Below are 230,686 nucleotides of genomic sequence, written 5' to 3'. Positions count from 1 at the left end.
GAAAGACGAGCAGCTGAAAGTGTTGCGCAGCTATCAGTATTATGCGGTCAACAAAATTGCCGACACAGTGGCAAAAACAGATTGGACTTCGGGCAATCAGCGAGGCGGCTATATTTGGCATACCACAGGCTCGGGTAAAACGATGTCGAGTTTTAAGTCGGCGCAGTTAATCAGCCGCCGCAAAGATGCGGATAAGGTGATTTTCTTGCTCGACCGTATTGAGCTGGGCAAGCAATCTCTGGAGGAATATCAGAATTTTGCCGATAGTAAAGATGATGTGCAGGCAACGGAAAACACCGCTATTTTGCTCGCCAAGCTGAAAAGCAAACAAGACCGCGACCGCTTAATCGTTACGTCCATCCAGAAAATGAGCAATATCAAGGCGGAAGAAGGGGTAAATGAGGCTGACATCGAGCAAATCAGTGGTAAACGTTTGGTGTTTATCGTTGATGAAGCCCACCGCACTACTTTTGGCGATATGTTGCTCACCATTAAGCACACCTTCCCCAATGCGATTTTCTTCGGCTTTACCGGCACGCCGATTGAAGAAGAAAACGCTAAGAAAAATTCAACCACTGCCACGGTTTTCGGCAATGAATTGCACCGATATTCGATTGCAGACGGCATTCGTGATGAAAATGTGCTGGGCTTTCACCCCTTCCATATCCGCACCTTTAAAGACAGCGATTTACGCAGATCTGTCGCTTTGCAAGAAGCCAAAGCAACAGATGAAAGCGAAGTATTTGCCGATGACCAAAAGAAAAAAATCTACAATCAATTTATGAATGATGTGCCGATGGCGGGAGAATATACGTCAGACGGCAAATATCAAAAAGGCATTGAAGATTATATACCCAATGTGCAATATCAAACGCCGGAACATGTGAATGCAGTGATTGACGACATGCTGGATAATTGGCCACGCCTCAGCCAAGGCAAAAAATATCATGCCATTTTTGCCACCAGCTCTATTCCCGAAGCGGTCAATTATTACCGCCTAATTAAAGCCAGAATTGCTGAGAAAATCAGAATTGCTGAGGAAGTCGGAAATTCTGAGGAAGCTAAAAATTCCTTGCCGAAACTGACCGCCCTTTTCGATCCGAATATACTTAACGATGGGCAAGGCAACGACAAGGAAATATGGATTGCCGAAATTTTGGAAGATTACAACGCCCAGTTCGGCACAAGCTTCGGCTACGCCACTTATTCCCGATTTAAAACGGATTTGTCGGATAGGTTGTCGCATATCAATGCGTATAAGAGAATCAAGCCCGACGAGCAGCTGGATTTGTTGATTGTGGTCGATCAGATGCTGACAGGCTTTGACAGCAAATGGCTCAATACGCTCTATTTAGACAAAATTTTGGATTACGCCAACTTGATTCAGGCGTTTTCCCGTACTAACCGCATATGCGACAAAACCGATAAGCCTTTTGGTTTAATCCGCTATTACCGCAAGCCGCACACGATGCAACGCAATATTGAGCGAGCCGTAAAACTTTATTCGGGCGACCGCCCAATGGGGCTGTTTGTCGATAATTTAGATAAAGTTATCGACAAAATGAATGTCTGCTTTGCCGATATTGCCGATATTTTCAAATGGGCAGGATTAGAGGATTTTTCAAAAAACCCTGATGATACAACCTCATGCGCAAAGTTTGTCAAACTATTCAATCAGCTCAATGAGCACTTACAAGCTGCTCGGCTCTTGGGTTTTTCTTGGGAAAAATTAAGCTATGACGTGGTACAGGAAGACGACAGCGTGATCACTGCCACACTCAATTTCGATCAAGAGACTTACGATAAACTGCTGGCTCGTTATAAAGATTTGTTTAAAGAAAGTTCAGGCAATGGTGGCGGTAGCGATGATGTGCCATTTGATTTGCGTTCGCACATCAACGAAATCGAAACCGATAAAATTGATCAAAATTATATGAATGCCCGTTTTGAAAAATGGCTTAAAACCATCGGCGGTACAGAAGAAGCTGCTGCACTTGAAGAGCTACACCACTCTTTTGCTACGCTTTCTAAAGAAGATCAAAAATTTGCTGAGTTGTTTTTACACGATGTGCAATCCGGCGATATCAAGCTTGATCCAAATTTAGCATTAAGTGATTACATCACCACGTACAAACAAAAAGATGCCAATGATAAGGTACTAAAAATAATTAAAGATTTAGGGCTAGATGGAGATTTGCTACGTGCGCTGCTGGCAAGAAAATATACCAGCGAAAATTTGGACTTAGGCAGACTAAATGACCTAAAAGAAACAGTCGATAGGGAAAAAGCCAAAGTTTATTTTAACGAAGAACGTATATTTTATTTAAATATACGGATTGATGAGTTCCTAAGGGAACTAATTACAAGATAGTTATTACCTATTGAAAGATATTAAATAATCATCAAGTTAGCATATCTCTACCTGAACATTAGCCCCTCACCGACCCAACTACAAAGGTTGGGCCAAATCGTTTTCCGTGTTGTAGCTGATAAAATCCTGCTCATGAGGGAAATGGACAACCCGCGCGCGCTGTTGCTGCAGCCAGCCGCGGATGCTGCGCATTCCTGAATAAAGGTATGGCACGGTGCTTTGCAGGATTTGCGGCCGGATAAACATCACGCTGTAATGCGGTCTAGCAGGAGTCTCCACATAGAACGCATTGCACAATGGCGTACGCCGCGCGATGGTTTCAAACTGGGAAACCAAGTTTTCCGGCAAACGCGGCATATCGCAGGATACGATAAGCAACCAATCGGCAGTAGCAATTTGTAAATCGTTGGCAGCAGTACACAAAGCGGCTAGAGGACCGTAATGCTGCCATTGGCGTGCATCAGAAAAAACGTGTGCGCTGCGTTGGGCGTAAGATTCAAGGTTGCGGTTGGCACTGATGGCGATATGGCTGACTTGGGGGCGGATTTTTTCAATGACATGATCTATCAAGGCTTTGTTGTGCCATTGCACCAACCCCTTATCGACACCTCCCATCCGGCTTCCCTGCCCGCCGGCCAATATCAGTGCGAAAATTTTCATTTTGGTAGTCCTTTGCGAAGCAGAGTATGGAGTATGGTTCAAGATGTTGTGTTTATTGGATAAGTTTCAAGGTTTCAGGCCGTCTGAAACCTTATTTTTATGATTTAATTCACTTGAGATGAATTTTATCATAACATGATTTTACATTAAACCCCTGTTTTTTCTTATCATAACCATACAATTATTTTAGACAGGTTGTTTATAGACCGAAAGAATGATATTTTTATAAGATTATCGGATTAGTTCCCTGCGTGCTTTATGCGATTATTCTCCGGATCTTCAGACGGCCTGAGCCTGTCTTCGCGTTTAAAACTGCTGACTTTTTTATGGGTCAGTTCGGCGTTTTTGTCGATTGTCTTTACCCTGCTGCTTTCTTGGCGTTTGGAAAACGCGGCCAAAACGATTGAAGATGCGGGCAGTTTGAAAATGCAGGTGTACCGTTTGGCTTACATGGCAAGTGTCCGTACACCCAATGCGCAAATTGACAACCAAATCAAAGAATTTGAGCGTACGCTGGCCAATGTGACGCAAAGCGATGCCATTCATCCGCTGATTCCGTCTCAAATGCCGTTAGCTTACGACTTGATTCAATCGATGCTGTTGATTGATTGGGAATCCAACATCAAGCCGTCTTTGCAGCATTACGAGCGTCCGACCCAAATCGGCCTGTACCGTTTTGCCGGCAACATCGAGCTATTTTTACAGGCGATGGAAAATGCCAACGAGCAAAATACCTTGTGGCTGCGCCGCTTTCAAATGGCCATGATGCTGATGATTGTTGTGGCTGCAGGCTTGATGATTGTTTGGCATTATTCATGGATTATCCGACCCTTGGAAAAACTGCGTGATGGTGTAGAGACCATCAGCAAAGGGCATTTCGGCGTTCAAATCGAGACAGACCAGATCCGTGAGTTTGCCCAAGTAAGCAAGGGTTTCAACCAAATGAGCCGTCGTCTGCATACGCTTTATACAGACTTGGAAGGACAGGTTGCCAAACAAACCCAAGACTTGGCGCGACAAAACCGTGATTTGACCCTGCTCTACCAAACCACGCGTAATCTGCACCAAACCTTTACACCGCAACAGGCGGCAGAAGAATTTTTAACTCAAATTCTACCGGCGTTTTCAGCCTTAGGCGGTACGGTATATCTTTCCGATGAGGAGCGGAAACGTTCTGATTTGGCGGCAAGCGTCGGTGAAACCGAAGAAGGAAATCGTGTAGAATTTCCAATCGTTTATCAAGATGAACAGCTTGGCGTACTAACCCTATATTTTTCAGACGGCCATATGCCTGATGAGCAAGACGAAAAACTGCTGCATACTTTAAGCGGACAGCTGGGCATTTCCATCGCCAACAACCGCATGGAACAAGAGCGCCGCCTGCTTGCAGTCTTGCAGGAGCGTAACTTGATTGCACAAGGTTTGCATGACAGCATCGCGCAAGCTTTAACCTTTTTGAATTTGCAGGTACAAATGCTGGAAAGTGCGTTTGCCTCAGACCAACGTGAGCAGGCCGAAGAAAATATCGGCTTCATCAAAGACGGCGTGCAGGAATGCTACGAGGACGTACGCGAACTTTTAATGAATTTCCGCACCAAAATCAGTAATAAAGATTTTCCTGAAGCGGTAGAATCGCTGCTGGCGCGTTTTGAACGACAAACCGGTATTCCAGTTGATTTAAAATGGCAGGACGACGGGCAGGCTTTGAATTATGATGAGCATTTGCAGATCATCTTCATCTTGCAGGAAAGCCTGTCCAATATTCGGAAGCACGCGCGTGCGCAACATGTCAGCGTCGAAATTGCCAACCACGGCGATTTTGTCATGACGATTCGTGACGACGGCGCAGGCTTTAATAAAGAACACCTATCAAACCGGCCTTCAGGCGAACATGTCGGCTTGGGCATTATGCAAGAACGGGCCCAACGGATTAACGCAGAATTGGCCATTACATCACAGATTGGGCAAGGTACGGCGGTTATGCTGACTTTGCCGCAACAAATGAGAACAGCATCATGACGATTAAAATTACCCTTATTGACGACCACACCCTATTTCGCAGTGGCATCAAAGCCCTGCTCTCCCGCCAGCCTGATTTTGAAGTCATCGGCGAAGCTTCAGACGGCCTGGCCGGCGTAAAAATGGTTGAGCAGCTCAAGCCTGATGTGGTCTTGCTGGACTTGGATATGCCGGTCATGAACGGCCGCGAAGCACTGGCTCAAATTTTGAGCATCAATCCGCAACTAACCGTCATCATGCTGACTGTTTCCGAAGACAGCGATGATTTGACCGAATGTATGCGTATGGGTGCAAAAGGCTTTTTGCTGAAAAACATCAACGCCGACTTCCTGTTGGAAAGCATCCGCAAAGCTGTCGATGGCGACAATGTCTTTTCTCCGGAAATGACCAGCCGTTTGGTGCAATCGCTAATTTCTCCATCTCCTTCCCGCTCCGACCATCTGCTGGAGCAACTGACCCCGCGAGAGATGGAAATCTTGGGCTATCTTGCCGCCGGACACAGCAACAAAATCATTGCCCGCCATTTGAATCTGGCAGAGTCAACCGTCAAAGTGCATGTACAAAACCTGTTGCGCAAATTAAACCTAAGCAGCCGCGTCCAAGCTGCGGTTTATGCGGTGCAACACAAAGTACCGCAACCGGTATTGTCTTAAAAGGCCGTCTGAAACCTTCTTTTTAAAAGGTTTCAGGAAAAGCGTTTATTCGCTATAATCACGCCGATTTATATGCAGGGTTGTCTGATTCTTTCAGACGGCCTTTTTATTTGATTTCTCACTGATTTAAAAAAACATGTCCGAAAACATTCCAGAAAATACACCCGAAAATACTGTTCCTGAAGAACACAAACGCAGCATCCGCAGTTTCGTCTTGCGTCAAGGCCATATGACCGCGGCCCAACAGCGCGCCATCGATACGATGTGGCCGCAATTTGGTGTGGACTTCCAAGAAGCTCCTTTGGATTTGAACCATGCATTTGGACGGGACAATCCTAAAGTTTTGGAAATCGGTTTCGGTATGGGCGTCGCGACAGTGGAAATCGCCAAACGTCTGCCCGATACCGACTTTTTAGCGATTGATGTTCACGGCCCGGGTGTCGGCAATATCTTGAAGCTGATTGAGGAAGAACACATTTCCAATATCCGCGTGATACGTCATGATGCAGTGGAAGTAGTGGAAAAGATGCTGGAAGACGGTTCTTTAGACGGCATTCATATTTTCTTCCCCGACCCTTGGCACAAAAAACGCCACAATAAACGCCGCTTGGTACAAGTGCCTTTTGTTGAAAAGCTGCTGCCCAAACTCAAAAGCGGCGGCTATGTCCATATGGCGACCGACTGGGAAGAATACGCCGTACAAATGCTGGAAGTTTTGAGCAGTTGCGACTCTTTGCAAAACACGGCTGCCGATTACGCCCCTACGCCCGATTATCGCCCTGAAACCAAATTTGAAGCCCGAGGCAAACGATTGGGTCATGGCGTTTGGGACTTGGTGTTCCGTAAGAAATAGCCGAACATAAAACACAAGGCCGTCTGAAAAATTTCAGACGGCCTTTTATCTTACTGATTAAGCTAAGAAAAGTTTATAAGCCGGATTATCGGTTTCTTCTTTATAAACATAACCCAAGCTCTCCAAGAAGTCGGTAAAGGCTTCATTGTCGCTTTCAGGTACATCGATACCGACCAAAATACGGCCGTAGTCCGCACCATGATTGCGATAATGGAACAAAGTAATATTCCATTCAGCACGCATATGGTTCAAGAAACGGGACAATGCGCCGGGGCGCTCCGGAAATTCAAAGCTGACCAAGCGTTCGCTGGATACTTTTTCCGTACGTCCGCCGACCATGTAACGGATATGGATTTTGGCGATTTCATCATTGGTCAAATCGACATTCGGTAAGCCTGCGTCAGCCAGTTGTTTGCTGATGACGGCCAAGTCTTGCGCACCGGCAGTTTGCAAGCCGACAAAAATATGAGCATTTTTATCGCTGCCGTAGCGATAGTTGAACTCAGTAATATTCCGACTACCCAAGACGTTGATAAACTTGAGGAAGCTGCCTTTTTCTTCAGGAATGGTAACGGCAAAAATACCTTCGTTGCCCTCGCCCAGCTCACTGCGTTCAGAAACATGGCGCAGGCGGTGGAAGTTCATGTTAGCGCCACTGGTGACGGCAACCAGGTTTTGACCTTGAATATTGTTTTTCGCAACGTAAGCCTTCAGGCCGGCAAGCGCCAATGCGCCTGCAGGTTCGGTAATGCTGCGCGTATCGTCAAAAATATCTTTAATTGCGCCGCACAACATATCCGTATTGACCGTAATAATTTCGTCCAACAGTTCTTTACACAGGCGGAAGGTTTCCTCGCCCACCACTTTAACCGCCGTGCCGTCTGAAAACAGGCCGACATCTTTCAAATGTACGATTTCCCCTGCTTCGACCGATTGTTTCATACAGCAAGAATCATTGGTTTGCACGCCAATGACTTTAATTTCAGGACAAACCTGTTTGATAAACGCCGCTACGCCTGCTGCCAAACCGCCGCCGCCAATCGGCACAAAAATAGCATTGATATTGCGGTGTTGACGGAGGATTTCCATGCCGACAGTGCCCTGACCTGCAATCACATCAGGATCATCAAATGGCGCGATATAGGTCAGTTTTTCCTTTTCTGCCAACTCCATCGCATAATCATAGGCATCGTTGTAAGACACACCTTTCAATACCACTTCACCGCCACGGCTCTTTACTGCATCAATTTTGATTTTCGGCGTAGTCTCCGGCATCACGATGACGGCGCGGCAACCCAAATATTGAGCCGACAAAGCCACACCCTGTGCATGGTTGCCCGCGCTTGCTGCAATCACGCCACAATCCAAGGCTTCTTTAGGCAGCTTCGCCATTTTGTTGTACGCGCCGCGAATTTTGAACGAAAACACCGGCTGCAAATCTTCACGTTTGAGCAAAACCTGATTGTTCAGACGGCCTGACAGACTGCGCGCCAAATCCAAGGGCGTTTCTACGGCCACATCATAAACGGAAGCGGTCAAAATACGGGTTAGATAATCAGAAAGAGGAAGGGAATGGTTCATGGTATTTTAGTGTTCGGAAATAAATTGCAATTCGGTCAAATCGACCGGAGGAAAAAGTTAAAACCATACCCCTGAGGCCGTCTGAAGGCAAGAAAAATCTTAGCAAAGCCTAAATGAGACGGTATAATGTCCGCTTAATATCTATTTAATATGCCAAACTGTTTACTTTGAAAGAAACAGTGTCCACTCATATTCAAATCCATAAATAATGATGAAAAAAACGCTACTTAGCTTAATTTTTGCTGCCCTCCTGAATACTCCAGCCCTTGCGGCAGACCCGGTTGCATCCGCACCTGCCGTACAAAGCGAGGCTCAAACGCAGCCACTGCTGCACAGTATCAACAGCCCGACAACGCCGCCGGAAATTGCGGCGACTGCCTATATTGTTACCGACCTGCACAGCAAGCAAACCTTGGCATCCAACAATGCCGACACGCCTATCGAGCCTGCCGCGTTGACGCAAATGATGACCGCCTACCTTGCCTTTAAAGCACTGGAAAACGGTACGCTTCAAGCAGATCAGATGCTGACAGTTTCAAACGTCGGCTGGAAAGTCGAAGGTTCACGCATGTTCCTTGATCCGAAAGTTCCTGTCAGTGTCAGCGATTTGATTAAGGGTACAACCATCCAGTCGGCCAACGATGCCGCCATTACCCTTGCCGAAGCCATTGGCAACGACTCTATCGACGAATTTGTCAAACAAATGAACGAAGAAGCCAAACGCTTGGGCATGAAGCATACCCACTTCAACAACCCGACCGGTATTTCTTCTAACGGCCATGTTTCAACCGTTGGCGACTTGGCCATTTTGGCAGCCGCGCTGATCAATGACTATCCGAAATACTATCCTTTGTTTGCAAACAAATCTTTCAAATACAATAATATCGAACAGCCCAACCGCAACCTCCTGCTCTATCGCGACAGCAGTATCGATGGTTTGAAAACCGGCTATAGCGAAGGCGCAGGCTACCATCTCGCCGCTTCCAGCAAACGCAACAACCGCCGTATTGTTTCCATCCTTGCCGGTGCCGAATCCACCGAAGCGCGCGCCAGCGAAAGCAGCAAACTGCTCAACTGGTCATTGCAGGCATTTGATACGCCTAAACTTTACAACGGCGGAGAAGTGATTTCCCAAGTCAAAGTTTACAAAGGCAGTACCAAAGCCGTAGATATCGGTTTCTTGGACGATGTTTACATTACCATTCCCCACGATACCGGCAAAAACGTCAAACCTATTTTAGAAACGCTTCAGCCCGTCCTCGCCCCGATTGAAAAAGGCCAAGTATTGGGCAAACTGAAAGTCATGAAAGACGGCAAAATCATTGCCGAAAAAGACGTCGTTGCCCTAACCGGTGTTGAAGAAGGCAGCTGGTTGCGCCGTATGTGGGACGCGATTGTGTTGTGGTTTAAAGGTTTATTCAGTTAATCCTCTTGCTATGAAAACATACATAAAGGCCGTCTGAAATATTTCAAACGGCCTTTTGTATATCTGTTTTATGGCTTTAATAAAAATTCCTAACAAGAAATTTATTCATTTTAATCTTAGCAGTTTCAGTGATTGCCAATATGAAACGCTTCAAAAAATGCCGTCTGAAAACACAACGGTTTTCAGACGGCATTTCAATACCTTAATAGCTCATCAGTATGAGCTTAAACTAAGCCTTTTTTCTCCAGATAGCTTTCGTAATCGCCCAAGTAGTGTTCATATCCGCCTTTGCCATCCAATTCGATGATTTGGGTAGCCAATGAAGATACAAACTGACGGTCATGCGATACGAAAATCAGCGTGCCGTTGTATTTTTCCAGCGCCATGTTCAAGGATTCGATACTTTCCATGTCCATGTGGTTGGTCGGTTCGTCCATGACCAAAACATTGGGTTTCAACAGCAACAGTTTGCCGTACAGCATACGGCCTTTTTCGCCACCGGAGAGAACCTTCACTTTTTTCACGACATCGTTGCTGCCGAAGAGCAAGCGGCCCAAAGTGCCGCGGATGACTTGTTCGTCATCGCCTTCCTGACCCCATTGGCGCATCCATTCGCTCAGGTCCATATCGACGTCGAAGTCGTTTTCATGGTCTTGCGGGTAGTAGCCGACACTGGCTTTTTCCGCCCATTTGATGGTGCCTTCGTCCGGCAGCAGGCCGTCTGAATATTCGGGGTTGTACGCGCCTGCCAAGAGTTTCAGCAAGGTAGATTTACCTGCGCCGTTCGGGCCGATGATGGCGAGACGCTGACCTGCTTCAAGGATGAAGTTCAGGTTTTTAAATAACTGGGTTTCAAAACGTTTAGCCAGTTTTTCAACTTCTACAGCCTGACGGTGCAACTTGGCTTTTTCGTCGGCTTCAAAACGGATATACGGGTTTTGACGGGTAGAAGGTTTGACTTCTACCATCTCCGATTTGATTTTGTCTGCCTGCTTCAGACGACTGGTTGCCTGACGGGCTTTGGATTTGTTGGCAGAGAAGCGTGCAACGAACTCTTGCAGCTCTTGCAGTTTCTCTTTGGCTTTGGCGTTGTCTTTCAGGGCGCGCTCACGCGATTGGGCAGAAGCGAGCATGTAGTCGTCGTAGTTGCCCGGATAGATGGTGATGGTGTTGTAGTCCAAATCCGCCATGTGTGTGCAGACTTCGTTCAAAAAGTGACGGTCGTGCGAGATGATGATCATGGTGGAGTCGTATTGGTTCAACACGCCTTCCAACCAACGGATGGTATTAATGTCCAAGTTATTGGTCGGTTCGTCCAAGAGCAATACATCTGGTTTGGAGAACAGGGCTTGCGCCAGCAATACGCGCAGTTTGAAGCCTGGGGCAACTTCTGCCATGGTCGCATTGTGCAAATCTTCGGAAATGCCCACGCCGCTCAACAACTCGGCAGCACGCGCTTCGGCGGTGTAGCCGTCGTATTCGGCGAACTTGGCTTCCAGTTCGGCGGCTTTCATGTAGTCGTCTTCGGTAGCTTCGGGGTTGGCGTAAATTGCATCACGCTCGGTCATCGCCGCCCACATTTCGGTATGACCCATCATCACCACGTCCAGCACGCGCATGTCTTCGTAGGCAAACTGGTCTTGGCGCAATTTACCCAAACGCACGCCGTTTTCAATCGCGACTTCGCCGGCAGTCTGTTCCAAATCGCCGCCGAGGATTTTCATGAAGGTGGATTTGCCTGAGCCGTTGGCGCCGATCAAGCCGTAACGGTTGCCTTCGCCGAATTTGACGGATACGTTTTCAAACAGCGGCTTTGCGCCGAACTGCATGGTGATGCCGTTGGTAGAAATCATTATTCGTAAAACCTTTATAAATAGAATGTTATAATCGGACGCGATTGTAGCATATTTTTGCAAAGACCTCAGGATTGAGGCATGGCAAATATGCCCAATTTCGATGCAAGATAAAAACAGACAACGCTTCACGAGAAAATGCGTTGCAGTCAGCATTTCAGGCCGTCTGAATCGGAGAAACGATATGGAAACGCACAAAATCTATTACGCCGTGATTATTTTGGTATGTGCCGCTTCCATGCTGCTCAGCCCGTTTTTCTATATCCGCCGCACGCGCTCAGGCGCTGAATTGCGGCGCGCACCCAGGCAATGGAAACCCATCCTATTCGCCAACATCATCATGATTGCAGCTTTGTTTGTTTGGTGGAAATGGTTTTAAGGAAAAATAAAAATGAACAAACTTTGGATCTGCACATTACTGCTCGCTTTGACAACTGCGGTTTCCGCCGCGCCTATTTTTGAATGTACCGATTCTGCCGGCCGCAAAGTCTATACCCAAGCCGGCGGCAAAAACTGCAAAGCCAGCAATATCGGCAAACCGTCCGTCTATACTTCTGCGCCTGTTTCAACACCAACAACGCCGACTTCCCCAAGCAAAACCGAGCAGGCGGAAGACACTGTCGCCCCGGTCAATCCGGCTGATGTTGGCGCGGCCAAGCGTGCTTTAGATACCGCTAAGAAAAATTTGGAAGAAGGCAAAAAAGTGCGTTATGGCAATGAACGCAACTATGCCCGCTATCTCGAACGGATCAACGGTTTGGAAAAAGCCGTCCGCTCGGCTCAGGAAAACTATGATGCGGCGCAACGCCAGCCTGCATCCCAAGATCCTGTTGCCTATTGATGCTTACCACACCAGCAAGGCCGTCTGAAATTTGATGTTCAGACGGCCTTTTCAGCTTTTCAATATAACAAAATCGTCTTTATACCAAACAAAGCATTATTTCCAGTTTTCAGACGGCCTTGTTAAAGTAAGCGTGTATTAAATTCTGACGGTTGCCATTATGTTGTTACTCAAAACGCCTTCTGTATTGCCGGGTTTCAAGCTCAGCCTGGGTTTGACGGTTTTGTGCCTGTCGCTTTTGGTGGTTTTGCCGTTTGCGATGATGGCGGCCAAAGCGGCAGAAATCGGCTGGAGCGGATTTTGGAACACGATTACCGAACCCAATGTCTTGGCGGCCGTCTGGCTGAGCTTGCGGATGTCGTTTTATGCGATGTTGACCAATATCGTGTTCGGTACATTGGTTGCCTGGGTATTGGTGCGCTATGAATTTCCGGGCAAAGGATTGGTAAACGCTTTAGTCGATTTGCCGTTTGCGCTGCCGACGGCGGTAACAGGCATTGCGTTGGCAACCCTATACGCCCCAAATGGCTGGATAGGCCGTTTTTTCGAGCCTTTGGGTATCAAAATCGCCTTTACACCTACCGGCATCTGGATTGCGCTGATTGTCGTCAGCCTGCCCTTTATCGTCCGCGCCGTGCAGCCGGTATTGGAAGAATTGTCGGGCGAATATGAAGAAGCGGCGGCAACTTTGGGCGCAAGCCGTTGGACTACGTTCCGCCGCGTCCTTTTGCCTGAAATCACGCCGGCACTTCTGACCGGTGCAGGCATGATGTTTGCCCGCTCTACCGGCGAATACGGCTCGGTCATCTTTATCGCGGGCAATATTCCGATGGTGTCTGAAATCCTGCCCTTGATTATTACCGGCAAGCTGGAGCAATACGATGCTCAGGGCGCGTCTGCCGTTGCTCTGTTTATGCTGATGATTTCGTTTGTCATTCTGCTGATTTTAAACATTATGCAATGGACTTTAAGCCGCCGCGCCGGAGCGAGGGTTTAACAAACAACAGGCCGTCTGAAACATTAAGCAAACATTTTTCAGACGGCCCAAACAGATACAAGAATAAATCGAGACTACCCTACCATGAAAACCCATTCCACCAATCCAAATTTGAGCGAACCGCGTTGGCTGCGCGTATTGCTGACCGCTACTGCCTTGGGCTTTCTGCTGCTGATGCTGGTCGTGCCTTTGGTTGCCGTATTCTACGAAGCCTTAAAAGGCGGTTGGGATTTGTACCTGCAATCTCTGACCGATCCCGAGGCATGGTCTGCCATCAAATTAACGCTGATTACCGCGCTGATTGTCGTCCCCGTCAATGCCGTCTTGGGCGTGGCGATGGCGTGGCTGCTGACTCGTTTTGACTTTCGCGGCAAGCAGTTGCTGACTACCCTGCTCGATTTGCCGTTTTCCGTATCGCCTGTGGTGGCCGGTTTGATGTTCGTCTTATTGTTCGGCGCGCACACGGCGTTGGGCGGCTGGCTCGAAGCGCAAGGCATACAGATTATCTTCGCCATTCCCGGCATTATTTTGGCAACCTTGTTCGTTACCTTCCCCTTTGTTGCGCGCGAAATCATTCCGTTAATGCAGGCACAGGGCGACAGTGAAGAACAGGCAGCCCTGATACTCGGCGCAAGCGGCTGGCAGATGTTTTGGCGCGTTACCCTACCCAACATCAAATGGGCGCTGCTCTACGGCATCATTCTTACCAACGCCCGCGCGATGGGCGAGTTTGGCGCAGTCAGCGTGGTATCGGGGCACATACGCGGCGAAACCAACACCATCCCGCTTTTGGTCGAAATCTTCTACAACGAATACAACTTCACCGGCGCATTCGCCCTCTCCGGCGTATTGGCACTTTTAGCCTTGGCCACCTTGCTGGTGCAAAACATCATTACCAAATTACAAGATAAAAAACTCGCCGCCGCCGAAAGGAACGCAGCATGAGCATCACTATTCAAAACTTAAACAAACACTTCGGCAATTTCCATGCGCTGAAAAACATCAACCTCAATGTCCCCACCGGCAAACTCGTTTCCCTGCTCGGCCCATCCGGCTGCGGCAAAACCACGCTCCTGCGCATTATCGCCGGACTGGAAAACGCTGATGGCGGCCAAATTCTCTTTGACGGGCAAGACGTAACTGCCAAGCATGTGCGCGAGCGCAAAGTCGGTTTTGTATTCCAACACTACGCCCTTTTCCGCCACATGAACGTGTTTGACAACGTTGCTTTCGGTTTGACCGTATTGCCCAAGTCCGAACGGCCGTCCAAAGAACAAATCCGCGCCAAAGTCGAAGAATTGCTCAAACTCGTACAGCTCTCGCATTTGGCAAAATCCTATCCGCACCAACTCTCCGGCGGCCAACGCCAACGCATTGCCCTCGCCCGTGCACTTGCGGTCGAACCCAAACTCCTGCTTTTGGACGAACCCTTCGGTGCGCTGGATGCCAAAGTGCGCAAAGAATTACGCACCTGGCTGCGCGACATTCATCACAACTTAGGCGTAACCAGCATTCTGGTGACGCACGACCAAGAAGAAGCCCTCGAAGTTTCCGACGAAATCGTCGTCATGAACCACGGCCAAATCGAACAAACCGGCAGCGCCGAAGCCATTTACCGCAAACCCGAAAACGCCTTTGTTACCGAGTTCCTCGGCGAAACCGATGCATTTGAAGGACGCATCGAAAAAGGCATTTGGCATTACCACGGTTTCGAATGGAAATTGGACGCACAATACAAATGGCAGGAACAAACCGCCATCGGCTATATCCGCCCGCACGAATGGCAGCTTGCCGCCGAAAACGAAACGCCGATGATTCGTGCCAAAATCGAAAAAATCCACGCCGTCGGCGCATTGACGCATATTCTGGTGAAACACGACAAACAAGACGTGCATATCACGCTGGCAGGCAGCGATGCCGCGCGTTACCAAATCGCCGAAGGAAAAGAATTGAACCTGATTCCGAAACAGGTTTATGTCTTTTCTCAAAACGAGCTGATTGAATATTCGATTTGAGACCAAATCATAAGGCCGTCTGAAAATCTGCTTTCAGACGGCCTTTCAGCTTATTTAAACCTGCCAATCAATCGGCTCTAAACCATGTGCCTGCAAATAAGCGTTTGCCTGCGAAAAATGTTTGCAGCCGAAGAAGCCGCGATACGCCGATAAAGGCGAAGGATGCGGCGCGGTCAGCACCAAATGACGGTTGCGGTCGATAAACGCGCCTTTCTTCTGCGCATGGCTGCCCCACAGCATAAAGACCAAATGCTCGCGCTCCTTATCCAATTGTCGGATGACTTCATCGGTAAATGCTTCCCAACCGAAGGTCGCATGGGAATGCGCCACACCGGCGCGGACAGTCAACACCGTATTCAACAGCAACACGCCCTGTTCCGCCCAATGCTGCAAATAGCCGTGTTGCGGAATCTGAAAGCCCTCAACATCCGTCGCCAACTCTTTATAAATATTGATCAGCGACGGCGGCACCGCGATTTCAGGTTGCACGGAAAACGCCAAACCATGCGCCTGCCCCGCGCCGTGATACGGGTCTTGCCCCAAAATCACTACTTTTACATTTCCGAATTCAGTCGTCCGAAAGGCATTGAATACGTCACGTTCAGGCGGATAAACGGTTATCCCCGCCTGCCTTTCATGGCGTACCTTCTCCAAAATCATTTGAAAATACGCCTTTTCTTTTTCCGCACCAATTGCCTCGTGCCAAGTCTGCATTGTTTACCGCTCCGTATTTGAATGGACTTATTATAAAGGATATGCCGCATAACGATATGGTTTGTTGCCGCCGGACTGAATCTTATCGACAGCAACAAGCCTAAAGCGTCATAATAGCGTTCTGAATCAGGCCGTCTGAAAACCCAATACGGCTTTTCAGACGGCCTTTTTATATCGTTCGATTTTTATATGAATACACAAACCATCAAAACCTATCTTGTCGGCGGCGCTGTCCGCGACCATCTGTTAGGCCTGCCCGTCAAGGACCGCGACTGGGTAGTCGTCGGTGCAGATGCGCAAACCATGCTGGCTCAAGGCTATCAACCTGTCGGCAAGGATTTTCCCGTCTTTCTCCATCCAGACAGCCACGAAGAATACGCCCTCGCCCGTACCGAGCGCAAAACCGCCAAAGGTTATGCCGGATTCAGCTTTCATGCCGATAAAGACGTTACGCTGGAACAAGACCTGATGCGCCGCGACCTGACCATCAATGCCATGGCGCAAGATTCAGACGGCACAATCATCGATCCCTTTGGCGGACAACAAGACTTGGCGGCCGGCATCCTGCGCCACGTTTCGCCTGCCTTTGCCGAAGACCCCGTGCGGATTTTGCGTATCGCCCGTTTTGCCGCGCGTTATGGTTTTCAAATTGCCGATGAAACCATGTCGCTGATGCGGCAAATGGTAGAAAACGGCGAAGCGGATGCCTTGGTTGCCGAACGCGTCTGGCAGGAATTGGCCAAAGGCTTGATGGAAAAAAATCCGCGCCGAATGATTGAAGTTTTGCGCGAATGCGGCGCACTCAAAGTTTTACTGCCCGAAGTCGATGCCCTTTTCGGCGTACCGCAACGCGCCGACTATCATCCCGAAATCGACAGCGGTATTCATACGCTGATGGTTGTACAACGAGCCGCCGAGATGAACCTATCCCTCGCCGAACGCTATGCCGCCTTATTGCACGACTTGGGCAAGGCAAAAACACCGGCCGATATACTGCCGAAACACTACGGACACGACGTCAATGGAGTCGAACCCGTCCGCGAAGTCAATCAACGCCTGCGCGCGCCCAAACACTGTGCCGAGCTTGCCGAACTCATCTGCCGTTGGCACATCATGCTCCATCAAGTCGGGCAGTTCAAAAGCAAAACCATTTTGAAGATTTTGAAAAAAACCGACGCGTTCCGCCGCCCCGAACGTTTTCAGACGGCCTTAAACGTCTGCGTGGCTGACAAACAAGGCCGTCTGAACCTTGAAGACGCCCCCTATCCGCAACGTGAACACTGGCTGGCCTTACTTGAGGCCGCCAACCAAGTAGATGCAGGCAAAATTGCCGCCGAGTGCCGCACACAAGGAAAAGCCCATTTAATTGCCGAACAAATCGATCATGCACGCTTGGCGCAAATTAGGCCGCTGCAAAAAGCGTATCAGGCTGAAAAAATAGGAGGCTATTGATGGTATAGACAAGCTTTGAAACAGCCACCACGATATCCGCTATAATCCACACCTTGACCATCTTATTTCAACAATAAAAATCATGACTATCCAGACCGATTTACTTCACGAAAAAATCAGCAATGAAGATTATCAACGCCTCATTGTTAAACACAGCGAATCTTTCAGCGACGGCGAAATCCGCCTATTGAATGAGATTTTGGAAAAATTTGAATTTGATGTCGTACAGGAACAAGCATTGGCGCAAGCCGTGATGCAGCAGGTGCGCTTTGACCCCAATGCCTACCACATCGACAGCGACGACGAAGACACAACCGGCATCTGCCCCCACTGCATCAATCCGCCCATGCCGCCCCTGCGCGATTATTTGGTTTGGCGCGAAACACGCGGTTAGGAATTTTCCTAATCGATTTTGATAAGTTATTAACCATTCACTATCAAACAAGGCCGTCTGAACAGGTGTCATCGTTACATTTGTTCAGACGGCCTTTTGTAAATAAATGTTCATGACTAGGATAAATCAGTATAATCTGCGCCGTTTGAATTTTCTTCGGAGCTTTTATGAACCAGCTTAAAACGGCGGTAGCCGGTGCACAGATTTTGTTTGTCGCATTCGGTGCCATGGTGCTTGTGCCGCTTTTGACGGGACTGAACCCGGCTTTGGCATTATTGGGTGCAGGCTTGGGCACCTTGTTGTTCCAATTGGTTACCAAACGTAAAGTGCCGATTTTCCTCGGCTCTTCTTTTGCCTTTATTGCACCGATTATCTATTCCATCGGCGAATGGGGCCTGCCTTCTACCATGTTCGGCCTGTTTGCGGCAGGTTTCATGTACTTTGTCTTTGCCGCGCTAATTAGATGGCGTGGTCTGGATGCGGTACACAAACTGTTGCCGCCCGTGGTTATCGGTCCGGTGATTATGGTAATCGGTTTGTCCGTAGCCGCTGCAGCCAGCAGCATGGCTATGGGTCAGGCGGATGGAAAACAGGTCATCGACTATATCGACTCGCTGATTCTCTCCGGCTTTACCTTTGCGGTAACCGTCATTGTTTCTGTCTTCGGCAGCAAGATGATGAAGCTGATTCCGATTCTGATCGGCGTGGCTTCAGGCTATGTGTTGGCTTTGATCATGGGCTTGGTCGATACCAGCGCCATCATCAACGCTCCTTGGTTTGCCGTCCCTCATTTTGAAACGCCTCAAGTCAATTGGCAGGCTGCCTTGTTTATGTTGCCCGTTGCCATTGCCCCGGCTATCGAACACATCGGCGGCATTATGGCCATCGGTAATGTGACCGGCAAAAACTACACCAAAGACCCGGGCTTGGACAAAACCCTCGCCGGCGACGGCTTGGGCGTGTGCGTGGCCGGTTTGATTGGCGGCCCTCCTGTGACCACTTACGGTGAAGTAACCGGAGCGGTGATGATTACCAAAAACAGCAACCCCGTCATCATGACTTGGGCAGCAATTTTTGCGATTTTCATGGCGTTTTTCGGTAAATTCAACGCGTTTTTGGCTTCGATTCCTATGCCGGTTATGGGCGGCATTATGTTGCTGCTGTTCGGTACAATCGCCTCTTTGGGCATCAAAACATTGATTGATGCAAAAGTCGATTTGATGCAGCCGAAAAATCTGGTTATCGTCAGCTCCGTATTGACAACCGGTATCGGCGGCATGATTATCAAAGTAGGTACTTTGAGCTTCGCCGGTGTAGGTTTGTGCGCCGTATTGGCCATTATCCTGAACTGCGTTTTGCCCAATACAAAATCAGAAGAAGCATAAATAGCTGGTTCATAAACTCAAAGGCCGTCTGAAAATAAGGTTTCAGACGGCCTTTTTATTACGCTTTATACAATGAAAAATGCCAGAGACTTTATCATCTCCGGCATTTTTGAATAAGGTGGCGAGCCGAACCCCCGGCACTGGCTCATCAGAGTGGGCTGCTGGCTTCCGCCCCTGACCCGGTGTTCCGAATTACCATGCGGGGAGACCCGCCATAGAAGAAACGCATTATAGCGGTTTTACAGAAAAACTCAAGCGATAAAATCTATCAGGCCGTCTGAAAACCATTTACACGACAAGATTGTAAACAATATTACCTAGTTGCAAATCATTCCCATTGAAATGTTTATCGTCTTTTCCGTTGAAAAATATCGAAAATTACACTACATTAACACTTTACGGCATCAAGAAGAAATTGCATTTTTCAGACGGCCTTTAATATAAAAACATTACATCCATCAACGGAACACAACCATGACCACGACTACTGCCCCTCAGCGTATTCGAGAAATTCCCTATAACTATACTTCTTATACCGACCGCGAAATCGTCATCCGACTGTTGGGCGACGAAGCGTGGCAAATCCTGCAAGACCTGCGCGGTCAACGGAAAACAGGACGTTCGGCACGAATGCTGTTTGAAGTATTGGGCGATATTTGGGTGGTCGTGCGCAATCCGTATCTGGTCGATGACTTGTTGGAGCACCCGAAACGCCGCGCCGCGCTGGTGCGGGAAATGCGCCACCGTTTAAACGAAATCCGCAAGCGCCGCGACGACAATCAGCAAGTGGATGTCTTGGTTGCCGCAGCAGAAAAAGCAGTCGAACGTTTTGATAGCAGTTTTGATGAAACCATCCAAAAACGCCATCAGATTTTGGAACGTTTAAGCAAAATCACCAAGCCGCACAATATTATGTTCGACGGGCTGGCGCGGGTAACGCACGTTACTGATGCGACCGACTGGCGCGTGGAGTATCCGTTTGTCGTCGTCAATCCTGATACCGAGGCAGAGATCGCGCCTTTGGTGCGCGCCTTAATTGAGTTGGACTTGGTCATTATCCCACGCGGCGGCGGTACGGGTTATACCGGCGGCGCAGTACCTTTGGACGCAAACAGCGCAGTCATCAATACCGAAAAACTCGACAAGCATCGCGGCGTCGAATACGTTGAGCTGGCAGGCTTGGACGGCAGACATCCGATTATCCATTGCGGCGCAGGCGTGGTAACCCGACGAGTGGAAGAAACCGCGCATCAGGCAGGTTTGGTGTTCGCCGTTGATCCGACCTCCGCCGATGCGTCTTGCGTAGGCGGTAATGTGGCGATGAATGCAGGCGGTAAAAAAGCCGTGCTGTGGGGTACTGCCTTGGACAACCTCGCCTACTGGAACATGGTTAACCCTCAAGGCGAATGGTTGCGTATCGAACGCGTGCGCCACAATTTCGGCAAAATCCACGATGAAGAAACCGCCATATTTGACGTACATACGCTGGATTCAGACGGTCTCAATATCGTTAAAACCGAACGCTTGGAAATCCCTGGCCACAAATTCCGCAAAGTCGGTTTGGGCAAAGACGTTACCGACAAATTCTTAAGCGGCCTGCCCGGCGTGCAGAAAGAAGGCACAGACGGCATCATCACCAGCGTCGCCTTCGTATTGCATAAAATGCCGAAATACACGCGCACCGTGTGTATGGAGTTTTTCGGTACGGTCGCCACTGCCACGCCGTCCATCGTCGAAATCCGCGACTTCTTGCTTGCCCATGAAAGCGTACGACTGGCCGGTTTGGAACATTTAGACTGGCGTTACGTCCGTGCCGTCGGTTATGCCACCAAAGCGGCAGGCAAAGGCCGACCTAAAATGGTCTTGCTGGCAGACGTGGTTTCCGACGATGAAGCCGCCGTGCAGGCAGCCGCCGAACACATCTGCGAACTCGCCCGCGCCCGTGACGGAGAAGGCTTTATCGCCATATCTCCAGAAGCGCGCAAAACCTTCTGGCTTGACCGCAGCCGCACCGCCGCCATCGCCAAACATACCAACGCCTTTAAAATCAACGAAGACGTGGTAATCCCACTCGAAAGGCTCGGTGAGTATTCAGACGGCATCGAACGCATCAACATTGAGCTTTCCATCCAAAACAAACTCAAACTCTGTGCCGCCTTGGAGCAATATCTGTCCGGCAAACTCCCCATCGACAAAATGGGAACAGACCTGCCAACCGCCGAACTGTTAGGTGAACGCGGCAAACACGCCCTAGCCCACGTTTCCTCTGTCAAAGCGCGTTGGGAATGGTTGCTTGCTAACTTGGATGCGCCACTTGCCGACTATAAAGCTCGCTATGGCGCATCCGTCCACGCCGCGCCCGAAGCCAAAGACAATGAAAGCTGCTTTATTGCCTTCCGCGATTTCCGCCTGCGTGTGTCTGTCAAAGCGGACGTAATGAAGCCGCTTTCTGAAATCTTCAGCGGCAAAACCGATACCAAAATTATTCAAGGTTTGGGCAAAATCCACGCCAAAACCGTGCGCAGCCGCGTCTTCGTCGCCCTGCATATGCACGCCGGCGACGGTAACGTTCATACCAATATTCCGGTTAACTCAGACGATGCCGAAATGCTTCAGACGGCCTACCGTTCGGTCGAACGCATTATGAAAATCGCCCGTTCGCTCGGCGGCGTGATTTCGGGCGAACACGGCATCGGCATCACCAAGCTCGAATTTTTGACCGATGAAGATTTGCAGCCGTTTTGGGACTACAAAAACCAAGTCGATCCCAAACACACCTTCAACCGTCACAAACTGATGAAAGGCTCGGACCTGCGCAACGCCTATACGCCGTCTTTCGAGCTTTTGGGGGCGGAATCGCTGATTATGGAAAAATCAGACCTCGGCACCATCGCCGATTCCGTCAAAGACTGCCTGCGCTGCGGAAAATGCAAACCTGTTTGCTCTACTCACGTTCCGCGTGCCAACCTGCTGTACAGCCCCCGCAACAAAATCCTCGGCGTAGGCTTGCTGACCGAAGCCTTCTTATACGAAGAACAAACCCGTCGTGGCGTTTCCGTCAAACATTTTGAAGAACTGATGGACATCGGCGACCACTGTACCGTGTGCCACCGCTGCGTTAAACCTTGCCCTGTCAATATCGACTTCGGCGATGTTACCGTAGCCGTACGCAACTACCTTGCCGATTCCGGTCACAAACGCTTTGCGCCTGTGGCTTCAATGGGCATGGCATTTTTGAACGCCACAGGCCCGAAAACCATCAAAGCCCTTCGCGCCGCCATGATACAGACCGGCTTCCCTGCGCAGAACTTTGCCTACAAAATCGGCAAGCTTCTTCCGATTGGCACCAAAAAGCAAAAAGCCGAACCTAAAGCCACGGTCGGCACCGCCCCTGTCAAAGAACAAATCATCCACTTTATCAACCGTCCTTTGCCCAAAAGCGTGCCCGCCAAAACACCGCGCTCCATGCTCGGCATCGAAGACGACAAAAGCATCCCCATCATCCGCAACCCCGCCGCGCCTGAAGATGCCGAAGCCGTGTTCTACTTTCCCGGCTGCGGTTCTGAGCGTTTGTTCAGCCAAATCGGACTCGCCGTCCAAGCCATGCTTTGGCACGTCGGCGTACAAACCGTCCTGCCGCCCGGCTATATGTGTTGCGGCTATCCGCAGGACGCAGGCGGCAATAAGGCTAAAGCCGAAGAAATGAGCACCAACAACCGCGTCGCCTTCCACCGCATGGCGAACACCCTCAACTACCTCGACATCAAAACCGTCGTCGTCAGTTGCGGTACCTGCTACGACCAGCTCGAAAAATACCGCTTTGAAGAAATCTTCCCCGGCTGCCGCATCATCGACATCCACGAATACCTGCTCGAAAAAGGCGTGAAACTGAACGGCGTGAAAGGTCAGCAATACCTCTACCACGACCCCTGCCACACGCCCATCAAAACCATGAACGCCACCCAAATGGCAAGCAGCCTCATGGGGCAGAAAGTCGTTTTAAGCGACCGCTGCTGCGGCGAATCCGGCATGTTCGCCGTCAAACGCCCCGACATTGCTACTCAGGTCAAGTTCCGCAAACAAGAGGAAATTGAGAAAAACCTCAAAGAGCTGCCGCAAGGCGAACCCATCAAAATGCTCACCACCTGCCCCGCCTGCCTGCAAGGACTGAGCCGATACGCCGACGACAACGACATGCCCGCCGACTATATCGTCATCGAAATGGCGAAACACATCCTCGGCGGAAACTGGCTGGACGAGTTTGTGAAAAAAGCCAACAACGGCGGCGTGGAGAAAGTGTTGCTCTAAGGACTTAGACAAAAACTTTGGGCTATAATAAAGGCCGTCTGAAAATCATTTTCAGACGGCCTCTTATTTAATAGAAATAAAAATAAGCTAATGAAATCAATTACTATCAGTCATTCAACACCAGTAATATTCAATAAAAAATAAAACCTGAGGCTTTTATCCCCCAGGTTTTATTTTCAAGCCTTATGCTTTTTCTTGCTGACGTTTTCTTTCTGCCATCATCTCATGCAATGTTTGTTTGGCAGGTTTCATCGGAACATGGTTATTGGTCCAGCTTAACTGCTTGCTCGGTGTCAATGCACGGAATTTGGTAGCCGCCCAACCGAATGCTCGATAAGCCTTACTGCCGCTGAAAATACCGTTAAACGTACGCCACGCCATTTGCTCACCGAAGGTATGCGATGCACCTTGACCACGGATAGGATGAGGAACGGCTTCTGTTGGCGAACGTTGTGCTTCAACGCGCAGACGTTGCATTTGTTCGGTAATCGGAATACGTACCGGGCAAACTTCGACACAGGCGCCGCACATGGTACACGCAGTCGGCAGATCGCGTGTCGCATCCAAGCCCAACAAATGCGGAGAGATAATCTCGCCAATCGGACCGGGATAAGTCGTGCCGTAAGCCGCGCCACCGATACGGGTATAAACCGGACAGTGGTTCATACACGCACCGCAACGGATACATTGCAAGGTACGGCGCATTTGATCTTCTGCATACGCTTGGCTACGGCCGTTATCAAGCAGAACCAAGTGCATTTCCTGCGGACCGTCCAGTTCTTCGCTGCGGCGTGGGCCGGTAATCATATTGAAATAAGTGGTAATGTTCTGACCGATAGCTGAACGTGGCAACAGGCTGTACAAAGGCGGCACATCCGACAGTTTCGCAACCACTTTCTCAATACCGGTAATGGCGATGTGCACAGGCGGCACAGTGGTGCTCAAGCGGCCGTTACCTTCGTTTTCGACCAGACACAAAGTACCTGTTTCCGCGACGGCAAAGTTCACACCGCTCAAACCGACATCGGCAGTGCTGTAAATATCGCGCAAAGCTTTACGCGCAAATCCGGTCAGCTGGTCTACATCGTCTGTTAATGGAGTGCCAAGGTTTTGATGGAAAAGCTCGCTAACCTGCTCTTTGGTCTTGTGAATGGCAGGCATCACGATATGAGTTGGTTTCTCGCCGGCCATTTGAACGATAAACTCGCCCAAGTCGCTCTCAACCGCTTTAATGCCTTGATCTTGCAGATAATGGTTCAGCTCAATCTCTTCGCTGACCATAGATTTGCCTTTCACCATCAGCTTGCCGTTTTTATCGGTAATGATGTTGTGAATGATTTGGCAGGCTTCGGCAGGGGTTTCCGCCCAGTGGACTTTAACGCCCAACTTGGTCAGGTTTTCTTCCAGCTGTTCCAATAATGCAGGTAATTTGGACAACGAACGTTGACGGACATGTTCACATAAGTCACGCAGGCTTTGCAGCTCTTCTTCATCTGTCAAAACGGCTTTGCGCTTGGTCATCAGCATATCCATCGCCGTGCGCAAGCTTTTACGCAGAGGCTTGTCTTGCAAAGAAATCGCAGCGTTTTGCTTGAACGTTTCCGGCTTCATATGGAATTTAATGGTTTGGGAACTCATGCTTTTTCCTCCAAATCGGCAGGGGAAATGTGATCAGGCAGAACGGCCAAAACCACTAAATCGCGCGGGCCGTGTGCACCATAGGCCAAAGTCAATTGAATATCGGCAGTCTTAGACGGGCCGGAAATCAAAATAACGTTGGTAGGCATGCCTTTTTCTACCAGTTTTTCGCCTTCAACAGCATTATGGAATTCGTTGTACATTTTGCTGGTGTCAAACAGGCAAAAATGCACAGGCGGCACCAAACTCAGGCTGCGCGGCTCGACAGGGCTGGACTCCAGCATAATCGTACCGGTACGGGCAATACCGCATTTAGAGCCGCTAAAACCAGCCTCAATATCGGTAAAGAATTCGTTTTTCCAGTCGTCGATTTTTCGCTCAAAACCACGCACTTCAATATTGGTATCGGCCAAAGCTGCACGAGCCAGCTGACCATGTTCTGTTTCCAAGGGAAGCAGAATGTTTTTCAAGCCTTTGCCTTCGGCTGCTTGGCGGAATACTTGCGGCCAGTTAGATTTAGTAACCCAATAGATTTCCGTTTTGACGGCACGCATGGCAGCCGCCCAATGTTTCAAACGCTCGACATCGTTTGCCCAAGAAACACCCATTTCACGGTAATAATCGAAAACCGGCGGCTCTTCCATCGGTAAGGCATCGGCTTTTTTCAATTTCGCCAAAATATTTTCGCGCGCGCTCATGCTTTACCTCCGGTGCGTTCCAACAGGAAAGATGCAATATGTTTCGGCCGTGGCATATTCGGTTCGTCTTTAGCGATTTTGCCGCCGATATTCATCATGCAGCCGCAGTCCGCGCTGATGATTTCAGTTGCGCCTGTTTCTTTTAAGGCTGCGACTTTGTCGGTTACCATCGCGCCGGAAATATCGGCTTGTTTCACAGAGAATGTACCGCCAAAACCGCAGCATTCGCTTTCATGGTCGTGGACGATACGTTCAACATTTTCCATGCCGTCAATCAGCTGCCAGCCTGACAAATGGACATTCATCTCGCGACGTGCCGCGCAGGAAGTATGGACAGCCACTTTAACCGGCTCGCCTTTATCTTCAGGTTTGTAACCAATCGCCAGCAGGAAGTGGGTAAATTCAATGATACGGTTGGCGCAATCAATGGCTTTTTGCTCGTACTCGGTGCCTTTGAAAAGAGTCGGCCAGTGGTGTTTCATCATGCCGCCGCAAGAACCGGAAGGCACGACAATCGGCCAATTTTCAGGGAATAAATCCAGTTGCGCTTTGGCAACATCAAAGGCTTCTTTAGGATGGCCTGACGAATAGGCCGGTTGACCGCAGCAGCTTTGCTCCATTGGATAATGGACACGGATACCCTGTTGTTCGATTAAAGTGATGGCATCCATACCGGCTTCAGGCATGAAAAGGTCAAGAACGCAAGTACCGAAGAAATAAGCATCGGTTGGCTTGCTGTCGAATACGGTGATTTGTGGTGGTTTGATTGCGCTCATTTTTTTGGAACGGGACAACCCGTTTTCTTGTGTAAAAATAAGATGGGTACTTTAAGTAATTGCTTGTAATGGGTCAAGTCTAATTTTAAAAAATAATATTAAAAAAGCATGACAAACCAGACAGACACCTTTCCCTTATTAACTTGATAATCTACATAATAACCACTATCAATAAAGAAATTGATGGATTCATTTTTTAATAAATGAAACTCGTACATTCCCTCCCTCTTCAAAACACAATCACTGCCTCTTTATAGAATCTTGATTTACATCAGAAATCATGAGCTTAATCTCTGTGACACGTTTTTAGACGAAACAAGCAATCCGCTATGCTGTACATATGTTTCAGACGGCCATATTGGAATAAAAAGATATCTAAGATGATAAAAATAAAAGTTTTTCTCATAAACTCAGGCCGTCTGAAAGATAAGTTCGTCAAAAGGCTACTTTCCGTATACTCAACCCTACTTTTAATCAAAATCAAACACTTGAAAAATCATCGTTCCTAACCTTGAAAACCCTTTGCACACTCAAGCACTTCCAGTATCATTGAGACAGTTTCTTGACGCAAAATTACAGTCTTAGCCGCCCACGATCGGCATGGATTTGCAAAAGAAGTGAAACCAAGCTTCAAAACAATTTCACCTTAATTTCGGAGTAGGCATTATGTTGACCCAGACTCAACAGGTTGATTTGACCTTGCATCACCTTAAAGAACGCACCTTATCGATTTATACCACCGAACAGCGTGCAAGCATCGAGACATCTGAAGACTGGAAACAGTTTGACAGACGACTTGAGGAACACTTCCCAAAACTGATGCACGAGCTGGACAACGTTTACAACAACAACGAAGCCGTCCTCCCCATGTTGGAGCAACTGATTGCCCAAGCATGGCAAAGCTATTCCCAACGCAACTCATCCTTAAAAGATATCGATATCGCGCGCGAAAATGATCCTGACTGGATTTTGTCCAACAAACAGGTTGGCGGCGTGTGCTACGTCGATTTGTTCGCAGGTGATCTGCAAGGCTTGAAAGCCAAAATCCCTTATTTCCAAGAATTGGGCCTGACCTATCTGCACCTGATGCCCCTGTTTAAATGTCCCGAAGGCAAAAGCGACGGCGGATATGCGGTCAGCAGCTACCGCGATGTCAATCCGGCACTGGGTACGATAGACGACTTGCGTGATGTCATTGCTGCCTTGCATGAAGCAGGTATTTCCGCCGTTGTCGATTTCATCTTCAACCACACATCCAACGAACACAAATGGGCAAAAGGCTGCGCCGCCGGTGATCCGCTCTACGACAACTTCTATTACATCTTCCCCGACCGCTGGATGCCCGATCAATACGACCGCACCCTGCGTGAAATCTTCCCTGATCAACATCCTGGTGGTTTCTCGCAATTGGAAGACGGCCGCTGGGTATGGACAACGTTCAATTCCTTCCAATGGGACTTGAATTACAGTAATCCTTGGGTATTCCGCGCTATGGCAGGCGAAATGATGTTCCTTGCCAACCTGGGTGTTGATATTCTGCGCATGGATGCCGTTGCCTTTATTTGGAAGCAAATGGGCACAAGTTGCGAAAACCTGCCTCAGGCACACGCCCTGATTCGCGCGTTTAACTCCGTAATGCGTATCGCAGCGCCAGCCGTATTCTTCAAATCCGAAGCCATCGTCCATCCTGACCAAGTTGTCCAATACATCAGCCAAGACGAATGCCAAATCGGCTACAACCCTCTGCAAATGGCATTGTTGTGGAACACCCTCGCCACGCGCGAAGTCAACCTGCTCCATCAAGCACTGACCTACCGCCACAACCTGCCCGACCACACAGCATGGGTCAACTACGTCCGCAGCCATGACGACATCGGCTGGACATTTGCCGATGAGGATGCATGGCAGTTCGGTATTCACGGCTATGACCACCGACAATTCCTCAACCGCTTCTTCGTCAACCATTTCGACGGCAGCTTCGCACGCGGCGTACCGTTCCAATACAACCCAAGCACAGGCGACTGCCGTGTCAGCGGTACAGCCGCAGCATTGGTCGGCTTGGCTCAAAATGATCCGCATGCCGTTGACCGCATCAAACTCTTGTACAGCATTGCTTTGAGTACTGGCGGCCTACCGCTGATTTACCTAGGCGACGAAGTCGGTACGCTCAATGACGATGACTGGTCGCAAGACAGCAACAAGAGCGATGACAGCCGCTGGGCACACCGTCCTCGTTACAATGAGGAGTTGTACAACCAACGCCATGACAGCTCGACCACTGCCGGTCAAATCTTCCAAGGTTTGCGCCATATGATTTCCATCCGCCAAAGCAATCCGCGCTTTAATGGCGGCAGGCTGGTCACCTTCAACACCAACAACAAACACATCATCGGCTATATGCGCAACAACGCGCTTTTGGCATTCGGCAACTTCAGCGAACATGCGCAAACCATCAGTGCGCACACCCTGCAGGCCATGCCGTTTAAAGCGCACGATTTGATCAGCGGTCAAACCGTTTCTCTGAATCAGGATTTGGTCCTGCAACCCTATCAAGTCATGTGGCTTGAAATTGCATAAGCTGAATTTTTTATACATCATTCAAGGCCGTCTGAACAAATCAGCATTCAGACGGCCTTTTAAGGCATAAGATGTATTTTGTATTTTGGGCAGTTTCGCTTAGAATGCACGCTTTAATACCAAATGACACACTTAAAGTCAGGAGTAAAAATCCATGTTGAAAAAATTCGTACTCGGTACCATCGCTGCAGTAGTTTTGGCTGCTTGCGGCGGAGAAGGCAGCAACTCAGCTTCTTCTGCTCCGGCCCAATCCGGCGCGGCCTCCGGCTCACTGATTGAGCGCATCAACAACAAAGGTACCATCACTGTCGGTACGGAAGGTACTTACGCACCATTTACCTACCACGATAAAGACGGCAAATTGACCGGCTACGATGTCGAAGTAACCCGCGCAGTCGCCGACAAACTGGGCATCAAAGTTGAATTTAAAGAAACACAATGGGACTCCATGATGGCAGGTTTGAAAGCCGGCCGTTTTGACGTGGTTGCCAACCAAGTCGGCCTGACCAGCCCTGAGCGTCAAGCGACTTTTGACAAATCCGAGCCTTATAGCTGGAGCGGTGCCGTATTGGTTGCCCGTAAAGACAGCAACATCAAATCCATCGACGACATCAAAGGCGTGAAAACTGCACAATCCCTGACCAGTAACTATGGCGAAAAAGCCAAAGCTGCAGGCGCAGATTTGGTGGCTGTTGATGGTTTGGCGCAATCGTTGACCCTGATTGAACAAAAACGTGCCGACGCAACCCTGAACGACGAATTGGCGGTATTGGATTACCTGAAGAAAAACCCAAATGCCGGTGTAAAAATCGTTTGGTCTGCCCCGGCTGACGAAAAAGTCGGCTCCGGCTTGATTGTCAATAAAGGCAATGATGAAGCATTGGCTAAATTCAGCACAGCCATGACTGAGCTGAAAGCCGACGGCACGCTGAAAAAACTGGGTGAACAATTCTTCGGAAAAGACATCAGTGTTAAATAATTTCCTTGCCTCTCTGCCGTTTATGACGGAAACACGCGCTGATATGCTCATCAGCGCGTTTGGGCCCATGGTTAAAGCCGGCTTCGCAGTGTCTTTGCCTTTGGCGATCGCTTCTTTCGTTATCGGCATGATTATTGCCGTAGCCGTTGCTTTGGTAAGAATCATGCCCTCCGGCGGTATTTTCCAAAAATGCTTGCTGAAGCTGGTGGAATTTTATATTTCCGTCATTCGCGGTACGCCGCTTTTGGTGCAGTTGGTCATCGTATTCTACGGTTTACCTTCCGTCGGCATCTATATCGACCCGATTCCTGCCGCCATCATCGGCTTCTCGCTCAATGTCGGCGCATACGCTTCCGAAACCATACGCGCGGCAATCTTGTCCGTACCTAAAGGCCAATGGGAAGCCGGCTTCTCTATCGGTATGACCTATATGCAGACGTTCCGCCGCATTATTGCGCCACAGGCATTCCGCGTTGCCGTACCTCCTCTGAGCAACGAGTTTATCGGCTTGTTCAAAAATACCTCGCTTGCCGCAGTGGTAACGGTAACAGAGCTTTTCCGTGTTGCCCAAGAGACAGCAAACCGTACTTATGACTTTTTACCCGTTTATATCGAAGCCGCATTGGTTTATTGGTGTTTCTGCAAAGTGCTGTTTTTGATTCAGGCGCGTTTGGAAAAACGTTTTGACCGTTATGTCGCCAAATAAGGAGTTGTCATGATTAAAATCCGCAATATCCATAAGACCTTTGGCGAAAATACCATTTTGCGCGGCATCGATTTGGATGTTGGCAAAGGACAAGTGGTCGTTATCCTAGGCCCTTCCGGCTCAGGCAAAACCACGTTTTTACGTTGTTTAAACGCTTTGGAAATGCCTGAACAAGGTCAGATCGAGTTTGACAATGCACAGCCGTTAAGCATCGATTTTTCCAAAAAACCAAGCAAACACGATATTTTGGCACTGCGCCGCAAATCCGGCATGGTGTTCCAACAATACAACCTCTTTCCGCACAAAACTGCGTTGGAAAACGTCATGGAAGGGCCGGTTGCCGTACAAGGCAAGCCTGTCGCGAAAGCGCGTGAAGAGGCTGTCAAATTGCTTGAAAAAGTCGGTTTGAGCGATAAGATTGACCTCTACCCCTACCAGCTTTCCGGCGGTCAACAGCAACGCGTCGGCATTGCCCGAGCATTGGCGATTCAGCCTGAACTGATGCTGTTTGACGAACCAACTTCCGCGCTTGACCCTGAATTGGTGCAAGATGTTTTGGATACCATGAAGGAATTGGCACAAGAAGGCTGGACCATGGTTGTCGTTACGCATGAAATCAAATTCGCCTTAGAAGTGGCAACCACCGTCGTCGTGATGGACGGCGGCGTTATTGTCGAACAAGGCAGCCCGCAAGATTTGTTCAATCATCCCAAACATGAGCGGACACAAAAATTCCTGCGCCAAATCCGTGCGGACAATGCCGATCTTCAAATTTAATTGAAACAACAGACAATTTGAAAGCATTTCCAACCGTCATTTCATAAAGGCCGTCTGAATAAGTGAAATAGAAATCGTTGATTTCGTTTTCATACTTGTTCAGACGGCCTTTTATATGTCTTTTCAGGTAAAATAACGCCTTTCGTTTTACTCATCCCCTTGCCTGCCATCATGATAGAAATTAAAAAACTCACCTTACAACGCGGTTTGAAAGTCCTGCTCGATAAAGCCGATGCCGTAATCAACCCTGGCCAACGCGTTGGTTTAATCGGTAAAAACGGTACGGGCAAATCCAGCCTGTTTGCGCTAATAAAAGGTGAAATCACTCAAGATGGCGGCGAAATCCTTATTCCCAAAACATGGCGCCTTGCTTCCGTCTCTCAAGAAACGCCTGATTTAGATATTTCCGCTTTAGACTACGTTTTACAAGGCGATGCCGAATTGCAGGCTTTTCAGACGGCCTTGGCTCAAGCAGAAGCGCAAAACGACGGCATGAAGCAAGCCGAATATCACGCCAAACTTGAAGAAATCGATGCCTACACTGCTCCGGCACGTGCCGCCAAACTGCTTAACGGCTTAGGTTTTGCACAAGAAGAACATACGCGCCCCGTCAAATCCTTCTCCGGCGGCTGGCGTATGCGCCTCAACCTTGCCCAAGCGCTGATTTGTCGTGCCGATTTGTTGCTTTTGGACGAACCGACCAACCACTTGGATTTAGAAACCGTGTTATGGCTGGAAAACCATCTCGCTTCCCTGCCCTGTACGCAAATCATCATCTCCCATGACCGTGACTTCTTGAATGCCACCACAACGCACACCATCGAGCTGTCGCAACAAAAACTGACCCAATACGGCGGCAATTACGATTTCTATCAAGCCGAACGCGCCCAACGTCTGGCGCAACAACAAGCCGCCTACGTCAAACAGCAGGCGCAAATCAAACATCTGCAATCCTTTATCGACCGTTTCAAAGCCAAAGCCACAAAGGCCGTACAAGCCCAAAGCCGCATGAAGGCATTAGCCAAACTTGAGCGCATCGCTCCTGCGCATTTGGATAGCGAGTTTTCCTTTGAGTTTGCCAATCCGACCCATCTGCCTAATCCATTATTGAAACTCGACCATGCCGACTTAGGTTATGGCGACAATACCGTTTTACACGATATCACCTTGTCTTTGGAAAGCGGCGCACGTTACGGCCTGTTAGGTGTTAACGGCAGCGGTAAATCCACATTTATCAAAGCATTGGCAGGAAAAATCGATTTACTTTCCGGCAATATCGTCCGCTCCGAAAAGCTCAATATCGGCTATTTTGCCCAACATCAACTGGATACTTTACGCGCTGACCAAAGTCCGGTTTGGCATATCCAGCAGCTTTCGCCCGAAGTCCGTGAACAGGAAATCCGCAACTTTTTAGGCGGTTTCAACTTTGTCGGCGATATGGCGGTTCAAAAGACCGAGCCGTTCTCCGGCGGCGAAAAAGCGCGGCTCGCCCTTGCCATGATTATCTGGCAAAAACCTAATCTGCTGCTGCTTGACGAACCGACCAACCACCTAGACTTGGATATGCGCCACGCCCTGACACTTGCCCTGCAAAGTTTCCAAGGCGCATTGATTGTCGTTTCGCACGACCGCAGCCTGCTTGAAGCGACTACCGACAGCTTCCTATTGATTGACAAAGGCCGTCTGAACAACTTCGACGGTGATTTGAACGACTACCGTCAATGGCGGTTGGCACAAGAAAACGCAGCTGCTGCCCCCGCCGCTTCTGCACAAAGCCAAAGCCGCAAAGACACCAAGCGCATAGAAGCACAAATCCGTCAGGAAAAAGCCAAACGCAGCAAACCGATTCAGCAGAAAATCGACAAAGCTGAAAAAGAAATCGCACGATTGACTGATATTCAGACGGCCTGTGAAGCATTTTTGGCACAAGAATCTGCTTATTCAGAAGAAAATAAACCCAAATTGCAAGAGACACTCGCACAATTAACAGAAACTAAAGTAAAATTAACGCAACTGGAAGAAAACTGGCTGCAATGGCAGGAAGAGCTTGAGCAAATCCAAGTTGATGTCGAAGCCGAGTTTTCCCAATAAAAATAGAGCCATCAGGCCGTCTGAAATAAAACACAATACGGAAAAACATGACTTCAACCATCAAACAAGCCGGATACTTCCTCGTATCCTCTTTCGTCTTGGGCATTTCTCTTCACGCAGCCGCCGCAGTTTATTCCTGCGGCAACGGCAGCTATACTTCCGAACCCAACTCCTCCTGCGCACAGGCACAATTGCCTAAAATCAGCGGCCATCAAGGCAGCGGTTACCACCTCAACATCCGCAGCCTCAATGCCTCTGATGAACGCGCAAATGCAAAGCCTAAGAAAAAGGCACGCGCGGAAAAATCCGATAAACAAGAGAAAAAAGCCGACAAACCGAGCAAAAACAAAAACGGTACAAAAGCTAAAAAACAGCAGCCCATGCCGTCTGAACAAGAATAAAATGCTCAACTGCAACGAATCGGCCCTACCTGAATCATGAAAAAATATCTGCTTACCCTATCCCTGCTGCTTGCCGTTTTCAACAGCCAAGCCCACGCCGCAAAAATCTACACCTGTGAAGTCAACGGCTCGATTGTCTATACCTCGCGCCCAAGCGGCAACTGCCAGGCCGTCAACGATTTGCCGATTGTCGGCAAATACAGCAGCAGCGGATACGACGCCCCGGTTAACGATGCGCCCACACTCAACGCACCGACATCACAAACGGCTCCGGCAAAAAGCAAAAACACAGCGGCAAAATCCAACCATAAGGCAATACCCAAACCTGCCCCTATCCGCACTGCTTCTGAAACGGCTCCTCCTCCGGTTCCAAAATCCTCCGGTGTCAACAGTCGCCGCTCTATTCTGGAAACCGAGTTATCCAATGAACGCGCGGCTTTGGCCGATGCCAAAAAGCAACTGAGCCAAGCGCGGACAGCCAAAGGTGGCAGCGTCAATCAACAGGCCATCAGTACGCTGCAAGGTGCGGTTTTGGATAGAGAGAAAAACATTCAAGCCCTCCAGCGCGAACTGGGCAGAATGTAAGTCCAAATCAATCAAAACATCAGGCCTTCTGAATAGGTGGAAACGAAATCCAAAATTTTCGTCATGCCAAACAGACGGCCTGAATCCTATAATGATTACGCCCGTTTCAATTTCTTGTGCCTAGTAAATACGGTATAATTTGCCCTTTACGCACATTACCTCCGGTCTTTTCAGACGGCCTTTATCTCATGACTGCAAAATCTTCTAAAACCCAAACAAAAAAACGCGTCTCTACCAAACCGGCAGCCAAACCGACCACACGCAAATCCACCAAAGCACAAACTCAAGCCGACAATAAAGTCTCCCAACGCCTCAAGGCCGCCAAAGAGCTGCAAAAAAACGAAGAAAAAAAAGCGCGTCCCGAGCATGTCGTTAACTTGATTAATGATGCTTTATGGCTGTTTGGCTTGGTTATCACCATTTATTTGGCTATTTCCCTGGCCAGCTTCAGCATGGACGACCCTGCATGGTCGCGCAGCGTTCCCAAAAGCAACGATGTCGCCAACCTTGGCGGCCTCTTTGGCTCCTATCTTTCCGATGTCGGATATTATCTGTTCGGCTTATCATTTTGGTGGTGGATAGCCGCCTCTTGCGTTTTCCTCTACAAAAACTTCCGCCCCATGAAAAAGCAGGAAAACCATAAGCCCTACAATCACGGCGTAGCCGCTTTGGCATTATTCCTCCTGCTGGTGTGCAGCCCGATTATCGAACATTTCCTGTTTGACAACGCATTGAGCGAATCCCTTCCCGTTGGAGCCGGTGGATTGGTCGGCCTGTTGGCCGGTTCAGGCTTGGCTTGGCTGTTAGGCAAGTCGGGCAGCCTGTTGATTATGCTGGTGATGTTGCTTTTATCCATTTCCCTGCTGGCTCAGGTGTCATGGTTGGAAGTCATGGCCAAATCCGGCAGCCATATGGGCGGCCTGTTTGGCAGCCTGATGAAAAAACTGTCTCAATTCCAAAATAAAAAAGAAGATGTCCACTCCGAAGCTTTGGAAACCCAAAATACGCGCCGCATGGTTAAAGAGGCCAAAACCATTACCGCCACTCCGGTTGCTCCGTTGGCAGGCAGCAGCAGCAACCGTAAAACCGTCGCCGTATCCGTTGCGCCGCCCCCTAAAATCCAAACTTCCCTGTTTGACGATACTGAACCTAAAAACAACGGCGAATACCACAAACCCAACATGAATCTGTTGCGTATGCCGTCTGAAGAACCGGTTGCCGTCAATCCGGATGAATTGCAACAAACCGCAGAATTAATCGAAGCCAAGCTGGCTGAATTCGGCATCGGCGTACAGGTTGTTTCCGCTACTTCCGGCCCTGTGATTACCCGCTACGAAATCGAACCGGCACAAGGTGTCAAAGGCAGTCAAATTGTCGCCCTGTCCAAAGATTTGGCGCGCTCGATGTCTCTGCAAGCGGTACGCATCGTAGAAACCATTGCCGGTAAAAACACCATGGGCATTGAATTGCCCAACGAGAAACGCCAAGATGTCATGTTGAGCGAAATCCTCTCTTCATCCGTGTTTACCGACGCCAAGTCCAAACTGACCGTTGCCTTGGGTAAAGATATTGCAGGTACCCCCGTTGTCGGCGACTTGGCAAAAATGCCGCATCTTTTAGTCGCAGGTATGACCGGATCGGGTAAATCTGTCGGCGTGAACGGCATGATTATGTCCATGCTCTTCAAAGCCACGCCCGACGAAGTCCGCTTCATTATGATTGACCCGAAAATGCTGGAATTAAGCATTTACGACGGCATTCCGCATCTGCTCTGCCCGGTTGTGACCGATATGCGTGAGGCAGGCCAAGCATTGAACTGGTGTGTTGCCGAAATGGAAAAACGCTATCGCCTGCTTTCCCATGCCGGCGTGCGTAATTTGGACGGTTTCAACCAAAAAGTCGAACAAGCCAAAGCAGCAGGCAAACCATTGCTCAACCCGTTCAGCTTAAATCCTGACGATCCTGAGCCTCTGGAAAAACTGCCGTTGATTGTGGTCGTTATCGACGAGTTGGCTGACTTAATGATGACCGAACGCAAATCCGTTGAGCAGCAAATCGCACGTCTTGCCCAAAAAGCGCGTGCGGCAGGTATTCACATGATTGTCGCCACTCAACGCCCAAGCGTTGATGTGGTTACCGGCCTGATTAAAGCCAACATTCCGACACGTATGGCCTTTACCGTACAAAGCAAAATCGACAGCCGCACTATTCTTGACCAAATGGGTGCAGACGAATTGCTCAAATACGGCGACTCGTTATTCCTGCAACCGGGCAGCGCAGAACCGACACGCCTGCAAGGTGCATTTGTTTCCGATGATGAAGTACATCAAGTTGTCAATTTCGTCAAAGAACAGGCTCCAACCAATTATGTGGAAGGTCTGCTCAGTGGCGAAGCGGCCATCGAGACCACCAATATTGTCAATCCGAACGCAAACAGCGATGAGTTATTTGATCAAGCCGTTGCCTTCGTATTGGAGAGCCGCAAGACTTCCATTTCCGCCCTGCAACGCCAATTGCGCATCGGCTACAACCGTGCCGCCAATTTGATAGATGCGCTTGAAAATGCCGGTGTTCTTTCTCCGGCAGACATCAACGGCAGCCGACGGATTCTGGCACAAAAAGACCAGCTGTAAAAAACAACAATATCAAAACACAAAGGCCGTCTGAAAAGAATTTCCCACTTTTCAGACGGCCTTTTTATGTTATTCGTGAAACATTGTGTTATACTAAGCAGCTAAATTTTGACCTTATGCACGCTTCCGAAATTCTTCGGAATACTGAGCAGAAGGATAACCGTTTAAACACAACGAATTTAAGGGCTTACGATGAGCGTAACTGTTGAAACTTTAGAAAATCTGGAACGCAAAGTAGTATTGTCTCTGCCTTGGTCCAAAATCAACGCAGAAACTGAGAAAAAACTGAAACAAACCCAACGCCGTGCAAAAGTTGACGGCTTCCGTCCGGGTAAAGCACCGTTCAAAATGATTGCCCAAATGTACGGCGCAAGCGCACAAAACGACGTTATCAACGAATTGGTACAACGCGAATTCTACGAAGTTGCCGTTGCTCAAGAATTGAAAGTTGCCGGTTACCCACGCTTTGAAGGCGTTGAAGAACAAGACGATCAAGAGTCTTTCAAAGTTGCCGCTATTTTTGAAGTTTTCCCTGAAGTAACTATTGGCGACCTGTCTGCCCAAGAAGTAGAAAAAGTTACTGCGACTGTTGGCGATGCCGAAATTGACCAAACTGTAGAAATCCTGCGTAAACAACGCACCCGCTTCAACCATGTTGACCGCGAAGCCCAAAACGGCGACCGCGTCATCATCGACTTTGAAGGCAAAATCGACGGCGAACCTTTCGCTGGCGGCGCGTCTAAAAACTACGCTTTCGTATTGGGCGCAGGCCAAATGCTGCCTGAATTCGAGGCCGGTGTTGTCGGCATGAAAGCCGGTGAAAGCAAAGATGTTACCGTAAACTTCCCTGAAGACTACCACGGTAAAGATGTTGCCGGTAAATCTGCCGTATTCACCATCACTCTGAACAACGTTTCTGAAGCCACTTTGCCTGAAGTTGATGCTGACTTTGCTAAAGCTTTGGGTATTGAAGACGGCGACGTTGCCAAAATGCGCGAAGAAGTGAAGAAAAACGTTGGCCGCGAAGTTGAGCGCCGCATCGGTGAACAAACCAAAGAATCTGTAATGAATGCCCTGCTCAAAGCAGCCGATTTGCAAGTTCCTGTTGCTTTGGTCAACGAAGAAGCCGCCCGCTTGGCAAACGAAATGAAACAAAACTTCGTTAACCAAGGTATGGCTGACGCTGCAAACTTGGATCTGCCTTTGGATATGTTCAAAGAACAAGCAGAACGCCGCGTTTCTTTGGGTCTGATTTTGGCTAAATTGGTTGAAGAAAACAAACTTGAGCCAACTGAAGACCAAATCAAAGCCGTTGTTGCCAACTTCGCAGAAAGCTACGAAGATCCTCAAGAAGTTATCGACTGGTACTACGCAGAGCCTTCCCGCCTGCAAGGCCCGACTTCTTTGGCAGTAGAAAGCAACGTTGTTGATTTCGTTCTGAGCAAAGCTAAAGTAACCGAAAAAGCGCTGTCTTTTGACGAAGTAATGGGCGCACAAGCTTAATTGCTCCAAGGCCGTCTGAAATAGACAATCAAAAGCACCGAAGCGCTTTAAATGGCTTTGGTGCTTTTCCATCATTAACAGGAGACAAAAATGTCCTTCGATTTCAATAACTACCTTGTCCCTACCGTTATCGAACAAAGCGGTCGCGGCGAGCGCGCATTCGACATCTACTCACGCCTTTTGAAAGAGCGCATCGTTTTCTTGGTCGGCCCGGTGACAGATGAATCTGCCAATCTGGTTGTTGCGCAATTGCTGTTCTTGGAAAGCGAAAACCCAGATAAAGATATCTTCTTCTATATCAACTCTCCGGGCGGTTCAGTTACTGCCGGTATGTCGATTTACGACACCATGAACTTCATCAAGCCTCATGTTTCTACCTTATGCTTGGGCCAAGCGGCAAGCATGGGCGCATTCCTGTTGTCCGCAGGCGAAAAAGGCAAACGCTTTGCCCTGCCAAACAGCCGCATCATGATTCACCAACCGCTCATCAACGGCGGCTTGGCCGGTCAGGCTTCCGATATTGAAATTCATGCTAAAGAGCTGCTGAAAATCAAAGAGAAACTGAACCGCTTACTCGCCAAACATTGTGATCGCGATTTAGCCGACTTGGAACGCGATACCGACCGCGACAATTATATGTCTGCCGATGAAGCTAAAGAATATGGTTTGATTGACCAAGTTTTGGAAAACCGCTCCTCTCTGCAAGCCTAATCTTTATCGGTTTAAATCAAAGGCCGTCTGAAAAGTATATATTCAGACGGCCTTTCTTCAATCTTACTTCGTGTTGTCTTTGTTATTCACTTGAACCGGATACAGTAAAATCAAAGGATTGGCTTTAACTTGACTCCAGAAGCTTTTCAGCAGATTACGCATACTGCCCAAACGCGTGCCGCGAGAACGGAGTGCAACGGCCAAAGCTAAAGAAAAGCTGACCACCAGATTCACCATGCCGATTGCCAATACACTTGCCAAGCCAAGCATAAAAGTGAATATATCTGCATGACCGCTAATCGCGGCATAACCCAAATTTGCCGAAGAGAACGCCACATGGCGAATATCCAGCGGCAAGCCGAAAAGATGGCCGAAATAGCCGGTCATCCCCAAAAGCATACCAAAAATAAAATTGCCCATAAGCGAGCCGTAATGCTTATGAATATAAGCGGCCAGACGGCGGCGTGGCTGCGGACGCATGATTTTTCGTAAAAACGGATTAAACGGCAGGCGCTGACGCAGGTTCAGATAATCGGAACGGTTGTCAAAGAAGCCGGCAATAATCCCCGAGCAAAACAGCCATACACCGGCAATAGCGGCATACCATAAAGTCGGCTGAGTAAAAATCTCAATAGATTTAAACTGGTAGGCTGTAACTGCCTCATTCAATAAAGGCTGGCCATGCGTGTAGGCATAACCCCAAGCGATCCCCGCCGCCAACAATACGGCAATCGATACATTACCAAATACGGCAACACTTTGCGAACGACACACGTCAATCAGCAGTTTTGCCAATTTGTTGTCCACCGCCTTGCTGCCTTCATTTGAGTCCACCTGCTCGGCAAAGCTCGCCGCCGTCATGGCAGGCTGCTTGGTCGCAACGGTGCAGTGCAGCATATGAGTCAACATAAAGCCTAAGCCGTAGTTAAGTCCGGCAAGGAATGACGTCGTAAACTCGCCGAATCCCAAAGACGCAATATGGATTTTATTCAATGCCATCAGAGCAATAATTACGCCGCCGCCTGCTGCGGAATAAAACATTTTGAAATATTCGCTACGGTTGCGCGTAATGTAATGCTCACCATGATGGCTTTTGTTTTCCGTAATACTGCGTGCCAGCATTCGGATACTGCTTTTACGCAAGTGGCTGGTGCTGTATTGCTCTACCGCCGCGTAAATCATCGCATTCATCAGATTGATGGTTAAGCGGGTACGGCTGCCGGTTTCGATTTGAATATTGGTCAACAGTTTCAGACGGCCTATGGTTTGTTGCAGGCGCTCCAGCAAGTGTGCCACTTTCACTGACGAACCAGACCCTGCTCCTGTACCACGACGACGCAGATACTCAATTTGCTTGTCGCACTGGTCAAACATGACCTCCAAGTGCGCCGTATCATAAGTTTCTTCGCTGTGGCGATAGTGTTCTACCAATTTTGCAATTTCACGTTGTAAGGCGACAAATGCCGAATCCGCCTCCAACAAACGGGGGGCAATCCGTATTAAATCCGGCTCAATCGCTTCGGAAGCAATCCAAATCGACAGCATTTCCACCGCTCGCAAACGGGCATCTGCCAACTGTCGGCTGGCCGTCTGAAGCAAAGCAGGATCCGCTTTGCCCTGCAACAATTCATACATGCTCAACCATTGGCGCAAACTCAGGGTTTGCAACCATTTATCATCGTTTTTCGAATGGAAAAGATACAAAAACACTTCGCGCAGATTGGAAAAATCTTTATAAGACGGGCTGAAACGTTCGTAAATCCGTATGCCCATCTCCCGAGTAAAACTATGGCGCGAGAAAATACCCAGCTTAATCAGCGCAGGATAGATGTGAACTTTGGACAGCCAGGCATAGAAGCGCAGGCTGAATTGACGGCATAAAGCATCGTCTTGTTTTAAAGTAGATAAAATCAAATCGAAACGTTCGGAAGCCTGTTTTTTGCCTCCTCGGCGCAAAAATTTGATTAATGCATTGAGAATAAGAACAAAGTCGGTATCATTTAAGCGTTCCGACAAAATAATGTGAAGATTTTGATTAGTCAGTTTTTGCATTGTAGTATTATTACATAAAATGAGATATTTAGCAAGAACCTTGGCAAACAGGTCGGATTATATCGCATTCTTTGTCAACCTATGGAACAAGATTTTCAATTAATATTCTCTAAAATTCAATGAATAATCAAATTACATAACAAATATATGATGTGAATCAATAACTAAGAAAGGCCGTCTGGATTCTTTCAGACGGCCTTTTACAACAACATACTACATTGTTTTAACCTTATGCAAACAAGAGCTTACCACCCTCTTCTTTAACATGGATTGTGCTATCAGGTGCATATTTACCTTCAAGTAATGCTTTTGCCAGCGTATTTTCGATTTCTGACTGAATGGCGCGTTTGAGCGGACGGGCACCATACACAGGATCAAAACCGGCTTTGGCAATCAGATCCAAGGCAGCATCATCGACTTTCAGATGCAGATGTTGCGCTTCCAAACGTTTTTCCAAACCTTTAAGCTGGATTTTCGCAATGCTGCGGATATTGGCCTGATCCAAACCATGGAACACGACTACTTCGTCAATACGGTTGATCATTTCAGGACGGAAATGTTCTTTCACATCCTCCATCACCACTTCTTTTACCGCTTCGTAGTCCTGAGTACCCATTTGTTGGATATGTTGGCTACCAATATTGGAAGTCATCACGATAACGGTATTTTTGAAGTCCACAGTTCGACCTTGTCCATCGGTCAAGCGGCCGTCATCCAATACTTGCAGCAAGATATTGAACACGTCCGGATGGGCTTTTTCCACTTCATCCAAAAGAATCACGCTGTATGGTTTGCGGCGGACTTGCTCAGTCAGGTAGCCGCCTTCTTCGTAGCCGACGTAGCCGGGAGGCGCACCGATTAAGCGGGCAACAGCATGTTTTTCCATGTATTCGGACATATCGATACGAATCAGATGATCTTCGCTGTCAAACAGGAAGCCTGCCAAAGCTTTGCACAACTCGGTTTTACCCACACCGGTCGGGCCTAGGAACAGGAAGCTGCCGTAAGGTTTGTTTGGATCGGCAAGGCCGGAACGGCTGCGGCGGATGGCGTCGGATACAGCACGCACGGCTTCATCTTGGCCGACCACACGGCGGTGCAATACTTCTTCCATTTTCAACAGCTTGTCGCGTTCGCCTTCCATCATTTTGGACACAGGGATGCCGGTCATGCGCGATACGATTTCGGCCACTTCGTCCGCACCAACTTCGGTACGGAAGAGTTTGTTTTGTTTTTTGCCGTCAGGATTGCTTTCTGCTGCTTGCAACTGCGCGCTCAATTTAGGCAGCTCACCGTATTCCAGCTCGGATGCGCGGGCAAAATCTCCTTGGCGTTTGGCCTGTTCGATTTTGACTTTGATGTCGTCCATCTGTTTCTTGATGTCGGCAGTGCTGGATGACGCAGCTTTTTCGGCTTTCCAAATTTCGTCCAAATCGGCGTATTCTTTTTGCAGGCCGTCGATTTCTTCGTCTATCAATTCCAGACGTTTTTTGCTGGCATCATCGGTTTCTTTGGCAACGTGCATTTTTTCCATTTTGAGCTGGATAATGCGACGGTCAAGTTTATCCATTTGCTCAGGTTTGCTGTCCAGCTCCATTTTGATACGGCTGGCTGCTTCGTCAATCAAATCAATCGCTTTATCAGGCAGGAAGCGGTCGGTAATATAACGGTCGCTCAACTCCGCTGCGGCAACGATAGCAGGGTCGGTAATATCGATACCGTGGTGGATTTCATAACGCTCTTGCAAACCGCGCAGGATAGCGATGGTGTCTTCCACGCTGGGTTCACCAACCAATACTTTTTGGAAGCGGCGTTCGAGTGCCGCATCTTTCTCGATGTACTGACGGTATTCATCCAAAGTAGTCGCACCGATACAGTGCAATTCGCCGCGCGCCAAAGCCGGTTTCAACATATTGCCCGCATCCATTGCGCCGTCGGTTTTGCCTGCACCAACCAAAGTATGGATTTCATCGATGAAAATCAAAGTGTTACCATCGTCTTTAGCTAAGTCGTTCAAAACGCCTTTCAAGCGTTCTTCAAATTCACCACGGTATTTCGCGCCAGCAATCAAAGCCGCCAAGTCCAAAACCAAAAGGCGTTTGTTACGCAGGGATTCAGGCACTTCGCCGTTAACAATACGTTGCGCCAAACCTTCGACGATGGCGGTTTTACCCACACCCGGCTCACCAATCAGCACAGGGTTGTTTTTGGTACGGCGTTGCAATACCTGAATTGCACGGCGGATTTCATCATCACGACCGATAACAGGGTCGAGTTTGCCGTCTCGGGCGCGTTGAGTCAGGTCGAGTGTGTATTTTTTCAAAGCATCGCGTTGGTCTTCGGCATTCGCATCGTTCACGTTTTGTCCTCCTCGTACCGCATCGATCGCGGCATTGATATTTTGTTCGGTTGCACCGGCTTCTTTCAAAATTTTGCCGGTCGCATCATTCTGCTGAACCAAAGCCAGCAGGAAAAGTTCGCTGGCGATATAGGCATCGCCACGTTTGGTCGCAGCCTTGTCCATCAAGTTCAATACAGCTTGCAGTTCACGGCTAGGCATAATATCGCCACCTTGACCGGATACTTTTGGCAAGCTGCTCAAATGTTGCTGCAAAAGTTGTTTTACTTGAGGCACATTCACACCTGCATGAGCCAATAACGCAGCAGCACCACTGTTTTGATCGTCAAACAACGCTTTTAAGATAAAGCCGGCCTCAAGATAGCTGCTGTCCGCAGCCAAAGCCAGACTTTGACCTTCTTGCAGAGCTTGCTGAAATTTGGCAGTCAATTTATCAAATCTCATTTTAAGTTCCTCTTCAAATATATTCTGTTAGAGCCTATATAAGCGCAAATGTGGATAACTCAAGAGCCATTTACCCCATTAATCAACAGTTTTTACTATATTATTGTTTTATAAAGTTTTATTTTTATGATTTTATGTGCATAACTTTTTATTATCCATCTACTCTTTACTCAAAAGGCCGTCTGAAAAATCAAGAATAATCAGGTATAATCGGCACCATATTTATTTTCAGACGGCCTTTGTGCCGAAGGATACTTTCATGAGCAAAAAACGAGTTTTAACAGGCGTTACCACAACAGGTATTCCACACTTAGGCAACTATGTCGGCGCCATCCGCCCGGCCATCCGCGCGGCGCAAGATTCCAATACCGAATCATTCCTCTTTTTGGCCGACTATCACGGCATCATCAAATGTCATGAGCCGGAAATGATTCATCAATCTACTCAAGCTGTTGCCGCCACATGGCTCGCCTGCGGACTCAACCCTGAACAGACCACTTTCTATCGTCAAAGCGATATTCCCGAAGTGATGGAATTGAACTGGATTCTGACCTGTATCACTGCAAAAGGCCTAATGAACCGCGCCCACGCTTATAAAGCCGCAGTACAGGCAAATACCGAAAACGGTCAGGAAGATCCGGATCACGGCGTGGAAATGGGCCTGTACAGCTACCCTATCCTCATGACCGCTGACATCCTTATGTTCAATGCCCATGAAGTACCAGTCGGTCGCGACCAAATCCAACACGTTGAAATGGCACGCGATATTGCCGGTCGCTTTAACCACCGCTTCCAAGAACTCTTCACCCTGCCAGAAGTGAAGATTGATGAAAACGTCGAACTCTTGGTCGGCTTGGACGGACGCAAAATGTCCAAGTCTTACGGCAATACCATTCCGCTTTGGGAAAACGATAAAAAAACCCAAAAATCGGTCAACAAAATCATCACCAATATGAAAGAACCCGGCGAGCCGAAACAGCCTGATGAAAGTCCTCTGTTTGAAATCTACAAAGCCTTCTCCACGCTGTCTGAAACTGCTGAGTTCACGCAAATGCTGGCCGAAGGCCTTGCTTGGGGTGAGGCCAAGAAACTCTTGGGTGCAAAAATCAATGCCGAGCTCGCAGAACCGCACGAGCGTTACAATGAGTTGACAGCCAAACCATCTCAAATTGAAGACATTTTGCAGGCCGGCGCACAAAAAGCGCGTAAAGAAGCACGTGAATTGTTGGATAAAGTACGCGATGCAGTAGGTATTCGTTCGTTGAAATAATAGCAAGGCCGCCTGAAAATTTCAGACGGTCATAATATCATTTATTATTTGAAATATAATCGTTTTCTAGGGTTTCTCATATGAAAAAAACCTTCCCCCTTATCTTACTCAGCCTTTCATTGGCTGCTTGCGGCGGTAAATCTGAAGATACTGCCGCCAATGATGCTGCTTCAGGCAAAGCGCCTAAACCTACCTTCAAAGTTAAATATATTGATGAACAAGCCATAACCGGTTTGGATTTAGGTACAGCTCAAGACGGCGAAACGAAAGAAGGTAAAAAACAACGTACCTATCCGATTAACGGCATAGAAGGTGGCGTCATCAATCTGATTGGTAAGCACCCTACCGACTTAGAAGTCATCAGCGGCCAATGCATGGAAAAAAATGAAAAAGGCGTTTCAGCCGGCTGGTCAGCCAACGGAGTCTGCCACACAGCCTTTGCAAAAATGGTGGACAATATTGCCCAAGACGGCGGCAAACTGACCGACTATCTGATTTCACACGCTGCTTTGCAGCCTTATACCGAAGGCAAAAGCGGTTATGCCGCCGTACAAAACGGCCGCTATATTTTAGAAATTGACAGCGAAGGCATGTTCTATTTCCGTCGCCGTCATTACTAAACTTCTAACCATCCTATTTTCCCCTGACACGAGGACTGAATCATGGCTCAAGTTACTTTCCAAGGCTCACCTATTTCTACAAACGGCAATTTGCCTGCCATCGGCCAAGTTGCACCTGATTTCACATTGGTAGCAGCAGACCTATCTGAGAAATCATTGGCTGACTATGCAGGCAAACGCAAAGTGCTGAATATTTTCCCTAGCATTGACACAGGTGTATGCGCCCAGTCCGTCCGCACTTTCAACAAACGTGCCTCTTCGTTAGAAAATACCGTCGTCTTGTGCATTTCTGCCGATTTACCGTTTGCACAAGCCCGTTTCTGCGGTGCAGAAGGTTTAGAAAATGTAGTGACACTTTCCACATTCCGCAGCAGCTTTTCTAACGATTACGGAGTAACACTGACAGAAAGCCCATTACGCGGCCTGACTGCCCGCGCAGTGGTGGTTTTAAATGATCAAAACCAAGTTCTCCACGCTGAGTTGGTTTCTGAAATTGCGAACGAGCCTGACTACGAAGCAGCTTTAGCTGTTTTGTAATTGACTCAATAAAATCAGGTCGTCTGAAAATTTTCAGACGGCCTTTAGCTTATCTTCAAAATAAAAACGGTAGCTTAAAAGCTACCGTTTTCTGTTTCAAACCTTATACAGATTTATCTGTTTTGTCTGTTTCTACTGACTCAGTATTCTGAACCTCATTTTGCTCAACAGCTTCAGCAGCTTCAGCAATAGGCGCTTCATACTCTTCCACTTTGTCATCGCGGACATTGTGGCTATAATCTTTAGGCGGACTAGGCTGTTTACCGGCCATAATTTCCAAAACTTGGTCTCGATCGATGGTTTCCCAATCCATAAGTGCTTTGCACATGGTTTCCATCTTATCACGATTTTCATCCAAGATTTTGTAAGCCACTTGGTATTGCTCATCCAAAATACGGCGGATTTCCGCATCGATATCTTGTTGGGTTTTCTCGGAAATATTTTGAGAACGGGTTACGCTGCGACCCAAGAATACCTCACCTTCGTTCTCAGCATAAACCATCACACCCATTTTGTCGCTCATACCATAACGCGTTACCATCTCGCGTGCCATTTGAGTTGCACGCTCAAAGTCGTTAGATGCACCGGTAGAAATACGGCCGACAAAAATATCTTCAGCAATACGGCCACCAAACAAGATTGAGAGCTGGCTCAGCATTTGGTCTTTGTACATACTGATGCGGTCACGCTCAGGCAGCTGCCAAGTCAAACCCAATGCACGGCCACGAGGCATAATCGTTACTTTGTGAACCGGATCGGTAAACGGCAGGCTTTCCGCTACGATTGCATGACCGGCCTCATGATAGGCTGTCGCACGTTTTTCATCTTCGTGCATTACCATACTGCGACGCTCCGGACCCATGTAGATTTTGTCTTTAGCATCTTCAAAGTCGCTTTGATCGACTTTAACTTTATTACGACGACCGGCAAACAAAGCTGCTTCATTGACCAAGTTTGCCAAATCCGCACCTGAAAAACCAGGTGTACCGCGTGCTAAAGAAGTCAAATCTACGGATGCATCCAAAGGTACTTTTTTAGCGTGTACTTTCAAGATTTGCTCACGGCCACGGATATCAGGCAATGGAACAACGACTTGACGGTCAAAACGGCCCGGACGCTGCAACGCTGGGTCAAGTACATCAGGACGGTTGGTTGCTGCGATCACAATAACGGTTTGATTGCTTTCAAAACCATCCATTTCAACCAACAATTGGTTTAATGTTTGCTCACGCTCATCATTACCACCGCCCAAACCAGCACCACGCTGACGGCCAACCGCATCAATTTCATCAATAAAGATGATACATGGCGCGTTTTTCTTGGCCTGCTCGAACATATCGCGGACACGGCTCGCACCGACACCGACAAACATTTCTACGAAGTCAGAACCTGAAATGCTGAAGAATGGCACACCGGCCTCACCGGCAATCGCTTTAGCCAGCAATGTTTTACCCGTACCAGGGCTACCGGCCAACAAAATACCGCGAGGTACACGACCACCCAGGCTTTGATAGCGGTTAGGCGATTTCAGGTAATCCACAATTTCTTGTACTTCTTCTTTTGCCTCATCACAACCGGCAACATCGGCAAAAGTAACTTTATTGGAATCTTTGTCCAACAAACGTGCACGGCTCTTACCAAAAGAGAATGCTCCGCCTTTACCGCCACCGCCGCTTTGCATACGCATGAAGTAGAACCATGCACCGATCAACAACAAAACAGGCAGCAGGCTGTAAAACAGACTGGCCAGCATGCTTGGTTTTTCTTCCGGAGTCACTTTGACGCGTACTTTGTTGTCCAACAGTGTTTTAACCAAGTTGTCATCCAAAGGCGCATTGGTATAGAAGGCAGTTTTATCGGTGCGCTCACCTTTAATCAGATAGCCGCTGACAACAGATCCTTCAATATTGACATTGGATACTTCGCCACTATTAACTTGCTGAATAAATTGAGAATATTCGATTTGCTGTTTATCTTCCTGCTTATCGCTGAGTGCATTGAATGCTGCTAAAAGCATAGCACCACCCACTACCCAGACTAATATGTTTTTAATGGTATTCCCCACTGAACAGGCTCCATGGTTACAAAATAAATAAAATCAAGGGAAAGAATTTTAAAGCACCCACCCTACATTGTCAGCGTTTATTTTTACCTAATAGGTAAATCTCACTGGAACGATTGCGGGAAGCATCCGGCTTTCGAGTTTGTACACTGGCAAAAATTTCACGCATAGCCGCCGTATACTCTTGATAACCCGCGCCTTGAAACACCTTCACTAAAAAACTGCCTCCGGTTTTCAAATGTTGGGAGGCAAAATCCAAAGCCAGTTCACACAAATAAAAACTGCGTGCCTGGTCGGTTACGGCATTGCCTGACATATTGGGTGCCATATCACAGATTACAAGGTCTAACGGACGATTATCCAATAAGGCTTCAAACTGCTCCAAAACAGCATCTTCCCTAAAGTCGCCCTGAATAAACGACACACCTTCAATAGCTTCCATCGGCAAAATATCCAAAGCAAACACTGCTCCTGTTTTACCGACCAGCTTGGCCGCCACCTGTGACCAACTTCCCGGCGCACTGCCCAAATCTGCCAAAACCGTACCTGGTTTGATTAATTTATCTTTTTGATTAATTTCCAATAATTTATAAGCTGCTCTGGCACGATATCCGTCCTTTTGTGCCATATGGACATAATGATCGTTGACGTGCTCATGCAGCCATGCTTTTGAAGATTTTGAGCGTACAGCCATCTTGATTTGAAATGCTTAAGTTAAAATCAGCATTGTACGTTATTTCCCCCGTAAATGTTCTAAATCGCGTACAATATAGCCATTATTCTTTTGAATTGGATACTTATTAATATGAGCGACAACAAATTAAGCACCAAAGAAATTTTGGCCTTGAAAGCCCAAGCACATCACCTCCATCCTGTCGTTATGATTGGCCAACAAGGCTTGACCGACTCAGTCATCAAAGAAGCCGATGCCGCATTGACAGCGCACGAATTGATTAAAGTCCGTGTTTTTGGCGATGATCGTGCTGAACGTATTGAAATTTGCAATGCCCTGTGTGAAACACTGGGTGCTCAACTGGTGCAACATATTGGCAAATTACTTGTTTTGTGGCGTAAGAAACCGGACGACGAATAATTTAAACTGAATAAACAGCAGAAGTATTTTCTCAATCCACTTTAATCATATCCTTCTGTTGTATTTATGCAGTACGAAATGATTTATTCCATTATTCTAAGTATAAAAATACAAATACGGTTGTCTGTTTTTGTAAATAACCTCAAAATTACAAAATCATAACGGCCGCACTCTGTCGGCCGATTATTTTATTCTTAATCCTTCGCAAAATATAAAAGCAAACCGATGAATGCTCAACAATATGAAGAATCTTTTCTTCTAGCAGAAAAATTAATCACTCAAGACCCTCCTGACTTTGCACGAGCCATCCCATTGCTCTGCGAGGCAGCAGAAGCCGGGCATATTGAGGCCGCATTTCAGCTAGCAGGATGCCTGATCGAACACCACGAAAATGCGCAAGATTTAGCAATTGCAGTTGAATATTTAAAGCAAGCTGCAAGAGCTGGTCATCCATATGCCCGCTATAATCTTCTCCAGTTACAAGAAAATAATGGAATAGAAATAGAAAAGCTCATTGCAGCCTATCAAGAGCTTGCTGAAGAAGGATTAGCCCCAGCACAACTACGCCTCATGCGTTTATATGCAGACAATGGCAATGACCAAGAAGCAGTCAAATGGGCATTGAAAGCTGCCGAACAGCAAAATCCTCAGGCGCAATACTTCTTAGCCCAACATTACCAATATTCCAGCTCTTCTGATTTGGAATATTCCCATAAACTTTATCAGCAATCCGCTGCACAGGGATTTATTGCAGCACACTGGCAACTCGGTCTCCAATACAAATTGGGGCAAGGTGTCGCACAAAATCCTGAAAAAGCAATCGAACATTTACGTATTGCCGCCGATTACGACATTGTTCCAGCTCAAACTTCTCTTGCAGAACTCTTAGCCGCATCAAATCCTGCTGAAGCATTGGAATGGTTTGAAAAATCTGCCGCACAAGGTGACAGCAATGCGAATGTAGCACTTGCCGAAATCTATCTGCTAGGCAAAAACACCGAACGAGACCCTCAGAAGGCCTATCAGCACGCTAAATTTGCTGCGGATCAAAATGATCCGGAAGGTTTGCGCCTTTTAGGTGATATCCATCGCTACGGATTGGGACGATCAGTTGATGCAGACACCGCCCGTCAATATTATCAACGCTCGGCCGATTTAGGTAATCTTGTCGCTTACCAAAAACTTCTGTCTGACAGCGCGTTGAATAACCAGCAAAACTATGAACTGACGAAAGAAATTGCCCTCCAACGTCAGGAAGCCGAGCGTCTGTACAAGCTGGCATTTGCAGCACACTATGGCTTAAAACGCAAACAGAATTACACTGAAGCACTGGAGTTATACCATCAGTCCGCAGAACGTGGACACAGTAAATCCCAAACCAATCTTGGCATGATGTATTACTGCGGACAAGGCGTACCTGTCGACTACGCCCAAGCTGCAAAATGGTTTGAAGCAGCGGCCAAACAAAGAGACACGATGGCTCAATATAATCTTGCCTGCCTGTATTATCACGGCATGGGTGTAAAAAAAGACATCAACAATGCTTGCTTCTGGTTGCAAGAAGCCATCCAACATGGACATGAACAGCAAGACGTTCTCAAAGAGCTTCTGACTCAATGGAAGCAATTCTCTCAAAAAGGCTCTACTGATAATTAGAGGCCGTCTGAAATTCTAACTTCCTACATAAATGACATGTCAGCGCTAAAGTAGCCTGTACATGTCATTTTTTTCATTTACCCTTCCTCAACAATCGCCATCTTCAAATCCCATTTCTCCTTAATCTCTTTAGAGTCTTCAGACGGCCTATTCTCTTTGTAAAAAACCAGATAATCTTAAATTTAATTTTCTATTTACAACAAAATTTGAAAAATATTTTTCGTATTCGAATAAACTTTCTCAAATATCTGATGCTTTTTTACTGTATCCACTCAATATCTCGATTTAAAAACAAGCTACATAACTCTTTTAAAAAATCTTAATTTCAACCTCTAAATCCTATCAATATCTACAGCACAATTTGCCAGTTTGCCCAATTACTGATAGCATTTGCAGGTTAGCTGGTTTGTAAAAAGTTCAATTCTTTCTGATTTTTTATCAACGGTTATAACGTATTGATAATATTTCAGTAATTAAAACTTTTTTCGAATTTAACTCTAGGAATTTTCGTTTTAAACTCACATCTGTTCGCAAACGAAAATATCGGAGTAATACTCCGTCATTGAAAAACACTCAACACAAGGATAGATATTATGTCCACCCAATTACACGATGTTGACCCAATTGAAACCAAAGAATGGTTAGACGCGTTAAGCTCTGTTTTAGAATATGAAGGTAGCGAACGCGCCCAATACCTGCTGGAAAGTTTGGTCAAATACAGCCGTGACAAAGGCATCCGTATGCCTCACGGCACCACTACTCCATATTTGAACACCGTTTCCGTAGAAGACGAAAAAGGCATCCCCGGCGACCAAAACATCGAACACCGCATCCGTGCATTCGTTCGTTGGAACGCTGCCGCTATCGTTTTGCGCGCGGGTAAAAAAGATTTGGAATTGGGTGGACACATTGCATCTTTCCAATCAGCCGCCACTATGTACGAAGTCGGCTTCAACCACTTCTGGAAAGCTAAAGGCGAAGGTGAAGAAGGCGATTTGGTATTCTTCCAAGGCCACGTAGCCCCTGGTATCTACGCACGTGCGTTCGTTGAAGGCCGTCTGACTGAAGACCAGCTGAACAACTTCCGTCAAGAAGTTGACGGTAAAGGCCTGCCTTCTTACCCTCACCCTCACCTGTTGCCTGACTTCTGGCAATTCCCAACCGTATCTATGGGTCTGGGCCCATTGATGGCGATTTACCAAGCACGCTTCCTGAAATACTTGGAATCTCGCGGCCTGGCTAAAACCAAAGGCCGTAAAGTATGGGTATTCTGTGGCGACGGCGAAATGGATGAACCTGAAAGCCAAGGTGCTATTGCTCTGGCTTCACGCGAAGGCTTGGATAACTTGGTATTCGTCATCAACTGTAACCTGCAACGTTTGGACGGCCCAGTACGCGGTAACGGCAAAATCATTCAAGAGCTGGAAGGCAACTTTGCCGGTGCCGGCTGGAATGTTGTGAAAGTCATCTGGGGTCGTCGTTGGGACCGCCTCTTGGCAAAAGACAAAGATGGCATCCTGCGTAAACGTATGGAAGAGTGCTTGGACGGTGACTACCAAACTTACAAATCCAAAGACGGCGCATACGTCCGTGAACACTTCTTCAATACGCCTGAACTGAAAGCATTGGTCGCCGATATGACTGATGACGAAATTTGGGCATTGAACCGCGGTGGTCATGACCCTCAAAAAGTCTACAACGCTTACGACCGCGCTGCGAACCACGCCAACGGCAAACCTACTGTAATCTTGGCAAAAACCATTAAAGGTTACGGTATGGGTGCATCCGGCGAAGGTCAAAACGTTGCCCACCAAGCCAAAAAAATGGACAAAGCGTCTCTGAAACAATTCCGTGACCGCTTTGACATTCCTGTAACTGACGAGCAAATCGACAGTGGCGACCTGCCTTACCTGACTTTTGCTCCTGACAGCGAAGAATACAAATACCTGCACGCACGCCGTGAATCTTTGGGTGGCTACCTGCCTCAACGCAACCCAACCCAAGATGTTCTGGAAGTGCCTGAACTGTCAGCATTTGATGCCCAACTGAAATCCAGCGGTGACCGTGAATTCTCCACCACCATGGCTTTCGTACGCATCCTGTCTACCCTGTTGAAAGACAAAAAAATCGGCAAACGCGTTGTACCTATCGTTCCTGACGAAAGCCGTACTTTCGGTATGGAAGGTATGTTCCGCCAATACGGTATTTGGAACCCTAAAGGCCAACAATATACCCCTCAAGATAAAGACCAACTGATGTTCTACAAAGAATCTGTTGACGGTCAAATCTTGCAAGAAGGTATTAATGAGCCAGGCGCAATGGCTGACTGGATCGCGGCTGCAACCAGCTACGCCAACAGCAACTTTGCGATGATTCCTTTCTATATCTACTACTCTATGTTCGGTTTCCAACGCATCGGCGACTTGGCATGGGCTGCCGGCGATATGCATGCACGCGGCTTCCTGTTGGGTGGTACTGCCGGCCGTACAACGCTGAACGGTGAAGGTCTGCAACACGAAGACGGCCACAGCCATATTCAAGCAGATTTGATTCCAAACTGCGTTTCTTACGACCCGACATTCCAATACGAAGTAGCCGTTATCGTTCAAGACGGTCTGCGCCGTATGTATGCCAACAATGAGGATGTGTTCTACTACATCACCCTGATGAACGAGAACTACGCTCACCCGGATATGCCTGAAGGCGCAGAAGAAAACATCCTGAAAGGTATGTATCTGCTGAAAGCCGGCGGCAAAGGCGACAAGAAAGTTCAATTGATGGGTTCCGGTACCATCCTGCAAGAAGTCATTGCCGGTGCTGAATTGTTGAAAGCCGACTTCGGCGTAGAAGCAGACATCTGGTCTTGCCCATCTTTCAACCTGTTGCATCGCGACGCTATCGAAGCAGAACGTTTCAACCGCCTGAATCCTTTGGAAACTGCAAAAGTACCGTTTGTTACTTCTCAACTGCAAGGTCATGACGGCCCAGTGATTGCCGCTACCGACTATATCCGCAGCTATGCTGACCGCATCCGCGCCTACATCCCTAACGACTACCACGTCTTGGGTACTGACGGCTTCGGTCGTTCCGACAGCCGTGCCAACCTGCGCAGCTTCTTCGAAGTTGACCGCTACAACGTTGCCGTTGCTGCATTGAGCGCATTGGCCGAACAAGGCAAAGTCAGCAAAGAAACCGTTCAACAAGCTATTGAAAAATATGGTATCAAAGCCGATTCAGCTCCTAGCTGGAAACGCTAATTGATGTTTCAGACGGCCTGTTTGCTTCATTCATACATCAGGCCGTCTGAAAACCAAATGCTTGAATGGTTTGAACAAACTGTACCGATGCCGTGTGAAACAGTTTTTCAGACGGCATCAAACTGAAAATATTAAAGGAACTCAAATGAGTATCGTAGAAATCAAAGTCCCTGATATCGGCGGTCATGAAAACGTCGACATCATCGCCGTAGAAGTTAAAGTAGGCGACACTATTGCCGTTGACGACACCCTGATTACATTGGAAACCGACAAAGCCACTATGGACGTACCTGCTGATGCAGCCGGTGTCGTGAAAGAAGTTAAAGTTAAAGTTGGCGATAAAATCTCTGAAGGCGGCGTTATTCTGACCGTTGAAACCGGTGCTGCCGCTGCTGATGCCGCTCCTGCTCCTGCAGCAGAAGCTCCTGCTACTCCTGCTACTCCAGCTGCTGCGCCCGCAGCTGCTCCTGCCGGAGGCGCTACCGTACAAGTTGTTGTACCTGATATCGGCGGCCACTCTGACGTAGACGTTATTGCCGTTGAAATTAAAGTTGGCGATACTGTTGCCGTTGACGACACCCTGATTACTTTGGAAACCGACAAAGCTACTATGGACGTACCATGTACTGAAGCCGGTGTGGTTAAAGCCGTATTTGTAAAAGTTGGCGACAAAGTATCTGAAGGTTCTGCCATTATCGAAGTAGAAACCGCCGGTTCAGCCGCAGCTGCTCCTGCTCCTGCCGCTCAAGCTGCCGCACCTGCACCAGCCGCTGCTTCAGCCCCTGCTGCCGCTCCAGCACCAGCCGCTGCGCCTGCTCCGGCTGCACCTGCAGCTGCCAAAATCGACGAAGCTGCATTTGCCAAAGCCCATGCAGGTCCTTCTGCACGTAAACTGGCGCGCGAATTGGGCGTAGATTTGGGCCAAGTAAAAGGTACCGGTCTGAAAGGCCGTATCATGGGCGAAGACGTTAAAGCCTTCGTTAAATCCGTTATGCAAAGCGGTGCAGGCAAACCTGCTGCTGCCTCTTTGGGCGGTGGTCTGGACTTGTTGCCATGGCCTAAAGTTGACTTCTCAAAATTCGGCAGCGTCGAAGTTAAAGAACTGTCTCGCATTAAGAAAATCTCCGGTCAAAACCTGTCTCGCAACTGGGTTGTGATTCCTCACGTTACCGTACACGAAGAAGCGGACATGACCGAATTGGAAGAATTCCGCAAACAACTGAACAAAGAATGGGAACGCGAAGGCGTGAAACTGTCTCCATTGGCCTTCATCATTAAAGCCTCTGTTGCTGCGCTGAAAGCCTTCCCTGAATTCAACGCCTCTCTGGATGGCGACAACCTGGTGCTGAAAAACTACTTCAACATCGGTTTTGCAGCCGACACGCCAAACGGCTTGGTTGTTCCAGTCATCAAAGATGTGGATCAAAAAGGCTTGAAACAAATCAGCCAAGAGCTGACTGAATTGTCTAAAAAAGCCCGCGAAGGCAAGCTCAAACCACAAGAAATGCAAGGCGCATGCTTTACTATTTCCAGCTTGGGCGGTATCGGCGGCACAGGCTTCACACCGATCGTGAATGCTCCTGAAGTTGCTATCTTGGGCGTGTGCAAATCCCAAATCAAACCGGTTTGGAACGGCAAAGAATTCGCTCCTCGCCTGATGTGCCCATTGAGCCTGTCCTTCGACCACCGCGTCATCGACGGTGCCGCCGGTATGCGCTTTACCGTATTCCTGGCTAACCTGTTGAAAGACTTCCGCCGCATTACCCTGTAATCCGAGCATTTTCAGACGGCCTGTATAGAAAGGCCGTCTGAAAAAAGAAGTCCGAACATCATTCAGAAAGATTAGACATGAGCTTAGTTGAATTGAAAGTGCCCGACATTGGCGGTCACGAAAATGTAGATATTATTGCGGTTGAAGTAAATGTGGGCGATACCATTGCTGTGGACGATACCCTGATTACTTTGGAAACCGATAAAGCGACTATGGACGTACCTGCCGAAGTTGCAGGCGTAGTCAAAGAAGTTAAAGTTAAAGTGGGCGACAAAATCTCTGAAGGCGGTTTGATTGTTGTCGTTGAGGCCGAAGGTGCAGCTGCTGCTCCTAAAGCCGAAGCACCAGCTGCTCCTGCACAAGAAGCCCCTAAAGCAGCCGCTCCTGCTCCTCAAGCTGCTCAATTCGGCGGTTCTGCCGATGCCGAATACGACGTAGTCGTATTGGGTGGCGGCCCTGGCGGTTATTCTGCTGCATTTGCTGCTGCTGACGAAGGCTTGAAAGTTGCCATCGTTGAACGTTACAAAACTTTGGGCGGCGTTTGCTTGAACGTCGGCTGTATCCCTTCCAAAGCCCTGTTGCACAACGCTGCAGTTATCGATGAAGTACGTCACTTGGCTGCCAACGGTATCAAATACCCTGAGCCTGAACTCGATATCGACATGCTGCGCGGCTACAAAGACGGCGTTGTTTCCCGCCTGACTACCGGTTTGGCAGGCATGGCTAAAGGCCGTAAAGTAGACATTATCCAAGGTGATGGCCAATTCTTGGACCCACACCACTTGGAAGTTTCTCTGACGACCAGCGAAGTGTACGAACAAGCTACGCCTACCGGTGAGAAAAAAATCGTTGCCTTCAAAAACTGTATCATCGCAGCAGGCAGCCGCGTAACCAAACTGCCTTTCATCCCTGAAGATCCGCGCATCATCGACTCCAGCGGTGCTTTGGCTCTGAAAGAAGTGCCGGGCAAACTACTGATTATCGGCGGTGGCATCATCGGTCTCGAAATGGGTACGGTTTACAGCACTCTGGGTTCTCGCCTGGATGTTGTTGAAATGATGGACGGCCTGATGCAAGGCGCAGACCGCGACTTGGTTAAAGTATGGCAAAAACAAAACGAATACCGTTTTGACAACATCATGATTAACACCAAAACTGTTGCTGTCGAGCCTAAAGAAGACGGCGTTTACGTTACCTTCGAAGGTGCAAATGCGCCTAAAGAGCCACAACGTTACGATGCCGTACTCGTAGCTGCCGGTCGTGCGCCTAACGGCAAACTGATCAGCGCTGAGAAAGCCGGTGTTGCTGTGACTGACCGCGGCTTCATCGAAGTTGACAAACAAATGCGTACAAACGTGCCGCACATCTACGCCATCGGCGATATCGTCGGTCAACCGATGTTGGCACACAAAGCCGTTCACGAAGGCCACGTTGCCGCTGAAAACTGCGCCGGCCACAAAGCCTACTTCGACGCACGCGTTATTCCGGGCGTTGCCTACACTTCTCCTGAGGTGGCATGGGTTGGCGAAACCGAGTTGTCTGCCAAAACCTCCGGCCGCAAAATCACCAAAGCCAACTTCCCATGGGCTGCTTCCGGCCGTGCGATTGCCAACGGTTGCGACAATGGTTTCACTAAGCTGATTTTTGATGCTGAAACCGGCCGCATCATCGGTGGCGGTATCGTTGGCCCTAACGGCGGCGATATGATCGGCGAAGTCTGCTTGGCCATCGAAATGGGCTGTGATGCAGCCGATATCGGTAAAACCATCCACCCACACCCAACCCTGGGCGAATCCATCGGTATGGCTGCGGAAGTGGCATTGGGCGTATGTACCGACCTGCCTGCTCAGAAAAAGAAATAAGTTCACTCAAATAAAATTTGAACGAACTTGATGGAACAAAGGCCGTCTGAATGTTTCAGACGGCCTTTTCGCAAATAAGGAGACTCAATATGAAAAAAATCGAAGCTATTATCAAACCTTTCAAACTTGACGATGTACGCGAAACCCTGACTGAAATCGGCATTACCGGCATGACTGTCAGCGAAGTCAAAGGTTTCGGCCGCCAAAAAGGCCACACAGAAATTTATCGTGGCGCGGAATACGCAGTCGATTTTCTGCCTAAAGTAAAAATCGAATTGGTATTGGCTGACGATAAAGTCGATCAGGCTGTGGATGCCATTTTAGAAACCGCGCATTCCGGCAAAATTGGTGACGGTAAAATCTTCATTTATCCGGTTGAAGAAGCTATCCGTATCCGTACCGGTGAACGCTCGGAAGCAGCGCTTTAATAGAAATCGCAAAATACAGAATACAAATGCCGTCTGAAAATAAGTCGTAGCGTGGTTTGCTCAGGACTTATTTTTCAGACGGCATTAATTGAATACGCCCCCATTTTCTAAAGTCTATCCAAGTAAACCTATTATCGAAAACCTCACGCTATCAAGCATGGAGGAGTTCGAGGCAATGCTTCACCTGACCTTCGTAAACGACTTTACCGTATCAAATAACTCTTTCCAAAGTAGTGCTTACCCAATCCCATACTTGCAAAACCTCAATGCCCTCCTTTTAAAATCAAATTCCTCGTGTTTTTTTCCTATTCTTATTGTTGCCTAACTTTTCAGACGACCCCTTTCTTTATCCAAACTCCGTTATAATGACGGCTTTAAAATTAATTCATTCCCAAAACGGTCTTATCATGAAACACATCCACATTATCGGTATCGGCGGTACATTTATGGGCGGCGTAGCGGCTATTGCCAAAGAAGCAGGTTTTAAAGTCAGCGGTTGCGACGCCAAGATGTATCCGCCGATGAGTACCCAGCTCGAAGCCTTGGGCATTGACGTACACGAAGGCTTTGATGCCGCTCAATTGGACGAATTTAAAGCCGATATTTACGTTATCGGTAATGTTGCCAAACGCGGCATGGATGTGATTGAAGCCATTTTGAACAAAGGTCTGCCTTATACTTCCGGCCCACAATGGCTGGCTGAAAACGTATTGCACCGGCACTGGGTACTCGGCGTGGCAGGAACACACGGCAAAACGACCACAGCCTCCATGCTGGCATGGGTCTTAGAATATGCCGGCCTTGCACCGGGCTTCCTCATCGGCGGCGTACCGGAAAACTTCAGCGTTTCCGCCCGCCTGCCGCAAACGCCGCGCCAAGACCCGAACAGCAAATCGCCGTTTTTCGTTATCGAAGCCGACGAATACGATACCGCCTTTTTTGACAAACGCTCCAAATTCGTACATTACCGTCCGCGTACCGCCATTTTGAACAATCTGGAATTTGATCACGCCGATATTTTTGCCGATTTGGGCGCCATTCAAACCCAATTCCATCATTTGGTACGCACCGTGCCGTCTGAAGGCCTCATCGTCTGCAACGGCCAGCAGCAAAGCCTGCAAGATACTCTAGACAAAGGCTGCTGGACGCCCGTAGAGAAATTCGGTACCGAACAAGGCTGGCAGGTTGGTACCGTCCATGCCGACGGCTCGTTTGATGTACGCCATCACGGCGAAACGGTCGGACACGTCGCTTGGGAACTGATGGGCGAACACAACCGCATGAACGCCCTCGCCGTTATCTCTGCCGCGCGTCATGCCGGAGTCGATATTCAGACGGCCTGCGAAGCTTTGAGTGCATTTAAAAACGTCAAACGCCGTATGGAAATCAAAGGTACAGTAAACGGCATCACTGTTTACGACGACTTTGCCCACCATCCGACCGCCATCGAAACCACCATCGAAGGCTTACGTCAGCGCGTCGGTAACGCACGCATCCTCGCCGTCCTCGAGCCACGTTCCAACACCATGAAGCTCGGCACCATGAAAGCCGCCCTGCCCGCAAGCTTAAACGATGCAGACCAAGTATTCTGCTACGCCGGCGGCGTGGACTGGGACGTCGCCGAAGCCCTCGCACCTTTAGGCGGCAAGCTGCATGTGGGCAAAGACTTCGATGCCTTTGTTGCCGAAATCGTGAAAAATGCCGAAGCAGGCGACCATATTTTGGTCATGAGCAATGGCGGTTTCGGCGGAATACACGGAAAGCTGCTGGAAGCGTTGAAATAAAGGTTTGTTGAAAATTTTGAATGATTGAGGCCGTCTGAAAACCGGAATTTGGTTTTCAGACGGCCTTTTGGTTGTGAAGTAATGAGATGGGGAAAAACCGATATTTCCGGCGAATCAGGTTTGGTTATAAACCAAGCCGGATTTGCCGTTTGCCTTTATTTGGATTTTTTGGGCGGCTTGGTATTTTGGCTTTCTATTGCCTTTCGGTATAGGTCAAACAGAAAGGTGACGCGTTCTGCCTCATCGTCAGTGTTTTTGCCTTTTTTGTAGCCGTAGGCTTTATCTACTGCTTTGTCGAGGGTGGCGTGTGCTTTGACGAGGTCGGGATAGCCTGCGTCGGACGCATAAAGTTCGGCGAGCGTAGGGGGAGGCAGATCGTTAGCAAGCGCATCGGCACGGTATTTCTCGCGAGTGTCAAGGATGGCTTGGGCGGCAGCTTCGATGGCGGAACGGAGGGGATTGTTTTCAGACGGCCTTGGCGTTTCGCCTTTTTTGCCCGAAGCTTCCTGACAGGCAGTTTCGTCATCGTTGGGTTTACGGCAGCTTTCTGGGAAGGGAAAGTTGTTGTACACAATTAAACTGGAATAGCTGTAATCGCTTTTCAGACGGCCTGAAACAGTACGCATAAAGGCATTATGCATGGTGGAGCAGAGAATGCCAAAGTGGTAAAGAGTGGCATTAGGTAACATGAATAGCTTATCTCCGGCAATAGTTTGGGAATCCAAATAGCCGATGGGAATGAAACGGCGATTTTCAGAAGATACTTTAGGGATGGCAAGATAATTGCCGTCTGAAATATTGCGTAATTGCTGGAAAAGCCAAGGAGTCATAGCATCTTTTTGAGTTTGCTTATCTTTACTAGCCTCACGCATGGCTTTGACTGCCTGAATACGGGCTTGGACTTGAGGCATCTGTTTCAGGTCGTGGTTGCGTTTGACATCAGGTACGCCGTTAAACCAAATGCACCAACGTTCGATACCATTAAGGAATTCGTTACCCATCGAGAAGGCACGGATGTAGTTTGCCGCCAATGGTTCGGTAGCAATCAAGGCTTCTTTTTCATCGGTGGAAAGGATAAGGTTGCCGCCTTCGGTAGGCTTGCCTCCACTAACCATTTCAATTTCTCCGCTGATTTGGGTTTTGCGCTTGGCAATAATCAAATCGGGCGCATCAATCAGATAAGGATTGATGTTGGCTACGGCGTGTTTTTGGGGTTCACCTTTGATGTCGGGATAGTCGTAGAGGTATTTGGGCAGAGCGGGATTTGCCGAAGCGTTTGCGCCGCCGTTTTCAGACGACGTTTGCGGTTTGCGGCTAAAGCCGACGATGATGCAATGGACGGCGGCTTTGCCTGCGGCTTGGCTCGTCCATTGGAAGGTACGGTGGGCAAAGTTGATTTCGATGCCTTGGTTCAAAAGGCTGCCCCAGAGGATTTCGACCTGCTGGCCTTGGCAGATGGAATTGGTGGAGACAAATGCCGTCTGAACTTGGGAATTCTGCGCCATGATGCCGGCGGCTTTGACATACCAGTTGCAGACGTAATCCAACAGGCCGTAGCCTTTGATATGGCCGCAAATGCTTTCGAGGTCGTTTTTCTGCTCTTTAGTTTGGTAGGTCGAGCCGATAAAGGGCGGATTGCCGAAGATGTAGTCTGCCGCCTGCCAAGGTGTGCGGAGGCTGTTGGCGTGGATGATTTCGGCGGCGTCTTCGAGCGGCAGCGTATGGCAGGCGACTTCGCCGTCGAAGCGGATTTGCGTGCGGATGTTGCATTGGTGGTTTTTGAGCCACATGGCGGTACGGGCGATAAGGACGGCAAATTCGTCTATTTCGATGCCGTGGAATTGTTTCAGACGGCATTGGACGGACGGGCTGTCGAATAAGCCGCCTGCTTTGTCTTTGAGCGCTTCGGCGATGATGTCGTCTTCAAGGGCGCGGATGCGGTCGTAGGCAACGATAAGGAAATTGCCACAGCCGCAGGCCGGGTCTAGGAACTGCAGGTTTTGGATTTTTTGGTAGAAGGCGGCGAGTTTTTTGGCTTTGTCGCGTTTGAGGGCTTTGACGGCTTCAAATTCGGCGCGCAGGTTTTCTAAAAAAAGGCCGTTGATGACTTTGTCGATGTTGGCGGCTTCGGTGTAGTGTGCGCCTGCTTCGCGCCGCTCTTGTGCGTCCATGACGGATTGGAAGAGCGTGCCGAAGATTTCTGGACTGATGTTGCGCCAGTCGAAATTACCGCAGTCGATTAAGGCGTGGTGCTGCTTGTCGGTGAAGTCGAAAGTGCGCAGGCGTTCTTTGAAAAGGCCGCCGTTGACGTATTCGAAACCTTTAAATTTTTCGCTTTGGGTCTTGCTGCGCTTTTGGTCGGGTGTGTTGAGGAATTCAAAGAGTTGATTGAGCTTGTCGCCAAGCATATCGGCCTCTTTGCAGCTTTCTAAAAAGTCTTGAAAGAGGTAGTTGCGCTGGAAAACGGCGCTGTCGTCGGCAAAAAAGAGGAAAAGCAGGCGCGTGATGAAGAGCCTGAGTTCGTGTTCTTCGTAAATGCCCTCTTCCTGCAAGGCATCGTGCAGTCTGCCAATGGCCGTCGCCGCTTGAATATTGGCTTCTTCTTGAATTTGGCGGACTTTGGCTTCGATGCCGAACATAAAGTCGAAAACGCCGCGCGTAATGTATTCGGGCAATTCTTCCAACGGGAATTGCCATTGGTTTTCTACGCCTTCTTTAGGATCGCGACGATAAAGGTGGAAATGGGCAAAATCGCTGACGGCGTAATATTCAGGTAAGGCAGACGGCTTGGTGCGCTCGATTTCCTGCAAATAACGCTCCGCCTGTTCTTTGGCTTTGGCTAGGTTTTTGTTGGCGGATTTGTGTTCTGCCAGGAAGATGCCTTCCCAAAAGACATCGACAAATTGGGTGTTGTTGCTCGGGTCTTTAACGGCATATTCGAAGTGGACGACGTTTTTGCGATCAATGCCGAAAATCGCAAAAAATTCATTCCAAAAAGTGTCTTTTTCACGGCGTTCGTCGGTTTGGTTTTTATAGTGGTCGGCGAAATTTTGTGCAGCGCTTTGGAGTTGGAGCAGGGTTTTCATGACTTTATGGAATGAATGTATTGTATAAATGGATGGGGCGTTATTATAACGGTTTGCGTTAAAAAGGTCGTCTGAAACCTCTTTTCAGACGACCTTTCTTCTTTCTGGTTATCAATATTTAACCGCAACCACCGCATTTGCCGCAGCCACTGCTGCAGTCGCGTTTTTTCGGTTTGAACACGAATTTTCGCAAGAGGAAGAATACGCAGGCGAGCATAATCAAGCCGACGATAATATATTGAGTCATGACGATAGTATCCTTGAAGAAAGTTGGTAAACCACAAATGCGGCAAAATAAGCCATCAGGAACAAATAGCCTGTAATCATAAGCATATTTTTCGTGGATTTGGTTTCGCGTCTAATCACGGTCAAAGTCGCGGCACACATCGGAGCATACACATACCAAGCCAAGAAGGCAAAGGCGGTCGGCAAGCCCCAGTTGTTGTGTATGATGGGAATTAATGCGTTTTGTACGGCATCTTCAGACGACGCGCTGACGGCATAAACGGTACCCAATGCGGCAACGACCACTTCGCGCGCGGCAATACCCGGAATCATGGCGATACACATTTCCCAAGTAAAACCCAAAGGTGCAAAAAACGGCTGAATAGCATGACCAAGCGTACCTGCCAAGCTGTAATCGATGGCGGCACCGGTTGCGCCTTCAGGCGGTTGCGGCCAGCTTACCAAGCCCCACAGAACCACGGCCAACGCAAAAATGATGGTACCCGCGCGTTTCAGGAAGGCTTTTACCCTATCCCACAAGCTGGTCATGATGTGTTTGAAGTTAGGCGTACGGAAAGTCGGCAATTCCATCAAAAGTGGGAATTGTTGCACATTGCCTTTCATCCGCGCCAAGCGTTTCATGATATACGCTGCCAATGCGGCCGACAGAATGCCTACGATATAAAGAATAAACAATGTCAGGCCTTGCAGGTTGAAAATCCCACCCACTGTACGGTCAGGAATAACAGCGGCGATAATCAGCGCATACACCGGCAAACGTGCGGAACAAGTCAGCAACGGCGCAACCGCGATGGTAACAAGGCGTTCGCGCGGGTCGTTAATGGTACGCGCCGACATCACGGCAGGAACGGCACAGGCAAAGCTGGACAAAAGGGGAATAAACGAACGGCCGGACAAACCGCTTTTTGCCATGATGTTATCCAGCAGGAAGGCTGCACGCGGCAGATAGCCTGAGTCTTCCAATAGCAGGATAAAGGCAAACAAAATCGTAATCTGAGGCAGGAACACCAACACGCTGCCCAAACCGGCAATGACGCCGTTGACCAGCAAATCGTTGAGGATGCCCGGCTCCATGTTGGCGCCTATCCATTCGCCCAGCGCGGTAAAGCCACCTTCGATGGCGTCCATAATCGGCGCCGCCCATGTGTAAACCGCTTGGAACACCATAAACAGGATGACCAGCAGCATAATCATGCCCCAGACGGGGTGCAGCACGATGTCGTCGAGTTTTTTGTGCCATGCGGGCAGCGTCATCTGGGTGCGTACCACTTGTGCCAAAATCGATTCGACTTCTTGATAAAGTTTGTCGCTATCCAGCGCATCGAGCGTGCGTTCGGCAGAGGCGGGGTTTGCGGGGAAAGAGCGTTTGCGCGGCAGCTTCGCCACGGCTTCGCGTACAGCCTGTACACCCGACGCGCTCACTGCAACTGTTTCCAAAACAGGTGCATCCAACAACTCGCTCAGTTTGGCCGCGTCGATATTCAAGCCCCTTTTGCGGGCCACGTCGCTCAAATTCAGCGACACCACCATAGGCAGTCCCAGCGTTTTCAGTTCCAAAATCATGCGCAGGGTCATACGCAGGTTGGTCGCGTCGGCAACGGCAATAATGGCATCGGGCGGAATGCCCATCTTGCCTACCATTACATCTTTCGCCACCGCTTCGTCGGGGCTGGTCGTGCGTAGGCTGTATGTGCCCGGCAGGTCGATAATGCGGACGGCCTCGTCGTCGAGGAAGGCGCCCTCGCGCTTATCGACAGTTACGCCCGGATAATTGGCAACCTTGGCATGTGAGCCGGTCAAACCGTTGAACAAAACGGTTTTGCCGCAGTTTGGCGCGCCAATCAAGGCAAAATAGCTTAGTTCCATCATTTTTCCTTATTCTTTCAGACGGCCTTAAACGGCCTCAACGATACGACACATAATCTTCCCGGCCTCTTCCGAACGCAGGGAAAATTGAGATTGGTTACCCAAACGTACCGCAAACGGGCCTCTCCCAAAACCACCCACTGCAATCACTTGCAACGGCATTCCGCTGGAAAAACCCAAATCTGCAAGACGACGGGTTACCAAGGTATCCAAATCACCAAAAACAGGATTGGGAGCAATGGAATCAATATGTACGACTGCGCCTTTTTTCAGGCGCGACAAAGGAACAGCAGACATAAGTCTCTCTTTTCTTTTTGTTTTAAAAATAGATTATTGAAAAAACGTGAGAAGTATGATGAATGTGTAGCACATTTGAAAGATTGTTTACGAATGGCTATTTGCCCCTTCTTTCGATAAGTGCGGTTTGTTTTGAATACTGTTATTGTTTCCCTTAATGATAAGGTATATCAATATAAAAATCAAATGTAACAAGATAAACTAAAAAGGCTAAAATCCTTTTATCATTAGGATTTCAGCCTTTTTATGCACTCAACAAACTAAAGGCCATCTGAAAGGTTTCAGACGGCCTTCAAAATAAAAAACCGAATCAAATCGGTTTTTTATTCCCATTCAGGGAAAGACTCTAAATTACAGAGCGTCTTTCAATGCTTTACCGGCACGGAATTTAGGAGTTTTAGCAGCAGCAATAGTCAAAGGCTCGCCAGTTTTTGGGTTGCGGCCTTGACGTTCGGCGCGTTCGCCGACGTAGAAAGTACCGAAACCGACCAGAGTAACAGTGTCGCCGCTTTTCAATGCGTTGGTTACGGCATTAGTAGTAGCATCCAAAGCTTTTTGCGCAGCAGATTTGGAAATGCCGGCTTCTTGAGCAATTGCTTCGATCAATTCAGACTTGTTCACAATTAGTCCCTTCCTATCGTATAAAGATGATGAAATGCCCGAATACTCGGGGCTTGAGCGCTTTCAAAGCACATACGCACTTTATAGCAATTCTGAAATTATCATGTCAAGTAAAAAATGTGGAATTGCCCTATTTTTGGGGCATTCAGGGCAAAACCACATTTTTTGCAACATCAGACGGCCAACTTAATGCTTGGTTGCTTTTGTTCTTGACTTTGTCTTAGGAGTTTGCACGGTCTCGGCAACTGCCAATTCGGCAACCCATTGCTCAGGCTGAGTTTCCAGACTCAAAGCCAACACTTCATCAATCCATTTGACCGGATGGATGGTCAGACCGGTTTTGACATTTTCAGGGATTTCTTCCAAATCTTTGACGTTGTCTTTCGGAATCAATACATGCTTGATGCCGCCGCGCAAAGCAGCCAGCAGTTTTTCTTTCAAACCGCCGATCGGCAACACTTCGCCACGCAAAGTGATTTCACCGGTCATCGCCACATCCGCACGCACCGGAATTTTGGTAAAGGCAGAAACCATCGCCAAAGTCATGGCAATACCTGCGCTTGGACCGTCTTTCGGCGTCGCACCTTCCGGCACATGGACGTGAATGTCTTTCTTCTCGTAAAAATCAGGAGCCAGACCCACTGATTCGGCACGGGAACGGACAACCGACCATGCGGCCGATACTGATTCTTTCATCACATCGCCCAGTTGGCCGGTACATTGAATCGTACCCTTGCCCGGCAAGGCAACCGCCTCAACAGTCAACAACTCGCCACCGACTTCAGTCCAAGCCAGACCGGTTACCTGGCCGATGCGGTTTTCGCTTTCGGCCACGCCATAGTCGAAACGGCGCACGCCTAGATAGTCATGCAGATTTTTCTCAGTAACTTTAATTGCTTTAGGCTTGGCCTTGCTTGCTGTTTTGGATTTGGACGCTTTTTTCTTATCCTCATTCAAGGTAACCTGCATTACTACTTTGCGGCAGATTTTGGCAATTTCGCGATCCAACGAGCGGACGCCGGCCTCGCGAGTGTAGTAACGGATAATATCGCGCACCGCACTTTCATCAACCACCAACTCACCCTCTTTCACACCATTGCGCTTCATTTGTTTCGGCACAAGGTATTGCATGGCGATATTGATTTTTTCATCTTCCGTGTAACCGGACAGACGGATGATTTCCATACGGTCAAGCAGCGGAGTCGGGATATTCAAGCTGTTTGAAGTGGCAATAAACATCACATCGCTCAAATCGTAATCGACTTCGGCATAATGGTCGGCAAACTTGTTATTTTGCTCAGGATCAAGCACCTCAAGCAATGCACTGGCTGGATCGCCACGGAAATCACTGCCCATTTTGTCGATTTCATCAAGCAGGAACAATGGGTTTTTTACACCCGCTTTTGCCATGTTTTGCAGGATTTTGCCCGGCATAGAGCCGATATAGGTACGGCGGTGGCCGCGGATTTCGCTTTCATCACGCACGCCGCCTAATGCCATACGCACATATTGACGGCCTGTAGCTTTGGCAATCGATTCGCCCAAGGAAGTTTTACCCACTCCCGGAGGACCGACCAAACACAAAATCGGGCCTTTGAGCTTGTCCATACGTTTTTGAACAGCCAAATATTCCAAAATACGTTCTTTGACTTTTTCCAAACCATAGTGGTCGGCATTCAAAATCAAATCAGCCTTGGCAATATCTTTGCTGACACGGGATTTTTTCTTCCATGGCAACTCAAGCAAAGTATCGATGTAGTTGCGCACGACGGTAGATTCCGCAGACATCGGCGGCATCATTTTCAGTTTTTTCAATTCAGACAGACATTTTTCTTCAGCCTCTTTGCTCATGCCTGCTTCTTTGATTTTTGCTTCCAACGCGTCCAGCTCGCCGCGCTCGTCTTCTTCGCCCAATTCTTTCTGAATCGCTTTCACTTGCTCATTCAAGTAATACTCGCGTTGGGATTTTTCCATTTGACGTTTTACACGGCCACGGATGCGTTTCTCAACCTGCATGATGTCGAGTTCGGCTTCCAACTGAGCCAGCAGAAATTCCAAACGTTCGACAATGCCGGCGGTCTCCAGCACATATTGACGCTGCTCCAACTTCAGCTGTAAATGCGCGGCAATCGTATCGGCAAGACGGCTGTTGTCATCGATACTGCTGATGGTACTGATGACTTCGGCAGGAATTTTTTTGTTCAATTTCGCATATTGCTCAAATTGAGTCAGCAAGGTACGGCGCAAGGCTTCAATTTCGGGATTGTCCTTGTCGCTATTTTCATCAATCACCTCAACATGGGACAAAAACAATCCGCCTGTTTCGTCAACCGTCAACGCGCGCGCACGACGGATACCTTCCACCAACACTTTAACAGTACCGTCAGGCAGCTTCAAAACCTGCAAAACTTGGGCAACCGTACCGGTCTGGTGCAAGTCTTCAGCTTTAGGGTCTTCTGTATTAGGGTCAAGCTGGGCCAACAGGAAAACCGGATCATCATTGGCCATTGCCGCCTCAAGGGCCGCAATCGATTTAGGACGACCGACGAACAGCGGCAATACCATATGCGGATACACCACGACATCGCGTAAAGGCAAGGTAGCCAGCGCACTGTATTCCTCGAAATATTTGTCTTTTGTCGGCATAGTTAGAAATCTCAATCATTGTTAAATCAGAATGTAGCTCAAAATTGGGTTGAAGCGCTCCATTTCAAGACTTGAAAACAGCTTATCCGCACCTATTTTCGAAAACATCATTTTTAATAGCCCGATATGGACGTTTACGATAAAATATATCGGATTTTGGGCCGTCTGAAAACTTTTCAGACGGCCCTGGCTAACCAAACAAGGTAGTAAACCATGACAGACTCAACCGAAAAAAAATCATTAATTGAATTCCCTTGCACCTTCCCTGTAAAAGTCATGGGCGCGGTTCATCCGGAATTTGAATCCGCCATCTTGGAAACTGTGCGCAAACATGCTCCCGATACCGAGCCGCACCACATTACTACGCGCCCAAGCAGCAAAGGCAACTACACCAGCGCAACCGTCAAAGTAAATGTTGATAACCAAGAGCAGCTCGACAATATTTACCGCGACCTGACTTCACACGAATTGGTAAAAGTGGTGCTGTAATGAAAATCGTGCACAAAGGCTTGGTCGATTACCTGCCGACTTTCGAAGCCATGAAGGCATTTAATGCCTCGCGTGACGAAAACACCGAAGACGAATTATGGGTGGTCGAACATCCGCCCGTATTCACCCAGGGCTTGGCCGGAAAACCTGAACACCTCCTCATTCGCGACGATATACCCGTTGTCCAAATTGACAGAGGCGGTCAAATTACCTACCACGGTCCCGGCCAATTGGTCGTTTATACGATGATCAATTTCAAACGCCGTAAGACCAGTGTGCGCCATATCGTTTCCGCACTTGAAAACAGCATCATCGCTACCTTGGCAGAATACGGCATCGAAGCAGCCGCCGATCCCAAACGTCCAGGCGTTTATGTCGGCGAGCGTAAAATCGCTTCCCTGGGCCTGCGTATCAAAGACGGCTCCGTTTACCACGGCTTGGCGCTTAACGTGAACATGGATTTAAGTCCGTTTACCCATATCAACCCCTGCGGTTATGCCGGTATGGAAATGACCCAAATTGCTGACTACGTCTCTCCGGCACCCAGCTTGGCAGAAGTTTCGGACAAACTGACCAAGCATTTACAAAAAGAGCTGGCATAAGGCCGTCTGAAAATATTCAACCCCAACGCCATCTTTTAACTGCCCCTCTGAACCCACAAGCCCCTAGGTCATAAAGACTACAATAAGCTTTTCAGACGGCCTTTATAACGACAGAAAGAACACATCACCATGAGTGAAGAAGTAAAACACGACCCTAAACGCGGCATCAAACTGAAAGGCGCAGACAAAACTGCACGCATTCCGATTAAAGTTGTTCCATTGGAACAAAAATTGAAAAAGCCCGAATGGATCCGCGCCAAATTACCGGGTAAGAAATTCTTTGAAATCAAAAACATTCTTCGCGAACAAAAAATGCATACCGTGTGCGAAGAAGCATCTTGTCCAAATATCAGCGAATGCTTTACCAAAGGTACGGCCACATTCATGATCATGGGCGATATTTGTACACGCCGCTGCCCGTTCTGCGACGTTGGTCATGGCCGCCCCAATATGTTGGATCCTGACGAGCCTAAACACTTGGCAGAATCCGTCAAATCCATGAACCTGCGCTATGTCGTGATTACTTCCGTCGACCGTGACGACCTGCGTGATGGCGGTGCCCAACATTTCGCCGACTGCATCAAAGCCATCCGCGAAACCAGCCCGAATACCAAAATCGAAATCCTTGTTCCCGATTTCCGCGGCCGTCTGGACATCGCACTGGAAATCTTGGCAGAAACCCCGCCCGACGTGATGAACCACAACTTGGAAACCCATCCAAGCCTGTATAAAAAAGCCCGTCCGGGTGCCAACTACCAACACTCCCTCGAGCTTCTGCGCCGCTACAAAGAAATGATGCCCCATATTCCGACCAAATCCGGCATCATGGTCGGCTTGGGCGAAACAGACGAGGACGTGCGCGAAATCATGCGCGATATGCGTGCCAACAATATCGAGATGATTACCATCGGCCAATATCTGCAACCTTCAGACGGCCACCTGCCCGTCTTACGCTATGTAACGCCCGATCAATTCAAAGTTTTTGAAAAAGAAGCATACGAATTAGGCTTTACCAATGCCGCCATCGGCGCAATGGTTCGCTCCAGCTACCACGCAGACGAACAAGCAGCCGAAGCTTTGCGTGAAACCCACGGCGGTTGCAGCCACCACTAAGGTTTAAATCATATAAGGCCGCCTGAAAAATCAGGTAACTGTTTTTCAGACGGCCTTTATTTATGCAAAACTCTTTAGATTTTCAAAAAATAAACCTTAGTCAGGCCCTATTGAGCCAATCTTAAGTAATATAAAAAAGCGGCTAAACAGGATAAACACTGTTTGCCGCTTTTTGATTTATTTCTTTATTTTACTTCTTCAACAATTTTGCCGCTTCAATCGCATAGTAAGTCAAAATACCATCAGCGCCGGCGCGTTTGAATGACAACAGGCTCTCCAAAATGGTTTTTTCACCATCCAACCAGCCGTTTTGAATGGCAGCCTGAAGCATGGCATATTCGCCGGAAACTTGGTAAGCATAAGTCGGTACGCCGAACTCGTCTTTGACTCGACAGACGACATCCAAATATGGCAGACCCGGTTTTACCATGACCATGTCTGCGCCCTCTTGAATATCCAATGCTACTTCGTGCAAGGCTTCATTAGTGTTTGCAGGGTCCATTTGGTAGGTTTTCTTGTCTGCCTTACCCAAATTGCCGGAGCTGCCGACGGCATCGCGGAACGGGCCATAGAACGCTGAAGCATATTTTGCCGAATACGCCATAATGCGCGTATGGATATGTCCAGCATCTTCTAAGGCTTCACGGATGGCAAGAATACGTCCGTCCATCATGTCTGACGGGGCAATGACTTGTGCGCCCGCATCAGCATGACACAAAGCCTGTTTTACCAAAACTTCAATGGTTTCATCGTTGAGGACATAGCCATTTTCATCGGTTAAACCGTCTTGGCCGTGAATGGTATAGGGGTCCAAGGCAACGTCGGTCATGATACCCAACTCTGGGAATTTCTCGCGCAGGGTTCGTACCACTGTCGGCACCAAGCCTTCAGGGTTATAAGCCTCCTCCGCAAACTCGGTTTTATTTTGCGTTACCACAGGAAACAAAGCCAGCATAGGAATACCGAGCTTCAGTGCTTCTTCAGCGGTAAACAATAATTTGTCCAAACTTTGGCGTTTGACACCCGGCATGGATGGGACCGCCTCTTCCTGATTTTGGCCTTCCAATACAAAAACCGGATAGATCAAATCATCTGCTGTCAAAGTATGCTCGCGCATCAGGCGACGTGAAAAATCGTCTTTACGCATACGGCGCATACGGGTGTTTGAGACATAACGCGGAGGGAAATTCATAATAATTGCCTTTAAATGATGAAGTCTTAAAATCAGTCTTCGACTTGACGCATGGCCTTAACCGAACGCTTGATTTCGCTGAGCGTATCGGTTTTATAACCGCTACGTTCCTGTTCGGTCATGCCGTTTTGATCCAATTGGGCGATATTTTTCAATGCCTCGGCATACTGGCCGTCTGAAAGTTTTTCCTGTTTGATGTGCCAACGGTTTTTCACTTCGGAAGCCGTCCATAAGCCTACTTTGTTGTAGTAGAACAAAATGCTTGCCGCTAGCGTTTTCATATCGCTGTCAGGCTTGGCACTGCCGATACTGCGGCCGATACGGTTGTTGCGCTGATCAACCGCTTGGTCGGCAAGGTAGCGGCTGAAGTAGTCATCTTTACCTTCACGCAATTCCATATCCGTCAGACGCGCATTACCTGCTTTTTCTGCAATAATGCTGTCGAATTTGGAAGCAATCGCCGCCTGCCATAATGCTTGGCGTACGGCATTGACCTGTGTTCCCCTACTGTCGCCGTTTGCTTTGTCGTCCAAACCTGTACGCTCGGCAAAGCGTGTGGCATTACTGGTCATATTGATTAAGCCTTCGTCTTCCATGCCGATAACTTGAGCAGCTACGGGATGGTTAAGCGCGAATTGAGCCATTTTGCTGCGGCGGCTTTGATCTTCCTGATACGATTGACAGCCGGACAATACCAGCATGCCGAGAACGGCGCATTGAATGTGTTTTTTAATATGTTTCATGATGTAACTATCGATATTATTGTGTGAGTTCAACTTCTTTGTTTAACATAGAAACGCCCGTAAGCGCAAATTAATTTCCATACGGACAAATCGGCGCATAAATGGCTATTTTATAATAAAAATAAGGCCGTCTGAAAACTTTCAGACGGCCTGAGTATTTTTAACCCAGTAAGCTGCGAATCTGCGGCCAGTAAAACAGGCAGGCTATCGAGCAAATAGCAATGCTAATACCGGCTGCATTAATGCTGCTGATTTTTTCCTTAAATATTGCCGCACCAATCAGCGTACCCAAAACAATCACACCAATATTCATACCCGCAAACACCAAAGTCGGATTATCCTTCATGATTTGGTGTGCAGAAATGTAGGTAACAATATTCAAAAAGTTCAGACAGCCCAAAATCATACCGCCTACTATGCCCTCTTTGGTCCATTTGCTTCCTTTGGCAAACAGGTAGCCAAACATCAAGATGCCGGCCAAACAAAACGCCACCAGCAAATTGCCGGCAAACGCGGTACCGCTTTTTGCCACTTGTTTGAATAAAATATCGATGACGCCGTAGCCGCACCAAACGCCCAAAAGCAGCATTACTTGCGTGCTGAAGCCACCGGATTTCTTGCCGCCATCGCTTTTCCAAAGCAAGAAAAACAGTGCCGTAAATGCCAATACCAAACCGATCAGACGGCCTTCGGTCAACTGCTCATGGAAAAGCGTGAATGAAGCGACAATCGGCAGAAACAGCGATAAGCGTTGCGCCGCATCCGATTTGACGATACCTGCCGCATCTACCGATTTGCCCATAATGACAAACACGCTTGGCAGCAAAATGCCCAATGCCGCAAAAAGCCACCAAGTCGGTAAAAATACCTGCGGATTACTCAAATCAGGCTTTAACACCAGCATGGTCAAAGTGATGGCAACGATGTAGTTCACCGCCACCGCTTGCTCGATATTGATTTTTTGCTTGCGCGCCACTTTCAGCAGTACTGAAACCAACACGCTGCAAACGATACTTGCCAATAAATATGTCATGCTTTAGAACCATCCTTGATTAGAAACAGGCTTATCTTCATTCAGTTTAATCAATCCGACGACTACACGATAAATGAGCCAAACACCGGTTGCCGCCAAAATCAGCCAACCGATTAAGATAAGTATGGTCAGCATCCCTAAAACCATACCAATCAAAGACACCCAAAATGTCTTAATCAGATAATCAATATGGCTGGCGTAAATGCTGCCTTGCGCTTCATCGCGTTTGATAAACGCCAAAATCACACCGACGACGGGTGTAAACCAAATAAACAAGCCCAAGGCATATGTCACATAGGCAATAAAAACATAGTTTTTCACTTCGGATTTGGACGTATTGACCATATTGCCCCCCGTATTATTGTTCCCTGTATTATAGTTTGCCGTATGATTGGCCGCCGTATCATTGAAGCTGTTTTCTTTGACTTCCTGACGCTCGTACTGCATCGCCGCATCATAAGCCAGACGTTTTTCCGGATGAGACAATACTTCAAACGCCTGTCCGATGGCTTTGAAACGCTCCGCATCTTTCTGAATATCCGGATTGGCAACCAATTTACCGTAAGCCTCGCGGATAACGCTGATATCAGCATCCTGAGATACACCCAAGATTTCGTATAAATTTAATTGTTCCATCTGTATTCCTATCCTTTATGAATCGACTGCAACATGAACATCTTTCGGATTGAGCGTCCGCAGGTTTTCAGGCTTCATGCCTACGATAAACCCACGTTTGCCGCCATTGATAAAAATCTCGTCCAAAGCCCAAATGCTTTCTTCCACATAAACCGGCAATGCGGTTTTCATACCGAACGGCGACGTACCGCCAACCAAATATCCTGTCCATTTCGCCGCCTGATCTGCCGTTGCCGGCACGATGTGTTTCAAGCCCAGTTCGCACGCCAGATTGCGGGTAGAAATATGTTTGTCGCCGTGCATTAACACAACCAAGCCTTTTTTATGCTCATCCTGCAAAACGATCGTTTTGATGACCTGATGCTCGGGCTTGCCCGTACATTCGGCAAAACGCGCCGTACCGCCATGTTCTTCATACGCATAAACATAAGGGACAAAATCAATTTTCTTACTGCGTAAAAAGCGCACTGCCTGCGTAACCGGATATTCTGCTTTACTCATGGTTGTTTTCCGCCACCCTTTTCAGACGGCCCCTCTTAAATGTGGAACGTAAACAACTGCAATGTTACCATACCTTCTTTTTGAAATCAGGAGACAACATGGACATCCGCTATCTTGGCACAAGCAAACGCTATTCGGAAGCCGTCGTAGCCAACGGCTTGGTTTTCCTCTCTGGCATGGTTCCCGAAAATCCTGAAGCCGACGCCAAAGCACAAACTGAAAACGTTTTGGCGCAAATCGATTCATGGCTCGCACAATGCCAATCCGACAAAGCCCACATTTTAGAAGCTACCATCTATCTGCCCGATATGAACGACTACGCCGCTATGAATGAAGCCTGGGACGCATGGACAGCCCCTGAGCGCGCTCCGGCCCGCGCCTGCGTGGAAGCGAAACTGGCTTCACCAGACTGGAAGGTTGAAATCAAAATTACCGCCCTTCAAATCAAATAAAGCACAAATATCAGGCCGTCTGAAAACGCCGCTTCAACCAAGCAAGCGCAGTTTTTCAGACGGCCTTTATTCTTTTGAGGTACAATACCGCCCTTAAATTTTTCTATTATTTCAAAGCACAAACAGCCATGTCCAAAAAAACCAAGCAAGAATTAGAAAACAACAAACTCAGCAAACGCCTGCGCCACGCCGTCGGCGATGCCATTAACGATTTCAATATGATCGAACCGGGCGACAAAATCATGGTCTGCCTCTCCGGCGGCAAAGACAGCTACGCCCTTTTAGATATTCTGCGCCAGCTTCAAGCCAGTGCGCCGATTGATTTCGAACTGGTCGCCGTCAATCTCGACCAAAAACAGCCGGGCTTCCCTGAAGAAGTATTGCCGACCTATCTCGAAAGTATCGGCGTTCCCTACAAAATCGTTGAAGAAGACACCTACTCCACCGTTAAACGCGTGTTGGACGAAGGCAAAACGACTTGTTCGCTGTGCAGCCGTTTGCGCCGCGGTATTCTCTATCGCACTGCAAAAGAATTGGGCTGCACCAAAATCGCCTTGGGACACCACCGCGACGACATCCTCGCCACCATGTTCCTGAATATGTTTTACGGCGGCAAACTCAAAGCCATGCCGCCCAAACTGGTGAGCGACAACGGCGAACATATCGTCATCCGTCCTCTGGCGTATGTCAAAGAGAAGGACTTGATCAAATACGCCGAGCTGAAGCAATTCCCAATTATCCCATGCAACCTCTGCGGCTCCCAGCCCAACCTGCAACGCCAAGTTATCGGCGACATGCTGCGCGATTGGGACAAACGCTTCCCCGGCCGTATCGAGTCCATGTTCTCCGCCCTGCAAAACGTCGTTCCATCACATTTAGTCGATACCGAACTCTTCGACTTTGTCGGCTTGGAACGCGGTCAAAACCTGAAACACGGCGGCGACTTGGCGTTTGACAGCGAAAAAATGCCGGAACGTTTCTCCGACGGCAGCGAAGAAGACGAAAGCGAAATCAAAATCGAACCGCAAAAAGCCGAACGCAAAGTCATCAATATTTTGGCAAATAAACCCAAAACCTGCGGTATGTAAACGCGTTTAGACATTCAGACGGCCTTTCGGTAGCTATTTACCGAAAGGCCGTCCGAATATTCATATTTAAAATTTTTCTATTCTTTTTTATCTATTCTTTCCCTGACAAACCGTGCAGCAGCAATCCCAATACGTCTTGCGGCAGCTTTTGCGGCGCGGCGGCATAAAGCGCGGTCAGTTGAGGATGGCGCATCAATATATCCGCCTGACGAATGAACAGGTCGATGAGTTCCACCGGCAAATCGGGCTGAATCAGGCGGCGTTGTTGCAGAGCATGGAAGAATCCGCGCATAAAGGCGTATTTTTCTTCGTTCAATTCGCGGAAAAAGCGCTCCAGCTCCAAATCGATGTTCTCTTCAATGTCGCGCAGGAAAGCGGCGGAATAAAGTTCTTCAAACGATTGTTTTTGCAGGGCAAACACAGCCTCAGCGGCTTCGCGCAGGCTGCATTGCCGTTCAAGCAGATTTTCAAATTCGGCACGGACGCGGTTTTTCTGCTCGGTAACTATTGCCTGCAAGAGTGCGTTTTTACCGCTGTAATATTTGTAAAAAGTGACGCGGCTGACGTCGGCCTCAGCGCAGATGCTGCCTACGGATACGGCGGAAAAGCCATGTTCGCGGAACAGGCGGCGGGCGGTGTCGGCGATGGTTTGTTGTTTGCTGGCAGTCATGACGGTAAGAAGATTTTGATTTTGTTCATAAAGGGTTTTCATTAAAGTTATCCGCAAGTCGGATACTCATCATATTTCCCCACGGCGGCAATGGCAATACGGCGGCGTTTCAGACGGCCTCTTTCCTTATTCCTTCACTGCCCTACTGATAGAGGCTGTCGAATGCTTAGCAGGCTAAATTCATGAAGATTACATAATTTTCCTCCTCCAACCTTCTTCCCCAAATAGGAGAGGGATTTTTTTGGACAATTCACGATAAGAGGGGAAACAAAGTGAATGATAAACACTTGCATTCCTGTTTCTTATTTCTTATACTTTACATTAATAGTTTGTTTTATGTAAATGTGTAAACACAAATATTTGCATACTGACGGAGCAATTGGATTACCTGATGTTCAATCCACCCCGACGTATGCCGTCTGAAAGGATAAGGAAATGCAGAAACACACCCTCCGCCGCCTCCCCCTATTGATTGCTGCCGCTTTCGCCTCCGAATGGATTTATGCCGCCGATGCGGCGCAAGATGCGGAACAGGTGCAGTTGGAAGAAGTCGTCGTAACCGGCGAACGCACCAACCGCAGCGGCTTTGAAACCGCCACGTCCAACCGCGTCTTCACCACGCCGAACATCGACCGCAGCGGCCACAACCTTTCCGCGACCGACCTGCTGAAACAGACCGTAAACACGGTGGACTTGGGCAGCGGCAACGATTTGCCGACCGTGCGCGGTGTGGACGGCTCCGGTCCCGCCGTCGGCGCGGTGGCGTTTTTCGCGGGCACGCGGCCGCGCCTGAACCTCTCCATAGACGGCCGCTCCGCCACTTACAATGAATTCGCCTTCGGCACGCAGTCGCTGTGGGACATGCAGCAGGTGGAAGTCTTGCGCGGGCCGCAAAGCCATGTGCGCGGGCAGAACGCGGTGGCGGGCGCGGTGGTGATGCGTTCCAAAGACCCGACCGACGAATGGGAAGGCGCGCTGCGCTTGGGTTTGGGCAACCAAAAAACGCGTAATGTTGCCGGCGTAGTGTCCGGCCCGATTGTGAAAAACAACCTTGCCTTCCGCTTGAGCGCGGAGCGGCAGCAACGCGAAAGCTACGAACCGTTCGTGTCCTATGAGCCGACCGGCAACCCGCGCCGCGTGGAAAACACCAACGTGCGCTTCAAACTCCTGCTCACGCCCGAAAACCATCCCGATTTTTACAGCCGCCTGACGCTGAACCACATCCGTTCGCGCGCGCCGCAAAACGAAATCATGGGCAACACCGCCAGCCGCCGCTTTTTAAAAGAAAAGCCCGTGTTCGTAACCGGCTCGACATCGGGCATCTGGGACGTATCGTGGCAGCTTAACGACTATCTGAAACTGGAAAACAAACTGATTTACGGCCGCTACCACAACGAGCGGCTGCACCTGCCGATGACCGTCAGCCCGCAAGGCGTGCCCGCCGAACTCAAAGGCCGCGAACTGCAATGGGAGCCGGTATTGCATTTTTCCAACAAAGGTCGTCTGAAAGGCCTTGCCGGACTGCACTACTTCCGCAGCAAACAAGACGAATGGGTAGATATCCGCAGCGTCGGCGGCCGCAACACCTTTGACGACCGCAACAGCGTGCGCGCCCTGTTTGCCGAAACCACATACAGCCCCAGCGAAAAATGGGACATCACGGCCGCCGCCCGCCTTGAAAAAGAAACGCACAAACGAAGCGGCGGCAGCGGCGCGCTGCACCTTGATTTAGACAAAGGCCAGACCGTGTTCCTGCCCAAAATCGACATCGCTTTCAAACCCACCGACCAATGGGTCAGCGGCATCAAAGCCGCGCGCGGCTACAATCCGGGCGGCGCGGGCATCACCTTCGGCCGCCCTGTCGTAACCTACACTTATGAACCCGAATATGTGAACAACTACGAGTGGTACACCCGCTGGCGCAGCGCAGACCACCGCCTGCAACTCACCGGCAACCTGTTCCTGAACCACTACCGCGACATGCAGCTCCCCTTCTATCTCGGCACCAACTCCGTCGTCATCCGCAACGCCAAAAAAGTCCATACCTACGGCGCGGAACTTGCCGCCGACTGGCAGGCGACCGACAGCCTGAAACTCACCACCGGACTGGGGCTGCTCAACACCAAAATCAAAAGCTATCCCGACAGTGGCATCGAAGGCAACAAACTCGGCCGTGCGCCCAAATACACCGCCAACATCGGCGTGAAATACCTGAACGACAAAGGCTGGGAAGCCGGCGGCGACGTGCGCTTCTACGGCGGCTACTACTCCGCCGCCGACAATGCCGAATCAGGCAAAATCGGCGCATACAACCAAGTCAACCTCTACACCGCCTACAACTTCAAACAAGGCCGCATCTCGCTCTACGCCGACAACGTGTTCAACCGCCGCCGACCCATATTCATTTCTAGCGCCGACCGCCAAGACGCACTCTACCAACGCCCCAGAAGCGTGGGCGTGAGCGCGGAATGGAAGTTTTAGGCGGGGCTGAAATGATGGAGGCCGTCTGAAACAATCGTAGGTCGGGCATCAATGCTCTACCTACGGTGACTGGAATAACGAAGGTCGTCTGAAACAGCCGTAACAACCGATTATCGTCATTAGCTTACGCAAGTCTGCTTCGCTACCCCCGCGCAGGCGGGAATCCAGACCTATCCGCACAGAAACTTATCGGATAAAGAAGTGCCTTCGAGTCTCCATTCTGGATTCCCGCCTGCGCGGGAATGACGGCACAAGAAGTCTAAATAAAAAGCCAAGCATAAATGCCCAACTATTAACCTACCCTGCTTCCCAACACCCAAAGGAATCCGATGCACTACTTCACCCCCGCCAAAACCCTGCCCGAAGGCACCATCTACCTGACCGACCTGACCCACGTCGCCGACTTTTCCGACTGGCTGGCCGAATTCGAAACCCTGTTAAACCAAAACCGCCGCTTCGCCACCGTCTGCACCCCCATGCGACGGCAGGTAAGCGACGAACAGCGCATTGCCGACCGCAAAACCTACATCGAATGGATAAAGGCACACCGGCCGCAACTCGCCGAACGCTGCGCCGCCATGCTCCTCATCGAACCCGACGCGGCGCAACTGGCGTTCTTCCGCGAACAATCGTCCAAACTCGGCCCCGCGCTGGGCGTGAACTACATCGTCGAAGCAGATGAAACAACCGCCCTGCTTCGCGCAGAAGAAGCGTTGAAGGCCGTCTGAAAAGATACTAAACCTATTTAAATACAAATCAAGTATTGCCACCCAATATGTTCAGACGGCCTTGTCCCTTTATTTGCCTTATCTTCAAAAGAATCATGTGATGTCCGACAATCAGACTTCCCCAAACTCACGCGACTGGCTGCTGCTTATCGGCGGCAGCACTTACAAATTCACGCTAACCGGTTTTTATCTGGTCGCGCTGATCGCTATTTTGAAAAATCACGGTTACAGCCTGAACCAACTGAGCTGGATTCATTTAATCGGCAGTATCGAAGCAGCGAAAGTATTGTTTGCCGCACTGATGGAGCAGCGGCCGGCGGGGCGGTTCGGGCGGTTTCGCGGCTGGCTGCTGACGGCGACACTGGGGCTTTCGGCAGTATTCGGGCTGATGGCCTGCACCGACATCACGCAGAATTTCCCGCTACTTCTGGCCTGCTGCGTTTTGCTCTCGGCCATGTCGGCGGTGTACGGCTGCGCGATGCTGGGTTTGTCGTGCATCGTCCTGCCGCACCGCGAACGCGGTTTCGGCGGCGTGATTCAAACGATGGCGGCACGCGGCGGCAAGATAATCGGCGGCGCGCTGGTGTTGTGGCTGTATCAGGAATACGGACAGACGGCGGCGGCCGGCTTTATGCTGGCGTTCAGCCTGCTGATGTTGCTGCAACTCTTGTACTACCGCGAGCCGGGAAGTCCGACGGCGCAAGGCAGTTGGACGGCGTTGGCAACGCGGCTGGTTTCTTTTTGGCAGCAACCTGAAACGGGCTGGCGGTGGCTGGTTTTGCTGTTTGCCGTTGCCGTACCGTATGCGTTTATGGCGGCAACCTTTGTGCCCAAGCTGGCGGATTTGGGCTTCAACCCGAAGCAGACGGGCGGGATTCTGGCGGTGGGCATTCCTGTTGCCTGCCTGATCGTTACGCCGCTGTCGGGCTGGTTTTCGCGCAATTATTCACGCCGCAAACTCGTGTTCCTACTCTACGTGCTGCAACTGCCGCTTTTGGCATCCATGACCGCCATCGATACGCTCGCACGCGTCCACCCTTGGCTGCCCCCCGCGCAAATCATCGCCCTGAGCCTGAGCTACACGCTACTGCTGCCGGTGATACTAGCGTTGGTGATGGACAAATCCGACCGCGCCACCGCTGCACTCGACAGCAGCCTGCAATTTTCTGTCGTCCTGCTCGGCAGTTACGCGGCCGGTTTCTCCGCCCTACGTCTGGCAAAGGCTATTGGTTATACAGATGCGTATTGGGTTGCAGTGTACTTGGCCGTATTGGTAGGCCTGCTTTTATATTTGAATAGAAATTTATTCAATCATTCGGATCGTGATTCACAATAATTCGCTTAGGTATTTATTCATCGATTTTAATTGAGCGCTCCTCTGGATAATTTTTCATTTTATTGCACAATCTCTCATGAAAATATAACAAAATGTGCCCATAATACTGCCGTTATTACACTCTTAAATTCAAAAGGAACCTCATGACTGCTGTTCTCATCGTTCTCGGCTTGATCGCCATTGTTGTCGGCATTTTAGGCACGATTTACCCTGCCTTGCCCGGATTAGGTTTGATGTTTGGTGGTGCATGGCTGTTGGGTTATGCCGGCGATTATCAAGTGTTTGGCTCGGGTACGCTGACATTTTTGGCCATCGTTGCCGTATTCGGCACTGCGATGGACTATGTGGCAGGGGCATTGGGGGCAAAATATACCGGAGCAAGTAAAACCGCGGTTTGGGGCGCGTTTATCGGCGGCATCGTCGGCGCATTCTTCTCCATTCCCGGCTTGTTGCTCGGCCCTTTGACCGGTGCGGCCATCGGCGAATTTATCGCACGCAAAGACACTTGGCAGGCAGGCAAAGTCGGTATCGGTACGTTTATCGGCTTCATCATCGGTACTGTGGCCAAAATCGGCTGCGCATTGACCATTGCGCTGACCATTCTGTTTGTTTGGTTGGCCTCATTGTTCTAAGACAAAACATTAAAGGCCGTCTGAATTTCAAGTATTCAGACGGCCTTTTCATTTCACTATTTATTTTTCTTATTTGCCGCAGCAGGCTTTGTATTTTTTACCGCTGCCACATGGGCAAGGATCGTTGCGACCCACTTTTTCGCCTTCGCGGCGGACGGTTTGCGGTTTATTGATGATGGCCTGCCAATACCAGTAAATATCCAGCAGGACGTGCGGCAAATCAGATTCCAACTGGGTCAGCTCTTTTTCATTCAGATGCAAGATGACTTCGCCGTTTTCCTCATCGTCATAGATGCCGCCCAAAGCCATAATCGGATAGAACAAATCTTCAAACTCTTCCTGATCGACTGCCTCAAACCAATCGGTAGGCACAATATCCAGTGCGTAAAGGTAGGCGTTACACCATGTGTAGAAATCCGGATTGCCGGCTTCGTCTTCATAAAACCACAAATCAGGCAGGATTTTCTCATTAAGCTTCATGCGCATATCGGCGGCCATTGCCATGACCAAACGCTCGATTTCGGTACGCTCTTTGGCATCAAACAAGGATTCTTCACCCAAAATTTCAGGCAGCCAGTTGGTCGGATTCAAAGCATCCGGACCGCTCAACAAAGCCATCATAAAACCCTGCACTTCATCACAACGCATGGTGTTGTGGGCTTCGGATTTGGCATCCAGCAATTCCATCAATCGGCTGCGTGCCGCTTCATCAAAAGTCAGTATTTGCATTTTCGTTCCTTAAAATAAAATCGTATTATGGTTTTCAGACGGCCTGGGCATGGATACGTTGCCGCATTTGTTCAAACAGACAAACCGTTGCCGCCATCGCGACATTCAAGGATTCGGTTTGCCCCAACATGGGGATTTTGACACAGGCTTCAGCCTTCTCTTTCGTCGTTTCACTCACGCCGCTGCCTTCGTTGCCAAACACCCAAGCGCAAGGTTGGTTGAGGTTCATTTCATACAAACCGATATTGCGGCCACCCAAAGCTGTTGCCCAAATTGGATGCTGATACGTTTCCATCCAAGCGGATAATTCCACCCGACTGAAAATAGACAGCAGAAAATGCGCGCCCATTCCCGCCCGCAACACTTTGGGCGACCAGATATCCACGGAATCATTGCTGCACACGATTTGCTTGACTCCGGCCGCCGCCGCGCTGCGCAAAATCGTCCCTGCATTACCGGGGTCTTGTACCCGCTCTAATACCACGCAATCGCCGTCTGAAGGCAAGCCTGCCTGTTTCGGAATATCAATCCAAGTCATCACATCATCGGCATCGGTCAGACTGGTGATTTTAGACAGCGCTTCGTTACCGACCCAAGTAATCAATCCCTCGTCCAACTGCGCCGTAATTTCTTGAATTTCAGGATGTTGCTGTTTCTTTTCAGGCAGGTAAACCTGTTTGGGCGTACCGCCGCTTTGCAAATAAGTTTGCAGCAGATGTACGCCTTCCAATACGGTTTCACCGCTTTCGCGCCTTGCTTTGGCCTGCGTCAAAAGACGGAATAAATGTTTGAGCTGTTCGTTTTGAGCAGAGGTAATCAGTTTCATGGAGCGCATTATAACTGTTTTTGACTTCTTTGAAGCTATGCTTTCAGACGGCCTGACGGTTTTACTGCAAAAATAAAAACCCTTGCCATAAAGCAAGGGTTTTGCATGATTTCATTTTTTACTGCACAACAGTCTGCTGCTCATTTTTCTGCTCGGTACGGACAGTCGGACGGTTTTCAATCTTGCCATCTTTCGCCGCATTCGGCACAACGGTTTCACCAGGCTCAGAAGCCACTTTATCGTCAGGCGTACCGCTTACCGGAATGATATCTTGTGCAGGCTGAACATTAGACTTCTCAACAACCGGCATAGCGTCACGAGAAGTTTGCGGCGTAAACTGCCATGCCGTCACAGCAATGGCACACACGCTGGCAGCGGCTGCAAAGAATTTAAAGAAGCCGTTATTGGCCGCTTCGCGGTGAGTATATTTTTTCTGCTTGCCGGCAATCTCAGCTTGAGGCACTGTAAATGCTTTGCTTTGCATGGTTTCATCAGCCACCTTCGCCGCCGCACCCTGACGGATACAGTCGCCGATAATGTGGTACTCATGCCAAGCGCGCAATGCTTCCTCGTCTGCCAATACGGCATCCAGCATCTCATCAGTCAATGCTTCACCGTCCATCAATGCGGACACATACTCCAATGCTTTATTTGTTTTGTCGTTCATTTTTATTACCACCTTTGATCTTCAGAAGTATCCAACAGCGGCCGCAAATCTTTTGCAATCAGTTCACGCGCTCTGAAAATACGCGAACGTACTGTACCTATCGGACAATCCACTACCCGAGCTATTTCTTCGTAAGACAAGCCATCCATTTCCCTAAGCGTAATGGCTTGACGCATATCGTCTGGCAGTTGCGCGATGCTTGCTTCGACGGTCTGCAAGATTTCCCGATTCATCATTTCAGCTTCCGGCGTATGGTAATCCGCAATCTGATCGGTTAAATCAAGAACATCTCCCTCCTCATTGGCCGCTTCCGAGCTGACAAAAAACTGACGACCCGAAGTGGTCAGGAAATTCTTTGCCGTATTGATACCGATACGGTACAGCCATGTATAAAATGCACTTTCTCCACGAAAATTTGCCAATGCACGATAAGCCCTAATCATTGCCTCTTGGGTTACATCGTGCACTTCATGCTCATCCTGAATAAAACGGGAAATCAGTCTGTTTAGCCGACGCTGATACTTGGACATCAGCATCTCGAATGCCTTATGGTCACCTTTCTGTGCGCGCTCCACCAAAACTTGATCTATTTGGCGATCGTTCATATTCAACCTTTAATCGTTTTACTGCTTTAAACCAAAAATAGTAAAGCGTGCTGTGCACAGTAAAGACAGCAACGCTTTGAAATAGTTCCACGAGATTACATTTAATCGCAAAAGTTTATTCGTGCAGATGCTCTAACATAAGCTGTATTGCTTATTATATATACACTTAGCACAAGTAGTTAAATTACTAATACTTACTAAATTTAAAGTTATTCTCTTTGCTTTTCTGCTATATATTTGACCAACTTTTCATGAACAGGCAGATAGCCTTCCCCTATTTGAACATCGCTTCCCACCCGAAGATTAACAACAGCAAGGCACTTGTTGCCCATACTTAGGATAATCGGCCAATATTTACGGACGAGTGGCACAATATGACACTCTTGCAATAGTTTTTCGACTGATTTTTCCCTCTGTCCCGACTGAATCACATCACTTTTGGCCACACTTCTAAGTACCGCCGGCTTCTCCAACTCCTCTGCCGACAAACCTCCCTTAAACGGTAATAAAACAAAACCATTTTCGAGCAAAATATCTTTCAGACGGCCTTGAACTTCCCTGCCATTACACCAAGGCAGTTTTTGAAACTCACTTTCCTGATAAACAAACAGCTTGTCTCGATATGCGACCAGTTCCCCATCTGACAAATTCAACTGCGCCTGATCTACGGTTTCTAACACTCGGGCAAAATCGGCAATACTGTGATAAGAAGGCAATGATTCCGTTTGCTTTCGTAAAAAATACCAAAGCAACCGACGACGCAAAAGCGGCGTACATTTCCGCCACAGACTGATGTTGAATATTCCGTTTGGACTGATGCGCTGATATTCAGACTCAATCAATTCATCTAAAAGCTGCAAATCTTCCTGCAATAATCGAACATTGGCACAAATTTGCCGCTCAAAATTCGGAATACGCTGCTGCCATTGCGGTAAAGCCTGATTTCTCATCCAATTGCGTAAATAGCCGGAGTCTTCATTACTTTCGTCTTCAACAAAAGATAATCCCCATTGTTGCGCATACTCAGCCAGTTCCTGACGGGAAAATGCCAAAAGCGGTCGCCAAATTTGAATCTCTTCATTTAAATCACGCCATACCGGCATGGCCGCCATACCGCGCAATCCGCCCCCGCGCACGGCTGACAGCATAAATGTTTCGATTTGATCATTGCGATGGTGTGCCAAAACAATAATTTTCTTCAGGCCGTCTGAAAATGCCTGATATCGTGCAGCCCTAGCCGCCGCTTCCAAACCTTTTCCTTGTTTTTCCACATTGACACGACACACTCGCAAGACAACATTCAGACGCTGACAATAATCCTGACAAAATTTAGCCCAACTGTCGGCATTAGTGCTTAAACCATGATGAACATGAACGGCGCGCAAATCAAAATGGCTAAATTCGCGCATCCGATGCAAAAGATGCAGCAGGACGACAGAATCCAATCCGCCACTCAAGCCAACTTCAACAACAGTATGGCTCGGCAAATCAGGAACAGCTGCTTGAAAACTTTTAAATAGGGAATCAGGGGATACTTGCGACATTTCAGATGGCCTGAAATTGTGAATAACTCAAAAATAGAACACAAAAAAAGCAAGCAGCGGTATCTGCTTGCTTTTTCAGCAGTAAAACTTATTTATCGGTAAATTTACCGTAAGCCATGATGCGGTCGAAACGGCGAGCAAGCAAGTCAGGCATGGTCATGCTTTGCGCTTCGCTTAATTGCTGTTCCAAAACGGTTTTAACGTTTTTCATCGTGGTTTCAAAATCACGGTGTGCGCCGCCCAAAGGCTCATCAATCACTTTATCGATGACGTCCAATTCTTGCAGGCGTTTGGCGGTAATACCCAATGCTTGCGCGGCATCTGCTGCTTTTTCAGCAGTTTTCCAAAGAATAGAGGCGCAACCTTCGGGAGAAATCACCGAATAAGTCGAGTATTGCAGCATATTGACGTAGTCGCCGACAGCCACTGCCAATGCACCACCCGAACCGCCTTCGCCAATAATGGTGCACAATACCGGCACATGCAGGCGGGTCAGTTCGTATAAATTACGGCCGATGGCTTCAGACTGGCCGCGTTCTTCCGCGCCAATGCCAGGATACGCACCCGGGGTATCGACAAAGGTCATGACCGGAATATTGAATTTTTCGGCAGTCTGCATCAAACGCAGTGCTTTACGGTAACCCTCAGGACGCGGCATACCGAAATTACGGCGGATTTTTTCTTTGGTATCGCGGCCTTTTTGATGACCGATAACCATCACGCTTTGGCCGTTGAAACGCGCCAAACCGCCGACAATGGCATGATCGTCAGAATAATGGCGGTCGCCGTGCAACTCTTCAAAATCGGTAAAAATACCGTTGATGTAGTCCAAAGTATAAGGTCGTTGCGGATGGCGGGACACTTGTGAAATTTGAGCCGGAGTCAGCTTGCTGAAAATCGACTTGGTCAACTCACTGCTTTTCTTTTGCAGTCTGGCAATCTCGTCGGAAATATCAACGGCAGATTCATCTTGTACGAATCGCAACTCGTCGATTTTATTGGTTAATTCGGCGATGGGTTGTTCGAAGTCCAAAAAAACGGGTTTCATAAAACAAAGCTCTCGGTAACGGTTGCTGACATGATACGCTAATCAGACGTATTTGACAGCATTTCTCAAAGGGAAACTGCCATCTTTTGCAATAAAAAATCTTTCAGACGGCCTTTAACAAAGAAATAGTATATCTGCACTAAATGAATGAAGTGCCGTATCTTATGATAAACTTCAATTCAGTTCAATCATTTCAAACAGGCTATGAAAAACGATCATGACAATTCGTCCATGCGCTTGGACAAATGGCTGTGGGCCGCACGCTTTTTCAAGACCCGCGCGCTGGCACAAAAACATATTGAGCTGGGCAGGGTTTTGGTAAACGGCTCGAAGGTGAAAAACAGCAAAAATATTTCTGCCGGCGACACCATCGACATGACTTTGAACTCCCTACCCTACAAATTCAAAGTTGCCGCGCTCAATCATCAACGCCGCCCGGCACCGGAAGCGCGTTTACTCTACGAAGAAGACATGAAAACGGCTGCCGAACGCGAAGCTCAAAAACAACTCGACCAAGCCAGTCGCATCAGTGCCGCTTATCCGGACGGACGCCCAACCAAACGCGACCGCCGCCAGCTCGACCGTATGAAGCGCGATAGCTGGTAAAGCGTTTCATCCATTGTTTCAGACGGCTCTATATCCATGCCGTCTGAAAACTAAAAACAGGCAGGACATCCTGCCTGTTTTTATTTGTGATGATTAAAATTTATACTCTAACTGACCACGAATAACGTTTACATCCTGCTTATCCGTACCGACGGTAGGCGTAACCTGTTTGCCGGCCAAATAGAAGCCTTTGAGTTTCCAGTTTTTCCAAGGAATATAGGTCGCACCGATTTGCACGCCTTGGACATTTTTGCTGTAATCCTCAGCAGAAGAGACACCGGACAACGATCCGACACGGCGGTAGTTCAAGAATACGTCGTAAGAATTGCGGGCATTCCAGTCGGCTGATTTATAGCGCACTTCAGTGAACACGCCATCATTTTTGATTTTTTGTCCGGCATCATTATAGGCTTTGATATTGGACTTGCTGACTGCAGCCATCCAATGCCAATCGTCATTAAATTTGATGTCCGTACCGATTTCTCCGAAGACCGCATTTTTCTTCGCACCGCGTACATCGATGTCTTTCATGTAGCTGACGGTTGCGCCGACGTTAATATTCTCATTCACAGGCAACATGCTTTGCACCGCGGCAAAATGTCTGCGGCGGCCGCCAATGCCCCATGCGTTGTCGTTCAGATTGCCAGTACGGCGGCCCGCATAGATTTTGGTAGGCAGGGTTTTATTGTCGAAGAAGATTTCGCCGCCGGTTACTTCGGTATCCCATACGCGGCCATAGGAAGAGAATGCGCCGAATTTACCGACACGCGCTTTAATGTTGTTGTACAAAGTACCTTCGGCATACAGTTTATTGACCGGCACATCATGATCGCCGTTGAACTTACCGGTTTCCAAATCGATATTCGGCTCGATTTGTGCAACCAATTTCCAGTCTTTGTACAGTTTCGCGCGCAACCAAAACTCCGCATTAAAGTTGGCATTGGTATCTTCAGGCGTCGGATTGATACCGCTGTTATTGGCATTGATGTCTTTGGTATCCGCACGTACGCGCAAACCACCATTCACAGTCAACAAATCATTGAAAATACTGATTTTATCGTCATCTTTACGAATGATACTGCCGGAATTGACGTAATCGTTGGTGGTGGCCAAAGCCGCCGCATCATGCCCGCCATCAGCATTTTCTGCCAAAGAATAAGACGATGAAGCCAATAAAATACAGGTTACAATCAGTTTGGTTTGAAATTTCATGCCGACTCTCCAAAAGAAGGTATTGAAAGTGAAGTATTCGATAAAGCGTACAAAATTATGAATTTCGTATAAATTATTCATTTTATTTACTAATTATTTTTATCGTATGTAAATTAGTGTAATCAGTCAAGCAGATTTAAACGCTTTATCCTCTTTCAGACGGCCTCTTGATTCAAGTCAAACAGAATCCTGCTCATCAAGCTGTTCAAACTGCCGTTCCAAGGCATCGGCCAATGCCGTCCTGCGTTTTTGGTGGCATCCCACAGCCTTAACCAATTCCTCTGCATTTCCCCAGAACACGAAACGTTCACGCGCGCGGGTAATGGCTGTGTAAAGCAAAGCCTTATCCAACCCTCGGGCTTCCTCTTCGCCCTCCGTCGTTGCAGGCACTGACGGCGGAAACAGCCATACTTCCCGATATTCCGAACCTTGACTCTTGTGCACCGTCATGGCAAAAGCCGATTCAAAATCGGGCAAACGGCTGATGGCAATTTTTTTAAATCCATCTTTCTCAGGAAAATAGGCAGACAAGCCATTCAACGATTCTTCATCTTTCATAATCAGCCCGATGTCGCCGTTAAACACTTCCAGCATGTAATCATTGTGGGTAATCATGATGATTTGTCCGGCAAACCAAGGCGTTTCGCCCGAAACCTTGCCTTGTCGTTGCAAATATTCTTGATAAGCCTGATTCAAATCATCCGCATCCTGCCGCCAAGCCGCCAATACCACCACATCGGCCGCATGACCGTAGGCGAGTGCGACATTATTCTCTGCCACGGCCTGCCAATAATCCTGTTGCTTTTGATACAGCAAGGCGACCTGCTCTTTCAGACGGCCTGATTTCATTTCCAATTCTTTGGGGAACTTGTCAAACTGTTCGACCGCAGTTTGCTTTTCCCCGGACACCACCGCCCTTGCCAAACAACCAATACCGCTGTCTGCACCAAAACGGTGGCTGAACGTCAATTTAGCATTGTTTTGCGATAAAGCCTGTGGCTGTCCTTTAATCTCAAAACCATGATCGGGCAGGTAAACTTCCAACTTTTCAGCAGTTTCTTTATCCAAAGCCGTCGGACGCGACAATGCTGCCAACACGGCTCCCAAGCCAACCGACGGCAACTGGTTTTCATCGCCAAGCAACACCAGACGACAGCCGGTCGGCACGGCACGCAACAAATCCAATACCAGCGGTAGATCCAACATCGAAGCCTCATCCACCACCAAAACATCCAAAGCAAGCGGATATTCATGATTAAATGCAGGGCGCATTTGCGGCGGCCGCAGTTTCAGCAAACGATGGACAGTCTGCCCTTCCAAGTTTTCTAAATGAGCTTTAATGCTCGGAGACAAATCAAAACCATCCAAAGCACGTTGCAAGGCCCGTGCCATATGCGCAGCCGCTTTGCCCGTCGGCGCCGCCAACGCAATACGGGGCAGCTTCGTACTGTTATTACAAATCAGACCCAAAAGCTTTGCTACGGTCGTCGTCTTACCCGTACCCGGCCCGCCGGTAATCAGCATAAAGTTTTGCAGCAAAGCCAAAGCCGCAGCATCCCGTTGCTCTTTACTGTCTTTAGTATCAAACCAATCGCTCAGACTTTTTGAAGCCGCCATAAAATTCACTTCTTCCGCCTCGGCACTTGCCAGCCGTTTGATTTCAATAGCCAAATCATGCTCCAACTGCCACATCCGCCCCAAAAACAATTTCCGGCCTTGCAGGATAAGCGGTTTATCCGCATTACCGACCAAGTTCGGCAAGTTGCTTAAGGCATCGACATCCGCTTTATCCAAGTAAATAAACGAATGCCCGTTTTGCAAGGCTGCAAACAGTCGAACCACATAAGGCTCAATAACGGATGCGCCCTGTACTTCGTGGCGGCGGAAAAACGCTATGGCCGCATCTGCGGCAGAGGAAAGGATAGAGTCGGTCGGATTCATGGCTCAGAATTGATTGATACGGAAAAAAGAAAGGCCGTCTGAAAAACAGTGTTTCCATAAATGAAAACCTATTTTTCAGACGGCCTCTATTATACCGTTCAAAACATAAAATATTTGCCTGAAATAATAACCTTATTGCAGCACTTGCAGACTGCCGTCTTTCATGGTCATTACCCGGTCGAAACGCTCAGCCAGCTCGTCATCATGGGTTACCACAATCAGGCTGGTGTTCAATTCGCGTTTCAAATCCAGCATCATATCCAGCACATTTTGCGCATTTTTACGGTCAAGGTTCCCCGTCGGCTCATCTGCCAACAGGCATTTCGGTTCATTAACCAAAGCACGGGCAATGGCCGCACGCTGACGCTCGCCGCCGGAAAGTTCGCTCGGACGGTGCAGCATACGCTTGTCCAAGCCGACCTTTTTCAGCATCTTAACAGCCTTCTCCTCAGCCATCGCCTTGGGCATTTTGCCGATTAAAAGCGGCATCATGACATTTTCCAAAGCAGAAAACTCAGGCAATAGATGGTGGAACTGATACACAAAGCCCAAATAACGGTTGCGCAATTCGCCCAACTGTTTTTGGCTCAAACCGCCCAAATCCTGATCCATCAACATTACCTTGCCTTCAGACGGCATATCCAAACCACCAAGAAGGTGCAGCAATGTGGATTTACCGCTGCCTGACGAACCGATGATACTCACGCTTTCCGCTTCGGCAACTTCAAAATCTAAATGATTCAACACTTGTACATTCAATGCGCCGTCATTATAGCTTTTGCCAACGCCGATACATTTCAAAATTGTCTTACTCATAACGCAAAGCCTCCGCAGGTTGGGTTTTTGCAGCACGCCAGCTCGGATATAGTGTGGCGATAAATGCCAAGCCAAGCGAAATGCAGGCAATAACGGCGACGTCCTTCAAGTTCACATCACTAGGCAGGTAATCGATGAAATAAACCTGTGAGTTAATCAAATGCACGCCAAACAGGTCTTCAAAAAATGCGACAATCTTGCCGACATTCCAACCCAGCAATACACCGCATACTACACCCACAAGCGTACCGAAGAATCCTGCAAACGCACCCTGCACCAAGAAAATCTTCATGACGCCGCCCGGGGATAAACCCAAAGTGCGCAAAATCGCAATATCGGCTTGTTTTTCCGTTACCGCCATTACCAAAGAAGAGACGAGGTTAAACGCAGCAACCGCGATAATCAATGTCAAAATGATAAACATCATGCGTTTTTCCAACTCAACGGCTTCAAAATAACTGCGGTTGTTAAACGTCCAGTCGCGCACCCATACCTCATCTTTTTTAGCATCAGGAATCAACTTGGCAATGAAAGACGGCGCATTCTGAGGATCAGCCAGTCGCAAACGCAGCCCGCCGACATTTTCACCCAGTCGATACAAGACTTGCGCATCCTTGATATGCGTCATGGCCAAGGTATTATCGACTTCATAAACACCGGTTTTTACCACACCGACTACATTAAACTGCTTCAAGCGCGGTACTACGCCGGCAGGGGTAACGTTACCCTCTGGTGTAATCACTGTAACCTTGCCGCCCATCTCCGTACCCAATGCCTCAGCCAGCCCTTGGCCCAAAATAATATCAAACTCGCCCGGCTTCAAATCATCAAAACTGCCGGCCGGCATATCCTTACCGTAATCGACGACATTTTTTTCTTCAGACGGCAAGATACCGCGTATTTGCACACCGCGTACTTCTCCGGCATTGGCAAGCAAAGCCTGATCGGAAACATAAGGCGCGCTGGCCAATACTTCCTTTTTGCCTTTTACAAATTCGCGCAAATTCTGCCAACCCGGCGCACTGCCGACATCGTAATAGCCGATTTCCGCATGAGGTGCGACGTTCAACAATTGACCGCGTATCTCTTTCTGAAATCCGTTCATTACCGATAACACCACAATCAGCGCCGTTACGCCCAAGGCGATGCCGGCGATTGAAATCATGGTAATAAATGACATAAAGCCATTGCGTTTTTTCGCACGTAAATAGCGCAGGCCTATCCAAGTTTCTAAAGAAGCCATTCAAAAATGCCTCATTCGTTTGTCAAAAAAGGCTTATTGTACCGTAAAACCGACAGGTCGTCCGATTGCCCGACTGATATAGCATTCAGGGATAAAGTGTATGTAAAACCATGTATCTTCCCGTAAATTCCGCCGAAAAACTTGCACAATCTGCCAATCGCCCTTATTCTGAAGCTGTGACACACTTTGTCACCATCAAAAAGGAAATACACTAATGAACAGCAAAAAATTCTTGGCCCTCGCATCCGTAGCTGTAGGTTTGTCATTCAGCTTCAATGCATATGCCGCCAAAGAAATCAAAATCAGTTCAAACAATACCGCTTACTCCGACGCCGATGTTCAAAAACTGGCAGCCACTGCTGTCGGCATGGGCGTAAAAGAACCTGTCAGCCTCAACAGCGGAAACGGTGTTGTTACCGTATCCGGCAGCAGCGCAACCAAATGTGCATTCAAAGTCGGTAACGGAGATACGCCTCAAATTCAAGGTGTCAGTTGCAAATAATCTGATTTAATCAATGAAAAGGCCGTCTGAAAAACTTTCAGACGGCCTTTTTATATTGCCATTTAAGATTGAATATTCCTTCTATCGTAAACAGCCTGAGCCAAAGTACCAGCATCCACATATTCCATCTCACCACCCAAAGGGATTCCCCTCGCCAATCGACTGACTTTATAAGGAAGATTTTTAAACAATTCCGCCAATACATATGCTGTCGCATCGCCTTCGGCTGTGAAGTTGGTTGCAATGATAATTTCCTCAATATCACTCGCCTGCAAACGGACAACCAGCTTATCTAACGCTACTGCCGAAATATCCATGCCCTGCGCCGGACTGACTTGCCCCATCAGAACGAAATACAGGCCATCATGACAATTAGCCGCCTCCATGCTGGAGACATCCGCCGGCATATGCACAATCATCAAACGGCTTTTATCGCGTTTTTCGTCTGCGCAAATTTCACACAAATCGCCTTCGCAAAATGTGTTGCACATCCGACAATGTTGCACCTGTCTCAAAGCAAACTGCAAAGCATCCACCAACTCCTGCGCTTCTTCGCGTTTGTACTGTAAAAGCTGGTAAGCCATACGCTGGGCGGATTTTGGGCCGACATTGGGCAGGATTTTTAATGCATTAATCAAGCGGACAAAGGCATCAGGATTTTTACTCATGATTTCAGACGGCCTTTAAAAAGATAGCTAAAAATAAGAAAACAGCCGGAATTCATCCGGCTGCCCTACTCAAATACTCTGCTTATTCGGCAGCATTATTAACTTGCTGTGCGCCTTGCTTACGATCGATTTTTTTATCCAAATACTGGAGTAAATTATCGAACACATTGGCAGAAAGCTGCTGAACCAAAGCCTGTTTGGCAGCCGGAATCTGTGAATCGGCATTTTCAGGAGCAGAAACGCTCTGAACTTCCATAATCACCGGCGCAGGCATACCTTCCAACAATGTATACGCAGGTTTGCCGCCGACAGGACGCGCTTTCAGCAAAGCCGCATAAGCTTCCGGAGACATGGTTTTACGTGCATCTTGTGCGCTCAATTGAGAAACAGGCGACCATTGAATATCGGCAGCTTTACCGGCTTTCAATGCGGCCAAAGTTTCTTGGGCTTTCTTCTCCGCCAGTTTGGCAGCTTCAGAGCGCAGATATGCTGCACGGACAGTGTCTTTGACTTCTGCAAATGGTGCAATTTTCTCTTCGCGCACTTCTTTCGCACGAATGACCCAAACGGTATCGTTGTTGATGGCGATCACTTCAGAATTGTGTTTTTTCTTCAGTACATCATCACTAAACGCGGCATTAATCAATGCTTCAGGCAAGCCGGCTTCCTTCGCGCCCGCTTTGGTCACCCACTCATCCAAGTTTTCCACTTTCAAACCTGAATTGGCGGCTGCTTTTGCCAAAGAAGATGGATCATTGAAGGCATCTTCACCCAATTTTTCTTTAGCGGCATTAAAGGCAGAAGCTGCTTTTTTCAGTTTCAAGGCTGCTTCGATACGCGCTTTGGCTTGTTCCAAAGTCGGCTCAGCTTCGACATTCAAAACTTTGATAACGTGATAACCCAAAGATGATTTAACGGTATCGCTGACTTCGCCTTTGCCCAATGCAAATGCCGCTTTATCAAATTCAGGTCCAAAGCCACTGCCGCCGCTTTTGCTCAGGTAGCCCAAATTGCCGCCTTTGTTGCTGCTAGACAAATCTTTGGAGTACTTGGCCGCCAGCTCGGCGAAAGCATCTGGGTGCGCTTTGAGCTCTGCAGCCATTTTATCTACTTCGGCTTTAATTTCCGCATTGCTTGCTTCATCTCCGTTAGGCATAACAGGAATGAAAATATGCGCAATTTCGGCTCTTGGCGACAAATCTACGCTTTTGCTGTCGTAAGCTTTTTGTACTTCTTCTGCGCTGACGGTTTGCTTGTCAGCCAAATCTTTGATGTTCAAAGCCACATATTCCAGCTTAACGGCTTGAGGAATCAAGTAATCTTTCTTATGCGCTTCATAATACTTTTGCAAAGCCGCATCATCTACTTTTACTTGTGCCGCAAATGCTTCAGGGCTGAAAGTAAATGAACGGATGGTACGTGTTGCTTGAGTCAGGTTAATCAACTGACGCGCTTGCGCATCGCTGACCAACGCACCGTTTTGCACCAAATTCAACAGATTTTGCAATTGGAACTGTTCACGGATGTCTTCAACAAACTGATCCTCCGTCATTTTGCGCTGATCCAAATACTTCTTGAGCAAATCCTGACTGAATTTGCCAGAAGCATCATGGAAATTCGGATCATCCACGATAACTTGCTTGATTTGTTCCTGAGACACAGCAATGCCCATCAGCTTGGCACCCTGCTTCAGGTAAGCTCTTTGCAATAAAGATTGGAATATCGCATCACGCGAAGGCGCATTATTGCCGGCAGCCTGCTCATTTTGTATCGCAATCTGTAAAGCATGCTCGCTGACCTTCTCATCCCCGACTTTGACAATGTAATCAGAACCCGGCGAAGACAAGTTATTGGCACCGAATCCGATAAAGGTCAGACCGATGATACCTAAAACAATCTGGGCGGGTGTTTTATATTTTTCAACAATATGGAACATATTTATCCGAAAGAAAAGTTTGGCGCGGCAGCCTGAAAATGCTGCCGCAAAAATCTTAAAATCCTGAAAACAGGCTCAAAGCGCGTATTGTAACGTATTTTTTCGAGGCTTGCTTTTTCAGACGGCCTAAAAACCTAAAAATGCCTTATCCGAAAATTTCCTGATACGCTTCTACTGAAAATCCGACATGAACCTGTCCTTCTTTGACCAATACAGGCCGCTTGATGATACTGGGATTTCCCACCATCAAAGAAATCGCACCTTCTTTTGTCGCGGCAGATTCTTGCGCATCTTTATCCAACTTGCGCCAAGTCGTACCTCTTTTATTGAGCAAAATTTCCAAAGCCGCCTGCTCCAGCCAGCCATCAATCAATTCGGCAGTCGGGGCGTTTTTCTTAAAATCTACAAACTCAAACTCGATGCCGTTTTCCGCCAACCAACTGCGCGCTTTTTTAACCGTATCGCAATTGGGAATACCGTATAGTTTTATCATCTTATTTATCCTTGGTTTTATTCATAAAATCACGAATTCAGGCCGTCTGAAACTTTTCAGACGGCCTGAATTGAATGCTACTTATTTCTTAGCAGCTTTCTTCACTTTAATCTTCACGCTTTTACCTTGAGCATTATTTTTACGCCCGGCTTTGACGGAAGCTGTTTTCGCCTGCGCTTTTTTCTTGCTTGCGGCTTTAGGTTTGCTTGGCTTAGTAGGCTTAGAGGCAGGTTTACTTTTCACCTTGCTCTTCTTTGCCTTCACAGGAGTAGCCAACGCTTCATCAATTTCTTTAGCCGAAAGTTTACGCTTACGCTTTTCGACAGGCTTGTCAGCAGCTGTCGGCTTACTCACAGGTTTCGCTTTTCTTCCGCCGCGTTTCTTACCGACTGAACCGCCGCTGATTAAGGTCAAATCAATCTTGCTGGTATCCAAATCGGCACGCGCGACTTTTACAGTAACCGTATCGCCCATATTGAAACGGACACCGCTGCGTTCGCCCTCAATTGCCATAATTTCAGGACGGAAGTTGAAATAATCCTCTCCCAAATCGCTGATGTGTACCAAACCGTCGATATGAATGTCGTCCAAGGTTACAAAAATACCGAAGCTTGTCATGCCCGAAATCTTACCACTAAAGACTTCGCCGACTTTGTCGCGCATATAATAAGTTTTCAGCCAGTTTTCCACATCGCGGCTGGCATCATCGGCTCGGCGCTCGCAGAAAGAGGTATGCACGCCCAAAGCCTGCCAGGTTTTATTGGGTTGGTAAATTTGTCCGTTCAATACAGCCTTAATGGCACGATGTACCGTCAAATCCGGATAACGGCGGATAGGCGATGTAAAGTGTGCATATGCGCTATAAGCCAAACCAAAGTGACCGTCGCAATGCGGCTCATAAACCGCCTGCTGCATAGAACGCAACATCATCACTTGCAACAGCTCCGCATCTGGACGGTTTTTAAATTGTTCGGCAAGCGCAGCATAATCTTTCGGCGTCGGATTATCACCGCCACCCAAACTCAGCCCCAGCAAACCAAGCTGCTCGCGTAAAGTGGCCAGTTTTTCGGGAGTCGGGCCCAAGTGATTGCGGAACAAAGCCGTATGTTTGTTTTTCAGCAAAAATTCTGCCGCGCAAACATTCGCCGCCAACATACATTCTTCAATCAGCTTGTGCGCATCATTGCGGACAACGGGAACGATCTTGTCGATTTTACCGTTGTCATCAAAAATCATCTGAGTCTCAACGCTCTCAAACTCAACCGCGCCACGCTCGAAACGTTTTTTCTGCAAGATTTTAAATAACTTATATAGAGTATCGATTTGCTGCTTAAACGGATGATCCCGGCCGTCTGAAATCCAATCCCAAACTTGATTGTAAGTCAGTCGCGCATGCGAACGCATTACTGCCGGATAGAAACGGTATTCCTTGATATTGCCGGCATAGGTAATCACCATATCGCACACCATACACAGGCGTTCAACATCAGGATTGAGCGAGCAGATATCGTTGGACAACTTCTCCGGCAGCATCGGAATCACACGGCGTGGGAAATACACGCTGGTACTGCGTTCCTGAGCATCTACATCAATTCCGTCATCAGGACGGACATAATGGCTGACATCGGCAATCGCCACCACCAAACGGTAATTGCGGCCGACTTTTTCAGCAAAAACCGCATCGTCAAAGTCCCGCGCAGTTTCACCGTCAATGGTTACCAAAGGCAAATCACGTAAGTCCACACGCCCTTTCAAGTCGGTTTTACGCACATGATCAGGAATTTTCTTCGCGGCTTTGACACACGCTTCGCTGAATTGATGAGGCAAATGGTGCTTGCGTACAGCGATTTCAATTTCCATACCGCTGTCGGCATAATCGCCCAACACTTCAATCAGCTTAGCCACTGCAGGACGATGCGCTTCAGGATACGTCTCAATTTCAGCCACAATCACCTGGCCGGATTGCGGTTTAAAGTGCGCCACGCTTTCAGGTTCCAGTACGATACTTTGGCTCAAACGCTTGTCTTCGGCCTCCAAAATGGCCACGCCGCGATCCATATAAAAACGGCCGACCACTTTAGACTGCGCACGCTCCACTACATCCAAAACCGTACCTTCACGACGGCCTCTGCGGTCGATACCGGCAGGACGAACGGTAACAATATCCCCGTGCATTACACCGCGCATTTGACGCTCATACAAAACGAAATCGCCCTCGCCTGTCGGCGTTAGCGGCACGGCAAAACCAAAGCCGTCTTTATGCGCTTCGACACGGCATTTAACCAATGCCAATTTTTCTGCAGCACACACCGCGCCACGTCGGTTGATCAACACCTGACCATCGCGTGCCATCGCTTTCAGACGGCGCTCGAAGAATTCATATTCATCTTCTGTAATCGACAATTCATGTGCCAAAGCTTCGATTTTTGTCGGCACACCTTTTTGTTCCAATAATTCAATGACCCATTCACGGCTGGGCAACGGATGAGCGTAACGTTGTTTCTCCCGCTCCAAATACGGGTCTTTTTCTCGTAAATTTAAAGATTTAGTATTTTTGTTCATTTTGATAGTTGACATTCTTTTTTTAAAATATATAATAGCTGCTTCTTCGCAGTTCAGGTATTCAACTGTACCTTAAATTGAAGAATAAAGCAAAGCCCAGGTGGCGGAATTGGTAGACGCGCTAGCTTCAGGTGCTAGTGTCCTCACGGGCGTGGAAGTTCGAGTCTTCTCCTGGGCACCAAATATTTTGGTACTTCTTTGCTTAAGAAAATTTAAATTGCCCAGGTGGCGGAATTGGTAGACGCGCTAGCTTCAGGTGCTAGTATCCTCACGGGTGTGGAAGTTCGAGTCTTCTCCTGGGCACCACTGATAAATCAATAAGTCAAGTTTTTACATTATTCTGATAACAAGTCAGGATAATAGTCCACAGAGAGGTGGATGAGTGGTTTAAGTCGCACGCCTGGAAAGCGTGTATACGTGAATAGCGTATCGAGGGTTCGAATCCCTTCCTCTCTGCCATTTTCATTTTTATAAGTTTTTCATTACTTCTAAAACCGCATATTAAAGGCTAAGTTATCAACAACTTAGCCTTTTTTGTTATTCATCTGCTTTAAATTCATTTCGGGTATATTTCAATTCTTTTATCTTTTTTGTGGTATTTTATGTGTTATTACCCAAGGAGTAACACTTCATGCCAAAAATTGTAACGCCATTAAGTCTGTCTCAAATTAAAACAGCAAAACCTAAAGAGAAGGTTTACAAGTTACCAGATGGAGGTGGGCTTGCCCTATGGATTTTGCCTTCAGGTTCTAAGTCTTGGAGGCTACAATACCGCCGCCCTGATGGGAAAATGAACACATTGACGCTGGGTTTATTTCCACGTTTCGGACTAGCAGATGCGCGGGCATGGCGAAAGGAGATGTTAGAAAAAATCAGAAATGGAACTGATCCGAAGGCAATTTCTGCGGACGTAGGAGCAGAGTTTCGTTTTGAAAATTGCTTGGTACTTTGGTTTGAAAAATGGAAGAAATCGGGTGGCAAACAAGGGATGGGTAAAAATCCGCGTTATGCAGGGCAAGTACTGTCGGCTTTAGAATTGAATGTACTACCTTTTTTTAAGGGAAAGGATATTCGTTCGATCAAGACGGCAGATATAGTAGCAGTTTTAAGGAAAATGGAAGAACGCGGGGCGCTTGAATATTTACGTCGGGTTAAAGGTGCATTGGGATTGATGTTTGATTATTTTGTAGCAGATGGATCTATCACTATAAATCCAGTCAGTGTTATTGGAAAACAAGTATTCGATAGGCCACCTGAACGTCATTTCGATACACTGCGCTTTGATGAGCTACCACTCTTAGTGGAGAAGTTAGAAACATCGAAGGGAATTGGGGAACGAGCGCGGCTATTAATTTATTGGCAACTTTTGAGTATGACGCGGCCGTCGGAAGCAGCAGGGACTCGTCTGGATGAAATTAACTTAAAGGCAGGAACTTGGGAAATTCCAATTGAAAGGATGAAAACAAGGCCGCATGTTGTCCCATTAAGTTCCGCTTTGACGCGAATCTATTTTGAGGCATTAAGATTAAATGTGAATGGAGTATTCTTATTTGAAGGTTCAGGGTTTACCAAGCCATTGTCGTCCGAGACAGTCAGATTAAAGCTTCGTACTAAAATGGGGCTGGATACGACGGCACACGGTTTGCGGAGTCTAGCACGGACTTATTTGAGGGAGGTTTATAAGGTTCGCAGAGATGTGGGTGAATTACTGCTTTCGCATGGCATTACGGATAAGACAGAACGCGCTTATGACCGATCAGAGCTTTTAGAGGAGCGACGAGAAATGCTGGAAAACCTTGGTCGAGATGTGATGGCATTACGGGAAAAGTATCGGATAAAATAGTTTTGAGGTCGTCTGAAAAGTTTTCAGACGACCTTTTTCTATATCCAAAACTTAAAAAACCCACCTAAAACCCCATCTGCTTGCCCACATATTCACTCTTTGCCAAAATCAAATCGTCATCTGAAGTGATATGTTCCTTGTGATTGTTGAGTAATGACAGCCGGAAAGACGGCATCCCAAAAAGCCGCCGTTGCCACTCCACAACGGCGGCTTTCCAAAAACAGCAAAACCAAGACCATGTTCAAAGAACCCTGCCAAGTCATAGCAATCCACAGCCGCCCCTTATTTTTTTGCGGCTTATGGTTCATTACCGTCAGACTAAAAAATGAATACGGCTGGAAATTCGACCGCAAAGCCATGTTTGAAAGCAAAAAAGCAGCTGAAAGCCTAAAAATCGGAGACTACATCATCCCATGACCAGTCGCAACATTGAAAACCTCATAAAAATCGGCACAGTTTCCCAAACCGACCCTGTTGCCAACAGAATCCGCGCACAACACGGCGGTCTCATTACAGACTGGTTGCCATACTTTGTTCCTGCAGCGGGTGGCGTATCAATTTGGCGTTTACCTTCCATCGGCGAAGGTTGCATCATACTTTCTCCCAGCGGAGAACCCGAAAACGGAATTATTATTTGCGGCTTCTCAACCTCCCAACATCCTGCCCCATCCCAAAACCCAGACGAAACCATCATCCTCATGCCTGACGGAGCAGAGTTTAAATACAACCACGCAAAAAGCCATCTGCAAATCAAAGGCATCAAAACTGCCGATATTACCGTCAAAGAAAAAGCCACCGTACACACCAAACACCTGACTATCGACAGTCCCGAGACAGACATCAAAGGCAAACTAAACGTTGTCGGACTGCTTACATATCAGGGCGGCATGGCAGGAAGTGGTGGCGAAGGTGGAGCGGCAGCAGTTATCAAAGGCACAATACGCCAAGAAGCAGGCAGCATCATCAGTAACGGGGTCAACCTAACCACCCACACCCACCAGGGCGACAGCGGCGGCACAACAGGACAGCCTAGATGACCAATGACCAAACAGGACGCAGCATCGGCTTAAAAGAACACATTGCCCAATCCATAAAGAACATACTCTTCACTCGCATCGGTAGCCGCCTCATGCGAGAAGACTACGGTAGCCTTCTGCCAGAGCTGATAGATATGCCGATGACCCAGACCGTTGTAGCACTCTGCCATCAGGCTGCCGTCACTGCCATAGCGGCATGGGAGCCGCGCATTACCGTCCGCAGCATACACTTTGACCCGACCGCCGCCGCTAACGGACAACTAGCCATTACCATAGTCACAACCCTGACCGACGGCACAGAACAAACATTCCAAATCCAATAACGCAGAAACATGGCAGAAATTGACCTAACCCGCCTACCAGCCCCCAAAGTCATCGAAGAACTCGACTTTGAGACCATATTTGAGCGCAAAAAAGCGAACCTCATCGCCCTCGTCCCGGCTGGCATACGTCCAACCATTGCAGCCACCTTGAAACTCGAATCAGAGCCACTGACCATCGACCTTCAACAACAGGCATATCAAGAAATCATCCTGCGTCAACGCATAAACCAAGCAGCTGCAGCAACACTTTTAGCCTTCGCACAAGGAAGCGATCTTGACCACCTTGCCGCAGCCAAAGGCATAGAGCGGAAAACCATCATCGCTGCCGATCCAACCACCAATCCCCCCACAGAAGCCGTTTACGAAACCGACGATGACCTCCGCCGGCGCGTCCAGTTATATCCAGAGAAACTCGCAGCGGCAGGGCCTCGTGCAGCATACGAAGCCCATGCCATTGATGCCGCCCCCGATATTACCGATGCCCGCGCCGTCAGAGTGTCTCCAGGAACAGTCGCTGTTTATATCCAAACATCCAGCAACCAAGGCATACCTAGTGGCCGCACCCTTGAAACCGTCAATGCCTATCTTAGCGACGAAATCCGACGCCCACTCTGCGATACCGTAACCGTCCACGCCTGCACCCCGAAAGAAATACGCATATCCGCCCGTATTACCTATGAAGACGGCCCAGACAAAGAAATCGTCAAAGCCCGCCAGCTTCAAGACCTCAATCAAATGCTAGAGCAGCATAAAAGACTCGGCGCACAAATTGCCTTGTCAAAAATCATTGGCGCACTTGATACAGATGGCGTCAAAAAAGTAGAGCTGACAGAGCCAAGACAAGACATCCTGTGTACAGACGGCGAATTTATAAAAATTACAGAAACCATACTGACAGAAGCCTAAGCCATGCCGACAGTCATCCCTACCAACAACACCGACCTACTGCAAGCCCTTGCACGCCTGACATCGCAAGAACTGGCAACTGTCTTCGATCTCGCAGTCATTACCAAAAGCCGCATTCCCGACAGTTGCCCTCCAGAATTCATACCATGGCTTGCATGGGAACGCTCCATAGGCAGTGACGAAGGCTGGAATATTACCGACACCGAAATCGCACGCCGAAAACTGATAGAAAACTATATTCAAAAGCATCAGCACAAAGGGACACCATCCGTCATCCGGCGCCTTTTCCGTGACCTGGGGTACGGAGAAATACAAATCATCGAAAATACCGCCAATCTTTACTGGAATGGAAGCGCCGTCTTCGACGGCACACACCTATTCGGTGGCAGCAACGGAGAATGGGCGAAATACAGCATTAAATTAAGCCGCCCGGTTACCAATAATGAAGCCCAAAAGCTTCGAGAATGGTTGGAACGAATTGTCCCTCTCCGTTGCGAACTGCACAGCCTCGACTACCGAGACCACCCTATCTATTGGAACGGAGAAATCACATTCGACGGTAGTTACAACTTCGGCATAGCCTGACCCTAAAGGATAAAAAATGGCCAACGCAAAAGAACTCAACCAATACACCCAAAACGTCCGCCTCATCGAACCTGGCGACCGCGTTATCGGCGGTACTGATGCCCCAATCAATCAACCCCTGCAAGCGCTAGCTAACCGCACCTTATACCTTAAAACCCAAGTCGAATCCAAGATTGGCAATAAAGGTACGCAAGTTATAGAAGGCCAGCTCAACATTCAAACCAACGCATGGGAAAAAATCCGTTTTACCAATGGCGACGGCAGCTACTGGCGTTTTGAGACTGCCCCCGTATCTGCAGGAGAAAACGGCGCACGCTTCAATTATGTTTTTACATCGGGAGATCGCGAAATCGGGCGCGTACAATTCCCGCGCGTATCCGGTTCGGAAAGCGTCGCCTATCAAAGTTGGGTCGAAGCCAATGCCGCCCGACTTGCTACTGACAAAATGAATGTCGCCACCACCAACTACTATGCAGACCAGTCCGGAGGCTATACCAAAAGTGGATTTTACCGATCCAATGCCCGTCAGCTTGACGGAAATACCCTGCCAACAATGGAAATCCACATTGCCCATCCGGAAGTAGTGAACGGCGCACACGCCCGCGGTATCGGTTTCTCATACGGCTCGTCGTCCAATCCGTTTCAGCTCGTTACCTCTGCTTGGGATGCCAACGGTCGTTATATCGGCATGAGAACCGTCTTGACCGAAGAAAACGGCGTCATGCTATCAAATGACCAAACTGTCGGCGGTGTCAAAACCTTTACATCAAAAGCCGTATTTAATGCGGGATTGTCCGTATCCGGCAATGGAAAATCTGCCGACATCAATACTGGGGCAAAAGACGTTTATTTACGCAACACGGCAAGCAACAAATACCTGCAACTTAAAGACGACGGCACATTGACATACAGTGGCGTCAAAATTGCCCTTATGTCCGATAAATCAGATGCCGTAAATCTGGACAGTACCGACAGTCTTGCCACATCCAAAGCCGTCAAAACCGCCTACGACAACAGTATCCGACGCGGAGGAGCAGTAGGTTTGGGCGGTCAGAATCATCAAATTGCCATCGGTTGGGACACGCCCGGACTGATTGCGCGTGTCGATAACAGCGTGATGAATGTAGGCGTCCCCGTTGGTGCCGTCGCCTACTTTGCCCAAGATGTCCCCCCATTTGGATGGTTAAAAGCGAACGGCGCGGCAGTATCCCGTACCGTCTATGCCAATCTGTTCGCCGCCATCGGCGAACGTTACGGCCGTGGCGACGGACGCACCACTTTCAACTTGCCCGACTTGCGCGGCGAATTTATCCGATCATGGGATGACGGCAGAGCCATTGATAGAAATCGTGCATTAGGCTCATGGCAGGCGGATGAATTCCGCAGCCACAGCCACGGCATCGGCGTCAACCGCATGTCCGACACCGACAGGGGTAGTAATCCGTCAACCGTATCGGTTGACACTGTCGGCCAAACCGACCCGGCTGGCGGCATTGAAACCCGCCCTCGAAATATCGCCCTGCTGGCATGCATCAAGGCATAAGCCGCCTTAAACCACTTAGAAAGGTAAAAAAAATGACCCAAAACATCCAATGGACAAAGCCCGTTTGCCAACTTGACGCCGACCATCTCTACATCGGCCAAACCACAGCCGATCTGGACATCATGGCACGCGACGGCAGCTATCTGATTCCCGCCGGTTGCATCGACACCGACCCGCCTCAAATCAGCGCAGGCAAAGCTGCCTGCTGGAACGGCGAAGGATGGGACTTCATCGAAGACCATCGCGGCAAAACTGCCTACCGAAAAACTGATCGCACAGCCGTTATCATCGACCAAATCGGCAGCCTTTCAGACGACCTGACATTTTTAAAACCTTCCTCACGGTTTGACGAATGGGATGGAGAAAAATGGATGGAAAACCAAGACAAAAAAGCACAAATTGAAGCCGAATTTCTAAACGCGTCCAAGGCTGCTTTAATCCGCGCCATCAACCGTCAAGCCCAAACCATTGTTGCCCAAAAATCAGGCATGGACGACCTCCCTGCCTTTGAAGTGCAGAGCTGGCCTATCCAGGCCGCTGAAGCCCGCGCATGGTCGGTAGATAAAAGCGCGGCCACGCCCGTTTTAGATCAAATTGCCCAATCGCGCGGAATAGATGCAGACAAACTCAAAGCCGCCGCCCTGCGCAAAACCGTTGCCTATGAGTCCCTCTGCGCTACCGTTGCAGGCAAACGCCAAGCCATCGAGAAACAAATCGAAGCCGCCCAAAACTTAGACGAACTCAACGTCATCAACACCGAAATCAATATCTGATTTACAAGGCCGCCTGAAAATGAAATCAAACATCAAAGCCTACTTCAAGAATCTTGCCATTGCTGCCGACCAAACAATTAATGCCGTATTTGGCGGCTACCCGGACGAGACCCTGTCCAGCCGCCTCTACCGCAAAGATGTCGAAGCAAACAAAAGTCACTGGACAGCCATCCGAAAAGCAGTTGACGCACTATTTTTCTGGCAGAAGAGCCACTGTCGAGCCGCCTATCTTCGCGAAAAACAAAAAGCCCACTTCCCTGAAAGTCTCAAATGACCATCCAGACAAAAAACCTGACCTTATACAAAGGCGATACCCGTATTTTCAGAATCGGCTTTGACGGTGGAGGCCTGCCATTCGAGCCTAAATCCGCGCAATGGGCAATGACTGTCCGCGGGCAGACAGGCGAAGAGCTGCGCCCCCAAATCAGTGTCAGCGGGCAAGAAATTATTATTACTTTCCCCGCCCACTTGACTCAAAACACCGCATGGACATTAGGCCAATACGACCTACGCGCCGTTTTCGGGGGAATCGTCTGTACCGTCCTGCGCGGAGAAATCTACATTGCTCCCTCCATTACCAACGTCAGCGGCATTATCGGCGAGAGTACCGAACCCGTCCGCGTCAGCATCATGGAGCAGGGGCTAGTCGTCGTATCCCCTGCCGAAAGCACACCAACCGCCGGCGTATCTCCTGAAAAAATACGGGAAATCGTAAAAGAGGTCATTAAAGAAACACAAAACGGCAACGGCACGGAACACATACCGTCAACTAGACCTGAACAACCGGTTGCCCCTACTCCGAATCCAGCTGCATCCACTGACCTGACCGACGAAACACTGGCAGAAGTGTATAAAAAATTAGGAAATAAACAATGACATCAAAATTAGATCAAGCCGTACTGGCAATTACCGATGCAGTAGTGGCGGCAAAAGAAGAATCCGCAAAAGCCAAAAAACTTGCAGAAAATCCAAACGTGACCGCCTCTCTTGACGAAGAAGGCCGTCTGAAACTAAACGACAATACGTCCGACATCCACCTCATTACACCCGCCAAAGTATCAGAAGCAGTAGGCAATGCCTTTGCCGATGTCAAAACACCATCACTGATTATTACCGAGCAGGCCAAGTTCGAGGGCGAACAAATCGAGGCTGCCGCCAAGATTGCCATTGAAAAAGGTAAGTTCTATATCGAGGACGCCTTGACACCCGAACTGCGTAAAAAAGTTTACGACGGTTGGTACAAAAACAATCCTTCTAAAGAAGACGCATTGAATATTGTCCGTCTGATTCAGGCATGGTACGACCGTCTGCCGTCTAACGTCTTTATTTCTTCGCGCGGCGGCTTTTTCCCGGTAACGAAGAACACAGGTTACAAGCCGGAATACTACGGCGCGGACGGACGGCAAATTTCCGTCGGCGGCATGGTGCTGACAGTCAACGGCCAACAGCCGTGTATTACCTTTCATCATTCCGTTTTTAATGTGTACGACTTCTCGTTGGCAGAATTTTGCGTGGAAGAAATGGGGCAGGACGTGTTCCACTTGTGCGGCAAATCAGAGGGCAACACCATTCTGCACGGCGGCAAAATTACCACACGCGCCTATAAGGACTATGGCTACACATCAGGCATGGCCGACCCTGACAAACGATGGATTCCGCATATCGACGGCTGGACGCGCGAAAAACCGCACATCGGCACAGGTATGGCGCTGAAAGGTACGGCGGAGGCAGGTTTCAATACCACCACACTGTCCCACGATGTTGCCCGTTACATGAACAATTCGGCTGATACATCAGGTGTACAACAACCTGAAGGATATACCCGCGAAAAAATCCGCCAACTGCACATTGACGAATCGAGCCAACGCTACCGCAGCGTCGGCGGCTACTGGAATTCAGACGGCCTGTCGCAATTCCCGCAAGATGACGGCACGGTTGCACCCACATTCGGCCTCTGGCGCGGTGGTCAGGTATGGAGTCGCGGTTACGGTTGGCGACTGTTCGACTGCAGAGGCACAGAAATCCGCTACTTCGACGTACGGGGATTTACTGGCGGCGCAGTGATTGCAGGTTTACATGGTTCTCCGTCCGGAGAGGATGTAGGCGGCGGCGAAGTCGCCAAGGCCTACGAAAAAGGCATGGTTGCCGTCAATACCCGCATCACGGGCGGATACTTTACCCACAACTATACCTGCGGTGTGGAAGCAGTCCGCGTATCAGGCTACGAACTTTGCGGCATCTTTGCCCCTGATTCTGTAGTCGGACACCCCGATGCACATCTGGAACATGTGCGTGGCTGGAATAATTCTATCGTCAGTCTCGATCCGGGTTATCAGCAATGCACATCCCGATACCTGCCAATGGACAACCTATTCATCCACGACAACGTGTTCGGTTTTGGCAAGCGCAAGGTAATGGATATTCATACCGGCAACAACGTCAAAATCGTAAACAACAGTGGCCGTGCCATGTACTACGGCATTTCCACCGTAATCGAAGAAGTATTTGCCGCGACGGACGGACGCGCCTCCAAAATTGCAGACCCGTACAGTTTCTATTACCAAGACAGCAATATCGAAATTACGGGGAATACCATTGTCAGCGGCAACATCGGCATTCATCCGATTAATGGTGCATTGGGAGTGCTTTCTCGCCGCAATCAGAAGAAATGGTGGCTGCGTTGCCGTCAACTGATTAACGACAATACGGTCTATGCCCCGCGCGGTTTGCAATGCAACTACGGGCACAACCACTTTCTGATTGAACGCAACCAGTTTACATTTGCCCTGCCGTTCGGCGATTTTTACGGCATGCGCTACGTTTCAGGATTTGCCGTTACCAATGGCGGCAGCGGCTACACCACCGCCCCCAAAGTCATCATCACAGGAGGCGGTGCGGAAGCCTTCGGTGCAGAAGGCGAAGCAGTAGTGAAAGACGGAAAAGTTACCGAAATCAAGCTGCGCCGCATCGGCAGCCGCTACGACACACCGCCAACCGTAACCCTCGAAGGAGGCGGTGGTACGGGTGCAACGGCTACCGCAACCGTCAACACATCGACATACGGCATGAGCGTGGGCGCAGAAGCGCGTTACGGCACAATGTTGGCTGCACAAATCCGAGGGAACTATATTCAAAACTCCCCCGACGGCAACTTCATGCGCCAGATGATAATCGGCAAGTTGCGCGGCTCGTCCATTGTCGGCAATCACTGCGATATTACCCCGTACAAGAACGCCGAGCAGGGAAAAACCGAAGTGGGACAACCCTATACAGTTGACACAGTTAAATACCGAAACGGCCTACTAAGTGCAGGTTTCTACCCTATCGGCGAATTAGACAACTGTACCGTTGCCGAAAATTACATGCACAACCAACTGACCGATACAGTAGAAGTATGGACAGGTGCGCGTAACCACAAAAATACACAGACTACTGACTATGCCGCCACCCTGATGCAGGCGAAGCTGACAGATTTAGAGGCCGAAATCACTAAACTCAAAGCATCGACAGCAGGCAAAGCGTTAGAGACAGTCACACAGCCGACACCAGAAACGGTAGTACCAAAAGCTGATTCAGCAACACCTAAAGCAGAACCTGAACGGCCGGCACCCACTAATGAACAGCCTGCACCTGCCGCCCCAGAAACATCTATTAAATTCACATTTAACGGCCTCGAATCCAGCTCCACCGAAGCCGTTGGCAGCAATAGTGAGGCTCGTCTGACGAGCGTCATCAATGCACTCCGTGCAGGAGAGCCGGAAGGATGGACAGGCGCATTCGGAGAAGAGGGCAACATCCGTTACATGAAGGCACAGGCAGGCGAAAACGGTAGAGGCCACCGCTATATCGAAAGTAGCGGAGTCAGTGCCGCAACCGGTACTCCGACCACAGTTATTATGCCGTTCAAACTTGAAAAAGGAGGCACACCAGGGGCAGCGTTTATCCTGCTGCCGATGACGGGCGAAAGCCCCGCCGTTGGCGGCGTAACCGCCACTCATGGCGAAAACGGTTTTACCCTACGCATGCCGGAAAATGCCACAGTGGATGGCAAAGTCAACCGAGTAGGCAATACCTATGCCTACGGTGAATGGCATATATCCGTTGTACCTTGGAATACCGCTTTCGACAAAATCCGTATTGGTACCAGCCACGTTGCCAATACAGGCCGTACAGTTCGAATCGGTGCAGGTTTTGAAATCGTACAAGGGGATGTGTCCAAAGCCGCCGATAAAGGCGCGGCATTGATGACAGGGATTTACCGCAAAGATGGACAGTGAAGTTCAGATGTCCGATGAAGAAAGGATTAAAGAGGAAAAGATACAACAACTCAAAGTGGGACGGCGACGTAGCGGTGCAGCAACACCGCTACGCCAGCCAAGCAGAGCAACCCTGCATTGACTTCTAGGCCGCCTTAGTCTCTAGAGACCGAGGCATTCTATCCGTGATATGGGAGTGAGTGCAAATGCAAATCTACCGCGAAATGCGCTGCAAATACTGTGGCAAACTGCTTGCCAAAGGCAGCGGATGCGTGCAAATCAAATGTGCACGCTGTAAAAACATCAATTCATTCAGTAACTAAAAAATCATCAGAGTGCCGTTGAGCATCATATTTAATCTGATTCCGAGCATCCCGAATGCCACAAATTAGGAGTATATATATGATGCAAAAAACACAACAAACTCTACCGATTATCCCTTGGATGGGTGGTAAACGCCGATTGGCAAAACACCTGTTGCCCATGTTCCCCGAGCATTCTTGTTATGTCGAACTGTTTTCTGGTGGTGCAGCGTTGTTCTTTATGCGCCCAACGCCTGCTAAAGTAGAGGTACTCAACGACATCAACGGACAGCTCATCAACCTGTACCGCGTGGTACAACACCATTTCGACGAGTTCGTCCGCCAGTTCGAGTGGACACTAACAAGCCGAGAGGTCTTTGCCCGCCTACAAAGCACACCGCCTGAATGCATGACTGATATACAACGAGCTGCCCGATTCTTCTACTTGCAGCACACCGCCTTTGGCGGCAAGACCGTACATCAACATTTTGGTACGGCTACCACTTCAAAAGCTTGGGATGCGTATCAGATTAGGGCAAAACTGACAGCAGCCCAAGCCAGGTTGAGAGGTGTGTTCGTCGAAAACGAGACGTGGGATCGATGCTTCAAGCGGTATGACCGAGAGCATACTTTCTTCTACGCCGACCCGCCGTACTGGCAAACCGCAGGGTACGACCACGCATTCGATTGGCCTCAGTATGAGCTGCTGGCCAAAGCGATGGCGGAGAGTAAGGGTAAATTCATGCTATCTATCAACGATCATCCTGATATAAAGGATTTATTTAAAGACTTCCGGATTACCCAGCTTACGCTTACCTATACAGTTGGTAGAGACAAAACTGGTAAAACAAGTGGTGAGTTGGTTATATGTAATTGGTAAATAAAAAGCGACGTCACCGTCGCTTTTAAAAAAATGAAAAAGAATTACAAATAGTGAAACAAAAAACAGAATAAATTTTCTCAAAAAATGTTTTATTTTTTCGCGGGCGGCTTCAACCTTGGAATACCGCTTTTGACAAAATCCGTATCGGTACCAGCCACGTTGCCAATACAGGCCGTACAGTTCGAATCGGTGCAGGTTTTGAAATCGTACAAGGGGATGTGTCCAAAGCCACCGATAAAGGCGCGGCATTGATGACAGGATTTGGCATCGCCGCCGCTTAAGACAAACAAAGGCCGTCTGAAAACTTCAGACGGCCTAAAAATCCCACTCAAAACCTCCACCGCTTGCCACCGATAAAAAGCAAAGCAACAATCAGACCATCCCCAAAGAAACGGACAGCCACATGACCGCAAAACGCATGCACGGCGTAACAGCCAACGAATTCACACACGGCGCGCGCCATATTTCCGACATCGCCACCAACATTATCGGCATCGTTGCCACCGCAGACGACGCTGATGACACAGTCTTTCCCGCTACCAAACCCATATTTTCAACATCCGTCTCTGCCCTGATTGATAAAGCAGGCAGCAAAGGAACCTTGGCAAAATCCCTAGACGCAATTGCAGATCAGGCAGATGCCCAAATCGTTGTAGTCCGCGTTCCCGGCTCAACCAAAGCACCGGAGCAGAAAGCAAACGTTATCGCAGGTATCAAAGCACTGGCGAAAGCTCCCGCACATACCGGTTACAAACCAAAAATCATTGGTGCGCCGGAACTTGACGACGCTGACGTAACCGCCGAGCTGGTTGTAACCGCCAACGCTCTTGAAGGCTTCGTATATGCATCCGCCGGCGGCGCAGAAAATATTACCGCCCTGACCCAATATAAGAACGGATTTGGGCAAAAAAACCTCATGCTGATTGACAACGAATTCATGACCTTCGGCGCTTCCAAAACCCAAGAAACTGCCGCTACCGTTGCCCGTATCCTCGGCGCACGCGCCATGCTTGACCAAAAAATCGGTCCGCACAAATCCATTTCAAATACCGAAATTCAAGGCGTATCCGCCCTTAAATACCCACGCAGCTTCGGACTTCTGGACATCAACAGCGACGCCAATACCATCAACAACCTCAACATTACCACCCTCATCCGTGAAAACGGCTTCCGCGTTTGGGGCAACCGCACATGTTCTGCAGATCCTGCCTGGGCATTCGAACCGACAGTCCGTGTCTCTTCCGTAATTAAAGAGACCATCGCCGAAAGCTTTCTCTGGGCAATGGACAAACCAATGCACCCGAGCCTTATGATTGACATCATCAACAGCATCAATGCCAAGCTCGCCGAAAAAGTCTATCAAGGCTGGTTATTGGGCGCGCAAGTCTTCATCGACCCCAAAAAAATCGAAAAAGAACGCGTAGCCGGCGGTATCTTTGCCTTCGACTACGAATTTACCGTAGCCCCGCCTTTAGAGAATATCGAACTCAACCAACATGTATCAGACCGCTTTATCGTCAACCTGACCGACCGCGTTATCGAATTCGCATCTAACCTCAAACCTACCACCGTCTAAACTACCTTGCCTCCCAATAATTCCCCTCTCCCAACAGAGAGGGGTTAGGGATAGGTACCCAAACACAAGTAATAAAGGACACCCCAATGCAGCTGCCACGCATCTTGAAAAGTTTTAACGTCTTTACCGACGGACTCAACAAAGACGGCGTCCTCATGACCGTCAAACGCCCAGACATCAAATTCAAAACCGAAGACTATACCCCGGGCGGCGGTATGGGCGAATTTACCGTCATTCATGGCATCGAAAAATTAGAGCTGGAGCTGACCAGCAAAGGTTTCGATCTTGAGCTGTTCAAATCCATCAGCCACAAAATTAATGGCAACCTCTTACGCTATCAAGGCGCATTGCACAAAGAAGACGAAGAAACCTACCAAACACTGGTCGGCGAAGCGCGTGGCCGAATTATCGAAACCACACGCAGCGAAGACAAAGCGGCCGAAGGTGGAGAGCAGACATTCAAATATGCCCTAACCTACTGGAAAGAAACCGTCGATGGAGAAGTCGTTTTTGAAGCAGACCTCATGGCGAACAAACTCATCATCGGCGGCAAAGACGTTCGTGCCGGCATTCGCGCCGCATTAGGCCTCTAAACACATACAACAGGAACAAGTAAATGCAAGAACCAAAAATCAAAATCAACCCCGACGATACCCTGACCGTAACCCTGACCGACGGCAAAGCCTACACTCTGCGCGAACCGCTGGCCAAAGACATGGCAGGCATGGGACAAGACCTCATCAAAATCAAACACACCGAAACTGTTCAAAAGCTCCTCTCAAAAATCAGCACCCCAAAAATCGGCATGGCACAATATGGCGTATTAGGTATGGCAGATGTACAAGCCCTCAATGCCGCTATTGATTTTTTTTCAGCCGCACCTTCGGCGAAAGCAGAGATTCAGGAAGCCTTTGCCGATTTGGGCTATACCCATGCTTCCGATACCGAGCCGGCCAGTTCGCCGACCTTATAAAAGCAGCGCCAGACATCTGGCAGGCTGAAGAAGATGAAGACGTTACTGCGTTTTACCCAATAGACGACGCCCTTGCCCTCTGCACCATTACTTTCAAAGGAGGTATCGGCTGGTTCGCAGGACTAAATCTTTTTACCCTTAACCGCTGGGCAGCCAAAGCCGCCGAAATCCAACGCGCACGCCAAGGAGACGGACAATAAAAAAGGTCGTCTGAAATCAATTCAGACGACCTTTTCAATCGACAAAATAATCAAGGAAGCATCCATACCATAAGGGCAATGACGGCAACAAAAAGCCAAAATAATGCGCCATACCACCAAATGACAGAATCGACTGCATTCAAAACCGAATCCGCCAAGATTTGATTTTTCATTTTACGTTTCATCTTAAAGCTCGAGCCATGACAGACAAGACAATTAATATTATCCTCAAAGCCGCCGACAAAGCAAGCAAAACGTTTGACAGAATTAAAAAAAGTAGTAGCGGGCTGTCGGGCGAATTGGCGAAAAACAAAAAAGAAATGCGCGATCTCGAGCGCGCCCAAACCGCACTGGTAAAAATCGGCAAGGCAGAACAATATTTCAACCGTCTGAATGAGCAAATCATCCGTAATTCTGCCGCCACAAGCCGTCTTACTTCCGAAATCGACAAAACGGGCGTTGCCACAAAAAAACAGGCAGCAGAACTCAAAAAGCTGACCCGTGAAGGCGAAAGGCTGAATAACGAATACGAAAAACAATCCGCGCAGCTAAAACGCTACAAAGACCACATGGAAAAAGTTGGCGTATCCGGACAAAACCTTGAAAAAGAGCAGGCAGAGATTGCCGCCCGAATGCAGAAGACTACTGCCCAAATCGAAAAGCAGTCCACCGCCTTAGAAAAGCTGGAAAAACGACAACAGAGTCGAATCAAGGCCGCCGCCATCGCAGGTATTGCATCGGGTGTCTCATCATGGACAAGTAGCAAGGCTGCCACCATGAGGCAAGGTGCAGGGCATGCCATCAATACAGCCATGTCCGAAGAAGATGCAATGCAGGGACTGATCCGCCAAGTCGGCATCCTCAAAAATACAGACGGCAGCCTAAACCACGCCGAAATCGCTAAAATCCGCGCCGAAGTCCAAAAACTAAGCGGTGAATTGCCCATGGCAACGGTTGAGATCATGAATATGATGACTGCCGGCGCGAAGATGAATATCCCACGCCAAGAGCTTGCAGCCTACGTTACCGAAGCCGTCAAAGCTGCAAATGCCTTTGAAGCAGCAGACCCGGGTGCGCTTGCAGAAGAGCTGGGGCGCATTCGCCAAAACTTCAAATTATCTAAAGAAGCCGCTTCTGAACTAGTCAACGTCATGAACTACCTTGATGACAACGCACTGGTTGCAGGCGACCAGCTCATCAGCTACATGAACGAAGTATCAGGCAGCATGGGTTTGGCGAAAATGAACGAGAAGCATGTAGCGGCTCTAGGCTCCGCCCTTATGTCCGCAGGTGTAGATGCTTCCACCTCTGCCAAAGCGGTCGGCAGCCTCATGACAAGGCTGGGTACCGCACCTGATATGAAACCCGTACGGGAAGCCCTGAAAAGCATAGGTATAGACGCAAAATCCGTTCAAAAAGGCATGGTCGAAGACGCGCAAGGTACGCTTGAAAAAATCATTGCCGCCGTCCAACAAATGCCGAAAGAGCAACAAGCAGGCATTCTCAAAGGCTTGGCAGGCGGCGAATATAACCGCGTATTTGCCCAACTTATCGCTAATACAGAGCTTTGGCGCGAGCAAATCCGCCTTGCCACCTCTCCGGACGCATTAGGCAGCCTCGACAAAGAGTTCGAAATTCGTGTCAACGCCATGTCGTCCAAATGGCAGATGTTCAAAAATAAGCTCTTCAATACCGAATCAGGCTTTGGGCGCAGTATGTTTTCAGGCTTAGAATACGGCATGAATGTCATTTCAGGCTTATTGGATAAGTTCAACGAATGGTCGGCAAAAAATCCAGAGGCCGCCGCCAAACTTGGAAAAATCGCATTTTATGCAACCGCAGCAATGACCGCCTTAGCAGGGCTGGCCGCAGTTATTGCCGCAGTTGCCGTCCCCTTTGCCGCCGCCCGCATTGCCTTTGGCGGATTCGGCATGAGTATTCTTAAAGTATTAGGCATTGCCCTACGTTTCATGACATTAAATCCCATAGGCCTTGCGCTGACTGCCATAATCGGCATCATCTATCTCGTTTACACCAATTGGGATACATTGACTGCCGCCTTCATCAGAGGCTGGGAATGGATTAAAAAAACATTCGCCCAAAACCCCATCCTATACGCACTGACCGGACCGATTGGCGCAATCGTTGCACTGGCCACACACTGGGACCGCATCAAAAACGCCCTCATCACAGGCTGGGGATGGATAAAAAAAACATTCAGCGGCAACAACCCCATATCCTACGCCCTCTCCGCCGCACTAGGCCCAATCGGTATCCTCATCAAAAACTTCCAAATCCTCAAAACCGTCGCTACTAGCGCATGGGAATGGATGAAAAAAGCCTTTTCCACCAAACCGACCGCGCCGGGAGGCAGCGCAGCCGGTTATGGCGTAGGCGCATACATTCCCAACAAAGGATATTCTACAGGTGGTTACACAGGGGCGGGCGGTGTCAACCAAGCGGCCGGTATCGTGCATAAAGGCGAGGTTGTCTTCAATCAACAAGATGTAGCCCGCTTCGGAGGATGGCGTGTTCTGGAAAAAATCCGCAAAGCAGGCTTGGGCGCATTGCAGAGCATTATCCCCGCCGCAGCTGAAGAACCGCGCCCTTCCCTTGTCGGAGCAGTTCCCATATCGGCAGGGTTCAATCACACAAACGCAGGTGGTATGACCGTCAACATTACCATCAACGGCGGTAGCCAAAGCCCTGCCGACATCGCCCGCGAAGTTGCCCGTCAGATTAAGCAGATTGCAGACCAAGCCGCACGTCGTGCCCGTAGCGCATTTTCAGATGACTGACACCAAAAAAGGACACTACCATGCTTGCCACATTAGGATTCTTCCCCTTTCTCATCCGCACCATCCCCTTTCAAACCATCAACCGCCAAAGCGGCTGGAAGCACCCAAATCAATCCACCGTCGGCGGCGGTATTAATCCCACCCAATACCTAGGGCCGGAAACTGACACCCTGACCCTGTCAGCCGAAATGAGGCCGGAAATCACAGGGGGAGACACCTCCCTGGCCATGCTCCACCTCATGGCAGAGCGTGGAAAACCATACAATCTCATCCTCGGCACAGGTCAAATAATGGGCGCATACGTCATCACATCCATCAAAGAAGACAGAAGCCAACTCATGCACGATGGCAAAGCCCGTTCCATCAGCTTCAGCATAGAATTAAAAAAAGTATCCGACAGCCCGCTGGGACTAAAAGGCAAAGCCCTTCAGCTTGGCGTATCCATCGCCCGCAGCATTGCAGGAATCTGACATGACCGCACTTACCCAAATCAAAGACCAAGCCGTCAAAATCTTCAACGCCATTACCGACACCGGCGGCAACCATCTAACCCCAGTCGCCAAGCTGTCCATAAACGGCAAGCCGTTCAATACCGACGCTCTCTCCCGCATCATCTCCATCAGCCTGACCGACAAAAGCGGCTTCGAGGCGGACGAGCTGACCGTCAGCCTGTCCGACCACGACGGCAAGCTCGCCCTGCCCCCGAAGTCTGCCGAGATAACCATCGCCCTGGGCTACATCGAAACAGGCATTGTCGATAAAGGCAGCTACAAAATAACCGAAGTAAGCTGGAGCGGCGCACCCGATACCCTGCACATCACCGCCCAATCCGCCGACACATCCGACCGATTTTCAGAGGCAAAAGAAAAAAGCTGGCACAAAACCAGCCTGAAAGAAATCATCGAATCCATTGCCGCCGCCAACGGCTACACCCCAATCATCGGCAAAGCCTACCAAGACGAAAAAATAGACCACATCGACCAGAGCAACGAATCCGACGCCGCCTTCTTGTCGCGCCTTGCCGAACGCTACGACGCCATCGCAACAGTCAAACACGGCCGCCTCCTGTTTGTTTCATCAGGCGAAGCCACAACCGCCGGCGGGCAGCCGTTGCCTACAATCAGGATTACCCGCAACAGCGGTGACCAATATGCATTCAGATACAGCAATACCGAAAGCTACAACGCCGTCCGCGCCTACTACATCGACAAACAGACAGGTAAAAAGCACGAAGTCGTCATTACCGAAGACAACTACGACCCCGTCAAAAAAACCGTTACCACCACCAAAAAATACAAGACCAAGCGCAAAGACGGCAAAACCCACAAAACCACCACCAAAGAAGTAACCGAAATCAAACAGGTGGATACTGCCGGCAAAAAAATCAAAACCCTGCGCCATACCTACCAAAGCCCCAAAACCGCCGCCACCGGCGCGCGCGCCGCGTACAAAAAACTAAAACGCGGCGCAATGGAATTCGATATTTCCCTAGCCATCGGCCGCCCCGACGTCGCCCCCGAAAGCCCCGTAACCCTACAAGGATTCAAGCCCGAAATCGACGCAGAGAAATGGGTCGGAAAAGAAACCGTCCACACCCTCGACAGCAACGGACTGACGACTGCCGTCAAACTCCAAAGCCTGATCGACGTACCGATTGTCCTCTACGAAGGCGAAGTCAGCCCAAACTTTGCCGCCGCAGTTTCCAAACCCTGACCAAAACAAAAGGTCGTCTGAAAAAATCAGACGACCTTGTTTATCCATAGCCAACATCAAGACGGCACATCCTTAATCTGCTCGTCAATCAGCTTCTTCAGCTCATAGCGTTTATCATCCGCCACAATCAGGCGTGTCAATTCATCATTGGCAAACAGAAGAACCTTCATACTCTTATGCGACGTGCGTAGAGCCTCCAGCCTGACCGTAGAAGCGATTTTATGGCTGGCCGCAATAATACCAAGCTCTGCCAGACCGCTGCTGGATTCGATTTTGGACACAAACGCCAAAAAATCATTCTTATCGACAGGCGCTGAAGGGCGGTTTTTTGCCTCCACAAAAATATACTTGCCGAATTTAGCTAAAAACGCATCATCAATATCATTGCGTAAAATCAAATCCACTTCCGAAGTCGCATCCGTTACCCGTTTCCGAATAAACTGAAAACCGATCTGTCCGAAAAGATTGACAAGGAAGTCCTCAAACAACACACCCTTGCGGAACGGGTCCTTTTCATTTTTGGCAGAACTGTACGCATTCAGCAACATCTTACTGTTTTCCGAAAACTCACCGTCCCGTTTTTCAAAATAACCGGCAACCGTCCGTTCCAATTCCGGCACCCATTCCGCCATCGATTTTTTCTCAGACACCGCCAACACGCAGCCCGAAGTCATCAGGTCCTGCATCGCCGTTAAAAACTCCGGCAGCCATGCCGACACGATAATAACCTTCGCCAGAGGATTGTTTTCCAAGATACGGCGGCATATTTCCAAGCCGTTGAACGGATAATCATCCATCCGCAAATCCACAATCGCCAGCGAGCAGAAGCGGTCGGAAACCGCCTGCATAATCTCATGTTCGCCACTCAAAGGCTCGAACACATATCCATTCCCGCCCATACGCTCATTAAGCTGTTTTGCCAGCCCGTCGGCCTGAATCTTTTCATCATCGATAACAAAAATATGCTTATACATCGTCCAATCCTATAAAAGGCAGGGTAATCAGGAAACGCTTCGAATATTCCGCCCTGTCTGACGGCACACATTCAACCGTTCCCTTCAACAATTCACAAATATAACGTGCATGGTAAAGTCCGATGCCGCTACCTTCCGTAGTAGAGTATCCATAATCGAAGATTTTGTCGAGACAGATTTGCTCAACAGCTGCGCCCGTATCGTAAACCGAAAAGAAAAGCTCATGGTTTTCCTGGTCGATGTCGACCGTAAACAACACCTCGCGCCGCTCGAAATCCCGCAAATGGCGGCAGGCATTAATAATCAGATTACTGAATACCTGAAGCAACGAATGGAAAGGATATTTAGTCCGCAAATCGATGTCTTCCAGCAATTCCTTCGTGAACAAAACCCCGTTTCCCTCCAGCATCGAACGAGTCAAAGCCTCCGTCGCGCCAATCAGGCTGTTGACCTTGAAAATCCCGTCCTGCCCGTGCGGCACAAGCTGCGCAAAATTGCCCATTACCTCCCGAATCATGTCCAACTGTACCCGCAGGCTTTCCAAATGCCCATCAGTAATCTCTTCTGCCCCATAGCTTGTCAAGATGACATCCATGTTTTGAATACAGTTTTTCATATCATGACCGAGGAAGTTAGACAGTGCGGCAATATGCAGATTATGCGCTTCCTCCGTCGCCGCCATATTCCGTTGCAGTATCTCGATAAGAAGCGTATTGCTGTCTATCGTCTTCTGCAAAGCATCCAATTCTTTTTTGATTGCCCGCCGCCCGTTTCCCGTCTGTTTTGCAGGTTTACGGTACTTCGGCAGCGGAAACGTACCTTTTGAATCCGTCACCACGCTTTCTCCCCAAAAACAGCAAACAATCTTTCCAGTATTTTTAACTGGTTCGTTTCTTCATCCGTAACCTTCCTGTCTGCTTTCGCGACATTGCGCGCATATTCCAGCACTGAATCACGCCATTCGGGGAAACGCTGGTTAATGGCACGGATAGCAAAAGAAAAATCCATAGAATCCGGCACGGGCCAAGACTTCATGACGCCAAGCGAATAAGCAAGGAAATCGTCGCCCATTTCCGATTTGTCCGTCAGCCATTGCGCGATATATCGCTGTTCAGACGGCGCATATCTCCCATCGCAGTAAGCGATATAGACCAACACATCCACAATCGGCTTCATCTCCCGAATAAAAAAATCCATCTGCCGTTCGGGAGCCTCTTCATACCGTTCCTGCAAACGCCGTCTGAAAAGCGAAGGCTCGACCACTTCGCCGGTTTCCAAATCCACCAGTCCCATAATCGACTGATATTTAAACGTCCTGACCATTTTCCGCTCATGGCAAAACGCCTGCACATAACCGCCTGAAAGATTGGCAACAAACTTGCGGACATCGATAACCCGTCTGCTTCCGATTCCTTCAGTATTGACATATTCAATCTCAAAACTACCGCCGACAGGCAGTAGCACAGGTTTATCTTTCATCGTAAAGCCATTCTTTTTTAATCATGTCGTGGAGAGATAATTCAGACGGTGTCAGTTTCTGTTTGGCCGTGTCGTTCCGCCCGTAGACTAATATCGCGCCCGAACAGGCTGCCCAATGGAGGCGGCGTTCAAGATCGAGGTTTCGGGCGGCTGCGAGAGACTCTTTAAAATCTTTCCGAATTAAACCGCCCAAAAATTTCCGCCCAAATTTGAACAACACCTTTTCAGGTTTGTCTGCGGCGGTTTGGAATTCACCTTTATTTTTGTCTGATTCAGCCCCTGCTTCCGTCTCTTCGTCATCTGTTACTGACAAATCAATCCCGTTCAGAGCGAGCGCAGATTTAATAATTTGGTTGTATCTCAAATTCCGCGTCCACGTTGCCGGTTCAATATCAACCAATGCCAGCAGTGTCAGCACAGCATCGATATTTTCCTGCACGGTCTGCTTTAATTGAATTTGCCATGAATGCAGTTCTTGCAAGTCCAATTTCACACCGTCTTGCCTGCCAGCCTGTTGACCACTTTGTTTTCCCATATTGCACGTCCCTAATAAACAAAATCACTAAATATCCAAAAAATCCAACGGCAGTACCTTCTAAAACTTACCGTGAATTGAGCCGCTTCTGAAAATTCAAATCAAAATCCCGACAAATGCCATGCGCCACGCACTTTGCCGCAGATGGTTAACTTTTCCAGTCCATCACCTTCGATGGTTTCCGTTCTGTATAACGGGTTGTCGCTGATGACGAGCAGGCCGCCGCTGACGGAGGCTTGCAGGCGTTTGGCTTTTAGGCCGTCTGCGAAGGATAGGAGATAAATGCCCTCTCCTTCGAATGAGTGGACGGAGGTATCGACAAACAACACGTCGCCGTCCTCGATGGTGCCTTGCATGGAATCGCCGCGTGCCGTGATGACTTGGATACGGGAGAGGTTGCCGCCGAGTTTTTCGCGCGCCCACGCCTTATCGACATGGACGAAATCGACCACCTCCATTGCTTCGTTGTTGATGTAGCCGTCTCCAAGCGCGGCAACCACGTCCAGCCGCTCAAAACGGATATGGTCGTCTGAAGGGTCGTTTGAAAAATTAACCTCTCTATACATTCCTGAGTCTTTTCTGTACTTATCACCTAAACCGTCTGCAAGCCATCGCGTAGAAAAGTTTGTCTTTTTCTCAAATGCTAAGAGTGGTTTTTTGCCTAAGCCAGTCTGACCATTGAACCACTGCCCAACAAGACCTTTTGAGACTCCTGCGAAGTCTGCTAAGTCCTGTTGGGTAATTAGCCCATATTCATCCATCAATTCTTGAAGTCTGCCTTTCAAGTCCATCGCTAAAAATCCCAGCTAAAAAATACTTAGTAAAAACAATGTTTATTTAGAATTCTAAACTATTAATTGTTTAGTATGCTTGACTAGACAAGTTTAGGATTGTATAGTTCACTAAACTTTAAAAAAGGAAAAAAAATGACAACAGACCAACAAGTCAAATTCATTAAAGAATTGGGAGGCGTTTCGGTGGTTGCAAATATTTGCGGAATCACAAGAGGAGCAGTTTCTCAGTGGCAGAAAAATGGTATTCCAAAGGCGCAAATGAATTTTCTAAAAGCAAAGTTTCCGGTGCAGTACAAACAAATTTCAGACGGCATCGGCAGACCTGAAACGGAGAGATGAAAATGACGCAGCGCAACATCAGTAAGGCGGAACACGGAAATATGCGGGTACAAATTACCTGCCCTTGCTGCGGCAGCCGCTGCAAGGTTACGGCAAGTCGGAAGATGACAGACCGCCTCCGTTATAGCTCTGTGCAATGCTTGAATGCTTCATGCGGTTGGTCGGGCGTAGCATCAACGGAAGTCATCAAAACCATTTCCCCACCCAGCCCGCTGCATCAAAACCCTGCCTTGGTGCCGCCGCAGATGACGGCAGACGAAATCATCGAACAACACGGCGGCAGCAGTCAGAAAAATTTGTTGTAAAGGGAAAGCAAAATGAACGGCGAAATCGTTCCGACGTGGAAGTCGGCACCGCAGCGGGTCCGCTTTTTTAGAACCAAAGCCCAAGCCCGCGCCATGTGGAATATCGGCAAAAAGCTGGCAAGCAGTAAAACCGAAAACGCAAAAATCATGAACGGCTTGGAGCGCGACGCGCTCTTGGAACGAAATACAGGCCGTCAGCCGTTGGCGGCTTACAACGATACGGAAGTCGTCAGAAGTTGGCTGGTTACGCCGGAGCAAAGCAAGGCTCTGGAAGACAGCCAACGGTTGATAAAGGAAATCGCCCGACTGGGCAATATGCTGAATCAGCAAAACGTAGTGTACAGCTTGGGCTTGCCGGTTCTCCAGCTTTCCGAAGCCGCCCGACAGCTTGAAGGCATAGACGAAAAAATAGCCCGCGCGGTATATGCCGGCAGAAAAATGAAAGTAAACCCAGTTTCAGACGACCTTAAGGCTGCCTGAACCCGACCAAACAAGGAAACATCATGAAAATCAAAATCCGCTACATCATCCTCGCCCTGATGCTCGCCGCATCTTATTTTATGCTTGGTTCGACCCACGGAAACATAGCGGAACAGCCGCAAACGCTGCCCGCAACTGACCCGGTCTGCGTTTACGAATCGCCGACATTCGACCATATGGGCGGAGACGCTGAAATCCCGCATGAGGTGGGGCAATGAGTATCTTCGCAGTCATCGGCATTGTTTTTATCGCCGCGCTCGGCGTTTGGCTCTATGTGGACTACAAAATCGAGCAGAAAAAGCTGGACGCGGAAATCGAAGAAAGAATCCAAGATTATTTAAAGCATTGAGATGAAACCATGCAGATATATGAAACCGACCAGTACATATGGTGCGATACCGATAATCGACTGATGGTATCCGAGCCTGAAGTTTCAGACCGAATGATCGAAGAATTTGATATTGAGTTGGGCGAAGTCGGAAGCATCCGATTTCGCCACTTGGCAACGATTAGAGGCCGCCGGATATATCAAGCAGTTTCACTAAATCCGCACCCTTGTCCAAAGCGAACTCAATCAATCGGGACGATAACCGCTTTAACCCCTCCTCCGGCAGAGAGCGAATAATTTTAAGCAGAGTTTCTTTTTGACCGGTCGGAATGTCTGCCTTGTCTATTTTTAGGGCGACCAGTTCCCGCAGGGTTTCCGCATCCAGTCTGACCGTAACGACCCCTAAAACCGCAGAAAGACCGCCGTCTTCGGCAAGGAAATCAAAAGCCTTTTCGGTCGGTTTCACATAATCGATGGAATACGCCCCGCTTAAGAAGCGGGTAAGTTTGAAGCTGACCAGTCCGTGCATTTCCAAATACATCAGATTGCCGTCTGTTTCATCCTCGCCGTATTCAGCACGCAAGGTATGAAGGAAATTTGGTGGCGGGTCTTTGGGGAAGCATTCTGTCAGGACAGACAATATTTTTCTTTGAAGTTCGCGATTGAGCTTCATTTCAAGTCTCCGGGAAGGTTGTTTAGGAGCTTCCATTCTAACGGAGCAAAGACAAAGCGGACAGACGCTTGACCACCTGGACAGACAGGTATTTCAGACGACCTTTTCACTTAGGACAAATCATGGGCATATCAATTCAAACAGCAAATGCAAAGGCGGCGCAGCAAGACTACGCCGCCCAAGCCTTTTTGCTGATTCCGCCTGTGTTGCGCGAAGGATTTGAAAGCCTGAAACCTGCCGAGGCATCAAAAGCGCGTTCGTTCTTTACCGATTTAGTCGTCCGTCAATTGGACGGCGGCATTCAGCCTGCCGCTGCGCGTGTTCGCGCCGAAGATGGTCTGAAAACCCTGCTCGACAATCTGACCATTTTGCCGCCTGCCGTCCGTTCGGCAGGTTTGGATGCTTCGGACGACGACATCCGCGTCCTTGCTGATAGCGCAGCCAAGGACATCTATTTTAAAAAACGTATCGGCTGGAGCCTCGCCGGTCTGATCCACTATGTCGCCGCCGAATACGGCATCGATACCCAAAAAGTATTCAAGGACAAAATCCCCGAAGCCATCGAAGCCCGCCTGCAAGCCCCTAAATTCTGGCGTCGCCAGCTTCGCCGCATTTTCGCGCGCGCTGCCGAACGCTACCGCCGCGAGGCGGGCTTTGTATCCCGCAAAACAGGGCTTTATGCCTCTGATGAAGCGGTTTTCCGCCGCTTGTCTCAAAAGCGTCGCAATCTTGCCATGTTGCAAACCATGATTGCCATCAATGAGCTGGGGCAAGAGTTCACGCTTGAGGCCTTGTCTGAAGTCTCTGTATCCAATCCCGCCCTGCGTCGCGCCGAATTGATGGTGCGTATTCGCGGCTTCGAGGAAATCGCCCGTCTGAAAAACCACGTCGGCGAATTTTTTACGATTACCTGCCCTTCCCGCATGCACCGTATGCACCACTTCGGCAAGCCAAACGAGAAATTCAGCGGCGAAACGCCGACGCAGGCGCAGGAATACTTAAATAAAGTATGGGCGCGTGTCTGTGCGGAATTAGGCCGTCTGAAAATCAAAATCTACGGTTTCCGCGTTGCTGAGCCGCATCATGACGGTACGCCGCACTGGCACGGCCTTGTCTTCATGGAAGAGCAACACCGCCTTACCTTCCGCCGCGTCGTGGCAAAACACGCTTGCCGAGAAAACCGCGAAGAGCTGGGTTTGAAATACTTGGCGACTGCAAAAGCAGCGGACGCGGAAGCCCGCCGAATCCAAGCAAAAATCCGTGAAAAACAAGGAAGCGCGCCTACGCTCGCCGCCATTCGCGCCGGTCTGAAAACCGAGGCGAAATTCTGGGAATCCAAATATTTTAAATTTTGGAAGCAAAGCCCCGCCTCTGCCCGCGTTGACTTTGAAGCCATCAACTGGGCGCGCGGCTCGGCTGCCGGTTATATCGCCAAATATATCGCCAAAAACATCGACGGCAAAAGTCAAAGCGGTGAAGGATTGGGCGTTGACTATGAGTCTGACACACTGTTGAGCATGGCGGAAACCGTCGTCCGCGTGGACGCATGGGCAAGTCATCACGGTATCCGCCAGTTCCAGCAAATCGGCGGCTGCCCCGTTACCATCTGGCGCGAACTGCGCCGAATCAACCCCGACGCTTCAGACGACCTTTTAATGCTCGCCCAACAGGCTGCCGACATGGGCGACTGGATGCGTTTTACCGTCCTTTTGGGCGGCGAATCCGTATCGCGCAAAAACGTCCGTCTCGGACTGTACCGCGAAGAGGCGAAAGAGCCGAACTGCTACGGCGAAATACCTGCCGACCGCATCGTCGGCGTTTACGAAAAAGCCACCGGGCGCGTCGAAATTTCGCGCGTCCATTCGTGGGTTTTGAAAAAAAACGGCGGCACCGCCGCCGCTTGGACTTGTGTCAATAACTCTACGAAAATGAAATTCGACCCCGAATCTGCACAAAATTTAATCAATCGCCCAGCAGCGGCAACCCTGGCCGACCTAGAAAAAACCGAGCCTGTAGAATGGCTTATTTGGAAACACGGATTTTCGGTGCAAACCGCCGTTGATTTAGTTCAGACAGGTTTAAGTCCTGAATTGGCGAAAGAATATAAAAAAGACATGCTCGATTTAGACAATATCGAAGAGCTGAGATACATGAGCCGTGAAACCCGCGAACAAATCGAAAAAGCAGCGAAAGATAATGCCTTCCGTGGCGAATCCGCCCGCGAAAAACAACGAAACTACCGCGAATATATCCGCAGTATTGAAAAACTACGCCGTCCGCTCGTCAGCGGACTGACCCCGCAAGAACCTATTTTTGACTTCGCCGCCATCAAGGCCGCAAACGAAGCCAATATCCGCGCCAAAACAGTCCGCTATACCAAGCCGCAGTACGACACCGTTGAAAGCGCCATCGAATCTGCCCGTGCCGCCATTAAAGCGTCGCAGGCAATGAATGACAAACTGATTAACCGAAACTGACCAACAAGAAAGGAACAAAAATGGGTGAATACATCACGTTGGATGAAGTGAAGAAACTATGGACGATACCGGGCAAAAAGCCGCCGTCCACGACAACCATTTGGGCGCGCCGCCGGGCGGGGCTGATACCGCAACCGAAGTTGGTGGGACGGGACAACCTCTATAAGCGGGACGAGGTAATTCGGATGCGGGACGAGTATTTCGAAAGATGAAAAAGGATGAAAAATATTAAGAGGTACTGAAAAAATGAAAATACTTGATCCATGTTGCGGCAGTAAAATGATGTATTTCGACAAAGAAGACCAACGTGTCCTGTTTGGCGACATCAGGCAAGAGGAACATTTTTTTAAAGATAGGGAAAAAATGCGATACTTAGAAGTTAAGCCTGATATAAAAATGGACTTCACAAATATACCATTCCCAGAAAAGAGCTTCCGCCTTGTTGTTTTTGACCCTCCACATCTAATGCATGCCGGTAAAAATTCATGGTTGGCCAAGAAGTATGGGAGGCTCGGTAATGATTGGAGGACTGATATTAAAAAGGGGTTTGCCGAATGTTTCCGAGTATTGGAGGATGGTGGAATATTAATTTTTAAATGGAACGAAAACCAAATATCAGTCAGAGAAATCCTATCTTTGACAGATGAAAAGCCAATTTTCGGACATATAACAAGGAAGCATAAAATAAATCAGACAGCTACACATTGGATTACTTTTATGAAAAGCATTTAATTATTTATTGTAAAAGGTCGTCTGAAACATTTCAGACGACCTTTTCCTATTTATCCACCTTGGCCGTTGCCAAAGTGTACGGCTTAAATTTAAAAACCTCCGCGCCGAATGCGTCGTTTGCTTCGAGAAACGCCGCCTGTATCGGCTCGATTTCATTCGCGGCGAATACTTCCGCCGCCGTCCGGGCATCGCCCAAGCCGCCCGCCGCCGTCGGGACGACCCCCATCAATGAAGGAGGCACGCGGTGTATTGTCAGCATATCTTGGGAGGTTACTCCTTTAATATTTAAAAATTCATCCTTGGCGGCAACCTCTGAAATCGGAATCAGTTTGATACCTTCAGGTTTACCGTCAGGCGAGCGCAAAAAGACATTGCGGAAATTGCCTTCGCGTTGCGCTTTTTTAAATTGGTCTTTGAGATTGTTCCAGTCATCATTATTCATATTGTTGTCGGTTGCATACACGATAAAGCCTGCATGGCTGCCGTTGTCGTAGTAGCGCCGTCTGAATGTCGTGGCCGAGTGGTTAAGCTCTGCCGAACTTAAACCTGCTAAATAATCGGGGATACCGTAAATCTCCTGCACCAAATCGGGCTGCATCAAATGAATAATATCCGATTTCGGGATAAAGTCCGCAGTCTCGAAAACATGGTCGCGCAGGTAGAAATAGCCGTCTTTGTCGTAATTTTTCGAAGAGCGGCGCATATAGACGGACAGTCGGTTTTTAAATCCCAAGACCTTGCCGAATCGGTTGCGCTCCGCCGACAGATAGCCGTTGCCGGTTACGAGGAAATTAAATGCCAGCTTTTTGAATTCGGCGCGGCTCAACAGCGCGGTCGGTTCGAATGTGGAAGTTAGGACGTTCAGTTTACAATGCAGCGCAGACGAATGATGTACGCCTACTCGGAGTAAACCGATCAAGTCCTCCTGATTGACGGGCAGTTCATAATAATGGCCGTTGTCGGCGCATTCCCACGCCGCGCCGAGCCAAGACAAACGATCGTCGTAGCCCCAACTGAAAATCTCTAAATCTGTGCGTGGTTCATTGCCTGTCGAATTTAAATCAGACATAAAAATCCTTTAACTATCAATCTCAAAACGTCCGCTGACAACATTGTCCAGCGGCTCTTGATAAAACAACATCATCGCTGCCCAAGCCAAGTCGCCATGACTGGCGGCTTTGCTGCGCGTCGATTCGTAAGTGATGTTCCGTCCGCTGGCGGTAATTGCGCGTCGGACGGACATAAACGCCATCTGCAAATCAATTTTGCCCGCGTCCCACTCGATACGTTTGTTTTTGAGCAGGTTCTGCGTTTTTAAAACCATCATCCCTTTAATGTCGGGCGTGTAGGTCATGCCGATGGCGGGCGGGTAGAATTTTTTAACAAGGTCGTACACCGCCGCGCCGATACCGTTTGCGTCGATGACGATTTTGGTAACGTTGAATTTCTCCGTCATGCCGCGAATGGATTTGGGCCTGTGATTCGAAATCCGCCCCGTTAATCATGTGTGTTTCTAAAATTCGGAATGGTTCGCCGTTGCGTTGCGGCGGGACGGCGACCACCAAGCCGGACGCGTCGCCGGTATAGCTCGGGTCGTAGCCTATCCATACGGGGATATTCCCCGCCGGACGCATCATGTCAGGTTTGTACCAAGTCCAATCCCACGATTCGACACCGCAGGCTTGCAGGTCGGCAAAGTGAAACACGCCCTCGCCGTCCGGGACGAATTGACACTCAAAGAGCTGTGCGAACTTGTCGGGCGAGTTGCGCTGGCGCAGATAATCAATATCGAAGAGGTTGCAGCCCGACTCCTGCGCATCATGAATCGTAACGATTTGCCGCCATTGCGCGTCGGCATCCTGACGACCGTTTTTTAAAGCGGCATGACTCAAATCGAGCTTGATATGCTCGCTTCGAGGGCGGCCTTCGTTAAACATCGCGCCCGACCAAAAACCATAAGCGGGGTGGCCTTCGGATGACGGCGTGGAGAAATAGGTCGTCTTCAGGTGCTTTTGACTCGCCATCGGCTCGGCCAGTGTTTGCAACCGCTCGAAATCGGGAATCCAGAAGTATTCGTCGACGTACAAGTTACCGTTGCGACCTTGTGCCGTCCGTGAATTGGTGCCTAAAAAATGCAGTTCCGCGCCATTGTGCAAAGAAATCACATCCCCGCCTTTAAGCTCGACATCGACCATCTTGCAGAGGTTGAGGATGTATTGCTTGAACTGATAGGCCTGTGCGCGGGACGCAGACAGGAAAATGGAGTTGATGCCCGTTTTTAGGCTGGTTAGGAAGGCTTCGCGGGCAAAATAGAAAGTCGCGCCGATTTGGCGGCTTTTTAAGATATTTCGAAAACGGTGCGTCCGATAAATCTCGCCCCAATACCGCTGATAATCGAAACACTGCTCTTCAAAAATCTCAACCATGCGCTGCTGCTGCTCGGGTGCGATATAGTTTTTCGGCGGTTTTTCGACGGAGCGGGTGCGGCTGCGTTCGGTGCGCTCGGTACGTTCACGCGGTGGGCGATCTATGGTCGGCACGCTGTCAAAAGGCGGCTTGTCTGCGCCGTCAAATCGGTTGTTTTTCGGCGTTTCCGATTTTTCAGACGGCCTTTTGCCTTCGCCGCCCATTAATGCGGAAAGTTGGCGCATTTCTTTGTAAACGCCGTCTGATTTGTTCGGCAGGTTGACGAGTTGGATCAGGCGCGCTTCAATAGATGAGGCAACACGCTGCATCGGTGTTCCGCCATCCCAGTTTTCCCGTTGCTTCCAAGAATGTACCGTGGCGGGCTTCAGTCCCAAATGCCGCCCGATGGCGGTAATTTTCCATCCCTGCCAGTAAAGAGACCGCGCAACAAGGCGCGGGTCGATATTTTGGGCAATTTCAATATTCTGACGTTTTTCCATGTCTTCAAAAAATAGCGGCAATACCCGATTTTCGGGCAAAAATGCCAATCCTACCCGTGCCGCATGACTTGAAAAACCCACCTAAAACCCCTGTCGCTTGCCGTCTTTTCCGTAAATGCCAAAATAAAACGGACAAACACCCGAGCGCATACGCATGAATAAATCCGCCAAAAATTCCACCGAAAAATTCAGCGACCGATGGTTCTGCATCGGCAAATCCGGTGCAACTGCCGACGGTCGAACGATCGAATCAGCCGACCTCATCGCCGCCGCAGAAGCTTACGACCCACAAATCTACGGCGCACGCATCAACCTTGAGCATTACCGCCCATATTCTCCCAAAAACGACTATTCAGGCCTGGGGGACGTCCTCGAGCTGAAAGCAGAGACTTCAGACGGTATTACCCGCCTTTACGCTCGCATCGACCCTACTGAAAAAATGTTGGGCTACATCAAAGAGCGCGAAAAAGTCTATACATCCATGGAAATCATGAAGCCATTCGCCGACACCGGCAAAGCTTATCTGGTCGGCCTTGCGATGACGGACAGCCCTGCATCTCTTGGTACGACTATGCTCAAGTTCCGTCAGCTAAATCCGGAAGACACCAACTACACCGCCGCCTACACCGAAATGGAAAGCCTGCCAATGACCCAACCTGCCAACCAACCCCAACATGAGAAAAAAGGCTTTTTTGCCGCCCTCCACGACAAAATGTTCAATAAGAAATCAGATCCCACCCCCGTCGAAACAGAAAAAAACGACTACACCCAAGCCTTTGCCGACCTGAACAAAGAATTGGAGCAGTCTGCCCAAATTACCCAAAAACTCGCCGATGACTACACTGCCCTGCGCAAAGAATTCGATGCCTTTAAGGCCGCTATTGAATCCGCCCCGATCAATCAGGCAGAGCCGCATACCGGCGCGAATACAACCCCTGCTTCCGAATTTTAAGAAAAGGTAAGCCATGCACCCGTATATCCAGCAATATATCAACGCCGTCGCCAAAGCCAACGGTACAACTGCCGAAGGCGTATCCCGCCATTTCAGTGTAACGCCCGCCGTTTCTCAAAAAATGCGCGAAGCCGTCCGCCTGGAGTCAACATTCCTGCAAAAAATCAACATCATCAGCAAAACCGAAATTGCCGGCTCAATCATTGGTTTATCAACAGGTCTGAATGCCTCGCGAACTGATACTAAAAACGGCGACGGTACCGTACGCCGTCATCCCAAGCCATATCACAACCTGACCGACCGCCAGTATTTGTGTAAAAAAGTAAATTTTGACACTCAAGTCAGCTACGACGATATGGACTCTTGGAGTAGTCAACCTGAATACGTCAAGTTGATCAATAACCAGCTCGTCAAATCCAAAGCTTTGAGCCTGATTGCCATCGGTTTCAACGGTACGTCTGCCGCCGCCACATCCGACTTTACGGCAAATCCTCTCTTGCAGGACGTACAAACCGGCTGGTTGCAGCATATGCGTACCAATGCAGCATCCAACGTCATGGGCAGCGCAACCAATGCCGTCGAAATCGGCGAAGGTAAATCCTATACCTCTCTCGACCACTTGGTTACGGACGTTGCCGAAAGCTTGATTGACGAAGAGTTCCACGACATGCCGGGCATGACCGTTATCTGCCATCAATCTTTGCTGTCTGAAAAATACTTTGCCGTTATCAAAGAAGCAGGCAACAAGGCAAGTGAGCTGCGTCCTGCCGACATCATCATGTCTGAAAAACGCTTGGGCGGTCTGCCGGTCGTAACTGCACCGTATTTCCCCAAAAATACGATTTTGGTTACTCCGCTGAAAAACCTGTCCATCTACTTCCACAAAGGCGGCCATCGCCGCAAGCTGGCGGACGAACCTGAATTCGACCGCATCGCCGACTACCAGTCAGAAAATATCTGCTATGTCGTCGAAGAGTACGGCGCAGCAGCTTTGGTCGAAAACATCAAAATCGTGAAGTAGAAAAAAAGGCCGTCTGAAATTTCAGACGGCCTGATGAAAGGGATCCAATGACTCCAGCCCAGGCACACAAACAACAGGTTTTAGCAGAGAAGGCAGCAAAAAACGGCGAAAACATCCATGTCGCCGAACCCTACCGCCGACTGTTGGCAAGCCTTAACACCGATCGCGCCTTCCTACACCAAATTAAATCCGTATCCGACAAAATCCAAGCCAAAAAAGGAATGGTAGAAAAATATCTTCCATGGCTGGAAGACGTCTATCTCTCCGGTTCGGCCGCTGAAACCGATCCAGTCTTCACTACCGCCCTGCTTTGGTTGATTGACATTGGCGAGCTTGACCAAGCCGTGCCATACATCCTATTTGCCATCGAGCATGACATGAAAGTCAAAGATGACTACCGCCGTGATCTGCCCGACCTCTTAATTGAAGAGCTGGCTGAACAGTATGGATACGGTGCTGACTTGAGTAAAGCCAACCATACTGATCTGCTCACACTCATCAGCACAGTCAACCCAGACACGGGTATGCATACCTTAAATCTGACAGACATCATCCGCGCCAAGTTCTACAAAGCCTCTGGAGAACGTGCGGAAGAAGCCGAAGACCTCGAAAGTGCGGCGAGTTACTACGAAAACGCACTGAAGTATTCTGAAAAAATCGGTGTCAAATCCCGCCTTGCAGCCATCAAAAAACAGCTTAAAGGCTGACCTAGCTCCCCTCGCCGGGCGCAAGCCTGCGGCAAGTCCTCCAGAAATATCATGGACGGCCTTAGCATGCAAAGCCTCTGCGCCTCCTTTCCAAAGCCCGCCTAAATATCGGGCAGGCTTCTTCCGTAAGGAAATGAATCATGACTATTGTTTTCGCCGACACCCCCGATCAAGGGCGGCAAGCATTAGACCAATCCGAAGTTCGCAGTATTCCTTTTTTCCCAATCATCGACCTTGCCAACTTTCGCGAAGTAATGAGGATTGAAGCGAACATTTCAAGCAGCCGTGTTTACCATGCCGTCCTCGAAGCCGTCGCACACGTCAACGGCCAGCTTAAGAAATACCGCATTGCCGCCGTACAGGTTGGCAGGGGCACTCTTGCCGAAACAGGCGATTCAGACGACGTCATTAATGGCGAATCGGTTAAAACCATCCATTACCGCCGCGCCGTCTATTGCTATGCCAAATCACTTCTGCTGGAAAAATACGCAGATACAGAACCATCGGGAAAAGCAGGCGAGCGTGCCGAAATGAAACAACATCAAGCCGAAGACTTCCGCCGTGAAGCACACTATGCCACCGCGGCAGTCATGGGCGAGCGCCGCTGCGATTCGGAATTAATTTGATGGAATACACGACCCGAGAAGGCGATACCGTCGCCAATATCGCTTGGAACCATTACGGGACGTCCGCAGGCTACACCGAACAAATCCTGACCGCCCCTGAAAATTACGGCTTATCGAAATATCCTGCCCTCCTACCTGCCGGTTTGACTATCCGACTGCCTCAAGCCAACCACGAAGAAGCACAACAAAAATCCACCCTGAATCTATGGGACTGAAAACGTCATGACCCAAGACAAAACTACCACTGCTGTCAACGCCGCCGTAATTATCATCGGCAGCTACCACGTCCACGCCTCCGTAGCCTTCGGTGCACTCATAGGCGCATCGCTGTTCGTATTAAGCCAAAAGGCAGAGCGACCGATTAATAAGGCATGGCTTTTTGCTGTGTCTTTCATCGGCGGCATTTTCGGTTACGACGGCGCAGAAGGCCTAATCAACTGGCTGCTGCCGGGTGAAACACTGACCATCAATAGCTTTACCGCCGCTGCCATTTTTTCTGCCGGACTGGTTTTAGGTTTACAGCGTGTCATGCGCCTGATTGAAAAAGGCCGTCTGAAAACCCTGGAAGAGGAAAAAGAATCATGAATACAGTCCAATCTGCTGCCGTCATTGCCCTGTCCCTGACCGCGGCCGTTCGTATCATCCTTTTTGACACCCGCGGGAAAACACATAAGCCGTTAAGTGCGGCAATCGCCTATTTATCTATCGTATGGTTTTGCAGTCTCGCCCTGGCCGCTGCCTTTTCCATTAAATCACTGACTATATGGTTGCTTATCTTCGGACTGGCCCTGCACACGGGCGCAGTGCTATGGAGTGGCGGCAATATCAGCAAAATCCACCCGAAGAAAACACGCCCAAGCACAGAAAATCAAGGTTTTTTGAACCGCGCGTCAAAAAAAATACCGCAAGAAAATATTTAAACACACGAATAAAAAAGGAAGAAAGCATGACTGAATTGCCCTGGATGGCAGAAGCCCGCCGACACGTCGGATTGAAAGAAATCGTCGGCGCGAAACATAACCCGATTATCCAATCTTGGCTCAAAGAAATGGGAAACTTTCCCAATGCGGCAAAAGCATGGTATGCGGACGATGAGACACCATGGTGCGGCCTGTTTGTCGGTTACTGCCTCGGTAAAAGCGGCCGCGGCGTTATCAAAGATTGGTATCGCGCCAAGGCATGGGCGGAGGCTGGTCTGACTAAGCTGGCTAAACCCGCCTATGGCTGTATCGCCGTGAAATCCCGCAAAGGTGGTGGCCATGTGTTTTTCGTCGGTGGCAAAAACGCTAAAGGGCAAATTATGGGATGGGGCGGTAATCAGGGTAATGCAGTATCTGTTGTGCCGTTTAACGGTGCAGACATTGATGGTTACTACTGGCCGTCTAAATTGGTTGATGGTAAGCCGGTTAAATCGGAACCATCCGCAGAGCGTTATAACCTACCCATCGTTACCGGCACTGCGGCAGCAGGCGTAAGCGAAGCCTGAAACGGAGGAATCATATGAAAACAGCTATTGTTGTTGCCGTATCTTATATCCTGACCGTCGCCGTCCTCGGATATAGCTTGATGCACATGCGTAAAAGCAATAAGGCACTGACACAAACAGTCGCCGCGCAGGAAGACGCCATCAAATCAAAAGACGCAACAATCAAGATTTATAAAGCCCGCGCCCAAAGCTTGCAGGCGCAGGTAGACCAAATGATGAAGGTGCAGGCTGAAAAAAACAGCCAAGTCGAAGCAGCACTGACTAAGCATCATGAATGGTCGTCTGAAAAACTGCCCGAAGATGTAGCCCAAACCATCAATAAAAAATAACAGCGGGGCGCATGATCGCGCCCTTTTAAACATCAAACTATGAAAGAAAAAAATGAAACGTCTCTCCGTTCTCATTGCCGCCGTTGCCCTTACTGCTTGCGCCCATAATCCGCCGGTATCCGTACAGGCTGCCGAGTCATGCCCGCCGGTGCCGAAATGTGAAGCCTACCCGCCTGAAGAGATTGCAACCAATGCGGACATGGTTCGCGCATTGATTGCCTATCGCTCGGCTTTTGAGCAGTGCCGCCTCTATCGGGACGCTTTGTCAGCCTGCCTAAAAGGAGACGAAGAAGGGAAAACAACACCATGACTGACATTATCGACCAAGCCTGCGACTTAGAGCAAAAAATGCGCGAATACTGGTTATTACGCCACAAAGAACAAGAATCCTCCGCGCCATCCGCCCAAGAGTGTGAAGAGTGCGGCGACGTCATCCCCGAAGCCCGCCGAGAAGCCGTGCCGGGGTGCCGTTTATGTATAGACTGCCAGCGCGAAGAAGAGCAACGGTGGAAATTCAAAAGATAAGAGGCCGTCTAAAATGGAAAAGCCCAAAAGCCTGCGTCTTGCTATCCAGGAAACACTGCTGGAATTTAAAGCTGCACCTGACCGTCTTCGTATGACGGTTTTGTCTGGACAGATTATTCCGAAACGCAATACATTGAGTTACGAAGCGAGGTACACGCTTAATATTTTTGTTCAGGAGTTCCATCGAGATCCAGCGTATCTCTTTTTGATCGTGAATAAGTGGCTGCAAGAAAATCAGCCGGATATTTTGTGCCCGAGCACAGACGCATCATCAAGAGCCTTTGTTTTCGAGGCAGAGCCGATAGAGTCGGATGTCTGGGATGTAATGATCGAATTAAAATTGACAGAAACAGTCATTGCCGGTTTGGATGAAAACGGCTTAGTCTCCTACAAAACAAAATCCGAGCCGCCGCGCCCCGTTTTTTAAACAGATAAAGGACGCATAATGCGTCCTTTACTTCAAGTGCAGGAGGAAATATGGAAGAACTGGAAGCACTCGTTGCACAAATTGAACATTTAGCGCTAAAGATTCAGCCGTCTGCCCGTGCCAAACTTATGCGTAATATCGCGACGGAGCTACGCCGCCGCAACCGAAACCGCATTAAAGCCAATATCGAGCCTGACGGAAATCCGATGGCAAAACGTCAAGGCGACCGTTTTGCTTTCCGACGCCTACGGGATGGAGAGGAACTACACCGCCGCCCGTTTCGTTTTTTTGGAGAGAAATACGGAGATAGCTACACCGGCCGTATTGCATATAGTCGCACAGAAAACGGGAATGAATTAGTACGGTTCGAGGGCGAACGCAGGCTTTTGGGATTTCGGCGCGAATATTTGTACCTGAAAACGCCGACAATATCCCGTATGGTAATGTTCCGCCATATCGGTGCCGCCCGCTGGCTGCGTCAAAAAGCAGATGAAAACCATGCAAAAATCGGATGGTTCGGCGGTAAAGCCGCGCAAATTGCAACAGAACACGAAGACGGTAGCACGGCAAAAAACCTGCCATCCCGCCTGCTATTGGGCTTACCGAAAGAAGACTTGGAGTACATTACAGACCAAATACTAAACGCCATAAAAATGGAGTAAAAAAGGCCGTCTGATTTATTTCGGACGGCTTTATTATTATATTTTACAAGTAGCGCATAAATCAGCATAAAAATGTCAAATCTTGCATAAAAACGCATAAAAAACCAGTGTTCGAAAATCGCCGAAAAACCTATGAAATATAAGGATTGCAGTAGGAGCCGCCGCTGCATAAAAAAACGCACCCCCACAGAGTCCCCGCGGAGGGAGGGGGAGCGCGCGCTACCTGCTGTCAGTGTAGAACAGAGAGACCTTCCTAAATTCAGTAAGGCTGGTTTAATCCTTATCGTGGGAAATAAGATTTTATGTGTTACCTTATATGTTACTTATACTTTTCAAAAAAATAATCATCAATAAATCATATAGGTATGATTAAATTTTAATCCCTTCCTCTCTGCCATAGATACTAAAGACACTAGCTAACGGTGTCTTTTTTCATATCTGCCCTTCTTAAAAATATTACATCACACTTTTATTTCCCTTACATTTATTTCCCTTACATTCTAATCAGAAACCTCCGACGCATTCTTGTCTTATACTAAACCGTAATGATTAAAGGCCGTCTGAAAGTTTTCAGACGGCCTCTTTCTTAAAATCTACCAAATCCCAAACCATTGTTTATCAGACTGCTTTTTATTGCCGTTCTGCTGCTCGTGGTTTTGACGGCGAAATTGCCAAGGTGCTTGCGGATTGTCTTTTTTCCATAAGCCTTTACGCTTTTCCTTGGCTTGTTTTTGTGCTGCCGAATAGTCGGTGTAAGCGGTTTTACTTTGTTGTTTTTTGGCATAACTTTCATAATGCCATGCGGCGCCATCCCGTATTTGCATCAAATTCAAATCAATCGTGCCGACTGATACTTGGGCAACTTCGCGCTGGTAGCGGTCGGCTTCAAACACGCGGACTTTGGCTTTTTTATGCAATGCTGCATCAATCAGATTGTCTCGTGATTGCGTACCATAAGCCTGGTTGATTTCCGGCGCATCGATATATGCCATGCGGATTTTGTGTTTCCTGCCGTCGCTATCGATAATGTGCATGGTATCGCCATCATGGATTTTGATGATTTTTCCGTTGTATGTGTAGGATTGTCGCGATGACTTTTGTTTTTGTTCCGGTTTGGGTTTAGCTTCGGCTTTAGTGTCAGATGTGGCTTTGACGACATTTTCACCCAGCCATTCATTGACCTTTTCTAAACCGATATTGTCGCCTTGTGCCAATGTTGCAGCAACGCTTACCCCTGTACGAATCACCTCAGTATCACGTGAACTGTAACCAAGTGCGCCCAAAACGGATACAACAACAGGCAACCATTTTATAATTTTACTGATTTGCATATTTTGCCAAATTGAAGGCCGTCTGAAAGACCTAATGCACTTTCAGACGGCCTTTTAAGATTGATTAATCTTCATTAATCCTGACAAGGCAGGATGACTTTTGCGCCTTCTGCCGTACCCAAAACCAACACATCTGCGGCATCGCGGGCAAAAATACCGTTTTCGAGTACGCCAGTGATTTTATTGATTTCGTCTTCCATTTTCAGGGCTTGGTCGATATTGAGGCCGTGAACATCAACGATTTGGTTGCCATAGAAAGTAGTATAGCCGACACGCAACTCAGGCTGTCCGCCCATGGCAAGCAGTTTGCGCGACACCAGCGAACGGGCATTTTCAACCACTTCTACCGGCAATGGGAATTTACCCAAACGAGAAACATATTTGCTTTCATCGGCGATACAGACAAATTTATCGGATGCGCTGGCCACGATTTTTTCGTTCAAATGCGCACCGCCGCCGCCTTTAATCATTTGCAGCGTGTGGTTGACTTCGTCTGCGCCGTCAACATAAATCGCCAATCCCATCACTTCATTCAGTGAAACTTCTGGAATCTCGTATTTTGCCAAAAGCTCGCTGGATTTTTTAGAAGTAGACACGGCACCCTTAATTTTCTTACCGCTTTTACCCAAAGCTTCAATAAAAAAGTTGATGGTAGAGCCGGTACCGATACCGATGTATTCGTTTTCAGGAACAAATTCCACCGCTTTTTCGGCGGCAATGCGTTTAAGTTCGTCTTGAGTTGCCATGTTGTCAGTCTTTCAGTTTGAATAATAAAGTAATTTTAAGCTCTTAGGCTTTAATCAGCAATACTGCCGCTTGCGCTTCAATGGCTTCCATACGTCCCAGATAGCCAAGTTTTTCGTTGGTTTTGCCCTTGATATTCACGCAGTTTGCAGGCAAACCCAAATCTGCGGCGATATTAGCGCGCATTGCCGGAATATGCGGCGCAAGTTTTGGCTTTTGCGCAATCACGGTCGTATCGACATTAACCACCTTCCAACCCAATTTCTGCACGCTTTGATAAGCCTCACGCAACAGCACACGGCTGTCGGCATCTTTGAACTCGGCGGCAGTATCAGGAAAATGGCTGCCGATATCGCCCAAACCGGCCGCACCCAACAGGGCATCGGTAATCGCATGCAAGAGCGCATCGGCATCTGAATGACCCAGCAAGCCTTTTTCAAACGGAATGTTGACGCCGCCGAGTATCAAATCTCGCCCTTCGACCAACTGATGGACATCGTAGCCCTGTCCGATACGGATATTCATGTTTGTTTCCTTAAATAATGGGTTTTGATTGTTCAGACGGCCTTGAGCAACAATCTGACAATGTATTCGTCTTGCGGCAGCGTCAATTTTAAATTGCGCGTATCGCCCTGCACCAAGCGTGGCCGGATACCCAGTTTTTCAACCGCTGACGCTTCATCCGTAATCTCACTTAAATCATCAACCGATAAAGCACGGTGTAATAAGGCCGTCTGAAAAAGCTGCGGCGTTTGCGCCTGCCATAATCCTGCGCGCGCAACGGTTTCATCAATATGATGATTGCCGTCTGAGCGCTTGAGCGTATCGGCCACCGGTATGGCCAAAATACCGCCTTCATCATTCTCACCCGCCTCATCAAGCAAACGCGTTAACGCTTCGGCAGGCAGGCAACAGCGTGCAGCATCATGAACCAAAATATTGTCTTGCGCCTCGGCCAAACCTTGCTCCAATAAAACGGACACACCATTGCGTACCGTTTCGGCACGACTTGCGCCGCCTACTCGAAAAACGCGCACTTTCTCAGACAGGGCCGTCTGAAAAACCGAATCTTCCGGCAAAAGAATAACGGCAATTAAATCTATGCGGGAGTGTTGCTCAAAAATTTCTATGGTATGTTGCAATACGGTTTTACCATTTATTTCAACATATTGTTTTGGTTTTCCTGCACCAAATCGCGCTCCCACACCGGCAGCAGGAATCAAAGCGATATTGCGGCGTATCATGCTGACGCTCCGGCATTAGCCTCATCAGAAGTTTCGGCCTTGCGCCATACACACGCTTCGCCCAAATCGTCCAAATATTTTTCATGTGCCGCCAGCTCGTCCGCATTGGCTTTGATGACTTTCAACTGCGAGGTACGTTTGGTTTCCGCAATAACGGTTTGTTTGACTTCGCCCTCTTCTTCCGTCTCACCGCCCATCAGATCGAACTGCTGACGCGTCATGGCAAGATAGACTTCACCCAAAAGCTCGCAGTCGATTAGAGCGCCGTGCAAAACCCGTTTGCTGCGGTCAACGGAAAAGCGGTTACACAACGCATCCAAGCTTGCCTTTTGTCCCGGAAACATTTCACGTGCCATAGCCAGCGTGTCGGTCACTTTACAACCCAGTTCCTCAATAGAAGGCAAGCCCATGCGGCGAAATTCCATATTCAGGAAGCCGACGTCAAACTTGGCATTATGGATAATCAGCTCTGCACCACGTATAAAGTCAGCAATCTGTTTACCCACTTGGGCAAACGGCGGCGCATTCTTCGCTTCCAATACTTCAATCGTCAAACCATGCACCTTCGCCGCTTCCTCCGGCATATCGCGTTCGGGATGGATATATAAATGAAGGTTGGAGTCGGTCATTTGGCGGTTGATCATTTCCAAGCCGGCAAATTCGACCAGACGGTCACCGTTTTCAGGATAAAGACCCGTGGTCTCCGTATCGAGGATAATCTGACGTTGGCTCATGGTTGGTGGTTTCTGCAATTATCAAAACGCCCTGAATCATACTGAAGGCCGTCTGAAATGTATAGTCAACAAAACTTTAGCTGCTTTTTAAATGCCTTTTTACGGCTGGATTTTTTCAGACGGCCTTTATTCTTTTTTTATCTAATAGCCATCTATTTACGTCATTTTTGAGTAGAAAACCCAATTTCTACAAATTTTTTTAAATTTAATTTCTTTAATAATTAACATCTTACGTATAAATTAAATAATAGGAACAATTATCATTTGCAAATTTAAAAAATCGCCGTATAATACAACCCATCGAAACAAAACAACCGCACAACAGAATGAAAGGAGAAGAAAATGCCCGAAAGTATTTTTAAGCAAGTCTCCCTTGACATTCTGAGACTGCACCAACAAGCCATCCGCTCTTTAATCGCCACCAAATGTTGCGATGAGTGCGAAGTACACGACGCAGTATTCATTACTTTAGATGGCCGATATTATGTTTGGCTCCCTTGTATGGGCAAATCGCCCCAATCAGAAACCGGCATCCTGCTGATTGAAGATGAAGACGGCAATACACGCTTGAGCTGGGTTGCCGATACACGCGAAGTCAAGCAAAAAGACAGTCTGTACAACCGCGTTGTTTCCGCCCTGCAAAGAAAAATGCAGCGCACGAAGAACAAGTTTATCCAGTCGGCAAACGCCCGATTGCTTGAGCTAACGCCTCAGCAAGGCCGTCTGACGACAAACAGCAAAGATTTCTCGCTTTCACCACATGACTTGATGAAAGCACTTTATCCGGCAACACATCAAATAGGAGAATTTGCCCTGTAACAGTTTTTGGTAGTGGTTTGTGTTCCTTTTGCGCCCCTTAACATTTTAAAGGGGCGATTTTTTTGCCTCTACTTTTCAGACGGCCTAAACACCGGTTTTCCAGTACAATAAAGGCCGTCTGAACATTTCCTACTTTTCAACCAACCATGCAACTGCTCAAATACATCCAATCGCAAGGCCTCGGCAGCCGCAAGCAATGCCAATGGCTGATAGACAATGACTGCATTGCCATCAACGGCGAAATCCATAATCGTACCAAAAACGATATCGATCCGTCTCAAGTGCATACCCTGTCTGTTGATGGCGAAGAAATTGCCGCCGTACCCATGCCCTATTTCTACATTCTGCTTCATAAGCCTGCAGATTACGAGACTTCGCACAAACCCCAGCAATATCCAAGCATCTTCAGCCTGTTTCCCGACCACATGCGCAATATCGATATGCAGGCAGTCGGCCGCTTGGATGCAGACACAACCGGCATTATTCTGATTACCAACGACGGGCAATTTAACCACCGCGTTACCTCGCCCAAACACAAAGTTCCGAAGCTCTACCGCGTCACTTTGAAACATCCTGCCGACGATACCCTTTGCACTACGCTGAAAAACGGCGTCCTCCTACATGACGATAATGAAACCGTCGCCGCGGCCGAAGCAGTATTGGCCGACCCAACCACATTGATGATGACCATTACAGAGGGTAAATACCATCAGGTCAAACGCATGGTTGCAGCCGCAGGCAACCGTGTCGAGCAGCTCCATCGTGAGAAATTCGGCGACTGGAATGTCGATGATTTGGCCGCAGGAGAATGGAAATTTATCCAAATCTAAAAAAATTCCAAATTTTTTCGATAAATTTTTAAACAATATAGATTTTTTATATATTTAAAATCAAACATCTAAACCTTATTATTTTTATTTAACAGAATTTAACACTGTAAAGACTGAACTATTGTATAATTCGCCTGTCTGAGTAACACTTGCTTCGAAAGAAGTGAGTAAGTGAGTAAGACGTTTTCCCCGTAATGTGTTTGGCCATCTATACTTTCCCCTTAGTATAGATGGTTTTTTTTATCTAAAATTTGGTAACCAAACGAATGTACTTTCAGACGGTCTTTCTCATCTAAAGAAGCCATCATTACTCAACCTCATCTCCCACTCATTACCTTGCCATTCCTCCTTTTCTCTTTCTCGTCTCTTCCGCATCAATCTGTACCGTTCCAATTTCAGACAAATCGTTTTATAGAAAGAAAAACCATCGGCGACTATCCAAGCTAAGGTTACAGGATGTTATTAGACAACCTCAGAGAAATACCATCTTTGTTGCCGACATATTTGAAAGCACACCTTAGTGCTATCCAATCTCCTCACAACAACCCTTTCCCATATCCCACCTTTCAGACGGCCTTTATCGTTAGGGCTCTTTCAATCATTCGTATCGCTTCAGACAAATTCTCTGTTTGCAGGTTTCAATACCAAGCAAACCAGAGAAACCCACTAAAAATTCTTCATTACATGGTTTTTTTAACTAATTTTCTTTTCCGACTTTAGTCAAGATTCGTTAAATCTTTGCGGTAAAATGTTGTCTTTATTTTTATGCATCTGAGTATTTATGTCTTCCAATCAACCCCGTCAAACCTGGTCCAACCGTTTGACTTACATCCTTACCGTTGCCGGCGCGACTGTCGGCTTTGGTGCAACTTGGCGTTTCCCGTATTTGGTCGGTGAAAACGGCGGCGGCGCGTATGTGTTTCTGTTCTGTATCGCCATGCTGGTCATCGGTATTCCAATGATTTTGGTCGAAAACGTCATCGGTCGCCGTAAAGGCGTGAACGCGCTGGATGCGTTTGGCGGCACAATGAATGGCAAACCCGTTGCCAAAGTTTGGAAATTGGTCGGTTGGATGGGACTACTCGGCGCATTCGGCATCATGGCCTATTACATGGTGCTCGGCGGCTGGGTTATCAGCTACATCATCAATATCATCGGCGGTAATTTGGATATTTCCAGCCCTGTTTCCGGAGAAGTCACCAAAAGTTTCTTTACCGAACACATTGAAAACAGCCCTTGGGAAATTGCCTTTTACACCTTCCTATTTGTGGTCGTAAACCAATGGATCTTGGTCAAAGGCGTGATCGGCGGTATTGAAAAAGCGGCAAAATACCTGATGCCTTTGCTGTTTTTATTCCTGATTGCCATGGTCGTGCGCAACGTTACCCTACCGGGCGCAATGGAAGGCATTACCTTCTATCTGAAACCTGACTTCAGCAAAATTACCGCCGAACTGTTCGTCTTCGTTTTAGGACAAGTATTCTTCGCCTTGAGCTTGGGTTTCGGCGTGATGATTACGTTATCCAGCTATCTGGATAAAAACGAAAATCTGGTTCAGACGGCAGTGATTACCGCGATTACCAATACTTTGATTGCCGTGTTGGCCGGCTTTATGATTTTCCCATCCCTCTTCAGCTTTGGCGTTGCCCCTAACTCCGGCCCGACGCTGGTGTTCCAAAGCCTGCCGATCGTGTTCTCCAATATGTGGGCAGGCCCTGTATTTGCAGTGATTTTCTTCTCACTGCTTCTGATTGCCGCGCTGACCACTTCTCTGACCATTTATGAAGTGTTGATTACGACCATTCAGGAGAAAACCAAAATCCGCCGCGCAGCGGCTATTACCATCGTACTGACAGGTATTTTTATCTTCGGCAATATCCCTTCCATCTTGAGCTACGGCCCATGGAAAGATATTTCCGTGTTTGGTAAAAATATTTTTGATGCCTTTGACTACATCAGCGGCAACATCTTGTTTATGCTGACCGCGCTCGGCTCCGCGCTGTTTGTCGGTTTCGTGATGAAGGACGAAGCGAAGGATGAATTACTTTATAAAGGCAACCATACGACGGTCAATATTTGGTTTGCCTATGTGAAATATCTCGTTCCATTGGTCATTCTGCTGATTTTCATCAGCAACCTGTTCTGATAAGCAAACATATAAAAAGGCCGTCTGAAATGTTCAGACGGCCTTTGTTTTGACTATGCTTTATTCAGCCCAGTTTTTCTTCTTACTGGTTTTACCGATACCTGGATTGAAGCTGTTGGTCGGGTCAAGTTTTTTATAGAACTGTTTCAGCTCGAGCTTGGCTTCATACAGATGACCGACATTGTGTTCGGCAGGATATTGCGCGCCACGTTGGTCAAGCAAGTGGAGCATTTCATGTTCCAAGGCCATGCAGTCGTTGCCTTTTTTAATGATGTAGTCCTGATGGAACACATGACACATAAAATGTCCGTAATACAATTTATGGATGATTTTATTGTCAATTTCCGGCGGCAGTGTTTCAAACCAATCACGATCATCACGGCGCAAGGCGATATCGAGTGCAACCAAATCCTCTACTTCATCATCATGTACAGAACGGTAACGGATCGCGGCAGAAGCCACAGCAAAGCGATGCAGCATGGCCGCCTGCGTTTCTTCGGCATTACATTCGAAGAATGCCCCGCCATGGGTTGCAAAATATTCCTTCAAGAAAGCACGCGCCTCTTCTACGCCCTCGCCACCCATTTTTAAAATCAGGTGATGTTCATATTTATCCCGATAGTTGCGCATAGACTTCGGCAAGTGATCGGGCAAAATCTTACTGATCAGTTGCATGAATTTATCAGAGAAGTGTTTTGGTAAGAAACTTATCTTTTTGCTGAATCTATCCACACGGGCTTTCAGATCAAACAGTTTCGGAAGTTGGTGGGTACCGAACGTCTTGATGATATAAAAAGTATCTTTACCATAAACGGCAGCAATATCAAAAGCATGACGATGGATATACTCACCGGAAATAGGCAGGTTTTTAAACTCGCTCAAAGCGGCACGACGAATATCGGTCAGCTCATTAATATCATTGGTGCCGATATAGAAGACGGCAGTCTGTTTTTCTTGCGGGAACGTATCCAAGCGTACGGCAAACACCATCAGCTTGCCCGCGCAACCTGATGCTTCGTAGTGACGCGCAGGGTCGGCATTAAAACGGGCGGCAGTCGGTTCATTCACTTGGCGGACATGATCGCAGTACGCATGGTCATGCCCTTTGCCGGCATCTTGCGCAATGTCTTTTCGCTGATAATGGAAACCTTGCAAGTTGGTCAAAATTTCTTCAGGGGTTTCGCCCAAATCAATGCCCAAATGGTTGACCAGCTCCAGTTTGCCCTCTTCGTTGATTTGCGCAAACAGGGCCATTTCCGTATAAGCCGGGCCACGCTGTACCAGTGCGCCACCCGAGTTATTACATACGCCACCCAATACAGATGCGCCGATACAGGACGAACCGATCACTGAGTGCGGCTCACGGCCTAAAGGTTTCAGCAGCAGCTCCAATTGATTCAAGGTAGAACCGGGCAGGCAGACAACCTGTTCGTTATTGTTGATCGGCTGAATGATGTTCAGACGCATGGTATTCACAATCACGATATCGCGGTCGTAATCATTGCCGTCAGGAGTCGAGCCGCCAGTCAAACCGGTATTGGCGGCCTGCGTAATCACGATAACATCAGCCTCAACACACGCCTGCAAGATTTGCCACATTTCCAAAACCGTACCCGGACGGACAACAGCTAGCGCCTTGCCCTCGCCAAAACGGTAGCCTTGACGGTATTGTTCAGTTTTTGCCGGGTCTGTGATGATATATTTTTCGCCGACGGTTTGCGTCAGCCGACTGATTAATTGTGTAGCATTCATTGCATACTCCTTGAGAAATGAATATATTTATTAAATTACAAATATTGTAGTAATCCCTTTTATCAAAGTAAAGGCAAACTCATTTTTAAATTCATCATTCAAATAAACAAAAGGCCGTCTGAAATTTTCAGACGGCCTTTTGTTTCAAGCTTGCACAATCAAATTATTCAGCTGCTTTCTCTTCGCGAGCAGGAGCTTCTAGCAAAGCTTTGATAGACAGGCGTACTCGGCCGCGATCGTCTACTTCCAATGCTTTCACGTTCACAACCTGACCTACTTGCAGGTAGTCGCTGACATTGCGTACGCGCTCGTGGGCGATTTGGCTGATGTGTACCAAACCGTCTTTGCCCGGCATCACGCTGACAATCGCACCAACGTTGTTGTCGAGGATTTTAACCACAGTACCTTCGTACACTTTGCCCACTTCCACTTCGGCAGTGATTTCTTCGATACGTTTTTTCGCTGCATCGCCTGCTTCTTGAGTAGTCGCAGCGATAGTGATGGTACCGTCTTCAGCGATGTTGATTTCAGTACCGGTTTCAGCAGTAATCGAACGAATAGTTTCACCGCCTTTACCAATCACATCACGGATTTTGTCTTGGTTGATTTTCATGGTGAACAAGCGTGGCGCGTGTGCAGACAGTTCTTGCGGGCCTGCAACAGCGGCTTTCATCTGATCCAAGATGTGCAAACGTGCTTCTTTGGCTTGAGCCAAAGCGATTTGCATGATTTCTTTGGTAATACCTTGGATTTTGATGTCCATTTGCAGTGCGGTCACACCTTCGGTTGTACCGGCTACTTTAAAGTCCATATCGCCCAAGTGGTCTTCGTCACCCAAGATGTCGGTCAGGACGGCAAATTTGTTGTTGTCCAAAATCAGACCCATGGCGATACCGGCAACGTGTGCTTTCAAAGGCACACCGGCAGACAACAGGCTCAGGCAGCCGCCGCAGACGGAAGCCATAGAGGAAGAGCCATTGGATTCGGTAATTTCAGAAACCACGCGCATGGTGTAGCTGAAATCTTCAGGTTCCGGCAATACGGCCAACAATGCACGTTTAGCCAAGCGGCCGTGACCGATTTCACGACGTTTTGGCGCACCTACGCGACCCACTTCACCGGTAGAGTATGGTGGAAAGTTGTAGTGCAGCATGAAGCGGTCGGTGTATTCGCCGGACAGTGCATCAATGATCTGCTCGTCGCGTGAAGTGCCCAAAGTTGCAACCGCCAAAGCTTGGGTTTCGCCACGGGTAAACAGTGCAGAACCGTGAGTGCGCGGCAATACGCCGGTTTGAATGTTCAACGGACGAACAGTGCGGGTGTCGCGACCGTCGATACGCGGTTGGCCGTCCAAAATTTGGCTGCGGACAACATCGGCTTCCAAGTGTTTGAAAATGCCTTTGATTTCGTTGGCTGCCAAAGTGTCGGTTTCTTCGGTAATCAACGCTTCTTTTACAGCATTCCAAGCTTCGTCCAATTTGGCAGAACGCGCTTGTTTTTGACGGATTTTGAACGCTTCTTTAATGGTTTCGCCGGCAATTTCGCGTACTTTTGCAACCAATTCTTCATTGGTTTCAGGTGCTTTCCAATCCCAAACTTCCGGATTAACTTCGTCGGCAAACTCATTGATGGCATTAATGGCCACTTGCATTTGATCATGACCGTAAACAACCGCACCCAGCATCACTTCTTCAGACAAGATGTCGGCTTCGGATTCCACCATCAACACGGCTTTAGAAGTACCGGCAACAACCAAGTCCAATTGTGATTTAGCCAATTCGGCTTTAGTCGGATTCAAAACGTACACGCCGTTTACATAACCTACGCGTGCCGCGCCAATCGGACCGGCAAACGGTACGCCGCTCAACACCAGCGCGGCAGATGCACCCAACATTGCAGGAATGTCAGAATCAATTTCAGGGTCAACAGACACCACCATCGCTACGATTTGGATGTCGTGATAGAAACCTTCAGGGAACAAAGGACGAATCGGACGGTCGATCAGACGGCTGGTCAGGATTTCTTTTTCGCTTTGTTTGCCTTCGCGTTTGAAGAAACCGCCGGGGATTTTCCCTGCTGCGTAAGTACGCTCAAGGTAATCGACAGTCAGAGGAAAGAAGTCTTGGCCTTCTTTCACTTCTTTGTTGGTAGTCACAGCAACCAAAACAACGGTGTCGCCCATGGATACTTTAACGGCAGCAGCGGCTTGGCGGGCGATTTCGCCGGTTTCCAAAGTAACGGTTTGATTACCGTATTGGAAGGTCTTAACGTGTTTATTGAACATTATTGTTCCTTTCAAAATACCGCACTGCTAAAACACTAATAATGCACACTAAAATCCGAATGTGCATAGTTAGGGTTTCAGACCGTGCGGCAGGTTATAAACAAGCTTTCAGACGGCCTTTAAGGCGCTGAAAACAACTCTCGATTATAAAGGCAACCATCCTTAAAATCCAGTATTTATACAATAAAAAGGCCGTCTGAAACATATCCTTTTCAGACGGCCTTCAAACTTAAAAATCAATCCTGAGTCAGCAAAGTCAATGCTTCCTGATATTTTTCGACTGTTTTTTGAATCACATCGGCAGGCACTTTAGGCGCAGGCGCTTTTTTATTCCAACCGCTTTGCTCCAGCCAGTCGCGGACAAATTGTTTGTCAAAAGACGGCGGATTGGTGCCGACTTTGTATTGGTCTGCAGGCCAAAAACGACTGGAGTCAGGCGTTAATACTTCGTCCATCAAAGTCAGCGTACCTTCTTCATCCAAACCAAATTCAAACTTGGTATCGCAAATGATAATACCGCGAGATTTCGCATATTCGGCCGCTTCTGTATAAAGCTGAATCGCTTTGGCGCGCACCTCCGCCGCCAATTCTTTTCCGATAATGCGTTCGCATTCTTCAAAGCTGATGTTTTCATCATGATCGCCAACTGCGGCTTTGGTCGATGGCGTAAAAATCACTTCGGGCAACTGTTGCGCTTCCTGCATACCTTCGGGCAGTTGAATACCGCAAACAGAGCCTGTCTTTTGATAATCTTTCCAACCGCTGCCTGCCAGATAACCGCGCACAATAGCCTCCACTTTCACCGGAGTGAGTTTTTTAGCCACGACGGCGCGTTTCTCTAAAACTTTAGCTTCGTTTTCAGGCAAAACATCGTAAACCGTATGGCCGGTAAAATGGTTAGGCATGATATGAGCCAGTTTTTTAAACCAAAAATTGGAAATCTGCGTCAGAATCTCCCCTTTACCCGGAATCGGGTCATCCAAAATCACATCGAATGCAGACAGACGGTCGGAAGCAACCATCAGCATACGTTTATCGTCAATTTCGTACAAATCGCGGACTTTGCCGGAGTAGATTTTTTTCAAGCTGATTTCAGACATTTCAGGTATCTCTTTAGTAGACAGAAGAATGCGGTATTTTAGCCCAATTTGGAATTTTTCGTCAGATTGTTTACAAAATAAAGGCCGTCTGAAACCTTATATTTTGGTTTCAGACGGCCTTATCCGTTGATTTCAGAGAAAAACCCTGAAAATCACCATCCTATCAGATTACAGAAACTTGAGTCTGATCTTGGATGTGGTTTACAGCAGACAGAGAGTAGTAGTCGCCGTGGCCAGTTACTTGGTAAGTGCTACCGTCAGCAAACTTGAAGTTTTCAACTTTGTGATTGTTACCAGTGAACCAGTCGTCGATGGTGATGCTGTCGTTAGTACCGACAGAAACAGTCAGATTAGCACCTGATTTGCTCAGCAATACGTCAGAAGCTGCAACGCCTTTACCGAACAACAGGGTGTCATTACCGCTTTCTTCACGGATAGTATCATGACCGTAACCTTTGTCGAAGAAGTAAGTGTCGTTACCGGTACCACCGATCAGGATGTCGTTGCCGACACCACCGTCGAGGTAGTCGTTACCGTCTTTGCCAACCAGGCAGTCGTCGCCGGCCAAACCGTACAGATGGTTGTTGCCGCCGTTACCTTCGATGTTGTTGTTCAAAGAGTTACCGGTACCGTTCAGGTTTTGCATACCTTGCAAGAACAGGTTTTCAACGTGATCGGTCAAGGTGTAGTCAATAACGGTACGAACAGTATCGATACCGGCTTGTGCATTGCCGTACTCGATAACTTGGTCGTTGGCATTGTCAACGAAATAAACATCGTTACCGTCGCCACCGCGCATGATGTCAGCACCTGAACCACCGTTCAGGTAGTCGTTACCGGCACCACCTTGCAGGTAGTCTTTACCTTCTTCACCGTACAGAGAGTCACCGTCGGCATCACCGTAAATGGTGTCATTACCAGCACCGGCGTAGATTACGTCTGTGCCGTTACCACCGTAGATGATGTCTTCGCAAGCAGTACCATAAATGGTATCTTTAGCATCAGTACCGCGGATAACGTTGCCGTCTTTGCAGTCTTCAGCTCGGATGACATTACCTGGGTTTTTGTCTTCGTGACCGTATGAGTTGTTTTGGTTATGGTCGTCAACACAGTCTTTGCAGTCTGGCTCAGGTTTCGGTTCTGGTTTAGGCTCTGGCTTAGGCTCAGGTTTTGGTTCTGGTTTAGGCTCAGGTTTTGGTTCTGGCTTAGGCTCAGGTTTTGGTTCTGGCTTAGGCTCAGGTTTTGGTTGAGGTTTTGGTTCTGGTTGCGGTTCTGGTTGTGGCTCAGGTTTAGGCTCAGGTTTAGGTTGAGGTTTAGGCTGAGGTCGTGGTTTTGGTTGTGGTGGTGTCGGTTTGATTGGATCACAGTTGTAAGGTGGGCAAACCGGAACACATTTGTAAACGGTGGTTTTTGCTGGTGGGCAGAAAGCCGCAATAGCAGAAACCAAACCAGTTACCGCATTAACTACTGACACGCCGACGCTGGCAATGCTAGCGATGCTGCCGATAGAAACAGAAGATTTTGCTGCAGGAGCGCAGTAGTAAGATGAGAAGGAAGCCTTAGGCGCAGGAGCGCAGTAAGAACTAACCAGGGGTCTAGCATAATACCCCCCGTAACAGTATGCCATAATAATTACTCCCAAAATAGTTAATAAAGATATTGAGCTGACGGAACGAGCAAATTCCGCCCTTGCTCAATTATTATTTTAGTAATATTTTGCAAAATATTTACTCAAAAATATCAAACGGTAGAATTTGCCGATAAAAGGACGGAGTTTCGCCTGTTTTTAAATTCCATTATCCTAGCAACAATAAAAACATTAACATTGATTCACATTCTCTCAAACAGCATAGATCCTTTATCTATCTTATTAAAAGCTGAACTTTAACTCTAGTTATAGTAAACAAACATAATACCAATAAATGGTTATTATTATGGATAGATAATATCGATAATTTGCCCAAATACAGCCGCCTCTGCATTTTGTTCTACGCCAATAATGTGAATTTGTCGTATTTACACTATAATGACACGAATACCTATTTAACAGCTATCAGAGGAGATACTCAACCATGCGTACTTTATTGACCGGAGCCAAAGGTCAGCTTGCCCGTTGTCTGCGCGACCGCCTGCCCGAAGATTGGGAACTGATTGCTACCGACTCTACTTCGCTAGACATTACCGATACCGAAGCCGTGCATCATATGATTAAAAACTTCCAACCAGATGCCATCGTTAATGCCGCAGCTTACACTGCCGTCGATAAAGCAGAAGAAAACGCAGAGGCTGCTTTTGCCGTCAACGCAACTGCTGTTCACAACCTGGCCGCAGCCGCCCGCGCCGCACACGCCCGCTTTATCCATATTTCCACTGATTATGTATTCGACGGCGAAGGCAAACGCCCTTACCGCGAAACCGACTATACCAATCCGCGCAGCACTTACGGTCAATCCAAAGTAGCAGGCGAACTTTTGGCTTTAGCCGCGCATCCGGAAAGTACAATCGTCCGTACTTCATGGCTGTTTAGCGAATACGGCAGCAATTTCGTCAAGACCATGCTGCGCCTTGCTAAAGAACGTGACTCCCTCTCCATTGTTCACGACCAAACCGGTTGTCCGACTTATGCAGGCGACTTGGCTCATGCCATCATCAGTTTATTGCAACAGCCCACTTCCCCACGCGGCATCTTCCATTACTGTGGCAACAAATCGGCAACATGGTACGAATTTACCAAAGCCATCTTTCAGACGGCCCACCAATTAGACGACAGCTTCCGCATTCCGGAACTGAACGCAATTACCACTGATCAATACCCCCTGCCCACTCCGCGTCCGGCATACAGCATTATGGATTGCTCACGTCTAGAGACCGAATTCTGTATCAAACCGTCCGACTGGCAAAAAGCCCTGCGCGAAATTCTCCGCAAAATCGACTGATAAGCTGATCCATCTATATCAAAAGCCGTCTGAAAACATATTTTCAGACGGCCTCTTTGTTTCTTTTATATCAAATGCTTTATCTATCCAGTCTGTCATTTGAAAAGTGCTACAATAGCCGTTTATTTTATTTTTCAGACGGCCTGACAATATGTGCAATCATCATCCCAAACATTCACACGATAATGACACCATCCGCATCCGCGGCGCGCGTACACATAATTTGAAAAATGTCGATTTAGACATTCCGCGCCACAAGCTCGTGGTGGTAACAGGATTGTCAGGCAGCGGTAAATCATCGCTGGCGTTTGATACTTTGTATGCCGAAGGGCAACGCCGTTATGTTGAGAGCCTTTCCGCCTATGCCCGTCAGTTTTTACAGATGATGGACAAACCCGATGTCGATTTAATTGAAGGCTTATCGCCCGCGATTTCCATCGAGCAAAAATCCACCAGTCACAATCCGCGCTCCACCGTCGGCACGGTAACAGAAATCCACGATTACCTGCGTCTTTTGTATGCACGCGTCGGCACGCCGTATTGCCCCGAACACAATCTGCCGCTATCCAGTCAAACCGTATCACAGATGGTCGATGCCGTATTGAAACTGCCGGAAGACACGCGCGTGATGATTTTGGCGCCGGCAGTGCGCGAGCGTAAGGGCGAGTTTGTCGATTTCTTTGCCGACTTGCAGGCGCAGGGTTTTGCGCGTGTACGCGTGGACGGCGAAGTCTATCAGCTTGACGAAGTACCGAAGCTGGAAAAAAACATCAAGCACAACATTGACGTCGTCATCGACCGCGTGAAAGTGAAGGCGGACATCAAGCAGCGGCTGGCGGAAAGTTTTGAAACCGCATTGCGCCACGGCAACGAACGCGCACTGGCGATGGAAATGGACAGCGGCGAAGAGCATTGGTTCTCCGCGCGTTTTGCCTGCCCCGTGTGTTCGTACAGCCTGCCCGAATTAGAGCCGCGCCTGTTTTCCTTCAACAACCCGATGGGGTCCTGCCCGACTTGCGACGGTTTGGGCAACACTAACTTCTTCGATCCCGAAAAAGTGGTTGCCCATCCCGAATTATCCTTAGCCGCAGGCGCGATTGACGGCTGGGATAAGCGCAACCAATTCTATTTCCAAATGATTCAGTCGTTAGCACGCCATTATGAGTTTGATGCGGATGCAGCATGGGAAACACTGCCTGAAAAAGTCAAAAAAGTTGTCTTGCACGGTTCGGGCAAAGAAGTCATCGACTTCACCTACCTGTCCGAACGCGGCACCACCTTCAACCGCAGTCATGCCTTTGAAGGCATCATCCCCAATCTCGAACGCCGCTACCGCGAAACCGACAGCGAAACCGTGCGCGAAAAACTGCGCGAATACCAAAACCACCGCGCCTGCCCAAGCTGCGGCGGAGCACGTTTGCGTAAAGAAGCGCGATACGTTTACGTCAGTGGCGAGCCGTTGCACGAAATCTCCGCCTGGCCGCTGACCAAAACCCACCAATTTTTTGAAACGCTGGATTTGGACGGCAACAAAAAACAAATCGCCGAAAAAATCCTTAAAGAAATCACCGAACGCCTCGGCTTCCTGATTAACGTCGGGCTGGATTACCTGAATTTAAGCCGCTCCGCCGAAACCCTTTCCGGCGGCGAAGCCCAGCGCATCCGCCTCGCCAGCCAAATCGGCAGTGGTCTGACTGGCGTAATGTATGTGTTGGACGAACCCTCCATCGGCCTGCACCAGCGCGATAACGACCGCCTGCTCGCCACCCTCAAACGCCTGCGCGATTTGGGCAACAGCGTGATTGTGGTCGAACACGACGAAGACGCTATCCGCGAAGCCGATTTCGTCGTCGATATGGGCCCCGGCGCAGGCGAACATGGCGGCAACGTACTGATTGCCGACACCCCCGAAAACGTCGCCAAATGCGAAAACTCCGTTACCGGACAATACCTCAGCGGCAAAAGATCCATTGCCGTGCCGTCAGAACGCACGCCCGTCAATCCCGACCGAATGCTCGTCCTCAAAGGCGCGCGTGGCAACAACCTTAAAAACGTTACCCTCGAATTGCCGCTCGGTTTGATTACCTGCATCACCGGCGTATCCGGCAGCGGCAAATCCACCCTGATTAACGACACCCTCGCCAAAATCACCGCCCGCGAACTCAACCGCGCCCAAGAAGAACCCGCCCCATACGACGACATCCAAGGCCTCGAACACCTCGACAAAGTCATCAACGTCGACCAATCCCCCATCGGCCGCACCCCGCGCTCCAACCCCGCCACCTACACCGGCCTGTTCACCCCCATTCGCGAACTCTTCGCCGGCGTGCCCCTCTCGCGCGAACGCGGCTACAGCGTCGGCAGATTTTCCTTCAACGTCAAAGGCGGCCGCTGCGAAGCCTGCCAAGGCGACGGCGTGATTAAAGTCGAAATGCACTTCCTGCCCGACGTGTACGTCCCCTGCGAAGTCTGCCACGGCAAACGCTACAACCGTGAAACCCTCGAAATCCAATACAAAGGCAAAAACATCAGCCAAGTCCTCGACATGACCGTCGAAGAAGCCCGCGAATTTTTCGACGCCGTCCCCACCGTATCGCGCAAACTGCAAACCCTGATGGACGTAGGCCTAGGCTACATCCGCCTCGGCCAGTCCGCCACTACCCTCTCCGGCGGCGAAGCCCAACGCGTCAAACTTGCCCTCGAACTCTCCAAACGCGACACCGGCAGAACGCTCTACATCCTCGACGAACCCACCACCGGCCTGCACTTCGCCGACATCGCCCTGTTGCTGGAAGTCATCGGCCGTCTGAAAGGCAAAGGCAACTCGATAGTGATTATCGAGCATAATCTTGACGTTATAAAAACGGCTGATTATATTGTGGATTTAGGACCGGAAGGCGGTGATGGTGGAGGGAGAGTTATTGCGGAAGGTAGTCCAGAAGAAATAATATCTCAAACAGAGGTTAGTTATACCGCTAAATATCTAAAAACAATCTTAGAAAAATTTTAGGAAACTACAATGAATAAACAATCATCTATATTAAATCAATTTAAATTAAAAAATGTTCATGGATACAAAGACTTTCTGATCAATTTTCATGAGGATGTAACAGTTATTCTTGCTGAAAATGGGTTTGGTAAAACTACTATTCTAATGAGTTTATATTACTTTATCTCAGGTCAATTCTCAAAACTCTTACCACTTCCATTTACTGAACTTGAGTTACAATTCGAAGATGGTGAAATTATTAATTTTAATAAGCAGCAAGCATTAACTATTGAGCCTAAATTAAAAGATCGTTTAATCCGACGGAATTTAAGGTTTCCACCAGAAGATATTAATATATCGAAAAACATCGATAAATTAGCTGTTTTATATTTTTCAAAGCAATCCCAATTAATTAAAGAGGATGATTTCTTTAAATTTTTATACATGAATACCCCATGGAGTGATGATGAACTATATGAAAAATTAGCAAATATATTTGATCAAATGATACAAAATGAATATATCAGTAACATTCGAAAGAAGATTAGTGAGCGATTTACTGATATCGATATATTATTACTTACTACCTATCGACGGATTGAAGCAACCGAAGAAGATTTACAATTTAACAATACCTTAGATGATTTTGAATCCATTAATTATTTTAATAATATTCGTAAAAGAAGATTTATAGAAGATAATGACCAACTAATTAATTTTGGCTTGTCAGATGTGGAAAAGCAATTAAATATTCTTACTAACTCTATAAAAAAAGATTTATTACAATCATATCAATCTCTCAGCAACAATATTATTGATACATTATTAGATGATCGTCCTGAAATAGTTGAAATTACTGATGAGGATAAAAAAACTATCAAGCTTATGCTTGAAAGGCTAGGAAATTATACTGATGACAAAATAAAACAAATCTTAGATGCTATAGATAATAATAAACATAATAACCCTCTTATTTATCTATTTATCAAATTAATTGATAGTTATAAGAAATCTAAAGACCAAGAAAATGCAATTGAGAACTTTGTTAATCTAATAAATGACTATTTTAGAATGAGTGATTTTAATGATAAATTAATTAGATTTGATAAAACAAAACTAACTGTGGATGTATTCAATACTCACTTAGAAGAACCTATTCAATTAGGTTCTCTGAGTTCTGGTGAAAAACAAATTATCAGTATTTTTTCAAAATTAATTTTAAATTTAGATAAAAAATTTCTAATTCTTATTGATGAACCGGAGTTATCATTATCATTAGAATGGCAGCAAAGATTATTGCCTGATATGTTAAAGCAGAATTCCTGTAATCAAATTATTGCTATTACCCATTCTCCATTTATATTCGATAATGAGTTTGATGCTAATGCAACTACTATTGAAATTAAAATAAATGGCAAATAAATGGTATTTAAGATGAATAATAGAATTGATACAGTACGGAATAGTAGGACTAAGGCAGTTGCTTATTTTGCTAAATATTTGACAAAAAGAACATCTAAAAAAATTAGTTTTATATTTGAAGGGCAAGAGTGCCCCTCGTTCTACCTTCCATTTATAAAACAATACCACTTCACTGAGAATGATTTTTTTCATGCATTTGTAGAAGGGAGAGATAATGTAATATCTTTTCGTGAAATCCAACATAAAAATCCTACTACAAAAAATGACCATATTCTTTATTTTATAGATAAAGATTTTATAAAGCCAAGAATTAATGTAAAAAAATTAGACATATACATCACTGATAGATATTCTATAGAAAATTATTGTTGTGAATGGAATGTTATTAGTTCATTAATCCAACAAACCTTTGGCTTAAATTTATTATCTGAAGAAGATAATGACGTATTATTAGATATTAAAAAAATATTTACGGATTGTTTCGAAAACTATCTTACGCTTACACACAGGGTGCAAGAAATAATTTTTATTTGTCGCCATGAGAAAATTTCATGTACCTTATGTGATTTGAAAGAATTTATAGACTTTAAAAATAACTCACAATTTATTATATCAAAAAAAATTAATCAAGATATAGAAATATTCAATAAATTCAAAATATTGAATAACAACAATGAACATTATAGAATTAAAAATTCAAAATTTAGACAAAATTTTAGTAATTTAAACAAATATACTGAGTGGCGAGGAAAATATCATATACAATTCTTAACTAAATTCTTAGATTTCTTAGTCTTTGCTAGAGAACATGGGGTAACTCCATTTCAGAAAAGGAACAATACATCCACAATTATTCAAACAAAAAATATCATTTCTATTCTTAGTAATCATTGCAGCATTCCTTTATCATTAAAATTATTTCTTGAATCAAAATTTAATAATAAGCCGTAGCCTGCATACTCAACCCACTGCGTGCGTGGCTGCGCCACACACCCTACCTGCGAATCACACGGAACTTCAAAATATTAAAGTATCAAGCATTGTTGTTTAATTTAATTAAAATCATGAAGTTGAAAGAGTCAGCCTATCTAAACATACTAAAGGCCGTCTGAAATTTCAGACGGCCTTTACTTTTTTAAGTAATCCTTTTTTCAATGATTACGCCGCTTTACGGTGATAATGTCTGAGCGCATGTTCTTTGCGACGACCGCTACTGAATGCAGATACGCGTTTCAGGTAGCCGATGACGCGGGTGCCGTAGTCGATGTCGTGGCTGCCGCAGGCAGAGCAGGCATGCAGGGTGCGTTTGTCGATATGGCCGCATTCGTTGCAGATGGTGATGCGCACGTTCACGCAGAAGTAGTTGCAGCCGGTTTGTGCGGCGATGTCCAAGAGTGAGCGGTAGCCGGATTCGGGCAATGCTTCGTCAAGGTTCAGGTGCAGCGCGGAACCGCCGTCGAGCCAGTCCACCAGTTCTTTGCCGTGCAGCAGGAATTTATCGAGCGCGTTGATTTCTTCGTCTTCGACGACGTAGAAATAGGAGTTGTAGCATTCGCGGCTGACTTTGTAGCCGTCGGCTTTGTCCCATTTGGCGTTTTTCACGCCGAGGTTTTCGGCGGGGACAAACTCGGTGTTGAACTTCACACCGTAGTGCTTGCTGGCGGCTTGGTTGGCTTCGAATATGGTTTTCAGACGGCCTTGGACGAAGTTGATGTAATCGTCGTTATAGCCGACTTTGATGCCTTGCGATTTGGCTGCTTCCGCCATGCCGTTGATACCGATGGTGAGGAACTGTTTGTCCAAAGTGATGAAGCCTGCATCGTAAACGGGCAGCATTCCGGCGGCTTGGTATTCTTCCATCAGTTTGCGGTAGGCGTATTGGTATTTGTGGATTTTGGCCACTTCGGCGGCAAGGTCGCGCCCGTCTTGTTCCAACCGGTTCATGTTGATGGTGATGACGTTGATGGAACCGGTCGCCACGCCGCCTGCGCCGAGGGTATAGCTAAAAGTGCGGTCTTCAATGGCGTTGCGCAGACGGCAGCAGGAAGCCAACGAATCGGGGTTGTCGGAAAGATAAACGAAGAAGGAATTTCCTTCCGCCAATTCTTTCGCCATTTCGTCGGCGAACACGGTGTCTTTGCATTTGCCGCCATCGGTCAGCATCGCGGCGGTCACGACAGGGAAAGTCAAAACGGCTTTGGTGCGCTCCTGATTGAACCATTTGAGGAAGAAGTTTTGCAGCTTCGCCACGCTCGCCCACACCGGTTTGCTGAAATCGGGGAAGACGAAATCGCCGAACATCGCGTCGAAATAGTATTGATCGTAAACGGAAATATTCCAGAATACGCTCTGATAGCCTCGCGCGGCGGCGGGCTGGTTGATGCTGTACACCACCTGCTGCATGTGGTTGGCGATTTCTTTGCCGTGGGTTTCCAAATAATTGTCGCCGTAGTCTTTACGGGCGAAGTAGTCGAAATAAGTCAGAAATTCCACCGTCGCCACCGCGCCGGCAAACTGCGCGCTGATGGCAAACACAAGGTTGATAAACGAGCCGCAAAACGAAGCCAGATGCTGCGGCGCCTTAGATTCGCCGCCGAGTTTGCTTAAGCCGTCGAGCAGGAAAGGATACAGCGTAACCGACACACAGTAAGGCTTGAGGCTGGTTTCGTCATGCACATAAATCTCATGTGCCTCAATCTGCCGGATGTATTCGTCGGCGACGGATTGGTCGAAAATTTCGGCGATTTTGCGCGACACTTGGGCACGGTTAATCTGCACGAAAAAGTCTTTCATGATTTCCGCTTCCATCGTGGCGATGTTTTTTTGCGTTACGTTGGCATTGGCATCCATTTTCGAGCCGTCCGCCGCGTTTTGCGCGCTGATGTAGTCGCGCATGAATTGTAGTTTTCCGTTTAACTGTTCGGGATGCAGCCGAATCATGTTAATTCTCCTGTATGGTTTGGTTGATTTATCAAGTAATGACGGTCAGGCCGTCTGAAACATCGCTGTCAGCGAATACAATAAATTCAATTTAAATCAGTGCAATACAGCATTGAGCTAAATTGAAGCCACTGGAAAAACTTTGGGCGCGGGTTTGTCTTTGACAAACAAGCGGTTCAACACCTCGCCCGTACGCAAATCGATAAACTTCTGATTGGTGGTCGGGCTGTCCAAACCGCCCAGCTCCATCTGCCAACGGCCGGTTTTCAGATACGTCAGATAAGGCAGGATGCCGTCTGAAACCGTCTCCAGCTCCTCGCGATCCAAGCCAGTGTACAAACAGGCTTTCAAACCTTCCTGAGCAACAATAGCCAGCATTTTCTGTAAGGCTTTCGGTTGCCATTCCCCGCCCATAAACAACACGCAGCTAATTAGCCCGCGATAGCGTTTCAGACGGCCTTTTAAATAATCCTCGGTCAATTCCGTGCCAATACCCTCTTTCCATGTATCGGCACTGTGGCAACCTTTGCAACGCAACGGACAACCGGAAAACAGAAACGCCAGCGACACTTCACCCGGCACTTCCTGCCAGACAATTTGTTCAACTGTAAATTTCAAGCTACTCATTGCAATACTATAAAACACAATATATGGTGCAAATTAAAACACAAGACTACTAGATATGGTATTTTTATTTAACAATGTATTTTACCCATACAATAGATTTTTATTATTTATCTGATTGTCTATTACTATAAAATAGTAGTTTTAAGCCAATAAAAAGGCCGTCTGAACACGATTCAGACAGCCTGTAATTAAAAAAAGAAAAGCAAACTCCGTTATAACAAAGACAGTTTTAACAAATCAAAAAAGGCCGTCTGAAATCATCTTTCAGACAGCCTCAATTTCAGGTTTTAGCCCCGATTCGAGCCTTTAACCATATCCATCAAAAACAATCGGCAATCCAAGTTACCATTAAACAGCGGAATTTTACGCTTCGGAGAAAGGCGCATAAATTTCGGCATATCGCGATCGCCGGTAAACATCCCAGCCAGCCAGCCTGCGTAGTGCTGTTTCAACCATGTGCCCAGTTGCGGATAAAGAGCCTGTAAAGCCTGAATTTCGGCAAGGCGCACGCCATAAGGCGGATTGGAAATCATAATGCCGTGTTCGCCGTTTGGTCGAGCGTCTTGCGCATCTTGCACATCAAAACGGAGGAAATTATCCACTTCGGCGGCTTGAGCATTGGCCAATGCGGCGCGGATCATATAACGGTCGTTGTCGCTGCCGGAAATTGGCGCGGCTGCCGGTTTGATTTGTTTTTCAGCTTCACGGCGCAGGGCTTGCCATTTTTCTTTGTCGAAGTTTTGCAGTTTTTCAAAACCGAAACGGCGCATCAAACCCGGCGCACGGTGTGTCGCAATCCATGCAGCCTCAATGGCAATCGTACCGCTACCGCAAAACGGGTCTTGGAAAGGCTGCGTACCGTCATAGCCTGCCAAAAGCAGCAAACCTGCCGCCAAGTTTTCCCTCAATGGGGCTTCGCCGGTATCCTGACGATAGCCGCGTTTGAAGAGTGCTTCGCCGGAAGTATCGATAAAGATTTCCACATTGCGTTCATCGATAAAGGCATGGATGCGGATATCGGGGTTGATTTTACCCACGCTCGGACGCGCATCATAAATATCGCGGAAGGCATCGCAGACGGCATCTTTGATTTTCAAACCGACAAAATCCAAGCTTTTCACATTAGCGCGCTTGCCTTCGACTTTGACTTTAAAGGTCTGCTCCAGCTTAAACCAACCTGTCCAATGGAGATTTCGTGCCAATTTGTAGATATCGTGTTCATTGCGATAACCACCTTTGGTCAAGCGCAGCAAAACACGGCTGGCAACGCGCGAATACAGGTTGATGCGATACACCTGCTCCATCGTGCCTTTACATGCCACACCGCCGTCAACAGCGCGGATATCCTGACATACCATATTTTCGAGTTCCTGCGTCAAAGGCACTTCCAAACCGCGAGGACAAGTGATAAAAAGTGAATAAACCGTCATATAAAACCTTTCCGGGTAGAGCTATCCGAACCACTCGGATAACAAATAAAAACAATATTATAGCCGAAAAACCAAAGGCCGTCTGAAACTTCAGACGGCCTTTGAATAAAGCTTGCTTAGTGATCCAAACTGTCGGTTTCAACCTTAACCGCTTTATCGGTTTTATCTTCCGGCAAAACCAAGTTCAACAATACCGCCATAATACCGCCTGCGGAAATTGAGTTTTGGAACAATACCGGCAGGTTTTTGAACACTTCCGGCTCAAACGCCACGCCCAAACCCAAACCGACAGAAGTAGCCGCGATGACCGCTTCACGACGGCGAATACCGTGGCTAACCAAAATCCGCACACCGGCAATCGCAATCAGACCAAACATCAACACCATCGCACCACCCAAAACCGGACTCGGAATCGTGGTAAACGCGCGGCCGATGACAGGGAACAAGCCCAACAATACCAAAATCGCCGCAATATATTTGCCCACATGACGCGAAGCCACGCCTGTCATTTGAATCACGCCGTTATTTTGCGCAAAAGTGGTCAAAGGCAAAGAGCCCAACGCAGTCGCAATCACAGACACCAAACCATCTGCCAATACGCCGCCGCGCAGGCGTTTGGTGTATTCCTCACCCTCAATCGGCTGCTCGGAGACCATTGCAGTCGCCGTCAAGTCGCCCACTGCTTCAAATACGCTCAACAAGAAAATCGCACCGGCAACGATAAACGCGTGCCAATCAAATGCGAAACCATATTTAAACGGAACAGGCAGGGTAATCAGCGGCAAGTTTTGCAGGGCAGAAAAATCTACTTTGCCCAAAAACAGCGCAACAATATAACCGACAATCAAACCCACCGCGATGCCGCTCATACGCAGCAATGGATTTTTCAAGCAGTTGAAAACCAATACAATCAGCAACACCAGCGACGCCAGCCCCAAGTTTTCCATCGAGCCGAACGTACCGTCTGCTTTCGCACCGAAGCCGCCGCCGAAATCGGTAATACCGACATGCACCAAGCTCAGGCCAATCAGCATGACGACCACGCCGCTTACAGTCGGCGTAATCACTTTTTTCAAATAAGGCAAAAGCCAAGCGGAGAAGCACACCAAAAACGCGCCGACAAAGGACACGCCCAGAAGCGTTGAAATCATCGCATCTTCAGTCAAGCCGCCCTCTTTCATACCGGTACCGAGTGCAATCATCACGGTAACAAAAGAGAAGTTGACCGACTGAATCGACAACATACCCGAACCGACCGGCCCGAAACGGTTGACCTGCAAATAAGTACCGACACCGGAAGCCACCATCGCCATCGACACCAAATAAGCCGTCATTTCAACCGGCAGCTCCAATGCCCCACCGACAATCAGTGCCGGAGTAATCATCGGAACAAAAATCGCTAGAAGGTGCGTAACCGCACTCAACAACGCATTCCCAAACGGCGGCTTATCTTCCAAACCATAAACCAAATCAAGCGGTTCCGCTTGTTTTTCAGTCATTCCGGCCATGTTGAACCTTCTCTCAAGAATCGTTAAAAAATATTAAGATGCGTATTTTAACCAATTTGAAATGTATCAGCAAATTCAAAACCATCAGGCCGTCTGAAAGCTCCGCCCAATCGTTTTCAGACGGCCTCAAACCGCCTTAACACATTTTAATTCTTGACATCATTTTTCCATCTTAAAACAAACAAACCAATGATTTAAAAATGTATTATTCATTAAGATAATGACAAGTCACGATTAAACGGCCCGGCCTCATAGCGGATATGTTTCACACAAACAACAAAGTAAGCTACAATCCGATGAATAATCCACCCACACCATAAAATTAAAGGTTTCCGTATGTTAAAAGGCAGTCTGGTTGCCCTGATTACTCCGATGAATCAAGACGGCAGCATCAACTACGAACAACTTCATGACTTAATCGACTGGCACATTGAAAACGGCACCGACGGCATCGTCGCAGTCGGTACCACCGGCGAGTCAGCCACCCTGCCTGTCGAAGAACATTTGGCCGTTATTGAAGCCACTGTCAAACACGTCAACAAGCGCGTTCCCGTTATCGCCGGCACAGGCGCCAACAATACTGTCGAAGCCATCGCCCTTTCCAAAGCAGCCGAGCAAGCCGGTGCGGACTACACCTTATCTGTTGTTCCCTACTACAACAAACCTTCGCAAGAAGGCATTTACCAACATTTCAAAGCCATCGCCGAAGCCACTTCGATTCCGATGATTATTTATAATGTTCCCGGCCGTACCGTCGTGAGCATGAGCAACGACACTATTTTGCGTTTGGCCGAGATTCCGAATATCGTCGGTGTGAAAGAAGCCAGCGGCAATATCGGCAACAACATCGAATTGATCAACAGCGTTCCTGAAGGTTTTGCCGTGTTCTCCGGCGATGACCCTACCGGCCTGCCTTTCATGCTGTGTGGCGGTCATGGCGTGGTAACCGTCGCAGCCAACGTTGCACCGAAACTCTTTGCCGATATGTGTCGAGCCGCCCTTGAGGGCGATATTGCGACCGCCCGTCGTCTAAACGAGCAACTTATCCCAATTTATAACACCATGTTCTGCGAGCCCAGCCCGGCCGCGCCCAAATGGGGCCTGAGCTTATTGGGCAAATGCGAACCCCATGTTCGTCTGCCTTTGGTAGCACTGACCGAAGCCGGTCAAGCCAAAGTCCGAGCCGCTCTGGAAAAATCAGGACAAATCTGATCCGGAAATAAGGCCGTCTGAATTCCAAACACCCTTTTCAGACGGCCTCCCTGTTAAGAACTCCATCCACAGGAAAACAAGATGACCTATATCAAACCCATCGTAGTAGCCCTCGCCCTGATTAGCATGACTGCCTGTTCCGGCAGCAAAAAAGAACAACCCAAACTCGACTATCAAAGTCAATCACACCGCTTGGTCAAACTGGAAGTACCACCTGATTTGAACAACCCAGACCAAGGCAACCTCTATCAATTACCGGCAGGCAGCGGTGCCGTCCGCGCCAGCGACTTCAACAAACGCCGCACTCAAGCTGTACAACAACCTGCCAATGCAGAAGTCTTGAAATCCGTTAAAGGCGTACGCCTTGAGCGTGACGGCAACCAACGCTGGTTGGTTGTCGATGGCAAATCACCTCGCGAAATTTGGCCTTTGCTGAAAGTGTTCTGGCAAGAAAACGGTTTCGACATCAAATCTGAAGAACCTGCCATCGGCCAAATGGAAACCGAGTGGGCAGAAAACCGAGCCAAAATCCCTCAAGACAGCCTGCGCCGTCTGTTGGACAAAGTCGGCTTGGGCGGTATCTACTCTACCAGCGAACGCGACAAGTTCATCATCCGCATCGAACAAGGTAAAAACGGTTCGACCGACATCTTCTTCGCCCACAAAGGCATGAAAGAAGTTTATGCCGACCGTAAAAAAGACACTACGATGTGGCAACCGGGTGAAAACGACCCTAACCTCGAAGCCGCATTCCTCGCCCGCTTTATGCAATATTTGGGCGTTGACGGTCAGCAAGCCGAACAAGCCCTGACCCAAAGCGTTGCTGCCCGCAGCAATGCTTCTGAATTGGCGCGTGTGGACAACGGCACTCTGTTGCTGGCAGGCGATTACGGCCGCAACTGGCGCCGTACCGCCCTTGCGCTTGACCGCATCGGCCTGACTGTTATCGGTCAAAATGCCGAACGCCGCGCTTTCTTGGTTCAACAAGCGCCAACTGAAGGCGAAGCAGTTGCCAATAAAAAACCGGGCCTGTTCAAACGCGTATTTGGCAAAGGCAAAGCAGAAGCGCCAAAAACGTATCCTGAAATCATCGTGTATGTTGAGCCTATCAACAATGGCGCACGCCTCCATCTGTTGAACAAAGACGGCAGCCCATACAAAGGCAGCGATGCCTCCACATTGCTGAGCCGCCTGCACACAGAATTGCGTTAATCCGTTATTCGACTTAAGGCCGTCTGAAATATTCAGACGGCCTTTTTAACGAATCCGGCATGGTTTCAAATTCCCAATCTGACGTTATAATCAGAACATTTTTCCCCCTTACCCAAGCTGCCATGACCCGACAAAAAGCCTATCTGCTCCTGACCGCCCTGTTTACCCTGATGTTTATCGTACTGATTCTGTTGGGTGCTTATCTTCTGAGCATTCACAGCAAACAATTTGCCGTTGCCGCCTTTCTGTTTGCCTTTGCCGCCGTTTTTGCCCAAATCGGCAGCCTTGCCCTTTACATCCGCCACAAAGCACGCGCACAAATGGCTCGTATGCAGCAAACCGAAAACCATTAAGGAAAAACCATGTTTGAAAAAATCGTCCTTGCCAGTGGCAACGCAGGCAAACTCAAAGAATTTTCCCGCCTCTTTGCCGACTTAAACATCGAAGTCCTGCCGCAATCGCAGTTCAATACGCCCGAATGTCCCGAGCCGTACCATACCTTTATTGAAAATGCCCTGGCTAAAGCACGTCATGCCGCCCAATACAGCGGCTTACCGGCACTTGCCGACGACTCCGGCATCTGCACCAACGCCTTAAACGGCGCACCCGGTATTTTCTCCGCACGTTATGCAGGCGAAAACCCCAAATCCGATGCCGCAAACAACGCCAAACTCTCTGCCGATCTTGCCGATAAAGACGACAAAAGCTGCTACTACGTCTGCGTCCTTGTCCTCGTCCGCCACGAAAACGACCCGCAACCCATCATCGCAGAAGGCATCTGGCGCGGACAATGGCAGACCGAGGCAGCCGGTACAAACGGCTTCGGCTACGATCCACATTTCTATCTGGCCAAACATGGTTGCACCGCTGCCGAGCTTGATCCTGAAATCAAAAATGCCGAAAGCCACCGCGCCCAAGCATTGCGTGAACTATTAAGAAAAATCGAATCCTTATAAATCAATAATAGGCCGTCTGAAAACCTGAAACGTTTTTTTAGATGTTCTAAATCCAACAAATAATGAAAGAAATCCATGTCCCCTAAGCAAATCCTGATTGTCGCCATCCGCTTGGTCGTTTTAATCGGCATCGTACAAACACTTGGCGGCATTGCTACCATATTCGCACAGTCAGAAAGCATGTATGACAGCAAACAAATTCCGCCCGTACTGATGTTCTACGGCTTGTATTTAATTGCATGGCTGCTGCTATGGTGTTTCCCTGCCACCATTGCCAACCGCCTGTTGCCCGAACATCTGCAAACCGTACAGGAAGCCCCAAAACACCCTGCACCATGGCTGACGACCGGTATTGTATTAATAGGCATATATACTGTTTTCCAAGCTATCCCCGACCTAATTTACCAGTTCTCTCTCTCTATCTTTTTGTACAGTCTATTGCTATCGACACACATACATCCGTTTGGGCGGACCTCGGCGCACAAAACCAAGCCGGCATACTTGCCAACATCGCGCAGCTTTTTATCGGCATTTTCCTGCTATTCGGTGCACCCAAACTCTCATCTTGGATGCAAAAAAGACTTTAACTACATAAAAACCAAAGGCCGTCTGAAACCTTCAGACGGCCTACCTTACATTCATTCCCATGCCCAAGCCCTCACCTGAAGAATTGGCAGCCTTTGCAAAACACGTTGCTGCCTTCATCCCAACCACACCTGACGAACTTCTGCAACTCATTGACAGTCAAGAAACTGCTATCGTCTTTTTAGGCAAACCAAGCTGTTCATACTGTCGCCGTTTTGTTGCAAAACTGTCTACCGTTTCCTTAAACAAGCAGTTTACCATCCGCTTTACAGACAGCAGCAACAAAGCGGCTTTAAAAACTTTTCGTGAACAACACGGCATCAAAACTGTTCCCGCATTACTCAACATCTCACAAGGCAAAATAAAATTTGTCTGCAATTCCAAATTATCAGAAGAAGAAATTGAAGCTTTTTTGAGCGCTTAGACTGCGCAAATTTCCTACTGATTACTTTCCCGGCCGACATTTCAGTTAAAATAAGGCCCTAAAAATTTCAGACGGCCTCAAGCCTCAACACATATCATGACCCAAATCACCTTCCAACGCCCCGGCCAGCTAACCGCCCTACCTCCTTTATCACTCTATATCCATATTCCTTGGTGCATCAAAAAATGCCCGTATTGCGACTTCAATTCCCACAGCCTGAAAAACGGCCTGCCGGAAGAAGCCTATATCGATGCCCTATTAACCGACCTGCAGCTTGAGTTGCCGAATATTTGGGGCAGACCGGTGGAAACCATATTCTTCGGCGGCGGTACGCCCAGCCTGTTTCAAGCGGAATCGATTGACCGTTTGTTAAGCGGCGTGCGCTCACTGTTGCGCTTGCAACCCGAAGCGGAAATTACTTTGGAAGCGAACCCCGGCACATTTGAAATTGAGAAGTTTCAAGGATTTAAAGACGCAGGCATTACGCGTCTGTCTATCGGCGTACAAAGTTTTAACGACGATATGCTTGCTCGATTGGGACGCGTTCACAACGGCAAAGAAGCCCTGACAGCCATTGATACTGCCTTGAAATTATTTGAAAAAGTCAATATCGATTTGATGTATGCCCTGCCAAACCAAACGGTTCAGACGGCCTTAAACGATGTGCAAACCGCTATTGCAACAGGCGTATCGCATATCAGCGCATATCATCTGACCATGGAGCCGAACACACCTTTTGGTCATACGCCGCCAAAAGATTTGCCGCAAGATGAAGCAGCATTGGATATTGAAGATGCCGTACACGGCGCGCTGGAAGGCGCAGGCTTTGTCCACTACGAAACATCGGCTTTTGCAAAAGCTAATATGCAGTGCCGCCACAATTTGAACTACTGGCAGTTCGGCGATTATTTGGGCATCGGCGCGGGCGCACACGGCAAAATTTCCTATCCCGACCGCATCGAGCGAACTGTCCGCCGCCGTCATCCCAACGACTATCTTGCCACCATGCAGAGCAATCCGCATGAAGCAGTTGAACGCAAAACCGTTGCCGCCGAAGACCTTCCATTCGAATTCATGATGAACGCCCTGCGCCTGACCGACGGCGTACCTGCCGCAATGTTGCAGGAACGTACCGGCGTACCCACTGCAAAAATCATGGCACAAATCGAAACCGCCAGACAAAAAGACCTGCTTGAATCAGACCCGACCGTGTTCCGCCCGACCGAACAAGGCTGTTTGTTCTTAAACGATTTGTTACAGTGTTTTTTATAAGTGCGATTTTACAACAGCTGACACATTTTTAGATTTGCTTAATTTTCCACAAGAAAATACAATCAGAATAATTGTTGGGAATGAACAATCCCGGCGATTATCCACTACTCCTAATCCTACATTAAGGACAAAACAATGAAAAAAGTTCTGGTAACACTGATTGCTCTTTCCCTGCCTGCATTTGCATTGGCTGATGAAACCAAAGGTTTTTATGTTCAGGCTGATGCTGGTCATGCTACTGTAAAACTGGGTGGCGCATCAATTAAAGGCTTTAGCCCTCGTATTTCTGCAGGCTACGATTTCGGCGATTTCCGTGTTGCTGCCGACTATACGCATTATAAATCTGCAAAGATTAATGTACCTTCGGTATATGCTGAGGCTAAATATCACAGTGCCGGTGTATCTGCTATTTATGATTTTGACCTGCAAGCTCCTGTAAAACCTTATGTAGGTGTTCGCCTGGGTCTTAACCACTCTACTCATAAATATCAAACAGCCGAACAAACAGCTGAACGTAAGGATACTAAAATTGGCGTAGGTGCAATGGCTGGTGTAAGTTATGATGTAACTCAAAATGTAGCACTGGATGCAGGCTATCGCTATAACCACTGGAGCAAGATCAATAACGTTAAGCTCCATTCCCACGAAGTATCTGCCGGTGTACGCGTAAAATTCTAATATTTAAATACTTGGCATGAAGTAACGATTGCTTCATGCATCAAGTAACAAAAGGCCGTCTGAAACCTGTTTCTCAGGATTTTAGACGGCCTTTAAGTTGTTTAAATATGTCTAACTTTTTGCTGCTTTTACTTTTGCTGCAAACCACAGCGCCGCAGCCGTACCTGCCATATCGGCAATGCCGTCCGCGATCGAACCCTGGCGCGTAGTAGTCAGAAATGCCTGAGCCAGCTCGCTTCCTATTGCAAACAATAAAGCGGCAAACAGAATGCCTTTATGGGGAATATTCCTATTGTCTTGAATAAATATTTTTGCGCACAGCCATGCCTGTCCGAAAAACAGTCCGAAATGGCCAACTTTATCAAAATGGGGAAATGGTGGAGCGCTATTGCCGCCCTCTTTGAAAAGTAAGGCATAAATGGCGGCGGCAAACCAAATACAGGCAGCGACAGTAAATTTGTTTAATGGTAAGGCTTTCATTTCTCGGCCTCTTCATCCAGCCATGTTTGGCAGATGTCTGCCAAGCGGACAAATTTCCCACCCCGAGCCTTCAAAATATCACGCCATTGTGCCACTTCTTCAGCATCCGGGGCATCTTCAATACTGCATTCGTAAAGGCAGAAGTCTAATGTTTCGCCAACAATGCCTGGGGCTTCGGTCTGCATAAGGCTGGTCAGTTCGTTCATATTTACTGTTTCTTTAATTGGTTTATCGCTAGTCAGATCGCGCTGCCTGTTTTCAGGCCGTCTGAACATGATGTGCAAGGCTGCCCGTTTGATTCGGATACGCTTACTTACTGTGTAAAAAACGTGTTGCTTCTTCCCATTCGCCATTCAACACGGCCGGCAATCCTTGCAGGGATTTGGCGATGGAGTCATCAATTTGCTGTCTGTGTTCCGCTGACGGTTTATTCAACACATAACCGACAACCAGATTACGGTCGCCAGGGTGATCAATGCCCAAGCGCAGGCGGTAGAAATTAGGCGTACCCAAACGAGCCTGAATGTCTTTGAGGCCGTTGTGTCCGCCGTTGCCGCCGCCAAGTTTGAATTTGATACGGCCGCATGGAATATCCAGCTCGTCATGGATCACCAAGATTTCCTCCGGCTTGATTTTGTAAAACTGAGCCAAAGCGGCAACGGCCTGACCGGAGCGGTTCATAAAGGTCATGGGTTTGAGCAGCCAAACATCACCATCAGGCGTAGTGGCGCGTGCTACTTCGCCGTAAAATTTCTTTTCGTCTTTAAAATTAACTTTCCATTTCCACGCCAGTTCATCCAACAGCCAAAAGCCAACATTGTGGCGCGTTTGTTCGTATTCTTGGCCTGGATTGCCCAAACCGACGATTAATTTAATTTTCAAGCTCATTACTGTTCTTTCAGTTTGACAGGCCGTCTGAAAAAGTTTCAGACGGCCTTTGATTTATTCTTGCCCAGCGCGTTTACGTCGCGCTTCTTTCGGATCAATCAACAATGGACGATAAACCTCAATCCGATCGCCATCGCGCAACACAGTCTCACTTTTCACGACCTTGCCGAAAATACCCAAAGGCGCTTGCTGTAAATCCAACTCTGGGAACTCCACCTCCAAACCGCTTTGCAGGGCAGCTTCGCGTACGGTTGTACCTTCGGCAACGGTCATACCCTTCAACACTTGCCTATCGGCTAGTCCGTAAACAATTTCAATCTCAAGCATAGCGGCGGTCGGCCTCTTTAATAAAAGCATCCACCAATGTACCGGCGAGATGGCCGAACACCGGGGAAATCATGGCAGAGAGTATGGCATTGGAGAAATCGTATTCTAATCTGAATTCGACTTTACACATATCATCGCCCAAGTCGATAAATTTCCAAGTGCCACGCAGGATTTTAAACGGCCCTTCGAGCAAATCCATGCGGATTTCCTGCCCCGGGATATTGTGATTGTGCGTCGCAAATGATTGCTTGACACGCATATAGTCCATAAACAGGCGCGCTTTTAGTTCGTTGCCTTTGCGTTCGATGACTTCGGTCTTGCTATACCACGGCAAAAATTTTGGATAGTCCTCAACTTTGTCCACCAGCTCAAACATTTCCTTAGCGCTATGCAGCACCAATACGTTTTTCTCGACTTTTTTCATGTTGGTTGTAGACCTTGTTTTTGAATATTCGGGGTTCAGACGGCATGATTTAGAAAAATATCTGCCCTACTTTGGGACAAAATTCCTAATTTAAACCGCTTCGCCATTTTGTTTCGCTTCCAGCCATTCCCAGCGTTCCAGCTTTTCCAAAAGCGACATCTCAATTTCTTCAGCCCTGCTTTGCAATGCACCTGCTTTTTCGTAATCTTTGAAAATTTCAGGATCGGAAAGCTGGGTATTGATTTCAGCCTGCTCGGTTTCCAAAGCGGCGATTTCATCAGGCAGGGCATCGAGTTCGCGCTGTTCTTTATAAGAAAGTTTGACCGTGCGGTTGGCTTTGGGTTTGATTTTTTCAGGCTCGGCAACCGCTTTAGGCGCAGAGGCCGTCTGAATTTTATCTTCCCGCGATTTTGCGTCGATATAGTCCTGATAGCCGCCGATGTATTCTTTCAGACGGCCTTGTCCTTCGAAAACAATGCTTTGAGTAATCACATTATCCAAGAACATACGGTCATGCGAGACAAGGAATACCGTGCCTTGGTAATCTCGCAACAGGTCTTCGAGCAGCTCTTGGGTATCGATGTCCAAGTCGTTGGTCGGTTCGTCCAAGACCAGGATATTGGCAGGGCGGGTAAAGAGTTTTGCCAACAGGAGTCGGTTGCGTTCGCCGCCGGAGAGTGATGAAACGGGACTTTGTGCGCGGGCTGGATGGAACAGGAAATCTTCCAAATAGCTCATCACATGCTTTTTCTTACCACCGACTTCAACGTAATCATTGCCCTGTCCGAGCGTGTAAAACACGGTGTCGTTTTCGTTCAACGCGCTGCGGAACTGGTCGAAATAAGCAACTTCCTGTTTACTGCCGATACGGATTCTGCCGTAGGTCGGCTGCAATTCGCCCAAAATCAGCTTAAGGAAGGTGGTTTTACCGATACCGTTTGGACCGATTAAGCCGATTTTGTCGCCGCGCTGCAAAATGGCGGAGAATTTGTCCATGATGACTTTGTCGCCATAGGCAAAAGAAGCGTGTTCCAATTCGGCGATGATTTTGCCGCTTTTTTCGCCGCTGTCGAGCTTAAAGTTGACCTGCCCTTGTACATTGCGGCGCTCGGCGCGCTGGCGGCGCAGCTCTTCCAAACGGCGCACGCGGCCTTCATTACGGGTACGGCGCGCTTCGATGCCTTTGCGTATCCATGCTTCTTCCTGAGCATGGAATTTATCAAACAAGCGGTTATGTTCCGCCTCGACTGCCAACTCTTGCGCTTTTTTCTCGCTGTATTTGGAGAACGATCCGGGATAGGAGCGCAGAGTGCCGCGGTCGAGTTCGACGATGCGCGTGGCGATATTGTCCAAAAAACGGCGGTCGTGGGTAATCACAACCAAGCTGCCTTCAAATGCTTTGAGCAGGTTTTCCAGCCAGATAATCGCGTCGATGTCCAAATGGTTGGTCGGTTCGTCCAGTAGCAATACGTCGGGCTTTTGCACCCAAGCCTGCGCCAGGGCGACGCGCTTTTTCTGCCCGCCGGAGAGGTTGCCGATTTTTTCGTTTTCCGGCAAACCGAGTTCGCCCAATGTCTGCTTGACTGCCGCATCCAGTTTCCAGCCGTCCTTCGCTTCGATTTCAAGCTGCAATTCGTTGAGCTCTTTCAACAAAGTCTCACTCGAACCATTTTCCAACTCATGGCTGACATGATGATAACGGCTCAATAAATCGCGAATTTCGCCCAATCCTTCGGCAACGGTATCAAATACGGTTGCATCCTTATCAAAAAAGGATTCTTGCGGCACATAAACGATTTTGAGGTTGTTTTGAACAATAATCTGTCCATCGTCAAGCTTTTGTACACCGGCGAGGATTTTTAAAAACGAAGACTTACCCGCACCGTTGCGGCCGATTAAACCGATTTTCTCGCCGCTGTCGAGTTGAAAAGAAGTTTTGTCGAGCAAGGCGACATGACCGACAGCAAAAGAAGCATTTTCTACGGATAAGATATTCATGGGGAAACTTCAAAAAAGAAAAGGGGAACATTTTAACCAATTATCGGCAGATATTTGCCGACAATCATATGAAATTGAAAGTATCAGGCCGTCTGAAAGCAGTTTTCAGACGACCTTCATTATTATTCTTGAACCTTCAAGCCAAAATGCAGATAGGCTCGTTCGGTTGCTACGCGTCCGCGCGGTGTACGTTGCAAAAAGCCCTGCTGAATCAGATATGGTTCAATCACATCTTCGATGGTATCGGTCGATTCGCCAATCGCAGCGGCCACGTTTTCCAACCCGACAGGACCGCCGCTGAACTTGTGCAAAATCGCCTCAAGGAATTTCCTGTCCATCACATCCAAACCTTGCCCGTCCACATCCAGCATACTCAAAGCCGCATCGGCAATTTCCGCATCAATGATGCCGTTGTTTTTCACATCGGCATAATCGCGTACACGTCGCAAAAGGCGGTTGGCAATACGCGGAGTGCCGCGGCTGCGCTTGGCCACTTCCATAGCGCCCTCGTCGCCCATATCCAACTGCAATAGTTGAGCAGAACGGGCAACAATAGTCGCCAAATCTTTATTCTGATAAAACTCCAATCGGGACACGATACCGAAACGGTCGCGCAACGGATTGGTCAACATACCGGCACGGGTCGTTGCGCCCACCAATGTAAACGGCGGCAAATCGATTTTGACCGAACGCGCGGCCGGACCTTCGCCTATCATGATGTCCAACTGATAATCTTCAAGCGCAGGATAAAGGATTTCTTCAACCACTGGGCTTAAACGGTGGATTTCATCGATAAACAGCACATCATGCGGCTCGAGATTAGTCAACAAGGCTGCAAGGTCGCCAGCACGTTCCAAAACCGGGCCGCTGGTTTGGCGCAAATTAACTCCTAACTCTTTGGCAATAATGTGCGCCAAAGTAGTTTTGCCCAAACCCGGAGGACCAAACAACAAAGTGTGGTCAAGCGCTTCACCACGTTTTTTTGCCGCCTGAATAAAAATAGCTAACTGCTCTTTTGCTTTATCCTGTCCGATATAGTCGTCTAGAGTTTTCGGACGTAAAGCGCGTTCAAGCAATTCTTCCTGAGCGGAAATATTTTGAGCAGTGATAATGCGCTGAGGTTGTGCAGAAGTAAGATTATCGGTTTGTAACATAATGTTTCTAAATTCTAAGACCGTTCCCGACCCGTTGTTTCAGACGGCCCGAACAATCAGATAAAGCGGTTAAATTATGATTTTGGCCATTATACCTGATAAGGCCGAGCCGCTTTTCCCTCAAATCTAAATCACACAAAAATTTTCGTTTTCAGACGGCCAAAGCAACGTATAATAAACGGTTAATTCAAATACCTATCGCATTCAGGAGAACACATGAGCCTCAAGCAAAAAGTTATCGCCATCGACGGCCCCAGCGCATCCGGTAAAGGAACGGTTGCCTCACGCGTAGCCGAAGCCTTGGGTTTTCTTTACCTCGACTCCGGTGCGCTTTACCGCCTGACTGCGCTTTACGCACAAAAACAAAATGTTGCCTGGACAGATGAAGACGCCGTCAGCACACTGGCAGAAACTTTGCCCGCACAATTTGAAGGCAGCGCCGTATTATTAAACGGCGAAGATGTATCCGAGCAAATCCGTACCGAAGCGATCGGTATGGGCGCATCTGCCGTCGCGCAGTTGCCTAAAGTGCGTACCGCCCTTTTGCAACGCCAACGCGACTTCCTAACCGAAAAAGGCTTGGTCGCCGACGGCCGCGATATCGGCTCGGTTATTTTCCCTGATGCTGCATTAAAAATTTTCCTGACCGCAAGTGCCAATGTCCGCGCCCAACGTCGCGCCCAACAACTCGGTATCCCATGCGAAGGCGTTGCATTCGAGCGTATTTTGTCGGACATTGAAGCGCGCGACGAAGCAGACCGCCGCCGCCCTGTTGCTCCGTTGAAACAGCTGCCCGACGCCCTGCTTTTAGATACCGATAACCTTTCTATCGAAGAAGCTGTAAAAAAAGTGCTTGATTGGTATCATAAAGTTTAAAATTTGGAGTATAATCGCGAAGTTTTCATTTCAGACGGCCTGTTAGCCCTATAACAAGGCCGTCTGAAAACATTTCCCAACCTGCCGCGCCAAGGACGGCAGGTCATTTCAAACCTAACCCGCACCCCTTGGCGGTGTACCGAAAAGAGTATATATGACTATGGAAAATTTTGCCCAGCTGCTGGAAGAAAGCTTTACCCTGCAAGAGATGAACCCAGGTGAAGTGATTACTGCCGAAGTAGTCGGCATCGATCAAAACTTCGTTACCGTTAACGCAGGTCTGAAATCAGAATCTCTGATTGATGTTGCTGAATTCAAAAACGCTCAGGGCGAGATTGAAGTTAAAGTTGGCGATTTCGTTACCGTTACCATCGAATCTGTTGAAAACGGCTTCGGCGAAACCAAACTGTCCCGCGAAAAAGCCAAACGCGCTGCCGACTGGATCGCTTTGGAAGAAGCTATGGAAAACGGCGACATCCTGTCCGGCGTTATCAATGGCAAAGTCAAAGGTGGTCTGACTGTTATGATCAACAGCATCCGCGCATTCCTGCCGGGTTCTTTGGTTGACGTACGTCCTGTAAAAGACACTTCTCACTTCGAAGGCAAAGAAATTGAATTCAAAGTGATCAAACTGGACAAAAAACGCAACAACGTTGTTGTGTCCCGCCGCGCTGTTCTGGAAGCTACTTTGGGCGAAGAGCGTAAAGCCTTGCTGGAAAACCTGCAAGAAGGTTCAGTTATCAAAGGTATCGTTAAAAACATCACCGATTACGGTGCATTCGTTGACTTGGGCGGCATCGACGGTCTGTTGCACATCACCGACTTGGCATGGCGCCGTGTGAAACACCCAAGCGAAGTTTTGGAAGTTGGTCAAGAAGTAGAAGCTAAAGTCCTGAAATTCGACCAAGACAAACAACGCGTTTCTTTGGGTATGAAACAACTGGGCGAAGATCCTTGGAGCGGCCTGACCCGTCGTTACCCACAAGGTACCCGCCTGTTCGGTAAAGTATCCAACCTGACTGACTACGGTGCATTCGTTGAAATCGAACAAGGCATCGAAGGTTTGGTACACGTTTCCGAAATGGATTGGACCAACAAAAACGTACACCCAAGCAAAGTTGTTCAATTGGGTGACGAAGTTGAAGTAATGATCCTGGAAATCGACGAAGACCGCCGCCGTATCTCTTTGGGTATGAAACAATGCCAAGCTAACCCTTGGGAAGAGTTTGCCGCCAACCACAACAAAGGCGACAAAATCTCCGGCGCAGTTAAATCTATCACTGACTTCGGCGTATTCGTAGGTCTGCCTGGCGGCATCGACGGCCTGGTTCACTTGTCTGACCTGTCTTGGACTGAAGCCGGCGAAGAAGCTGTACGCAAATACAAAAAAGGCGAAGAAGTTGAAGCCGTTGTATTGGCCATCGACGTTGAAAAAGAACGCATCTCTTTGGGTATCAAACAACTGGAAGGTGATCCGTTCGGCAACTTTATCAGCGTAAACGACAAAGGTTCTTTGGTTAAAGGTTCTGTGAAATCTGTTGACGCCAAAGGTGCCGTAGTTGCTCTGTCTGAAGAAGTTGAAGGCTACCTGCCTGCTTCTGAATTCGCTGCTGACCGAGTTGAAGACCTGACTACCAAACTGAAAGAAGGCGACGAAGTTGAAGCCGTTATCGTTACCGTTGACCGCAAAAACCGCAGCATCCGTCTGTCTGTTAAAGCGAAAGACGCTAAAGAAAACCGCGAAGCGCTGAATTCAGTTAACGCCGCTGCAACTGCCAATGCCGGTACTACCAGCCTGGGCGACTTGCTGAAAGCCAAACTGTCCGGCGACCAAGAATAAGGTTGCAGACATGACGAAGTCTGAATTGATGGTTCGCCTTGCAGAAGTGTTTGCCGAAAAAAATGGCAACCAACTGCTGGCTAAAGATGTCGAATACAGTGTAAAAGTCTTGGTTGATACCATGACCCGCTCACTGGCTCGTGGACAACGTATCGAAATCCGCGGCTTCGGCAGCTTCGACTTGAACCACCGCCCTGCCCGTATCGGGCGCAACCCGAAAACCGGTGAACGCGTGGAAGTGCCAGAAAAGCATGTTCCTCACTTCAAACCGGGTAAAGAGTTGCGTGAGCGTGTAGACTTGGCATTGCAAGAAAGTGCTCATTAATACTTAGTAGCAAAACGCCGCAGAAATGCGGCGTTTTTTTGTTTTCACCAAAAATACTAAAGCCGGCTCTTTTCACGCATACCTCAATCACACACTATTTCAACTATATTTACTACAATGCTTTTGCAAAAAACGCAGGCCGTCTGAAATCATTTATAATAGACCGACTATTCTGTAATGAAAACATCATTCCAACTACTGTCCAAACTATTGCGGATGATGTTTCAACTATCGCCAGTAAAGCATAATAAAGGTTACACATGAGCAATAGAGACCAACTATTCACACCACCTCCATTTGAAAACCACAGCCCATTGACTTGGTATCAAGCTGCAGCCGAACAGCCCAACTTTATCCGCGACGAAGCCCAAGCGCGAGCCATTGAATATTTGGATCGTTTATGGACCGAGCTGATGATGTTCAAACGCAAACGCAACCGTTTTCTCGGCCGTAGCTTGCGTTCCCCTCAAGTACCTAAAGGACTCTATTTTTATGGCGGCGTAGGACGCGGTAAAAGCTTTTTGATGGATGCTTTTTTCGGTTGCCTCCCTTATCGCCGTAAGCGTCGCGTGCATTTCCATGCTTTCATGGCCGAAATCCATCAACGCCTTAAAGTCTTGAAAAGCGAAGCCAATCCTTTAAAAGCCGTTGCAACAGAAATTGCCAAAGAAACACGCGTATTATGCTTTGACGAGTTTCACGTCAGTGATATTGCCGATGCCATGATTTTGGGCCGTTTACTGGAAAACCTGTTGAGTGAAGGTGTAGTCTTGGTAGCCACTTCCAACTACGCCCCATCCGAACTCTATCCTCAAGGCCAAAACCGCAGCAGCTTTCTCCCAACCATCGCCCTTATCGAGTCCAACCTGACCGTTTTAAATGTGGATGGCGGCGAAGATTACCGCTTGCGTACGCTGCGTCCTGCCGAAATTTTCTTTGTCCCCAATAATGAAGAAAACGAGCAAAAACTCGCTGCTTTATTTAAAGAAATGAGCGGAATCTCTGAATTAAACCCAGGCATCAGCATTATCCATGGACGGGAAATCCCCCATAAAGCCCAGTCAGAACGCGCCATCTGGTTTGATTTCCGTGCATTATGTTTTGGCCCGCGCTCACAAGCTGACTATTTGTATTTAGCCGAACATTACGAGATGGTTTTCCTTTCAGGATTAGAACGTCTAACCCCGCAAGAAAAAGCAGAAGCACGCCGTCTGACATGGTTAATTGACGTTTTATATGATTTCCGTGTGAAGCTGTGCGCCACTAGCGCAGTTGGCGTAAACGATATTTACGTTGAAGGCGATTTTGCCGAAGAATTTACCCGTACAGCCAGCCGTATGATCGAAATGCAATCTGAAGTCTATTTGGAACAACCACACCTGACTTTAAGCAAATAATGCCTTTCCCAAAAAGGGGCGAAATTTGGTAGAATACACTTCCCTCGCCTCTTGGCTACGGCAACTTACCTATTAATAAAAACAAGGACATAACATGGCCATCGAACGTACGATTTCCATCATCAAACCCGATGCAGTAGAAAAAAACGTCATCGGCAAGATTTACAGCCGCTTTGAAGAAAACGGCTTGCGCATTATTGCGGCGAAAATGAAACATCTCTCTGAGCGTGAAGCAAAAGAGTTTTATGCCGTACACAAAGACCGACCTTTTTATGAAGACTTGGTTAAATTCATGACACGTAATCCCGTTATGATCCAGGTATTGGAAGGTGAAAACGCCGTTGCCAAAAATCGCGAATTGATGGGCGCAACCAATCCAGCCGATGCAGCTCCTGGCACAATCCGTGCCGACTTTGCAGAATCTGTCAGTGTTAATGCCGTACATGGTTCTGACAGCGTTGAAAATGCTGCGATTGAAATTGCTTACTTCTTCAGCCAAAGCGAAATCTGCCCACGCTAAGAGTAAAAGCCTGTAGCCGCTTTACGGCCGTCCGATTCATATCGGACGGCAAAACTGCTTTGTATGTCCTACAAATTAAAGGCCGTCTGAAAACCCAAAGGCTTTTAAAGCAAAGCTGCTCAATAAGCCTCTTTGCTTTAAAAGCTTTACTGAGAAACATAAAAATACATGAAAACCAATCTACTGAATTATGATTTAAACGGACTGACGCAACACTTTGCCGAAATGGGCGAAAAGCCTTTTCGTGCCAAGCAAGTAATGCGTTGGATGCATCAAGCCGGTGCACAAAACTTTGAAGAAATGACTGACTTGGCCAAATCATTGCGCGCCAAGTTGAATGAACAAGCCACAATCGAAGTGCCTAAATTAATGATGGCACAAGAATCTACTGATGGTACACGCAAATGGTTGCTGGATGTCGGTACGGGCAACGGTGTAGAAACCGTTTTCATTCCCGAGGCCGAACGCGGAACTTTGTGTATCTCTTCCCAAGTCGGTTGCGCATTGGAATGCACCTTCTGCTCTACCGGACGACAAGGTTTCAACCGCAACCTGACTGCCGCTGAAATTATCGGTCAGCTTTGGTGGGCAAATAAAGCCATGGGCGTTACCCCTAAAAACGAACGCGTTATCTCCAACGTGGTGATGATGGGCATGGGTGAACCCATGGCAAACTTTGATAATGTTGTTACCGCTTTGAGCATTATGCTGGATGATCACGGCTACGGCTTGAGCCGCCGCCGCGTGACTGTTTCCACTTCGGGCATGGTTCCACAAATGGACAGACTGCGTGATGCAATGCCTGTTGCTTTGGCTGTATCTTTACACGCATCCAACGATGAAGTGCGCGATCAGATTGTTCCTCTCAACAAAAAATACCCGCTCAAAGAATTGATGGCGGCCTGTCAACGTTATCTGGTCAAAGCCCCCCGTGACTTTATTACCTTTGAATACGTTATGCTCGACGGTATCAATGATAAAGCACAACATGCGCGCGAATTGATTGAATTGGTTAAAGACGTACCATGCAAATTCAATCTGATTCCGTTCAATCCTTTCCCAAATTCCGGCTACGAACGTTCTACCAATGAAAATATCCGTGTCTTCCGCGATATTCTGCAACAAGCCGGCTTTGTCGTTACTGTCCGCAAAACCCGCGGCGACGATATCGATGCCGCTTGCGGACAATTGGCCGGACAAGTACAAGATAAAACACGCCGCCAACAAAAATGGCAACAGATTTTGGTCGAACAATAAGGTTAATTATGAAAATCAAGTTCGGATTCGCTTTACTTACCGCACTGACTCTTTCTGCCTGCGCTTCCTCTTCCGGCCCAAGCCCTAAAGAACGTGCCATTCAAGTTTCTAATATCAAAACCCAACTGGCTGTGGAATATATGCGCGGCCAAAACTACCGCCAAGCTACTGAAAGTATCGAAGAGGCGCTTAAGTCCAATTCCAAAAATGACCTTGCTTGGTTGGTACGCGCTGAGATTTATCAGTATTTGAAGGTTAAAGACAAAGCCCAGGAAAGCTTTCTTAAAGCATTGTCTTTAAAACCTGATAGTGCAGAAGTTAACAACAACTACGGTTGGTTTTTGTGCAATCAAATGAATGCACCAGCCGAATCTTTGGCTTATTTTGATAAGGCACTGGCCGACCCGACCTACCCGAGCCCCTTTATTGCCAATATGAATAAAGGCATTTGCAGCGCAAGGTTAGGCCAATACTCTTTAGCCCAAGCCTATTTGGAAAGGTCTTTAGCAGCGAATCCGCAATTCTTCCCTGCTTTCAAAGAACTTGCCCGAACCAAAATGATGGCAGGCAATCTGAACGATGCCGACTATTATTTCCGCCAATACCAAAGCAAAGTTGATGTCCTGCAGGCTGACGATTTACTCTTAGGCTGGCGTTTGGCTACCGCCTTGGGCAATAAACACGCCGCATACGAATATGAAGCCCAACTTAGGGCAAACTTCCCCTATTCAGACGAACTACAAACTGTCACAACGGGCCACTAAATGGAAAATAACGATAAAATCAACTACGACACACAAGCCGCCAAAACATTGGGGGATGAATTACGCAAACACAGAACTGATGCCAAAATCGATATTCAAGATGTTGCTTCACGTTTGAAACTGTCTGCCGAACAAATTGATGCTTTGGAAAAAGGGGAATATTCAGGTTTTCCCGGTTTAGTCTTTGTTTCAGGCTATCTGCGTTCATATGCACGATTTCTGAAAATTGACGAACAAACCATCGCCAAACATTTGCTCTCCATTACTCCGCAACTTGAAGACCATGTATACGCGGTAACACGCAGCACTAACACCGGCTTAAGCTACAAAGACACTGAGAAACAAGGCTTCCCAAAATGGATATTGGGAATAGCCGCATTGGCTTTGGCTGTAGGCGGCGTTTACTTTTGGCAAAGCAAATCCAGTTTTGAAAATGAGCAGGCAAATATTCAGAACAGCAAAGATGTTGCTGATACGATGAAAACGCCTGCCTTAAAAACGGATAATGTTGCCGTTAGCGAAATGACAGAAGACGGCAAAAAAGAAATCACCAATAAGTCTGAAGCGGCTAATGATCAAGCTGCCTCAGCAGCTTCCGCCGTCGTACAAGATGAGAAGCCTGCCGTCAAAGTTGAGAAAGACGAACTTTGGATTAAAGTCCAATACCGAAGCAATCTGATTATTACAGACAAAGATGGAAAAGTAGTATTCAGCCGTATCGTTCCGGCCGGAAGCGAACAACATCTGAGAGGCGGCGCGCCTTACAATGTTTGGATCGGTATTGCAGCCGGCTCTGAAGCCAATTACGGCGGCACACCTATCGAACCTTTGAAATACCGTGTTGCCGGTGAAAAATCCGCCTCTTTTGTTGCAGGAAAAAACTAAAATGACCATACCTAAACGCCGTCTGACACATCAAGTACAAATCGATCATCTCATCGTCGGTTCGGATGCGCCCGTTGTTGTGCAATCTATGACCAATACCGACACCGCAGATGCAGAAGCAACCGCCCGACAGGTCAAAGAGTTGAGCGATGCCGGCTCGGAAATGGTACGCATCACGGTCAATACTCCAGAAGCAGCTTCCAAAGTCGCCGAAATCCGCAGCCGCTTAGACGATATGGGTTATACCACGCCTTTGATTGGTGATTTCCATTTCAATGGCGAACGCTTATTGGCTGAATTTCCCGAGTGCGGCAAAGCCCTGTCTAAATACCGCATCAACCCAGGCAATGTCGGCAAAGGCGCAAAAGGCGATGAGAAATTTGCCTTTATGATTCGTACAGCGGCAAAAAACAATAAAGCCGTACGCATCGGAGTGAACTGGGGTTCGCTTGATCAAAGCCTTGCCAAGCGCATGATGGATGCCAACCTAGCTTCTGCTACACCGAAGCCGCCTGAAGAAATCATGAAAGAGGCTTTGATTGTTTCGGCGCTGGAATCGGCAGAAAAAGCCGTGGCTTTGGGCTTACCTGAAGACAAAATCATTTTGTCGTGCAAAGTCAGCGCCGTACAAGACTTGATTCAGGTTTACCGGGAATTAGGCAGCCGTTGCCGTTACCCGCTCCATCTCGGTCTGACTGAGGCTGGCATGGGCAGCAAGGGCATTGTGGCTTCCACCGCAGCTCTGGCCGTATTATTGCAAGAAGGCATCGGCGACACCATTCGAATCTCCCTAACCCCCGAGCCCGGCAGTTCGCGCACTCAGGAAGTCATTGTCGGTCAGGAAATCCTGCAAACCATGGGCTTGCGTTCCTTCACACCAATGGTTACAGCCTGCCCAGGCTGCGGCCGTACCACCAGCACCGTATTCCAAGAATTGGCGCAAGACGTACAAAACTATTTACGCCAAAAAATGACTATTTGGCGCACTGAGTATCCAGGCGTTGAATCATTGAACGTTGCCGTAATGGGTTGCGTAGTCAATGGCCCGGGCGAAAGCAAGCTTGCCGATATCGGTATCAGCCTGCCCGGTACAGGCGAAACTCCGATTGCACCGGTTTATGTAGACGGTGAACGCAAAGTGACCCTCAAAGGTGACAATATCGCTGCCGAGTTTTTACAAATCGTTGAAGATTATGTCAAAACCAACTATTGCGAAGGTGGCGCAAAACGTAAGCAAAACCGTGTCATTCCAATTCAGTCTGCCTAAAACATTATCAAGATAAAGAGGCCGTCTGAAAATATGTTGGGAAAACTGGATACTTGGCTGACTGAGCATCCCAAACGCAAGGATTTGCATGGTTGGCGACGCTTTATCGTTGAATTTTGGTTCTTCGGTTTGAAAGAAGCACGAGCCTGCTTATTTGCAGGCTTGTTTTTCATTGCCATGTTCCTCATCCCAAAAACAGGCTGGTTAGGGATTTCGCGCTATGACCTGCTGCTGATTTTTGCCATCTCCGTACAAGCAGCCATGCTGTATTTCAAGCTGGAAACTTGGGATGAAGTGAAATCGATTACGCTGTTTCACTTGGTGGGCTTTGCTTTAGAATGGTTCAAAACCTCAGGTGATATCCAGTCTTGGAGCTATCCGGATGAGGCATACACCAAAATTGGCGGCGTACCGCTGTTTGCAGGCTTTATGTATGCCGCAGTCGGCAGCTATATCATTCAAGCATGGCGGCTGTTTGACCTCAAAATCAAAAGCCATCCGCCGTATTGGTTGGGCACTTTGTGCGCACTGGCGATTTATATCAATTTCTTCACCCATCACTATATCGGCGACTATCGCTGGTATCTCGCTGCTTTTGCTCTCGGCCTATACGCCCGGACAACGGTCTTATACACGCCCTATGACACCACTCGCAAAATGCCGCTCCTGCTCGCTTTCGTCCTGATCGGATTTTTCATTTGGCTGGCGGAAAATTTGGGAACCCTATTCGGCGTTTGGCGCTATCCCAACCAAATCGGCGCGTGGGCATCGGTACACATCAGCAAATGGAGTTCATGGGCATTACTGGTGATGATGACTTTTACCATCGTCGCGAATTTAAAACACATCAAACATACCATCAGCGTATCAAAAGATTAGTTATTTAACATTTGAAAAGGCCGTCTGAAACTTTCAGACGGCCTTTAATTTTCAACAATCAATTAAACAAACTTAAGGCTTTAACAAACACCATAATGACGCCATAGCCCAAAGGAATGCAGACCAAAGCCCAGCGCCACCATACGCCGATACCGCCGGCTGATACCTTCTTGCTGATCAGATAGGCATCGGATACAGCGGTTTCATCATCGGGGTTGCCACTATGTGCCGCGACTTTAATGTCTTTTTCGTGATGCTTTTCGTGAACCGAACGGACACTCAAATTACACAACAAACCGACAATCAACAAACCTGCCATAATGTACATGGTAATGCTATAAGCCTCAGCAGCCGGAACGCCACTTTCAATTTGACTTTGGCGGATATAGTTGACCAACACCGGGCCAATAACAGCCGCAGTTGACCATGCCAGCAAAATCCTGCCGTGGATTGCACCGACTTGATAAGTGCCGAACAAATCCTTCAGATACGCCGGAATCGCTGCAAAACCGCCGCCATACATGGAAATGATGACGCAGAATCCAATAACAAACAAAGCCTTGTTCCCGCTCTCGCCAATCGACGGAATGGCAAAATACAACAGCGAGCCGAGCACAAAGAAAATAGTATAAGTATTTTTACGGCCAATTTTGTCGGACACGCTGGACCACAAAAAGCGCCCCCCCATATTAAACAGACTCAACAGGCTCACAAAACCTGCCGCCGCACCCGCACCAATGGCAGCCTGTTTACCGACAGAAGTTTCAGAAAACAGCTCCTGAATCATGACAGAAGCCTGACCCAAAACGCCGATACCCGCCGTCACGTTCAGACACAACACCCAAAACAAGAGCCAGAATTGCGGCGTTTTCATGGCTTGTGAGACATTGACATGATTACTGCTGACCAATTTGCTTTTGATTTTCGGCGCAACATAACCTTTAGGTTTCCAGCCATCGGCAGGTACACGGATCGTAAATGCACCGAACATCATCAACACCAAATAAAACAACCCTAAAACCACAAAAGTCTGCGCGACGCCAACCGAAGTTTCACTGGAGAAAAAACTCATCAGCGATACCGACAAAGGCGAAGCCAACATCGCGCCGCCGCCAAAACCCATAATCGCCAAACCTGTAGCCATGCCTGGTTTATCGGGAAACCATTTCATCAAAGTCGATACAGGCCCGATATAGCCCAAGCCCAAACCAACCCCGCCAATCACACCGTTGCCCAAATAAAGCAAAAACAGATTGTGCGTATGGACGCCGATCGCCGACACAAAAAAGCCCAAGCTAAAGCAGCAGGCGGCAACAAACATTGCTTTACGCGGCCCAACGCGTTCCATCCATGTACCGAACATGGCCGCAGACGCGCCCAACATCGCCAAGGCAATACTGAAAATCCAACCCACCGTGGTCAGCTTCCAATCTCCTGCAGCCGACTCAGTGATACCGATAAGCTTGGTCAGCGGCGCATTGAACACGGAATAAGCGTATATCTGCCCGATGGCAAGATGCACGGCCAAAGCAGCGGGCGGTACCAGCCAACGATTAAAGCCGGGTTTGGCAATGATCGCCTCACGGTCTAAAAATTTCATAAAATCCTCTTGTCTATATGTGTCAAACGCTGATTCCATATCATGCGGAATCGAAAAATTGTTGACAATATTTTAGCATAATCTCTCGTTTATCCTTTTTTCTGCTCCATGATAATTTTGCGCATCAAACAGAAAAAACATTCATCTAAACCATTTCATCACGCCCATATCGACAAAAAGGCCGTCTGAAAATTCTTCAGACGGCCTTTTCATTCATATCGTTTTATGCGGCAAAGCGTTTGGCAACTTCATCCCAGTTAACGATTTCCCAGAAACCTTTCAGGTAGTTAGGACGGCTGTTGCGGTAGTCGATATAGTAGGCGTGTTCCCATACGTCGCAAGTCAACAGCGGAGTGTTTTCAGTAGTCAGCGGAGTACCTGCATTGGAAGTAGAAACCAGATCCAATTCACCGGCAGGCGTTTTCACCAACCATGCCCAACCAGAGCCGAAAGTACCGGCCGCGCAAGCATCGAACGCTTCTTGGAATTTCTCGAAGCTGCCCCATTTGGCATCGATGGCCGCAGCCAATTCGCCGGCAGGTTTGCCTTGGCCTTTAGGGGTAAAGCCCAGCCAGTAGAAAGTATGGTTCCACGTTTGGGCAGCGTTGTTGAACATACCGCCGGAAGATTTTTTCAGGATTTCTTCCAAAGGCATTTCTTCAAACTCAGTGCCTTTGATTTGATTGTTCAAATTGGTGATGTAAGTTTGATGGTGTTTGCCGTAGTGAAATTCCAAAGTTTCTTTGGTCAGATGAGGGGACAACGCATCCAGTTCATAAGGCAATTGTGGCAGCTTGTGTTCCATTTTTATGCTCCTAATTATTGATATTTATATTTTGGTAGTGTGTGTTGTCAAATCGACAACATTGCTATTTTACCTGCTTTAGCCTAAACAAACCAATTGAACTTACACTGCGCTATAATAGTGGATTGCAATTTTCCAGCCAGAGATGCCCGTCATGAGCAATTATTCCGATATGCCGTCTGAAGACCGTGAAATCAGCGCATTGTCACTGCCGCCACATTCCACAGAAGCGGAGCAATCCGTCTTAGGCGGTCTGATGCTGGAAAATTCTGCTTGGGACCGTATTGCCGATGTCGTTTCCGGCGAAGATTTCTACCGCCACGAACACCGCCTGATTTTTCGTGCGATTGCCAACCTGATTAATGAAAGCCGTCCTGCAGACGTCATTACCGTTCAAGAAAGTTTGGAGCGCAATGAAGAATTGGAAGCGGCAGGCGGATTCAATTATCTGATTACGCTGGCGCAAAACACGCCGTCTGCTGCCAATATCCGCCGCTACGCCGAAATCGTGCGCGAGCGTTCCATCATGCGCCAGCTTGCCGAAGTCGGCACGGAAATTGCACGCAGCGCATACAATCCGCAAGGGCGCGATGCAGGCCAGCTTTTGGACGAGGCAGAAAACAAAGTATTCCAAATCGCCGAAAGTACCGCCAAATCCAAACAAGGCTTCCTTGAGATGCCCGACCTTTTGAAAGAAGTGGTCGAGCGCATCGATATGCTTTATTCGCGCGACAATCCTGATGAAGTAACCGGCATATCGACAGGTTTTATCGACCTCGACAAAAAAACATCAGGCCTCCAACCGGGCGATTTGATTATCGTCGCAGGCCGTCCTTCCATGGGTAAAACTGCCTTTTCGATCAACATTGCGGAACACGTTGCCGTAGAGGGCAAGCTGCCTGTCGCCGTATTTTCGATGGAGATGGGCGGTGCGCAGCTGGTTATGCGTATGCTGAGTTCAGTCGGACGTTTAGACCAAAGCGTTTTAAAAACCGGCAGATTGCAAGACGAACACTGGGGCCGTCTGAACGAAGCAGTTGTTAAACTCTCCGATGCACCCATGTATATCGATGAAACTCCAGGCTTGACCGCGCTCGAACTGCGCGCCCGCGCCCGCCGTCTTGCTCGCCAGTTCAACGGTAAATTGGGCTTGATCGTCATCGACTACTTGCAATTAATGTCAGGCTCCGGCCGTTCTGACAACCGTGCTTCCGAACTTGGCGAAATTTCGCGCTCCCTCAAAGCATTGGCGAAAGAGTTGCAAGTTCCCGTCATTGCCCTGTCGCAGTTGAGCCGTACCGTTGAACAGCGTACCGACAAACGCCCGATGATGTCCGACTTGCGTGAGTCCGGCGCAATCGAACAAGATGCCGACTTGATTATGTTCATGTATCGTGATGAATACTACAACTCAGAATCACCCGCAAAAGGCTTGGCGGAATGTATTATCGGCAAACACCGTAACGGTCCAGTCGGGAAAGTATTCCTCACTTGGATGGGTCAATTTACCAAATTTGATAATGCTGCCTATGTTCCAGAATCTATGTTGATGGAAGATTGAGACAGATTGTCTGAAAAACTAACCGAATTTCATATTTTATTAGTCACGCATTCCAAAATCGTTTAGAATAAATCCAATAAAAGCAAAAGCATTGCCACAGGCAAATGCAAAAGAGAAAACGTCAGTTACCCAACACATTACTACCAAAAAATCACTCATGTATCAGACACAAAAAGGCTTCACCCTAATTGAGTTGCTGATCGTCATTACTATTGCAGCAGTAATGGCCGTCATCGCACTTCCCAATATGAATCAATGGATTGCCTCCAGACGTGCGGCATCGCAAGCAGAGCAAATTGCTAATCTGCTGCGTTTCGCGCGAAATGAGGCCGTCCGTCTCAATCTTCCCGTTTACATCTGCCCGGTCAAAATCAAATCCGATGGCTCGCCCAATAATGGTTGCGATTCCAAATATGCCGGTAATGGTATGTTGGCCTACGCCGATAAAAACGGAGATTCCAACTATAAAAACGATACAGTCGATTTATCCATCCGCTCCATTATTCTTAATGGAGATACCGAAAAAGTAGAATACAGCTTCAACTATATCCCTATCGGCAATGACCGTTCTGCCCTCTCTGCTTCAGCTCCAAAAGAAGTCTGGTGGAGATTTCTTCCCAATGGTACATTTGGCCATTCAACTGATGGCAAGGATTATCAATTTTCAGACGGCCACATCAAAATCAGCCTGTCAGATAAATCTGCCACCGATGCTGAAACCAAGAAAGCCCGTGCTACCGTACTTTTAATCAATGGCAATGGGCATGTCGAAATCTGTGCTAAAAACGATGAGCGCAAAATGTGTGAATACACTTCCAAAGAATAACAACGGTATCTTATGAACATTACTAATCCTACTCATCTCAGATCATTTAAAGGCCGTCTGAAAACGAGCTCATCAAGCTTTACCCCAAAACTTCAATCAGGCATGACCCTGATTGAAGTTTTGATTGCCATGTTTGTCCTTGCTATCGGCGTACTGGCCCTTCTGGCTGTTCAATTACGTACCGTATCCAACGTGCGTGAGTCTGAAAATCAAACCACAGTCGCCCAAATTACGCAAAATTTGATTGAAGGCATGCTCATTAATCCGACGCTCTCTGAAGAAACCGATACTGCAGGCGAAAAAACTACTCGTTATAAAAAATCCTACGATGCCTACCTCAAATCAGACTCTAAACAAACTGCAAAATTTGAAGCCAAAATGACCAAAGCGCAACTTGCGCAGGCGCAAATTGCCCAGTTTAAGGCCGACTTAGCCAAAGCCCTTCCCGAAGCCCAAGTCTTCTCGACCATCTGTAAAGATTCTTCCGGTGCAGAGCCGACTTACGAAAATGGGTTTAACGCAAAATGCGATGGCAAAGGCGACACGACCATCGTGAAAGTTTTATGGTTGCAAGATGTCGAAGAAGAAAATAGCGCAAAAAATCTCAATAAATCGGGGCATCACGTTGTCTATACCTACCAATCACGCGTAAGAGACTAACAATGAACAATAAACGCTTACTCAACCATATTCCCAATAAAACCGCGATGCGCGGTTTCAGCATCCTTGAATTTCTGGTTGCCAGTCTGCTCAGTATGATCGTCTTAATGGCTGTCAGCTCCACCTACTTCACTGCACGCGGATTAAACAAATCTGCCAACTCCCGCATCGGTATCCAGCAAGATTTGCGCAACACCGCCAATATGATCGTCCGCGATGCGCGTATGGCAGGCAATTTCGGTTGCTTCAATATGTCGAATTCTCCCGCCTCTGCAGTAATAGAAGACAAAAGCTCGGATGAATACACATTGAAAACAGCTAGTGTGAATAAGCTGTTACCGGTTAAAGAAATCAATAAATTAGGCTATGCAGGTTTTGCTCAAACCGACAAAGCCCTGCTGTTTCAATATGGAATCGACAAAGCAAACCCTGCTGCAAAAACTGCTATTGTTAGTAGCTGCTCAGGCATTGCAAAGCCTCAAACAGAAATTAAAGATTTGGCGGCGGCAAAATTGGCTTTAAAAATTAACGACTCTGATCAAGACGGCAGTATCGCCATCATGAAACATGAAATGATTGCCTACGCTGTCGGCAAACTTGGCGAAGAGAGCGGTTTGTTCCGTTTCCAATTATCAAATGATGGCTCATGGAGTAATCCGCAGCTGTTGATTAAAGGCATTACAACCATGGATATCCACTATATCTATGCAGAATGTCCTAATTCTGAAAATGCATCTGCCAGCGGAGTAAATACAGAATCATTTGATTACAAAAACGCATTGGATATCTCAGCTGAGGCTAAGTCTCCGGCTTCTATCCAAATCGTACTGAATAACGGCAGTATTGACCCATCAAAAGAACAAGACAATAAAGTCGATATCTATAATATTAATGCCACTATCCGCGGAGGAAACGTATGCGCCGACCGATCACTCTAATCAAACCTGACCGGCAGCAGGGCTATGCTTTGTTTATCGTTTTAATGATGATGGTCGTCATCGCCCTGCTCGTGGTCACAGCTACCCAGTCCTACAATACTGAACAGCGTATCAGCACCAACGATGCCGACCGCAAACTGACAACCACTTTGGCCGAAGCGGCATTGCGTGAAGGTGAAAATCAAATTTTTGATATTGAAGGGAAAAAGACTACTTTTACCGCAAAATGTGAAAAAGGTTTATGTTCCACACCAAATGTCAAATCCAATGGCGATTTTACTGAAGAAGGTAGCCCAACCGTAGATGCTTGGAAGCGTAAATGCGACAAAAGCCTGTGTATTGACACCAATGGTACGGAATATCCTTTAGATAAAAAAAGCGGCATCGCAAACAATCCACGCTACATCATCGAATATTTAGGCAAAACTACCGAGGGTCGAATTACCTACCGCGTTACTGCCAAAGCATGGGGTAAGAATGCCAATACCCAAGTCGTCCTTCAGTCTTACGTTGCCAGCGAATAATAAAATGAATACTACCTCTACCCAACAACTAGGCTTTACGCTGGTTGAGATGATGATTGCCGTCGCCATCTTAGCCATTCTGAGCATCATTGCCATTCCCTCTTACAACCGCTACATTGAACGCGGCTACCAATCACAAGCGCATGCCGAGTTAGTTGCCATCAATTCTGCTTTTAAAACCCAGATGGTTAAAAATCCAAAGTGGAAAACTGATGAGATTAAAACCAAGTTGGATGACTTTATTTCCTCATATAAAGGCCATAAAGATTTGGCAGACAAATACCAATACTCTGCCGAAATGATTGATACCAATAAAAGCCGAGCCTATCGTTTGAAAGCCATTCCCACAAAAACTGGCTACACCCTTTCCGTTTGGATGGATAGTTTGGGCAATGCTTACAAATGCACTGATATGGATTCTGCCAAAGATTTCAAAACCACAATGACCAATGGAAAAGGTTGCGAATCGGTTTCCAAAAAGAAATCTTCTTAGTCTGACAACCATAAAAAAGCAGTGTCATTTTATCGACACTGCTTTTTATATTTTACTGTTTCCAATCATCGTCTCGGCGTTGGCGTTTCAACAAGATCCTGACTGCGCCATCATTGCCTTGTCGAGGCTCGACATAAGCCAATACATCAGGATGCTGCATCAACCAGCGACGCGTCATATTTTTCAAAACCGGTTTATAGCCTGCAGAACCCAAGCCGCTGCCGTGGACAATCTCGCCGCAAACACCGCGTTTTTTCGTAAACTCAATAAATTCGTTCAATACCTGCTGCGCTTCTTCCTGCGTATAGCCGTGCAAATCTACATCCGCCACCACGGGATAATGGCCGTTTCGCAAACGCATCAAATCATTTTTACCCTGCCCGTTTTTACTGAACGAAGCCGGCGGTTCTTCCCAGCCGCCGCTGCCTACATAAAAATAATCTTCCTGCTCCAAAGTCGCCATTTCTTTAGGTCGCGGCTTGATAGGTGATTTATCACGAGGCTGTTCATAATAGTTACCGGCATTTTTCAACGGCGTAACCTTGCCAACCGCCTTGCTGAAATCTACATCCTCTACCAGCTTTTTAGCCTTCGCTTCGGCTTCCCGCTCCGCGGCTTCCTTTTTCACCTGTTTGCCCAAAGCCTTCAGCGTTTCTTGAAAGTTTGCCGTCATGGTTTGTCCTTTCCAAAAAATTGATTGCGCACATTATAGCAAACCCGATTACAAGACCGTCTGAAAGACTCTTATCATCGCTTCTTGTTTAGGGTATAGTATTAACGTATTGCCAGTCTTACAAAAGAGAGAAAATATGTTTAAACGCCCGGAAGAAATCATCGTCTTGATACTTGCCCTATTATGGGTCGTACTCAGCTACTACATTGCCGCCATCCTGATTTCAGATGCCTACACCATTCTCCTGATTACCGTACTGACTTTCGTTTGGGCGGCCATCTGTTTCCTTTTATGGCAACGCAACTTAAGCCGTCATATTTGGCCGCTGTTCCTCGGCAGCCTAGTTGCCTGTTGGTGGCCGTACTTCACTTGGCTTGCAAGCGATGTTCCCGAAGGTACATGGTATTCAGGCTGGACATTCAAATCCATTATTGCCCTGATTCCCGTTATTGCCGCTTATCTCTTCAAGTGGAAACGAAGCCGGAAAAACAAAATCTCCAATACCCTTGCCTGATACCTCGCGCCGTCTTTTTCAGACGGCGTTTTCCATATCTGACATAACGCTCAGACTGTCAACAATCCCAATAAAATGCTATACTCTTCACACGATTTAACACCCTAAAACAGGCCGTCTGAAAGACTTATCAAGATGATCAGCAAACAAGAATACCAAGCCCAAGCCGCACAAGGTTACAACCGCATTCCACTCGTTCAAGAGCTGCTTGCCGACTTGGACACACCGCTCTCAATCTACCTCAAACTTGCCAACAAGCCTTTCACCTACCTGCTCGAATCCGTTGTCGGTGGCGAACGCTTCGGCCGCTATTCCTTTATCGGCCTGCCTTGCAGCCACTATCTCAAAACCAGCGGCAAACATGTCGATGTGTATCAAAACGGCGAAATCGTCGAACAACACGACGGCAATCCCCTGCCCTTTATCGAAGCCTTCCACAACCGCTTCAAAACGCCCGAAATCCCAAGCCTGCCGCGCTTTACCGGTGGCCTGGTCGGCTACTTTGGTTATGAAACCATCTACAATTTTGAACATTTTTCCCACCGCCTGAAACATACGGCCAAAGCCGATCCGCTCGGTACGCCTGACATCCTCCTGATGCTCTCGCAAGAGCTTGCAGTAGTGGATAACCTAAGCGGCAAAATCTACCTGATTGTTTATACCGATCCGTCTCAGACCAACGGCTACGAACGCGCACGCGAACGTCTTGAAGACATCCGTACCCAGTTACGCCAAAGTTGCGCCATCCCACTTTCCCTCGGCAGCAAGCAAACTCAAGCGGTCAGCGAATTTGGAGAAGAACCTTTTAAAGCCTGCGTCAATAAAATCAAAGACTACATCTTTGCCGGCGACTGCATGCAGGTTGTCCCCAGCCAACGCATGAGCATGGAATTTACCGATAATCCGCTTGCCCTCTACCGCGCCCTGCGTACGCTGAACCCATCGCCGTATATGTTCTACTACGATTTCGGCGATTTCCATATTGTCGGCTCTTCGCCCGAAATCCTCGTCCGCCGCGAACGCGACGATGTCATCGTCCGCCCTATCGCCGGCACGCGCCTGCGCGGCAAAACACCAGCTGAAGACCTCGCCAACGAGCAAGACCTGCTGAGCGATGCCAAAGAAATTGCCGAACACGTCATGTTGATTGACTTAGGACGCAACGACGTCGGCCGTATCAGTAAAACCGGCGAAGTCAAAGTCACCGACAAAATGGTGATTGAAAAATATTCCCATGTGATGCACATCGTCTCCAACGTCGAAGGCCGTCTGAAAGACGGCATGACCAATATGGATATCCTCGCCGCTACCTTCCCGGCAGGCACACTTTCCGGCGCGCCTAAAGTCCGCGCTATGGAAATCATCGAAGAAGTCGAACCGAGCAAACGCGGCATCTACGGCGGCGCAGTCGGCGTATGGAGTTTCAACAACGACATGGACTTGGCCATTGCCATCCGCACCGCCGTGATTAAAAACAATACCCTCTTCGTCCAAAGCGGCGCAGGCGTAGTTGCCGACTCCGACCCAACCTCCGAATGGCAGGAAACCCAAAATAAAGCCCGCGCAGTAATACGCGCAGCACAAATGGTGCAAGAAGGGTTGGATAAATAATTTTCAGACGGCCTGCGCTCTGAAATGACTAAACAACAAGATTATGATACTCAACGAAAAACAACTAAAATCCATCAGCAAATTCCTCAGCTTTATCTTGCGTCATCATCCCGAGCAAATCGGTATTACTTTGGATAAAGACGGCTGGGTGGATATTGATACCCTACTGACGCAGGCAAACCATCCCGAGCGCGGCTTTACGGGCAATCCGCTGACATACGAAGTATTGTTGGAAGTGGTCGAAAACAACGATAAAAAACGATTTACGATTTCCGAAGACGGCAAACGCATCCGCGCGGCGCAAGGTCATTCGACGGCACAAGTTCAGGTTGAACACAAAGTGGCGACACCTCCTCAAATTTTGTATCACGGTACGGCTGAGCGGTCTGTGCCGTCTATATTGGAACAAGGACTGCATTCTGCCTCGCGCCATTTTGTCCATCTGTCTGCCGATGCCGAAACAGCCGTCAACGTCGGCTCCCGCCACGGCAAGCCGGTTGTATTGACCATCGACACTGTCGCCATGCTTGCGGCAGGACATCAATTTTATCTGGCGGACAACGGCGTATGGTTAACTGAAAACGTTCCGCCGCAATTTATCGGCAAACTTTAAAACATCAGGCCGTCTGAAACCCATAAACCCTTTTCAGACAGCCCGCAAACACCCTACCCAATTTCTTCATAAAGCGATTATCCATGAACACATCCCCCATCCTCCCTCCTGCTATGCTCGGCATTCTTGGCGGCGGACAATTAGGCAGAATGTTTACTGTTGCTGCCAAAACCATGGGCTACAAAGTAACTGTACTCGATCCCGACCCGAATGCGCCGGCAGCAGAATTTGCCGACCGTCATTTATGCGCGCCGTTTGACGACCAAGCTGCTTTGGAAGAATTGGCAAAATGCGCGGCGGTTACGACCGAGTTTGAAAACGTCAATGCCGACGCGATGCGTTTTCTCGCCAAACACACCAACGTTTCCCCCAGCGGTGACTGCGTTGCCATCGCGCAAAACCGCATTCAGGAAAAGTCATGGATACGCAAAGCAGGTCTGCAAACCGCACCATATCAAGCAGTTTGCAAAGCCGAAGACATCACTGAAGAAAGCGTACAATTTCTGCCCGGCATCCTGAAAACCGCTACTTTGGGCTATGACGGCAAAGGCCAAATCCGCGTAAAAACATTGGATGAACTCAAAGCCGCGTTTGCCGAACACGGCGGAGTGGATTGCGTTTTGGAAAAAATGGTGGACTTGCGCGGCGAGATTTCCGTTATCGTATGCCGTCTGAACAATGACAACGTGCAAACTTTCGACCCTGCCGAAAACATTCACGAAAACGGCATCCTCGCCTACTCCATCGTCCCAGCCCGACTGAGTGCCGACGTACAGCAACAGGCGCGGCAGATGGCACAGCGTTTGGCCGATGAGTTAAACTACGTTGGCGTATTGGCAGTAGAAATGTTTGTTGTCGGCGACACGCATGAATTGGTCGTCAACGAAATCGCGCCGCGTCCGCACAATTCCGGCCACCACACTATCGACGCCTGCGCGGCAGACCAATTCCAGCAACAGGTCCGCCTGATGTGTAACCTGCCTCCGGCTGACACCAAATTGCTGACTTCTTGCTGTATGGCGAATATTTTGGGTGACGTTTGGAAGGAAGACTGCAACGAACCCGAATGGCTGCCACTGCAAAGCAACCCGAATGCACATCTGCATCTTTACGGTAAAAAAGCCGCGCGCAAAGGCCGAAAAATGGGCCACTTTACCGTCTTGGCTAACGATGCGGACAACGCGTTCCAAACCGCACAAACCTTACATCAAAACCTGTAACCTTACCCACTTTTTTCAGACGGCCTTTGATTGCCAAAGGCCGTCTGAAATCAATTTTTCCGACCATCCGCCATGAGCCTTCTGACCATCCTCCGTCCGGCAACCGAAAAAGACTGCCAAGCCATACACAACGCCCATCTGCATGCCGTTCAATACGCCTGCATCCGCAGTTACGATGAAACCATTATGCACACATGGGAAAGTCTGCTCGACATCAACAGCTATTTGGAAACCATCTCCGATAAAAACAAAGCCTTGTGGGTGGTCGAATACAAAGGGCTGATTCAAGGTTTCTTCCAAGTAGATTTTAAAGAAGCACAACTGGACGCCTTATACGTCCATCCGCTCTTCCACAATCTCGGCTTGGGTACTGCCCTGCTCAGCCGCGCCGAAGAAATGGCACGAAATGCAGGCCTCAGCTTTCTCAAACTGTATGCCTCGCTCAATTCCGTGCCTTTCTATCGCCTCAATCGTTATGAGTCGCTCGGTACTGCCGTGTTACAGCTGAACAAAACCGTCCGCGTCGAATGCGAATTGATGCGCAAATACCTGTAATATTCCCCTTCTGCCGTTGCTTTTTTGAAAGAAACCGATGTCCCGAATTGCCGCCCTGCCCGACCATCTTGTCAACCAAATCGCCGCTGGCGAAGTGGTCGAACGCCCTGCCAACGCCTTGAAAGAAATTGTTGAAAACAGTATCGATGCAGGCGCAACAGCGATTGATGTCGAGCTGGCCGGCGGCGGCATCCGCCTGATTCGCGTCAGCGACAACGGCAGCGGTATCCATCCGGACGACATCGAGCTTGCACTACACCGCCACGCCACCAGCAAAATCAAAACCTTAAACGATTTGGAACACGTTGCCAGCATGGGCTTTCGCGGCGAAGGCTTGGCCAGTATCGCCTCCGTCAGCCGCCTGACTCTGACCAGCCGCCAAGACGGCAGCGCGCACGCGACCCAAGTCAAAGCTGAAGACGGCAAACTCAGCAGCCCCACCGCCGCCGCCCACCCCGTCGGCACCACCATCGAAGCTGCCGAACTCTTCTTCAACACCCCCGCGCGGCGCAAGTTCCTCAAATCCGAAAACACCGAATACGCCCACTGCGCCACCATGCTCGAACGCCTTGCGCTGGCGCATCCGCACATTGCCTTCTCGCTCAAACGCGACGGCAAACAAGTGTTCAAACTTCCTGCACAAAGCCTGCATGAACGTATCGCCGCCATTGTCGGCGATGATTTTCAGACGGCCTCATTGGAAATTGACAGCGGCAATGGCGCATTACGGCTCTATGGCGCGATTGCCAAACCGACTTTCGCCAAAGGCAAAACCGACAAGCAATACTGCTTCGTCAACCATCGTTTTGTCCGCGACAAAGTCATGCTCCATGCTGTCAAACAAGCATACCGCGACGTATTGCACAACGCACTGACGCCTGCTTTCGTCCTCTTTCTCGACCTGCCGCCCGAAGCCGTGGATGTCAACGTACACCCGACCAAAACCGAAATCCGCTTCCGCGACAGCCAGCAGGTGCACCAACTTGTGTTCCACACGCTCAACAAAGCACTTGCCAACACGCGCGCCGACTTGACCGAAAGCGTCAGCAACGCAGGCGAAGTGTTGTATGACATTACCGGCGTTACGCCTGCTCCAATGCCGTCTGAAAACGACAGCGAAAATCTGTTTGATAGCGCATCCAACTACCCGACAGGCAACAAACCCGATACACGCAATGCCTTTGGCTCATCAGGCAAAACCGCGCCCATGCCTTACCAAGCCGCGCGCGCGCCGCAACAACGCAGCCTGTCCCTGCGCGAAAGCCGCGCGGCAATGAATACTTACGCCGAGCTCTACAAAAAAACCGACGACATCGACCTTGAGTTAAGCCAATTTGAGCAGGCACGTTTCGGCAATATGCCGTCTGAAATGCCTCCCCAAAAAACAGATACGCCGCTTTCAGACGGCCTTCCCTCCCAATCCGAATTACCGCCGCTAGGCTTCGCCATCGCCCAACTCTTAGGCATCTACATCCTTGCCCAAGCCGAAGACAGCCTATTGCTCATCGATATGCACGCTGCCGCCGAACGCGTCAACTACGAGAAAATGAAACGCCAACGTCAGGAAAACGGCAACCTGCAAAGCCAGCGTCTGCTTATTCCCGTAACCTTTGCCGCGTCCCACGAAGAATGTGCCGCCCTTGCAGATCATGCCGAAACGCTGGCAGGCTTTGGATTGGAATTGTCCGACATGGGCGGCAATACCCTTGCCGTCCGCGCAGTTCCCGCTATGCTCGGCAAAGCCGACGTCGTTTCACTGGCCAAAGATGTATTGGGCGAACTCGCCCAAGTCGGCAGCAGCCAAACCATCGAGGAACACGAAAACCACATCCTCGCCACCATGTCCTGCCACGGCTCCGTCCGCGCCGGCCGCCAACTGACTTTGCCCGAAATGAACGCACTCCTGCGCGATATGGAAAACACACCGCGCAGCAACCAGTGCAACCACGGCCGTCCGACTTGGGTCAAACTGACTTTAAAAGAATTGGATGCGTTGTTTTTACGCGGACAGTAATGCCAATAAAAAGGCCGTCTGAAACTGCTTTCAGACGGCCTTTTTATTGATTGACCCTTAACGAATATCCATAGGTGCAAACGATTTCACGGTTTCATCGATTGCTTTAACACGGGTCAGGAAATCTTCCAATTGGGCAAGCGGCAATGCGCTTGGGCCATCGCATTTGGCTTGGTCGGGATTGGCATGAGATTCAAGGAACAAACCGGCCAATCGGGTTGCCATGCCGGCAAGCGCCAAGTCTAATACTTGGGCGCGACGGCCGCCTGACGCAGCAGCGCCGGATTCACGCGTTTGCAGGGAATGGGTTACGTCAAAAATAACGGGCAGGTTGTTACACGTTTTTTTCATCACGCCAAAGCCGAGCATATCCACCACCAAGTTGTCGTAGCCGAAGTTTGCGCCGCGTTCGCACAAAATGATTTGCTCGTTGCCTGCTTCTTGGAATTTCTCGACGATGTTTTTCATTTGAGACGGGCTGAGGAATTGCGGTTTTTTGATGTTGATGACATTGCCGGTTTTCGCCATTGCCACCACCAAATCGGTTTGACGTGCCAAGAATGCTGGCAGCTGGATGACATCGCAGACTTCGGCAACCGGCTGACATTGGTAAGGCTCGTGAACGTCGGTAATCACGGGAACGTTAAACTCGCGTTTCACCGCTTGAAAAATCTTCATGCCTTCGTCCAAACCCACACCGCGGAAAGAGTGAATGGAAGAGCGGTTTGCCTTGTCGAAAGAGGCTTTGAAAACGTAAGGGATGCCGAGTTTATCGGTTACTTTAACGTATTGCTCACAGGCTTTCAGCGTAGAGTCGAGGTCTTCAAGGACATTGATGCCGCCGAAAAGGGTAAAGGGCGCATCGTTGCTGACGGTGATGTTGTTGATTTGGATATTCACGGCAAAGCCTTTCAGATAAGTTGAATTTGGGAAACAGGCCGTCTGAAACATTTCAGACGGCCTTTGTTTGAATATTACAACACGGTGTGCGGTGGCTCATAAGAAATCACGTCGCGGATTTTATTGTTCTCATCGACGAGGACGACTTTCGGCTCATGCGCTGCAATTTCGGGTTCGGACAACATAACGTAAGACATGATAATCACGATATCGCCTTTTTGAACCAAACGCGCAGCCGCGCCATTCAAGCAAACGACGCCGCTGCCGCGTTCGCCGGGGATGGTATAAGTTTCAAGACGTTCGCCGTTGTTATTGTTGACGATGGCGACTTTTTCGTTAACGCAAATACCTGCCGCATCGAGCAGGTCTTGATCAATAGTAATGCTGCCGACGTAGTTGAGGTCGGCTTCGGTAACGGTGGCACGGTGGATTTTGCCGCCGAGCATGGTACGGAACATGGGTTTCCTTTTTGATTGTGGGTTGATTTGCGGTTTTAACTTCAGAGAAGTTAAAACCGCTGTTTGTGTGATTGAGGATTAGTTATTGGGAAAGTCTGATTCGTCGAACTCAGGTTCCGGGTCGCTTTGAAGGACTTTTCCGTTTAATTTCAACTCGCTGTTTTGCAGAGTCAGATGGGTTTTGACATTATCGTCTTCTAAGGTCAAATATTTTTCTCTTGCCATACTTTTGATGGTGCTGTCTACCATCAGGCGCAAGGTCTCGTTGATATCGTCGATGCTGGCACGGCCTGCGGCTTCATCTTCGGCATTGACGCTAAACAGGTTGCTTGCTTGGTTGACGGCGAGTTGTTCCAACAATTTTTGCGGTACGCTCATGTTGAAGTCGGCTTCGGTTTTCTTCAGCATATCGCCCAAATTGTTGAGGTCTTTGGCTGCCAAACCTTTAAACGCGAGTTTTCCGCTGACATCGACATCGCCATGAGGCATGGTAAATTTGAAAGTTTTGACGTTTAAAACCGGATTGTTGGTAAACAGGCCTGAAGCCTCGTTTTTGGCCGTCTGAATCAAGGAAGCCTGAATTTCTTCTTCGCTCATTTTCTTCACGGACACTTCGGCAATTTTGTTTTTCAATGCCAAAAGTGATGCCGCATCCAAATGCTCGGCAGCGACATTGATGTCCAGAGGGCCGTATTTGTCTTCGCCATAGGTCAGGCTTTCAAATTGGAAGCGGCCTTCGCTGTTGATGAATTTATCGACTTCTCCGGTCTGGGTATCGAAACGCAGTTTGCTGACTTCGATTTTAGACGGAGCAATCGTGCCGGTCGGATTGATGAATGCACCGATTTGCAGGTTAGTCACAAGGTTGACCAGTTCGTTCAACTTAACGTTGTAATCGATGTTTTCTTTCCATTGCAACAGGAATTTATCCAGCGTAATGCTGCTCTTGCCCAAAGAAAGTTTGGTCAAGCCGTCTTCCGTTTCGGATTGGAAGCGCAGGTTTTCCAAAGACACATCGCCTTTGTCGGCCAATTTGACTTGCAAAGACGGCGCAAGGTAATCGTGGCGATAGCTTTTGAAGCCTTGGCTGTAATCGGTATTGCCGCTAAAGCCTTTCCATTTGAGCTTGATACCGGAAAGCTCTTCATAATCAAAAGCGGGAATATTGAGGCTGAGTTTGCCGTCGCCGGAAAGGTAAACCGTATTGGTCATGGTCAACGGCGTTTGCTGGCCGAAGAAACGGTCCAAAATCTTTTTGGTTTCCGGATGGTATTGGAACTCAGTTTCCACATGGGCGCGCGTGCCGAAACCTCCGGCAAACGGGCCGTGTGTCACGTGGTTGATGACCGTAATCGGCTCTTGGAGGACGGTTTTCAAATTGTCCGGCAGATATTTTTGCGCATTTTGAAGCAGGGTCGGCTTGAGGCGGATGACGGTCGTCTCGGTTGAACTGAACCAGCCGCGATCGTATTGGTGGGATTCAACGGTCAGGAAACCGGATTCCTGCAACAGCTTTTGTTGCTCGGTCAGGCTTTCTTCCGCTTTGACACCAAGATAATAAGGCGTGCCGAGCGCAGCGGCGACAACAACGGCGGCAGTCGGGATAAGATACTTTTTCATCACTTCAAACAGATTAGGTTCAAAGCGTAAAGCATAGCATTTTTTAGCTGTTTTGTCTTATCCGCCGTTTCAGACGGCCTTTAGGTAAAGATTGTGATATTATGCAAACATAAACGATTTTTACACTTTTGGCAGGCCTTACCCTGTCTGCCAAAATGTCATTAAAGGTTTGCAAATGCTTTTATTCATTGATAATTACGACAGCTTCACCTACAACATCGTCCAATACTTTGCCGAATTGGGGCAGGAAGTTTTGGTTCGCTGCAACGATGAAATCACCATCGAAGAAATCGAAGCCCTGAAACCTCAATATCTGGTCATCGGCCCCGGCCCTTGTTCCCCTAAAGAAGCAGGCATTTCTGTTGCAGCCATGCAGCACTTTGCCGGCAGGTTGCCCGTCATGGGCGTGTGTCTCGGCCATCAAACCATGGGCGAAGCGTTCGGCGGCAATGTCGTGCGCGCGCAAACGATGATGCACGGCAAAGTCTCCCCCGTTTTCCATCACGGCACAGGCATGTTTAAAGACCTGCCCAATCCGGTCAACTGCACGCGCTACCACAGCCTGGCCATAGACCGCGCCACCCTACCCGACTGCCTCGAAATTACCGCGTGGACGGAAGACGGCGAAATCATGGGCGTACGCCACAAAGAATATGCCGTCGAAGGCGTACAGTTCCACCCCGAAGCCCTGCTGACCGAACACGGCCACGATATGCTGAAAAACTTCTTGGAAGAATTCAAAGACTATCGCCCGCAAAAATCTTAATGAAAGGCCGTCTGAAAGGTGTTTGACAGTGTTCAAACCACATTTTTCAGACGGCCTGAATCACATCGGACACGAACAAAGGAAAAATCATGATTACCCCTCAACAAGCGATTGAACGCCTCATCAGCAACAACGAACTTTTCTACGATGAAATGACCGACCTCATGCGCCAAATCATGAGCGGCCAAGTTCCGCCCGAGCAAATCGCCGCCATCCTGACCGGCCTGCGGATTAAAGTTGAAACCGTTTCCGAGATTACCGCCGCAGCCAGCGTGATGCGTGAATTTGCCACTAAAGTGCCGCTGGAAAACGCCGATGACTTGGTCGATATTGTCGGCACGGGCGGCGACGGTGCCAAAACCTTCAATATTTCGACGACTTCCATGTTTGTCGCGGCTGCGGCAGGAGCGAAAGTTGCCAAACACGGCGGCCGCTCCGTTTCTTCATCCAGCGGCGCTGCCGATGTCATGGAACAAATGGGCGCCAACCTCAACCTCAACCCTGAACAGGTTGCCCAAAGCATTCAGCAAACCGGCATCGGCTTTATGTTCGCGCCCAACCATCACAGCGCCATGCGCTATGTTGCCCCTGTCCGCCGTTCGCTCGGGTTCCGCAGCATCTTCAATATCTTAGGCCCGCTGACCAATCCAGCCGGCGCGGCAAACCAACTCTTGGGCGTGTTCCACATCGACTTGTGCGGCATTCTTTCCCGCGTATTGCAACAGCTTGGTTCCAAACATGTTTTAGTTGTGTGCGGCGAAGGCGGTTTGGATGAAATCACGCTGACCGGCAAAACCCGCGTTGCCGAACTGAAAGACGGCAAAATCACCGAATACGACATCAGCTCGGCCGATTTCGGCATGGAAGTCCGCCGCAATTTAGACGAAATCAAAGTCGAAAATGCGCAAGAATCCCTGCAAAAAATGAACGAAGTGCTGGACGGCAAAACCGGTGCCGCACGCGATATCGTCGTCCTCAATGCCGCCGCCGCGCTCTATGCAGGAAATGTGGTCGCTTCGCTGGCAGATGGCGTCAAAGCCGCTCAAGAAGCCATCGACTCCGGCAAGGCCAAAGCCAAAAAAGACGAATTTATCGAATTTGGCAAACAATTTGCCTAAACTTTAAAACCATAAACAAAGGCCGTCTGAAAAATCTTTCAGACGGCCTTTTATTCTTTAAATATTAAAATTTGCTTTTAATATCATTAATCAAGCCTTCAGCTTTTTCTTTGGCTTCTTCAGCCAAGTGTGCTACTTTCTCTTTGGCTTCATCGGCTAAAGCAGTTGCTTTTTCTTTAGCTTCTTCAAACAATTGCGAACCTTTTGCTTTACCTTCTTCTAAAGCGTCACTGGCTTTGCTTCCAATATCTGATGCTGCTTCTTTAACTTTGCCAACGCCTTGTTGAACCAAGCCCTCAGCTTCAAGTTTAGCATTGCCGGATACATCGCCAGCCACTTCTTTTACTTTACCGCTGATTTTATCTAATTCGCCGCTCATGGTCATACTCCTGGATTAAATATTGATAGGATGAGTGCTACATCACCTTATATCGGGGACTTCGCTTCAACTTTAAAGGCCGTCTGAAAGCCAAAACATGACAAAACGAGTTAAGTCAGGTTAATCCATCTGTTTCAATATCGCTTCGGCTACTGCCTCGCCTATCATCTTACTGCCGAACTCATTGAAATGAAGCCCGTCACACAGCATCACATCAGTCAAGTCCTGCTCAAACATCAGACTGTATAAATCATTGACGGCAAAGCCATATTGCCTTGCCAAATCCTCCGCCACACGGTTATAGGCCTTCAAATCAGCCAGATAGCGGCGCGAGGGTTTGACGATATTGTGTACGCTTTCCAAAAACGGCGTACTGCTCGCCCAAATAATTTTTGCCCCTGTCTGTTTCAGATAATCGAAAATTTGGGTCAGGTTGTTGCGGTAGGTTTCTATATCGGCCACCGGCTCATTACAGCCTTGATTGTGGCGGATGTCGTGCAAACCGCAGTTGATGTGGATAATGTCTCCCGCAGTCACGCCCTCTATCCATTGCCCGATATGCTCTAACACATCATGCGACGAACGGCAGTTTTCCGATGGAGAAACAATATCCGCCTCAGGCAAAGCGGCGCGCGTGTAAGGCTCCGAAGCAAGCCGCACGGAGTCGCCGATTAAGTAAACGGTCATTTTTGTTCTCCTCCCTTTATTTGAACAAATACTAAGGCCGTCTGAAATATCACTTATATTATTATAAGAGTGCTATTTCAGACGGCCTTAACTTCAGTCAAGTTTTATTGTTAAATCATAAATTAACGCTGACTGTTTTTATAAAAATCAATTAATTGCTTGGCCTGCAACATGGGCAGCCCAAAACGGTCGCTCACGGCTTTCAAATCCTTCCATTCCTGACCGGTCAGATTTTGCCCAACCCATTTGAGGTTTTCCGGATTGCTTTTGATTTTCTCAAAATACGCCTGCTTGCGTTTCCAATTGCGCGACCACACCAGAAACATGGTAAAAATACATAAAACAATCAATACAATATTGGTAAACAACATCATGTCCATACGACATACTCCCGCTTGAGTCTCGAAATCAGAAAATATGGATTAAAGGCCGTCTGAAAAACAGTCTTCAAACGGCCTCAGCGTGACGCTCAACGTTGCATTTCCATCATTAACGCCTGGCAAGCGGATTCGTTTTCCAAAGCACAAGATTCGCTCAGTTGGTTTAAACGGCTGTCGCGGTCTGGTGTATTGCCTTGCGCCATCTCTGCTTTAGTTTCTTCAAGATTGGTACAGGCATTTTCATAACCGCCTTTACAGGCCCGTTCGTAGAGTTTGACCGCGGCGGCATAATCCATGCCCAAACCGCTGGACGGATTAAGATACAGATTACCCAAAACATTGCAGCCGCGCATATTGCCGCCATCACAAGCTTTTTTCAGAAACGGATAAGCATTAGCAGGCGCTTCAAGATAATCGCGCGTCCAAATGGCTGCAGTGACGCAACTTTCCAGATTGTTCCGATTGCATTCCCGTATCAGCTTATCGTGCTGCTTCTCGCTGTAATCCTCAGCCTGCACGCTAAACGCAGTGGCAACCAATGCCAAGCCAAACAATAAACGAAGTGTTTTCATCTGATTATTCCTTCAAAAATACTTGATGACAGGCCGTCTGAAAAAACAGTCTTCAGACGGCCTTTATATTATTACTCAATATTCACCCGTTTCAGGCGCAAGGCATTACCCAATACCGAAACCGAGCTTGCCGCCATTGCCGCGCCTGCGATGACGGGGTTTAAAAAGCCGAGTGCGGCGAGCGGAATGCCCAAGATATTGTAGAAGAAGGCGAAAAACAGGTTTTGCTTGATGTTTTTCAAAGTCGCCTGCGATACCAACAGGGCATCGGCGAGTTGGTTGACCGAATGCTGCATCAGCGTGGCGGATGCGGTGTGTTCGGCAACGTCCGCTCCGCCTTTCATGGCGAAGCTGACGTTGGCGGCGGCGAGCGCGGGGGCGTCGTTGATACCATCGCCGACCATCGCCACGGTTTTGCCGGCGGCTTTGAGTTTCTGTACTTCGGCGGCTTTGTCGCGCGGACTCATATTGCCGAAGGCGTGTGCGATACCCAGTTGTTTGGCGACGTATTCGACCGTGCCTTGGTTGTCGCCGCTCATGATGTAAACATCGATATTGTGTTTTTTCAGACGGCCTATGGCTTCGGCGGTATCGGCTTTCAGCGCGTCGGCAAGTGCGAATGCGCCGATGGGTTTGTTATCGACCGAGACTGCAACAATGCTTGCAATGTCCCAAACGCCGTCTGAAAACTTCGGCAAGGTCAGTTCGGCAAATTCGGATTTGCCCGCTTTCACCAAACCCACTCCTTCGACTTCGGCGGTAATGCCTGCACCGACAACGGTTTGCGCGTTTTGTGCGGCGGGAATATCCAAGCCGCGCGCTTGGGCAGCAGAAACGATAGCGCGGGCAAGCGGATGAGCGGCGTTTTGTTCAACGGCGGCGGCGATGCGGTACAAAGCGTCTTCGTCAAAGCCACTGTCGGGAACGCAATAAACGGCGGCAACCTGCGGTTTGCCTTCTGTCAGCGTGCCGGTTTTGTCCAGCACGACGGCATCAACGTGGGCGGCTTCTTCCATTGCCGCCGCGTCTTTAAACCAAATGCCGTGTTTCACTGCTTTGCCCATGCCCACCATAATCGCGGCTGGCGTCGCCAGACCGAGCGCGCACGGGCAGGCAATCACCAAAACGGCAACGGCGTGCATCAGTGCAACCGTCCAATCGCCTTTCACCAGCCAAGTGGCGATAAAAGTCAAAAGCGCGATGCCCACGACGGCAGGCACGAACACCGCCGCCGCTTTATCGGCCACACGCGCAATCGGTGCTTTGCTGCCTTGTGCTTCAGAAAGCGCGTTCATCATGTCGCCGAGCAAGGTTTGGCTGCCGAGCTGCGTGGCGCGGTACACCACGCTGCCTTCGGTCATCAGCGCGCCCGCCAACACTTTGCCGCCCGCCTTTTTCTCTTCGGGGTTGGATTCACCGGTAAGATGGCTCTCGTCCGCCCAACCGCTGCCGCTTTCAATGATGCCGTCGGCGGCAATGCGTTCGCCATGGTTGGCGCGGATAAGGTCGCCGATTTGCACTTGGTCGATGGGAAGCTGTTTCCATTCTCCATTGCGTTGCACGTTGACTTGAGTAGGCGTGAGTTTGAGCAGCAAGCCCAAGCTGTTCAGGCTGGATTTTTTGGTGCGGTGTTCCAAAAATTTGCCCAGCGACACAAAACCAATCACCATCACGCCTGCTTCAAAATACACATGCGCCATGCCGTGCGCCGCGTGCGGGCTGAAAAACAGCATATAGACGGAATACAGATAAATCGATACCGTGCCGATGGTAACCAGTACGTCCATATTCGCCAGCCCGCCTTTAATGCTCGCCCACGCGCTTTTGTAAAACGGGATGGCCAGCCAAAGCTGCACCACGCTTGCCAGCACAAACTGCCATACAGGTGGAATCATCCAATCGTACCATCCGACCATCATGCCTACCATACCGATTAAGAACGGGATGTTGATGGCCAGTAAAAGCCACAGCCTCCAGCCGATATGGTGTTCTGCTTCAGGTTGCGGCAATGTATCTTCCGTTTTTTCCTTCGCGCCGTAGCCGGTTTTCTCAATAATTTTGGCGATGTCGGCTGCGGAGGTTTTGCTGTCGTCAAACGTAACCTGCGCTTCCTCGCTGGCAAAGTTCACCCCTGCCGATTCGACAAAATCTTTTTTGTTCAACACTTTTTCAATACGCGAAGCGCAGGCCTGACAGGTCATGCCTTCGATTTGGAAACGGACTTTTTGTTGCATGGCAAAGCCTCCTATTGATTGTTTGGTGGGTGTTTTTCGTGTTTATATATTACCAAACGAAAACGACATAATGGCAAAAAGTAAGTTATCAAGAGATAAAGACCGTCTGAAGCGTTTCAGACGGCCTTTTCAAAATACGCTTATCGGTTACAAAGCCACATCGTAGCCGCCGTCTTCTACGGCATCAATCAGCGCATCGGTATCTGTCTTGCTTTCATCAAAAGTAATCACTGCATTTTTGTTTTCCAAGCTGACTTCTGCTTTTTCCACGCCTTCTACGCCTTCCAAAAGACGGGTTACGCTTTTCACGCAGCCGCCGCAGGTTATGCCGTCGATGTTTAATGTGATGGTTTGCATAGGGTTTCCTTTCTGTTGGAATGAGGCTGAGGTTTTAAAGCCCGTTGCAGCCAAAGCTTTCAGGTAACCTGAAATGATGGGTCTGCTCTTGCTTTCCCGCTAAGTGCCGCCACTATAAAGCTTTACCCGAAGTAAAGGTCAAGCATCATGATGAACATCAGCCAGGCCGCGGCCGAGAGCGGCCTTTCCGCCAAACAAATCCGCGACTACGAAAAGCACGGCCTAATCGCCCCGGCCACGCGCAGCGAAGCGGGCTACCGCCGCTACGGACAGGCCGACCTTGTCCGGCTGCGCTTTATCCGCCATGCGCGGGAAGTGGGCTTTTCGCTGCCGCAGATCGGGCAGCTTTTGAGCCTGCAACACAACCCGCAGCGTACCAGCCGCGAAGTGAAAACGCTCACCGCGCGGCACATCGCCGAGCTGGAAGCCAAAATCGAACGCTTGCAGGGCATGGTGGCTGAGCTGCAACGTTGGCACGATGCCTGCACGGGAGACGACTTCCCGGATTGTGCGATTTTGGCCGGGCTGGAGGAGCGTTAGGCGGCTTGGGCAGAATAGAAACAGGCTACCTGAAAAGTTTCAGGTAGCCTTAGTCGGCCGCTAACGGTTTGGTACAGGCCTCGTCGTAATACGGCAGCCACTTGCCGCCGCTTTGCTTCAGATATGCGCGAAAACTTTTGTTTACCCGTGTGGCGGTGTAATCCAAATAATGGCAAAAAGTAAGTTATCAAGAGACAAAGGCCGTCTGAAGCGTTTCAGACGGCCTTTATTCAAAAATACGCTTATCGGTTACAAAGCCACATCGTAGCCGCCGTCTTCTACGGCATCAATCAGCGCATCGGCATCCGTCTTGCTTTCATCAAAAGTAATCACTGCATTTTTGTTTTCCAAGCTGACTTCTGCTTTTTCCACGCCTTCTACGCCTTCCAAAAGACGGGTTACGCTTTTCACGCAGCCGCCGCAGGTCATGCCGTCGATATTGAGGGTAACTGTTTGCATTTGTATTTCCTTTCATTCAAACAAAGATAATTGCCAAACACTTTACTCCTTACGCAAACAGCTTGCAAATTCTTTATTAAGGCCGTCTGAAAAATGCAGATAGGCGTACAATAACGCCTTTTGCTTCATCAAACGGACATAATAATGACTTCAACATTCAAACAATGGGTTAGCGTATGCGCGCTGGCGGTGGGTGCGTTTATTTTCAATACTACCGAATACATTCCGATTGCGCTTTTGAGCGACATCGGTCAAAGCTTTGGCAAAGCGGCAACGGAAGTGGGCATGATGATTACGGTGTATGCGTGGATTGTTGCGCTCCTATCGCTGCCGCTGATGCTGATGACGAAAAACATCGAACGGCGCAAATTATTGCTGATGCTGTTTGCACTGTTTGCGCTGTTTCACGCGCTGTCGTTCTTTTCTTGGAACTTCAACATCCTCTTGGTCAGCCGTATCGGGATTGCGCTGACACACGCGGTCTTTTGGTCGATTACGGCTTCTTTGGCGGTACGGCTTGCGCCCACCGGCAAAACCAATCAGGCTTTGGGCCTGCTCAGTACGGGTACGGTTTTGGCCATGGTTTTGGGCATTCCGCTGGGGCGCGTGGTCGGGCAATACTTCGGCTGGCAGCTCAGCTTCCTGCTGATCGGGGTTTGCGCTGCCGGCGTAATGCTGGTGTTGGCCAAAAACCTGCCTGCTTTACCCAGCCAAAATACCGGCTCTTTAAGCAGCCTGCCGAGTTTGTTCAAACGCCGCAACCTGATGTTGCTTTATGCCATGACGGTGTTGATTATTACGGCACATTTCACGGCATACAGCTATATCGAGCCTTTTGTGTTGCAAGTTGGCGGATTTAAGGCTGAACAAGTCACCATCGTTTTGAGCCTGTACGGTTTGGCAGGCTTCGCCGCTTCTTATCTGTTTGGCAAATGGTTTGCCAAATCGCAACGTTTGTTTATGCTCGGCGCAGTGGCAGTCATCCTGCTCTCTGCCCTGCTGCTTCTGCCGTTTGCCTCTTTCCCGTATGCGGTGTACGCGCTGGTGTTTATTTGGGGCGTGGCCATCGTCATTGTCAGCTTGGGCATGGTGTCGAAAGTCTTGGCATTTGCCTCGGATGCAACTGATGTGGCCAACTCGATTTATTCAGGTTTGTACAACGTCGGTATCGGCGGCGGTGCGCTTTTGGGACATTATGTAACCGTCTGGTTCGGCCTTTCCAATATCGGCATTGCCGGAGCTTTGCTGGCGGCGGCAGGTCTGGCCGTTTGCGGCTTGTTGTTTAAGGAACAAGACAATCTGACGCAAAACGTTTAAATCCATATAAATCAGGATGGTATTACTGACCCGGCCGTAATTTTGGCAGTTTTACCGATTTGTCCTGATGCTTATTAACCCACGATGGGTCTTCATTTCGCCGGATAAGCAGTTTTCTTGCTGCTTATCCGGTTTTCATTTCATTTTTAAAAAATAATTTACAATTTGTTTACACTACATCAAATTACAAATATACTGTCGCCTATTAGGCCGTCTGAACGTACGGCTGAAAAGAAAAACCAATCATGTTTCAGAGGAATACATCATGGACTTAAACGCCAAGGATAAGACTCAGCATCCTGAGAACGTCGAGCTTCTCAGTGCACAGAAGCCGATTACCGACTTTAAAGGACTGCTGACGACCATTATCTCTGCTGTTGTCTGCTTCGGCATTTATTACATCCTTCCCTACAGCCCCGATGCCAACAAAGGTATCGCGCTGTTGATTTTTGTTGCGGCACTTTGGTTTACCGAAGCCGTACATATTACCGTTACCGCACTGATGATCCCTATCCTTGCCGTTGTACTCGGCTTCCCGGATATGGACATCAAAAAAGCGATGGCCGGTTTCTCCGACCCGACGATTTACATCTTCTTCGGCGGTTTCGCACTTGCCACCGCACTGCACATGCAACGTCTCGACCGTAAAATCGCCGTCAGCCTGTTGCGCCTGTCCCGCGGCAATATGAAAGTTGCCGTGCTGATGCTGTTTGCCGTTACCGCCTTCCTGTCTATGTGGATCAGTAACACTGCGACTGCCGCGATGATGTTGCCTTTGGCAATGGGTATGATGAGCCACCTCGACCAAGAAAAAGAACGCAAAACCTACGTTTTCGTCCTGCTCGGTATCGCCTACTGCGCCAGTATCGGCGGCTTGGGCACCGTGGTCGGTTCTCCGCCGAACATGATTGCCGCCAAAGCGCTGAACTTGGACTTCGTCGGCTGGATGAAGCTCGGCCTGCCGATGATGCTGTTGATTCTGCCGCTGATGCTGTTCTCCATGTACGTCATCCTCAAACCTAATTTGAATGAGCGCGTGGAAGTTAAAGCTGAATCTATCCCTTGGACTTTGCACCGCGTGATTGCGCTGTTGATTTTCTTGGCCGCAGCCATCGCTTGGGTATTCAGCTCCAAAATCAAAGCCGCATTCGATATTTCCAACCCTGATACCGTTATTGCCCTGATTGCCGCCGTTGCCGTCGTCGTATTCGGCGTGGCGCAATGGAAAGAAGTTGCCCGCAATACCGACTGGGGTGTATTGATGCTCTTCGGTGGCGGTATCAGCTTGAGCGCATTGCTGCAATCTTCCGGCGCATCTGAAGCTCTGGGTCAGCAAGTTGCTTCCACGTTCTCCCATTCTCCTGCATTGCTGGTGATTTTCGTGGTTGCCACCTTCATCATCTTCCTGACTGAGTTCACCAGTAACACAGCTTCCGCCGCCCTGCTTGTGCCTATTTTCGCCAGCATCGCCGCGCAAATGGGTCTGCCCGAACAAGTCTTGGTATTCGTCATCGGTGTCGGCGCATCTTGTGCCTTCATGTTGCCGGTTGCCACACCGCCTAACGCGATTGTGTTCGGTACAGGCTTGATTAAGCAACGCGAAATGATGAATGTCGGCTTATTGCTGAATATCCTCTGCGTGGTATTGGTTGCTCTGTGGGCTTATGCTGTACTGATGTAAACCATCGACTAAGTAACAAGGCCGTCTGAAAGAATATTTTTCAGACGGCCTTGAAGTTTCTCGTTCAGACACAATTTAACGAATGATTCAAAACCGGATTCTAACGAAAGGAAACCCATGATTATCCTGCACACCAACAAAGGCGACATCAAAATCGAACTCGATTTCGACAAAGCCCCCGTTACTGCTAAAAACTTCGAGCAATACGTTAAAGACGGCTTCTACGACGGCGTAATCTTCCACCGCGTCATCAAAGGCTTCATGATTCAAGGCGGCGGCATGGATGAAAACATGAACGAAAAAGAAACCCGTGATCCGATTCAAAACGAAGCGTCCAACGGTTTGCCTAACGAAAAATACACCATCGCCATGGCGCGTACTTCCGATCCTCATTCTGCCAGCGCGCAATTCTTCATCAACACTGCCGACAACGCTTTCCTGAACTTCCGTTCTAAAGAGCTGTACGGCAAAACCGTTGTCCAAGACTGGGGCTATGCCGTATTCGGTAAAGTCGTTGACGGTTTTGACGTTGTCGATGCCATCGAAGGCGTTTCTACCAAACGTCACGGCTACCATGACGACGTACCGAGCGAACCTGTCATCATCACTAAAGCCGAAGTGGTTTAATTGATTTGATTTCCCATAAAAACAGCCTGCCCGAATTAAAAACGGACAGGCTTTTTTTCAATAATGACGCATACCATCACACATCATAAGTACCGACCACGCATGCCGAATCCAAAACATGGCCCTGCATGGCAAAATGCAGCTCATTAAAGCGGAAACCGCGCGGCAAATCCAAAACGGTATCCAGCGCGTACACAATCAGTTCATAACGATGGCGGTTGTTCGGTGGTGCCATACCGCCATAAAAAGAAGCCTCTTCGATTTCAAATTTACCCAACGCGCTCGCCCAAGTGTTCGCACCCTGTGTGAAATCTGTTGCAGAAATACTTTCATTTTCTGCCACGGAAGTACGTTTCAAATCCGAAATCAACCAATGCGTCCATACGAAACCCGATGCCGAAATGGCATCTTTGTCTTCCAACACCACGGCAAACGATTTTGTTCCTTCAGGCGCATCTTCAATTTCAAAAGGAATCGAATAAGAAGGCATACCGCTCGGGCTGAACTGACTGCCGCGCTTGCCGTATTTGTCTTCAAATTCGCCGTTGACAATAGCTTTACTGCTGACTTTCATCTTATATCTCCCAATAGTAGGTTTATTCATTCTAACAAACACCAAGGCCGTCTGAAAGATACTGCCGTTTTCACTTTCCCGATGTCGCATTTTCAGACGGCCTCAAGCAATATTCACAATTCGATCAAACACATTTGACATTCCATAGTATAATCCGCCGCATGAAAACTACACAGGATACGCATTATGGATTGGAAAGGTCGTGAACAAAGCCAAAACGTAGAAGATCGCCGCGGAAGCCGTGGCGGCAGCGGTGGCGGCAAAACGCCGGGCATACTCGGCATTATCGTGGTTTTGGTCGGCGCATATTACGGCGTAGATTTGAGCGGTTTGGTTGGCGGCTCATCTTCGATGGGCATCCCTACCCAGCAAGCCTCCCGACTCGACAGCCAACAAGAAGCCGAATTGAACGAACTGTCCCGCGTTGTCCTTGCCGATACGGAAAAAGCATGGAGCAAATATTTCCAACAACACGGCCAACGCTATACACCGGCAACCATGGTGTTGTATGAAGGCGGTACGTCCACCGCCTGCGGTACGGGCCAATCTGCCATGGGTCCGTTTTACTGTCCGGGCGACCAAAAAGTTTATTTGGATTTGAGCTTCTATGAAGACATGCGCACCAAGCTCAAATCCGCCAGCGATGCTGCATTTGCCTACGTTATTGCCCACGAAGTCGGCCATCACGTTCAAAACCTGCTCGGCATCCTGCCTAAAGTCCACAAAATGCAACAACAAGTCGGCAAAAAAGAGGCCAATGCCCTTTCCGTCAAACTCGAATTGCAGGCCGACTGTTTCGCCGGTATTTGGGGACACTACGCCGTCAACAACAATATCTTCAAAGCAGAAGACATTCAAAAAGCGATGCTGGCCGCTGAATCTGTCGGCGACGACCGCTTGCAGAAACAGGCTCAGGGCTATGTCGTTCCCGACAGCTTTACCCATGGCTCGTCCGAAGAACGCATGACTTGGCTCAAGCGCGGCTTGGAAAGCGGCGACATCAACCAGTGCAACACTTTCAACAATTGATTCGTCCAAGCAACACTGTTCTTTGATGTAACGACAAAAGGCCGTCTGAATTCTTCAGACGGCCTTTTAGCCGTGTTAGAATAAGCCCCATTATTTCCCCTTAAATTTAAAGGAAATCCACATGGCAAATATCGCCCGCGACATTTTCAAAGCCTACGACATCCGGGGCATCGTCGGTAAAACCCTGACCGACGAAGCTGCCTACTTAATCGGTAAAGCCATTGCCACCAAAGCCTCCGAAAAAGGCATTACCCGCATCGCACTCGGTCGCGACGGCCGTTTGAGCGGTCCCGGCCTGATGGCACAAATTCAACGCGGTTTTACAGACAGCGGCATCGACGTCCTCAACGTCGGCATGGTTGCCACCCCTATGCTCTACTTCGCAGCCATCAACGAATGCGGCGGCAGCGGCGTAATGATTACCGGCAGCCACAATCCGCCTGATTACAATGGTTTCAAAATGATGCTGGGTGGCGACACGCTCGCAGGCGAAGCCATTCAAGAACTTTTAGCTATTGTTGAAAAAGACGGTTTTGTTGCTGCCGACAAACAAGGCAGCGTAACCGAAAAAGACATCTCCGGCGAATACCACAACAACATCGTCGGCCACATCAAGCTCAAACGCCCGATGAAAATCGTGATTGACGCGGGCAACGGTGTCGGCGGCGCATTTGCAGGCAAACTCTACAAAGGCTTGGGCAATGAAGTGACCGAACTTTTCTGCGAAGTGGACGGCAACTTTCCTAATCACCACCCCGACCCTTCCAAACCGAAAAACCTGCAAGACCTCATTGTCGAGCTCAAAAACGGCGATGCCGAAATCGGCTTGGCATTTGACGGTGATGCCGATCGCTTGGGCGTGGTCACCAAAGACGGCAACATCATCTATCCAGACCGCCAACTGATGCTTTTCGCGCAAGACGTGTTGAGCCGCAATCCTAAAGCCAAAGTGATTTTCGACGTCAAATCCACCCGTCTGCTTGCGCCTTGGATTAAAGAACACGGCGGTGATCCTGTCATGGAGAAAACCGGCCACAGCTTCATCAAATCCACCATGAAAAAAACCGGCGCACTGGTTGCCGGCGAAATGAGCGGTCACGTTTTCTTTAAAGAACGCTGGTTCGGCTTCGACGACGGCATGTATGCCGGCGCACGCCTCTTGGAAATCCTGTCTGCCTTCGACAATCCGTCCGAAGTATTGAACAAGCTGCCGCAAAGCATTTCCACTCCGGAACTCAACATCGACCTGCCGGAAGGCAGCAACGGCCACAAAGTGATTGAAGAGTTGGCTGCCAATGCCAAGTTCGAAGGTGCGACCGAAATCATCACCATCGACGGCTTGCGCGTTGAATTCCCTGACGGCTTCGGCCTGATGCGTGCTTCCAATACCACGCCGATTTTGGTATTGCGTTTTGAAGCGGATACGCAAGAAGCGATTGAACGTATCCAAAACCAATTCAAAGCAGTCATTGAAAACAATCCAGCATTGAAATGGCCGCTGTAAGGGTTTAGGCTAAAACAAAAGGCCGTCTGAAAATCATTTCAGACGGCCTTTAATATTAAACATTGATTATTTAAAGTTTGGAAACCAAGAATATCCCGGCTTAGTTATCCGACTTGCGCCAACTGTTGACGCATTTCATCGATAACGGCTTTGTAATCCGGTTTGCCAAAAATCGCCGAACCGGCCACAAACGTATCCGCACCTGCCGCCGCAATTTCAGCAATATTGTCTGTCTTCACGCCGCCATCGACTTCCAAGGCGATATGGCGGCCGCTTTGCCGTTCATACTCGTCCAACATCTCGCGCACTTTGCGGATTTTCACCAGCGTATTCGGGATAAAGCTTTGTCCGCCAAAGCCAGGGTTGACCGACATCAGCAACACCATATCCAGTTTGTCCAAAACGTTTTCCAGAATATTGACCGGCGTAGCAGGATTCAATACTAAACCTGCCTGACAGCCGTATTCTTTAATCAAACCCAAGCTGCGGTCGATGTGGCGGCTGGCTTCCGGATGAAAGGTAATGATATTGGCACCGGCTTTGGCAAACGCATGAATCAAATCGTCCACCGGCTCAACCATCAAATGCACATCGACCGGCACGGTTGCATACGGTTTCAAAGCCGCGCAAACCATAGGGCCGAAAGTCAGATTCGGCACATAATGATTGTCCATCACATCAAAATGAATCAAATCCGCACCGGCGCGGATAACTTCGGCAACCTCTTCGCCCAAGCGGGCAAAATCGGCAGACAAAATACTGGGGGCAATACGGTAGTCGGTCATGTTTATTCTCCTAAAGTGTGTTCCTTTTGTTATATACCTAGAAATTAAACTATCTTTTATATTTTACTGTAAACAAAGGCTGTTCTAAATTCCAAGGCAAATTTTGTTCAGAAAATATTTTTTCTATTTTCTGAACAAAAATCTCCCACCTAGGATCATTCTCATCAAACTCTTCATATCCGATTAAACAACAATCCTGGCAAATAGATTTTAATTTATCAGTGCCCTCTAACATTTCTGTTGTCCAAATATCCCTTTCTTGGCATGACATTTCATTATTATCAGCAAATGATGTAAGTTCTATATTAGCAATAATCGAAAACTCATGTTCCAAAGAGTTCAATTCCCCAGAAGGAAAGTCTAAATCAATTAATGACTCTAATAAACCACACTTTATAGCTCTATAAACAAACTCAATACCGACCTGAAATAAATATTTTCTATTTTCAAGATTCATATCTAATGTCATAGGGAAAAAGTTAGATATCCCAAGCTCAATATCAGAACACCATTGCAATTTCTCATACATATTAAACAAATAACTTTGCTTTAACATTACTTAACCTCACTTTTTACTGGGAATTTTAGTTTTAATGAAACTTCATTATTCTGTTGTAGTAAAGCTGATGTCATTATCGCATTTTTAACCCTATGTTGTATGCCGCCGACAACATCTCTGCCGTCATTTTTATGAATTTACATTTCATATACATTAATGAAACTTATAATCACATAGTAAGACTTTGAAAATAAATTATTAGATTACATACATGTGCAAAAAAATCTAACATCATTAACAAAAGTTAACTGCATTGATACTGCCTTTCACACGCTTATCGGTTATATTTCCAAACCTGATGAAACATTAGGAAGACACCGTGTCTGTTGCACTTTCCCGCTATCCGACTTTTATTTTCTTAGCACTCGCCCTACTCTGTTCCAGCCTGCCTGCACACGCCGGTCCGTTTCTGGCCACTTTGGACGACTTCCACCCGAATTGCGACATCCGACAGCTTAATTTGTCCGCCGACCAACACGCCGCCCTGCGCCGCCTGCGTACTGACTTCAAACAAATCAACGATAAAGCCTACCGCAAAACCGTACGCTCCGACCGCAACCGCCGTCAAACCATCATCAAAATCCTCTCCGGCGACTCATTCGACTCAAACGCCGCCCGCGATTATGTTGAAAACCGCTACCTCTCCAGCATGGACTATGCGGTAGATGAAATGGAAATCCAATACCGCCTCTATCATCTGCTCAATCCGCGCCAGCGCCAGCAATGGTTGTCTTCATGCTTGCGCTGATGGATAAATAAAAATATAAAAAGGCCGTCTGAAACCATATTCAGACGGCCTTTGCTTTTTCAGCCTTAATCCAACACTCTTTCTTCCGGCAACCGACCTGCCCAGTCGCAGGCAAACTGCCATGCCGAGCGGCCTGAACGGCTGCCGCGCATTTGCGCCCATTGCAACGCGGCTTGGCGCGCCGTATCGTCAAAAGGCACATTGAAATCGTCCAACCAGTTGGCAACAGCGGTCAGATAATCGTTTTGGTCGAAAGGATAAAAACTCAGCCATAAGCCGAAGCGGTCGGAAAGGGAGATTTTCTCCTCGACGGCCTCTTTCTGATGAATTTCACCGCGAGTGCCCGTCGTACCGCCGTTTTCATCCATGTATTCGGGAATTAAATGACGACGGTTGGATGTGGCATAAACCAAAACATTGGTGCAACGTTGCGACAGTCCGCCGTCTAAAGCAGTTTTCAAGGCTTTATAGGTCTCATCACCGCTTTCAAACGACAAATCATCGCAGAAAACGATAAATTTCTCGGGACGCTCGGACAACAGCGTCAACAAAGCCGGCAAACTGATCAAATCGCTTTTATCCACCTCAATCAGCCGCAGGCCGCGCTCAGCGTATTCGTGCAACAACGCTTTAACCAAGGAGGATTTCCCCGTACCGCGCGCGCCGGTCATCAAGACATTATTTGCAGGACGGCCTGCCAAAAATTGCTCGGTATTGCGTTTCAGCCTGTCGGTTTGCGAACCGACTGCCGCCAATCTGCTCAAAGGAAACGTATGCGGACGCGGCAGGCTTTCCAAAATGCCTTTTTTACCCACGCTGTGCCAACGGTAGGCTAAAGCACGCCAGTCGGTTTTACCGGCTTCGTCAGGCAGGATTAAATCCAGACGGTTTAAAACGGAATTCGCTTTTTTCAAAAAATTGGATAATTTCATTTTGGCTTTCTTTTTTTCAGACGGCCTTTTGTGCCAATACACGCATCACGGTATCGACAACGGCTTGGGTTTGCGGATCGATTTCAATATTGATGAGGTCGCCTTCTTTGCGGCTGCCAAACAGGGTACGATCCAAAGTCTCCGGAATCAGGTGTACGCAAAATTCGCTGTCGCTGACTTCGCCTATGGTCAGGCTGCAACCGTCCAAACCGACAAAGCCTTTGGTCAGGATGTAGGGTTTGAGGTTTTCCGGCAGCTCAAACCAGACTGTGCGGTTGAACTCGCTGGATTCGATACGGGAAATTCGGGTAACCGCCATCACATGGCCGCTCATCACATGACCGCCGATTTCATCGCCAAACCGCGCCGCGCGTTCCAAATTGACACTGTCACCAACTTTCAAGCTGCCGAGATTGGTTTTGCGTAAGGTTTCGTCCATCAAATCAAAGCTGACTTTGTTGCCGTCGATTCGGGTAATGGTCAGGCAGCAGCCATTGTTGGCAACAGAGGCGCCGGTTTGCAGATTGTCGGCGATTTCGGGGGGCAGCTCGACAGTGTGGGTACGAAAGTCGGGCGAAGGTTGGGCGATGTCTGTAATTTTGCCCATGCCTTGTACGATGCCTGTAAACATGATGTCTTCTTTCCGATGGTACGATAAGGCGGATATTGTAGCATTTTCCAGGCACAAAGGCCGTCTGAAAGCGGTGATGGCGATGGTTTGGGGTATAATCGGTTTTTTATTTCCGCAGCCCGATCATGCTCAGCTACCGCCACGCCTTCCATGCCGGCAACCATGCCGATATGCTCAAGCACTTTACCCTCTTCCTTGTCCTCGAATATTTCAACCGCAAAGACAAGCCTTATTGGTATATCGATACGCACAGCGGTGCCGGTTTGTATGATTTGAGCGGCGATGAAGCGCAAAAAGTCGGCGAATACAAACAAGGCATTGTGCTCTTGGAACAAGCTGACAAGCTGCCTGCCGAATTGGCCGAATTTGTAGGCCGTCTGAAACAAATACTGCCGCAAGACAACCTTTACTGCGGCTCGCCTTGGCTGGCACAGGCGATCACGCGCGACAGCGACAAAATGCGCCTCTTTGAGCTGCACCCTGCCGATTTTGTCCACTTGCAAAATAATATGCGCGAAGTCCGTCCTGCGCGTAAAGTACAGGTCAGCCAAGCGGACGGTTACCAAGGCCTGATTTCACTTCTGCCTCCTCCGCCGCGCCGCGCCGCCGTCTTGATTGATCCGCCCTACGAAGAAAAACAAGACTACCGCCGTGTCGTCCAAGTTTTGAAAGATGCTTTGAAACGCTTTGAAACCGGCTGCTACATGGTTTGGTATCCCTGCCTGAGCCGCGAAGAAAGCCGCAAACTGCCGGACGAACTCAAAAAAATCGCTCCCGACAATTATCTGCACGCCGAGCTTCATGTCCATACGCCGCGCAGCGACGGTTTCGGTATGCACGGCAGCGGTATGTTCGTCATCAACCCGCCCTATATGCTTGCCGAACAGTTGCAAAACAATCTGCCCGAACTTTCCAAAATTTTGGCGCAAGATGCAGGTGCGCATTATGTATTGGAAAGCAAAACGAAATAAACGCCGCTGTCTGAACGCATACCCAAGCGCTTCGATTTTGCCGCCATACCCGTTCAGACGGCCTTAACCCTTTATACTTAAGCCTTTTTCCACTACAATTCACAACATAACAATTAACGGCCGTCCACTCATGAATATACGCACACCCCTAGCCTGCACGCTCCTGCTTTGCGCGTGCAGCGAATCAGTAAAAAACGAATTTAAAGAAGAATTTACCCAAAGTTTCCGCACCGAATTTGTCCGCTCGGCAACCGAAGCCTGCGTAGAAAAAGCCGCAGGAAAAAGCCCGTTTGATTCCGCGACCACTGAAAAAATCTGCCGCTGTATCGGCGAAAAAACAGTCGACCAAATCAATCCTGAAGAAGCGACCTCGCTTTTGGGCGGCAGCGACTCCATGAGCGACGAGCTGAAAAAACGCATCAAAGACACCAGCATCGCCTGCACTAAAGAAGTTTTAGGCATGGCCGACAGCAAAACCAAATGAACACGCCGTTTTCAGACGGCCTGAAATTGAAAAATATTCGATTCAAACTTAGGAAAAGAGTGAAACCATGAATACATTGAACCAATTCTTAGCCCAACACCTGCCCGAACACAAACTGCCGCAAGAGCTGGCCAGCGTATTGGAATCCGTAGCCGCCGCCTGTTTGGATATCAACGCCAAAGTCCGCCTCGGCGCACTTTCCGGCGTTTTGGGTATGGCAGGTACCGGCAACATCCAAGGCGAAGACCAAAAGAAACTCGATGTCATCGCCAACAACATCATGATTGATGTTTTAAAAGCCAATGCCAACATCGCAGGCCTTGCCAGCGAAGAAGAAGACACCTATGTCGCCACGCACGAAAACGGCGGCTATTTGGTATTGTTTGACCCGTTGGACGGCTCTTCCAATATCGACGTCAACATCTCCGTCGGCACCATTTTCTCCATTTTGGCGAAACCAGAAGGCGCATTGACTACCGAATCCTTCCTGCAAAAAGGCCGCGACCAAGTGGCTGCAGGTTATGTTTTATACGGTCCGCAAACCCAACTGGTACTGACTGTCGGTCATGGCGTGTTCGTCTTCACTCTGGATGATGCCAACCAATTCCTGCTGACCAAAGAAAATCCGCGCGTTCCGGAATCCACTAAAGAATTCGCCATCAATATGTCCAACCAAAGACATTGGTTCGCTCCTGTTCAACAATACATTGACGAATTGCTGGCAGGCGAAACCGGCGTACGCGGCAAAAACTACAATATGCGCTGGGTAGCCAGCATGGTTGCCGAAATCCACCGCATCCTGATGCGCGGCGGCGTATTCATGTATCCGCAAGACAAACGCGACCCATCCAAACCGGGCAAACTGCGCCTGATGTACGAAGCCAACCCGATGAGCCTGCTTATGGAACAGGCCGGCGGCGCATCAAACGACGCCATCGAAGCCATGCTCGACATCCAACCTACCGGTCTGCACCAACGTGTTGCCGTATTCATGGGCAGCCGCGAGGAAGTGGAATACGTTTATAATCTGCATCAAAAATAATCAAATGTATTGATTTCAAACCAAAAAATGCCGTCTGAAATATGATTTTCAGACGGCCTTTTGTTAAAAAATAAAAGAAACGAAAGATTAAAAGGACAGACTCAAATCTGTCCTTTACTGTTTTCCAGTATATATCTTGGATTACGCCGAACGAGTCAGCTCTTCCGCCACTTTTTGCACCATATCCGGCGTCAGCTTGTTCAAACAATCCGTATGCCCTAACGGACATTCGCGTTTAAAACATGGCGAGCAATCCAAATTCAAGCTGACGATTTTTGCCTTTTGGCTTAGAGGCGGCGTATGGTCAGGGCTGGATGAGCCGTAAACCGCAACCAATTTCCGATCAAGCGCGGCCGCTAGGTGCATCAGACCGCTGTCATTGCACACGACCGTATCGGCGCAAGACAACAAATCAATGGCTTCAGAAAGATTGGTTTTACCGCAAAGATTGGTACACAGGCCGTCTGAAAGTCGGTTGATTTCATCTGCAATATCAAAATCTTTTTGCGAACCGAACAGCCAAACCTGCCAGCCCTCGGCCAAATATCGGCGGCCGAGTTCGGCAAAATGACGCGCAGGCCAACGCTTGGCCGGGCCATATTCCGCACCGGGACAAAATGCCAAAATCGGTTTATCCGTCGCCAAACCATGTTTTGACAAAGCGGCTTGACGGCTTTCAGGATCAATCGTGAAACACGGATTATCGGAATGCCCGTTAAAATCCGCTGGGGTCGGATGCGCCAGCGCAGTATAGCGGTCAACCATCAGAGGCAACGCGGCCTTATCCAACTTGCGGATATCGTTCAGTAAAAAATAGCGCGACTCGCCGACGTAGCCCGTACGCTGTTTAATGCCTGTAGCCAAGGCAATAATGGCGGATTTGAGTGAACCGGGCAAAACAATCACTTGATCATAGCCTTCTTTTCCCAATTCACGTCCGATACGCCAGCGTTTTTTCAATTCCAACGCGCCATGTCCAAACGGATTTTCCATCACACGGTTGATCTCAGGCATACGCTCAAATACGGCCATCGACCATTTGGGCGCAAAGGCATCAATGGTACAGCCGGGATGCAGCTCATGCAAACGGTGATAAAGCGGTTGGGTCATGACGCAGTCACCAATCCAGCTTGGGGTAATAATCAGGATTTTTTTGGACATAATGGAATGTGTTTTTAATTTTGGCTTATTGTAATACGATTTTTAAAAGGCCGTCTTAAACTTGGTTTAATCGCTCAGTTCAAAACGTACTAGTTGATACATGTCATTTCAACAGATGCACTCTGGTTTGAGCGCGTGAAGCGTTTGTCTCCCCAATTATTCTGCAAATACCACGCCCCAAATACTAAGCATAACAGCGGCAAGCAATATTTGCTTCATTTTTAAAACCTTATAAAAACAGAAAGGCCGTCTGAAATATTTTCAGACGACCTTTTTATACTCGTTTAACGATGGTAGTTAGGCGCTTCTTTAGTGATTTGTACGTCGTGAACGTGGGATTCGCTCATACCGGCAGAAGTGATTTCCACAAATTCTGCTTTCTCGTGCATTTCAGCAATATTGGCGCAACCCAAGTAACCCATGCTGGAGCGCAGGCCGCCGGTCAGCTGGTGGATGATGTTCACGATCGGACCTTTGTAAGGAACGCGGCCTTCGATGCCTTCAGGAACATATTTGTCTGTACTGTCGGTTTTGTCTTGGAAGTAGCGGTCGGCAGAGCCTTGGCTCATCGCACCCAACGAACCCATGCCGCGGTAAGACTTGTAAGAGCGGCCTTGGTAGAGTTCGATTTCGCCCGGTGCTTCTTCCGTACCGGCAAACATACCGCCGAGCATGACGCTATATGCACCTGCTGCCAGAGCTTTGGCAATATCGCCGGAGAAGCGGATACCGCCGTCGGCAATCAGGGGAACGCCTGTACCTTTCAGGGCTTCGGAAACATTGTGAATCGCAGTCAGTTGAGGCACGCCTACGCCTGCTACGATACGGGTCGTACAAATCGAGCCAGGGCCGATACCGACTTTAACGGCATCCGCACCGGCAGCCACCAAATCCAAAGCGGCTTTAGCAGTAGCGATGTTACCGCCGATGACTTGGATGTGCGGATAGGTTTCTTTTACCCAGCGCACGCGATCGATAACGCCTTGGCTATGACCGTGGGCAGTATCGACCACAATCACGTCCACACCTGCTTCCACCAATGCTTTGACGCGCTCTTCGGTATCGCCGCCGGTACCCACCGCGGCACCGACACGCAGGCGGCCTTCGGCATCTTTGTTGGCATTAGGGAATTCGGTTGTTTTCAGAATATCTTTAACTGTAATCAGACCTTTGAGTTCGTCTTGGTCGTTCAACACCAAAACGCGCTCAACTTTGTGCGCATGCATGATTTCGCGGGCTTCATCGATGCTGGTACCTTCAGGAACGGTAACCAAACGGTCGCGAGGGGTCATGATGGCAGAAACAGGCAGATCGACACGGTTTTCAAAACGCAGGTCGCGGTTGGTCACGATACCGACCACTTTGCCGTTTTCCACAACAGGCAGACCGGACATTTTGCGTTTGCGTTGTGCGCGCATTTCCAAGACTTCGCGGATCAATGCGGTCGGCGCAACGGTAACGGGATCTTTCACCACGCCGCTCTCATGGCGCTTCACTTTGGAAACGGCACGCGCTTGCAACTCCGGCGTCATGTTTTTATGGATAATACCAATGCCGCCTTCTTGAGCCATAGAGATGGCCAGACGCGCTTCGGTAACGGTATCCATTGCAGCAGAAAGTAGAGGGAGGTTGAGCGTGATATCGCGGGTGAGTTTGGTTTGAAGTTTGACATCTCGAGGCAGCACGTTTGAGTGCGCTGGAACCAACAAAACGTCGTCGAAAGTATAGGCTTTTTCTACAATACGCATGATGCTCGGTCTTTCAGTTTGTGCAAGATGCACGGCATTATATCACACCGGCTTGATGCTAACATTGGCAATACATGTTTTAACGTTATTTTTTTACATGATTTGATCCGCAGTACAAAAATATGCCAACGCATTGCAGTTTCAAGTAAAATAGGTCGAATGAGAACATCATTTACATAAGGGAAATCCATGAAATCTTCCGCACTCAAAACCTGTCTGACAGCAGCCCTTCTCTCTTCCGCCGCCCTGACCGGCGCGGCCGAGGTTTACACTTGGAAAGGCACGTCGGGCAACAGCTATTCCGATACGCCAAACCGCCTGCAACCGAAGCGTTCCGGGGTAGTCAACATCCGCACGCACAACGTCAAACCTGCCGTTGCACCTGCTGTTGCAGCATCTGAGCCGGTTGCCGAGCAGCCCAACGAACAGGTTGCGGAACAAAACAAACAAATCGAAGAGCGCAATAAAAAAATCGAAGAGCAAAACCGCCAAAACAAGCTGGAAAACTGCAAAATCGCCAAAATCAACCGCCAAGTCGCCGAAAGCGCACGCTTGGCCAATCGTGACAGCCTGATTAAACAATACCAAAACGACGTCAATAAATACTGCAATTAAGCTCTCGAATAACAATATCAAAAAGGCCGTCTGAAATTTAATTTCAGACGGCCTTTATTTTTCAGCCTATCAATAATACAGCTGAACCAACAACAAACCGATGGCTAAGCTGAATGCCATGCTCAATAGGCCCGGAATCATGAAGCTGTGGTTGAAGATAAATTTGCCGATTTTGGTCGAGCCGGTTGTATCGAAGTCGATAGCGGCAATAATCGGGCCGTAGTTTGGTATAAAGAAATAGCCGTTTACCGCAACGAATGTGCCGATAATGATGGGCGCAGGAATACCCAGTTTGATGGCGATTGGAAATAGCGTTGCCACTGTCGCGCCTTGGCTGTTGACCAATACCGACAAGACAAACAGGGCAAAGGCAAAGGTCCATGGTGCAGACTCAACCAAATGGCTGACGGTCGATTCTACTTCTGTTAAGTGGCCGTTCATCAAGGTATCGCCCAACCAAGCCACGCCAAACACCGCAATCACGGCACGCATACCGGCATGGAATACCGAACCTCGGGTAATCGCATCGCCATTGGGTTTACACGCCAAGATAATCAGCGCAGAAGCAGACAACATCACGATTTCAATCGTATGCGCCATGCCCATAGGCTTGATCGCGCCATCGTGTTCAAAAGCCGGACGCAACTCAGGCAGCGCACCCATCACGACCACCAGCAATGCCGCAGTCAAGAAAATACCGACCGACAATTTGGCTTTCGGCGAAATGGCAACATCGGTTTGTTGTTCCTCCACATCGATGTATTCTTTCACATAGTTCGGGTCTTTCAGCAAAGCCTGATAATGCGGATCGTCTTTCAACTCTTTGCCCAGTTTGTTTACAAACACGCAAGCCAAACCGATACCCAAAATCGTGGACGGAACGGTAACTTTCAACACGTCCGCCATCGTGATGTGTTGCGGCTCAAGCATGGTGACGCAGGCAACAACGGCGGCGGCAATCGGGCTGGCGACAATCGCAAATTGGGAAGCGATAACCGCCATCGTCAGCGGACGGGAAGGACGGATGCCATTGCGACGGCTGACTTCGGCAATCACGGGCAAGACCGAGTAAGCCACATGGCCCGTACCTGCCAACACGGTAAAGGTATAAGTCACCGCCGGCGCGATAAAGGTGATGTATTTCGGATTGCGGTGCAACACGCGCGTGGCAATCTTAATCATATAGTCCAAACCGCCGCTGGCCTGCATGGCCGCTGCGGCAGACACTACCGCCATAATCATCAGCATCACATCAATCGGCGGGCTGGTCGGTTGAAGATGAAAACCAAAAGACAATACGGCCAAGCCGATACCGCCGAGCACACCCAAACCAATACCGCCAACCTGCGCACCAATCAGGATACACAGCAGCACAATGGCAAACTGAATAAAAAACATAGTTGACATCACAACTCCCAAAATCCGGCCTTAGCCGAAATAAAATTACAAACGGTTGGATTATAGAGTAAACCCTCTTCCCTAACCATACTTTACCTAATTATACATACCGATCTACATTAAATAAATAATATTCTCATTTAACCAATAGACTGAGACCTTTGCAAAATTCCCCAAAATCCCCTAAATTCCCACCAAGACATTTAGGGGATTTCTCATGAGCACCTTCTT

Annotated in this window: 222 protein-coding genes, 3 tRNA genes, 1 other RNA gene and 2 pseudogenes (1 of these 228 cut by a window edge); 138 read left to right on the top strand and 90 right to left on the bottom strand. The window is 48.5% G+C overall.

Annotated elements, in window-relative coordinates; all coding sequences use genetic code 11:
- Nucleotides 1–2,371 carry the 3' portion of a type I restriction endonuclease subunit R gene (locus ACTHSN_RS07270; RefSeq protein ID WP_440365230.1) on the top strand. Its footprint begins 749 nt before the window's first position, so only the last 2,371 of its 3,120 coding nucleotides appear in the window; its start codon lies beyond the left edge, outside the window; its stop codon occupies nt 2,369–2,371.
- A 78-nt stretch (nt 2,372–2,449) separates the two neighbouring features.
- Here ACTHSN_RS07270 and mobA read toward each other — a convergent pair whose 3' ends face one another.
- The gene (mobA, locus tag ACTHSN_RS07265) at nt 2,450–3,031 is read right to left on the bottom strand and encodes a molybdenum cofactor guanylyltransferase MobA (protein WP_049328535.1); all 582 of its coding nucleotides are present in this window, start codon (nt 3,029–3,031) and stop codon (nt 2,450–2,452) included.
- Nucleotides 3,032–3,289: 258 nt separating this feature from the next.
- On the opposite strand from mobA, the gene ACTHSN_RS07260 reads away from it, so the two are divergent.
- The 3 genes from ACTHSN_RS07260 (at nt 3,290) to trmB (ending at nt 6,556) form a co-directional block, all read left to right on the top strand.
- Entirely contained in the window at nt 3,290–5,050 is a 1,761-nt protein-coding gene (locus tag ACTHSN_RS07260) for a histidine kinase (RefSeq protein ID WP_440365229.1), read from the top strand.
- Nucleotides 5,047–5,703: a response regulator gene (locus tag ACTHSN_RS07255; RefSeq protein WP_049333503.1), complete on the top strand. Its 657-nt coding sequence runs from the start codon at nt 5,047–5,049 to the stop codon at nt 5,701–5,703. Before ACTHSN_RS07260 ends, ACTHSN_RS07255 begins: the two co-directional genes overlap by 4 nt.
- A gap of 136 nt (nt 5,704–5,839) precedes the next feature.
- The gene (gene trmB / locus ACTHSN_RS07250) at nt 5,840–6,556 is read left to right on the top strand and encodes a tRNA (guanosine(46)-N7)-methyltransferase TrmB (protein WP_107769357.1); all 717 of its coding nucleotides are present in this window, start codon (nt 5,840–5,842) and stop codon (nt 6,554–6,556) included.
- Nucleotides 6,557–6,613: 57 nt separating this feature from the next.
- Here the strand turns inward: trmB and ilvA are convergent, their stop codons facing one another.
- Nucleotides 6,614–8,137, bottom strand: a complete 1,524-nt coding sequence (gene ilvA / locus ACTHSN_RS07245) for a threonine ammonia-lyase, biosynthetic (protein WP_107769358.1) — start codon at nt 8,135–8,137, stop codon at nt 6,614–6,616.
- 208 nt (nt 8,138–8,345) lie between these two features.
- Between ilvA and ACTHSN_RS07240 the strand changes: the two genes are divergently transcribed.
- Nucleotides 8,346–9,563 carry a D-alanyl-D-alanine carboxypeptidase family protein gene (locus tag ACTHSN_RS07240; RefSeq protein WP_107769359.1) on the top strand — a complete coding sequence of 406 codons (1,218 nt, stop codon included), beginning with the start codon at nt 8,346–8,348 and terminating at the stop codon, nt 9,561–9,563.
- Between the two features lie 224 nt (nt 9,564–9,787).
- Here ACTHSN_RS07240 and ACTHSN_RS07235 read toward each other — a convergent pair whose 3' ends face one another.
- Nucleotides 9,788–11,416 carry an ABC-F family ATPase gene (locus ACTHSN_RS07235; protein ID WP_003683571.1) on the bottom strand — a complete coding sequence of 543 codons (1,629 nt, stop codon included), beginning with the start codon at nt 11,414–11,416 and terminating at the stop codon, nt 9,788–9,790.
- Between the two features lie 184 nt (nt 11,417–11,600).
- Here ACTHSN_RS07235 and ACTHSN_RS07230 point away from each other — a divergent pair, with 184 nt between their 5' ends.
- The 5 genes from ACTHSN_RS07230 (at nt 11,601) to ACTHSN_RS07210 (ending at nt 15,269) form a co-directional block, all read left to right on the top strand.
- On the top strand, nt 11,601–11,795 hold the full coding sequence (locus ACTHSN_RS07230; protein WP_036491242.1) for a hypothetical protein: 195 nt from the start codon (nt 11,601–11,603) through the stop codon (nt 11,793–11,795).
- A 12-nt stretch (nt 11,796–11,807) separates the two neighbouring features.
- Complete coding sequence (locus ACTHSN_RS07225; protein ID WP_296186843.1) at nt 11,808–12,257, top strand: DUF4124 domain-containing protein; 450 nt, start codon at nt 11,808–11,810, stop codon at nt 12,255–12,257.
- A 160-nt stretch (nt 12,258–12,417) separates the two neighbouring features.
- Nucleotides 12,418–13,254, top strand: a complete 837-nt coding sequence (cysT, locus tag ACTHSN_RS07220) for a sulfate ABC transporter permease subunit CysT (RefSeq protein ID WP_004520580.1) — start codon at nt 12,418–12,420, stop codon at nt 13,252–13,254.
- A gap of 84 nt (nt 13,255–13,338) precedes the next feature.
- Complete coding sequence (gene cysW / locus ACTHSN_RS07215) at nt 13,339–14,199, top strand: sulfate ABC transporter permease subunit CysW (RefSeq protein ID WP_049328527.1); 861 nt, start codon at nt 13,339–13,341, stop codon at nt 14,197–14,199.
- On the top strand, nt 14,196–15,269 hold the full coding sequence (locus ACTHSN_RS07210) for a sulfate/molybdate ABC transporter ATP-binding protein (protein WP_440365228.1): 1,074 nt from the start codon (nt 14,196–14,198) through the stop codon (nt 15,267–15,269). Before cysW ends, ACTHSN_RS07210 begins: the two co-directional genes overlap by 4 nt.
- Nucleotides 15,270–15,323: 54 nt before the next feature.
- Here ACTHSN_RS07210 and ung read toward each other — a convergent pair whose 3' ends face one another.
- Complete coding sequence (gene ung / locus ACTHSN_RS07205; RefSeq protein WP_440365227.1) at nt 15,324–15,983, bottom strand: uracil-DNA glycosylase; 660 nt, start codon at nt 15,981–15,983, stop codon at nt 15,324–15,326.
- A 189-nt stretch (nt 15,984–16,172) separates the two neighbouring features.
- Between ung and ACTHSN_RS07200 the strand changes: the two genes are divergently transcribed.
- The 3 genes from ACTHSN_RS07200 to ACTHSN_RS07190 all read left to right on the top strand — a co-directional run bounded on the left by ACTHSN_RS07200 (nt 16,173) and on the right by ACTHSN_RS07190 (nt 19,214).
- Nucleotides 16,173–17,435 carry a multifunctional CCA addition/repair protein gene (locus tag ACTHSN_RS07200; RefSeq protein ID WP_070460699.1) on the top strand — a complete coding sequence of 421 codons (1,263 nt, stop codon included), beginning with the start codon at nt 16,173–16,175 and terminating at the stop codon, nt 17,433–17,435.
- An 82-nt stretch (nt 17,436–17,517) separates the two neighbouring features.
- Entirely contained in the window at nt 17,518–17,829 is a 312-nt protein-coding gene (locus ACTHSN_RS07195) for a hypothetical protein (protein WP_036490806.1), read from the top strand.
- A gap of 167 nt (nt 17,830–17,996) precedes the next feature.
- Nucleotides 17,997–19,214: a uracil-xanthine permease family protein gene (locus tag ACTHSN_RS07190; protein WP_003679234.1), complete on the top strand. Its 1,218-nt coding sequence runs from the start codon at nt 17,997–17,999 to the stop codon at nt 19,212–19,214.
- A 117-nt stretch (nt 19,215–19,331) separates the two neighbouring features.
- On the opposite strand, the gene ffs is transcribed toward ACTHSN_RS07190, so the two are convergent.
- Nucleotides 19,332–19,428: signal recognition particle sRNA small type (gene ffs, locus ACTHSN_RS07185), an RNA gene on the bottom strand.
- Between the two features lie 260 nt (nt 19,429–19,688).
- On the opposite strand from ffs, the gene ACTHSN_RS07180 reads away from it, so the two are divergent.
- Nucleotides 19,689–23,522, top strand: a complete 3,834-nt coding sequence (locus ACTHSN_RS07180; RefSeq protein WP_440365226.1) for a DUF3683 domain-containing protein — start codon at nt 19,689–19,691, stop codon at nt 23,520–23,522.
- A gap of 183 nt (nt 23,523–23,705) precedes the next feature.
- On the opposite strand, the gene ACTHSN_RS07175 is transcribed toward ACTHSN_RS07180, so the two are convergent.
- Genes ACTHSN_RS07175 through ACTHSN_RS07165 form a run of 3 tightly spaced genes read right to left on the bottom strand, consistent with a single transcriptional unit; the run spans nt 23,706 to nt 26,634 of the window.
- Nucleotides 23,706–25,160, bottom strand: a complete 1,455-nt coding sequence (locus ACTHSN_RS07175; RefSeq protein WP_070460701.1) for a LutB/LldF family L-lactate oxidation iron-sulfur protein — start codon at nt 25,158–25,160, stop codon at nt 23,706–23,708.
- Nucleotides 25,157–25,858: a LutC/YkgG family protein gene (locus ACTHSN_RS07170; RefSeq protein ID WP_070460702.1), complete on the bottom strand. Its 702-nt coding sequence runs from the start codon at nt 25,856–25,858 to the stop codon at nt 25,157–25,159. The genes ACTHSN_RS07175 and ACTHSN_RS07170 overlap by 4 nt, the downstream gene beginning before the upstream one ends.
- Nucleotides 25,855–26,634, bottom strand: coding sequence for a (Fe-S)-binding protein (locus ACTHSN_RS07165; protein WP_049344813.1), 780 nt, complete (start codon nt 26,632–26,634; stop codon nt 25,855–25,857). The genes ACTHSN_RS07170 and ACTHSN_RS07165 overlap by 4 nt, the downstream gene beginning before the upstream one ends.
- 666 nt (nt 26,635–27,300) lie before the next feature.
- On the opposite strand from ACTHSN_RS07165, the gene ACTHSN_RS07160 reads away from it, so the two are divergent.
- From ACTHSN_RS07160 to clpP, 11 genes and pseudogenes are all read left to right on the top strand, one after another.
- Nucleotides 27,301–29,211: an alpha-amylase family protein gene (locus ACTHSN_RS07160; RefSeq protein WP_285070155.1), complete on the top strand. Its 1,911-nt coding sequence runs from the start codon at nt 27,301–27,303 to the stop codon at nt 29,209–29,211.
- Nucleotides 29,212–29,365: 154 nt separating this feature from the next.
- Nucleotides 29,366–30,190, top strand: a complete 825-nt coding sequence (locus ACTHSN_RS07155; protein ID WP_285070154.1) for an amino acid ABC transporter substrate-binding protein — start codon at nt 29,366–29,368, stop codon at nt 30,188–30,190.
- A complete protein-coding gene (locus ACTHSN_RS07150) occupies nt 30,180–30,896 on the top strand; it encodes an amino acid ABC transporter permease (protein WP_285070153.1) in 717 nt (238 codons plus the stop codon). Before ACTHSN_RS07155 ends, ACTHSN_RS07150 begins: the two co-directional genes overlap by 11 nt.
- Nucleotides 30,897–30,905: 9 nt before the next feature.
- Nucleotides 30,906–31,673 (top strand): amino acid ABC transporter ATP-binding protein, encoded by a 768-nt coding sequence (locus ACTHSN_RS07145; RefSeq protein WP_285070152.1) that lies wholly within the window; start codon nt 30,906–30,908, stop codon nt 31,671–31,673.
- A gap of 171 nt (nt 31,674–31,844) precedes the next feature.
- Nucleotides 31,845–33,764 carry an ATP-binding cassette domain-containing protein gene (locus ACTHSN_RS07140; protein ID WP_440365225.1) on the top strand — a complete coding sequence of 640 codons (1,920 nt, stop codon included), beginning with the start codon at nt 31,845–31,847 and terminating at the stop codon, nt 33,762–33,764.
- A gap of 47 nt (nt 33,765–33,811) precedes the next feature.
- Nucleotides 33,812–34,165 carry a nucleolar protein gene (locus ACTHSN_RS07135; RefSeq protein ID WP_285070149.1) on the top strand — a complete coding sequence of 118 codons (354 nt, stop codon included), beginning with the start codon at nt 33,812–33,814 and terminating at the stop codon, nt 34,163–34,165.
- Between the two features lie 36 nt (nt 34,166–34,201).
- A complete protein-coding gene (locus ACTHSN_RS07130; RefSeq protein ID WP_285070147.1) occupies nt 34,202–34,750 on the top strand; it encodes a hypothetical protein in 549 nt (182 codons plus the stop codon).
- 188 nt (nt 34,751–34,938) lie between these two features.
- Nucleotides 34,939–35,641: pseudogene (locus tag ACTHSN_RS07125) on the top strand (DNA translocase FtsK 4TM domain-containing protein); the annotation flags it as partial.
- A 101-nt stretch (nt 35,642–35,742) separates the two neighbouring features.
- Nucleotides 35,743–37,383 (top strand): annotated as a pseudogene (locus tag ACTHSN_RS07120) (DNA translocase FtsK); the annotation flags it as partial.
- 192 nt (nt 37,384–37,575) lie between these two features.
- Nucleotides 37,576–38,886, top strand: coding sequence for a trigger factor (gene tig / locus ACTHSN_RS07115; protein ID WP_070460717.1), 1,311 nt, complete (start codon nt 37,576–37,578; stop codon nt 38,884–38,886).
- Between the two features lie 90 nt (nt 38,887–38,976).
- Nucleotides 38,977–39,597, top strand: a complete 621-nt coding sequence (gene clpP / locus ACTHSN_RS07110) for an ATP-dependent Clp endopeptidase proteolytic subunit ClpP (RefSeq protein WP_107769375.1) — start codon at nt 38,977–38,979, stop codon at nt 39,595–39,597.
- Nucleotides 39,598–39,660: 63 nt separating this feature from the next.
- Here clpP and ACTHSN_RS07105 read toward each other — a convergent pair whose 3' ends face one another.
- Both ACTHSN_RS07105 and clpB read right to left on the bottom strand, forming a co-directional pair.
- Nucleotides 39,661–41,649 (bottom strand): site-specific recombinase, encoded by a 1,989-nt coding sequence (locus ACTHSN_RS07105; RefSeq protein WP_107769376.1) that lies wholly within the window; start codon nt 41,647–41,649, stop codon nt 39,661–39,663.
- Nucleotides 41,650–41,878: 229 nt separating this feature from the next.
- A complete protein-coding gene (gene clpB / locus ACTHSN_RS07100; RefSeq protein WP_107769377.1) occupies nt 41,879–44,452 on the bottom strand; it encodes an ATP-dependent chaperone ClpB in 2,574 nt (857 codons plus the stop codon).
- Nucleotides 44,453–44,711: 259 nt separating this feature from the next.
- Here clpB and trpS point away from each other — a divergent pair, with 259 nt between their 5' ends.
- The 3 genes from trpS to tpx all read left to right on the top strand — a co-directional run bounded on the left by trpS (nt 44,712) and on the right by tpx (nt 46,879).
- Nucleotides 44,712–45,722 (top strand): tryptophan--tRNA ligase, encoded by a 1,011-nt coding sequence (trpS, locus tag ACTHSN_RS07095; RefSeq protein WP_440365224.1) that lies wholly within the window; start codon nt 44,712–44,714, stop codon nt 45,720–45,722.
- Nucleotides 45,723–45,802: 80 nt separating this feature from the next.
- A complete protein-coding gene (locus ACTHSN_RS07090) occupies nt 45,803–46,342 on the top strand; it encodes a hypothetical protein (protein ID WP_070615945.1) in 540 nt (179 codons plus the stop codon).
- Between the two features lie 42 nt (nt 46,343–46,384).
- A complete protein-coding gene (tpx, locus tag ACTHSN_RS07085) occupies nt 46,385–46,879 on the top strand; it encodes a thiol peroxidase (protein WP_070647111.1) in 495 nt (164 codons plus the stop codon).
- Between the two features lie 103 nt (nt 46,880–46,982).
- Here tpx and ftsH read toward each other — a convergent pair whose 3' ends face one another.
- Together ftsH and ACTHSN_RS07075 are read right to left on the bottom strand one after the other, a co-directional pair.
- Nucleotides 46,983–48,944: an ATP-dependent zinc metalloprotease FtsH gene (gene ftsH / locus ACTHSN_RS07080; RefSeq protein WP_070647110.1), complete on the bottom strand. Its 1,962-nt coding sequence runs from the start codon at nt 48,942–48,944 to the stop codon at nt 46,983–46,985.
- Nucleotides 48,945–49,014: 70 nt separating this feature from the next.
- Nucleotides 49,015–49,635, bottom strand: a complete 621-nt coding sequence (locus ACTHSN_RS07075) for an RlmE family RNA methyltransferase (RefSeq protein WP_070460733.1) — start codon at nt 49,633–49,635, stop codon at nt 49,015–49,017.
- A 111-nt stretch (nt 49,636–49,746) separates the two neighbouring features.
- Here ACTHSN_RS07075 and yhbY point away from each other — a divergent pair, with 111 nt between their 5' ends.
- The 7 genes from yhbY to mpl all read left to right on the top strand — a co-directional run bounded on the left by yhbY (nt 49,747) and on the right by mpl (nt 60,792).
- Nucleotides 49,747–50,034, top strand: a complete 288-nt coding sequence (gene yhbY, locus ACTHSN_RS07070) for a ribosome assembly RNA-binding protein YhbY (RefSeq protein ID WP_285070130.1) — start codon at nt 49,747–49,749, stop codon at nt 50,032–50,034.
- 225 nt (nt 50,035–50,259) lie between these two features.
- On the top strand, nt 50,260–51,690 hold the full coding sequence (locus ACTHSN_RS07065; RefSeq protein WP_440365223.1) for a tetratricopeptide repeat protein: 1,431 nt from the start codon (nt 50,260–50,262) through the stop codon (nt 51,688–51,690).
- Nucleotides 51,691–52,283: 593 nt separating this feature from the next.
- Complete coding sequence (gene aceE, locus ACTHSN_RS07060; protein ID WP_107867399.1) at nt 52,284–54,947, top strand: pyruvate dehydrogenase (acetyl-transferring), homodimeric type; 2,664 nt, start codon at nt 52,284–52,286, stop codon at nt 54,945–54,947.
- A 145-nt stretch (nt 54,948–55,092) separates the two neighbouring features.
- Nucleotides 55,093–56,718 carry a dihydrolipoyllysine-residue acetyltransferase gene (aceF, locus tag ACTHSN_RS07055; RefSeq protein WP_440365222.1) on the top strand — a complete coding sequence of 542 codons (1,626 nt, stop codon included), beginning with the start codon at nt 55,093–55,095 and terminating at the stop codon, nt 56,716–56,718.
- A gap of 77 nt (nt 56,719–56,795) precedes the next feature.
- Nucleotides 56,796–58,580: a dihydrolipoyl dehydrogenase gene (lpdA, locus tag ACTHSN_RS07050; protein WP_070647100.1), complete on the top strand. Its 1,785-nt coding sequence runs from the start codon at nt 56,796–56,798 to the stop codon at nt 58,578–58,580.
- 89 nt (nt 58,581–58,669) lie between these two features.
- Nucleotides 58,670–59,008 carry a P-II family nitrogen regulator gene (locus ACTHSN_RS07045; RefSeq protein ID WP_070647098.1) on the top strand — a complete coding sequence of 113 codons (339 nt, stop codon included), beginning with the start codon at nt 58,670–58,672 and terminating at the stop codon, nt 59,006–59,008.
- A 407-nt stretch (nt 59,009–59,415) separates the two neighbouring features.
- A complete protein-coding gene (gene mpl / locus ACTHSN_RS07040; protein ID WP_070460746.1) occupies nt 59,416–60,792 on the top strand; it encodes a UDP-N-acetylmuramate:L-alanyl-gamma-D-glutamyl-meso-diaminopimelate ligase in 1,377 nt (458 codons plus the stop codon).
- A 155-nt stretch (nt 60,793–60,947) separates the two neighbouring features.
- On the opposite strand, the gene ACTHSN_RS07035 is transcribed toward mpl, so the two are convergent.
- From ACTHSN_RS07035 to lon, 6 genes are all read right to left on the bottom strand, one after another.
- The gene (locus ACTHSN_RS07035; RefSeq protein ID WP_070460747.1) at nt 60,948–63,878 is read right to left on the bottom strand and encodes a class I SAM-dependent DNA methyltransferase; all 2,931 of its coding nucleotides are present in this window, start codon (nt 63,876–63,878) and stop codon (nt 60,948–60,950) included.
- 118 nt (nt 63,879–63,996) lie between these two features.
- The gene (locus tag ACTHSN_RS07030; RefSeq protein ID WP_003683546.1) at nt 63,997–64,125 is read right to left on the bottom strand and encodes a FeoB-associated Cys-rich membrane protein; all 129 of its coding nucleotides are present in this window, start codon (nt 64,123–64,125) and stop codon (nt 63,997–63,999) included.
- Entirely contained in the window at nt 64,122–65,990 is a 1,869-nt protein-coding gene (feoB, locus tag ACTHSN_RS07025) for a ferrous iron transporter B (RefSeq protein WP_049323195.1), read from the bottom strand. The genes ACTHSN_RS07030 and feoB overlap by 4 nt, the downstream gene beginning before the upstream one ends.
- A gap of 27 nt (nt 65,991–66,017) precedes the next feature.
- Entirely contained in the window at nt 66,018–66,287 is a 270-nt protein-coding gene (locus tag ACTHSN_RS07020; protein WP_003746882.1) for a FeoA family protein, read from the bottom strand.
- 351 nt (nt 66,288–66,638) lie between these two features.
- Nucleotides 66,639–66,908, bottom strand: a complete 270-nt coding sequence (locus ACTHSN_RS07015; protein WP_070625332.1) for an HU family DNA-binding protein — start codon at nt 66,906–66,908, stop codon at nt 66,639–66,641.
- Nucleotides 66,909–67,094: 186 nt separating this feature from the next.
- Nucleotides 67,095–69,554 (bottom strand): endopeptidase La, encoded by a 2,460-nt coding sequence (lon, locus tag ACTHSN_RS07010; RefSeq protein WP_070625334.1) that lies wholly within the window; start codon nt 69,552–69,554, stop codon nt 67,095–67,097.
- 213 nt (nt 69,555–69,767) lie between these two features.
- Between lon and ACTHSN_RS07005 the strand changes: the two genes are divergently transcribed.
- From ACTHSN_RS07005 to lipA, 3 genes are all read left to right on the top strand, one after another.
- Nucleotides 69,768–70,043: an HP0495 family protein gene (locus tag ACTHSN_RS07005; protein ID WP_049328369.1), complete on the top strand. Its 276-nt coding sequence runs from the start codon at nt 69,768–69,770 to the stop codon at nt 70,041–70,043.
- Nucleotides 70,043–70,645, top strand: coding sequence for a lipoyl(octanoyl) transferase LipB (lipB, locus tag ACTHSN_RS07000; protein WP_049352317.1), 603 nt, complete (start codon nt 70,043–70,045; stop codon nt 70,643–70,645). Before ACTHSN_RS07005 ends, lipB begins: the two co-directional genes overlap by 1 nt.
- A 129-nt stretch (nt 70,646–70,774) precedes the next feature.
- Nucleotides 70,775–71,758, top strand: coding sequence for a lipoyl synthase (gene lipA / locus ACTHSN_RS06995; RefSeq protein WP_070591250.1), 984 nt, complete (start codon nt 70,775–70,777; stop codon nt 71,756–71,758).
- Between the two features lie 190 nt (nt 71,759–71,948).
- On the opposite strand, the gene hemB is transcribed toward lipA, so the two are convergent.
- The 5 genes from hemB to ACTHSN_RS06970 all read right to left on the bottom strand — a co-directional run bounded on the left by hemB (nt 71,949) and on the right by ACTHSN_RS06970 (nt 75,863).
- Complete coding sequence (gene hemB / locus ACTHSN_RS06990) at nt 71,949–72,950, bottom strand: porphobilinogen synthase (RefSeq protein ID WP_440365221.1); 1,002 nt, start codon at nt 72,948–72,950, stop codon at nt 71,949–71,951.
- A 32-nt stretch (nt 72,951–72,982) separates the two neighbouring features.
- Complete coding sequence (locus tag ACTHSN_RS06985) at nt 72,983–73,693, bottom strand: DUF6973 domain-containing protein (protein WP_107810999.1); 711 nt, start codon at nt 73,691–73,693, stop codon at nt 72,983–72,985.
- Between the two features lie 160 nt (nt 73,694–73,853).
- Nucleotides 73,854–74,726: a DMT family transporter gene (locus tag ACTHSN_RS06980; protein ID WP_107769386.1), complete on the bottom strand. Its 873-nt coding sequence runs from the start codon at nt 74,724–74,726 to the stop codon at nt 73,854–73,856.
- Between the two features lie 3 nt (nt 74,727–74,729).
- Nucleotides 74,730–75,362 carry a DnaJ domain-containing protein gene (locus ACTHSN_RS06975; protein ID WP_070460763.1) on the bottom strand — a complete coding sequence of 211 codons (633 nt, stop codon included), beginning with the start codon at nt 75,360–75,362 and terminating at the stop codon, nt 74,730–74,732.
- A gap of 15 nt (nt 75,363–75,377) precedes the next feature.
- On the bottom strand, nt 75,378–75,863 hold the full coding sequence (locus tag ACTHSN_RS06970) for a YbaK/EbsC family protein (protein WP_070460765.1): 486 nt from the start codon (nt 75,861–75,863) through the stop codon (nt 75,378–75,380).
- Between the two features lie 98 nt (nt 75,864–75,961).
- Between ACTHSN_RS06970 and ACTHSN_RS06965 the strand changes: the two genes are divergently transcribed.
- Both ACTHSN_RS06965 and ttcA read left to right on the top strand, forming a co-directional pair.
- The gene (locus ACTHSN_RS06965) at nt 75,962–76,315 is read left to right on the top strand and encodes a RidA family protein (protein WP_049349838.1); all 354 of its coding nucleotides are present in this window, start codon (nt 75,962–75,964) and stop codon (nt 76,313–76,315) included.
- Nucleotides 76,316–76,443: 128 nt separating this feature from the next.
- Nucleotides 76,444–77,403, top strand: a complete 960-nt coding sequence (ttcA, locus tag ACTHSN_RS06960; protein WP_107792031.1) for a tRNA 2-thiocytidine(32) synthetase TtcA — start codon at nt 76,444–76,446, stop codon at nt 77,401–77,403.
- A gap of 91 nt (nt 77,404–77,494) precedes the next feature.
- Here the strand turns inward: ttcA and ACTHSN_RS06955 are convergent, their stop codons facing one another.
- A complete protein-coding gene (locus tag ACTHSN_RS06955) occupies nt 77,495–78,115 on the bottom strand; it encodes a TetR/AcrR family transcriptional regulator (protein WP_070460767.1) in 621 nt (206 codons plus the stop codon).
- 393 nt (nt 78,116–78,508) lie between these two features.
- Here ACTHSN_RS06955 and ACTHSN_RS06950 point away from each other — a divergent pair, with 393 nt between their 5' ends.
- The 4 genes from ACTHSN_RS06950 (at nt 78,509) to ACTHSN_RS06935 (ending at nt 83,250) form a co-directional block, all read left to right on the top strand.
- Entirely contained in the window at nt 78,509–80,554 is a 2,046-nt protein-coding gene (locus ACTHSN_RS06950; protein WP_070460769.1) for a TonB-dependent receptor, read from the top strand.
- 329 nt (nt 80,555–80,883) lie between these two features.
- A complete protein-coding gene (locus ACTHSN_RS06945; protein ID WP_070460771.1) occupies nt 80,884–81,282 on the top strand; it encodes an extensin in 399 nt (132 codons plus the stop codon).
- Between the two features lie 100 nt (nt 81,283–81,382).
- A complete protein-coding gene (locus tag ACTHSN_RS06940; protein WP_070460773.1) occupies nt 81,383–82,618 on the top strand; it encodes an MFS transporter in 1,236 nt (411 codons plus the stop codon).
- 143 nt (nt 82,619–82,761) lie between these two features.
- A complete protein-coding gene (locus tag ACTHSN_RS06935) occupies nt 82,762–83,250 on the top strand; it encodes a DUF456 domain-containing protein (protein WP_049333782.1) in 489 nt (162 codons plus the stop codon).
- Nucleotides 83,251–83,319: 69 nt separating this feature from the next.
- Here the strand turns inward: ACTHSN_RS06935 and ACTHSN_RS06930 are convergent, their stop codons facing one another.
- From ACTHSN_RS06930 to ACTHSN_RS06905, 6 genes are all read right to left on the bottom strand, one after another.
- Entirely contained in the window at nt 83,320–83,979 is a 660-nt protein-coding gene (locus ACTHSN_RS06930; RefSeq protein WP_049348483.1) for a YecA family protein, read from the bottom strand.
- Between the two features lie 34 nt (nt 83,980–84,013).
- The gene (locus tag ACTHSN_RS06925) at nt 84,014–84,805 is read right to left on the bottom strand and encodes a TrmH family RNA methyltransferase (protein ID WP_070460928.1); all 792 of its coding nucleotides are present in this window, start codon (nt 84,803–84,805) and stop codon (nt 84,014–84,016) included.
- A gap of 118 nt (nt 84,806–84,923) precedes the next feature.
- Nucleotides 84,924–85,472, bottom strand: coding sequence for a sigma-E factor negative regulatory protein (locus ACTHSN_RS06920; RefSeq protein WP_070460775.1), 549 nt, complete (start codon nt 85,470–85,472; stop codon nt 84,924–84,926).
- 5 nt (nt 85,473–85,477) lie between these two features.
- On the bottom strand, nt 85,478–86,077 hold the full coding sequence (gene rpoE, locus ACTHSN_RS06915) for an RNA polymerase sigma factor RpoE (protein ID WP_036493687.1): 600 nt from the start codon (nt 86,075–86,077) through the stop codon (nt 85,478–85,480).
- Nucleotides 86,078–86,286: 209 nt separating this feature from the next.
- Nucleotides 86,287–87,621, bottom strand: coding sequence for a tRNA lysidine(34) synthetase TilS (gene tilS, locus ACTHSN_RS06910; protein ID WP_070460777.1), 1,335 nt, complete (start codon nt 87,619–87,621; stop codon nt 86,287–86,289).
- A gap of 88 nt (nt 87,622–87,709) precedes the next feature.
- Entirely contained in the window at nt 87,710–88,669 is a 960-nt protein-coding gene (locus ACTHSN_RS06905) for an acetyl-CoA carboxylase carboxyltransferase subunit alpha (protein ID WP_070460779.1), read from the bottom strand.
- A 204-nt stretch (nt 88,670–88,873) separates the two neighbouring features.
- Here ACTHSN_RS06905 and ACTHSN_RS06900 point away from each other — a divergent pair, with 204 nt between their 5' ends.
- Entirely contained in the window at nt 88,874–89,275 is a 402-nt protein-coding gene (locus tag ACTHSN_RS06900; RefSeq protein WP_003679090.1) for an RNA-binding S4 domain-containing protein, read from the top strand.
- Between the two features lie 93 nt (nt 89,276–89,368).
- Here ACTHSN_RS06900 and ACTHSN_RS06895 read toward each other — a convergent pair whose 3' ends face one another.
- The 4 genes from ACTHSN_RS06895 to ACTHSN_RS06880 all read right to left on the bottom strand — a co-directional run bounded on the left by ACTHSN_RS06895 (nt 89,369) and on the right by ACTHSN_RS06880 (nt 94,487).
- Entirely contained in the window at nt 89,369–90,487 is a 1,119-nt protein-coding gene (locus ACTHSN_RS06895; RefSeq protein ID WP_432760687.1) for a hypothetical protein, read from the bottom strand.
- Nucleotides 90,488–90,664: 177 nt separating this feature from the next.
- The gene (gene recD / locus ACTHSN_RS06890) at nt 90,665–92,428 is read right to left on the bottom strand and encodes an exodeoxyribonuclease V subunit alpha (protein WP_070460782.1); all 1,764 of its coding nucleotides are present in this window, start codon (nt 92,426–92,428) and stop codon (nt 90,665–90,667) included.
- A gap of 132 nt (nt 92,429–92,560) precedes the next feature.
- Nucleotides 92,561–93,244 carry a lipoprotein-releasing ABC transporter ATP-binding protein LolD gene (gene lolD, locus ACTHSN_RS06885; protein WP_070460784.1) on the bottom strand — a complete coding sequence of 228 codons (684 nt, stop codon included), beginning with the start codon at nt 93,242–93,244 and terminating at the stop codon, nt 92,561–92,563.
- Complete coding sequence (locus tag ACTHSN_RS06880; protein ID WP_070460786.1) at nt 93,237–94,487, bottom strand: lipoprotein-releasing ABC transporter permease subunit; 1,251 nt, start codon at nt 94,485–94,487, stop codon at nt 93,237–93,239. The genes lolD and ACTHSN_RS06880 overlap by 8 nt, the downstream gene beginning before the upstream one ends.
- 214 nt (nt 94,488–94,701) lie before the next feature.
- On the opposite strand from ACTHSN_RS06880, the gene ACTHSN_RS06875 reads away from it, so the two are divergent.
- Entirely contained in the window at nt 94,702–94,989 is a 288-nt protein-coding gene (locus tag ACTHSN_RS06875) for a hypothetical protein (RefSeq protein ID WP_070460788.1), read from the top strand.
- A 62-nt stretch (nt 94,990–95,051) separates the two neighbouring features.
- Here the strand turns inward: ACTHSN_RS06875 and recR are convergent, their stop codons facing one another.
- The 4 genes from recR to rnr form a co-directional block, all read right to left on the bottom strand.
- Complete coding sequence (recR, locus tag ACTHSN_RS06870) at nt 95,052–95,657, bottom strand: recombination mediator RecR (RefSeq protein ID WP_049348472.1); 606 nt, start codon at nt 95,655–95,657, stop codon at nt 95,052–95,054.
- 82 nt (nt 95,658–95,739) lie between these two features.
- A complete protein-coding gene (locus ACTHSN_RS06865; RefSeq protein ID WP_107792037.1) occupies nt 95,740–97,593 on the bottom strand; it encodes a SurA N-terminal domain-containing protein in 1,854 nt (617 codons plus the stop codon).
- A 145-nt stretch (nt 97,594–97,738) separates the two neighbouring features.
- Nucleotides 97,739–98,086, bottom strand: coding sequence for an arsenate reductase (locus ACTHSN_RS06860; RefSeq protein WP_070460793.1), 348 nt, complete (start codon nt 98,084–98,086; stop codon nt 97,739–97,741).
- 81 nt (nt 98,087–98,167) lie between these two features.
- Nucleotides 98,168–100,648: a ribonuclease R gene (gene rnr, locus ACTHSN_RS06855; protein ID WP_440365220.1), complete on the bottom strand. Its 2,481-nt coding sequence runs from the start codon at nt 100,646–100,648 to the stop codon at nt 98,168–98,170.
- A gap of 94 nt (nt 100,649–100,742) precedes the next feature.
- On the opposite strand from rnr, the gene ACTHSN_RS06850 reads away from it, so the two are divergent.
- The 16 genes from ACTHSN_RS06850 (at nt 100,743) to ACTHSN_RS06775 (ending at nt 113,096) form a co-directional block, all read left to right on the top strand.
- Nucleotides 100,743–100,829: transfer RNA gene (locus ACTHSN_RS06850), tRNA-Leu, on the top strand.
- Nucleotides 100,830–100,867: 38 nt separating this feature from the next.
- A tRNA-Leu gene (locus ACTHSN_RS06845) sits at nt 100,868–100,954 on the top strand.
- Nucleotides 100,955–101,016: 62 nt separating this feature from the next.
- Nucleotides 101,017–101,107: transfer RNA gene (locus ACTHSN_RS06840), tRNA-Ser, on the top strand.
- Nucleotides 101,108–101,279: 172 nt separating this feature from the next.
- Nucleotides 101,280–102,491: a tyrosine-type recombinase/integrase gene (locus ACTHSN_RS06835; protein WP_107792038.1), complete on the top strand. Its 1,212-nt coding sequence runs from the start codon at nt 101,280–101,282 to the stop codon at nt 102,489–102,491.
- A gap of 153 nt (nt 102,492–102,644) precedes the next feature.
- Nucleotides 102,645–102,908, top strand: a complete 264-nt coding sequence (locus tag ACTHSN_RS06830; RefSeq protein WP_063075578.1) for a hypothetical protein — start codon at nt 102,645–102,647, stop codon at nt 102,906–102,908.
- Nucleotides 102,905–103,528 (top strand): phage baseplate assembly protein V, encoded by a 624-nt coding sequence (locus ACTHSN_RS06825; RefSeq protein ID WP_440365219.1) that lies wholly within the window; start codon nt 102,905–102,907, stop codon nt 103,526–103,528. Before ACTHSN_RS06830 ends, ACTHSN_RS06825 begins: the two co-directional genes overlap by 4 nt.
- Nucleotides 103,525–103,851, top strand: coding sequence for a GPW/gp25 family protein (locus tag ACTHSN_RS06820; RefSeq protein ID WP_440365218.1), 327 nt, complete (start codon nt 103,525–103,527; stop codon nt 103,849–103,851). Before ACTHSN_RS06825 ends, ACTHSN_RS06820 begins: the two co-directional genes overlap by 4 nt.
- 9 nt (nt 103,852–103,860) lie before the next feature.
- Entirely contained in the window at nt 103,861–104,757 is an 897-nt protein-coding gene (locus tag ACTHSN_RS06815) for a baseplate assembly protein (protein ID WP_440365217.1), read from the top strand.
- 3 nt (nt 104,758–104,760) lie between these two features.
- On the top strand, nt 104,761–105,342 hold the full coding sequence (locus ACTHSN_RS06810) for a phage tail protein I (RefSeq protein WP_440365216.1): 582 nt from the start codon (nt 104,761–104,763) through the stop codon (nt 105,340–105,342).
- A gap of 16 nt (nt 105,343–105,358) precedes the next feature.
- Nucleotides 105,359–106,885: a tail fiber protein gene (locus tag ACTHSN_RS06805; protein WP_440365215.1), complete on the top strand. Its 1,527-nt coding sequence runs from the start codon at nt 105,359–105,361 to the stop codon at nt 106,883–106,885.
- 32 nt (nt 106,886–106,917) lie between these two features.
- A complete protein-coding gene (locus ACTHSN_RS06800) occupies nt 106,918–107,658 on the top strand; it encodes a tail fiber assembly protein (RefSeq protein WP_440365214.1) in 741 nt (246 codons plus the stop codon).
- A gap of 19 nt (nt 107,659–107,677) precedes the next feature.
- Nucleotides 107,678–107,932, top strand: coding sequence for a hypothetical protein (locus ACTHSN_RS06795; RefSeq protein WP_070647023.1), 255 nt, complete (start codon nt 107,678–107,680; stop codon nt 107,930–107,932).
- Nucleotides 107,929–108,534, top strand: a complete 606-nt coding sequence (locus ACTHSN_RS06790; protein ID WP_070647021.1) for a hypothetical protein — start codon at nt 107,929–107,931, stop codon at nt 108,532–108,534. The genes ACTHSN_RS06795 and ACTHSN_RS06790 overlap by 4 nt, the downstream gene beginning before the upstream one ends.
- Nucleotides 108,531–111,935 (top strand): type IV pilus assembly protein FimV, encoded by a 3,405-nt coding sequence (locus ACTHSN_RS06785; protein ID WP_440365213.1) that lies wholly within the window; start codon nt 108,531–108,533, stop codon nt 111,933–111,935. Before ACTHSN_RS06790 ends, ACTHSN_RS06785 begins: the two co-directional genes overlap by 4 nt.
- Before the next feature lie 185 nt (nt 111,936–112,120).
- Complete coding sequence (locus tag ACTHSN_RS06780; RefSeq protein ID WP_082815485.1) at nt 112,121–112,237, top strand: zinc finger domain-containing protein; 117 nt, start codon at nt 112,121–112,123, stop codon at nt 112,235–112,237.
- 79 nt (nt 112,238–112,316) lie between these two features.
- Nucleotides 112,317–113,096 carry a DNA adenine methylase gene (locus ACTHSN_RS06775; protein WP_314059047.1) on the top strand — a complete coding sequence of 260 codons (780 nt, stop codon included), beginning with the start codon at nt 112,317–112,319 and terminating at the stop codon, nt 113,094–113,096.
- Between the two features lie 112 nt (nt 113,097–113,208).
- Here ACTHSN_RS06775 and ACTHSN_RS06770 read toward each other — a convergent pair whose 3' ends face one another.
- Entirely contained in the window at nt 113,209–113,367 is a 159-nt protein-coding gene (locus ACTHSN_RS06770) for a hypothetical protein (protein ID WP_440365212.1), read from the bottom strand.
- 135 nt (nt 113,368–113,502) lie between these two features.
- Here ACTHSN_RS06770 and ACTHSN_RS06765 point away from each other — a divergent pair, with 135 nt between their 5' ends.
- The 3 genes from ACTHSN_RS06765 to ACTHSN_RS06755 all read left to right on the top strand — a co-directional run bounded on the left by ACTHSN_RS06765 (nt 113,503) and on the right by ACTHSN_RS06755 (nt 115,648).
- Entirely contained in the window at nt 113,503–114,675 is a 1,173-nt protein-coding gene (locus tag ACTHSN_RS06765; RefSeq protein WP_222571220.1) for a phage tail sheath subtilisin-like domain-containing protein, read from the top strand.
- An 86-nt stretch (nt 114,676–114,761) separates the two neighbouring features.
- Nucleotides 114,762–115,268 carry a phage major tail tube protein gene (locus ACTHSN_RS06760; protein WP_063075566.1) on the top strand — a complete coding sequence of 169 codons (507 nt, stop codon included), beginning with the start codon at nt 114,762–114,764 and terminating at the stop codon, nt 115,266–115,268.
- Between the two features lie 23 nt (nt 115,269–115,291).
- A complete protein-coding gene (locus tag ACTHSN_RS06755) occupies nt 115,292–115,648 on the top strand; it encodes a hypothetical protein (RefSeq protein ID WP_070647002.1) in 357 nt (118 codons plus the stop codon).
- Nucleotides 115,649–115,898: 250 nt separating this feature from the next.
- On the opposite strand, the gene ACTHSN_RS06750 is transcribed toward ACTHSN_RS06755, so the two are convergent.
- Nucleotides 115,899–116,021 (bottom strand): hypothetical protein, encoded by a 123-nt coding sequence (locus ACTHSN_RS06750; protein WP_265511155.1) that lies wholly within the window; start codon nt 116,019–116,021, stop codon nt 115,899–115,901.
- A 27-nt stretch (nt 116,022–116,048) separates the two neighbouring features.
- On the opposite strand from ACTHSN_RS06750, the gene ACTHSN_RS06745 reads away from it, so the two are divergent.
- The 3 genes from ACTHSN_RS06745 to ACTHSN_RS06735 are packed head-to-tail and all read left to right on the top strand — an operon-like array spanning nt 116,049 to nt 120,359.
- Nucleotides 116,049–118,646, top strand: a complete 2,598-nt coding sequence (locus tag ACTHSN_RS06745; RefSeq protein ID WP_440365211.1) for a phage tail tape measure protein — start codon at nt 116,049–116,051, stop codon at nt 118,644–118,646.
- A 20-nt stretch (nt 118,647–118,666) separates the two neighbouring features.
- Nucleotides 118,667–119,116: a phage tail protein gene (locus ACTHSN_RS06740; RefSeq protein ID WP_063075563.1), complete on the top strand. Its 450-nt coding sequence runs from the start codon at nt 118,667–118,669 to the stop codon at nt 119,114–119,116.
- Nucleotide 119,117: 1 nt separating this feature from the next.
- On the top strand, nt 119,118–120,359 hold the full coding sequence (locus ACTHSN_RS06735) for a contractile injection system protein, VgrG/Pvc8 family (RefSeq protein WP_222571216.1): 1,242 nt from the start codon (nt 119,118–119,120) through the stop codon (nt 120,357–120,359).
- Nucleotides 120,360–120,415: 56 nt separating this feature from the next.
- Here the strand turns inward: ACTHSN_RS06735 and ACTHSN_RS06730 are convergent, their stop codons facing one another.
- From ACTHSN_RS06730 to ACTHSN_RS06710, 5 genes are all read right to left on the bottom strand, one after another.
- The gene (locus tag ACTHSN_RS06730) at nt 120,416–121,333 is read right to left on the bottom strand and encodes a response regulator (RefSeq protein ID WP_440365210.1); all 918 of its coding nucleotides are present in this window, start codon (nt 121,331–121,333) and stop codon (nt 120,416–120,418) included.
- The gene (locus ACTHSN_RS06725) at nt 121,326–122,168 is read right to left on the bottom strand and encodes a HAMP domain-containing sensor histidine kinase (protein WP_314059056.1); all 843 of its coding nucleotides are present in this window, start codon (nt 122,166–122,168) and stop codon (nt 121,326–121,328) included. The genes ACTHSN_RS06730 and ACTHSN_RS06725 overlap by 8 nt, the downstream gene beginning before the upstream one ends.
- Nucleotides 122,165–122,812 carry a TerB family tellurite resistance protein gene (locus ACTHSN_RS06720; protein WP_440365209.1) on the bottom strand — a complete coding sequence of 216 codons (648 nt, stop codon included), beginning with the start codon at nt 122,810–122,812 and terminating at the stop codon, nt 122,165–122,167. The genes ACTHSN_RS06725 and ACTHSN_RS06720 overlap by 4 nt, the downstream gene beginning before the upstream one ends.
- Nucleotides 122,802–123,347, bottom strand: coding sequence for a hypothetical protein (locus tag ACTHSN_RS06715; RefSeq protein ID WP_440365208.1), 546 nt, complete (start codon nt 123,345–123,347; stop codon nt 122,802–122,804). The genes ACTHSN_RS06720 and ACTHSN_RS06715 overlap by 11 nt, the downstream gene beginning before the upstream one ends.
- Before the next feature lie 101 nt (nt 123,348–123,448).
- Nucleotides 123,449–123,913 (bottom strand): S24 family peptidase, encoded by a 465-nt coding sequence (locus tag ACTHSN_RS06710; RefSeq protein ID WP_440365207.1) that lies wholly within the window; start codon nt 123,911–123,913, stop codon nt 123,449–123,451.
- Nucleotides 123,914–124,273: 360 nt separating this feature from the next.
- Here ACTHSN_RS06710 and ACTHSN_RS06705 point away from each other — a divergent pair, with 360 nt between their 5' ends.
- Genes ACTHSN_RS06705 through ACTHSN_RS06685 form a run of 5 tightly spaced genes read left to right on the top strand, consistent with a single transcriptional unit; the run spans nt 124,274 to nt 125,614 of the window.
- Nucleotides 124,274–124,480 carry a Cro/CI family transcriptional regulator gene (locus ACTHSN_RS06705; protein ID WP_440365206.1) on the top strand — a complete coding sequence of 69 codons (207 nt, stop codon included), beginning with the start codon at nt 124,274–124,276 and terminating at the stop codon, nt 124,478–124,480.
- Between the two features lie 2 nt (nt 124,481–124,482).
- Nucleotides 124,483–124,785, top strand: a complete 303-nt coding sequence (locus ACTHSN_RS06700) for an ogr/Delta-like zinc finger family protein (RefSeq protein WP_440365205.1) — start codon at nt 124,483–124,485, stop codon at nt 124,783–124,785.
- Between the two features lie 12 nt (nt 124,786–124,797).
- Nucleotides 124,798–125,265 carry a hypothetical protein gene (locus tag ACTHSN_RS06695; RefSeq protein WP_440365204.1) on the top strand — a complete coding sequence of 156 codons (468 nt, stop codon included), beginning with the start codon at nt 124,798–124,800 and terminating at the stop codon, nt 125,263–125,265.
- A 23-nt stretch (nt 125,266–125,288) separates the two neighbouring features.
- Nucleotides 125,289–125,483, top strand: coding sequence for a hypothetical protein (locus tag ACTHSN_RS06690; RefSeq protein WP_063075552.1), 195 nt, complete (start codon nt 125,289–125,291; stop codon nt 125,481–125,483).
- Nucleotides 125,480–125,614 carry a hypothetical protein gene (locus tag ACTHSN_RS06685; RefSeq protein ID WP_440365203.1) on the top strand — a complete coding sequence of 45 codons (135 nt, stop codon included), beginning with the start codon at nt 125,480–125,482 and terminating at the stop codon, nt 125,612–125,614. The genes ACTHSN_RS06690 and ACTHSN_RS06685 overlap by 4 nt, the downstream gene beginning before the upstream one ends.
- Nucleotides 125,615–125,774: 160 nt before the next feature.
- On the opposite strand, the gene ACTHSN_RS06680 is transcribed toward ACTHSN_RS06685, so the two are convergent.
- The gene (locus tag ACTHSN_RS06680) at nt 125,775–126,266 is read right to left on the bottom strand and encodes a hypothetical protein (protein ID WP_440363327.1); all 492 of its coding nucleotides are present in this window, start codon (nt 126,264–126,266) and stop codon (nt 125,775–125,777) included.
- A 122-nt stretch (nt 126,267–126,388) separates the two neighbouring features.
- Here ACTHSN_RS06680 and ACTHSN_RS06675 point away from each other — a divergent pair, with 122 nt between their 5' ends.
- Both ACTHSN_RS06675 and ACTHSN_RS06670 read left to right on the top strand, forming a co-directional pair.
- Nucleotides 126,389–128,743 carry a replication endonuclease gene (locus tag ACTHSN_RS06675; protein WP_440365202.1) on the top strand — a complete coding sequence of 785 codons (2,355 nt, stop codon included), beginning with the start codon at nt 126,389–126,391 and terminating at the stop codon, nt 128,741–128,743.
- A 246-nt stretch (nt 128,744–128,989) separates the two neighbouring features.
- Nucleotides 128,990–129,475: an SAM-dependent methyltransferase gene (locus ACTHSN_RS06670; protein WP_440365201.1), complete on the top strand. Its 486-nt coding sequence runs from the start codon at nt 128,990–128,992 to the stop codon at nt 129,473–129,475.
- 46 nt (nt 129,476–129,521) lie between these two features.
- On the opposite strand, the gene ACTHSN_RS06665 is transcribed toward ACTHSN_RS06670, so the two are convergent.
- Genes ACTHSN_RS06665 through ACTHSN_RS06655 form a run of 3 tightly spaced genes read right to left on the bottom strand, consistent with a single transcriptional unit; the run spans nt 129,522 to nt 132,420 of the window.
- The gene (locus tag ACTHSN_RS06665; RefSeq protein ID WP_440365200.1) at nt 129,522–130,544 is read right to left on the bottom strand and encodes a phage portal protein; all 1,023 of its coding nucleotides are present in this window, start codon (nt 130,542–130,544) and stop codon (nt 129,522–129,524) included.
- A 9-nt stretch (nt 130,545–130,553) separates the two neighbouring features.
- Nucleotides 130,554–130,931, bottom strand: coding sequence for a hypothetical protein (locus tag ACTHSN_RS06660; protein WP_440365199.1), 378 nt, complete (start codon nt 130,929–130,931; stop codon nt 130,554–130,556).
- Complete coding sequence (locus ACTHSN_RS06655; RefSeq protein WP_440365198.1) at nt 130,855–132,420, bottom strand: terminase large subunit domain-containing protein; 1,566 nt, start codon at nt 132,418–132,420, stop codon at nt 130,855–130,857. The genes ACTHSN_RS06660 and ACTHSN_RS06655 overlap by 77 nt, the downstream gene beginning before the upstream one ends.
- 115 nt (nt 132,421–132,535) lie before the next feature.
- Here ACTHSN_RS06655 and ACTHSN_RS06650 point away from each other — a divergent pair, with 115 nt between their 5' ends.
- The 13 genes from ACTHSN_RS06650 to ACTHSN_RS06590 all read left to right on the top strand — a co-directional run bounded on the left by ACTHSN_RS06650 (nt 132,536) and on the right by ACTHSN_RS06590 (nt 139,116).
- On the top strand, nt 132,536–133,333 hold the full coding sequence (locus tag ACTHSN_RS06650) for a GPO family capsid scaffolding protein (RefSeq protein ID WP_440365197.1): 798 nt from the start codon (nt 132,536–132,538) through the stop codon (nt 133,331–133,333).
- 13 nt (nt 133,334–133,346) lie between these two features.
- Nucleotides 133,347–134,354: a phage major capsid protein, P2 family gene (locus tag ACTHSN_RS06645; protein WP_440365196.1), complete on the top strand. Its 1,008-nt coding sequence runs from the start codon at nt 133,347–133,349 to the stop codon at nt 134,352–134,354.
- Between the two features lie 47 nt (nt 134,355–134,401).
- Entirely contained in the window at nt 134,402–135,061 is a 660-nt protein-coding gene (gpM, locus tag ACTHSN_RS06640; RefSeq protein ID WP_063075546.1) for a phage terminase small subunit, read from the top strand.
- A 140-nt stretch (nt 135,062–135,201) separates the two neighbouring features.
- On the top strand, nt 135,202–135,687 hold the full coding sequence (locus ACTHSN_RS06635) for a head completion/stabilization protein (RefSeq protein WP_150540460.1): 486 nt from the start codon (nt 135,202–135,204) through the stop codon (nt 135,685–135,687).
- Complete coding sequence (locus tag ACTHSN_RS06630; protein WP_063075544.1) at nt 135,687–135,902, top strand: tail protein X; 216 nt, start codon at nt 135,687–135,689, stop codon at nt 135,900–135,902. Before ACTHSN_RS06635 ends, ACTHSN_RS06630 begins: the two co-directional genes overlap by 1 nt.
- A gap of 7 nt (nt 135,903–135,909) precedes the next feature.
- Nucleotides 135,910–136,272, top strand: a complete 363-nt coding sequence (locus tag ACTHSN_RS06625) for a putative holin (RefSeq protein WP_063075543.1) — start codon at nt 135,910–135,912, stop codon at nt 136,270–136,272.
- Nucleotides 136,269–136,607 (top strand): phage holin family protein, encoded by a 339-nt coding sequence (locus tag ACTHSN_RS06620; protein WP_141752541.1) that lies wholly within the window; start codon nt 136,269–136,271, stop codon nt 136,605–136,607. Before ACTHSN_RS06625 ends, ACTHSN_RS06620 begins: the two co-directional genes overlap by 4 nt.
- 26 nt (nt 136,608–136,633) lie before the next feature.
- On the top strand, nt 136,634–137,173 hold the full coding sequence (locus ACTHSN_RS06615) for a TIGR02594 family protein (RefSeq protein WP_440365195.1): 540 nt from the start codon (nt 136,634–136,636) through the stop codon (nt 137,171–137,173).
- A 14-nt stretch (nt 137,174–137,187) separates the two neighbouring features.
- Nucleotides 137,188–137,502, top strand: coding sequence for a hypothetical protein (locus ACTHSN_RS06610; protein ID WP_070813996.1), 315 nt, complete (start codon nt 137,188–137,190; stop codon nt 137,500–137,502).
- Nucleotides 137,503–137,554: 52 nt separating this feature from the next.
- Complete coding sequence (lysC, locus tag ACTHSN_RS06605) at nt 137,555–137,812, top strand: Rz1-like lysis system protein LysC (RefSeq protein ID WP_070813995.1); 258 nt, start codon at nt 137,555–137,557, stop codon at nt 137,810–137,812.
- Complete coding sequence (locus ACTHSN_RS06600) at nt 137,809–138,027, top strand: TraR/DksA C4-type zinc finger protein (RefSeq protein ID WP_440365194.1); 219 nt, start codon at nt 137,809–137,811, stop codon at nt 138,025–138,027. Before lysC ends, ACTHSN_RS06600 begins: the two co-directional genes overlap by 4 nt.
- Nucleotides 138,028–138,040: 13 nt before the next feature.
- Nucleotides 138,041–138,454 (top strand): phage tail protein, encoded by a 414-nt coding sequence (locus ACTHSN_RS06595; protein ID WP_440365193.1) that lies wholly within the window; start codon nt 138,041–138,043, stop codon nt 138,452–138,454.
- A gap of 50 nt (nt 138,455–138,504) precedes the next feature.
- Nucleotides 138,505–139,116 (top strand): phage virion morphogenesis protein, encoded by a 612-nt coding sequence (locus ACTHSN_RS06590; protein WP_440365192.1) that lies wholly within the window; start codon nt 138,505–138,507, stop codon nt 139,114–139,116.
- A 593-nt stretch (nt 139,117–139,709) separates the two neighbouring features.
- On the opposite strand, the gene ACTHSN_RS06585 is transcribed toward ACTHSN_RS06590, so the two are convergent.
- The 5 genes from ACTHSN_RS06585 to dnaQ all read right to left on the bottom strand — a co-directional run bounded on the left by ACTHSN_RS06585 (nt 139,710) and on the right by dnaQ (nt 143,169).
- Nucleotides 139,710–140,447 (bottom strand): thermonuclease family protein, encoded by a 738-nt coding sequence (locus ACTHSN_RS06585; protein ID WP_070460797.1) that lies wholly within the window; start codon nt 140,445–140,447, stop codon nt 139,710–139,712.
- Between the two features lie 74 nt (nt 140,448–140,521).
- Nucleotides 140,522–141,193 carry a ribose-5-phosphate isomerase RpiA gene (rpiA, locus tag ACTHSN_RS06580; RefSeq protein ID WP_440365191.1) on the bottom strand — a complete coding sequence of 224 codons (672 nt, stop codon included), beginning with the start codon at nt 141,191–141,193 and terminating at the stop codon, nt 140,522–140,524.
- 43 nt (nt 141,194–141,236) lie between these two features.
- Nucleotides 141,237–141,716: a 2-C-methyl-D-erythritol 2,4-cyclodiphosphate synthase gene (gene ispF / locus ACTHSN_RS06575; protein WP_070460801.1), complete on the bottom strand. Its 480-nt coding sequence runs from the start codon at nt 141,714–141,716 to the stop codon at nt 141,237–141,239.
- A 32-nt stretch (nt 141,717–141,748) separates the two neighbouring features.
- Nucleotides 141,749–142,435, bottom strand: a complete 687-nt coding sequence (ispD, locus tag ACTHSN_RS06570; RefSeq protein ID WP_070460803.1) for a 2-C-methyl-D-erythritol 4-phosphate cytidylyltransferase — start codon at nt 142,433–142,435, stop codon at nt 141,749–141,751.
- The gene (gene dnaQ / locus ACTHSN_RS06565; RefSeq protein WP_070460805.1) at nt 142,432–143,169 is read right to left on the bottom strand and encodes a DNA polymerase III subunit epsilon; all 738 of its coding nucleotides are present in this window, start codon (nt 143,167–143,169) and stop codon (nt 142,432–142,434) included. Before dnaQ ends, ispD begins: the two co-directional genes overlap by 4 nt.
- A gap of 342 nt (nt 143,170–143,511) precedes the next feature.
- On the opposite strand from dnaQ, the gene ACTHSN_RS06560 reads away from it, so the two are divergent.
- From ACTHSN_RS06560 to ACTHSN_RS06550, 3 genes are all read left to right on the top strand, one after another.
- Nucleotides 143,512–143,988, top strand: a complete 477-nt coding sequence (locus tag ACTHSN_RS06560) for a hypothetical protein (protein WP_049348077.1) — start codon at nt 143,512–143,514, stop codon at nt 143,986–143,988.
- A gap of 146 nt (nt 143,989–144,134) precedes the next feature.
- Nucleotides 144,135–144,818, top strand: a complete 684-nt coding sequence (locus tag ACTHSN_RS06555; protein WP_070460807.1) for a 16S rRNA pseudouridine(516) synthase — start codon at nt 144,135–144,137, stop codon at nt 144,816–144,818.
- A gap of 781 nt (nt 144,819–145,599) precedes the next feature.
- On the top strand, nt 145,600–146,964 hold the full coding sequence (locus tag ACTHSN_RS06550) for a sodium-dependent transporter (RefSeq protein WP_070460808.1): 1,365 nt from the start codon (nt 145,600–145,602) through the stop codon (nt 146,962–146,964).
- Between the two features lie 60 nt (nt 146,965–147,024).
- On the opposite strand, the gene dld is transcribed toward ACTHSN_RS06550, so the two are convergent.
- From dld to ACTHSN_RS06530, 4 genes are all read right to left on the bottom strand, one after another.
- Nucleotides 147,025–148,716, bottom strand: a complete 1,692-nt coding sequence (dld, locus tag ACTHSN_RS06545; RefSeq protein WP_070460810.1) for a D-lactate dehydrogenase — start codon at nt 148,714–148,716, stop codon at nt 147,025–147,027.
- 163 nt (nt 148,717–148,879) lie between these two features.
- A complete protein-coding gene (pnp, locus tag ACTHSN_RS06540; protein WP_003683274.1) occupies nt 148,880–151,000 on the bottom strand; it encodes a polyribonucleotide nucleotidyltransferase in 2,121 nt (706 codons plus the stop codon).
- A 236-nt stretch (nt 151,001–151,236) separates the two neighbouring features.
- Entirely contained in the window at nt 151,237–152,100 is an 864-nt protein-coding gene (locus ACTHSN_RS06535; RefSeq protein ID WP_070460812.1) for a phosphoribosylaminoimidazolesuccinocarboxamide synthase, read from the bottom strand.
- Nucleotides 152,101–152,263: 163 nt separating this feature from the next.
- A complete protein-coding gene (locus ACTHSN_RS06530) occupies nt 152,264–153,727 on the bottom strand; it encodes a calcium-binding protein (protein ID WP_225905471.1) in 1,464 nt (487 codons plus the stop codon).
- A 445-nt stretch (nt 153,728–154,172) separates the two neighbouring features.
- Here ACTHSN_RS06530 and rfbD point away from each other — a divergent pair, with 445 nt between their 5' ends.
- From rfbD to ACTHSN_RS06510, 4 genes are all read left to right on the top strand, one after another.
- Nucleotides 154,173–155,036, top strand: a complete 864-nt coding sequence (gene rfbD, locus ACTHSN_RS06525; protein ID WP_371459118.1) for a dTDP-4-dehydrorhamnose reductase — start codon at nt 154,173–154,175, stop codon at nt 155,034–155,036.
- A gap of 151 nt (nt 155,037–155,187) precedes the next feature.
- The gene (uvrA, locus tag ACTHSN_RS06520) at nt 155,188–158,046 is read left to right on the top strand and encodes an excinuclease ABC subunit UvrA (protein WP_371459117.1); all 2,859 of its coding nucleotides are present in this window, start codon (nt 155,188–155,190) and stop codon (nt 158,044–158,046) included.
- 9 nt (nt 158,047–158,055) lie between these two features.
- Nucleotides 158,056–159,447 (top strand): AAA family ATPase, encoded by a 1,392-nt coding sequence (locus ACTHSN_RS06515; RefSeq protein ID WP_371459116.1) that lies wholly within the window; start codon nt 158,056–158,058, stop codon nt 159,445–159,447.
- 12 nt (nt 159,448–159,459) lie between these two features.
- On the top strand, nt 159,460–160,398 hold the full coding sequence (locus ACTHSN_RS06510; protein WP_371459115.1) for a DUF4435 domain-containing protein: 939 nt from the start codon (nt 159,460–159,462) through the stop codon (nt 160,396–160,398).
- Between the two features lie 207 nt (nt 160,399–160,605).
- Here the strand turns inward: ACTHSN_RS06510 and nrdD are convergent, their stop codons facing one another.
- The 4 genes from nrdD to ACTHSN_RS06490 all read right to left on the bottom strand — a co-directional run bounded on the left by nrdD (nt 160,606) and on the right by ACTHSN_RS06490 (nt 165,952).
- Complete coding sequence (nrdD, locus tag ACTHSN_RS06505; RefSeq protein ID WP_440365190.1) at nt 160,606–162,387, bottom strand: anaerobic ribonucleoside-triphosphate reductase; 1,782 nt, start codon at nt 162,385–162,387, stop codon at nt 160,606–160,608.
- 117 nt (nt 162,388–162,504) lie between these two features.
- Nucleotides 162,505–163,014 carry an anaerobic ribonucleoside-triphosphate reductase activating protein gene (nrdG, locus tag ACTHSN_RS06500; protein ID WP_219088627.1) on the bottom strand — a complete coding sequence of 170 codons (510 nt, stop codon included), beginning with the start codon at nt 163,012–163,014 and terminating at the stop codon, nt 162,505–162,507.
- 287 nt (nt 163,015–163,301) lie between these two features.
- Entirely contained in the window at nt 163,302–164,444 is a 1,143-nt protein-coding gene (locus ACTHSN_RS06495) for a THUMP domain-containing class I SAM-dependent RNA methyltransferase (RefSeq protein WP_440365189.1), read from the bottom strand.
- A 116-nt stretch (nt 164,445–164,560) separates the two neighbouring features.
- Nucleotides 164,561–165,952 carry a nucleobase:cation symporter-2 family protein gene (locus ACTHSN_RS06490; protein WP_070712691.1) on the bottom strand — a complete coding sequence of 464 codons (1,392 nt, stop codon included), beginning with the start codon at nt 165,950–165,952 and terminating at the stop codon, nt 164,561–164,563.
- 336 nt (nt 165,953–166,288) lie between these two features.
- Here ACTHSN_RS06490 and dapA point away from each other — a divergent pair, with 336 nt between their 5' ends.
- From dapA to ACTHSN_RS06450, 8 genes are all read left to right on the top strand, one after another.
- The gene (dapA, locus tag ACTHSN_RS06485) at nt 166,289–167,164 is read left to right on the top strand and encodes a 4-hydroxy-tetrahydrodipicolinate synthase (RefSeq protein WP_070460828.1); all 876 of its coding nucleotides are present in this window, start codon (nt 166,289–166,291) and stop codon (nt 167,162–167,164) included.
- An 81-nt stretch (nt 167,165–167,245) separates the two neighbouring features.
- Nucleotides 167,246–168,376, top strand: a complete 1,131-nt coding sequence (bamC, locus tag ACTHSN_RS06480) for an outer membrane protein assembly factor BamC (protein WP_049351545.1) — start codon at nt 167,246–167,248, stop codon at nt 168,374–168,376.
- A 122-nt stretch (nt 168,377–168,498) separates the two neighbouring features.
- A complete protein-coding gene (locus ACTHSN_RS06475; RefSeq protein ID WP_003679018.1) occupies nt 168,499–168,729 on the top strand; it encodes an NGO_0222 family membrane protein in 231 nt (76 codons plus the stop codon).
- 9 nt (nt 168,730–168,738) lie between these two features.
- A complete protein-coding gene (gene rdgB / locus ACTHSN_RS06470; RefSeq protein WP_070460830.1) occupies nt 168,739–169,332 on the top strand; it encodes an RdgB/HAM1 family non-canonical purine NTP pyrophosphatase in 594 nt (197 codons plus the stop codon).
- A gap of 75 nt (nt 169,333–169,407) precedes the next feature.
- A complete protein-coding gene (locus ACTHSN_RS06465) occupies nt 169,408–169,998 on the top strand; it encodes a hypothetical protein (RefSeq protein WP_234396210.1) in 591 nt (196 codons plus the stop codon).
- Entirely contained in the window at nt 169,979–170,341 is a 363-nt protein-coding gene (locus ACTHSN_RS06460) for a thioredoxin family protein (protein WP_070460832.1), read from the top strand. The genes ACTHSN_RS06465 and ACTHSN_RS06460 overlap by 20 nt, the downstream gene beginning before the upstream one ends.
- Before the next feature lie 96 nt (nt 170,342–170,437).
- Nucleotides 170,438–171,613 (top strand): radical SAM family heme chaperone HemW, encoded by a 1,176-nt coding sequence (hemW, locus tag ACTHSN_RS06455; RefSeq protein ID WP_070460833.1) that lies wholly within the window; start codon nt 170,438–170,440, stop codon nt 171,611–171,613.
- A gap of 135 nt (nt 171,614–171,748) precedes the next feature.
- Complete coding sequence (locus ACTHSN_RS06450) at nt 171,749–172,291, top strand: opacity family porin (protein ID WP_049344773.1); 543 nt, start codon at nt 171,749–171,751, stop codon at nt 172,289–172,291.
- Between the two features lie 111 nt (nt 172,292–172,402).
- Here the strand turns inward: ACTHSN_RS06450 and ACTHSN_RS06445 are convergent, their stop codons facing one another.
- From ACTHSN_RS06445 to ruvB, 7 genes are all read right to left on the bottom strand, one after another.
- Nucleotides 172,403–172,771 (bottom strand): VanZ family protein, encoded by a 369-nt coding sequence (locus tag ACTHSN_RS06445; RefSeq protein WP_070460834.1) that lies wholly within the window; start codon nt 172,769–172,771, stop codon nt 172,403–172,405.
- Nucleotides 172,768–172,977 (bottom strand): dioxygenase, encoded by a 210-nt coding sequence (locus ACTHSN_RS06440; RefSeq protein ID WP_070460836.1) that lies wholly within the window; start codon nt 172,975–172,977, stop codon nt 172,768–172,770. The genes ACTHSN_RS06445 and ACTHSN_RS06440 overlap by 4 nt, the downstream gene beginning before the upstream one ends.
- 103 nt (nt 172,978–173,080) lie before the next feature.
- Nucleotides 173,081–173,659 (bottom strand): aminoacyl-tRNA hydrolase, encoded by a 579-nt coding sequence (gene pth, locus ACTHSN_RS06435; protein ID WP_070460838.1) that lies wholly within the window; start codon nt 173,657–173,659, stop codon nt 173,081–173,083.
- Between the two features lie 54 nt (nt 173,660–173,713).
- Nucleotides 173,714–173,986, bottom strand: coding sequence for an RnfH family protein (locus tag ACTHSN_RS06430; protein ID WP_070460839.1), 273 nt, complete (start codon nt 173,984–173,986; stop codon nt 173,714–173,716).
- Complete coding sequence (locus tag ACTHSN_RS06425; RefSeq protein ID WP_070460841.1) at nt 173,979–174,410, bottom strand: type II toxin-antitoxin system RatA family toxin; 432 nt, start codon at nt 174,408–174,410, stop codon at nt 173,979–173,981. The genes ACTHSN_RS06430 and ACTHSN_RS06425 overlap by 8 nt, the downstream gene beginning before the upstream one ends.
- 90 nt (nt 174,411–174,500) lie before the next feature.
- On the bottom strand, nt 174,501–176,408 hold the full coding sequence (locus ACTHSN_RS06420) for an ATP-binding cassette domain-containing protein (protein WP_070460843.1): 1,908 nt from the start codon (nt 176,406–176,408) through the stop codon (nt 174,501–174,503).
- A gap of 122 nt (nt 176,409–176,530) precedes the next feature.
- Complete coding sequence (gene ruvB / locus ACTHSN_RS06415; RefSeq protein WP_070460845.1) at nt 176,531–177,562, bottom strand: Holliday junction branch migration DNA helicase RuvB; 1,032 nt, start codon at nt 177,560–177,562, stop codon at nt 176,531–176,533.
- Nucleotides 177,563–177,778: 216 nt separating this feature from the next.
- On the opposite strand from ruvB, the gene cmk reads away from it, so the two are divergent.
- From cmk to ACTHSN_RS06365, 10 genes are all read left to right on the top strand, one after another.
- Nucleotides 177,779–178,438: a (d)CMP kinase gene (cmk, locus tag ACTHSN_RS06410; protein ID WP_107811012.1), complete on the top strand. Its 660-nt coding sequence runs from the start codon at nt 177,779–177,781 to the stop codon at nt 178,436–178,438.
- A 154-nt stretch (nt 178,439–178,592) separates the two neighbouring features.
- The gene (gene rpsA / locus ACTHSN_RS06405; protein WP_003678994.1) at nt 178,593–180,278 is read left to right on the top strand and encodes a 30S ribosomal protein S1; all 1,686 of its coding nucleotides are present in this window, start codon (nt 178,593–178,595) and stop codon (nt 180,276–180,278) included.
- Between the two features lie 10 nt (nt 180,279–180,288).
- Nucleotides 180,289–180,603, top strand: a complete 315-nt coding sequence (locus ACTHSN_RS06400; protein WP_003678992.1) for an integration host factor subunit beta — start codon at nt 180,289–180,291, stop codon at nt 180,601–180,603.
- A 260-nt stretch (nt 180,604–180,863) separates the two neighbouring features.
- Complete coding sequence (zapE, locus tag ACTHSN_RS06395) at nt 180,864–182,000, top strand: cell division protein ZapE (protein WP_049333700.1); 1,137 nt, start codon at nt 180,864–180,866, stop codon at nt 181,998–182,000.
- A gap of 94 nt (nt 182,001–182,094) precedes the next feature.
- Complete coding sequence (ndk, locus tag ACTHSN_RS06390) at nt 182,095–182,520, top strand: nucleoside-diphosphate kinase (protein ID WP_004519785.1); 426 nt, start codon at nt 182,095–182,097, stop codon at nt 182,518–182,520.
- A gap of 168 nt (nt 182,521–182,688) precedes the next feature.
- Nucleotides 182,689–183,777 carry a 23S rRNA (adenine(2503)-C(2))-methyltransferase RlmN gene (gene rlmN, locus ACTHSN_RS06385; RefSeq protein WP_003683577.1) on the top strand — a complete coding sequence of 363 codons (1,089 nt, stop codon included), beginning with the start codon at nt 182,689–182,691 and terminating at the stop codon, nt 183,775–183,777.
- An 8-nt stretch (nt 183,778–183,785) separates the two neighbouring features.
- On the top strand, nt 183,786–184,541 hold the full coding sequence (gene pilW / locus ACTHSN_RS06380; RefSeq protein ID WP_063075505.1) for a type IV pilus biogenesis/stability protein PilW: 756 nt from the start codon (nt 183,786–183,788) through the stop codon (nt 184,539–184,541).
- A complete protein-coding gene (locus tag ACTHSN_RS06375; protein ID WP_070460848.1) occupies nt 184,542–185,426 on the top strand; it encodes a helix-turn-helix domain-containing protein in 885 nt (294 codons plus the stop codon).
- 1 nt (nt 185,427) lies between these two features.
- Nucleotides 185,428–186,693 (top strand): flavodoxin-dependent (E)-4-hydroxy-3-methylbut-2-enyl-diphosphate synthase, encoded by a 1,266-nt coding sequence (ispG, locus tag ACTHSN_RS06370; RefSeq protein WP_070460849.1) that lies wholly within the window; start codon nt 185,428–185,430, stop codon nt 186,691–186,693.
- Nucleotides 186,694–186,726: 33 nt separating this feature from the next.
- A complete protein-coding gene (locus ACTHSN_RS06365) occupies nt 186,727–187,572 on the top strand; it encodes a DUF817 domain-containing protein (RefSeq protein WP_070460851.1) in 846 nt (281 codons plus the stop codon).
- Between the two features lie 58 nt (nt 187,573–187,630).
- Here ACTHSN_RS06365 and ACTHSN_RS06360 read toward each other — a convergent pair whose 3' ends face one another.
- Both ACTHSN_RS06360 and ACTHSN_RS06355 read right to left on the bottom strand, forming a co-directional pair.
- Nucleotides 187,631–189,172, bottom strand: coding sequence for an L-lactate MFS transporter (locus ACTHSN_RS06360; protein ID WP_070460853.1), 1,542 nt, complete (start codon nt 189,170–189,172; stop codon nt 187,631–187,633).
- A gap of 223 nt (nt 189,173–189,395) precedes the next feature.
- Entirely contained in the window at nt 189,396–189,977 is a 582-nt protein-coding gene (locus ACTHSN_RS06355) for a superoxide dismutase (RefSeq protein WP_070460856.1), read from the bottom strand.
- Between the two features lie 154 nt (nt 189,978–190,131).
- On the opposite strand from ACTHSN_RS06355, the gene dnaB reads away from it, so the two are divergent.
- The 6 genes from dnaB (at nt 190,132) to ACTHSN_RS06325 (ending at nt 194,979) form a co-directional block, all read left to right on the top strand.
- Nucleotides 190,132–191,538, top strand: a complete 1,407-nt coding sequence (gene dnaB / locus ACTHSN_RS06350) for a replicative DNA helicase (RefSeq protein WP_070460859.1) — start codon at nt 190,132–190,134, stop codon at nt 191,536–191,538.
- Between the two features lie 157 nt (nt 191,539–191,695).
- Nucleotides 191,696–192,364 carry a GspH/FimT family pseudopilin gene (locus tag ACTHSN_RS06345; RefSeq protein ID WP_070460935.1) on the top strand — a complete coding sequence of 223 codons (669 nt, stop codon included), beginning with the start codon at nt 191,696–191,698 and terminating at the stop codon, nt 192,362–192,364.
- A 12-nt stretch (nt 192,365–192,376) separates the two neighbouring features.
- On the top strand, nt 192,377–193,024 hold the full coding sequence (gene pilV / locus ACTHSN_RS06340) for a type IV pilus modification protein PilV (protein WP_191620578.1): 648 nt from the start codon (nt 192,377–192,379) through the stop codon (nt 193,022–193,024).
- A gap of 2 nt (nt 193,025–193,026) precedes the next feature.
- Entirely contained in the window at nt 193,027–193,962 is a 936-nt protein-coding gene (locus ACTHSN_RS06335) for a PilW family protein (protein WP_440365188.1), read from the top strand.
- On the top strand, nt 193,941–194,486 hold the full coding sequence (locus ACTHSN_RS06330) for a pilus assembly PilX family protein (RefSeq protein WP_070460864.1): 546 nt from the start codon (nt 193,941–193,943) through the stop codon (nt 194,484–194,486). Before ACTHSN_RS06335 ends, ACTHSN_RS06330 begins: the two co-directional genes overlap by 22 nt.
- Before the next feature lie 4 nt (nt 194,487–194,490).
- On the top strand, nt 194,491–194,979 hold the full coding sequence (locus ACTHSN_RS06325; protein ID WP_070460866.1) for a PilX family type IV pilin: 489 nt from the start codon (nt 194,491–194,493) through the stop codon (nt 194,977–194,979).
- A 52-nt stretch (nt 194,980–195,031) separates the two neighbouring features.
- Here ACTHSN_RS06325 and ACTHSN_RS06320 read toward each other — a convergent pair whose 3' ends face one another.
- Complete coding sequence (locus ACTHSN_RS06320; protein WP_070460868.1) at nt 195,032–195,652, bottom strand: Smr/MutS family protein; 621 nt, start codon at nt 195,650–195,652, stop codon at nt 195,032–195,034.
- Nucleotides 195,653–195,788: 136 nt separating this feature from the next.
- Between ACTHSN_RS06320 and ACTHSN_RS06315 the strand changes: the two genes are divergently transcribed.
- The 6 genes from ACTHSN_RS06315 (at nt 195,789) to mutL (ending at nt 202,179) form a co-directional block, all read left to right on the top strand.
- Nucleotides 195,789–196,166 (top strand): hypothetical protein, encoded by a 378-nt coding sequence (locus tag ACTHSN_RS06315; protein ID WP_070460870.1) that lies wholly within the window; start codon nt 195,789–195,791, stop codon nt 196,164–196,166.
- A 135-nt stretch (nt 196,167–196,301) separates the two neighbouring features.
- Nucleotides 196,302–197,777: an anthranilate synthase component I gene (gene trpE / locus ACTHSN_RS06310; protein ID WP_070460872.1), complete on the top strand. Its 1,476-nt coding sequence runs from the start codon at nt 196,302–196,304 to the stop codon at nt 197,775–197,777.
- A gap of 43 nt (nt 197,778–197,820) precedes the next feature.
- On the top strand, nt 197,821–198,390 hold the full coding sequence (locus ACTHSN_RS06305) for an RNA 2'-phosphotransferase (protein ID WP_070460874.1): 570 nt from the start codon (nt 197,821–197,823) through the stop codon (nt 198,388–198,390).
- Between the two features lie 83 nt (nt 198,391–198,473).
- The gene (locus ACTHSN_RS06300; protein ID WP_107811013.1) at nt 198,474–199,610 is read left to right on the top strand and encodes a 5-(carboxyamino)imidazole ribonucleotide synthase; all 1,137 of its coding nucleotides are present in this window, start codon (nt 198,474–198,476) and stop codon (nt 199,608–199,610) included.
- Nucleotides 199,611–199,682: 72 nt separating this feature from the next.
- Nucleotides 199,683–200,165 (top strand): GNAT family N-acetyltransferase, encoded by a 483-nt coding sequence (locus tag ACTHSN_RS06295; RefSeq protein ID WP_003678948.1) that lies wholly within the window; start codon nt 199,683–199,685, stop codon nt 200,163–200,165.
- A gap of 37 nt (nt 200,166–200,202) precedes the next feature.
- On the top strand, nt 200,203–202,179 hold the full coding sequence (gene mutL, locus ACTHSN_RS06290; RefSeq protein ID WP_440365187.1) for a DNA mismatch repair endonuclease MutL: 1,977 nt from the start codon (nt 200,203–200,205) through the stop codon (nt 202,177–202,179).
- A gap of 57 nt (nt 202,180–202,236) precedes the next feature.
- On the opposite strand, the gene kdsA is transcribed toward mutL, so the two are convergent.
- The 3 genes from kdsA to ACTHSN_RS06275 form a co-directional block, all read right to left on the bottom strand.
- Nucleotides 202,237–203,079: a 3-deoxy-8-phosphooctulonate synthase gene (gene kdsA / locus ACTHSN_RS06285; RefSeq protein ID WP_036472435.1), complete on the bottom strand. Its 843-nt coding sequence runs from the start codon at nt 203,077–203,079 to the stop codon at nt 202,237–202,239.
- 74 nt (nt 203,080–203,153) lie between these two features.
- Nucleotides 203,154–203,537, bottom strand: coding sequence for an aspartate 1-decarboxylase (panD, locus tag ACTHSN_RS06280; protein WP_036490602.1), 384 nt, complete (start codon nt 203,535–203,537; stop codon nt 203,154–203,156).
- 78 nt (nt 203,538–203,615) lie between these two features.
- Nucleotides 203,616–205,157 (bottom strand): YdgA family protein, encoded by a 1,542-nt coding sequence (locus ACTHSN_RS06275; protein ID WP_440365186.1) that lies wholly within the window; start codon nt 205,155–205,157, stop codon nt 203,616–203,618.
- Nucleotides 205,158–205,332: 175 nt separating this feature from the next.
- Between ACTHSN_RS06275 and ACTHSN_RS06270 the strand changes: the two genes are divergently transcribed.
- Complete coding sequence (locus ACTHSN_RS06270) at nt 205,333–205,923, top strand: aminodeoxychorismate/anthranilate synthase component II (protein ID WP_003683598.1); 591 nt, start codon at nt 205,333–205,335, stop codon at nt 205,921–205,923.
- Nucleotides 205,924–206,012: 89 nt separating this feature from the next.
- Nucleotides 206,013–207,041: an anthranilate phosphoribosyltransferase gene (gene trpD, locus ACTHSN_RS06265; protein ID WP_440365185.1), complete on the top strand. Its 1,029-nt coding sequence runs from the start codon at nt 206,013–206,015 to the stop codon at nt 207,039–207,041.
- Between the two features lie 64 nt (nt 207,042–207,105).
- Here trpD and ACTHSN_RS06260 read toward each other — a convergent pair whose 3' ends face one another.
- From ACTHSN_RS06260 to ACTHSN_RS06235, 6 genes are all read right to left on the bottom strand, one after another.
- Entirely contained in the window at nt 207,106–207,420 is a 315-nt protein-coding gene (locus tag ACTHSN_RS06260; protein WP_049348716.1) for a CsbD family protein, read from the bottom strand.
- Nucleotides 207,421–207,540: 120 nt separating this feature from the next.
- On the bottom strand, nt 207,541–208,107 hold the full coding sequence (locus ACTHSN_RS06255; RefSeq protein ID WP_440365184.1) for an SGNH/GDSL hydrolase family protein: 567 nt from the start codon (nt 208,105–208,107) through the stop codon (nt 207,541–207,543).
- Nucleotides 208,108–208,229: 122 nt separating this feature from the next.
- Nucleotides 208,230–208,487: a hypothetical protein gene (locus ACTHSN_RS06250; protein ID WP_285069911.1), complete on the bottom strand. Its 258-nt coding sequence runs from the start codon at nt 208,485–208,487 to the stop codon at nt 208,230–208,232.
- Between the two features lie 89 nt (nt 208,488–208,576).
- On the bottom strand, nt 208,577–209,059 hold the full coding sequence (locus ACTHSN_RS06245; RefSeq protein ID WP_440365183.1) for a sel1 repeat family protein: 483 nt from the start codon (nt 209,057–209,059) through the stop codon (nt 208,577–208,579).
- A gap of 71 nt (nt 209,060–209,130) precedes the next feature.
- Nucleotides 209,131–211,293 (bottom strand): heavy metal translocating P-type ATPase, encoded by a 2,163-nt coding sequence (locus ACTHSN_RS06240; protein ID WP_440365182.1) that lies wholly within the window; start codon nt 211,291–211,293, stop codon nt 209,131–209,133.
- Nucleotides 211,294–211,440: 147 nt separating this feature from the next.
- Nucleotides 211,441–211,650 carry a heavy-metal-associated domain-containing protein gene (locus ACTHSN_RS06235; RefSeq protein ID WP_440365181.1) on the bottom strand — a complete coding sequence of 70 codons (210 nt, stop codon included), beginning with the start codon at nt 211,648–211,650 and terminating at the stop codon, nt 211,441–211,443.
- Nucleotides 211,651–211,797: 147 nt separating this feature from the next.
- Here ACTHSN_RS06235 and cueR point away from each other — a divergent pair, with 147 nt between their 5' ends.
- Nucleotides 211,798–212,190, top strand: a complete 393-nt coding sequence (gene cueR, locus ACTHSN_RS06230; protein ID WP_377072978.1) for a Cu(I)-responsive transcriptional regulator — start codon at nt 211,798–211,800, stop codon at nt 212,188–212,190.
- 249 nt (nt 212,191–212,439) lie between these two features.
- Here cueR and ACTHSN_RS06225 read toward each other — a convergent pair whose 3' ends face one another.
- Complete coding sequence (locus ACTHSN_RS06225) at nt 212,440–212,649, bottom strand: heavy-metal-associated domain-containing protein (RefSeq protein WP_049344680.1); 210 nt, start codon at nt 212,647–212,649, stop codon at nt 212,440–212,442.
- 144 nt (nt 212,650–212,793) lie between these two features.
- Here ACTHSN_RS06225 and ACTHSN_RS06220 point away from each other — a divergent pair, with 144 nt between their 5' ends.
- The 3 genes from ACTHSN_RS06220 (at nt 212,794) to ACTHSN_RS06210 (ending at nt 216,274) form a co-directional block, all read left to right on the top strand.
- A complete protein-coding gene (locus ACTHSN_RS06220) occupies nt 212,794–213,966 on the top strand; it encodes a sugar transporter (protein ID WP_070822158.1) in 1,173 nt (390 codons plus the stop codon).
- Between the two features lie 265 nt (nt 213,967–214,231).
- Nucleotides 214,232–215,647, top strand: coding sequence for an SLC13 family permease (locus ACTHSN_RS06215; RefSeq protein ID WP_440365180.1), 1,416 nt, complete (start codon nt 214,232–214,234; stop codon nt 215,645–215,647).
- 117 nt (nt 215,648–215,764) lie between these two features.
- A complete protein-coding gene (locus tag ACTHSN_RS06210) occupies nt 215,765–216,274 on the top strand; it encodes a peptidylprolyl isomerase (RefSeq protein WP_004519830.1) in 510 nt (169 codons plus the stop codon).
- Nucleotides 216,275–216,350: 76 nt separating this feature from the next.
- Here ACTHSN_RS06210 and ACTHSN_RS06205 read toward each other — a convergent pair whose 3' ends face one another.
- The gene (locus ACTHSN_RS06205) at nt 216,351–216,848 is read right to left on the bottom strand and encodes a YbhB/YbcL family Raf kinase inhibitor-like protein (RefSeq protein ID WP_002232090.1); all 498 of its coding nucleotides are present in this window, start codon (nt 216,846–216,848) and stop codon (nt 216,351–216,353) included.
- Nucleotides 216,849–217,034: 186 nt separating this feature from the next.
- Between ACTHSN_RS06205 and ypfJ the strand changes: the two genes are divergently transcribed.
- Complete coding sequence (ypfJ, locus tag ACTHSN_RS06200; RefSeq protein WP_440365179.1) at nt 217,035–217,877, top strand: KPN_02809 family neutral zinc metallopeptidase; 843 nt, start codon at nt 217,035–217,037, stop codon at nt 217,875–217,877.
- Nucleotides 217,878–217,998: 121 nt separating this feature from the next.
- Nucleotides 217,999–219,381, top strand: coding sequence for a phosphomannomutase/phosphoglucomutase (locus tag ACTHSN_RS06195; protein WP_440365178.1), 1,383 nt, complete (start codon nt 217,999–218,001; stop codon nt 219,379–219,381).
- A gap of 104 nt (nt 219,382–219,485) precedes the next feature.
- On the opposite strand, the gene rpe is transcribed toward ACTHSN_RS06195, so the two are convergent.
- Together rpe and ACTHSN_RS06185 are read right to left on the bottom strand one after the other, a co-directional pair.
- A complete protein-coding gene (gene rpe, locus ACTHSN_RS06190; protein ID WP_036490579.1) occupies nt 219,486–220,166 on the bottom strand; it encodes a ribulose-phosphate 3-epimerase in 681 nt (226 codons plus the stop codon).
- 49 nt (nt 220,167–220,215) lie between these two features.
- Complete coding sequence (locus ACTHSN_RS06185) at nt 220,216–220,722, bottom strand: hypothetical protein (protein ID WP_070646854.1); 507 nt, start codon at nt 220,720–220,722, stop codon at nt 220,216–220,218.
- A gap of 322 nt (nt 220,723–221,044) precedes the next feature.
- On the opposite strand from ACTHSN_RS06185, the gene ACTHSN_RS06180 reads away from it, so the two are divergent.
- Entirely contained in the window at nt 221,045–221,473 is a 429-nt protein-coding gene (locus tag ACTHSN_RS06180; protein ID WP_049336552.1) for a Spy/CpxP family protein refolding chaperone, read from the top strand.
- A gap of 65 nt (nt 221,474–221,538) precedes the next feature.
- Here ACTHSN_RS06180 and ACTHSN_RS06175 read toward each other — a convergent pair whose 3' ends face one another.
- Nucleotides 221,539–222,405 (bottom strand): ATP-binding protein, encoded by an 867-nt coding sequence (locus ACTHSN_RS06175; RefSeq protein WP_070813934.1) that lies wholly within the window; start codon nt 222,403–222,405, stop codon nt 221,539–221,541.
- A gap of 16 nt (nt 222,406–222,421) precedes the next feature.
- Nucleotides 222,422–223,036: a riboflavin synthase subunit alpha gene (locus ACTHSN_RS06170; RefSeq protein ID WP_101755549.1), complete on the bottom strand. Its 615-nt coding sequence runs from the start codon at nt 223,034–223,036 to the stop codon at nt 222,422–222,424.
- A gap of 125 nt (nt 223,037–223,161) precedes the next feature.
- Between ACTHSN_RS06170 and ACTHSN_RS06165 the strand changes: the two genes are divergently transcribed.
- The 3 genes from ACTHSN_RS06165 to ACTHSN_RS06155 all read left to right on the top strand — a co-directional run bounded on the left by ACTHSN_RS06165 (nt 223,162) and on the right by ACTHSN_RS06155 (nt 225,533).
- Complete coding sequence (locus tag ACTHSN_RS06165) at nt 223,162–224,007, top strand: 23S rRNA (adenine(2030)-N(6))-methyltransferase RlmJ (protein ID WP_101755550.1); 846 nt, start codon at nt 223,162–223,164, stop codon at nt 224,005–224,007.
- A gap of 130 nt (nt 224,008–224,137) precedes the next feature.
- Nucleotides 224,138–224,491 carry a hypothetical protein gene (locus ACTHSN_RS06160; RefSeq protein ID WP_101755551.1) on the top strand — a complete coding sequence of 118 codons (354 nt, stop codon included), beginning with the start codon at nt 224,138–224,140 and terminating at the stop codon, nt 224,489–224,491.
- Between the two features lie 67 nt (nt 224,492–224,558).
- Nucleotides 224,559–225,533 carry a class 1 fructose-bisphosphatase gene (locus ACTHSN_RS06155; RefSeq protein WP_070608221.1) on the top strand — a complete coding sequence of 325 codons (975 nt, stop codon included), beginning with the start codon at nt 224,559–224,561 and terminating at the stop codon, nt 225,531–225,533.
- A gap of 141 nt (nt 225,534–225,674) precedes the next feature.
- Here ACTHSN_RS06155 and waaF read toward each other — a convergent pair whose 3' ends face one another.
- Together waaF and guaB are read right to left on the bottom strand one after the other, a co-directional pair.
- The gene (gene waaF, locus ACTHSN_RS06150; protein ID WP_070460911.1) at nt 225,675–226,694 is read right to left on the bottom strand and encodes a lipopolysaccharide heptosyltransferase II; all 1,020 of its coding nucleotides are present in this window, start codon (nt 226,692–226,694) and stop codon (nt 225,675–225,677) included.
- 284 nt (nt 226,695–226,978) lie between these two features.
- Nucleotides 226,979–228,442 (bottom strand): IMP dehydrogenase, encoded by a 1,464-nt coding sequence (gene guaB, locus ACTHSN_RS06145; protein ID WP_003678893.1) that lies wholly within the window; start codon nt 228,440–228,442, stop codon nt 226,979–226,981.
- Nucleotides 228,443–228,631: 189 nt separating this feature from the next.
- Between guaB and ACTHSN_RS06140 the strand changes: the two genes are divergently transcribed.
- The gene (locus tag ACTHSN_RS06140) at nt 228,632–229,057 is read left to right on the top strand and encodes a DUF4124 domain-containing protein (protein WP_070460916.1); all 426 of its coding nucleotides are present in this window, start codon (nt 228,632–228,634) and stop codon (nt 229,055–229,057) included.
- A gap of 69 nt (nt 229,058–229,126) precedes the next feature.
- Here ACTHSN_RS06140 and ACTHSN_RS06135 read toward each other — a convergent pair whose 3' ends face one another.
- Nucleotides 229,127–230,455 (bottom strand): anaerobic C4-dicarboxylate transporter family protein, encoded by a 1,329-nt coding sequence (locus ACTHSN_RS06135; protein ID WP_107769462.1) that lies wholly within the window; start codon nt 230,453–230,455, stop codon nt 229,127–229,129.
- Between the last annotated feature and the right edge of the window lie 231 nt (nt 230,456–230,686).

It is taken from the genome of Neisseria sp. P0009.S010, assembly GCF_051958545.1.
Classification (GTDB): domain Bacteria; phylum Pseudomonadota; class Gammaproteobacteria; order Burkholderiales; family Neisseriaceae; genus Neisseria; species Neisseria subflava_A.
The sequence above is the reverse complement of the archived record's forward strand: the minus strand, read 5'-3'. Positions and strand labels throughout refer to the sequence as shown.

Bases quoted from the DNA above. Each gene is read 5' to 3' on its own strand.
- mobA (WP_049328535.1), bottom strand. From the start codon at position 3,031: ATGAAAATTTTCGCACTGATATTGGCCGGCGGGCAGGGAAGCCGGATG.
- ACTHSN_RS07260 (WP_440365229.1), top strand. From the start codon at position 3,290: ATGCGATTATTCTCCGGATCTTCAGACGGCCTGAGCCTGTCTTCGCGT.
- ACTHSN_RS07255 (WP_049333503.1), top strand. From the start codon at position 5,047: ATGACGATTAAAATTACCCTTATTGACGACCACACCCTATTTCGCAGT.
- trmB (WP_107769357.1), top strand. From the start codon at position 5,840: ATGTCCGAAAACATTCCAGAAAATACACCCGAAAATACTGTTCCTGAA.
- ilvA (WP_107769358.1), bottom strand. From the start codon at position 8,137: ATGAACCATTCCCTTCCTCTTTCTGATTATCTAACCCGTATTTTGACC.
- ACTHSN_RS07240 (WP_107769359.1), top strand. From the start codon at position 8,346: ATGATGAAAAAAACGCTACTTAGCTTAATTTTTGCTGCCCTCCTGAAT.
- ACTHSN_RS07235 (WP_003683571.1), bottom strand. From the start codon at position 11,416: ATGATTTCTACCAACGGCATCACCATGCAGTTCGGCGCAAAGCCGCTG.
- ACTHSN_RS07230 (WP_036491242.1), top strand. From the start codon at position 11,601: ATGGAAACGCACAAAATCTATTACGCCGTGATTATTTTGGTATGTGCC.
- ACTHSN_RS07225 (WP_296186843.1), top strand. From the start codon at position 11,808: ATGAACAAACTTTGGATCTGCACATTACTGCTCGCTTTGACAACTGCG.
- cysT (WP_004520580.1), top strand. From the start codon at position 12,418: ATGTTGTTACTCAAAACGCCTTCTGTATTGCCGGGTTTCAAGCTCAGC.
- cysW (WP_049328527.1), top strand. From the start codon at position 13,339: ATGAAAACCCATTCCACCAATCCAAATTTGAGCGAACCGCGTTGGCTG.
- ACTHSN_RS07210 (WP_440365228.1), top strand. From the start codon at position 14,196: ATGAGCATCACTATTCAAAACTTAAACAAACACTTCGGCAATTTCCAT.
- ung (WP_440365227.1), bottom strand. From the start codon at position 15,983: ATGCAGACTTGGCACGAGGCAATTGGTGCGGAAAAAGAAAAGGCGTAT.
- ACTHSN_RS07200 (WP_070460699.1), top strand. From the start codon at position 16,173: ATGAATACACAAACCATCAAAACCTATCTTGTCGGCGGCGCTGTCCGC.
- ACTHSN_RS07195 (WP_036490806.1), top strand. From the start codon at position 17,518: ATGACTATCCAGACCGATTTACTTCACGAAAAAATCAGCAATGAAGAT.
- ACTHSN_RS07190 (WP_003679234.1), top strand. From the start codon at position 17,997: ATGAACCAGCTTAAAACGGCGGTAGCCGGTGCACAGATTTTGTTTGTC.
- ACTHSN_RS07180 (WP_440365226.1), top strand. From the start codon at position 19,689: ATGACCACGACTACTGCCCCTCAGCGTATTCGAGAAATTCCCTATAAC.
- ACTHSN_RS07175 (WP_070460701.1), bottom strand. From the start codon at position 25,160: ATGAGTTCCCAAACCATTAAATTCCATATGAAGCCGGAAACGTTCAAG.
- ACTHSN_RS07170 (WP_070460702.1), bottom strand. From the start codon at position 25,858: ATGAGCGCGCGCGAAAATATTTTGGCGAAATTGAAAAAAGCCGATGCC.
- ACTHSN_RS07165 (WP_049344813.1), bottom strand. From the start codon at position 26,634: ATGAGCGCAATCAAACCACCACAAATCACCGTATTCGACAGCAAGCCA.
- ACTHSN_RS07160 (WP_285070155.1), top strand. From the start codon at position 27,301: ATGTTGACCCAGACTCAACAGGTTGATTTGACCTTGCATCACCTTAAA.
- ACTHSN_RS07155 (WP_285070154.1), top strand. From the start codon at position 29,366: ATGTTGAAAAAATTCGTACTCGGTACCATCGCTGCAGTAGTTTTGGCT.
- ACTHSN_RS07145 (WP_285070152.1), top strand. From the start codon at position 30,906: ATGATTAAAATCCGCAATATCCATAAGACCTTTGGCGAAAATACCATT.
- ACTHSN_RS07140 (WP_440365225.1), top strand. From the start codon at position 31,845: ATGATAGAAATTAAAAAACTCACCTTACAACGCGGTTTGAAAGTCCTG.
- ACTHSN_RS07135 (WP_285070149.1), top strand. From the start codon at position 33,812: ATGACTTCAACCATCAAACAAGCCGGATACTTCCTCGTATCCTCTTTC.
- ACTHSN_RS07130 (WP_285070147.1), top strand. From the start codon at position 34,202: ATGAAAAAATATCTGCTTACCCTATCCCTGCTGCTTGCCGTTTTCAAC.
- tig (WP_070460717.1), top strand. From the start codon at position 37,576: ATGAGCGTAACTGTTGAAACTTTAGAAAATCTGGAACGCAAAGTAGTA.
- clpP (WP_107769375.1), top strand. From the start codon at position 38,977: ATGTCCTTCGATTTCAATAACTACCTTGTCCCTACCGTTATCGAACAA.
- ACTHSN_RS07105 (WP_107769376.1), bottom strand. From the start codon at position 41,649: ATGCAAAAACTGACTAATCAAAATCTTCACATTATTTTGTCGGAACGC.
- clpB (WP_107769377.1), bottom strand. From the start codon at position 44,452: ATGAGATTTGATAAATTGACTGCCAAATTTCAGCAAGCTCTGCAAGAA.
- trpS (WP_440365224.1), top strand. From the start codon at position 44,712: ATGAGCAAAAAACGAGTTTTAACAGGCGTTACCACAACAGGTATTCCA.
- ACTHSN_RS07090 (WP_070615945.1), top strand. From the start codon at position 45,803: ATGAAAAAAACCTTCCCCCTTATCTTACTCAGCCTTTCATTGGCTGCT.
- tpx (WP_070647111.1), top strand. From the start codon at position 46,385: ATGGCTCAAGTTACTTTCCAAGGCTCACCTATTTCTACAAACGGCAAT.
- ACTHSN_RS07075 (WP_070460733.1), bottom strand. From the start codon at position 49,635: ATGGCTGTACGCTCAAAATCTTCAAAAGCATGGCTGCATGAGCACGTC.
- yhbY (WP_285070130.1), top strand. From the start codon at position 49,747: ATGAGCGACAACAAATTAAGCACCAAAGAAATTTTGGCCTTGAAAGCC.
- ACTHSN_RS07065 (WP_440365223.1), top strand. From the start codon at position 50,260: ATGAATGCTCAACAATATGAAGAATCTTTTCTTCTAGCAGAAAAATTA.
- aceE (WP_107867399.1), top strand. From the start codon at position 52,284: ATGTCCACCCAATTACACGATGTTGACCCAATTGAAACCAAAGAATGG.
- aceF (WP_440365222.1), top strand. From the start codon at position 55,093: ATGAGTATCGTAGAAATCAAAGTCCCTGATATCGGCGGTCATGAAAAC.
- lpdA (WP_070647100.1), top strand. From the start codon at position 56,796: ATGAGCTTAGTTGAATTGAAAGTGCCCGACATTGGCGGTCACGAAAAT.
- ACTHSN_RS07045 (WP_070647098.1), top strand. From the start codon at position 58,670: ATGAAAAAAATCGAAGCTATTATCAAACCTTTCAAACTTGACGATGTA.
- mpl (WP_070460746.1), top strand. From the start codon at position 59,416: ATGAAACACATCCACATTATCGGTATCGGCGGTACATTTATGGGCGGC.
- ACTHSN_RS07035 (WP_070460747.1), bottom strand. From the start codon at position 63,878: ATGAAAACCCTGCTCCAACTCCAAAGCGCTGCACAAAATTTCGCCGAC.
- ACTHSN_RS07030 (WP_003683546.1), bottom strand. From the start codon at position 64,125: ATGACTCAATATATTATCGTCGGCTTGATTATGCTCGCCTGCGTATTC.
- feoB (WP_049323195.1), bottom strand. From the start codon at position 65,990: ATGGAACTAAGCTATTTTGCCTTGATTGGCGCGCCAAACTGCGGCAAA.
- ACTHSN_RS07020 (WP_003746882.1), bottom strand. From the start codon at position 66,287: ATGTCTGCTGTTCCTTTGTCGCGCCTGAAAAAAGGCGCAGTCGTACAT.
- lon (WP_070625334.1), bottom strand. From the start codon at position 69,554: ATGCCGACAAAAGACAAATATTTCGAGGAATACAGTGCGCTGGCTACC.
- ACTHSN_RS07005 (WP_049328369.1), top strand. From the start codon at position 69,768: ATGACAGACTCAACCGAAAAAAAATCATTAATTGAATTCCCTTGCACC.
- lipB (WP_049352317.1), top strand. From the start codon at position 70,043: ATGAAAATCGTGCACAAAGGCTTGGTCGATTACCTGCCGACTTTCGAA.
- lipA (WP_070591250.1), top strand. From the start codon at position 70,775: ATGAGTGAAGAAGTAAAACACGACCCTAAACGCGGCATCAAACTGAAA.
- hemB (WP_440365221.1), bottom strand. From the start codon at position 72,950: ATGAATTTCCCTCCGCGTTATGTCTCAAACACCCGTATGCGCCGTATG.
- ACTHSN_RS06985 (WP_107810999.1), bottom strand. From the start codon at position 73,693: ATGAAACATATTAAAAAACACATTCAATGCGCCGTTCTCGGCATGCTG.
- ACTHSN_RS06980 (WP_107769386.1), bottom strand. From the start codon at position 74,726: ATGACATATTTATTGGCAAGTATCGTTTGCAGCGTGTTGGTTTCAGTA.
- ACTHSN_RS06975 (WP_070460763.1), bottom strand. From the start codon at position 75,362: ATGGAACAATTAAATTTATACGAAATCTTGGGTGTATCTCAGGATGCT.
- ACTHSN_RS06970 (WP_070460765.1), bottom strand. From the start codon at position 75,863: ATGAGTAAAGCAGAATATCCGGTTACGCAGGCAGTGCGCTTTTTACGC.
- ACTHSN_RS06965 (WP_049349838.1), top strand. From the start codon at position 75,962: ATGGACATCCGCTATCTTGGCACAAGCAAACGCTATTCGGAAGCCGTC.
- ttcA (WP_107792031.1), top strand. From the start codon at position 76,444: ATGTCCAAAAAAACCAAGCAAGAATTAGAAAACAACAAACTCAGCAAA.
- ACTHSN_RS06955 (WP_070460767.1), bottom strand. From the start codon at position 78,115: ATGAAAACCCTTTATGAACAAAATCAAAATCTTCTTACCGTCATGACT.
- ACTHSN_RS06950 (WP_070460769.1), top strand. From the start codon at position 78,509: ATGCAGAAACACACCCTCCGCCGCCTCCCCCTATTGATTGCTGCCGCT.
- ACTHSN_RS06945 (WP_070460771.1), top strand. From the start codon at position 80,884: ATGCACTACTTCACCCCCGCCAAAACCCTGCCCGAAGGCACCATCTAC.
- ACTHSN_RS06940 (WP_070460773.1), top strand. From the start codon at position 81,383: ATGTCCGACAATCAGACTTCCCCAAACTCACGCGACTGGCTGCTGCTT.
- ACTHSN_RS06935 (WP_049333782.1), top strand. From the start codon at position 82,762: ATGACTGCTGTTCTCATCGTTCTCGGCTTGATCGCCATTGTTGTCGGC.
- ACTHSN_RS06930 (WP_049348483.1), bottom strand. From the start codon at position 83,979: ATGCAAATACTGACTTTTGATGAAGCGGCACGCAGCCGATTGATGGAA.
- ACTHSN_RS06925 (WP_070460928.1), bottom strand. From the start codon at position 84,805: ATGAAACTGATTACCTCTGCTCAAAACGAACAGCTCAAACATTTATTC.
- ACTHSN_RS06920 (WP_070460775.1), bottom strand. From the start codon at position 85,472: ATGAACGACAAAACAAATAAAGCATTGGAGTATGTGTCCGCATTGATG.
- rpoE (WP_036493687.1), bottom strand. From the start codon at position 86,077: ATGAACGATCGCCAAATAGATCAAGTTTTGGTGGAGCGCGCACAGAAA.
- tilS (WP_070460777.1), bottom strand. From the start codon at position 87,621: ATGTCGCAAGTATCCCCTGATTCCCTATTTAAAAGTTTTCAAGCAGCT.
- ACTHSN_RS06905 (WP_070460779.1), bottom strand. From the start codon at position 88,669: ATGAAACCCGTTTTTTTGGACTTCGAACAACCCATCGCCGAATTAACC.
- ACTHSN_RS06900 (WP_003679090.1), top strand. From the start codon at position 88,874: ATGAAAAACGATCATGACAATTCGTCCATGCGCTTGGACAAATGGCTG.
- ACTHSN_RS06895 (WP_432760687.1), bottom strand. From the start codon at position 90,487: ATGAAATTTCAAACCAAACTGATTGTAACCTGTATTTTATTGGCTTCA.
- recD (WP_070460782.1), bottom strand. From the start codon at position 92,428: ATGAATCCGACCGACTCTATCCTTTCCTCTGCCGCAGATGCGGCCATA.
- lolD (WP_070460784.1), bottom strand. From the start codon at position 93,244: ATGAGTAAGACAATTTTGAAATGTATCGGCGTTGGCAAAAGCTATAAT.
- ACTHSN_RS06880 (WP_070460786.1), bottom strand. From the start codon at position 94,487: ATGGCTTCTTTAGAAACTTGGATAGGCCTGCGCTATTTACGTGCGAAA.
- ACTHSN_RS06875 (WP_070460788.1), top strand. From the start codon at position 94,702: ATGAACAGCAAAAAATTCTTGGCCCTCGCATCCGTAGCTGTAGGTTTG.
- recR (WP_049348472.1), bottom strand. From the start codon at position 95,657: ATGAGTAAAAATCCTGATGCCTTTGTCCGCTTGATTAATGCATTAAAA.
- ACTHSN_RS06865 (WP_107792037.1), bottom strand. From the start codon at position 97,593: ATGTTCCATATTGTTGAAAAATATAAAACACCCGCCCAGATTGTTTTA.
- ACTHSN_RS06860 (WP_070460793.1), bottom strand. From the start codon at position 98,086: ATGATAAAACTATACGGTATTCCCAATTGCGATACGGTTAAAAAAGCG.
- rnr (WP_440365220.1), bottom strand. From the start codon at position 100,648: ATGAACAAAAATACTAAATCTTTAAATTTACGAGAAAAAGACCCGTAT.
- ACTHSN_RS06835 (WP_107792038.1), top strand. From the start codon at position 101,280: ATGCCAAAAATTGTAACGCCATTAAGTCTGTCTCAAATTAAAACAGCA.
- ACTHSN_RS06830 (WP_063075578.1), top strand. From the start codon at position 102,645: ATGACAGCCGGAAAGACGGCATCCCAAAAAGCCGCCGTTGCCACTCCA.
- ACTHSN_RS06825 (WP_440365219.1), top strand. From the start codon at position 102,905: ATGACCAGTCGCAACATTGAAAACCTCATAAAAATCGGCACAGTTTCC.
- ACTHSN_RS06820 (WP_440365218.1), top strand. From the start codon at position 103,525: ATGACCAATGACCAAACAGGACGCAGCATCGGCTTAAAAGAACACATT.
- ACTHSN_RS06815 (WP_440365217.1), top strand. From the start codon at position 103,861: ATGGCAGAAATTGACCTAACCCGCCTACCAGCCCCCAAAGTCATCGAA.
- ACTHSN_RS06810 (WP_440365216.1), top strand. From the start codon at position 104,761: ATGCCGACAGTCATCCCTACCAACAACACCGACCTACTGCAAGCCCTT.
- ACTHSN_RS06805 (WP_440365215.1), top strand. From the start codon at position 105,359: ATGGCCAACGCAAAAGAACTCAACCAATACACCCAAAACGTCCGCCTC.
- ACTHSN_RS06800 (WP_440365214.1), top strand. From the start codon at position 106,918: ATGACCCAAAACATCCAATGGACAAAGCCCGTTTGCCAACTTGACGCC.
- ACTHSN_RS06795 (WP_070647023.1), top strand. From the start codon at position 107,678: ATGAAATCAAACATCAAAGCCTACTTCAAGAATCTTGCCATTGCTGCC.
- ACTHSN_RS06790 (WP_070647021.1), top strand. From the start codon at position 107,929: ATGACCATCCAGACAAAAAACCTGACCTTATACAAAGGCGATACCCGT.
- ACTHSN_RS06785 (WP_440365213.1), top strand. From the start codon at position 108,531: ATGACATCAAAATTAGATCAAGCCGTACTGGCAATTACCGATGCAGTA.
- ACTHSN_RS06780 (WP_082815485.1), top strand. From the start codon at position 112,121: ATGCAAATCTACCGCGAAATGCGCTGCAAATACTGTGGCAAACTGCTT.
- ACTHSN_RS06775 (WP_314059047.1), top strand. From the start codon at position 112,317: ATGATGCAAAAAACACAACAAACTCTACCGATTATCCCTTGGATGGGT.
- ACTHSN_RS06770 (WP_440365212.1), bottom strand. From the start codon at position 113,367: ATGCCAAATCCTGTCATCAATGCCGCGCCTTTATCGGTGGCTTTGGAC.
- ACTHSN_RS06765 (WP_222571220.1), top strand. From the start codon at position 113,503: ATGACCGCAAAACGCATGCACGGCGTAACAGCCAACGAATTCACACAC.
- ACTHSN_RS06760 (WP_063075566.1), top strand. From the start codon at position 114,762: ATGCAGCTGCCACGCATCTTGAAAAGTTTTAACGTCTTTACCGACGGA.
- ACTHSN_RS06755 (WP_070647002.1), top strand. From the start codon at position 115,292: ATGCAAGAACCAAAAATCAAAATCAACCCCGACGATACCCTGACCGTA.
- ACTHSN_RS06750 (WP_265511155.1), bottom strand. From the start codon at position 116,021: ATGAAAAATCAAATCTTGGCGGATTCGGTTTTGAATGCAGTCGATTCT.
- ACTHSN_RS06745 (WP_440365211.1), top strand. From the start codon at position 116,049: ATGACAGACAAGACAATTAATATTATCCTCAAAGCCGCCGACAAAGCA.
- ACTHSN_RS06740 (WP_063075563.1), top strand. From the start codon at position 118,667: ATGCTTGCCACATTAGGATTCTTCCCCTTTCTCATCCGCACCATCCCC.
- ACTHSN_RS06735 (WP_222571216.1), top strand. From the start codon at position 119,118: ATGACCGCACTTACCCAAATCAAAGACCAAGCCGTCAAAATCTTCAAC.
- ACTHSN_RS06730 (WP_440365210.1), bottom strand. From the start codon at position 121,333: ATGTATAAGCATATTTTTGTTATCGATGATGAAAAGATTCAGGCCGAC.
- ACTHSN_RS06720 (WP_440365209.1), bottom strand. From the start codon at position 122,812: ATGAAAGATAAACCTGTGCTACTGCCTGTCGGCGGTAGTTTTGAGATT.
- ACTHSN_RS06715 (WP_440365208.1), bottom strand. From the start codon at position 123,347: ATGGGAAAACAAAGTGGTCAACAGGCTGGCAGGCAAGACGGTGTGAAA.
- ACTHSN_RS06710 (WP_440365207.1), bottom strand. From the start codon at position 123,913: ATGTATAGAGAGGTTAATTTTTCAAACGACCCTTCAGACGACCATATC.
- ACTHSN_RS06705 (WP_440365206.1), top strand. From the start codon at position 124,274: ATGACAACAGACCAACAAGTCAAATTCATTAAAGAATTGGGAGGCGTT.
- ACTHSN_RS06700 (WP_440365205.1), top strand. From the start codon at position 124,483: ATGACGCAGCGCAACATCAGTAAGGCGGAACACGGAAATATGCGGGTA.
- ACTHSN_RS06695 (WP_440365204.1), top strand. From the start codon at position 124,798: ATGAACGGCGAAATCGTTCCGACGTGGAAGTCGGCACCGCAGCGGGTC.
- ACTHSN_RS06690 (WP_063075552.1), top strand. From the start codon at position 125,289: ATGAAAATCAAAATCCGCTACATCATCCTCGCCCTGATGCTCGCCGCA.
- ACTHSN_RS06685 (WP_440365203.1), top strand. From the start codon at position 125,480: ATGAGTATCTTCGCAGTCATCGGCATTGTTTTTATCGCCGCGCTCGGC.
- ACTHSN_RS06680 (WP_440363327.1), bottom strand. From the start codon at position 126,266: ATGAAGCTCAATCGCGAACTTCAAAGAAAAATATTGTCTGTCCTGACA.
- ACTHSN_RS06675 (WP_440365202.1), top strand. From the start codon at position 126,389: ATGGGCATATCAATTCAAACAGCAAATGCAAAGGCGGCGCAGCAAGAC.
- ACTHSN_RS06670 (WP_440365201.1), top strand. From the start codon at position 128,990: ATGAAAATACTTGATCCATGTTGCGGCAGTAAAATGATGTATTTCGAC.
- ACTHSN_RS06665 (WP_440365200.1), bottom strand. From the start codon at position 130,544: ATGTCTGATTTAAATTCGACAGGCAATGAACCACGCACAGATTTAGAG.
- ACTHSN_RS06660 (WP_440365199.1), bottom strand. From the start codon at position 130,931: ATGACGGAGAAATTCAACGTTACCAAAATCGTCATCGACGCAAACGGT.
- ACTHSN_RS06650 (WP_440365197.1), top strand. From the start codon at position 132,536: ATGAATAAATCCGCCAAAAATTCCACCGAAAAATTCAGCGACCGATGG.
- ACTHSN_RS06645 (WP_440365196.1), top strand. From the start codon at position 133,347: ATGCACCCGTATATCCAGCAATATATCAACGCCGTCGCCAAAGCCAAC.
- gpM (WP_063075546.1), top strand. From the start codon at position 134,402: ATGACTCCAGCCCAGGCACACAAACAACAGGTTTTAGCAGAGAAGGCA.
- ACTHSN_RS06635 (WP_150540460.1), top strand. From the start codon at position 135,202: ATGACTATTGTTTTCGCCGACACCCCCGATCAAGGGCGGCAAGCATTA.
- ACTHSN_RS06630 (WP_063075544.1), top strand. From the start codon at position 135,687: ATGGAATACACGACCCGAGAAGGCGATACCGTCGCCAATATCGCTTGG.
- ACTHSN_RS06625 (WP_063075543.1), top strand. From the start codon at position 135,910: ATGACCCAAGACAAAACTACCACTGCTGTCAACGCCGCCGTAATTATC.
- ACTHSN_RS06620 (WP_141752541.1), top strand. From the start codon at position 136,269: ATGAATACAGTCCAATCTGCTGCCGTCATTGCCCTGTCCCTGACCGCG.
- ACTHSN_RS06615 (WP_440365195.1), top strand. From the start codon at position 136,634: ATGACTGAATTGCCCTGGATGGCAGAAGCCCGCCGACACGTCGGATTG.
- ACTHSN_RS06610 (WP_070813996.1), top strand. From the start codon at position 137,188: ATGAAAACAGCTATTGTTGTTGCCGTATCTTATATCCTGACCGTCGCC.
- lysC (WP_070813995.1), top strand. From the start codon at position 137,555: ATGAAACGTCTCTCCGTTCTCATTGCCGCCGTTGCCCTTACTGCTTGC.
- ACTHSN_RS06600 (WP_440365194.1), top strand. From the start codon at position 137,809: ATGACTGACATTATCGACCAAGCCTGCGACTTAGAGCAAAAAATGCGC.
- ACTHSN_RS06595 (WP_440365193.1), top strand. From the start codon at position 138,041: ATGGAAAAGCCCAAAAGCCTGCGTCTTGCTATCCAGGAAACACTGCTG.
- ACTHSN_RS06590 (WP_440365192.1), top strand. From the start codon at position 138,505: ATGGAAGAACTGGAAGCACTCGTTGCACAAATTGAACATTTAGCGCTA.
- ACTHSN_RS06585 (WP_070460797.1), bottom strand. From the start codon at position 140,447: ATGCAAATCAGTAAAATTATAAAATGGTTGCCTGTTGTTGTATCCGTT.
- rpiA (WP_440365191.1), bottom strand. From the start codon at position 141,193: ATGGCAACTCAAGACGAACTTAAACGCATTGCCGCCGAAAAAGCGGTG.
- ispF (WP_070460801.1), bottom strand. From the start codon at position 141,716: ATGAATATCCGTATCGGACAGGGCTACGATGTCCATCAGTTGGTCGAA.
- ispD (WP_070460803.1), bottom strand. From the start codon at position 142,435: ATGATACGCCGCAATATCGCTTTGATTCCTGCTGCCGGTGTGGGAGCG.
- dnaQ (WP_070460805.1), bottom strand. From the start codon at position 143,169: ATGAGCCAACGTCAGATTATCCTCGATACGGAGACCACGGGTCTTTAT.
- ACTHSN_RS06560 (WP_049348077.1), top strand. From the start codon at position 143,512: ATGCCCGAAAGTATTTTTAAGCAAGTCTCCCTTGACATTCTGAGACTG.
- ACTHSN_RS06555 (WP_070460807.1), top strand. From the start codon at position 144,135: ATGCAACTGCTCAAATACATCCAATCGCAAGGCCTCGGCAGCCGCAAG.
- ACTHSN_RS06550 (WP_070460808.1), top strand. From the start codon at position 145,600: ATGTCTTCCAATCAACCCCGTCAAACCTGGTCCAACCGTTTGACTTAC.
- dld (WP_070460810.1), bottom strand. From the start codon at position 148,716: ATGAATGCTACACAATTAATCAGTCGGCTGACGCAAACCGTCGGCGAA.
- pnp (WP_003683274.1), bottom strand. From the start codon at position 151,000: ATGTTCAATAAACACGTTAAGACCTTCCAATACGGTAATCAAACCGTT.
- ACTHSN_RS06535 (WP_070460812.1), bottom strand. From the start codon at position 152,100: ATGTCTGAAATCAGCTTGAAAAAAATCTACTCCGGCAAAGTCCGCGAT.
- ACTHSN_RS06530 (WP_225905471.1), bottom strand. From the start codon at position 153,727: ATGGCATACTGTTACGGGGGGTATTATGCTAGACCCCTGGTTAGTTCT.
- rfbD (WP_371459118.1), top strand. From the start codon at position 154,173: ATGCGTACTTTATTGACCGGAGCCAAAGGTCAGCTTGCCCGTTGTCTG.
- uvrA (WP_371459117.1), top strand. From the start codon at position 155,188: ATGTGCAATCATCATCCCAAACATTCACACGATAATGACACCATCCGC.
- ACTHSN_RS06515 (WP_371459116.1), top strand. From the start codon at position 158,056: ATGAATAAACAATCATCTATATTAAATCAATTTAAATTAAAAAATGTT.
- ACTHSN_RS06510 (WP_371459115.1), top strand. From the start codon at position 159,460: ATGAATAATAGAATTGATACAGTACGGAATAGTAGGACTAAGGCAGTT.
- nrdD (WP_440365190.1), bottom strand. From the start codon at position 162,387: ATGATTCGGCTGCATCCCGAACAGTTAAACGGAAAACTACAATTCATG.
- nrdG (WP_219088627.1), bottom strand. From the start codon at position 163,014: ATGAGTAGCTTGAAATTTACAGTTGAACAAATTGTCTGGCAGGAAGTG.
- ACTHSN_RS06495 (WP_440365189.1), bottom strand. From the start codon at position 164,444: ATGACGGTTTATTCACTTTTTATCACTTGTCCTCGCGGTTTGGAAGTG.
- ACTHSN_RS06490 (WP_070712691.1), bottom strand. From the start codon at position 165,952: ATGGCCGGAATGACTGAAAAACAAGCGGAACCGCTTGATTTGGTTTAT.
- dapA (WP_070460828.1), top strand. From the start codon at position 166,289: ATGTTAAAAGGCAGTCTGGTTGCCCTGATTACTCCGATGAATCAAGAC.
- bamC (WP_049351545.1), top strand. From the start codon at position 167,246: ATGACCTATATCAAACCCATCGTAGTAGCCCTCGCCCTGATTAGCATG.
- ACTHSN_RS06475 (WP_003679018.1), top strand. From the start codon at position 168,499: ATGACCCGACAAAAAGCCTATCTGCTCCTGACCGCCCTGTTTACCCTG.
- rdgB (WP_070460830.1), top strand. From the start codon at position 168,739: ATGTTTGAAAAAATCGTCCTTGCCAGTGGCAACGCAGGCAAACTCAAA.
- ACTHSN_RS06465 (WP_234396210.1), top strand. From the start codon at position 169,408: ATGTCCCCTAAGCAAATCCTGATTGTCGCCATCCGCTTGGTCGTTTTA.
- ACTHSN_RS06460 (WP_070460832.1), top strand. From the start codon at position 169,979: ATGCCCAAGCCCTCACCTGAAGAATTGGCAGCCTTTGCAAAACACGTT.
- hemW (WP_070460833.1), top strand. From the start codon at position 170,438: ATGACCCAAATCACCTTCCAACGCCCCGGCCAGCTAACCGCCCTACCT.
- ACTHSN_RS06450 (WP_049344773.1), top strand. From the start codon at position 171,749: ATGAAAAAAGTTCTGGTAACACTGATTGCTCTTTCCCTGCCTGCATTT.
- ACTHSN_RS06445 (WP_070460834.1), bottom strand. From the start codon at position 172,771: ATGAAAGCCTTACCATTAAACAAATTTACTGTCGCTGCCTGTATTTGG.
- ACTHSN_RS06440 (WP_070460836.1), bottom strand. From the start codon at position 172,977: ATGAACGAACTGACCAGCCTTATGCAGACCGAAGCCCCAGGCATTGTT.
- pth (WP_070460838.1), bottom strand. From the start codon at position 173,659: ATGAGCTTGAAAATTAAATTAATCGTCGGTTTGGGCAATCCAGGCCAA.
- ACTHSN_RS06430 (WP_070460839.1), bottom strand. From the start codon at position 173,986: ATGCTTGAGATTGAAATTGTTTACGGACTAGCCGATAGGCAAGTGTTG.
- ACTHSN_RS06425 (WP_070460841.1), bottom strand. From the start codon at position 174,410: ATGAAAAAAGTCGAGAAAAACGTATTGGTGCTGCATAGCGCTAAGGAA.
- ACTHSN_RS06420 (WP_070460843.1), bottom strand. From the start codon at position 176,408: ATGAATATCTTATCCGTAGAAAATGCTTCTTTTGCTGTCGGTCATGTC.
- ruvB (WP_070460845.1), bottom strand. From the start codon at position 177,562: ATGTTACAAACCGATAATCTTACTTCTGCACAACCTCAGCGCATTATC.
- cmk (WP_107811012.1), top strand. From the start codon at position 177,779: ATGAGCCTCAAGCAAAAAGTTATCGCCATCGACGGCCCCAGCGCATCC.
- rpsA (WP_003678994.1), top strand. From the start codon at position 178,593: ATGACTATGGAAAATTTTGCCCAGCTGCTGGAAGAAAGCTTTACCCTG.
- ACTHSN_RS06400 (WP_003678992.1), top strand. From the start codon at position 180,289: ATGACGAAGTCTGAATTGATGGTTCGCCTTGCAGAAGTGTTTGCCGAA.
- zapE (WP_049333700.1), top strand. From the start codon at position 180,864: ATGAGCAATAGAGACCAACTATTCACACCACCTCCATTTGAAAACCAC.
- ndk (WP_004519785.1), top strand. From the start codon at position 182,095: ATGGCCATCGAACGTACGATTTCCATCATCAAACCCGATGCAGTAGAA.
- rlmN (WP_003683577.1), top strand. From the start codon at position 182,689: ATGAAAACCAATCTACTGAATTATGATTTAAACGGACTGACGCAACAC.
- pilW (WP_063075505.1), top strand. From the start codon at position 183,786: ATGAAAATCAAGTTCGGATTCGCTTTACTTACCGCACTGACTCTTTCT.
- ACTHSN_RS06375 (WP_070460848.1), top strand. From the start codon at position 184,542: ATGGAAAATAACGATAAAATCAACTACGACACACAAGCCGCCAAAACA.
- ispG (WP_070460849.1), top strand. From the start codon at position 185,428: ATGACCATACCTAAACGCCGTCTGACACATCAAGTACAAATCGATCAT.
- ACTHSN_RS06365 (WP_070460851.1), top strand. From the start codon at position 186,727: ATGTTGGGAAAACTGGATACTTGGCTGACTGAGCATCCCAAACGCAAG.
- ACTHSN_RS06360 (WP_070460853.1), bottom strand. From the start codon at position 189,172: ATGAAATTTTTAGACCGTGAGGCGATCATTGCCAAACCCGGCTTTAAT.
- ACTHSN_RS06355 (WP_070460856.1), bottom strand. From the start codon at position 189,977: ATGGAACACAAGCTGCCACAATTGCCTTATGAACTGGATGCGTTGTCC.
- dnaB (WP_070460859.1), top strand. From the start codon at position 190,132: ATGAGCAATTATTCCGATATGCCGTCTGAAGACCGTGAAATCAGCGCA.
- ACTHSN_RS06345 (WP_070460935.1), top strand. From the start codon at position 191,696: ATGTATCAGACACAAAAAGGCTTCACCCTAATTGAGTTGCTGATCGTC.
- pilV (WP_191620578.1), top strand. From the start codon at position 192,377: ATGAACATTACTAATCCTACTCATCTCAGATCATTTAAAGGCCGTCTG.
- ACTHSN_RS06335 (WP_440365188.1), top strand. From the start codon at position 193,027: ATGAACAATAAACGCTTACTCAACCATATTCCCAATAAAACCGCGATG.
- ACTHSN_RS06330 (WP_070460864.1), top strand. From the start codon at position 193,941: ATGCGCCGACCGATCACTCTAATCAAACCTGACCGGCAGCAGGGCTAT.
- ACTHSN_RS06325 (WP_070460866.1), top strand. From the start codon at position 194,491: ATGAATACTACCTCTACCCAACAACTAGGCTTTACGCTGGTTGAGATG.
- ACTHSN_RS06320 (WP_070460868.1), bottom strand. From the start codon at position 195,652: ATGACGGCAAACTTTCAAGAAACGCTGAAGGCTTTGGGCAAACAGGTG.
- ACTHSN_RS06315 (WP_070460870.1), top strand. From the start codon at position 195,789: ATGTTTAAACGCCCGGAAGAAATCATCGTCTTGATACTTGCCCTATTA.
- trpE (WP_070460872.1), top strand. From the start codon at position 196,302: ATGATCAGCAAACAAGAATACCAAGCCCAAGCCGCACAAGGTTACAAC.
- ACTHSN_RS06305 (WP_070460874.1), top strand. From the start codon at position 197,821: ATGATACTCAACGAAAAACAACTAAAATCCATCAGCAAATTCCTCAGC.
- ACTHSN_RS06300 (WP_107811013.1), top strand. From the start codon at position 198,474: ATGAACACATCCCCCATCCTCCCTCCTGCTATGCTCGGCATTCTTGGC.
- ACTHSN_RS06295 (WP_003678948.1), top strand. From the start codon at position 199,683: ATGAGCCTTCTGACCATCCTCCGTCCGGCAACCGAAAAAGACTGCCAA.
- mutL (WP_440365187.1), top strand. From the start codon at position 200,203: ATGTCCCGAATTGCCGCCCTGCCCGACCATCTTGTCAACCAAATCGCC.
- panD (WP_036490602.1), bottom strand. From the start codon at position 203,537: ATGTTCCGTACCATGCTCGGCGGCAAAATCCACCGTGCCACCGTTACC.
- ACTHSN_RS06275 (WP_440365186.1), bottom strand. From the start codon at position 205,157: ATGAAAAAGTATCTTATCCCGACTGCCGCCGTTGTTGTCGCCGCTGCG.
- ACTHSN_RS06270 (WP_003683598.1), top strand. From the start codon at position 205,333: ATGCTTTTATTCATTGATAATTACGACAGCTTCACCTACAACATCGTC.
- trpD (WP_440365185.1), top strand. From the start codon at position 206,013: ATGATTACCCCTCAACAAGCGATTGAACGCCTCATCAGCAACAACGAA.
- ACTHSN_RS06260 (WP_049348716.1), bottom strand. From the start codon at position 207,420: ATGAGCGGCGAATTAGATAAAATCAGCGGTAAAGTAAAAGAAGTGGCT.
- ACTHSN_RS06255 (WP_440365184.1), bottom strand. From the start codon at position 208,107: ATGACCGTTTACTTAATCGGCGACTCCGTGCGGCTTGCTTCGGAGCCT.
- ACTHSN_RS06250 (WP_285069911.1), bottom strand. From the start codon at position 208,487: ATGGACATGATGTTGTTTACCAATATTGTATTGATTGTTTTATGTATT.
- ACTHSN_RS06245 (WP_440365183.1), bottom strand. From the start codon at position 209,059: ATGAAAACACTTCGTTTATTGTTTGGCTTGGCATTGGTTGCCACTGCG.
- ACTHSN_RS06240 (WP_440365182.1), bottom strand. From the start codon at position 211,293: ATGCAACAAAAAGTCCGTTTCCAAATCGAAGGCATGACCTGTCAGGCC.
- ACTHSN_RS06235 (WP_440365181.1), bottom strand. From the start codon at position 211,650: ATGCAAACCATCACATTAAACATCGACGGCATAACCTGCGGCGGCTGC.
- cueR (WP_377072978.1), top strand. From the start codon at position 211,798: ATGATGAACATCAGCCAGGCCGCGGCCGAGAGCGGCCTTTCCGCCAAA.
- ACTHSN_RS06225 (WP_049344680.1), bottom strand. From the start codon at position 212,649: ATGCAAACAGTTACCCTCAATATCGACGGCATGACCTGCGGCGGCTGC.
- ACTHSN_RS06220 (WP_070822158.1), top strand. From the start codon at position 212,794: ATGACTTCAACATTCAAACAATGGGTTAGCGTATGCGCGCTGGCGGTG.
- ACTHSN_RS06215 (WP_440365180.1), top strand. From the start codon at position 214,232: ATGGACTTAAACGCCAAGGATAAGACTCAGCATCCTGAGAACGTCGAG.
- ACTHSN_RS06210 (WP_004519830.1), top strand. From the start codon at position 215,765: ATGATTATCCTGCACACCAACAAAGGCGACATCAAAATCGAACTCGAT.
- ACTHSN_RS06205 (WP_002232090.1), bottom strand. From the start codon at position 216,848: ATGAAAGTCAGCAGTAAAGCTATTGTCAACGGCGAATTTGAAGACAAA.
- ypfJ (WP_440365179.1), top strand. From the start codon at position 217,035: ATGGATTGGAAAGGTCGTGAACAAAGCCAAAACGTAGAAGATCGCCGC.
- ACTHSN_RS06195 (WP_440365178.1), top strand. From the start codon at position 217,999: ATGGCAAATATCGCCCGCGACATTTTCAAAGCCTACGACATCCGGGGC.
- rpe (WP_036490579.1), bottom strand. From the start codon at position 220,166: ATGACCGACTACCGTATTGCCCCCAGTATTTTGTCTGCCGATTTTGCC.
- ACTHSN_RS06185 (WP_070646854.1), bottom strand. From the start codon at position 220,722: ATGTTAAAGCAAAGTTATTTGTTTAATATGTATGAGAAATTGCAATGG.
- ACTHSN_RS06175 (WP_070813934.1), bottom strand. From the start codon at position 222,405: ATGAAATTATCCAATTTTTTGAAAAAAGCGAATTCCGTTTTAAACCGT.
- ACTHSN_RS06170 (WP_101755549.1), bottom strand. From the start codon at position 223,036: ATGTTTACAGGCATCGTACAAGGCATGGGCAAAATTACAGACATCGCC.
- ACTHSN_RS06165 (WP_101755550.1), top strand. From the start codon at position 223,162: ATGCTCAGCTACCGCCACGCCTTCCATGCCGGCAACCATGCCGATATG.
- ACTHSN_RS06160 (WP_101755551.1), top strand. From the start codon at position 224,138: ATGAATATACGCACACCCCTAGCCTGCACGCTCCTGCTTTGCGCGTGC.
- ACTHSN_RS06155 (WP_070608221.1), top strand. From the start codon at position 224,559: ATGAATACATTGAACCAATTCTTAGCCCAACACCTGCCCGAACACAAA.
- waaF (WP_070460911.1), bottom strand. From the start codon at position 226,694: ATGTCCAAAAAAATCCTGATTATTACCCCAAGCTGGATTGGTGACTGC.
- guaB (WP_003678893.1), bottom strand. From the start codon at position 228,442: ATGCGTATTGTAGAAAAAGCCTATACTTTCGACGACGTTTTGTTGGTT.
- ACTHSN_RS06140 (WP_070460916.1), top strand. From the start codon at position 228,632: ATGAAATCTTCCGCACTCAAAACCTGTCTGACAGCAGCCCTTCTCTCT.
- ACTHSN_RS06135 (WP_107769462.1), bottom strand. From the start codon at position 230,455: ATGTTTTTTATTCAGTTTGCCATTGTGCTGCTGTGTATCCTGATTGGT.